This is a genomic window from Aeromicrobium sp. Leaf291 (genome assembly GCF_001423365.1).
Lineage (GTDB): Bacteria > Actinomycetota > Actinomycetes > Propionibacteriales > Nocardioidaceae > Aeromicrobium.
Map to the genome: position 1 here is coordinate 282,358 of NZ_LMNM01000003.1, position 228,121 is coordinate 510,478.

At 72.1% G+C, this 228,121-nt stretch carries 212 protein-coding genes, 1 tRNA gene and 1 pseudogene (2 of these 214 running past the window's edge); 91 read left to right on the plus strand and 123 right to left on the minus strand.

The genetic code is table 11. The features are described 5' to 3' along the window. A protein-coding gene (locus ASF35_RS15080) for an aldo/keto reductase (protein ID WP_055969213.1) crosses the window boundary here: on the plus strand, positions 1-687 show its 3' portion. It extends 132 nt beyond the left edge of the window; 687 of the gene's 819 nt are visible here — the last part of the coding sequence; its start codon lies off the left edge, out of view; the stop codon is at positions 685-687. A gap of 43 nt (positions 688-730) precedes the next feature. On the opposite strand, the gene ASF35_RS15085 is transcribed toward ASF35_RS15080, so the two are convergent. Next, positions 731-1,618: an SGNH/GDSL hydrolase family protein gene (locus ASF35_RS15085; protein WP_055969218.1), complete on the minus strand. Its 888-nt coding sequence runs from the start codon at positions 1,616-1,618 to the stop codon at positions 731-733. A 243-nt stretch (positions 1,619-1,861) separates the two neighbouring features. Further along, positions 1,862-2,101: a hypothetical protein gene (locus tag ASF35_RS15090; protein ID WP_055969221.1), complete on the minus strand. Its 240-nt coding sequence runs from the start codon at positions 2,099-2,101 to the stop codon at positions 1,862-1,864. Positions 2,102-2,283: 182 nt separating this feature from the next. Here ASF35_RS15090 and ASF35_RS15095 point away from each other — a divergent pair, with 182 nt between their 5' ends. Then, positions 2,284-3,075, plus strand: a complete 792-nt coding sequence (locus ASF35_RS15095; RefSeq protein WP_055969224.1) for a purine-nucleoside phosphorylase — start codon at positions 2,284-2,286, stop codon at positions 3,073-3,075. Between the two features lie 56 nt (positions 3,076-3,131). After that, positions 3,132-4,751: a phospho-sugar mutase gene (locus ASF35_RS15100; protein ID WP_055969228.1), complete on the plus strand. Its 1,620-nt coding sequence runs from the start codon at positions 3,132-3,134 to the stop codon at positions 4,749-4,751. A 91-nt stretch (positions 4,752-4,842) separates the two neighbouring features. Here ASF35_RS15100 and ASF35_RS15105 read toward each other — a convergent pair whose 3' ends face one another. Next, positions 4,843-7,608, minus strand: coding sequence for an ExeM/NucH family extracellular endonuclease (locus ASF35_RS15105; RefSeq protein ID WP_055969231.1), 2,766 nt, complete (start codon positions 7,606-7,608; stop codon positions 4,843-4,845). Continuing rightward, positions 7,608-9,878 (minus strand): 5'-nucleotidase C-terminal domain-containing protein, encoded by a 2,271-nt coding sequence (locus tag ASF35_RS15110; protein ID WP_055969234.1) that lies wholly within the window; start codon positions 9,876-9,878, stop codon positions 7,608-7,610. The genes ASF35_RS15105 and ASF35_RS15110 overlap by 1 nt, the downstream gene beginning before the upstream one ends. A 181-nt stretch (positions 9,879-10,059) precedes the next feature. Here ASF35_RS15110 and ASF35_RS15115 point away from each other — a divergent pair, with 181 nt between their 5' ends. Beyond that, positions 10,060-10,629 carry a hypothetical protein gene (locus tag ASF35_RS15115; RefSeq protein ID WP_055969237.1) on the plus strand — a complete coding sequence of 190 codons (570 nt, stop codon included), beginning with the start codon at positions 10,060-10,062 and terminating at the stop codon, positions 10,627-10,629. 157 nt (positions 10,630-10,786) lie between these two features. Here the strand turns inward: ASF35_RS15115 and ASF35_RS15120 are convergent, their stop codons facing one another. Further along, positions 10,787-11,866, minus strand: a complete 1,080-nt coding sequence (locus ASF35_RS15120) for an adenosine deaminase (protein WP_055969240.1) — start codon at positions 11,864-11,866, stop codon at positions 10,787-10,789. A 149-nt stretch (positions 11,867-12,015) separates the two neighbouring features. On the opposite strand from ASF35_RS15120, the gene ASF35_RS15125 reads away from it, so the two are divergent. The 9 genes from ASF35_RS15125 (at position 12,016) to ASF35_RS15165 (ending at position 21,389) form a co-directional block, all read left to right on the plus strand. Then, positions 12,016-13,029, plus strand: coding sequence for a LacI family DNA-binding transcriptional regulator (locus tag ASF35_RS15125; protein ID WP_055969242.1), 1,014 nt, complete (start codon positions 12,016-12,018; stop codon positions 13,027-13,029). Beyond that, positions 13,026-13,985: a ribokinase gene (locus ASF35_RS15130; protein WP_055969245.1), complete on the plus strand. Its 960-nt coding sequence runs from the start codon at positions 13,026-13,028 to the stop codon at positions 13,983-13,985. Before ASF35_RS15125 ends, ASF35_RS15130 begins: the two co-directional genes overlap by 4 nt. Further along, positions 13,985-14,389 carry a D-ribose pyranase gene (rbsD, locus tag ASF35_RS15135; RefSeq protein WP_055969248.1) on the plus strand — a complete coding sequence of 135 codons (405 nt, stop codon included), beginning with the start codon at positions 13,985-13,987 and terminating at the stop codon, positions 14,387-14,389. Before ASF35_RS15130 ends, rbsD begins: the two co-directional genes overlap by 1 nt. An 8-nt stretch (positions 14,390-14,397) precedes the next feature. Next, positions 14,398-15,888: a sugar ABC transporter ATP-binding protein gene (locus ASF35_RS15140; protein ID WP_082495548.1), complete on the plus strand. Its 1,491-nt coding sequence runs from the start codon at positions 14,398-14,400 to the stop codon at positions 15,886-15,888. Further along, positions 15,885-16,916 (plus strand): ABC transporter permease, encoded by a 1,032-nt coding sequence (locus ASF35_RS15145; protein ID WP_200931783.1) that lies wholly within the window; start codon positions 15,885-15,887, stop codon positions 16,914-16,916. Before ASF35_RS15140 ends, ASF35_RS15145 begins: the two co-directional genes overlap by 4 nt. Continuing rightward, positions 16,913-17,899, plus strand: coding sequence for a substrate-binding domain-containing protein (locus ASF35_RS15150; protein WP_055969251.1), 987 nt, complete (start codon positions 16,913-16,915; stop codon positions 17,897-17,899). The genes ASF35_RS15145 and ASF35_RS15150 overlap by 4 nt, the downstream gene beginning before the upstream one ends. A gap of 106 nt (positions 17,900-18,005) precedes the next feature. Next, positions 18,006-18,998, plus strand: a complete 993-nt coding sequence (gene deoC / locus ASF35_RS15155; protein ID WP_055969254.1) for a deoxyribose-phosphate aldolase — start codon at positions 18,006-18,008, stop codon at positions 18,996-18,998. A gap of 49 nt (positions 18,999-19,047) precedes the next feature. Further along, positions 19,048-20,502, plus strand: a complete 1,455-nt coding sequence (locus ASF35_RS15160) for an aldehyde dehydrogenase family protein (protein WP_055969258.1) — start codon at positions 19,048-19,050, stop codon at positions 20,500-20,502. Continuing rightward, a complete protein-coding gene (locus ASF35_RS15165) occupies positions 20,502-21,389 on the plus strand; it encodes an aldehyde dehydrogenase family protein (RefSeq protein ID WP_055969260.1) in 888 nt (295 codons plus the stop codon). Before ASF35_RS15160 ends, ASF35_RS15165 begins: the two co-directional genes overlap by 1 nt. 642 nt (positions 21,390-22,031) lie before the next feature. Here ASF35_RS15165 and ASF35_RS15170 read toward each other — a convergent pair. The 15 genes from ASF35_RS15170 to ASF35_RS15240 all read right to left on the minus strand — a co-directional run bounded on the left by ASF35_RS15170 (position 22,032) and on the right by ASF35_RS15240 (position 38,441). Then, positions 22,032-22,496, minus strand: a complete 465-nt coding sequence (locus ASF35_RS15170; protein WP_055969263.1) for a MaoC family dehydratase — start codon at positions 22,494-22,496, stop codon at positions 22,032-22,034. Positions 22,497-22,506: 10 nt separating this feature from the next. Further along, positions 22,507-23,826: a thymidine phosphorylase gene (locus ASF35_RS15175; protein WP_055969266.1), complete on the minus strand. Its 1,320-nt coding sequence runs from the start codon at positions 23,824-23,826 to the stop codon at positions 22,507-22,509. Beyond that, positions 23,823-25,016, minus strand: a complete 1,194-nt coding sequence (locus tag ASF35_RS15180; RefSeq protein WP_235499164.1) for a cytochrome P450 — start codon at positions 25,014-25,016, stop codon at positions 23,823-23,825. Before ASF35_RS15180 ends, ASF35_RS15175 begins: the two co-directional genes overlap by 4 nt. Beyond that, on the minus strand, positions 25,013-25,486 hold the full coding sequence (locus tag ASF35_RS17810) for a cytidine deaminase (protein ID WP_156364670.1): 474 nt from the start codon (positions 25,484-25,486) through the stop codon (positions 25,013-25,015). The genes ASF35_RS15180 and ASF35_RS17810 overlap by 4 nt, the downstream gene beginning before the upstream one ends. Next, positions 25,486-26,748, minus strand: coding sequence for an ABC transporter permease (locus tag ASF35_RS15190; RefSeq protein WP_055969269.1), 1,263 nt, complete (start codon positions 26,746-26,748; stop codon positions 25,486-25,488). Before ASF35_RS15190 ends, ASF35_RS17810 begins: the two co-directional genes overlap by 1 nt. Further along, complete coding sequence (locus ASF35_RS15195; RefSeq protein WP_055969272.1) at positions 26,745-27,863, minus strand: ABC transporter permease; 1,119 nt, start codon at positions 27,861-27,863, stop codon at positions 26,745-26,747. Before ASF35_RS15195 ends, ASF35_RS15190 begins: the two co-directional genes overlap by 4 nt. After that, complete coding sequence (locus tag ASF35_RS15200; RefSeq protein WP_055969276.1) at positions 27,860-29,425, minus strand: ABC transporter ATP-binding protein; 1,566 nt, start codon at positions 29,423-29,425, stop codon at positions 27,860-27,862. Before ASF35_RS15200 ends, ASF35_RS15195 begins: the two co-directional genes overlap by 4 nt. A gap of 131 nt (positions 29,426-29,556) precedes the next feature. After that, on the minus strand, positions 29,557-30,645 hold the full coding sequence (locus tag ASF35_RS15205) for a BMP family protein (RefSeq protein WP_235499165.1): 1,089 nt from the start codon (positions 30,643-30,645) through the stop codon (positions 29,557-29,559). A gap of 92 nt (positions 30,646-30,737) precedes the next feature. Further along, complete coding sequence (locus ASF35_RS15210) at positions 30,738-31,901, minus strand: amidohydrolase (RefSeq protein WP_055969282.1); 1,164 nt, start codon at positions 31,899-31,901, stop codon at positions 30,738-30,740. A 68-nt stretch (positions 31,902-31,969) separates the two neighbouring features. Continuing rightward, on the minus strand, positions 31,970-32,389 hold the full coding sequence (locus tag ASF35_RS18485) for an SRPBCC family protein (protein WP_235492890.1): 420 nt from the start codon (positions 32,387-32,389) through the stop codon (positions 31,970-31,972). Continuing rightward, a complete protein-coding gene (locus ASF35_RS15220; protein ID WP_082481288.1) occupies positions 32,289-33,671 on the minus strand; it encodes an MFS transporter in 1,383 nt (460 codons plus the stop codon). The genes ASF35_RS18485 and ASF35_RS15220 overlap by 101 nt, the downstream gene beginning before the upstream one ends. A gap of 16 nt (positions 33,672-33,687) precedes the next feature. Further along, complete coding sequence (locus ASF35_RS15225; RefSeq protein WP_055969289.1) at positions 33,688-34,098, minus strand: MarR family winged helix-turn-helix transcriptional regulator; 411 nt, start codon at positions 34,096-34,098, stop codon at positions 33,688-33,690. Positions 34,099-34,988: 890 nt separating this feature from the next. Beyond that, on the minus strand, positions 34,989-35,735 hold the full coding sequence (locus ASF35_RS15230; protein WP_055969292.1) for a succinate dehydrogenase/fumarate reductase iron-sulfur subunit: 747 nt from the start codon (positions 35,733-35,735) through the stop codon (positions 34,989-34,991). 13 nt (positions 35,736-35,748) lie between these two features. Continuing rightward, positions 35,749-37,725, minus strand: a complete 1,977-nt coding sequence (locus ASF35_RS15235) for a fumarate reductase/succinate dehydrogenase flavoprotein subunit (protein ID WP_055969294.1) — start codon at positions 37,723-37,725, stop codon at positions 35,749-35,751. Continuing rightward, entirely contained in the window at positions 37,725-38,441 is a 717-nt protein-coding gene (locus ASF35_RS15240; RefSeq protein WP_055969297.1) for a succinate dehydrogenase cytochrome b subunit, read from the minus strand. The genes ASF35_RS15235 and ASF35_RS15240 overlap by 1 nt, the downstream gene beginning before the upstream one ends. A 92-nt stretch (positions 38,442-38,533) precedes the next feature. Here ASF35_RS15240 and ASF35_RS15245 point away from each other — a divergent pair, with 92 nt between their 5' ends. After that, positions 38,534-39,427 carry a LysR family transcriptional regulator gene (locus tag ASF35_RS15245; protein WP_055969299.1) on the plus strand — a complete coding sequence of 298 codons (894 nt, stop codon included), beginning with the start codon at positions 38,534-38,536 and terminating at the stop codon, positions 39,425-39,427. 24 nt (positions 39,428-39,451) lie between these two features. Here ASF35_RS15245 and ASF35_RS15250 read toward each other — a convergent pair whose 3' ends face one another. Together ASF35_RS15250 and trpS are read right to left on the minus strand one after the other, a co-directional pair. Then, positions 39,452-40,000: a 2'-5' RNA ligase family protein gene (locus ASF35_RS15250; protein ID WP_055969301.1), complete on the minus strand. Its 549-nt coding sequence runs from the start codon at positions 39,998-40,000 to the stop codon at positions 39,452-39,454. Beyond that, a complete protein-coding gene (gene trpS / locus ASF35_RS15255) occupies positions 39,993-41,015 on the minus strand; it encodes a tryptophan--tRNA ligase (RefSeq protein ID WP_156364671.1) in 1,023 nt (340 codons plus the stop codon). Before trpS ends, ASF35_RS15250 begins: the two co-directional genes overlap by 8 nt. A gap of 43 nt (positions 41,016-41,058) precedes the next feature. Between trpS and galK the strand changes: the two genes are divergently transcribed. Genes galK through purU form a run of 5 tightly spaced genes read left to right on the plus strand, consistent with a single transcriptional unit; the run spans position 41,059 to position 46,697 of the window. Continuing rightward, on the plus strand, positions 41,059-42,180 hold the full coding sequence (gene galK / locus ASF35_RS15260) for a galactokinase (RefSeq protein WP_055969304.1): 1,122 nt from the start codon (positions 41,059-41,061) through the stop codon (positions 42,178-42,180). 48 nt (positions 42,181-42,228) lie between these two features. Further along, on the plus strand, positions 42,229-43,074 hold the full coding sequence (locus tag ASF35_RS15265; protein WP_055969308.1) for a prephenate dehydratase: 846 nt from the start codon (positions 42,229-42,231) through the stop codon (positions 43,072-43,074). Between the two features lie 13 nt (positions 43,075-43,087). Further along, entirely contained in the window at positions 43,088-44,230 is a 1,143-nt protein-coding gene (locus tag ASF35_RS15270; RefSeq protein WP_055969311.1) for a GNAT family N-acetyltransferase, read from the plus strand. 54 nt (positions 44,231-44,284) lie between these two features. Further along, positions 44,285-45,820 carry a DHA2 family efflux MFS transporter permease subunit gene (locus tag ASF35_RS15275; RefSeq protein ID WP_055969314.1) on the plus strand — a complete coding sequence of 512 codons (1,536 nt, stop codon included), beginning with the start codon at positions 44,285-44,287 and terminating at the stop codon, positions 45,818-45,820. 10 nt (positions 45,821-45,830) lie between these two features. Beyond that, positions 45,831-46,697 carry a formyltetrahydrofolate deformylase gene (gene purU, locus ASF35_RS15280; RefSeq protein ID WP_156364673.1) on the plus strand — a complete coding sequence of 289 codons (867 nt, stop codon included), beginning with the start codon at positions 45,831-45,833 and terminating at the stop codon, positions 46,695-46,697. 16 nt (positions 46,698-46,713) lie between these two features. Here the strand turns inward: purU and ASF35_RS15285 are convergent, their stop codons facing one another. After that, entirely contained in the window at positions 46,714-47,601 is an 888-nt protein-coding gene (locus ASF35_RS15285) for a hypothetical protein (protein ID WP_055969317.1), read from the minus strand. Between the two features lie 351 nt (positions 47,602-47,952). Here ASF35_RS15285 and ASF35_RS15290 point away from each other — a divergent pair, with 351 nt between their 5' ends. Genes ASF35_RS15290 through ASF35_RS15305 form a run of 4 tightly spaced genes read left to right on the plus strand, consistent with a single transcriptional unit; the run spans position 47,953 to position 51,703 of the window. Further along, on the plus strand, positions 47,953-49,035 hold the full coding sequence (locus ASF35_RS15290) for a sulfate ABC transporter substrate-binding protein (protein WP_055969321.1): 1,083 nt from the start codon (positions 47,953-47,955) through the stop codon (positions 49,033-49,035). A gap of 3 nt (positions 49,036-49,038) precedes the next feature. After that, a complete protein-coding gene (gene cysT / locus ASF35_RS15295; RefSeq protein ID WP_055969324.1) occupies positions 49,039-49,887 on the plus strand; it encodes a sulfate ABC transporter permease subunit CysT in 849 nt (282 codons plus the stop codon). Then, positions 49,880-50,710: a sulfate ABC transporter permease gene (locus ASF35_RS15300; RefSeq protein WP_055969327.1), complete on the plus strand. Its 831-nt coding sequence runs from the start codon at positions 49,880-49,882 to the stop codon at positions 50,708-50,710. The genes cysT and ASF35_RS15300 overlap by 8 nt, the downstream gene beginning before the upstream one ends. A gap of 36 nt (positions 50,711-50,746) precedes the next feature. Next, positions 50,747-51,703, plus strand: a complete 957-nt coding sequence (locus ASF35_RS15305) for a sulfate/molybdate ABC transporter ATP-binding protein (RefSeq protein WP_055969330.1) — start codon at positions 50,747-50,749, stop codon at positions 51,701-51,703. Here the strand turns inward: ASF35_RS15305 and ASF35_RS15310 are convergent. After that, positions 51,700-52,881: an MFS transporter gene (locus ASF35_RS15310; protein ID WP_156366828.1), complete on the minus strand. Its 1,182-nt coding sequence runs from the start codon at positions 52,879-52,881 to the stop codon at positions 51,700-51,702. The genes ASF35_RS15305 and ASF35_RS15310 overlap by 4 nt on opposite strands. Positions 52,882-52,904: 23 nt before the next feature. Here ASF35_RS15310 and ASF35_RS15315 point away from each other — a divergent pair, with 23 nt between their 5' ends. Further along, the gene (locus ASF35_RS15315) at positions 52,905-53,462 is read left to right on the plus strand and encodes a TetR/AcrR family transcriptional regulator (protein ID WP_055969336.1); all 558 of its coding nucleotides are present in this window, start codon (positions 52,905-52,907) and stop codon (positions 53,460-53,462) included. Here the strand turns inward: ASF35_RS15315 and ASF35_RS15320 are convergent. From ASF35_RS15320 to ASF35_RS15330, 3 genes are all read right to left on the minus strand, one after another. Continuing rightward, entirely contained in the window at positions 53,459-54,700 is a 1,242-nt protein-coding gene (locus ASF35_RS15320) for an MFS transporter (protein WP_055969340.1), read from the minus strand. The genes ASF35_RS15315 and ASF35_RS15320 overlap by 4 nt on opposite strands. 302 nt (positions 54,701-55,002) lie before the next feature. Further along, a complete protein-coding gene (locus ASF35_RS15325) occupies positions 55,003-57,219 on the minus strand; it encodes an NADP-dependent isocitrate dehydrogenase (RefSeq protein WP_055969343.1) in 2,217 nt (738 codons plus the stop codon). 114 nt (positions 57,220-57,333) lie between these two features. Further along, positions 57,334-57,891: a hypothetical protein gene (locus ASF35_RS15330; protein WP_055969346.1), complete on the minus strand. Its 558-nt coding sequence runs from the start codon at positions 57,889-57,891 to the stop codon at positions 57,334-57,336. 123 nt (positions 57,892-58,014) lie between these two features. Between ASF35_RS15330 and ASF35_RS15335 the strand changes: the two genes are divergently transcribed. The 3 genes from ASF35_RS15335 to ASF35_RS15345 all read left to right on the plus strand — a co-directional run bounded on the left by ASF35_RS15335 (position 58,015) and on the right by ASF35_RS15345 (position 62,461). Next, the gene (locus ASF35_RS15335) at positions 58,015-59,661 is read left to right on the plus strand and encodes a LuxR family transcriptional regulator (protein WP_156368061.1); all 1,647 of its coding nucleotides are present in this window, start codon (positions 58,015-58,017) and stop codon (positions 59,659-59,661) included. 66 nt (positions 59,662-59,727) lie between these two features. Then, positions 59,728-61,326 carry a catalase gene (locus ASF35_RS15340; protein WP_055969350.1) on the plus strand — a complete coding sequence of 533 codons (1,599 nt, stop codon included), beginning with the start codon at positions 59,728-59,730 and terminating at the stop codon, positions 61,324-61,326. 148 nt (positions 61,327-61,474) lie between these two features. Beyond that, positions 61,475-62,461 carry a malate dehydrogenase gene (locus ASF35_RS15345; protein ID WP_055969353.1) on the plus strand — a complete coding sequence of 329 codons (987 nt, stop codon included), beginning with the start codon at positions 61,475-61,477 and terminating at the stop codon, positions 62,459-62,461. Positions 62,462-62,626: 165 nt separating this feature from the next. Here ASF35_RS15345 and ASF35_RS15350 read toward each other — a convergent pair whose 3' ends face one another. Both ASF35_RS15350 and ASF35_RS15355 read right to left on the minus strand, forming a co-directional pair. Further along, a complete protein-coding gene (locus tag ASF35_RS15350; protein WP_055969355.1) occupies positions 62,627-62,911 on the minus strand; it encodes a DUF3017 domain-containing protein in 285 nt (94 codons plus the stop codon). A gap of 7 nt (positions 62,912-62,918) precedes the next feature. After that, positions 62,919-63,782, minus strand: a complete 864-nt coding sequence (locus ASF35_RS15355; RefSeq protein ID WP_055970272.1) for a bifunctional methylenetetrahydrofolate dehydrogenase/methenyltetrahydrofolate cyclohydrolase — start codon at positions 63,780-63,782, stop codon at positions 62,919-62,921. A gap of 159 nt (positions 63,783-63,941) precedes the next feature. On the opposite strand from ASF35_RS15355, the gene ASF35_RS15360 reads away from it, so the two are divergent. Both ASF35_RS15360 and ASF35_RS15365 read left to right on the plus strand, forming a co-directional pair. Continuing rightward, positions 63,942-64,595 carry a TetR/AcrR family transcriptional regulator gene (locus ASF35_RS15360; protein WP_055969358.1) on the plus strand — a complete coding sequence of 218 codons (654 nt, stop codon included), beginning with the start codon at positions 63,942-63,944 and terminating at the stop codon, positions 64,593-64,595. 91 nt (positions 64,596-64,686) lie between these two features. After that, on the plus strand, positions 64,687-65,307 hold the full coding sequence (locus ASF35_RS15365) for a TetR/AcrR family transcriptional regulator (protein WP_055969360.1): 621 nt from the start codon (positions 64,687-64,689) through the stop codon (positions 65,305-65,307). A gap of 18 nt (positions 65,308-65,325) precedes the next feature. Here the strand turns inward: ASF35_RS15365 and purH are convergent, their stop codons facing one another. Genes purH through ASF35_RS15380 form a run of 3 tightly spaced genes read right to left on the minus strand, consistent with a single transcriptional unit; the run spans position 65,326 to position 68,661 of the window. Beyond that, positions 65,326-66,897 carry a bifunctional phosphoribosylaminoimidazolecarboxamide formyltransferase/IMP cyclohydrolase gene (gene purH, locus ASF35_RS15370; RefSeq protein WP_055969365.1) on the minus strand — a complete coding sequence of 524 codons (1,572 nt, stop codon included), beginning with the start codon at positions 66,895-66,897 and terminating at the stop codon, positions 65,326-65,328. Next, entirely contained in the window at positions 66,894-67,529 is a 636-nt protein-coding gene (gene purN / locus ASF35_RS15375) for a phosphoribosylglycinamide formyltransferase (protein WP_055969366.1), read from the minus strand. The genes purH and purN overlap by 4 nt, the downstream gene beginning before the upstream one ends. Next, positions 67,435-68,661 (minus strand): DUF6350 family protein, encoded by a 1,227-nt coding sequence (locus ASF35_RS15380; RefSeq protein WP_055969369.1) that lies wholly within the window; start codon positions 68,659-68,661, stop codon positions 67,435-67,437. The genes purN and ASF35_RS15380 overlap by 95 nt, the downstream gene beginning before the upstream one ends. Before the next feature lie 70 nt (positions 68,662-68,731). Here ASF35_RS15380 and ASF35_RS15385 point away from each other — a divergent pair, with 70 nt between their 5' ends. Next, complete coding sequence (locus tag ASF35_RS15385) at positions 68,732-70,552, plus strand: sigma-70 family RNA polymerase sigma factor (RefSeq protein ID WP_055969372.1); 1,821 nt, start codon at positions 68,732-68,734, stop codon at positions 70,550-70,552. A gap of 208 nt (positions 70,553-70,760) precedes the next feature. Here ASF35_RS15385 and sucD read toward each other — a convergent pair whose 3' ends face one another. The 3 genes from sucD to ASF35_RS15400 form a co-directional block, all read right to left on the minus strand. After that, positions 70,761-71,654, minus strand: coding sequence for a succinate--CoA ligase subunit alpha (gene sucD / locus ASF35_RS15390; protein ID WP_055969374.1), 894 nt, complete (start codon positions 71,652-71,654; stop codon positions 70,761-70,763). 10 nt (positions 71,655-71,664) lie between these two features. Then, positions 71,665-72,831 carry an ADP-forming succinate--CoA ligase subunit beta gene (gene sucC, locus ASF35_RS15395; protein WP_055969377.1) on the minus strand — a complete coding sequence of 389 codons (1,167 nt, stop codon included), beginning with the start codon at positions 72,829-72,831 and terminating at the stop codon, positions 71,665-71,667. 141 nt (positions 72,832-72,972) lie between these two features. Further along, positions 72,973-73,296, minus strand: coding sequence for a hypothetical protein (locus ASF35_RS15400; RefSeq protein ID WP_055969380.1), 324 nt, complete (start codon positions 73,294-73,296; stop codon positions 72,973-72,975). A gap of 142 nt (positions 73,297-73,438) precedes the next feature. Between ASF35_RS15400 and ASF35_RS15405 the strand changes: the two genes are divergently transcribed. After that, the gene (locus ASF35_RS15405; RefSeq protein WP_055969383.1) at positions 73,439-74,221 is read left to right on the plus strand and encodes a M23 family metallopeptidase; all 783 of its coding nucleotides are present in this window, start codon (positions 73,439-73,441) and stop codon (positions 74,219-74,221) included. 347 nt (positions 74,222-74,568) lie between these two features. Here the strand turns inward: ASF35_RS15405 and pcrA are convergent, their stop codons facing one another. After that, positions 74,569-76,944 (minus strand): DNA helicase PcrA, encoded by a 2,376-nt coding sequence (gene pcrA / locus ASF35_RS15410; protein ID WP_082480525.1) that lies wholly within the window; start codon positions 76,942-76,944, stop codon positions 74,569-74,571. A 165-nt stretch (positions 76,945-77,109) separates the two neighbouring features. On the opposite strand from pcrA, the gene ASF35_RS15415 reads away from it, so the two are divergent. The 3 genes from ASF35_RS15415 to ASF35_RS15425 are packed head-to-tail and all read left to right on the plus strand — an operon-like array spanning position 77,110 to position 78,724. After that, positions 77,110-77,931, plus strand: a complete 822-nt coding sequence (locus ASF35_RS15415; protein WP_055969386.1) for a hypothetical protein — start codon at positions 77,110-77,112, stop codon at positions 77,929-77,931. Continuing rightward, positions 77,928-78,284, plus strand: coding sequence for a GntR family transcriptional regulator (locus ASF35_RS15420; protein ID WP_082480526.1), 357 nt, complete (start codon positions 77,928-77,930; stop codon positions 78,282-78,284). Before ASF35_RS15415 ends, ASF35_RS15420 begins: the two co-directional genes overlap by 4 nt. After that, a complete protein-coding gene (locus ASF35_RS15425; RefSeq protein ID WP_055969389.1) occupies positions 78,281-78,724 on the plus strand; it encodes a GNAT family N-acetyltransferase in 444 nt (147 codons plus the stop codon). Before ASF35_RS15420 ends, ASF35_RS15425 begins: the two co-directional genes overlap by 4 nt. A gap of 35 nt (positions 78,725-78,759) precedes the next feature. On the opposite strand, the gene zwf is transcribed toward ASF35_RS15425, so the two are convergent. Next, a complete protein-coding gene (gene zwf, locus ASF35_RS15430) occupies positions 78,760-80,193 on the minus strand; it encodes a glucose-6-phosphate dehydrogenase (RefSeq protein ID WP_055969392.1) in 1,434 nt (477 codons plus the stop codon). Between the two features lie 162 nt (positions 80,194-80,355). Between zwf and ASF35_RS15435 the strand changes: the two genes are divergently transcribed. Together ASF35_RS15435 and ASF35_RS15440 are read left to right on the plus strand one after the other, a co-directional pair. Continuing rightward, positions 80,356-81,285 carry an ABC transporter ATP-binding protein gene (locus tag ASF35_RS15435; protein WP_055969395.1) on the plus strand — a complete coding sequence of 310 codons (930 nt, stop codon included), beginning with the start codon at positions 80,356-80,358 and terminating at the stop codon, positions 81,283-81,285. Continuing rightward, positions 81,282-82,091, plus strand: coding sequence for an ABC transporter permease (locus ASF35_RS15440; protein WP_055969398.1), 810 nt, complete (start codon positions 81,282-81,284; stop codon positions 82,089-82,091). The genes ASF35_RS15435 and ASF35_RS15440 overlap by 4 nt, the downstream gene beginning before the upstream one ends. A 6-nt stretch (positions 82,092-82,097) precedes the next feature. Here the strand turns inward: ASF35_RS15440 and ASF35_RS15445 are convergent, their stop codons facing one another. From ASF35_RS15445 to ASF35_RS15455, 3 genes are all read right to left on the minus strand, one after another. After that, positions 82,098-83,807: a sodium:proton antiporter gene (locus ASF35_RS15445; protein ID WP_055969402.1), complete on the minus strand. Its 1,710-nt coding sequence runs from the start codon at positions 83,805-83,807 to the stop codon at positions 82,098-82,100. Between the two features lie 764 nt (positions 83,808-84,571). Further along, a complete protein-coding gene (locus tag ASF35_RS15450; protein WP_055969405.1) occupies positions 84,572-85,258 on the minus strand; it encodes a response regulator transcription factor in 687 nt (228 codons plus the stop codon). Continuing rightward, positions 85,255-86,592 carry an ATP-binding protein gene (locus ASF35_RS15455; protein ID WP_235499166.1) on the minus strand — a complete coding sequence of 446 codons (1,338 nt, stop codon included), beginning with the start codon at positions 86,590-86,592 and terminating at the stop codon, positions 85,255-85,257. The genes ASF35_RS15450 and ASF35_RS15455 overlap by 4 nt, the downstream gene beginning before the upstream one ends. A gap of 145 nt (positions 86,593-86,737) precedes the next feature. Here ASF35_RS15455 and ASF35_RS15460 point away from each other — a divergent pair, with 145 nt between their 5' ends. Both ASF35_RS15460 and ASF35_RS15465 read left to right on the plus strand, forming a co-directional pair. Next, entirely contained in the window at positions 86,738-88,009 is a 1,272-nt protein-coding gene (locus tag ASF35_RS15460) for a PspC domain-containing protein (protein WP_055969408.1), read from the plus strand. A gap of 42 nt (positions 88,010-88,051) precedes the next feature. Continuing rightward, positions 88,052-88,348 (plus strand): hypothetical protein, encoded by a 297-nt coding sequence (locus ASF35_RS15465; protein WP_055969411.1) that lies wholly within the window; start codon positions 88,052-88,054, stop codon positions 88,346-88,348. On the opposite strand, the gene ASF35_RS18385 is transcribed toward ASF35_RS15465, so the two are convergent. Both ASF35_RS18385 and ASF35_RS18390 read right to left on the minus strand, forming a co-directional pair. Next, complete coding sequence (locus ASF35_RS18385) at positions 88,306-89,373, minus strand: glycerophosphodiester phosphodiesterase family protein (protein WP_055969413.1); 1,068 nt, start codon at positions 89,371-89,373, stop codon at positions 88,306-88,308. The two genes, ASF35_RS15465 and ASF35_RS18385, sit on opposite strands and share 43 nt — an antisense overlap. A gap of 50 nt (positions 89,374-89,423) precedes the next feature. Then, positions 89,424-90,065: a hypothetical protein gene (locus ASF35_RS18390; RefSeq protein ID WP_055969416.1), complete on the minus strand. Its 642-nt coding sequence runs from the start codon at positions 90,063-90,065 to the stop codon at positions 89,424-89,426. Positions 90,066-90,199: 134 nt separating this feature from the next. Here ASF35_RS18390 and eat point away from each other — a divergent pair, with 134 nt between their 5' ends. Genes eat through ASF35_RS15495 form a run of 4 tightly spaced genes read left to right on the plus strand, consistent with a single transcriptional unit; the run spans position 90,200 to position 94,728 of the window. Beyond that, positions 90,200-91,633: an ethanolamine permease gene (gene eat / locus ASF35_RS15480; RefSeq protein WP_055969419.1), complete on the plus strand. Its 1,434-nt coding sequence runs from the start codon at positions 90,200-90,202 to the stop codon at positions 91,631-91,633. Between the two features lie 2 nt (positions 91,634-91,635). Continuing rightward, positions 91,636-93,069 carry an ethanolamine ammonia-lyase subunit EutB gene (locus tag ASF35_RS15485; RefSeq protein WP_255354078.1) on the plus strand — a complete coding sequence of 478 codons (1,434 nt, stop codon included), beginning with the start codon at positions 91,636-91,638 and terminating at the stop codon, positions 93,067-93,069. Next, entirely contained in the window at positions 93,066-93,860 is a 795-nt protein-coding gene (gene eutC, locus ASF35_RS15490; protein WP_055969422.1) for an ethanolamine ammonia-lyase subunit EutC, read from the plus strand. The genes ASF35_RS15485 and eutC overlap by 4 nt, the downstream gene beginning before the upstream one ends. Before the next feature lie 28 nt (positions 93,861-93,888). Further along, positions 93,889-94,728 (plus strand): DMT family transporter, encoded by an 840-nt coding sequence (locus ASF35_RS15495; RefSeq protein WP_055969425.1) that lies wholly within the window; start codon positions 93,889-93,891, stop codon positions 94,726-94,728. A gap of 625 nt (positions 94,729-95,353) precedes the next feature. On the opposite strand, the gene ASF35_RS15500 is transcribed toward ASF35_RS15495, so the two are convergent. From ASF35_RS15500 to ASF35_RS15510, 3 genes are all read right to left on the minus strand, one after another. After that, positions 95,354-96,217, minus strand: coding sequence for an Fpg/Nei family DNA glycosylase (locus ASF35_RS15500; RefSeq protein WP_055969428.1), 864 nt, complete (start codon positions 96,215-96,217; stop codon positions 95,354-95,356). A 52-nt stretch (positions 96,218-96,269) separates the two neighbouring features. Further along, positions 96,270-97,349, minus strand: a complete 1,080-nt coding sequence (locus tag ASF35_RS15505) for an alpha/beta hydrolase (protein ID WP_055969431.1) — start codon at positions 97,347-97,349, stop codon at positions 96,270-96,272. Between the two features lie 66 nt (positions 97,350-97,415). Next, positions 97,416-98,633 carry an Nramp family divalent metal transporter gene (locus ASF35_RS15510; RefSeq protein WP_055969435.1) on the minus strand — a complete coding sequence of 406 codons (1,218 nt, stop codon included), beginning with the start codon at positions 98,631-98,633 and terminating at the stop codon, positions 97,416-97,418. A gap of 82 nt (positions 98,634-98,715) precedes the next feature. Between ASF35_RS15510 and ASF35_RS15515 the strand changes: the two genes are divergently transcribed. Both ASF35_RS15515 and ASF35_RS15520 read left to right on the plus strand, forming a co-directional pair. After that, the gene (locus ASF35_RS15515; RefSeq protein ID WP_235499168.1) at positions 98,716-99,513 is read left to right on the plus strand and encodes a M15 family metallopeptidase; all 798 of its coding nucleotides are present in this window, start codon (positions 98,716-98,718) and stop codon (positions 99,511-99,513) included. A 78-nt stretch (positions 99,514-99,591) separates the two neighbouring features. Then, complete coding sequence (locus ASF35_RS15520) at positions 99,592-100,653, plus strand: hypothetical protein (RefSeq protein ID WP_055969439.1); 1,062 nt, start codon at positions 99,592-99,594, stop codon at positions 100,651-100,653. A 59-nt stretch (positions 100,654-100,712) separates the two neighbouring features. Here the strand turns inward: ASF35_RS15520 and ASF35_RS15525 are convergent, their stop codons facing one another. The 5 genes from ASF35_RS15525 to purS all read right to left on the minus strand — a co-directional run bounded on the left by ASF35_RS15525 (position 100,713) and on the right by purS (position 104,860). Further along, a complete protein-coding gene (locus ASF35_RS15525; protein WP_235499169.1) occupies positions 100,713-102,119 on the minus strand; it encodes a DEAD/DEAH box helicase in 1,407 nt (468 codons plus the stop codon). A 998-nt stretch (positions 102,120-103,117) separates the two neighbouring features. After that, positions 103,118-103,669, minus strand: a complete 552-nt coding sequence (locus ASF35_RS15530) for an NYN domain-containing protein (protein ID WP_055969442.1) — start codon at positions 103,667-103,669, stop codon at positions 103,118-103,120. 36 nt (positions 103,670-103,705) lie between these two features. Further along, positions 103,706-103,924: an SCO4848 family membrane protein gene (locus ASF35_RS15535; RefSeq protein WP_055969445.1), complete on the minus strand. Its 219-nt coding sequence runs from the start codon at positions 103,922-103,924 to the stop codon at positions 103,706-103,708. After that, positions 103,921-104,592 carry a phosphoribosylformylglycinamidine synthase subunit PurQ gene (purQ, locus tag ASF35_RS15540; protein ID WP_055969449.1) on the minus strand — a complete coding sequence of 224 codons (672 nt, stop codon included), beginning with the start codon at positions 104,590-104,592 and terminating at the stop codon, positions 103,921-103,923. The genes ASF35_RS15535 and purQ overlap by 4 nt, the downstream gene beginning before the upstream one ends. Before the next feature lie 25 nt (positions 104,593-104,617). Beyond that, a complete protein-coding gene (purS, locus tag ASF35_RS15545) occupies positions 104,618-104,860 on the minus strand; it encodes a phosphoribosylformylglycinamidine synthase subunit PurS (RefSeq protein ID WP_055969451.1) in 243 nt (80 codons plus the stop codon). 74 nt (positions 104,861-104,934) lie between these two features. On the opposite strand from purS, the gene ASF35_RS15550 reads away from it, so the two are divergent. Further along, positions 104,935-105,792 carry an NAD(P)-dependent oxidoreductase gene (locus ASF35_RS15550; RefSeq protein ID WP_156368063.1) on the plus strand — a complete coding sequence of 286 codons (858 nt, stop codon included), beginning with the start codon at positions 104,935-104,937 and terminating at the stop codon, positions 105,790-105,792. 7 nt (positions 105,793-105,799) lie between these two features. Beyond that, complete coding sequence (locus tag ASF35_RS15555) at positions 105,800-106,525, plus strand: CPBP family intramembrane glutamic endopeptidase (protein ID WP_055969454.1); 726 nt, start codon at positions 105,800-105,802, stop codon at positions 106,523-106,525. Between the two features lie 72 nt (positions 106,526-106,597). Here ASF35_RS15555 and ASF35_RS15560 read toward each other — a convergent pair whose 3' ends face one another. From ASF35_RS15560 to ASF35_RS15585, 6 genes and pseudogenes are all read right to left on the minus strand, one after another. Beyond that, on the minus strand, positions 106,598-108,166 hold the full coding sequence (locus ASF35_RS15560; RefSeq protein WP_055969456.1) for a long-chain fatty acid--CoA ligase: 1,569 nt from the start codon (positions 108,164-108,166) through the stop codon (positions 106,598-106,600). 116 nt (positions 108,167-108,282) lie between these two features. Next, positions 108,283-109,131 (minus strand): annotated as a pseudogene (locus tag ASF35_RS15565) (phosphoribosylaminoimidazolesuccinocarboxamide synthase); the annotation flags it as partial. 52 nt (positions 109,132-109,183) lie between these two features. Then, on the minus strand, positions 109,184-112,450 hold the full coding sequence (locus tag ASF35_RS15570) for a CDP-glycerol glycerophosphotransferase family protein (RefSeq protein WP_156368064.1): 3,267 nt from the start codon (positions 112,448-112,450) through the stop codon (positions 109,184-109,186). A gap of 14 nt (positions 112,451-112,464) precedes the next feature. Then, positions 112,465-113,886, minus strand: coding sequence for an adenylosuccinate lyase (gene purB, locus ASF35_RS15575; RefSeq protein WP_235492875.1), 1,422 nt, complete (start codon positions 113,884-113,886; stop codon positions 112,465-112,467). A gap of 75 nt (positions 113,887-113,961) precedes the next feature. Further along, a complete protein-coding gene (gene purD / locus ASF35_RS15580; RefSeq protein WP_055969469.1) occupies positions 113,962-115,221 on the minus strand; it encodes a phosphoribosylamine--glycine ligase in 1,260 nt (419 codons plus the stop codon). Further along, positions 115,218-116,513: an adenylosuccinate synthase gene (locus ASF35_RS15585; protein WP_055969472.1), complete on the minus strand. Its 1,296-nt coding sequence runs from the start codon at positions 116,511-116,513 to the stop codon at positions 115,218-115,220. Before ASF35_RS15585 ends, purD begins: the two co-directional genes overlap by 4 nt. Before the next feature lie 209 nt (positions 116,514-116,722). On the opposite strand from ASF35_RS15585, the gene ASF35_RS15590 reads away from it, so the two are divergent. Next, complete coding sequence (locus ASF35_RS15590) at positions 116,723-117,637, plus strand: diacylglycerol kinase family protein (RefSeq protein ID WP_055969477.1); 915 nt, start codon at positions 116,723-116,725, stop codon at positions 117,635-117,637. A 31-nt stretch (positions 117,638-117,668) separates the two neighbouring features. Here the strand turns inward: ASF35_RS15590 and ASF35_RS15595 are convergent, their stop codons facing one another. From ASF35_RS15595 to ASF35_RS15620, 6 genes are all read right to left on the minus strand, one after another. Continuing rightward, positions 117,669-118,073, minus strand: coding sequence for a DUF3151 domain-containing protein (locus ASF35_RS15595; RefSeq protein WP_055969480.1), 405 nt, complete (start codon positions 118,071-118,073; stop codon positions 117,669-117,671). Positions 118,074-118,578: 505 nt separating this feature from the next. Further along, complete coding sequence (gene fbaA / locus ASF35_RS15600; RefSeq protein WP_055969482.1) at positions 118,579-119,598, minus strand: class II fructose-bisphosphate aldolase; 1,020 nt, start codon at positions 119,596-119,598, stop codon at positions 118,579-118,581. Between the two features lie 51 nt (positions 119,599-119,649). Then, positions 119,650-121,026: an FAD-dependent oxidoreductase gene (locus ASF35_RS15605; protein WP_055969485.1), complete on the minus strand. Its 1,377-nt coding sequence runs from the start codon at positions 121,024-121,026 to the stop codon at positions 119,650-119,652. 54 nt (positions 121,027-121,080) lie between these two features. Then, positions 121,081-121,728, minus strand: a complete 648-nt coding sequence (locus ASF35_RS15610; RefSeq protein ID WP_200931784.1) for a TrmH family RNA methyltransferase — start codon at positions 121,726-121,728, stop codon at positions 121,081-121,083. Next, a complete protein-coding gene (gene pyrE / locus ASF35_RS15615) occupies positions 121,725-122,366 on the minus strand; it encodes an orotate phosphoribosyltransferase (protein ID WP_055969488.1) in 642 nt (213 codons plus the stop codon). Before pyrE ends, ASF35_RS15610 begins: the two co-directional genes overlap by 4 nt. Positions 122,367-122,380: 14 nt before the next feature. Next, on the minus strand, positions 122,381-123,088 hold the full coding sequence (locus ASF35_RS15620) for a class E sortase (protein ID WP_055969491.1): 708 nt from the start codon (positions 123,086-123,088) through the stop codon (positions 122,381-122,383). Between the two features lie 244 nt (positions 123,089-123,332). On the opposite strand from ASF35_RS15620, the gene ASF35_RS15625 reads away from it, so the two are divergent. From ASF35_RS15625 to ASF35_RS15635, 3 genes are all read left to right on the plus strand, one after another. Further along, positions 123,333-124,496, plus strand: coding sequence for a pyridoxal phosphate-dependent aminotransferase (locus ASF35_RS15625; RefSeq protein WP_055969495.1), 1,164 nt, complete (start codon positions 123,333-123,335; stop codon positions 124,494-124,496). 125 nt (positions 124,497-124,621) lie between these two features. Then, the gene (locus tag ASF35_RS15630) at positions 124,622-125,815 is read left to right on the plus strand and encodes a molybdopterin-dependent oxidoreductase (protein ID WP_082495550.1); all 1,194 of its coding nucleotides are present in this window, start codon (positions 124,622-124,624) and stop codon (positions 125,813-125,815) included. Then, positions 125,812-126,237, plus strand: a complete 426-nt coding sequence (locus tag ASF35_RS15635) for a hypothetical protein (protein ID WP_055969498.1) — start codon at positions 125,812-125,814, stop codon at positions 126,235-126,237. The genes ASF35_RS15630 and ASF35_RS15635 overlap by 4 nt, the downstream gene beginning before the upstream one ends. Before the next feature lie 13 nt (positions 126,238-126,250). Here the strand turns inward: ASF35_RS15635 and ASF35_RS15640 are convergent, their stop codons facing one another. Further along, positions 126,251-126,736: an Lrp/AsnC family transcriptional regulator gene (locus ASF35_RS15640; protein ID WP_055969508.1), complete on the minus strand. Its 486-nt coding sequence runs from the start codon at positions 126,734-126,736 to the stop codon at positions 126,251-126,253. Between the two features lie 120 nt (positions 126,737-126,856). On the opposite strand from ASF35_RS15640, the gene hppD reads away from it, so the two are divergent. The 8 genes from hppD to ASF35_RS15680 all read left to right on the plus strand — a co-directional run bounded on the left by hppD (position 126,857) and on the right by ASF35_RS15680 (position 134,110). Further along, a complete protein-coding gene (gene hppD / locus ASF35_RS15645) occupies positions 126,857-128,089 on the plus strand; it encodes a 4-hydroxyphenylpyruvate dioxygenase (RefSeq protein ID WP_055969512.1) in 1,233 nt (410 codons plus the stop codon). After that, positions 128,089-129,264, plus strand: coding sequence for a homogentisate 1,2-dioxygenase (locus tag ASF35_RS15650; protein WP_055969513.1), 1,176 nt, complete (start codon positions 128,089-128,091; stop codon positions 129,262-129,264). Before hppD ends, ASF35_RS15650 begins: the two co-directional genes overlap by 1 nt. Positions 129,265-129,284: 20 nt before the next feature. Then, on the plus strand, positions 129,285-130,034 hold the full coding sequence (locus ASF35_RS15655; protein WP_055969516.1) for a hypothetical protein: 750 nt from the start codon (positions 129,285-129,287) through the stop codon (positions 130,032-130,034). Further along, positions 130,031-131,191 (plus strand): fumarylacetoacetase, encoded by a 1,161-nt coding sequence (gene fahA / locus ASF35_RS15660; RefSeq protein ID WP_055969519.1) that lies wholly within the window; start codon positions 130,031-130,033, stop codon positions 131,189-131,191. The genes ASF35_RS15655 and fahA overlap by 4 nt, the downstream gene beginning before the upstream one ends. A gap of 76 nt (positions 131,192-131,267) precedes the next feature. After that, on the plus strand, positions 131,268-132,176 hold the full coding sequence (locus tag ASF35_RS15665) for a hypothetical protein (protein WP_055969522.1): 909 nt from the start codon (positions 131,268-131,270) through the stop codon (positions 132,174-132,176). Next, entirely contained in the window at positions 132,173-132,883 is a 711-nt protein-coding gene (locus ASF35_RS15670; protein WP_055969525.1) for a PIG-L deacetylase family protein, read from the plus strand. The genes ASF35_RS15665 and ASF35_RS15670 overlap by 4 nt, the downstream gene beginning before the upstream one ends. Next, the gene (locus tag ASF35_RS15675) at positions 132,880-133,434 is read left to right on the plus strand and encodes a bifunctional 2-polyprenyl-6-hydroxyphenol methylase/3-demethylubiquinol 3-O-methyltransferase UbiG (protein WP_055969528.1); all 555 of its coding nucleotides are present in this window, start codon (positions 132,880-132,882) and stop codon (positions 133,432-133,434) included. Before ASF35_RS15670 ends, ASF35_RS15675 begins: the two co-directional genes overlap by 4 nt. Beyond that, the gene (locus ASF35_RS15680) at positions 133,427-134,110 is read left to right on the plus strand and encodes a glycosyltransferase family 2 protein (RefSeq protein WP_055969531.1); all 684 of its coding nucleotides are present in this window, start codon (positions 133,427-133,429) and stop codon (positions 134,108-134,110) included. Before ASF35_RS15675 ends, ASF35_RS15680 begins: the two co-directional genes overlap by 8 nt. An 836-nt stretch (positions 134,111-134,946) precedes the next feature. Here ASF35_RS15680 and ASF35_RS15685 read toward each other — a convergent pair. The 7 genes from ASF35_RS15685 to ASF35_RS15715 are packed head-to-tail and all read right to left on the minus strand — an operon-like array spanning position 134,947 to position 137,940. After that, positions 134,947-135,528, minus strand: a complete 582-nt coding sequence (locus tag ASF35_RS15685; RefSeq protein WP_055969533.1) for a hypothetical protein — start codon at positions 135,526-135,528, stop codon at positions 134,947-134,949. A 5-nt stretch (positions 135,529-135,533) separates the two neighbouring features. Further along, positions 135,534-136,172: a DUF6286 domain-containing protein gene (locus ASF35_RS15690; protein ID WP_055969537.1), complete on the minus strand. Its 639-nt coding sequence runs from the start codon at positions 136,170-136,172 to the stop codon at positions 135,534-135,536. A gap of 32 nt (positions 136,173-136,204) precedes the next feature. Continuing rightward, the gene (locus ASF35_RS15695) at positions 136,205-136,591 is read right to left on the minus strand and encodes an Asp23/Gls24 family envelope stress response protein (protein WP_055969540.1); all 387 of its coding nucleotides are present in this window, start codon (positions 136,589-136,591) and stop codon (positions 136,205-136,207) included. Continuing rightward, positions 136,584-136,763, minus strand: a complete 180-nt coding sequence (locus ASF35_RS15700) for a hypothetical protein (RefSeq protein WP_055969542.1) — start codon at positions 136,761-136,763, stop codon at positions 136,584-136,586. The genes ASF35_RS15695 and ASF35_RS15700 overlap by 8 nt, the downstream gene beginning before the upstream one ends. A 54-nt stretch (positions 136,764-136,817) precedes the next feature. Then, positions 136,818-137,144 carry a hypothetical protein gene (locus tag ASF35_RS15705; RefSeq protein ID WP_055969545.1) on the minus strand — a complete coding sequence of 109 codons (327 nt, stop codon included), beginning with the start codon at positions 137,142-137,144 and terminating at the stop codon, positions 136,818-136,820. Next, positions 137,141-137,497, minus strand: coding sequence for a hypothetical protein (locus ASF35_RS15710; RefSeq protein ID WP_082481374.1), 357 nt, complete (start codon positions 137,495-137,497; stop codon positions 137,141-137,143). The genes ASF35_RS15705 and ASF35_RS15710 overlap by 4 nt, the downstream gene beginning before the upstream one ends. Next, positions 137,494-137,940: an Asp23/Gls24 family envelope stress response protein gene (locus tag ASF35_RS15715; protein WP_235492876.1), complete on the minus strand. Its 447-nt coding sequence runs from the start codon at positions 137,938-137,940 to the stop codon at positions 137,494-137,496. Before ASF35_RS15715 ends, ASF35_RS15710 begins: the two co-directional genes overlap by 4 nt. 188 nt (positions 137,941-138,128) lie before the next feature. On the opposite strand from ASF35_RS15715, the gene ASF35_RS15720 reads away from it, so the two are divergent. The 3 genes from ASF35_RS15720 to ASF35_RS15730 are packed head-to-tail and all read left to right on the plus strand — an operon-like array spanning position 138,129 to position 139,683. Then, entirely contained in the window at positions 138,129-138,782 is a 654-nt protein-coding gene (locus ASF35_RS15720; RefSeq protein ID WP_082481387.1) for an RNA polymerase sigma factor, read from the plus strand. 5 nt (positions 138,783-138,787) lie between these two features. Beyond that, a complete protein-coding gene (locus tag ASF35_RS15725; protein WP_055969549.1) occupies positions 138,788-139,300 on the plus strand; it encodes a hypothetical protein in 513 nt (170 codons plus the stop codon). Continuing rightward, positions 139,297-139,683, plus strand: a complete 387-nt coding sequence (locus ASF35_RS15730; RefSeq protein ID WP_055969552.1) for an SRPBCC family protein — start codon at positions 139,297-139,299, stop codon at positions 139,681-139,683. The genes ASF35_RS15725 and ASF35_RS15730 overlap by 4 nt, the downstream gene beginning before the upstream one ends. Before the next feature lie 13 nt (positions 139,684-139,696). Here ASF35_RS15730 and ASF35_RS15735 read toward each other — a convergent pair whose 3' ends face one another. Continuing rightward, positions 139,697-140,299, minus strand: a complete 603-nt coding sequence (locus ASF35_RS15735; protein ID WP_055969555.1) for a flavodoxin family protein — start codon at positions 140,297-140,299, stop codon at positions 139,697-139,699. A 176-nt stretch (positions 140,300-140,475) separates the two neighbouring features. Here ASF35_RS15735 and ASF35_RS15740 point away from each other — a divergent pair, with 176 nt between their 5' ends. Beyond that, entirely contained in the window at positions 140,476-141,282 is an 807-nt protein-coding gene (locus ASF35_RS15740) for a DUF1295 domain-containing protein (RefSeq protein ID WP_055969557.1), read from the plus strand. On the opposite strand, the gene ASF35_RS15745 is transcribed toward ASF35_RS15740, so the two are convergent. The 4 genes from ASF35_RS15745 to ASF35_RS15760 form a co-directional block, all read right to left on the minus strand. Beyond that, on the minus strand, positions 141,283-142,770 hold the full coding sequence (locus ASF35_RS15745; protein ID WP_162239318.1) for an Ig-like domain repeat protein: 1,488 nt from the start codon (positions 142,768-142,770) through the stop codon (positions 141,283-141,285). It lies immediately after the preceding gene. Between the two features lie 101 nt (positions 142,771-142,871). After that, positions 142,872-143,597 (minus strand): hemolysin III family protein, encoded by a 726-nt coding sequence (locus ASF35_RS15750; RefSeq protein WP_200931785.1) that lies wholly within the window; start codon positions 143,595-143,597, stop codon positions 142,872-142,874. An 85-nt stretch (positions 143,598-143,682) separates the two neighbouring features. Continuing rightward, entirely contained in the window at positions 143,683-144,741 is a 1,059-nt protein-coding gene (locus ASF35_RS15755) for a hypothetical protein (RefSeq protein ID WP_055969562.1), read from the minus strand. Between the two features lie 129 nt (positions 144,742-144,870). Continuing rightward, positions 144,871-145,572 (minus strand): GAF and ANTAR domain-containing protein, encoded by a 702-nt coding sequence (locus ASF35_RS15760; protein WP_055969564.1) that lies wholly within the window; start codon positions 145,570-145,572, stop codon positions 144,871-144,873. Positions 145,573-145,664: 92 nt separating this feature from the next. Here ASF35_RS15760 and ASF35_RS15765 point away from each other — a divergent pair, with 92 nt between their 5' ends. After that, complete coding sequence (locus tag ASF35_RS15765; RefSeq protein WP_082495554.1) at positions 145,665-148,124, plus strand: excinuclease ABC subunit UvrA; 2,460 nt, start codon at positions 145,665-145,667, stop codon at positions 148,122-148,124. A gap of 19 nt (positions 148,125-148,143) precedes the next feature. Here the strand turns inward: ASF35_RS15765 and ASF35_RS15770 are convergent, their stop codons facing one another. From ASF35_RS15770 to ASF35_RS15790, 5 genes are all read right to left on the minus strand, one after another. Further along, positions 148,144-148,860, minus strand: a complete 717-nt coding sequence (locus ASF35_RS15770) for a GAF and ANTAR domain-containing protein (RefSeq protein WP_055969567.1) — start codon at positions 148,858-148,860, stop codon at positions 148,144-148,146. Positions 148,861-149,077: 217 nt separating this feature from the next. After that, complete coding sequence (locus ASF35_RS15775) at positions 149,078-157,429, minus strand: isopeptide-forming domain-containing fimbrial protein (RefSeq protein ID WP_055969570.1); 8,352 nt, start codon at positions 157,427-157,429, stop codon at positions 149,078-149,080. Positions 157,430-157,617: 188 nt separating this feature from the next. After that, on the minus strand, positions 157,618-158,382 hold the full coding sequence (locus tag ASF35_RS15780) for a sulfite exporter TauE/SafE family protein (RefSeq protein WP_055969572.1): 765 nt from the start codon (positions 158,380-158,382) through the stop codon (positions 157,618-157,620). 100 nt (positions 158,383-158,482) lie between these two features. Beyond that, positions 158,483-159,256: a thioesterase family protein gene (locus tag ASF35_RS15785; protein ID WP_156368066.1), complete on the minus strand. Its 774-nt coding sequence runs from the start codon at positions 159,254-159,256 to the stop codon at positions 158,483-158,485. Positions 159,257-159,270: 14 nt separating this feature from the next. Beyond that, positions 159,271-160,677 carry an MFS transporter gene (locus ASF35_RS15790; RefSeq protein WP_055969578.1) on the minus strand — a complete coding sequence of 469 codons (1,407 nt, stop codon included), beginning with the start codon at positions 160,675-160,677 and terminating at the stop codon, positions 159,271-159,273. A gap of 57 nt (positions 160,678-160,734) precedes the next feature. Here ASF35_RS15790 and ASF35_RS15795 point away from each other — a divergent pair, with 57 nt between their 5' ends. The 6 genes from ASF35_RS15795 (at position 160,735) to ASF35_RS17820 (ending at position 165,569) form a co-directional block, all read left to right on the plus strand. After that, positions 160,735-161,199 (plus strand): helix-turn-helix domain-containing protein, encoded by a 465-nt coding sequence (locus ASF35_RS15795; protein ID WP_055969582.1) that lies wholly within the window; start codon positions 160,735-160,737, stop codon positions 161,197-161,199. A gap of 633 nt (positions 161,200-161,832) precedes the next feature. Then, complete coding sequence (locus ASF35_RS18135; RefSeq protein ID WP_156368067.1) at positions 161,833-162,834, plus strand: hypothetical protein; 1,002 nt, start codon at positions 161,833-161,835, stop codon at positions 162,832-162,834. A 44-nt stretch (positions 162,835-162,878) separates the two neighbouring features. Then, positions 162,879-163,217 (plus strand): hypothetical protein, encoded by a 339-nt coding sequence (locus ASF35_RS15805; protein ID WP_055969589.1) that lies wholly within the window; start codon positions 162,879-162,881, stop codon positions 163,215-163,217. 53 nt (positions 163,218-163,270) lie between these two features. Beyond that, positions 163,271-164,326 (plus strand): hypothetical protein, encoded by a 1,056-nt coding sequence (locus ASF35_RS15810; RefSeq protein WP_055969592.1) that lies wholly within the window; start codon positions 163,271-163,273, stop codon positions 164,324-164,326. Beyond that, the gene (locus ASF35_RS18535) at positions 164,323-164,496 is read left to right on the plus strand and encodes an AlpA family transcriptional regulator (RefSeq protein WP_255354073.1); all 174 of its coding nucleotides are present in this window, start codon (positions 164,323-164,325) and stop codon (positions 164,494-164,496) included. The genes ASF35_RS15810 and ASF35_RS18535 overlap by 4 nt, the downstream gene beginning before the upstream one ends. Next, on the plus strand, positions 164,496-165,569 hold the full coding sequence (locus ASF35_RS17820; RefSeq protein ID WP_082495556.1) for a tyrosine-type recombinase/integrase: 1,074 nt from the start codon (positions 164,496-164,498) through the stop codon (positions 165,567-165,569). Before ASF35_RS18535 ends, ASF35_RS17820 begins: the two co-directional genes overlap by 1 nt. Before the next feature lie 5 nt (positions 165,570-165,574). Here the strand turns inward: ASF35_RS17820 and ASF35_RS15815 are convergent. Further along, a tRNA-Thr gene (locus ASF35_RS15815) sits at positions 165,575-165,650 on the minus strand. An 87-nt stretch (positions 165,651-165,737) separates the two neighbouring features. On the opposite strand from ASF35_RS15815, the gene ASF35_RS15820 reads away from it, so the two are divergent. Then, positions 165,738-166,034 (plus strand): chorismate mutase, encoded by a 297-nt coding sequence (locus ASF35_RS15820; RefSeq protein ID WP_055969595.1) that lies wholly within the window; start codon positions 165,738-165,740, stop codon positions 166,032-166,034. Between the two features lie 229 nt (positions 166,035-166,263). Here ASF35_RS15820 and ASF35_RS15825 read toward each other — a convergent pair whose 3' ends face one another. The 7 genes from ASF35_RS15825 to ASF35_RS15855 all read right to left on the minus strand — a co-directional run bounded on the left by ASF35_RS15825 (position 166,264) and on the right by ASF35_RS15855 (position 177,569). After that, positions 166,264-167,802: an alpha/beta hydrolase gene (locus tag ASF35_RS15825; protein WP_055969598.1), complete on the minus strand. Its 1,539-nt coding sequence runs from the start codon at positions 167,800-167,802 to the stop codon at positions 166,264-166,266. Continuing rightward, positions 167,799-168,947, minus strand: coding sequence for a DNA polymerase III subunit delta' (locus ASF35_RS15830; RefSeq protein ID WP_055969600.1), 1,149 nt, complete (start codon positions 168,945-168,947; stop codon positions 167,799-167,801). The genes ASF35_RS15825 and ASF35_RS15830 overlap by 4 nt, the downstream gene beginning before the upstream one ends. Then, positions 168,944-169,600, minus strand: coding sequence for a dTMP kinase (tmk, locus tag ASF35_RS15835; protein WP_055969602.1), 657 nt, complete (start codon positions 169,598-169,600; stop codon positions 168,944-168,946). Before tmk ends, ASF35_RS15830 begins: the two co-directional genes overlap by 4 nt. 531 nt (positions 169,601-170,131) lie before the next feature. Further along, positions 170,132-172,891, minus strand: coding sequence for a type I DNA topoisomerase (gene topA, locus ASF35_RS15840; RefSeq protein WP_055969604.1), 2,760 nt, complete (start codon positions 172,889-172,891; stop codon positions 170,132-170,134). 133 nt (positions 172,892-173,024) lie between these two features. After that, positions 173,025-174,470 (minus strand): methyltransferase, encoded by a 1,446-nt coding sequence (locus ASF35_RS15845; RefSeq protein WP_055969606.1) that lies wholly within the window; start codon positions 174,468-174,470, stop codon positions 173,025-173,027. Positions 174,471-174,684: 214 nt separating this feature from the next. Then, positions 174,685-177,102: a sodium-translocating pyrophosphatase gene (locus ASF35_RS15850; protein ID WP_055969609.1), complete on the minus strand. Its 2,418-nt coding sequence runs from the start codon at positions 177,100-177,102 to the stop codon at positions 174,685-174,687. Between the two features lie 110 nt (positions 177,103-177,212). After that, on the minus strand, positions 177,213-177,569 hold the full coding sequence (locus ASF35_RS15855; RefSeq protein ID WP_055969612.1) for an STAS domain-containing protein: 357 nt from the start codon (positions 177,567-177,569) through the stop codon (positions 177,213-177,215). A 97-nt stretch (positions 177,570-177,666) separates the two neighbouring features. Between ASF35_RS15855 and ASF35_RS15860 the strand changes: the two genes are divergently transcribed. Continuing rightward, positions 177,667-179,976 carry a DEAD/DEAH box helicase gene (locus tag ASF35_RS15860; protein ID WP_200931786.1) on the plus strand — a complete coding sequence of 770 codons (2,310 nt, stop codon included), beginning with the start codon at positions 177,667-177,669 and terminating at the stop codon, positions 179,974-179,976. A gap of 17 nt (positions 179,977-179,993) precedes the next feature. On the opposite strand, the gene ASF35_RS18140 is transcribed toward ASF35_RS15860, so the two are convergent. The 8 genes from ASF35_RS18140 to ssd form a co-directional block, all read right to left on the minus strand. Next, the gene (locus ASF35_RS18140) at positions 179,994-180,365 is read right to left on the minus strand and encodes an Rv3654c family TadE-like protein (protein ID WP_055969619.1); all 372 of its coding nucleotides are present in this window, start codon (positions 180,363-180,365) and stop codon (positions 179,994-179,996) included. After that, the gene (locus ASF35_RS18145; protein ID WP_055969622.1) at positions 180,362-180,718 is read right to left on the minus strand and encodes a TadE family type IV pilus minor pilin; all 357 of its coding nucleotides are present in this window, start codon (positions 180,716-180,718) and stop codon (positions 180,362-180,364) included. Before ASF35_RS18145 ends, ASF35_RS18140 begins: the two co-directional genes overlap by 4 nt. Continuing rightward, entirely contained in the window at positions 180,715-180,990 is a 276-nt protein-coding gene (locus tag ASF35_RS15875; protein WP_055969625.1) for a DUF4244 domain-containing protein, read from the minus strand. The genes ASF35_RS18145 and ASF35_RS15875 overlap by 4 nt, the downstream gene beginning before the upstream one ends. A 108-nt stretch (positions 180,991-181,098) precedes the next feature. Further along, positions 181,099-181,350, minus strand: a complete 252-nt coding sequence (locus ASF35_RS15880) for a DUF4244 domain-containing protein (RefSeq protein WP_055969628.1) — start codon at positions 181,348-181,350, stop codon at positions 181,099-181,101. A 130-nt stretch (positions 181,351-181,480) separates the two neighbouring features. After that, the gene (locus ASF35_RS15885) at positions 181,481-182,194 is read right to left on the minus strand and encodes a type II secretion system F family protein (protein ID WP_055969631.1); all 714 of its coding nucleotides are present in this window, start codon (positions 182,192-182,194) and stop codon (positions 181,481-181,483) included. Next, complete coding sequence (locus ASF35_RS15890) at positions 182,191-183,069, minus strand: type II secretion system F family protein (RefSeq protein WP_055969634.1); 879 nt, start codon at positions 183,067-183,069, stop codon at positions 182,191-182,193. Before ASF35_RS15890 ends, ASF35_RS15885 begins: the two co-directional genes overlap by 4 nt. Further along, positions 183,066-184,232: a TadA family conjugal transfer-associated ATPase gene (locus ASF35_RS15895; protein ID WP_055969637.1), complete on the minus strand. Its 1,167-nt coding sequence runs from the start codon at positions 184,230-184,232 to the stop codon at positions 183,066-183,068. Before ASF35_RS15895 ends, ASF35_RS15890 begins: the two co-directional genes overlap by 4 nt. Further along, complete coding sequence (ssd, locus tag ASF35_RS15900; protein WP_055969641.1) at positions 184,229-185,290, minus strand: septum site-determining protein Ssd; 1,062 nt, start codon at positions 185,288-185,290, stop codon at positions 184,229-184,231. Before ssd ends, ASF35_RS15895 begins: the two co-directional genes overlap by 4 nt. 159 nt (positions 185,291-185,449) lie before the next feature. On the opposite strand from ssd, the gene ASF35_RS15905 reads away from it, so the two are divergent. Then, complete coding sequence (locus ASF35_RS15905) at positions 185,450-186,277, plus strand: HAD family phosphatase (protein WP_055969644.1); 828 nt, start codon at positions 185,450-185,452, stop codon at positions 186,275-186,277. Positions 186,278-186,616: 339 nt separating this feature from the next. On the opposite strand, the gene ASF35_RS15910 is transcribed toward ASF35_RS15905, so the two are convergent. Genes ASF35_RS15910 through ASF35_RS15920 form a run of 3 tightly spaced genes read right to left on the minus strand, consistent with a single transcriptional unit; the run spans position 186,617 to position 190,210 of the window. Next, positions 186,617-187,429, minus strand: a complete 813-nt coding sequence (locus tag ASF35_RS15910) for an FkbM family methyltransferase (protein ID WP_156364679.1) — start codon at positions 187,427-187,429, stop codon at positions 186,617-186,619. Further along, complete coding sequence (locus ASF35_RS15915) at positions 187,426-188,775, minus strand: O-antigen ligase (RefSeq protein ID WP_055969649.1); 1,350 nt, start codon at positions 188,773-188,775, stop codon at positions 187,426-187,428. Before ASF35_RS15915 ends, ASF35_RS15910 begins: the two co-directional genes overlap by 4 nt. Positions 188,776-188,785: 10 nt before the next feature. Beyond that, a complete protein-coding gene (locus tag ASF35_RS15920; RefSeq protein ID WP_055969651.1) occupies positions 188,786-190,210 on the minus strand; it encodes a polysaccharide biosynthesis tyrosine autokinase in 1,425 nt (474 codons plus the stop codon). 267 nt (positions 190,211-190,477) lie between these two features. Here ASF35_RS15920 and ASF35_RS15925 point away from each other — a divergent pair, with 267 nt between their 5' ends. Further along, positions 190,478-191,443, plus strand: coding sequence for an NAD-dependent epimerase/dehydratase family protein (locus tag ASF35_RS15925; RefSeq protein WP_055969653.1), 966 nt, complete (start codon positions 190,478-190,480; stop codon positions 191,441-191,443). A gap of 106 nt (positions 191,444-191,549) precedes the next feature. Here the strand turns inward: ASF35_RS15925 and ASF35_RS15930 are convergent, their stop codons facing one another. Then, entirely contained in the window at positions 191,550-192,308 is a 759-nt protein-coding gene (locus ASF35_RS15930; protein ID WP_055969655.1) for a hypothetical protein, read from the minus strand. A gap of 47 nt (positions 192,309-192,355) precedes the next feature. On the opposite strand from ASF35_RS15930, the gene ASF35_RS15935 reads away from it, so the two are divergent. The 3 genes from ASF35_RS15935 (at position 192,356) to ASF35_RS15945 (ending at position 195,188) form a co-directional block, all read left to right on the plus strand. Next, complete coding sequence (locus tag ASF35_RS15935) at positions 192,356-193,081, plus strand: class I SAM-dependent methyltransferase (RefSeq protein ID WP_055969657.1); 726 nt, start codon at positions 192,356-192,358, stop codon at positions 193,079-193,081. A 101-nt stretch (positions 193,082-193,182) separates the two neighbouring features. Continuing rightward, complete coding sequence (locus ASF35_RS15940) at positions 193,183-193,974, plus strand: FkbM family methyltransferase (protein ID WP_055969660.1); 792 nt, start codon at positions 193,183-193,185, stop codon at positions 193,972-193,974. Next, a complete protein-coding gene (locus ASF35_RS15945) occupies positions 193,971-195,188 on the plus strand; it encodes a DUF563 domain-containing protein (protein WP_082495559.1) in 1,218 nt (405 codons plus the stop codon). The genes ASF35_RS15940 and ASF35_RS15945 overlap by 4 nt, the downstream gene beginning before the upstream one ends. Before the next feature lie 12 nt (positions 195,189-195,200). Here ASF35_RS15945 and ASF35_RS15950 read toward each other — a convergent pair whose 3' ends face one another. Next, positions 195,201-196,211: a class I SAM-dependent methyltransferase gene (locus ASF35_RS15950; RefSeq protein WP_055969664.1), complete on the minus strand. Its 1,011-nt coding sequence runs from the start codon at positions 196,209-196,211 to the stop codon at positions 195,201-195,203. 196 nt (positions 196,212-196,407) lie between these two features. Here ASF35_RS15950 and ASF35_RS15955 point away from each other — a divergent pair, with 196 nt between their 5' ends. After that, on the plus strand, positions 196,408-197,865 hold the full coding sequence (locus ASF35_RS15955) for a GuaB1 family IMP dehydrogenase-related protein (RefSeq protein WP_055969666.1): 1,458 nt from the start codon (positions 196,408-196,410) through the stop codon (positions 197,863-197,865). A gap of 133 nt (positions 197,866-197,998) precedes the next feature. Here the strand turns inward: ASF35_RS15955 and ASF35_RS15960 are convergent, their stop codons facing one another. From ASF35_RS15960 to ASF35_RS18150, 8 genes are all read right to left on the minus strand, one after another. Continuing rightward, positions 197,999-198,832 carry an SGNH/GDSL hydrolase family protein gene (locus ASF35_RS15960; RefSeq protein ID WP_055969669.1) on the minus strand — a complete coding sequence of 278 codons (834 nt, stop codon included), beginning with the start codon at positions 198,830-198,832 and terminating at the stop codon, positions 197,999-198,001. Further along, positions 198,829-199,599 (minus strand): SDR family NAD(P)-dependent oxidoreductase, encoded by a 771-nt coding sequence (locus ASF35_RS15965; RefSeq protein ID WP_055969671.1) that lies wholly within the window; start codon positions 199,597-199,599, stop codon positions 198,829-198,831. The genes ASF35_RS15960 and ASF35_RS15965 overlap by 4 nt, the downstream gene beginning before the upstream one ends. After that, a complete protein-coding gene (locus ASF35_RS15970) occupies positions 199,596-200,975 on the minus strand; it encodes a class I adenylate-forming enzyme family protein (RefSeq protein WP_055969674.1) in 1,380 nt (459 codons plus the stop codon). Before ASF35_RS15970 ends, ASF35_RS15965 begins: the two co-directional genes overlap by 4 nt. Positions 200,976-200,981: 6 nt before the next feature. Continuing rightward, positions 200,982-201,233 (minus strand): hypothetical protein, encoded by a 252-nt coding sequence (locus tag ASF35_RS15975; RefSeq protein ID WP_055969676.1) that lies wholly within the window; start codon positions 201,231-201,233, stop codon positions 200,982-200,984. Between the two features lie 82 nt (positions 201,234-201,315). Continuing rightward, positions 201,316-202,170, minus strand: coding sequence for a methyltransferase domain-containing protein (locus tag ASF35_RS15980; RefSeq protein WP_055969679.1), 855 nt, complete (start codon positions 202,168-202,170; stop codon positions 201,316-201,318). Next, the gene (locus tag ASF35_RS18580; RefSeq protein WP_055969682.1) at positions 202,167-202,763 is read right to left on the minus strand and encodes a serine O-acetyltransferase; all 597 of its coding nucleotides are present in this window, start codon (positions 202,761-202,763) and stop codon (positions 202,167-202,169) included. Before ASF35_RS18580 ends, ASF35_RS15980 begins: the two co-directional genes overlap by 4 nt. A gap of 11 nt (positions 202,764-202,774) precedes the next feature. Next, positions 202,775-204,043 carry a lipopolysaccharide biosynthesis protein gene (locus tag ASF35_RS15990; RefSeq protein ID WP_055969685.1) on the minus strand — a complete coding sequence of 423 codons (1,269 nt, stop codon included), beginning with the start codon at positions 204,041-204,043 and terminating at the stop codon, positions 202,775-202,777. Continuing rightward, positions 204,040-205,191: a hypothetical protein gene (locus ASF35_RS18150; protein ID WP_055969688.1), complete on the minus strand. Its 1,152-nt coding sequence runs from the start codon at positions 205,189-205,191 to the stop codon at positions 204,040-204,042. Before ASF35_RS18150 ends, ASF35_RS15990 begins: the two co-directional genes overlap by 4 nt. An 82-nt stretch (positions 205,192-205,273) precedes the next feature. Between ASF35_RS18150 and ASF35_RS16000 the strand changes: the two genes are divergently transcribed. The 4 genes from ASF35_RS16000 to ASF35_RS16015 all read left to right on the plus strand — a co-directional run bounded on the left by ASF35_RS16000 (position 205,274) and on the right by ASF35_RS16015 (position 208,256). Then, on the plus strand, positions 205,274-205,972 hold the full coding sequence (locus ASF35_RS16000; RefSeq protein ID WP_055969691.1) for an FkbM family methyltransferase: 699 nt from the start codon (positions 205,274-205,276) through the stop codon (positions 205,970-205,972). Between the two features lie 103 nt (positions 205,973-206,075). Beyond that, the gene (locus ASF35_RS16005; RefSeq protein WP_055969694.1) at positions 206,076-206,825 is read left to right on the plus strand and encodes an FkbM family methyltransferase; all 750 of its coding nucleotides are present in this window, start codon (positions 206,076-206,078) and stop codon (positions 206,823-206,825) included. A gap of 31 nt (positions 206,826-206,856) precedes the next feature. Next, the gene (locus ASF35_RS16010) at positions 206,857-207,489 is read left to right on the plus strand and encodes a methyltransferase domain-containing protein (RefSeq protein ID WP_055969699.1); all 633 of its coding nucleotides are present in this window, start codon (positions 206,857-206,859) and stop codon (positions 207,487-207,489) included. Between the two features lie 35 nt (positions 207,490-207,524). Further along, positions 207,525-208,256, plus strand: coding sequence for a hypothetical protein (locus ASF35_RS16015; protein WP_156368068.1), 732 nt, complete (start codon positions 207,525-207,527; stop codon positions 208,254-208,256). Here ASF35_RS16015 and ASF35_RS16020 read toward each other — a convergent pair. Further along, on the minus strand, positions 208,240-209,349 hold the full coding sequence (locus tag ASF35_RS16020) for a glycosyltransferase family 4 protein (RefSeq protein WP_055969704.1): 1,110 nt from the start codon (positions 209,347-209,349) through the stop codon (positions 208,240-208,242). The two genes, ASF35_RS16015 and ASF35_RS16020, sit on opposite strands and share 17 nt — an antisense overlap. A 65-nt stretch (positions 209,350-209,414) precedes the next feature. Then, positions 209,415-209,897: a TetR family transcriptional regulator gene (locus tag ASF35_RS16025; RefSeq protein WP_055969707.1), complete on the minus strand. Its 483-nt coding sequence runs from the start codon at positions 209,895-209,897 to the stop codon at positions 209,415-209,417. A 114-nt stretch (positions 209,898-210,011) separates the two neighbouring features. Between ASF35_RS16025 and ASF35_RS16030 the strand changes: the two genes are divergently transcribed. The 10 genes from ASF35_RS16030 (at position 210,012) to acs (ending at position 220,840) form a co-directional block, all read left to right on the plus strand. After that, the gene (locus ASF35_RS16030; RefSeq protein WP_055969710.1) at positions 210,012-210,620 is read left to right on the plus strand and encodes a biotin transporter BioY; all 609 of its coding nucleotides are present in this window, start codon (positions 210,012-210,014) and stop codon (positions 210,618-210,620) included. 41 nt (positions 210,621-210,661) lie between these two features. Beyond that, the gene (locus tag ASF35_RS16035) at positions 210,662-211,357 is read left to right on the plus strand and encodes an energy-coupling factor ABC transporter ATP-binding protein (protein WP_055969713.1); all 696 of its coding nucleotides are present in this window, start codon (positions 210,662-210,664) and stop codon (positions 211,355-211,357) included. Between the two features lie 24 nt (positions 211,358-211,381). Continuing rightward, positions 211,382-211,993 carry an energy-coupling factor transporter transmembrane protein EcfT gene (locus tag ASF35_RS16040; RefSeq protein ID WP_055969716.1) on the plus strand — a complete coding sequence of 204 codons (612 nt, stop codon included), beginning with the start codon at positions 211,382-211,384 and terminating at the stop codon, positions 211,991-211,993. Positions 211,994-212,555: 562 nt separating this feature from the next. Further along, on the plus strand, positions 212,556-213,686 hold the full coding sequence (locus ASF35_RS16045; RefSeq protein WP_055969719.1) for a sensor histidine kinase: 1,131 nt from the start codon (positions 212,556-212,558) through the stop codon (positions 213,684-213,686). A 20-nt stretch (positions 213,687-213,706) separates the two neighbouring features. Beyond that, positions 213,707-214,471 carry a LytTR family DNA-binding domain-containing protein gene (locus ASF35_RS16050; protein ID WP_055969722.1) on the plus strand — a complete coding sequence of 255 codons (765 nt, stop codon included), beginning with the start codon at positions 213,707-213,709 and terminating at the stop codon, positions 214,469-214,471. Between the two features lies 1 nt (position 214,472). Continuing rightward, a complete protein-coding gene (locus ASF35_RS16055) occupies positions 214,473-214,871 on the plus strand; it encodes a hypothetical protein (RefSeq protein WP_055969724.1) in 399 nt (132 codons plus the stop codon). After that, positions 214,868-216,367, plus strand: a complete 1,500-nt coding sequence (locus tag ASF35_RS16060) for a cation acetate symporter (RefSeq protein WP_055969727.1) — start codon at positions 214,868-214,870, stop codon at positions 216,365-216,367. The genes ASF35_RS16055 and ASF35_RS16060 overlap by 4 nt, the downstream gene beginning before the upstream one ends. 306 nt (positions 216,368-216,673) lie before the next feature. Further along, a complete protein-coding gene (locus ASF35_RS16065) occupies positions 216,674-217,012 on the plus strand; it encodes a DUF485 domain-containing protein (RefSeq protein WP_082480128.1) in 339 nt (112 codons plus the stop codon). Continuing rightward, the gene (locus ASF35_RS16070) at positions 217,009-218,643 is read left to right on the plus strand and encodes a cation acetate symporter (RefSeq protein WP_055969731.1); all 1,635 of its coding nucleotides are present in this window, start codon (positions 217,009-217,011) and stop codon (positions 218,641-218,643) included. Before ASF35_RS16065 ends, ASF35_RS16070 begins: the two co-directional genes overlap by 4 nt. A 184-nt stretch (positions 218,644-218,827) precedes the next feature. Then, positions 218,828-220,840: an acetate--CoA ligase gene (acs, locus tag ASF35_RS16075; RefSeq protein ID WP_200931787.1), complete on the plus strand. Its 2,013-nt coding sequence runs from the start codon at positions 218,828-218,830 to the stop codon at positions 220,838-220,840. 144 nt (positions 220,841-220,984) lie between these two features. Here the strand turns inward: acs and ASF35_RS16080 are convergent, their stop codons facing one another. The 12 genes from ASF35_RS16080 to ASF35_RS16135 all read right to left on the minus strand — a co-directional run. After that, the gene (locus ASF35_RS16080) at positions 220,985-221,425 is read right to left on the minus strand and encodes a helix-turn-helix domain-containing protein (protein ID WP_055969734.1); all 441 of its coding nucleotides are present in this window, start codon (positions 221,423-221,425) and stop codon (positions 220,985-220,987) included. 95 nt (positions 221,426-221,520) lie between these two features. Next, a complete protein-coding gene (locus ASF35_RS16085) occupies positions 221,521-221,721 on the minus strand; it encodes a hypothetical protein (RefSeq protein WP_055969737.1) in 201 nt (66 codons plus the stop codon). Between the two features lie 63 nt (positions 221,722-221,784). Then, positions 221,785-222,219, minus strand: a complete 435-nt coding sequence (locus ASF35_RS16090) for an HNH endonuclease (RefSeq protein ID WP_055969740.1) — start codon at positions 222,217-222,219, stop codon at positions 221,785-221,787. Beyond that, positions 222,216-222,878, minus strand: a complete 663-nt coding sequence (locus ASF35_RS16095) for an ATP-binding protein (RefSeq protein ID WP_055969743.1) — start codon at positions 222,876-222,878, stop codon at positions 222,216-222,218. Before ASF35_RS16095 ends, ASF35_RS16090 begins: the two co-directional genes overlap by 4 nt. Next, positions 222,875-223,690 carry a helix-turn-helix domain-containing protein gene (locus tag ASF35_RS16100; protein WP_055969746.1) on the minus strand — a complete coding sequence of 272 codons (816 nt, stop codon included), beginning with the start codon at positions 223,688-223,690 and terminating at the stop codon, positions 222,875-222,877. The genes ASF35_RS16095 and ASF35_RS16100 overlap by 4 nt, the downstream gene beginning before the upstream one ends. 110 nt (positions 223,691-223,800) lie before the next feature. After that, positions 223,801-224,979 (minus strand): hypothetical protein, encoded by a 1,179-nt coding sequence (locus tag ASF35_RS16105; protein ID WP_055969749.1) that lies wholly within the window; start codon positions 224,977-224,979, stop codon positions 223,801-223,803. After that, entirely contained in the window at positions 224,976-225,296 is a 321-nt protein-coding gene (locus ASF35_RS16110) for a hypothetical protein (RefSeq protein WP_055969752.1), read from the minus strand. Before ASF35_RS16110 ends, ASF35_RS16105 begins: the two co-directional genes overlap by 4 nt. Then, the gene (locus ASF35_RS16115) at positions 225,293-226,441 is read right to left on the minus strand and encodes a hypothetical protein (RefSeq protein ID WP_055969755.1); all 1,149 of its coding nucleotides are present in this window, start codon (positions 226,439-226,441) and stop codon (positions 225,293-225,295) included. Before ASF35_RS16115 ends, ASF35_RS16110 begins: the two co-directional genes overlap by 4 nt. Before the next feature lie 77 nt (positions 226,442-226,518). Beyond that, a complete protein-coding gene (locus ASF35_RS16120; protein ID WP_055969758.1) occupies positions 226,519-226,878 on the minus strand; it encodes a hypothetical protein in 360 nt (119 codons plus the stop codon). 95 nt (positions 226,879-226,973) lie between these two features. Then, the gene (locus ASF35_RS16125) at positions 226,974-227,552 is read right to left on the minus strand and encodes a hypothetical protein (RefSeq protein WP_055969761.1); all 579 of its coding nucleotides are present in this window, start codon (positions 227,550-227,552) and stop codon (positions 226,974-226,976) included. Between the two features lie 36 nt (positions 227,553-227,588). Next, positions 227,589-227,864: a hypothetical protein gene (locus ASF35_RS16130; protein ID WP_055969764.1), complete on the minus strand. Its 276-nt coding sequence runs from the start codon at positions 227,862-227,864 to the stop codon at positions 227,589-227,591. A 96-nt stretch (positions 227,865-227,960) separates the two neighbouring features. Further along, on the minus strand, positions 227,961-228,121 hold the 3' portion of the coding sequence (locus ASF35_RS16135; RefSeq protein WP_200931788.1) for a hypothetical protein. The gene runs 148 nt beyond the window's last position; only the last 161 of its 309 coding nucleotides appear in the window; its start codon lies beyond the right edge, outside the window — the gene reads right to left on this strand; the stop codon is at positions 227,961-227,963.

The following is a 228,121-nucleotide window of genomic DNA, read 5'->3' on the forward strand; positions in this document are numbered from 1 at the left end:
GACACCGCCAAGATCTACGGCAACGAGGAGGGCGTCGGCGCGGCGCTCAAGGCCACGGGTCTGGCCGACGAGGTCTTCGTGACCACCAAGCTGTGGAACGACGACCAGGGACACGAGTCCACGCTGCGGGCCTTCGACGCCAGCATGGGCCGGCTCGGTCTCGACGTGCTCGACCTCTACCTCATCCACTGGCCCACGCCGGAGAAGGACCGCTTCGTCGACACCTGGAAGGCGTTCGAGCAGCTGAAGGCCGACGGCCGTGTGCGATCCATCGGCGTCTCGAACTTCCGCGTCCAGGACCTGCAGCGCCTGGCCGACGAGGGCCTGACCACCCCGTCGGTCAACCAGGTCGAGCTGCACCCCGCCCTCACGCAGGACGTGCTGCGGGCGTTCCACTCCGAGCACGGCATCGTGACCGAGGCCTGGAGCCCGCTGGCCCAGGGCGCCGTGCTCAGCGAGCCCGCCGTCGTCGAGATCGCCGAGGCGCACGACGCCACGCCCGGTCAGGTCGTCCTGGCCTGGCAGCTGGCGCTCGAGAACGTCGTGTTTCCCAAGTCGGTCACGCCCGAGCGCATCGCCGAGAACTTCGGCGCCACCGAGGTGCAGCTGAGCGACGACGAGCTCCAGCGCATCAGCGCCATCAACCGCGACGAGCGCACCGGACCCGATCCGTCCGAGTTCAACTGACGATGTCGGTCGTCGGGCCGGTCCAGGCCCGGCGGCCGGTCCGTCAGCCGGCGATCTTCGAGACCCGCAGGAAGTCCTCGGCCAGCTTGGTGTTGCCGAGCGCGTTCGGGTGGGTCTTGTCCAGCGTGAACAGGTCGTCGAGGAAGCGGACCGTCACGTAGGTGAAGCCACGCTTCTCGGCCTCGCGCTTCTGCGCCTTCCACATCCAGGAGTGAACGCTGCGTCCGTCGGTGCCCCACGGCGTGGTCACGTAGACCTCGTTCGCCGGGATCCCCTCGGCCTTGCGCGCCTTGTCCAGCTTGGTCATGTAGTTGCTGATCGCCAGCTCCACCTGGGCGCGGGGACTCGTGACGTAGCCCTGCCCCTGACCCCCGCGGCAACGGTGGTAGTCGTTGCGGCCGGTGGCCACGATGATCTTGGCCGGCTTGATGCGCGCGATCTCGGAGAGCCGCTGGTCGAAGCGGGTGCCACCGCACTTGTTGCCGCGGGCCCACATGCCCGAGCCCGACTCGGCCGAGAGCACAGCCCGCATGTCGGCCTTGGCCGCGACCTTGGACCACCAGCCCTGCGACGGCGACCCGGGCTGGTCGGAGAACCAGGCGCTGGTGGAGTCACCGAACACCAGGAGCGGCTCGCCCGGCGCCGGCGCCGAGGCGGCCCTGGCAGCCTTGCTGGCGGTGGCGGTGGGGGTCGGGCTCGGCTTCGGCGCACTCGTGATGGGCGCGGGGGTCGGCGTCGGCTCCGCAGTGGGCTCCGGCTCCGCGGACGGCTCGACCTCGGTCGTCGGCGCGGGCGTCGAGACGGCCGCCGACGGCGTGGGGTCGGCCGTCGGCTCGTCGGAGATGGCGGGCACCGTCATGACGGTGAACAGACCTGCGGTGACTGCGCCGACGGCAATCAGGTTCTTCGTGAGCGCGCGCGCGTCGAGCATGTGTCTTTCCCAACCCCGAGATGATCGTGACGGTCAAGGGTCACACATGCTCGCTCGTGCGCGTCGGGGAGCACACGAAGATGGTTCGATCGGACTAGTAGGCGTCGGGGCGCAGGTGCCCAGACGCGACGAGACCCTGGCCATCCCCCCGAACGGCCAGGGTCTCGTCGTGTGTGATGGACCATCCCCCCGAGATGCTCCACCGTCCGGCCCGTCCCCCGACAGGCCGGAAGTCTCAGTGCGTCATGCGGCCGCCACCGCGGTGAGGGGCTGGATGCCGTCGGTGTCGAGCGGCTGGATGCCGTCGGTGTCGAGCGGCTGGATGCCGTCGGTGTCGAGCGGCTGGATGCCCTGGGTGACGAGCGGCTGGATGCCGGCCTGGGGCGCTGCCTGCGCGGTGGCCGGCACGAGCACCAGCGACGCGGTGGCCGCGAGCACGGCGACGCTCGAGGCGATCAACCTGCGCGTGCGGATCGTCGTCACTCCGGAGTCCTTTCGTCCATCCCCTTGGTCACAGGAGACTACACGGAACTAGTTCTTTAGGACTAGACCTGACTAGTCACTCTTTTGTCCGGTCCCGTGTCGGGACCTTCGGCGCCCGGAACCGGGCACGGCGGCGACTCGCCCGGACCGGTGGCGTCCGTCACGTCTCGTAGGGTGGACCGGTGACCACCGCCGAACTCGCCCGCGCAGCCGCGGAAGCCCTCGCCGACCGCACCGACGGAGCGACCCACGACGTCGCCCTCGTGATGGGATCGGGCTGGCTGCCCGCCGCCGACGCCCTCGGGACCCCTGACCACGAGATCGCCCTGGCCGACCTGCCCGGATTCAGTGCACCGGCGGTCGCCGGCCACGGCGGCACGGTGCGCTCGGTCAAGGTCGGAGAACGCCGCGCCCTCGTGTTCCTCGGGCGCACGCACTTCTACGAGGGCAAGGGCGTGGCGGCCGTCGTCCACGGCGTCCGGACCGCGGCAGCAGCCGGCGTCCGCACCGTCGTGCTCACCAACGGCTGCGGCGGGCTCGACCCCAGCTGGACGCCCGGCACCCCCGTGCTCATCAGCGACCACATCAACCTCACCGCCACCTCACCGATCGAGGGCGCGAACTTCGTCGACCTCACCGACCTCTACTCCGCGCGCCTGCGAGCCCTGTGCCGCGAGGTCGACCCCTCGCTCGACGAGGGCGTGTACGTGCAGTTCCCCGGCCCGCACTACGAGACGCCCGCCGAGATCGCCATGGTGCGTGCCATCGGCGGCACCCTCGTCGGCATGTCGACCACGCTAGAGGCGATCGCGGCACGCGAGGCCGGCATGGAGGTGCTCGGACTCTCGCTCGTGACCAACCTCGCCGCCGGCATCTCCGGCGAGCCCCTCAACCACGAGGAGGTCCTCGAGGCCGGCAAGGCGGCCGCGAGCCGCATGGGCGCCCTGCTCGCCGACGTCATCCCCCGGATCTAGTGGGCGCCCCACCCGACCTGCACCGCTCCCACCAGCACCGCCCGCCAGGAGGCACCATGCCCGTCGTCGACCTCGCCCTCGACTGGATCGACCAGGATCCTGACCCGGTCACCCGTGCCGAGCTGCAGGCTCTCGTCGACGCCGACGACCTGGACGCGCTGCACGACCGCTTCGACGAGCGGCTGCAGTTCGGTACGGCCGGGCTGCGCGGCGCACTCGGTGGAGGACCGAACCGGATGAACCGGGTCATCGTGGCCAAGGCGGCGGCGGGTCTCGCGGCCTACCTGCTGCGCGAGACACCCGACGACCCGTCGGTCGTCGTCGGCTACGACGCCCGCCACAACTCCGACGTGTTCGCCCGCGACACCGCCGAGATCATGCACGCGGCGGGTGTGCGGGCCTACCTGCTGCCCACCCACTTGCCGACCCCCGTGCTGGCCCACGCGATCCTGCACCTCGGCTGCTCGGCGGGTGTCATGGTCACGGCCTCGCACAACCCGCCCCAGGACAACGGCTACAAGGTCTACCTCGGCGACTCCAGCCAGATCGTTCCTCCCGCCGACACCGACATCTCCGCCCTCATCGACGCCGTCGGGCGGGTCGACGAGCTCCCGCGCAGCGACGACTACACGACGGTGGGCCCCGAGGTGGCCGAGGCGTACGTGCAGGCCGTCGTCGACCTCGCGCACGACGGGCCGCGCGACGTGGTGGCCGTCTACACCCCGATGCACGGCGTCGGCCGGAACACGCTGGTCGAGGTCGTGCGCCGTGCCGGCTTCGCACCGCTCCACGTGGTCCGCGAGCAGGGCGACCCCGACCCCGACTTCCCCACCGTCGCGTTCCCGAACCCCGAGGAGCCCGGCGCCATGGACCTGGCGCTCAAGCTCGCGTCGGAGGTGCAGGCCGACGTGATCGTGGCCAACGACCCCGACGCCGACCGCTGCGCCGTCGGCGTCCGCGACGGCGAGGGGTTCCGCATGCTCACCGGCGACCAGACGGGCGTGCTGCTCGCCGAGCTGCTGCTACGGCGTGGCGCGGTGGGCACGTACGGGTCGTCGATCGTGTCGTCGGACATGCTCGGCCGCCAGGCTGCCGCGCACGACCGCCGCTGGCAGCAGACGCTCACGGGCTTCAAGTGGCTGGGCAAGATCGACGACCTCGTGTTCGGCTACGAGGAGGCGCTGGGCTACAGCGTCGCCCCGCACGTGGCCCGAGACAAGGACGGCGTCTCGGCGATCCTCGCGGTGCTCGAGCTCGCCGCCGAGCTGAAGGCCGAGGGCCGGACGCTGCTCGACCTGCTCGACGACCTGTACCGCGAGCACGGGCTGCACGCCACGGGCCAGCTCTCGGTGCGCGTGGAGGACCTGTCGATCATCGCGACGGCCATGAGCACGCTGCGCAGCACCCCGCCCCGGCTGCTCGCCGGGCTCGAGGTGACGTCCGTCGACGACCTGGCCGACGGGTACGCCGGCCTGCCCCCCACCGACGGCATCCGCCTGGGCCTCGGCGACGCCGCGCGCATCATCTGCCGTCCCTCGGGCACCGAGCCGAAGCTCAAGTGCTACGTCGAGGTGGTCGTGCCGGTCACCGACTCGGTCGAGGTCGCCCGCGAGGAGGCGTCGGCCACGCTCGAGGCCGTCAAGTCGGACCTCGCCGTCGCTCTCGGCCTCGCCTGATCCACCCGCCCGACCCCACCCATCGGTGGATCCTCAACCGCAGGGGCACTGCTGCGGTTGACGATCCACCGATGTGGGGCTCCGGACCTGGTCAGCGGGTGCGGTAGAGGGTGACCCCGGGCTTCACGCGGCGGTCGCCGGAGTAGACGAGGGTCAGGGTCCGCTTGCCCTTGCCGACCCCGGAGAGCCGCACCGAGGCCGTGCCGCCCACGACCTTCGCGACACCCACCGGGCGCCAGCCGTCGAGCACGAGCAGCACGCCGCCGTCGGCCTTCACGTCACCTCCGGCCACCGTGGCCGTGAGCGTGACCTTGGGCGGTGCGGTGTAGCCGGTCACGGCGATGCGCGTGGGGCCGACCTGCGGCTCCTTCTGCTTCGCCGTGAAGCCGACGATCGCCGGGTCGTGGTCGCTGGCGCGGTAGGGGCTCGTGTCGTACAGGCGCGTGACGTTGTTGTCGTAGCGGCTGTACTCACGCCCCAGCGACTCGTCGGCGTTGATGTCCCACACGTCGGCACCGGTGACCTTGTCCACTGCGGCCGGCGAGGCGAACACGTGGTCGAGCGAGCCGAGCAGGCCACCGAACTGGTACGTGGTCTTGTCGGTGTACTTCGCGGGGACGTTCACGTAGCCGGCGTCCTCGAGGACCGCGATCGGGTCCTCCTTGCTGTAGCTGTTGAAGTCGCCGGTCAGGAACACCGTCTCGGTGCCGGCCGCGGCCTTCTGCTCGTCGGCGAACGCGACCAGCGCGGTGGCCTGGCGGACGCGCGACGCGTTCGACGCACCCTGGCCGTCGCCGGTGTCGGCGTCCTCTCCGGAGCCCGAGCCCTTGGACTTGAAGTGGTTCACGACCACCAGGAAGTCGTCGCGCTCCGTGCCGCCGACGGGCCGGAACTCCTGCGACAGCGGGTCACGGGCGTTGTCGAACGCGGGGTCGTCGTCGATGACGGACTCCCCCACCGGCTCGACGACACCGACGCGGTGGATGAACGCCGTGCGGATCACGTCCTCGCGCTCGGGAACCCGGGTGGGTGACGCGACGGCCGCCCACTCCTCGCGGCCGGCCTTCTCGTTGAGCGCCGCCACGAGGGCACGCAGCGCGGTGTCGCGGTCCATGCCGAAGGCGGCGGAGTTCTCGATCTCCTCCAACGAGACGACGTCGGCACCGAGGGCGTCGATGGCGTTGACGATCTTGGCCTGCTGACGCTGCAGGTTCGCGTCGTCGGCAGCGCCGCGGGGGCCGTCGTTGGTGCAGGAGTTGACGGTGACCCGGTTGCCGTTGCGGTCCGAGTAGTAGGTGCACGTGCCGGCACCGGACTTCTCGTACGCCTCCCCGGTGAGGGTGAAGTAGTTGAGCACGTTGAACGACGCGATCTTGACGTCGCCGCCCACGTCCTTCGGAGCGGCGACCCGCGTGCTGCCGATGCTGATCGGCTCGTCGCCGTCGGCGGTCAGCTGCTGGGTGGGCTGGAGCCGCCACAGGCTGAACCGGTAGTCGAGCACCAGGTCGTCACCGGTGAACGTGACCGGGGCACCGGCGCGCACCTCGTTGTTGGGACGCAGCCACGGCACCGGCGTGTTCTTGCCGCCGCTCGTGAAGTTGATGCCTGCGCCGTCGTCGACGGTGATGAGGCGCTGCGCGTTCTCGGCCACGACGGCGTCGTACTCCGCCGATCCCGGGCGGGCGACGTCGGTGGGCTGCGGCAAGCCGGTGTCGCCGGCGGCGAGACCGATCTCGCCGAACGTGTTGGTGCCGAAGTTGTTGGTGATCGTGTAGCGACCCTCGGGCGCCACGAGCATGCCCTCCAGGCTCTCGCGCTGCGTCTCGCCCAGCGGCAGGGTGAGCGGCGTGGGCTTCACGGCCTGGGCCGGGTCGGCGAGCTGCTTCCAGTCACCGGCCCCGGGCGACACCTGGGTGAGCCCGAAGCTCTCGGCCACCGTGCCGGTGACCTCGACGTGGTCGCCGATCTCGACGTCGGCCGCCATGGCGGCCGACGCGACGAAGACCCCGTCCGAAGCCGTCCGGTCCGCGGGAGCGGTGCCGCCCGTGCCCTCGGTCTGGAGGTAGAGCCCGTCGAAGCCGCCCGACGGGTACGCGGCGGTGACCACGCCGCTGGTGGTGACGGTCCGACCGACCAGCGGGCTGGCGGAGCCGGTGCCCTGGATCTCGGCGATCGTGACGTCGACCGGAGGCTCGGGCGGCGTGCCGCTCCCGTCGCAGTCGGTGCCACAGGCCTGCGGCGTCGGCGCACCGCCGCGCAGGTCGGCCGCGTTGTCGTCGGTGTCCTGCGCGTCCGTGCGCTGCAACGACGAGGTGACCGAGTACCCCGAGGGAGCCGGACCGCTCCCCTCGTAGGTGGCGGACGCGCCGTAGCCGACGAGGTCGACCAGCTGGTCGGAGCCGAGCACGCTCGCTCGGTCGCCGCTCAGCGCCGACGTGGAGCGGACGAGCGCCAGGGTGCCGCCGTTGGCGTTGCCCGAGAACGCGATCGCCGACGTGACGTCGGGCGTGGGCAGCGCCTGGCCGTTCGAGGCGTTGGCGTTGCCCGAGACCAGCAGCGTGCCGCCGGGCTCCACGTGGTGGTCGCCGAGGGCGATGACGCCGGTGAACGCGCCGGTCGAGGAGTACGAGCGGTACTGCAACGACCAGCCGGACACGTCGATCGGCTCGTCGGTGGGGTTCTCGATCTCGACGAACTTGTTGAGGTAGGTGGCCCCGCTGCTGCCACCGTTCAGGTAGGCCTCGCCGATGACCAGACCGTCGCCGTCGGGTGCGGCCTGGACCGGCGAGGCGGCCATCAGGCCGGCGACCAGTGCGGCGCCCGCCGTCAGGACGGCGCCGGCGCGCACGCCGCGCATCAGCGCTTCTTCTTCGCGACGACGGTGACCTTCAGGTCACGCTCGACCGGGGCGTAGGTGTCGTCGCCGCTGTAGGCAGCCGTGAGCACCTGTGACCCCGCCGGCAGCCGTCGGGTGTCGAGCAGCAGGACGGCGACGCCGCTGCGGGTCAGCCTGGCCGACCCGAGCTTCGTGCCTGCGGCGTCGGTGACCGTCAGGCTTCCGGTCGGGCGTCCCTCGCCGCCCTTGACGCGGGCCACCAGCAGCGACGGCGAGCCCTGCTTGACGAGGGGAAGGGTGACGACGTCGAGCCTGGCGTCGGCGCCGGACTCCTCGATCGAGAACGGCGGCAGGACCGCCGTGGTCCCCGTCGGGGTCGCCTCGACCTCGACGCGCACGTCGCCCGTGACGCCGTCCGGCAGGGTGCGCTCGACGGTGACGGCGCCGTCGCTGACCGGGAACTCGCCCAGGTCGTACGGGGTGTCGCCGGAGTAGAGCGTGGCGGTGACGCTGCGGGTCTGCGGGCTGCCGAGCGACGTCAGGTCGAGCTTCGGCAGCGTGAACGAGACCGTGCCGCCCTCCTCGTAGGAGGACTGAAGTCCCTCCACCTGCACGGCGTGCCGGGCGAAGCTGGGGGCGACGGGGCTGTTCTCGCCCAGGTAGTCGATCCAGACCTCGTAGTCGAGCAGTCCGGTGTCGACCGCCGTGCCCTCGGCGAAGGTCCGGAAGTTGTCACCGCCGGAGGCCAGGAACGACGGCACCGCGACCTTGTACGTCGTGTCGGCACCGACCTGCTCGCCGTCGACGCGCAGCGACGTGATGCGCTCGCCCTCGGGCCGGGTCGGGTCGAAGGTGTAGGCGACGTTGCTCGAGGTGCCGAGCTGCAGGTAGGGGCGCGAGGGCACGTTGCCCGCGGCGTCGCGCTGCCACTGCTCCTCGAAGACCTGCGTCAGCTGGGCCCCCGTGAGGCTGACCGAGCTGAGGTTGTTGGTGAAGGGCAGCACCGCGTTGGCCTCGGCGAACGTGACCACGCCGTCGGCGTTGGAGCCGCCGGTGCCCTTGAACAGCAGGTCGCTGCGCAGGCCGCCGGGGTTGACGACGGACAGGTCGGCGCCGGCCGGGGTGTCCTTCACGCCGGCGAGCTGGGCGTCGGCGACCAGGTTGCCGAGGGTGGACTCGCTGGAGCGGTCGTCCCGGTTGCCGCCGGCGTAGGCCGTGGTGACGTCGGCCGTTACCTCGGCGACGGGCTTGCTGCCGACCTCCTGGGCGTTGGCGAGCGCGGCGTCGACGATGGTCTTGACCTCGGCCACGCGCGGGAACCGGCTCACCAGGGTGGCGTCGTCGGTGGTGGTGCGTGCTGCGTTGGTGGCGGTGCTGGTGACGTCGCCGGTGTCGCCGTCGACGGTCAGGTCGATGCTGCCGATGAACTCGCCGTAGCTGCCGGTCTGCAGCACCGGGCGGGTCTTGCCGGCCTCGCCGGGCACCGGGGCCTGCCAGGCGTACTGCTTGTGGGTGTGGCCGGTGAAGATCGCGTCGACCTCGGCGTCGGTCTTCTGCACGATGTCGGCGAAGGCGCCGCCTGCGGCCACCTCCTGCTCCAGGGTCGCGCCGTCGGGCGTCCCGGCCCCGGCTCCCTCGTGGTACGCCGCGACCACGACGTCGGGCGGGGTAGCCGACGCCTCGAGCTCGGCGACGGTGTCGTTGACCGCCTCGATCGGGTCGGTGAACTCGATGTCGGAGATGCCCGACGGCGAGACGAGCGAGGGCGTCTCCTCGGTGACCGCTCCGACGACGGCGACGTCGAGCCCGCCGACCTCGAAGGTCTCGTACGCGGGGAGCGCCGGCTCGCCGGTGGCCTTGGAGACGACGTTGGCGCCCAGGTAGGAGAAGTCCGCCCGGTCGGCGACCCGGCCGGTGAGGTCGGCGAACCCGCGGTCGAACTCGTGGTTGCCGACGGTCGAGACCTTCAGGTCGAGAGCGTTCAGCACGTCGATGGTGGGCGCGTCCTGCTGCGTGGCGGACGCGAACAGCGAGGCGCCGATGTTGTCGCCGGCCGACATGAAGAGCGTGTTCGCCTCGCCCGCCTCGGCTCGCAGCTGCTCGACGGTGCCGGCGAACTTCACCGTGTTGGCGTCGATACGACCGTGGTAGTCGTTGATGTCGAGCAGCCGGATGGTGACGTCGTCGGCGGCCTGGGCCGGGGCCGCGGCGATGACGCCTGCTCCGAGCGCGAGGGTGGTGCCGAGGGCGAGAGCGGGTGCGGCCGCAGCGCGGCGCAGACGTGTCTTCACGTGAGAGCGGTCCTTCGGGTCGTCGAGTCGGCCCCCCGATGGCACGACTGCGCCCGGACCAGCTCTGGAACGTGCCTCGATTCCACCCGACGACCACCTGTGGCGTCAACGCCCCCCACGTGACGAATGGGTGAAGTCGCGGTGTGGGCGCCTGCGTCGGCGTCTCGTAGGCTCACCCCTCGTGGGCGTCGTGATCGTGGCCGGGCCGTCGGGTGTCGGGAAGTCCCACCTCGGGCAGGTGCTGGGGTGGTCGGTGCTGCGCCTCGACGACTTCTACCGCGAGGGCCACGACCCCGACCTGCCGCGGTCGAGCCTGGGCATCCCGGACTGGGACCACCCCGGCTCGTGGGACCCCGTCGCCGCCGTCGGTGCCATCGCCGAGCTGTGCGCGAGCGGCGAGGCGGACGTGCCCGTCTACGACCTCGCCTCGAGCGCCCGTACCGGCACGCAGCACCTGGTGGTGGGCGACCAGTTCATCGCCGAGGGCCTGTTCGCGCCTCAGGTCGTGTCCGCCTGTCGCGAGGCGGGCCTGCTCGACGCAGCCATCTGCCTACGTCGGCACCGGCTGGTCACCTTCGCGCTGCGCCTGGCACGGGACCTGCGCGAGGGCCGCAAGGGCCCGTGGGTGCTCGTGCGCCGTGGTTGGCGCCTGAAGAACGACGACGACCGCGTCGTCGCGCAGGCCGTGGCCGCCGGCTGCGAGCCGATGACACCCCGCCAGGCCCGGCGGATGCTCCGCTCCCCCGCCTGAGGACCGCCGAGACCGTCCGACCTCGCCAGGTCGGAGGTAGGTGTCGCACCTCATCGCCGCCGGATGAGGTGCGAGACCTACCTCCGACGGCGTGGTTCGGTGCGAGACCTACCTCTGACGGCCCCGGGCCGCCGGTGGGGGCGGGGGCGGGGATGGGTCAGAGCGCGGCGTAGCGGGGCTTGATGACGTCGTCGATGAGGGCGAGGCGCTCGTCGAAGGGGAGGAAGGCGCTCTTCATGGCGTTGACGGTGAACCAGCGCAGGTCGTCGGCGTCGTAGCCGAACGCGTCCACGAGCAGCTGCATCTCGCGGCTCATCGACGTGCCGCTCATGAGCCGGTTGTCGCAGTTGACCGTCACTCGGAAGCCGAGCTCCTTGAGCAGGCCGATCGGGTGGTCGGCGATGGAGCGCATGCCGGGCACCGCCGACGTCTGCAGGTTCGACGACGGGCACATCTCGAGCGGGATGCGCTTGTCGCGGATGTAGGCCGCCAGCCGGCCCAGCCGCGGGCCGCCCTCGGCCGCGAGGTCGATGTCGTCGATGATCCGGACGCCGTGGCCGAGCCGGTCGGCGCCACAGCGCTGGATGGCCTGCCAGATGGACGGCAGGCCGAACGCCTCGCCCGCGTGGATGGTGAAGTGCGCGTTCTCGCGGCGCAGGTACTCGAACGCCTCGAGGTGCAGGATCGGCGGGAAGCCGTCCTCCGCACCGGCGATGTCGAACCCGCAGACGCCACGGTCGCGGTACTCGACGACCAGCTCGGCGATCTCGAGCCCGTGCTGGGCGTGCCGCATGGCGGTGAGCAGCTGGCCGACGACGATCGGCGTGCCCTCGGCCGCGGCCTCGGCCCGGCCCTCGTCGATGCCGGCCTGGACGGCCTCGACGGTCTCCGACAGGCTCATCCCGCCGCGCAGGTGCTGCTCGGGCGCCCAGCGCAGCTCGGCGTACACGACGCCGTCGGCCGCGAGGTCTAGGACGGACTCGCGGGCCACACGGGCCAGGTCCTGCGGCCGCTGCATGACGGCCACGGTGTGCTCGAACGTCTCGAGGTAGCGCGGCAGCGAGCCCGAGCTGGCCGCGTCGGCGAACCACAGACCCAGCTGGTCCGCGGGTGCGGGGAGCGCGTGGCCGACCTCCTCGGCAATGGCGGCGACGGTGGCGGGGCGGACGCCCCCGTCGAGGTGCTCGTGCAGCGCCACCTTGGGCGCGCGTCGGATCTGGTCGGCGGTGAGGGTCACGAACCCATCGTGGCACGCGCCACGGACCGGGCTCGCGAACACGCCCTTGACACGTCCCGATCCTGTGACTACGGTCACTGTCATCGATAACACTGTTATCGATGACAGTTTGGTTCCGAGCTCGACGAACCACCGACGGAAGACAGGTCATGGCCAACATCCAGGACGTCGCGCGGGCGGCCGGTGTCTCCACCGCCTCGGTGACCCGCTACCTCGCGGGTCAGCGCATCCGCAGCGAGGAGGCCGTCCGCCGTGCCATCGACGAGCTGGGCTACCGACCGAGCCAGGTGGCGCGCAGCCTCAAGTCCGGCCGCCACCACTCCATCGGCGTGATCGTCCCCGACATCGCGAACCCGTTCTTCGCCGGGCTCGTCAAGGGCATCGAGCGCGAGGTCCGCCCGCACGGCCTGCAGGTCATCCTCGGCAACAGCGACGAGGACGCCGAGCACGAGGAGGCGTTGGTGCGCGAGCTCTCGCAGCGGACCGACGGCCTCATCATGGCGCCGCTCTCGGAGAACGACCAGATCCCGAACCTGCTCGGCGAGCACGGCATCCCGCTCGTGTTCGTCGACCGCGAGACGTCCACTGGCCCCGACGTCGACCGCGTCCTCGTCGACAACGCCGCCGGCATCCGGCAGGCCGTCGACCACCTCGTCGACCTCGGCCACACGCGGATCGCCACGATCAGCGGTCGACTCGACTCGACCCCGGGCCGGATGCGCCACGAGGCGTTCCTCGCGGCTCTCGCCGAGCACGGCATCGCCGTCGAGGACGGGCTCGTGCGGTACGGCGACTTCCGCGAGGAGAGCGGCCGCGAGCAGATGACGGCGCTCTGGCGGCACACCGCTCCCCCGACCGCCGTCGTGATCGCCAACAACCTCATGACCGCCGGCGCGCTCGTCGCCCTGGGCGACCTCGGCGTCCGCGTGCCCGACGAGCTGTCCGTCGTCGGCTTCGACGACCTCCCCCTCGCCACGCTGCTGGACCCGCCGCTCACGGTCGTGTCCCGCCCCGACGTGGAGGAGGGCGCCGCCGCGGCGCGCCTCCTCGTCGCACGGCTCACCTCCACCGAGCCGATGCCCACCGCGCACCTGACGCTCCCCGTCGAGCTCGTCGTGCGCGGCTCCACCTCCACCCCTCCCAGGAGCGTCGCCACCCCATGAGCCCGTCCACCCCGTCCGGCGTCCTCGTCATCGGCAGCATCACCGCCGACGTGACGACCTTCTCGCAGCGCCTGCCCCGTCCCGGCGAGACGATCCTCGGTGACGACCTCACCCTCGTCCTCGGCGGCAAGGGCGCCAACCAGGCCGTGGCGGCCGCGCTCGCCGGCGCCGACACGCAGATGGTCGGCTGCGTGGGCACCGACGCGTTCACCGAGCTGACCCGGGGCGGTCTGGAGTCCTACGGGGTCGACGTGTCGGCCGTCCGGGTCGTCGACGGGCCCACGGGCGTCGCGCACATCCGCGTCGACGCCTCCGGCGAGAACGACATCGTCATGGTGCCGCTCGCCAACGCCCACCTCGGCGTCGCCGACGTCGACGCCGGGGTGCAGGCCGCTGCCGGGCGCGCCTCGGTGCTCCTCACCCAGCTCGAGACCCCCGTCGACGTCATGGTCCGCGCCACCCGAGCCGCCCGTGCCGCCGGGATGATCGCCATGCTCGACCCGGCTCCGGCCGCGCCGCTCGACGACGCCGTGTGGGCCGAGCTCGACGTGGTGACGCCCAACGAGACCGAGGCCACCACCCTCACCGGCATCCCCGTCACCGACATCGCCTCCGCCGAGCGCGCCGGCCACTGGTTCGTCGAGCGCGGGGTCGCCCATGCCGTCGTCACGCTCGCGAGCAAGGGCGTGGTCGTCGTCGACGCCGACGGCGCCCGGCACTTCCCCGCGACGGCGGTCGAGGCGATCGACACGACCGCAGCCGGCGACGCGTTCGCCGGCTACCTCGGGGCGGGTCTCGCCTCGGGACTCTCGCTCGACGTCGCACTCCCCCGCGCCATGGCCGCGGGCGCGCTCGCGGTCACCCGACGCGGCGCCTCGCCCAGCCTTCCGGCCGGCGCCGACGTCGACGCCTTCCTCACCTCGCACACCACCACGACCCGGGAGCTGACCCACTGATGCGCAAGAACTCCGCCACCCTCAACGGCCAGCTCTCGCGGGTGATCTCCGAGACCGGCCACACCGACCTCGTCGTGGTCACCGACGCCGGTCTGCCGATCCCGCTCGGCGTCGAGCGCGTCGACCTCGCCGTGCGCCCCGGCCTGCCGGCCTTCCTCGACGTGCTCGACACGGTCCTCGACGAGATGGTCGTGGAGGGCGCCACGATCTCCGAGGAGATCCGCGACCACAGTCCCGACATGCTGGCCGCGCTCGAGGAGCGGTTCGCCGCCCTCGACGTGCCGATCACGCTGGTGCCGCACGTGGAGCTCAAGGCCCGCAGCCACGAGGCTCGCGCCGCCGTGCGCTCGGGGGAGTTCACCCCCTACGCCAACGTCATCCTGCACGCCGGCGTGGCGTACTGAGGCCGGCCATGCGCATCCAGCTGCACGACATCCACAAGAGCTTCGGCGAGACCGAGGTGCTGCGCGGCATCGACCTGACCGTCGAGGGCGGTGAGGTGCTGGCCCTCGTCGGCGAGAACGGCGCCGGCAAGTCCACGCTCACCCGCATCGTCTCGGGCGCCTACCGTCCCGACGCCGGCCGCATCGTGGTCGACGGCGAGGAGGTCTCCTTCGGCGGGCCGCAGGACGCGATGGCCCACGGCATCCAGGTGATCTACCAGGAGTTCCGGCAGAACATCTTCCCGCACCTGACCGTGGCCGAGAACCTGTTCACGCTCGACGAGCAGGCCGAGTTCGGCCGCCTGTTCGTCAACAAGCGGAAGATGGCCGCGAAGGCCCGCGAGCTGCTCGACCTCATCGGGCTCGACGTCGACCCGAGCACGACCGTCGACCGGCTGTCCGTCGCCCAGATGCAGATGCTCGAGATGGCCAAGACGGCCGGGCACGACGCCCGTCTGCTGATCCTGGACGAGCCGACGGCCGCGCTCGACGAGCACGAGTCCGAGCTGCTGTTCGCCCAGATCGAGCGGCTGCGCGCCTCCGGGGTGGCGATCGTCTACATCAGCCACCGCCTCGAGGAGGTCTTCCGGCTGTCGCAGCGCGTGGTCGTGCTCCGCAACGGTGCCGTGGCGCTGGAGTCGGCCACCGCCGAGCTCACCGAGCACGACGTCGTGACCGCCATGGTCGGCCGCACCATCGACGACTTCTACCCCAAGGAGACGCACACCCGCGACGAGGTCGTGCTGAGCGTGCGCAACCTCGCGGGGCCGGACTTCTCCGACGTCTCCTTCGACGTGCGGGCCGGCGAGGTGCTCGGCATCGGCGGCGTGTTCGGCTGCGGCAAGGGCAGCGTGCTGCGGGCCCTGTTCGGCCTCGTGCCGGCCGACGCCGAGACCGTGAGCGTCGGCTCGGCCGCCTACCGGCCGTCCGCGCCCCAGACCGCCATCGACGCCGGGATCGGCTACGTGCCGCCGGACCGGCAGGCCGAGGGCCTGTGCCTGCAGCAGTCGGTCTCCGACAACATCTCGATGGCGAGCCTCTCGCGCTACACGACCGGCCCCTACGTGAACCGCGGCCGCGAGCGCGCCGAGACCTCGCGCATCATCGAGCAGCTGTCGATCCGCACCGCCTCGCCCGCGGCTCCCGTGGGCAGCCTGTCGGGCGGGAACCAGCAGAAGGCACTGTTCGGCGGCTGGGTCCTGACCCACCCGAAGGTGCTGATGATGGAGGAGCCCACCCGCGGCGTCGACGTCGGCGCCAAGGCCGAGATCTACCGGATCATCAACGAGCAGGCCGCGGCCGGAGTCGCCGTCGTGCTCGTCTCGTCCGACCTCCCCGAGCTGGTCGCCATGTCCGACCGGCTCCTGGTGATGCGACAGGGCCACGTGGTGGCCGAGCTCACCGACGACGACCTCACCCAGCAGAAGCTGCTCGAGCACGCATTGGAGAGTGCAGCATGAAGACGATCACCGCGGGGCTCACGTCCCTGAACCGAGAGCTGCGGGCGGTCTGGATGCTCCTGTTCGTCGGCCTCATCCTGTTCATCGCCACCCCGTTGTTCCTCACCGGCGACAACCTGCTGAACGTGCTGCTGGCCGCGTCGGTCACGGCCCTGCTCGCCGCCGGCCAGACCTACGTGATCATCCTCGCCGAGATCGACCTCTCGGTCGGCGCCGTGCTCGGCATCTCGAGCATCGTCACCGCCTTCACCCTGCAGGACCAGCCACTCGTGGTCGGGCTGCTGGCCGGCTGGGGCGTCGGCGCCGCGGCGGGCCTCGTGAACGGCCTGCTCGTCACCAAGCTGAGGATGCCGTCGTTCATCGCCACCCTCGCGATGATGTCGGTGCTCGCGGGCCTCACCCTGCAGCTGAGCCAGGGCAACCCCGTCTCCATCAACAACGACGCGTTCCTCGCGATCGGCCAGTCGAGCATCCTCGGCGTGCCGAACCCGGTGTGGATCATGCTCGCCGCGTTCCTCGTCTTCGGGCTCCTGCTCTCCCGCTCGCGCTACGGCCGCCACGTCTACGCCGTCGGCGACAACGAGGACGCGGCGCGCCTGGCCGGCATCGAGGTGCACCGCGTCAAGATCCTCGCGTTCGTCATCAGCGGCCTGCTCGCCTCGACGGCCGGGTTCATCCTGGCCGCGCGGCTCGGAACCGCCCAGCCCACGGCCGGCAGCGGGCTCGAGCTCGCCGCCATCGCCGCCGTCATCATCGGCGGGACGAGCCTGGCCGGCGGACGCGGAGCCCTCGTCGGCACGCTCATAGGCGCCCTCCTGCTGGGCGTCATCGACAACGGCCTCAACCTGCTCGACGTCTCCCCGTTCCTGCAGGGCGTCGTCAAGGGTCTCGTGATCCTGCTCGCGATCTTCCTGGATCGCAACTCCGATCGTGTCCGGGCGCTCACGCGTCTGGTCCGTCCCCGACGGCCTGGCTCGGGCGCCGACGCGGACACCGCCTCACCCACCACCACTGGAGGAACCCCGTGAACACCTGGAAGAAGACTGCCGCCCTCACCGCGGCGCTCGCGCTGACGACGTCGCTCGGAGCCTGCGGGCGAGGCGGCGACGCCGCCGGCGAGGAGTCGGTCAAGGCCACGCTCGTCATCAGCACGCTCAACAACCCATTCTTCGTGTCCGTCGTCGACGGCGCCAAGGAGGCCGCGAAGGACTCCGGTGTCGACCTCGACGTCCAGAACGCCAACAACAGCGACCAGACCGCGCTGAACGCCACCACCACGGCGCTCACCAAGAAGCCGTCCGTGCTGATCATCGACCCGGTGGGCAGCGAGTCCGGCGGCACGATGACCGAGGCGGCCAACAAGGCCGAGGTGCCCGTCGTGGCCTTCGACCGCGCTCCCGACAGCGGCGAGCTGGAGAGCTTCATCGGCTACGACGCCGTGCAGGCCGGCAAGGAGGCCGCGAAGTCCCTCGCGGAGTCCATCGGCGAGAAGGGCAAGGTCGTGGAGATCCAGGGCATCCTGGGCACCAACGTCGCCCAGGACCGCAGCAAGGGCTTCAACGAGGGCATCAAGGCCTACCCCGACATCGAGGTCGTGGCCAAGCAGTCGGCCGACTTCGACCGCGGCAAGGCGCTCGACGTCATGACCAACGTGCTCCAGGGCAACTCCGACATCGACGGCGTCTACGCCGCGAACGACGAGATGGCGCTCGGCGTCGTCGCCGCCCTCAAGGCGCGCAGCCTCGCGGGCAAGGTCAAGGTCGTCGGCAACGACGGCATCGGTGACGCCCTCAAGGCGATCGAGGACGGCACCATGTACTCCACGCACGCCGAGTCGCCGTTCGTCCTCGGCAAGGAGGTGCTCGGCATCAGCCTGAAGGTCGCGAACGGTGAGACCGTGGAGAAGGACACCGTCCTGCAGGGCCGTCTGGTCACCAAGGACCAGGTGGCAGACTTCTGCTCGTTCCTCGCCGACGAGGGCGACGACGACACCTGCAAGGACATCGGCTGACCGCTGGCCCCTCGGGCGGTGGTGGTCACGTCGAGGTGACCACCACCGCCCCATCCCTGTCGCACCCCCGCTGTCGCACCCGCACCACCGTCCGGAAGGACACCTCATGACCCCGACGTCCACCACCGACGCGCCGACCGCCCCCGACTCCCCGAGCACGCTGCGCGCAGCCGTCGGGCTCGGCGGCACCGACACCGCGGCACTGCGCACGTTCCTGGACGGCCTGCCCGCCGTCGACCCCGTCGGCGTCGAGGCGCGGGCCGCCCAGCTGGCCACGCGCTCCATCAAGAAGGACACCAAGCGGGCCCTGATCGACCTCGCCATCTCGATGGTCGACCTGACCACGCTCGAGGGCGCGGACACCCCGGGCAAGGTCCGAGCCCTGTGCCGCAAGGCCGTGAACCCCGACCGTGAGGTCGAGGGCACGCCGTCGACCGCGGCCGTGTGCGTGTACCCCGACATGGTCGCCGTCGCGGCCGAGGCGGTCGCCGGCACCGGCGTCAAGGTCGCGTCGGTGGCCACGGCGTTCCCGGCGGGGCGTTCGTCGCTCGAGGTCAAGCTCGCCGACACCCGCCTGGCCGTCGAGGCCGGCGCCGACGAGATCGACATGGTCATCGACCGTGGTGCGTTCCTCGCCGGCGACTACGGCCAGGTGTTCGACCAGATCGCCCGGGTGAAGGAGGCCGCCGGCTCGGCGCGGCTCAAGGTGATCCTCGAGACCGGCGAGCTCGCCACCTACGACAACGTGCGTCGTGCGTCGTGGCTGGCCCTGATGGCCGGTGGCGACTTCATCAAGACCTCGACGGGCAAGATCTCCCCCGCCGCCACCCTGCCCGTCACCCACGTGATGCTGCAGGCCGTGCGCGACCTGCACGACCTCACCGGCGCCCAGCGCGCCGTCAAGCCCGCGGGCGGCATCCGCACCACCAAGGACGCGATCGCCTACCTCGTCGCCGTCCACGAGGTCGCCGGCCCGCAGTGGCTCGACCCGCACTGGTTCCGCTTCGGCGCCTCCGGCGTCGTCAACGACCTGCTGATGCAGCGCCGCACCCAGACCAACGGCCACTACAGCGGCCCCCGCTACGTGAGCGTCGACTGACCATGCGTCCGTCCGCCGCCCAGCACCACCCGAAGAGATGAGCAGCCCCATGGATCTCGACCTGACCTACGCCCCGGCCCCGGAGTCGGCGGCGATCGCCGCGATCAAGCCGCGGTACCAGATGTTCGTCGCCGGCGAGTTCGTCGACGGCGGCGGCGACGACCTGACGTCGCTCAACCCCGCCACCCGCGAGCCGCTGACCACCGTCAGCACGGCGACGGCGGCCGACGTCGACCGCGCGGTGGCCGCAGCCCGCAAGGCCTACGACGGCCCCTGGTCGCGCATGGGCGGGGCCGAGCGCGGCAAGTACCTGTTCCGCATCGCCCGCGCCATCGCCGAGCGTGCGCGCGAGCTGGCCGTGGCCGAGTCGCTCGACAACGGCAAGCCGATCCGCGAGACCCGCGACTTCGACGTCCCGACCGCCGCCCAGCACTTCTTCCACCACGCCGGCTGGGCCGACAAGCTCGGTCACCTCGGGCTCGGCCCCGCCCCGCGCCCGCTCGGCGTGGCCGGCCAGGTCATCCCGTGGAACTTCCCGCTGCTCATGGCCGCGTGGAAGATCGCCCCGGCGCTGGCCGCCGGCAACACCGTCGTGCTCAAGCCGGCCGAGACGACGCCCGTCACGGCGCTGATCCTCGCCGAGATCCTCGCGGACGCCGAGCTGCCGCCCGGCGTCGTCAACATCGTCCCCGGTGCCGGCGACGTCGGCAGCGCCATCGTCAACCACCCGGGCGTCGACAAGGTCGCGTTCACGGGCTCCACGCCCGTCGGCAAGCGCATCCAGTCCGAGCTGGCCGGCACCGGCAAGAAGCTCACCCTCGAGCTCGGCGGCAAGGGCGCGAACATCGTGTTCGCCGACGCTGCCGTGGACCAGGCCGTCGACGGCATCGTGTCGGGCATCTTCTTCAACCAGGGCCAGGTGTGCTGCGCCGGATCCCGCCTGCTCGTGCAGGAGTCCGTGGCCGACGAGGTCGTCGAGAAGCTCAAGAAGCGCATCGAGACGCTGCGCGTCGGTGACCCGCTCGACAAGAACACCGACGTGGGCGCCGTGAACTCCCAGATGCAGTACGACAAGATCACGGACCTCACCCAGGTCGGCGCCGACGAGGGCGCCACGGTGTGGACGAGCAGCTGCGCGCTCCCGGAGAAGGGCTGGTTCGTGGCCCCCACGGTGTTCACCGACGCCACCGCGTCGATGCGCGTGGCCCGTGAGGAGATCTTCGGCCCGGTGCTCACGACGCTGACCTTCCGCACGCCCGAGGAGGCGCTCGCGAAGGCCAACAACACGCCGTACGGCCTGTCGGCCGGCGTCTGGACCGAGAAGGGCTCGCGCGCCATGGGCATGGCGGCAGGCCTGAAGGCCGGCGTCGTCTGGGACAACACGTTCAACAAGTTCGACCCCACCGCCTCGTTCGGCGGCTACGGCGAGTCCGGCTTCGGACGTGAGGGCGGCACCGCCGGCATGGCGGCCTACCTCGACACCGACGACGAGGGAGCACTCTGATGGCACGACTGTCCGTCGCCAAGACCTACAAGCTGTACATCGGTGGCGCGTTCCCGCGCTCGGAGTCCGGCCGTACCTACCAGGTGCACGACCAGAAGGGGTCGCTCATGGCCAACGCCGCCCTCGCCTCCCGCAAGGACGCCCGCAACGCCGTCGTCGCCGCCCGGTCCGGGTTCTCGAAGTGGGCCGGCGCCACGCCCTACAACCGCGGCCAGGTGCTGTACCGCGTGGCCGAGATGCTCGAGGCCCGCCGGGCCGAGCTCGTCGACCTCATCGTGCAGAGCCGTGGCGCGACCGCTGCCCAGGCACGCGCCGAGGTCGACGCGTCGATCGACCGCGTCGTGCACTTCGCCGGCTGGACCGACAAGCTGCCCGCCGTCTTCGGTGGCGCAAACGCGGTGTCGGGCCCGTACTTCAGCTACTCCGCACCCGAGCCCACCGGCGTCGTGGCCATCGCGGCGTCGCCGACGTCGGCCCTGCTGCCCCTCGTGGCCGCCGTGCTGCCCGTGCTCGCCGGCGGCAACAGCGTCGTGGTCGTGGCGTCCGAGGCCGACCCGACGGTCGCCGTGACCTTCGCCGAGGTCCTCGCCACGAGCGACGTGCCCGCGGGCGTCGTGAACGTGCTCACCGGCCGGGCTGCCGAGATGATGCCCTGGCTCGCGAGCCACGCCGACGTCAACGGTCTCGACCTCACCGGCATGGCGGCCGACGACCGTGTGGAGCTGGAGCGGTCGGCGTCGGGCACCGTGAAGCGGGTCTACTCCCCCCGCCGCGAGCCCGACTTCACCGCCGCCCCCGGCACCGCCCGCCTGCGCGCGTTCCTGGAGATCAAGACCGTCTGGCACCCCGTGGGCGCCGTGTCGCTGGCGGGTGGGTCGGCGTACTGAGGTTCGTCGCGTCCTCCGGTTGCGCCTCCTCGGCCCAGCCTGACCTGCGGCTGCACACGTCCGGCTGAGTCCCGGCCCGCGGCTGCGCGGTCTCGGGCGGGCCTTTGCCTGCTGCTGCGCCGTCCGGCTGGGTCCTCTCCTGCGGCTGCGTCGCTGTGAGCCCGAGTGGGGTTGGTCTCCGAGAGGGCCTCGACCGGAGCGGTGGGTCTCGGCCCCGCTGGGTCTGCGGGGCGCGGCCACGATTCTCCTTCTGTGCGTGATCTACGCAAGATTCTGCCTTCGCGTGCAGAAACCCCAACGATGCTGCGTTCAAGACGGAATCCCGTATCAATCGCAGCATCCTTCGACCCCTCACGCACCAACGCAGAATCTTGCGTCCCCCGAGCCACGCTCCGAGAGCTCGCCCGAGCCCGGACCCATCCGCCGGTCGAGGCCCTTTCGGAACGCAGGTCCAGTCGCAGCCACAGCGACGCAGCACCGAGCGAAAGCCCAGACGAGGCAGCGCAGCCGCGAGCGAAAGCCCAGCCGACGTGCGCAGCACCGAGCGAAGCCCAACCGAGTCAGCGCAGCACCGAGCGAAGCCCCAACCGAAGCGACGCAGCAGCACCCCCACGACGCCCCGCGCCGACGACCCACGACCGCTCAGGCGCCGTTGGCCTCGATGAGGACGGTGACGGTCTCGGCGACGCACGCCGGCTTGTCCTTGCCCTTGATCTCGATCTGGTGACGCAGGGTCACCTGCTGGCCGCGCTCGACGTCCTGGACGTCCAGCACCGTCACACGGTTGCGCAGCTTCGAGCCGACGACCACCGGCGTCATGAACCGCACCTTGTTGAGGCCGTAGTTCACCCGCGCGACGTCGCCGGCGAAGGCGTAGACCTGGGCGCCCAGGAAGGGCAGCAGCGACAACGTCAGGTAGCCGTGGGCGATCGTGGCGCCGAACGGTCCCTCGGCCGCCCGCTCGGGATCGACGTGGATCCACTGACGGTCGCCGGTCGCGTCGGCGAAGAGGTCGATCCGCTCCTGGGAGATCTGGACCCACTCGCTCACGCCCAGCTCGTCACCCACGGACCCGGCGACCTCGTGACGGTCGTTGAGCACACGCATGCAGTCGACCCTAACCAATCCGGTCGATGACCACATCCGCGGACGCGCCGCCGACGCCCGACGCGGTGGCCTCGACCCGCACCGCGCCCTCGAGCGCCTCGAGCGCGCGCTCGAAGCGTTCGGGCGTGTCGGTGTGCAGGGTCATCAGGGGCGCACCGGCACGAACCACGTCGCCCGGCTTGGCGTGCAGCTCGATGCCGGCACCGGCCTGCACGTCCTCCCCCGGACGGGACCGACCCGCGCCGAGACGCCACGCCGAGACGCCGACGCCGAACGCGTCCAGGGTCGTGAGGACGCCGTCGGACTCGGCTGTCACCACGTGCGTCTCGCGGGCCGTGGGGAGCGGAGCGTCGGGGTCGCCACCCTGGGCGGAGATCATGCGCCGCCAGGCGTCCATCGCGCGACCGTCGGCCAGGGCGTCGGCCGGGTCGACGTCGGTGCGTCCGGCCGCCGCCAGCATCTCGCGGGCCAGGGCGAGCGTGAGGTCCACGACGTCGGAAGGCCCGCCCCCGGCGAGGACCTCGACCGACTCGCGGACCTCGAGCGCGTTGCCCGCGGTGAGGCCGAGCGGGGTGGACATGTCGGTCAGCAGCGCCACGGTGGTCACGCCTGCGTCGGTGCCCAGCGCCACCATCGTCTCGGCCAGCTCGCGCGCGTTCTCCTCGGTCTTCATGAACGCGCCCGACCCGACCTTCACGTCGAGCACGAGCGCGCCGGTGCCCTCGGCGATCTTCTTGCTCATGATCGAGCTGGCGATGAGCGGGATCGCCTCGACGGTGCCGGTCACGTCGCGCAGGGCGTAGAGCTTCTTGTCCGCGGGCGCCAGGCCCGTGCCGGCCGCACAGATGACGGCGCCGACGTCCTCCAGCTGCGCGAGCATCTCCTCGTTGCTGAGCGCGGCGCGCCATCCGGGGATCGACTCGAGCTTGTCGAGCGTGCCGCCGGTGTGCCCGAGCCCGCGGCCCGAGAGCTGCGGCACGGCCACGCCGCACGCCGCGACGAGCGGGGCGAGCGGGAGGGTGATCTTGTCCCCCACACCGCCCGTGGAGTGCTTGTCCGCGGTCGGACGGCTGAGGGACGAGAAGTCCATCCGCTCGCCGCTGGCGATCATGGCGTTCGTCCATCGGGCGATCTCGCGCCGGTCCATGCCGTTCAGCAGGATCGCCATGGCCAGGGCCGACATCTGCTCCGGTGCCACCACCCCGCGGGTGTAGGCGTCGACCACCCAGTCGATCTGCTCGTCGGTGAGGGCGTGCCGGTCGCGCTTGGCCGCGATGACCGCAGGGGCGTCGAAGCGCTCGGTGCCGGAGGGGGGCGGGGTCTGGCTCATGTCAGGGTCACCTCGAGGGACTCGTAGCCGCGCAGCACCCAGGTGGGCCGGCGCGGGGCGACGCCGGTGAGCGCGATCGTGGGGAAGCGCTCGAGGAGCCGTCGGACGGTGATCTCGAGCTCGACGCGCGCGAGCGGCGCGCCCAGGCAGAAGTGCAGGCCCATGCCGAAGCCGACGTGGGAGTTGGGGTCGCGCGCGACGTCGAAGTCGTCGGCCCGCTCGAACACGTCAGCGTCGCGGTTGGCCGAGCCCATGAGGCAGGCCACCGTCTCACCCGCACGGACGGTCACGCCCGCGACCTCGACGTCGGTGGTGGCCGTCCGCTCGAACATCTGCAGCGGGGCGTCGTAGCGGATGAGCTCCTCGAGCGCGGTGGCCACGCTGACCTCACCCCCGGTGACCCGGGCCAGCTGGTCGCGGTGCGACAGCAGCGCGTGCATGCCGTTGCCGAACACGTTGACCGACGCCTCGTGGCCGGCGTTGAGCAGGAGGACCACGGTCGCCACGAGCTCGTCGTCGCTGAAGCCCTTCCCGTCCTGCCGCTCCCTGACCAGGTCGCTGACGAGGTCGTCGCCCGGCTCCCGGCGGCGCAGCTCGACGACCTCACGCACGTAGGCGGCGAACTCGCTGCTGGCCGTCACGGCCGCGGCGCGGACGTCGTCGCCGACACCCTGCTCGTACATGTGCACGATGGCCTGGGACCAGTCGCGCAGCCGCTCGTGGTCCTCACGCGGCACACCGAGCAGGTCGGCGATGACGAACACCGGCATGGGCTCGGCGTAGCGCGCCAGCAGGTCGACGGGCCGACCCGCACGGAGGTCGTCGGCGAGGTCGTCGAGCATCTCGTCGGCGAGCACCTCGATGCGCGGGCCCATCCGCTCCACGTGGCCGCGGGAGAACGCACCGGCCAGCAGCCGACGCATGCGGGTGTGCTCCGGGGGCTCGTTCTCCATGAGCTGGTTGCGGTGCAGCGTGTTGAACGGCTCCATCTGCTCGGAGGGCTCCCAGTCCGTCCAGAGCCGACCGAGGCTGCGGTTGCGCAGCACGGCGCTCACCGCCGCGTGGGTGGTGGCCACCCATCGACCCTCCCGCTCCGACCGCAGCATCGGCCCGGCGGCGCGCCACCGGGCCAGCAACGGGTACGGGTCGTCGAGCAGGTCGGGGCTGGTGAGGTCGGGGACGACCGTCACTCCTCGCCCCCCTGACCGGGAGCGCGGTCGTCGGCCCCCTCGCCGGAGGCGAGATCATCAGCACCGAACGCATCGGGCAGGACCTCGTCCATGGTCCGCACGCCCGAGGCGGTGAGCAGCTGCATGGCCGGACCTCCGTTCTCCCACAGGAGCTGACGGCACCGGCCGCACGGCATGAGCGGACGGCCCTCGCCGTCCACGCACGCGACCGCGACCAGACGGCCACCGCCCGTGGCGTGCAGCGCGGAGACCATGCCGCACTCGGCGCACAGGGCCACGCCGTAGGCCGCGTTCTCGACGTTGCAGCCGAGCACCACCCGACCGTCGTCGACCAGGCCGGCCACACCGACCTTGTAGTGCGAGTACGGGGCGTAGGCGCGCTGCATGACCTCGGTGGCGTACCTCGTGAGGGCGCCCCAGTCGACGGGGTCGTCGGCGGTGCTGATGCCGAGACCGAACGATTCGGCCACTAGCCCGCACTCCCCTTGCGGTACGGCTTGCCGTCCGCGGCCGGCATGCGCAGGCGTTGGGAGAACAGCGCCAGCACGAGCAGCGTGGTGAGGTACGGCGTCATGCCGGTGAGGTCCTCCGGGACCGAGCTGGTCAGGAAGTACCAGCCGGCCACGACGACGCCCAGGAGCGCCGCCACGAGGGACGACCGACGTCCGTGCTGGCGCCACTGCCAGATGGCCAGCGCCACGAGGCCGACGGCGACGAGCAGCAGCAGCCCGTGGATCGTGTCGCCACCACCGCGCAGGCGCAGCGTGTCGGTGTAGCCGAACAGGCCGGCGCCGGCCAGCAGGCCGCCTGGACGCCAGTTGCCGAAGATCATGGCGGCCAGGCCGATGTAGCCGCGACCGCCGGTCTGTCCGTCGCGGAAGCCGTTGGCCGCCACGAGCGCCAGGAACCCGCCGGCCAGACCCGCGAACGCACCGGAGGTGACCACGGCGACGAACTTGTAGCGGATGACGTTCACGCCGAGCGACTCCGCCGCCGCCGGGCTCTCGCCCACCGAGCGCAGCCGCAGGCCGAACCGGGTCCGCCACAGCAGGTACCAGGTGAGCACGAACAGGGCGAGCGCGATGAGCGTGAGCACGTTGAGGTTCGACACGAGGGCACGCAGGAGCGCGGCCAGGTCGGACAGGAAGAACCAGTTCTTGGCCTCGAGGTCGCCGAGCGGGTCGGCGAGCGCACTGATGGTGATGCTCGGCAGGTCGTCGATGCGCGGCGACTGCGTCTGACCACCGCCGGGCACGCCCGTGAACGCGAGCACCGCGAGGTACTGCACGGCGCCGAGCGCGATGATGTTGATCGCGACGCCGGAGACGATGTGGTCGACGCCGAAGATGACGGTGGCCACGGCGTGCAGCAGCCCGCCCAGGGCGCCGAAGCCGATGGCACCCAGCACGCCCCACCAGGGACCCACGAAGTAGCCGTAGTAGCCGGCGCCGAAGGTGCCGAGGATCATCATGCCCTCGAGGCCGATGTTCACCACGCCCGCGCGCTCGGCCCACAGGCCGCCGAGGCCGGCCAGACCGATCGGCACCGCTGCCACGAGGGTCGCGCGCAGCGTGCCCGAGGAGTTGAGGTCGTCGGCTCCGGTGATCACCCGCAGCGCGGAGAACAGCAGCAGCAGACCCGCGATGCCGAGCAGCACCACCGGGAACGTGATCCGCGACCTCGTCGCGGGAGCCGTCGGCGCGCCGCCGACCGGTGGAGTCGCGATGCTCATCGACTCACTCCTTCCGTCGTGGGGCCGGTCGGTCTGTCGTCGTCGAGGGTCGCGGCCACCTGGCGCTGCTCGAGCCGCACACCGTAGCGACGCACCACCTCGTAGGCGATGACGACGGTCAGCACGATCGTCCCCTGCGTGATCTTGACGATGTCGGGCGAGACGTCGAGCAGGATCTGCAGCGGGTTGGACTGCTCGTCCAGGAAGGCGAACAGCAGTGCGCCGAGCGCGATGCCGATCGGGTGGTTGCGACCCAGCAGCGCGATCGCGATGCCCGCGAAGCCGAGGCCCGACTGGAAGGTCGAGCCGTACGCGAAGGCCTCGCCGAACAGGATCGGCAGACCCACGAGGCCCGCCGCCGCACCGGACAGCAGCATCGAGACGAGGACCATCTTCTTGACGTCGATGCCGGAGGCCACCGCGGCGCTCTCGGAGAGGCCGGTGGCCCGCAGGTCGAAGCCGAACCGGGTCTTGTTGATGACGAGCCAGTACGCGACTCCCACGAGGATCGCGAGGAACACGAACCCGTAGACCTGGTTCGGCGCCCCGGGGAAGAGCGTGAAGCCGGGGATCCGGCTGCCCTCCGGGATCTCCTTGGTGGCCACGATGTTGGAGCCCGGGTCGCTCACGGCCGCCTTGCGCAGCATGAAGGCCACGAGGGCGGTCGCGATCGCGTTGAGCATGATCGTGGAGATCACCTCCGAGACGCCGCGCGTGACGCGCAGGAGCCCGGCGATGCCGGCCCAGGCCGCACCCACCAGCATCGCGGCGAGGATCGCGGCGGCCGTGTTGAGCCAGCCGGGCAGCCACGCCTCGCCGGCCACGACCGCGGCGGCGAACGACGCCACGCGGTACTGGCCGTCGACGCCGATGTTGAACAGGTTCATCCGGAAGCCGATGGCCACCGCCACGCCCGACAGGTAGTAGACCGTGGCCGCGTTGACGATGTTGGTGAGCCCGCGCGCCTCGGGAACGCTGAGGATCTGGCCCCACACACCACCGACGGAGTCGCCGGCCACGACGAGCACCAGGCTCGTGATGAGGAACGCCGCCACGAGGGCGAGGACGGGCGCGGCCGCCGCGAGGGCGATGCGCTTGAGTCGCTGGTCGGTCATGCCGGACCTCCTTCGTCGGCACCGGTCATGGCCGAGCCCAGCTGCTGGGGGGTGACGGTGGCGGGGTCGAACGTGCCGACCAGGCGACCGCGCAGGATCACCCGGATGGTGTCCGAGAGGCCGATCAGCTCGTCGAGGTCGGCCGAGATCAGCAGCACCGCCAGACCGTCGCGCCGTGCCTGCTTGATGTGGTCCCAGATCGCCGCCTGGGCGCCGACGTCGACGCCGCGGGTGGGGTGCGAGGCGACGAGCAGGCTCGGCTCGCCCGTCATCTCGCGACCGATGATGAGCTTCTGCTGGTTGCCGCCGGACAGGGCGCGGGCCAGCGTGTCGATGCCAGGGGTGCGGACGTCGTAGGCGTCGACGATGCGCTGGGTGTCCTGACGGGCACCGGCGCGGTCGATGAACGGACCCTTGACGTTGGGCTCGCGCGTCTGGTGGCCGAGCACCCGGTTCTCCCACAGCGGGGCGTCGAGCAGGAGCCCGTGCCGGTGCCGGTCCTCGGGGATGTAGCCGATGCCGGCCTCGCGGCGCAGCCGCGTGGACCGGCCGGCCAGGTCGTCACCGTTGAGCGCGATGCTGCCGGTGGCACCCGGACGCATGCCCATGACGGCCTCGACCAGCTCGGCCTGGCCGTTGCCCTCCACGCCTGCGATGCCGAGGATCTCGCCGCGGTGGATCGTCAGGTCGATGTCGGCCAGGAGCGGCCTACCCGACCCCGCCGGCGCGGGAAGTCCGAGGTCGCGGACCTCCAGGACCGGCTGGTCGGTCACGGTGGACGTCTCGGTGCTGGGGCTCGGCAGCTCCGAGCCGACCATGAGCTCGGCCAGCTGACGCGACGTGACGCCGGCGGCCGGACGCGTCTCGACGGTGGTGCCCCGACGGACGACGGTGACCGTGTCGGCGACCGACAGCACCTCGTCGAGCTTGTGGGAGATGAAGATGACCGCGAGGCCCTCCGCCTTGAGCTCGCGCAGGTTCTCGAACAGCTCGTCGACCTCCTGCGGCACGAGGACGGCGGTCGGCTCGTCGAGGATGATCACGGAGGCGCCGCGGTACAGCACCTTGAGGATCTCGATGCGCTGGCGTGCACCGACGCCGAGGTCCTCCACGAGGGCGTCGGGGTCGACGTCGAGCCCGTAGGCCTCGGAGATGCGCCGGATCTCCGCGCGCGCGGCGTCGCCGATGCCGTGCAGCTTCTCCGCCCCCAGCACGACGTTCTCGAGCACGGTGAAGTTGTCGGCGAGCATGAAGTGCTGGAACACCATGCCCACGCCGGCGGCGATCGCGTCGGACGGGGACGAGAGCTCGACCGGCTTGCCGTGCACCTCGATCGTCCCGGAGTCCGGCTTCTGGACGCCGTAGAGGATCTTCATGAGCGTCGACTTGCCGGCACCGTTCTCGCCGACGATCGCGTGCACGGTCCCCCGTCGCACGTCGATGTCGATGTCGTGGTTGGCGATGACACCGGGGAACGTCTTGCCGATGCCGCGCAGCCGGACGACGACGTCGCCCGCCCCGGGATCGAGGTCGGTGGTCTCGTCGGGGACGGACGTGGTCACGCAGCACTCCTCAGAGGCGGGTCCGGCCGCGGGGCCGGAGGGATGGAGCAGGTCACACAGGCAACGGCCCGGCCCCACGCTCGCGCGCAGGGCCGGACCGCGTCAAGGATGCGAGGTCCCTGGACGTCCGTTCACTCGCTCGGGACGGTGATCTCGCCGTCCACGATCTGCTGCTTGTACTCGTCGAGCTTGTCGGCGATGTCGTCAACCTGACCGCCGGTGGTGGAGTAGCCCACACCGTCGACCTTGAGGTCGTAGACCGTCGGGCCCGTGGGAGCGGCGCCGTCGGCGACACCCTTCAGGTACGCGAACACGGCGACGTCGATGTTCTTCAGCATCGACGTCAGGATCACGTCGCGGACGGACTCGTCGGCCGTCAGCGCCTGGTCGGAGTCGACGCCGATGGCCTTGGCGTCGGCGGCCGAGGCGGCCTCGAACACACCGCCACCGGAACCGCCGGCAGCGTGGTAGACCACGTCGGCGCCCTTGTCGTACATGCCCTCGGCGGCCGTCTTGCCCTTGGCCGGGTCACCGAAGCCGCTGAAGTCCGGCGGCTGCGTGAGGTAGCGGGCCTGGATCTCGATGTCGGGGTTCACGGCCTTCGCGCCGGCCTCGTAGCCGACCTCGAACTTCTTGATCAGCGGCGTCTCGACACCACCGACGAAGCCGATGTTGCCGGACTCGGACTTGAGCGCGGCAGCGGCGCCCACGAGGAAGGAGCCCTGCTCCTCGGCGAAGAGGAGGTTGGCGACGTTCTCGCCCTCGACACCGTCGTCGATGATCGCGAAGTCGACGTCGGGGTTGGCCTTGGCGACCTTGCCGACGGCCTGCGAGTAGGCGAAGCCCACGGCGATGACCGGGTTGTAGTCGGCGTCGACGAGCTGCTGGAGGCGACCCTCACGGGCGGACTCGGGCTCGCCGTCCTGCGCCTCGGCGGTCTGGACCTCGAAGCCCAGCTCGCACTCGGCCTTGTCGAGGCCCTTGGCGGCGGAGTCGTTGAACGACTGGTCGCCACGTCCACCGACGTCGAAGGCCATGCCGACCTTCGTGTCGACCTTCTCGACGCAGTCGTCACCGGAAGCGGTGTCGTCGTCGTTGCTCGAGCTGTTGTTCGCGCAGCCCGCACCGGCGAGCACGAGTGCGGCCACGCCGGCGACGGCGGTGACCTTGGTGAGTCGACGCAAAGTTCCTCCTTGAGACATCGCCGGAGAGCCCGGCACGCCTGCACCCTAGCCGCGCCCGGGGGTCCTTCGGGAGGTCCTGCGCCCGATTGCGACGGGCCGTAACCGATTCGTCACCTTCGGGGGCGCCGCTAGAGCAGGGCGGAGCAGGCGAGCACCTTGGCGCCCACGGCGATGGCGCGCTCGTCGGGCCGAAAGTTCCCCTGGTGCAGGTCGTAGGTGGGCCCGTCGGGCGTGCGTGTGCCGAGTCGACCCATCGCTCCGGGGACCGCCTCGACGTACCACGCGAAGTCCTCGCCGCCGAGGCTCTGCGTGGTGGTGGCCACCGCGGCGGGCCCGATGGCGTCGGAGACCGCGCGGCGGAGCAGCTCGGTGACCCCGAAGTCGTTGACCACGGGCGGGACGCCGCGCACGTAGGTGACGTCGGCGCTCACGCCGAACGGCTCGATGATGTCGGCGATGAGCCCACGCACCAGGTGCTCGGCCTGGTGCCAGGCCGCGGAGTCGAGCATGCGCAGCGTGCCGCTGAGCTCGCCGGTGGAGGGGATTACGTTGGCGGCGTTGCCGGCTCGCACCGACCCCCACACCAGGCTGGCGCCCGAGCGAGGGTCGAAGCGGCGCGACAGCACGGCCGGCAGCTGCGTCACGAGGCTCGCGAGCGCGTAGGTGAGGTCCTCGGTGAGGTGCGGTCGCGACGTGTGCCCGCCGCGACCGGAGAGCGTGACCTGGATGCGGTCCGACGCTCCCGTGATCGGTCCCTCGCGCAGGCCCACCTGGCCGACGTCGAGCGACGGGTCGCAGTGCAGTGCCACGATGCGCGAGACCCCGCGCAGGACACCGGCCGAGAGCAGGCGCAGCGCACCGCCGGGCATGACCTCCTCCGCGGGCTGGAAGACCAGGCGGACCCGGCGCGGCAGGCCGCCGGCCACGTGCAGCTCCTGCAGCGCCACGGCGGCCCCCACGAGCGCCGACACGTGGACGTCGTGGCCGCAGGCGTGGGCGACGCCGGGCGACGTCGAGCGCCACGGGTCGGAGGTGGTGTCGTCGATCGGGAGGGCGTCGAGGTCGGCCCGCAGGGCCACGATCGGCCCCTCCTCGGGTCCGATCTCGGCCACGAGCCCGGTGCCCTCGAAGCGCTCGTAGGAGACGCCCAGCTTGTCCATCCACGCGGCGACCACGTCGGTGGTGCGCTCCTCGTGCCAGGACAGCTCGGGGCTCGCGTGCAGGTCACGCCGCAGCTCGATGAGATCGGGCGTCACGACCTCGATCGAGCGGGAGACGGCGTCGATGGACATTCCTCCAGGGTATCCCCGGCCGGCGATCGGCGCGGACGCCGTCCAGGACCGCCGACGCCGTCATCGTCCTACGGTCGGCCGAGGGCGCGCTGGATCTGCTCGATCGTCTCGTCGGCGAGCCTCTCGATCGGCCGCTTGAGCACGAGGGGCGCGAGGGCGTGCAGCAGGAACGGGAACTCGAACTGGGCCCGGTAGTGGACCTGCGTGCCCCCGCCCTCCACGCTGTCGTCGGGCGTGAACGTCATGACGTCGGTGGCCGTCGTGCGCCCGTTGACCCCACGGCAGGCGAAGAACGTGGGCGGGTCGTAGCCGACGGTCTCGTACTCGAGCGCCACCGTGCGCCCCATGAAGCGGGAGCGGTTCGCGTACCGGGTGCCCATGCCGCCGTCACCCGACAGGCGCGTCGTCTCGATCGTGCCGGGGTCCCAGTGCTCGGTGTTCTCGAAGTCGCTGAGGTAGGCGAAGACCTCCTCGACCGGCCGCGACAGGTGGAAGGTGCGCTCGACGTCCATGCTGCGAGCGTAGGCGAGTCGCGATGGCGTGGAGCTCCTGCCGGTCGATCTGGCGACGGTGCGCGTACCAGAGCAGCGCCAGGGCGACCCCGACCAGCGAGAGCGCGCCGCCGCCGACGAGCGTCCACCGGGCCCCGAAGGTCTCACCGACCCAGCCGATGAACGGCGACCCGAGCGGCGTGCCACCCATGAAGATCATCAGGTAGAGCGCCGCCACCCGGCCACGCATGACCGGCTCGGTGGTGATCTGGATGGTGGCGTTGGCCGCGGTGATCATCGTGAGGGCGCAGAGCCCGAGCACCGGCAGCACCAGCGCGTACGAGAGGTAGCCGGGCATGAGACCGGCGACGATCTCGACGACGCCGAAGGCGATGGCGGCGCCCACCACGAAGCGCAGGCGTGGGCGCTCACGTCGGGCGGCGAGCAGGGCCCCGGCCAGGGAGCCGATCGCCATGATCGAGCCGAGGATCCCGTACTCCCCCGCCCCCTTCTCGAAGACGTCGGTGGCCATCAGGGCACTGGTCATCTGGAAGTTCAGGCCGAAGGTGCCGACGGCGAACACGATCGTCAGCACGAGGACGAGGTCGGGTCGGGACCGGACGTAACGCACCCCGTCGCGGACCGCCCCCTTGCGCGAGCCCATGACGGGCGCCGGGGCGAGGCGTGCCGGGTCGAGCTTCTGCAGCGACGCGATGACGGCGAGGTAGCTGACGGCGTTGGCGAGGATGACCCAGCCGGTCGCCTCGACCCCGGAACCGCCGGCCGCGATGAGCAGGCCGGCGAGCGCCGGGCCGACCATGCGGGCGGAGTTGAACGAGGCGGAGTTGAGGCCCACCGCGTTCGACAGGTCCTCCGGTCCGACCATCTCGACCACGAACGACTGGCGTGCGGGGGCGTCGAACGCGGTGCCGACGCCGAAGACGAACGCCAGCAGGTAGACGTGCCAGACCTCGACGGCACCCGTGATCGCCAGCACGCCCAGGACGGCGGCGGGGATCGCCATGGCCACCTGGGTGCAGCGCAGCACCGTCCGCTTGGGGAACCGGTCGGCCACCACCCCGGCCACGGGCGACAGCAGCAGCGCCGGGAGGAACTGCAGCCCGGTGGTGATGCCGAGCGCGGTGCCGCTCGACGTCAGCTGGAGGACCAGCCAGTCCTGGGCGACGCGCTGCATCCACGTGCCGATGTTCGAGACGATGGCACCGGCGGCGTAGACGCGGAAGTTGCGGACGTGCAGGGCGCGGAAGGTGGGACTCACGAGTCCACCTCCGCCCTCATGAGTCGGTGATCCGCGTGAGGATCGCCGCCGCCTCGCGCAGGACGGCGCGCTCGCGGGCATCGAGGCTCGTGAGCCGCTGGTGCAGCCACGCGTCGCGTCGCTTCCGCTCCTCCGCCAGGGTCTTCTCGCCGAGGTCGGAGAGGCTGACGACGACCTGTCGACCGTCCTGGGGGTGGGGTGCGCGCTCGACGAGTCCGTCCTCGGCGAGGCAGTTCAGGGTGCGGGTCACGCTGGGGGCGCTCACGCGCTCACGGGCGGCGATCGACGACGGCGACGTCGGGCCCATCTGGCGCAGCGTGCCCAGCACGGACATCTGCGTCGGGGTCAGGTCGGAGTGCCGCTCCTGCCGGAGCCTGCGGTTGAGTCGGGCCACCGCCAGCGCGAGGTTCTGGGAGTCGGTAGGCATGTCCTTAGCCTAGGTCATTAACCATGCTAATTCAAATCTGCAACGATCTCGGCGTCCTGCGGCTGCGGCTGCAGCGGGTCGGCCTCGACCTGCGGCTGCGCTGCTGCAGTCGGGCTCGACCTGCGGCTGCGCTGCTGCGGGTCGTCGTGGGTGCGGCCCCCGAAAGGCCTCGACGGAACAGAGGCTCTCCGCGCGGTCGAGCTCGCCGTCCTTCGCCCCCCCATCGGTGGATCCTCAACCTCAGGGACGGTCCTGCGGTTGAAGATCCACCCATGACCGGCGGGTCACCCCCATCGGTGGATCCTCAACCGCAGAAAGCGTCCTGCGGTTGACGATCCACCGATGACGAGTCCGGACCGGCTCGGGTGGTGGATCCTCAACATCAGGAAGCGTGCTGCGGTTGAGAATCCACCGATGACGGCCCGCGCGGTGCGTTCTTCACCGATTCCCCGCCCGAGCGGTGAGTTCTCCCCCGATTCCCCGTCCGGGCGGTGAGTTCTCCACCGTCTCGGCGCCGAGACGGTGGAATCTGCACCGCGCAGCCCTGCCGGTTGGTCCATTCGGTGGAGAAGTCACCGCTCGAGGGGGAACAGCGCAGAAGACGGCCCGCAGGATCGGCCGAGGCGCTGGGAGTCGCCCGGTCGAGGCCCTTTCGGAGCCCGACCCCGGCACCCGCCGAGCAGGCGCAGTCCCGACCCGAGCACCACCGCAACCGACGCAGCCCCGACCCGAGCACCACCGCAACCGTCGCAGCCCCGACCCGAGCACCATCGCCGACGCCGACCCAGCCCCACCCCACGACGACCACCCCGCAGCCCGCCCCCACGACGCACGACCGCCCGCCACCGGAGCGGTGACGGGCGGTCGGGGTGGTGCTGGAGCGTGCGTGCTCAGGCGTTGCCGGCGGCGAGGGCGCCGAGCAGGTCGCGGTTGAGCCGCGAGATGACGTCGAGCGGGATGCCCTTGGGGCAGGCCGCGGTGCACTCACCGATGTTGGTGCAGGAGCCGAAGCCCTCGGCGTCGTGCTGGGCGACCATGTCGACCACGCGGGACTCGCGCTCGGGCTGACCCTGCGGGAGCAGGCCCAGGTGGGTCACCTTCGCCGCGGTGAACAGCATGGCCGAACCGTTCGGGCAGGCCGCCACGCAGGCGCCGCAGCCGATGCAGGTGGCCGCCGCGAACGCGTGGTCGGCGTCCTCCTTCGGCACGGGCAGGTTGTTGGCCTCCGGCGCCGAGCCGGTGTTGACGCTGATGTAGCCGCCGGCCTGGATGATCCGGTCGAAGGCGCCGCGGTCGACGACGAGGTCCTTGACGATCGGGAACGCGCCCGCCCGCCACGGCTCGATGTCGATGACGTCGCCGTCCTTGAACGAGCGCATGTGCAGCTGGCACGTGGTCGTGACCTCGGGGCCGTGCGCGATGCCGTTGATGACCACGCCGCACGATCCACAGATGCCCTCGCGGCAGTCGTGGTCGAAGGCGACCGGCTCCTCGCCGGCGAGCGTCAGCTGCTCGTTGAGCACGTCGAGCATCTCGAGGAACGACATGTCCTCGGAGACGTCGTCGAGCCCGTAGCCGACCATCTGGCCCTTCGTCTCGGCATTCTTCTGACGCCAGACGTTGACGGTGATCTTCACTTGCAGCTCCCGTTCACTTGTAGGACCGAGCCTTCATCTCGACGTACTCGTACTCGAGGGGTTCCTTGTGCAGGATCGGCTTCTGGCCGCCCTCGGCGCCGTTGAACTCCCACGCCGCCACGTAGGCGAACTGGTCGTCGTGGCGCAGGGCCTCGCCGTCCTCGGTCTGGCTCTCGGCGCGGAAGTGGCCGCCGCACGACTCCTCGCGGTTCAGCGCGTCGATGCACATCAGCTCGCCGAGCTCGAAGAAGTCCACGACCCGGCCGGCACGCTCGAGCGTCTGGTTGAGCTCCTCGGCCTCGCCGGTGACCTTCACGTTCTTCCAGAAGTCGTCGCGCAGCTCGCGGATGAGGCCGATCGCCTTGATCAGGCCCTCCTCGCTGCGCTCCATGCCGCAGTACTCCCACATGATGTGGCCCAGCTCCTTGTGGTAGCTGTCCACGGTGCGGTTGCCGTCGACGGCCAGCAGTGCGGAGATGCGCTCCTCGACGGCCTCGCGCGCCTCGGTGACGGCCGGGTGGTCGTCGCCCACGGGCTCGAAGGGGCCGTCCGCGAGGTAGTTCGCGATGGTGGTCGGCAGCACGAAGTAGCCGTCGGCCAGGCCCTGCATCAGCGCGGAGGCACCGAGTCGGTTGGCGCCCTGGTCGGAGAAGTTGGCCTCGCCGGTGACGAAGAGGCCCTCGAGGTTGCTCTGCAGGTCGTAGTCGACCCACAGCCCGCCCATGACGTAGTGCACGGCCGGGTAGATGCGCATCGGCTCGTTGTACGGGTCCTCGCCGGTGATCCGGGCGTACATGTCGAACAGGTTCCCGTACTTGGCCTCGACCGCCGGGCGGCCCATGCGCTCGATCGCGTCGGCGAAGTCGAGGTAGACCCCGAGCCCGCCCGGACCGACGCCCTTGCCGTCGTCGCACTGGTACTTGGCCGCACGCGAGGCGATGTCGCGCGGGACCAGGTTGCCGAACGCCGGGTAGATGCGCTCCAGGTAGTAGTCGCGCTCGTCCTCGGGGATGTCGCGCGGGTGGCGGTCGTCGCCGGCCTTCTTGGGCACCCAGATGCGGCCGTCGTTGCGCAGCGACTCGCTCATCAGCGTCAGCTTGGACTGGTAGTCGCCCGAGACGGGGATGCAGGTCGGGTGGATCTGCGTGTAGCAGGGGTTGCCGAAGTAGGCGCCGCGACGGTGCGCGCGCCAGGTGGCGGTCACGTTGCAGCCCATGGCGTTCGTCGACAGGAAGTAGACGTTGCCGTAGCCGCCGCTCGCCAGCACGACGGCGTCGGCGGTGTGCGACTCGATCTCGCCGGTCACCATGTCGCGGACGATGACGCCGCGCGCCTTGCCGTCGACCATGACGAGGTCGAGCATCTCGTGGCGGGTGTGCACGTCGACCGTGCCGGCGGCGACCTGCCGCTCGAGCGCCTGGTAGGCACCGATCAGCAGCTGCTGGCCGGTCTGGCCGCGGGCGTAGAACGTGCGGGAGACCTGCACGCCACCGAAGGAACGGTTGTCGAGCAGGCCGCCGTACTCACGCGCGAACGGCACGCCCTGCGCCACGCACTGGTCGATGATGTTCACCGACACCTGGGCGAGGCGGTAGGAGTTGGACTCGCGCGAGCGGAAGTCGCCGCCCTTGACCGTGTCGTAGAACAGCCGGTACACCGAGTCGCCGTCGTTGCGGTAGTTCTTGGCGGCGTTGATGCCGCCCTGGGCGGCGATCGAGTGGGCACGGCGCGGGCTGTCCTGGTAGCAGAAGCTCGTGACGTGGTAGCCGGCCTCGCCGAGGGTGGCCGCGGCGGACGCACCGGCCAGACCGGTGCCCACGACGATGACCTTGATCTTGCGACGGTTCGCGGCGTTGACCAGCTTGGCGTCGAACTGACGCTGCTCCCAGCGACGCTCGATGGGGCCGCTCGGCGCCTTGGCGTCGGCGATGGGGTCGCCGTGCTCGATGAACTGCTCGGCCGCCCCGGTGGGGGTGAAGGTGTCGGTCATCAGGAACCAGCTCCGAAGAAGAAGATCGCGAACGGGACGACGAGGAAGCCGCCGGCGATGACCACCGACAGCACCCAGGACGCGATGGTGATCGTCGAGTCCTTGCGGGTGCTGCTGCGGTTCTGGCCGAGCGTGGTGAGGGCGCTCCAGAAGCCGTGCCACAGGTGGAAGCCGACCGCGACCAGGCCGATCGTGTACAGCAGCACGACCCACCAGATCTCGAAGCCGTTGACCACGCGCTCGTACTTGCTGTCGGACGCGCCGCCCGGGGACAGCCAGTTCGGCAGCATCTGCGCGAGGTGGCCGATGATGAACAGCAGCAGGATCACGCCGCCCCAGCGCATCGTGAACGAGGCGTAGGAGCGCTGGATGCCCGTGCGGTTCTGCTTGGAGTGGTAGCGCGTGGTGCCGGTGTAGCCGGCCGCGACCTTGTTGCGCCGCCACAGCGTGATCGCGCAGTACACGTGCGCGACGAGCGCGACGAGCAGCACGACCCGCAGGATCCACAGCGCCCCGCCGTGCGGCAGGTAGGGATAGAAGATGTTCTCCAGGCCCTCGAGGTAGGAGTCGAAGTACTCCTTGCCCTGGAAGAACTTGAGGTTGCCGTACATGTGGACGAGCAGGTAGCCGAGCATGATCAGCCCGGACACGGCCATCGTGTACTTGAGCACGACGGTCGACCTGCGCGCCGACGCGCGAGTCAGAGTAGTGGCCACGCACGCACCGTAACCCTGAAGCACACCTGAGCGCTAAGTCATGATGAGGGCAACCTTCATAGCCTCCGGCTATCACGTTGTAGGCTCGGTCCGTGCAGTTCCAGCAGCTCTCCTACTTCGTGGCGGTGGCGCGCACGCGCAACTTCACGCGCGCTGCCGAGCTGGTCGGGGTGGCACAGCCCAGCCTCTCCAAGCAGGTCCGCGTCCTGGAGAACTCCCTGGGCACGCCGCTGTTCGTCCGCCAGCCCGGCGGCATCGAGCTCACGAGCGCCGGCGAGGCGCTCCTGCCCCATGCCGAGCGCATCCTCATCGACGTCGAGTCGGCGCAGCGTGCGGTGCACGAGGTCGCCGGTCTGCGGCGCGGACGGGTGCGGCTCGGTGCCACCCCGTCGATCTGCGACGGGCTCCTGCCGGAGGTGCTCACCCGGTTCCACGAGACCCACCCCCTCATCGAGCTCGAGGTCCACGAAGGGGGTTCACGGGTCCTGACGCACGAGCTGGCGCAGGGGCGGCTCGACCTCGCCCTGCTCATCACGCCGCTGTCCGAGACCCGCCCCGACATCGAGACGGTGCCCCTGCGGCGCGACCGGCTGGTGCTCGCCGCACCGTCCGACGAAACCGCCGACGACGCGCTCCCGTCCGCGGTCGACGTCGCGGCCCTGCGGGACCTGCCCCTCGTCATGTTCCGGACCGGCTACGACCTGCGCGAGACGACGCTGACGGCGTGCGCGCAGGCGGGCTTCTCCCCGCACATCTCCGTCGAGGGTGGCGAGATGCTGTCGGTCCTGCGGTTCGTGGAGTCCGGTCTCGGCTACGCGGTCGTCCCCGAGATGGTGCTGGCCAACCGACCGGGCCTGCGGCCCGTGGCGCTGCGCAACCCGTCCCTGTCGCGCCAGATCGCCCTGGCCCACCGCCGCGACACCCTCCAGCTCGCCGCGCTGGCCTTCCACGACGAGCTGCTCCTGTCGCTGCAGCAACCCGGCTGACGCTCGCCCGCCCACGGGCGGCGGTCAGTCCTGCGAACCGGTGAGCGGGAAGGACAGGTACGTCGACCAGCCCGCGTCCGGCTCGTGGAGGTACAGCGCGATCTCGCCCACCGTGAAGGTGCACGCGAAGTGCTCGAGCGTGGCGTAGGCGCGGTCGAGCGCCGCGTCGTCGAGGTGGTGGGCGACGGTGACGTGCGGGTGGTACGGGAACTCCGGCTCCGGCGCCGCGAGGGCCTCGCGCAGCTCCGCGACCAGCAGCTCGGCCTCGGAGATGCCTCGGCTCACCGCCACGAAGACCACGGGCGAGACCGGCCGGAAGGTGCCCGTGCCCTTGAGGTCGACCTCGAACGGAGCCGTCCGGGCGGCCACCGCGGAGAGCCGACCGGCGAGTCGGTCCAGCTCGTCACCGGCCACGACGTCGGGCGGCAGCAGCGTGATGTGGCTCGGGATCTGCTCCGCGAGCGGATCGCCGAACGCGGCCCGGTGCGCGCGCAGCTCCTCGCCGTGCGGCTCCGGGACCGAGATCGCGACCCCGAACGTGCGCGACGCGCCCGCCCCGCCCCGCTCAGGCACCGCGGACGAGCCCGACCTTGTCGTACACGTCGGCCACCACGGGCGCCGCCACCTCACGCGCCCGCGCCGCGCCCCGGGCCAGCACCCGGTCCAGCTCGGCCGGGTCGTCCAGGTACGCCCGCGTGCGCTCGCCGAAGCCGGCCACGAAGTCGGCCACCACGTCCGCGAGGGCCACCTTGAGGTGTCCGTACTGGCGACCCTCGAACTCGGCGACGACGTCGTCGACCGACGTGCCGGTCACGGCCGAGTACAGGGTGAGCAGGTTGGACACGCCGGGCTTGCCCTCGGGGTCGAACCGGATCTCGTCGCCGGAGTCGGTGACGGCCGAGCGGATCTTCTTCGCCGCCTTCTTCGGGTCGTCGAGCAGGTCGACGATCCCGTTGGGCGAGGAGCCGGACTTGCTCATCTTCGCGGTCGGGTCCTGCAGGTCGCCGATCTTGGCGGCGTCCTTAAGGATGTAGGGCTCGGGCTGGCGGAACGTCTCGCCGTAGTGATGGTTGAACCGCTGCGCGAGGTTGCGGGAGAGCTCGAGGTGCTGGCGCTGGTCCTCACCCACGGGCACGTGGTGGGGGTTGTAGAGCAGGATGTCGGCCGCCTGCAGGATGGGGTACGTGAACAGCCCGACGCTGGACTTGTCGGTGCCACCCTTGGCGCTCTTGTCCTTGAACTGCGTCATGCGACCCGCCTCGCCGAAGCCGGTGAGGCAGTTGAAGATCCACGCCAGCTGCGTGTGCTCGGGCACGTGGCTCTGGCAGAACAGCGCCGACCGCTCGGGGTCGACGCCGGCTGCGAGGAGCTGTGCCGCCGACGCGTGGGTCCGCGCCCTCAGGGCTGCCGGGTCCGGCTGCACCGTGAGCGCGTGCAGGTCGGCGATGAAGTAGAACGCGTCGTGGTCGTCCTGCAGGCCCACCCACTGGCGGATCGCCCCGAGGTAGTTCCCGAAGTGGAACGACTCGGCCGTCGGCTGGATGCCGGACAGCGAGCGGGGACGGGTGCTGCTGGACATGCTGTGCATTCTGCCAGTGAGGTTCTGCCGGTCAGGTCCTAGGCTCGGGCGGGTGGACGACGTACGCACGTGGCAGGTTCCGGGTCGGGTCAACCTCATCGGGGAGCACCTCGACTACAACGGGGGCCCGTCGGTCCCCTTCGCGATCGACCGCTTCCTCACCCTGAAGGTGCGCCGCCGTGACGACGACGCGGTCAACGTGTGGAGCACCCTGCCCGACGGTCGCCGTGAGCGCGCGGCGTTCACGGTCGACGTCGCACCGGGCGACGGCGCCGTCGCGGCGGACGGGTGGGCCGCCTACCCCGCGGGCGCGGTGTGGGCGCTGCGCTCCCAGGGCTCGCTGCCCGGCTGCGACCTGGTGCTCGAGTCGTCGCTGCCCCTCGGTGCCGGTCTCTCGTCGTCGGCCGCGCTCACCGTGGGGGTCGTGTCCGCCCTCGCCGACCTGGCCGGTCTCGACCTGGACCCGCTCACGGCGGCCCGCCTCGCCCAGCGCGCCGAGAACGACTTCGTGGGGGCGCCGACCGGCCTCATGGACCAGCTGGCCGTCACGTTCGGCCGTGAGGGCCAGGCCGTCGTGACCGACCCGCTCGGCGACGCCGAGCCCGAGCGCGTCCCGTTCGACGTGGCCGCGGCCGACCTCTCGCTGCTGGTCATCTCCACGGGCGTGGACCACTCGCACGTGGCCGCCTCCGGAGGCGGGGGGTACGCCGAGCGGCGCGCCCAGTGCGAGGAGGCCGCGTCGGCCCTGGGGCTCGACCACCTCGCGAAGGCCGGGCTCGACGCGCTCGTCCGGCTCGACGACCCCGTGCTGCGTCGTCGCACGCAGCACGTCTTCACCGAGACGGCTCGCGTCAAGGCCGCCCTGCGCACGCTGCGCGAGCAGGACTGGGAGCAGCTCGGGACGGTCCTCACCGCCTCGCACACCTCCCTGCGCGACGACTTCGAGGTCAGCTGCGCCGAGCTCGACGTCGCGGTCGAGTCCGCCCTCGAGGCCGGCGCCCTCGGCGCCCGCATGACCGGCGGCGGGTTCGGCGGCTCGGCCATCGCCCTGGTCCCGCAGGCCAAGGCGGGACCGGTGCGCGAGCTCGTGGAGCAGCGCTACGACGCCCTGGGCTGGAAGACGCCCGAGGTGTTCGCGGTCCGTGCCGCCGACGGGGTCCACCGCACCGCCTGAGGTCCCTCCTGGCCGCCTCGCGCCCACACGGGGTGGAAGACTGTCGGGGTGACCGTCCGCCGCATCGCGTACCAGGGGGAACCCGGCGCGAACTCCCACATCGTCTGCCAGCAGCACCACCCCGACGCCGAGGCCGTGGCCTGCGCGTCGTTCGAGGACGTGTTCGCGGCCGTCACCGGTGGTGACGCCGACCTCGCGATGATCCCGATCGACAACTCGATCGCAGGCCGGGTGGCCGACATCCACCACTTCCTGCCCACGTCGGGCCTGCACATCGTCGGCGAGCACTTCCTGCGGATCCAGTTCATGGTCATGGGCGTCCCGGGCACCACCCTCGACACCGTGCGCACGGTACACAGCCACGTGCACGCCCTCGGGCAGTGCCGCAAGATCATCCAGCAGCACGGCTGGACGCCTCTCGTCTCCGGCGACACCGCCGGTGCCGCACGCGAGATCGCCGAGGCCCGCGACGTCAGCCAGGCGGCGATCGCCCCGCCGCTCGCCGCGCAGATCTACGGACTCGAGATCCTGGCGCGCGACGTCGAGGACGAGGACCACAACACGACCCGCTTCGTGGAGCTCTCGCGCGAGCCCGCCGTCCCGGCCGCCGGCGCGGGACCAGTCGTGACGACCTTCATCTTCAACGTGCGCAACCTGCCGGCGGCCCTCTACAAGGCCCTGGGCGGCTTCGCCACGAACGGCGTCAACATGACCAAGCTCGAGAGCTACATGGTGGGGGGCGAGTTCACCGCCACCCAGTTCCTCGCCGAGGTCGACGGGCACCCGGACGACCCGCACGTGGCGCGCGCCCTCGAGGAGCTCACGTTCTTCACCACCGAGACCCGCGTGCTCGGCGTCTACCCGGCCGATCCGTTCCGGGCCGAGTCCGCCTGAGCCGAGCCGACCGATGGACTCCCTGAGCTGGCCGCTGTCCGTGCCCGTCCTCTCCGACGGCGTGGTGACCCTGCGCGCCGCCACGCCGGCCGACGTCGCGTCGATGCACGAGATGACGCAGGACCCCGACATGCAGCGGTGGACCGCGGTCCCGGTGCCCAACACGCCCGAGATGAGCGAGGCGTTCGCCCTGCAGATCGGCGCCGAGGCGTGGGACCAGGGCACGGCGCGGATGTGGGTGGTCGAGGCCGCCGACGACTCCGGACGGGCCCGGTTCGCCGGCAACGTCGACGTCCGGGGCGGGCCGGTCGCCGACCTCGGCTTCTCCCTGCACCCGTGGGCGCGCGGTCGCGGACTGATGACCCGGGCCGTGCGCCTCGCCGTCGACCACGTGTTCACCGAGTGCGCGGTGGAGTCGGTCCACTGGCGGGCGCACGTCGGCAACGAGGCCTCCCTGCGCGTGGCGCACGCCTGCGGCTTCCAGCTCGTGGGCTCCTCGCCCGCCCTGCTGCACGAGCGGGGTCGCACCCTCGACGCCTGGACGGCGGTGCTGCGCTTCGGCGACGCCCCCGTGCCCAGGGGGCGCTGGCTCGACGCTCCCGTGATCGAGACGGACCGCTTGCGGCTGCGACCCTTCGCGGAGTCCGACGCCGCCCGGGTGGCCGAGGCGTGCGGCGACGAGACCGCGGGGCACTGGTTGAACACCCTGCCGCGCCCGTACACGCTCGACGTCGCGCGCGCCTACCTGGCCGACTGCACCTGGCAGGCGGCCATCGGGTCCAAGCTCACCTGGGCCGTGGCCGACCGCGAGACCGACGCGCTCGTCGCGAACCTCGCCCTCATGCACCTCGACGGCCCCAACCCCGGGACGGCCGAGGTCGGCTACTGGGCCCACCCGGACGCGCGGGGTCGAGGATTCATGACCGAGGCGGTCCGCGCGGCCGTGCGCCACGCGCTCGCCGCTGACGGGCCCGACCACGAGCCGCTCGGCCTGCACCGCCTCAGCCTGCGGGCAGCGGCCGGCAACGCGGCCAGCAACCGGGTGGCCGAACGGGCGGGCTTCCGGCGCATCGGGGTCGAGCGCGAGGCCGAGCTGCTCGGCGACGGCTCGGTCGACGACCTGGTCTCCTACGACCTGCTGCGCGACGAGGTCTGAGACCTTCGCCACGAGGCGGCGGTTTCGTCGGCGTCGACCTGCACACTTGGTTGCGTGACCCAACCGACACGTGCCCCCGTCGACGCCGCGACCTCCCCCTGGCCGGCGCTGTGGGCCATGGTCATCGGGTTCTTCATGATCCTCGTCGACAACACGATCGTCTCGGTCGCGACGCCGGCGATCATCGAGGACCTGCAGACCGACTACAACAGCGGCATCTGGGTCACGAGCGCCTACCTGCTGGCCTACGCCGTGCCCCTGCTCGTCACGGGACGGCTCGGCGACCGGTTCGGGCCCAAGCGGGTCTACCTCGTCGGACTCGCGATCTTCACCCTCGCCTCGCTCTGGTGCGGCCTCACCGACTCCATCGGCGGGCTCATCGCCGCGCGCGTCGTGCAGGGCGTCGGCGCGTCGCTCATCACGCCGCAGACCATGTCGGTCATCACCCGCACCTTCCCTGCCGCCAAGCGCGGCAGCGCCATGGCGCTGTGGGGAGCGACAGCGGGCGTCGCGACGCTGGTCGGCCCCATCCTGGGTGGCGTGCTCGTCGACGCGGCCGGCTGGGAGTGGATCTTCTTCGTCAACGTGCCGGTCGGGATCGTGGGGTTCGTGCTCGCGATGCGGCTCGTGCCCACCCTCGAGACGCACGCGCACAGCTTCGACTGGCTGGGCGTGGCCCTGAGCGCGGCCGGCATGTTCCTGCTCGTGTTCGGGATCCAGGAGGGCGAGCGGTACGACTGGGGCACGATCGCCGGTCCGGTCAGCGTGCCGCTGCTCATCGGCGTCGGGGTCCTCGTGCTCGGGCTCTTCGTGGTCTGGCAGAGCCGGGTGCGCACCGAGCCGCTCGTGCCGCTGGGCCTGTTCCGCGACCGGAACTTCTCGGTGGGCAACCTGGGCATCGCCATGGTCTCGCTCGCCATCACCGCGATGAGCCTGCCGTTCATGTTCTACGCCCAGGGCGCGCGGGGCTGGAGCCCCACGGAGGCCGCGCTGTTCATGGCGCCCATGGCCGTGGTGCTGCTCGCGCTCTCGCCCGTCGTGGGCAAGCTGTCCGACCGCGTCCACCCGCGCATCCTCACCCTCGTGGGGTTCGGCACGGCCGCCGTCGCCATGCGCTGGCTCGGCTCGCTCGTCGACCCGACCACACCCGGGTGGCAGCTGTTGCTGCCGATGGCCCTGTTCGGCGTCTCCAACGCCTTCCTCTGGGCTCCGCTCAGCGCCACCGCGACCCGGAACCTCCCCCTGGCGTCCGCCGGCGCGGGCGCGGGCGTCTACAACACGACCCGACAGGTGGCCGCCGCGCTCGGCAGCGCGGCCGTGGCCGCCCTGATCGGTGCGCGGCTCTCGGCCAACGGTCTCGACGGCGACGCGGCGGCGTTCCAGTCGGCGGGCGGCGCGGCGATGCCGGCGCAGGTGGCCGATGCGTTCTCGCGCGCCATGTCCGAGGCGTTCTGGCTGCCCACCATCGCGTTCGTCGTCGGGCTCGTCGTCGTGCTCTTCTTCGAGCGGCCGCGGCACCAGGGGGCCCCACCGGCGACGGCTGCGAGCGCTCGGGCGACCGCGGAGCCGGCGACTCCGCCCGCTGCCTAGACTTCGGCAGGTGACCAGCACCCACGTCCTGACGCTGTCGTGCCCGGACCGCCCCGGACTCGTCTTCGCCGTCACCCGGTGGATCCACGAGACCGGCGGCAACATCCTGGACTCCCAGCAGTACACCGACCCCAGTGATGACGTGGACGCGAGCGGGGAGTTCTTCCTGCGCCTCCACGTCGACTTCGGCCCCGGTCGCGACGCCGGCGAGCTCACGCAGGGCTTCGCCCCCGTCGCGGCCGAGCTGGCGATGGACTTCCGCCTGGTCGAGGCCGAGCGCCCCGCCCGCACCCTGGTGCTCGTGTCCAAGGAGGGGCACTGCCTCAACGACCTGCTCTACCGGCAGAGCTCGGGCGGCCTGAACATCGAGGTGCCGGCCGTGGTGTCCAACCACCGCGACCTCGAGCGGCTCGCCTCGTCCTACGACGTGCCGTTCCACCACCTGCCCGTCACCCGCGAGACCAAGCCCGACGTCGAGGCCCGCGTGCTGGACCTGGTCGACGAGCTCGACATCGACCTCGTGGTGCTCGCGCGCTACATGCAGATCCTGAGCGACGACCTCTGCCGCGCGCTCGCCGGCCGGGCGATCAACATCCACCACAGCTTCCTGCCGAGCTTCAAGGGCGCCCGGCCGTACCACCAGGCCCACGACCGCGGGGTCAAGCTCATCGGCGCCACCGCGCACTACGTGACGGCCGACCTCGACGAGGGGCCGATCATCGAGCAGGGCGTGCAGCGGGTGGACCACCGGATGAGTCCGGCCGACCTCGCCCGCGTGGGACGCGACGTCGAGGCCCAGACGCTCTCGCGGGCGGTGCGCCTGCACGCCGAGTCGCGGGTGCTCATGAACGGTCCGCGCACCGTCGTCTTCGCCTGACGCACGGTCGGTCGGGTCACCACTCCCAGCGAGCGGTGCACAGCCCGGGACCGAAGTCCGTCTGCCGGTGCAGGAGCCCGGTGGCCCCGTCGAGGGCCACGGGCCACTCGTGGCCGAGCCCCGCCTCCTGGAAGCCGACCCAGCACCTGCTGGGCAGCTGGTCGGGGTGGAAGCGGACCCACACCATGCACTGCTCGAGACGCTGCTCGGCCACCGCGCCCCACTCGGAGTCGAGAGCCGAGTCGTCCGTGACCGGACACAGGACGATCTCGGTCACCACCGACTCCCCCAGCGAGAGGGGTCGGTCGAACCTCAGGCGTGCGGCACTGATCCCGTCGATGATGTCGACCACGCCGTCGACCGAGCAGCCCGAGACGGCTCGCATGACCGTGTCGGTGGCGAAGTCCGTCAGGCCCTCGAACTCCGTCGTGCCCGTGCCGACGCCCGGCGCCACGAACATCGTGACGCCAGCAGCGCCCTCGACGGCCGCCACGAAGACCTGCGTCACCCGCACCTGGCTGATCCGACGGTCGGCGTCGACGTCCACGACGAGGTCGAACGCGATGCGGTCCACCTCGTCCTCGCCGACGAGGCCACGGTCCCTGCCGACCTGACGCGCCAGGCCCACCAGGTCGTCGAACGGCGCCGGTCCGGTCCGCCCACGACGACGCAGGTGCGATGACAACGCACCCGGGTGGAGGCCGAGCAGCTCCTCGATCGCCACGAGCGCCTCCAGGGAGATCCTCCGTTGGGGCTCCCGCTGACCGGAGCGCCAGTAGGACAGGGCGGCCAGCGACACCGCGTGCCCGCGGTCTGCCAGGCGCGACCGGAGCCACGACAGGCCGACCCCGCGCGCGTCCAGCGCGTCGGAGAAGGCGTCGGCGAACCGCCGGCTCTCGGTCATGCAGGGATCGTGGCATGCGCAGCGCCGGGTGTCCGACGGACGGTCCGATGGCGCGGGCTCGCGGGTGAGGCGTGATTCACATGCAATCTTCACACCGTTGGGAGCGCTGTGTGAAGCGCGGAGTCCTAGGGTTGGTTCCAAGAGCCGCGGTTCCGTTGCATCCAGGGGGTGACGGGCCGCGGTTCTCGTCCGTGTGCGTGTCCCGGGTCCCGCACGACGCTCGCCCTGGCACGACGTCTCACCCCTCGGCCGAGAAGTCCGGATGTTGAGACCAGTGATCCTGGTCTGGAAATGTCCCTACGGTCGTCCCGACGCACGCCACACGCAGACGTGCCCGACCCGAGGACGACCATGACGACCACCCCCCGCCGACGACTCACCGCCACCGCGCTCGCCGCTGCTGCCGCCCTGGTGCTGGCGGCGTGCGGATCCGGCGGAGGTGAGAGTGACGAGACCATCAGCATCGTCGGCTTCGCCGTGCCCGAGGCCGCCAACAAGGCGATCGCGGAGAAGTTCAACGAGACACCCGAGGGCGAGGGCGTGCGGTTCAAGACGTCCTACGGTGCTTCGGGCGACCAGAGCCGCGCCGTCGTCGACGGCCTGAAGGCCGACTACGTGCACCTGTCCGTGGCGACCGACGTCGACCGGCTCGTCGACGCGGGCCTCGTCGAGGACACCTGGGACGACGGCGAGAACAAGGGCATCGTGTCGACCTCGGTCGTGGTGCTCGGCGTCCGCGAGGGGAACCCGAAGAACATCCAGGGCTGGGACGACCTCGTGAAGCCCGGCGTCGAGATCGTCACCGCCAACCCCGCCTCCTCCGGCGCGGCCCGCTGGAACGCCCTCGCCGCCTGGGGCAGCGTCACCGAGAACGGCGGCAGCAAGGCCGAGGCCACCGAGTACATCGACCGGCTGTTCAAGAACGTGGTGTCGCTGACCAACAGCGGCCGTGACGCGACCCAGAGCTTCCTCGGGGGCACCGGCGACGTCCTGCTCGCGTACGAGAACGAAGCCATCCTCGCCGCGCAGCAGGGCCAGGGCTTCGACTACGTCATCCCCGAGACCACGCTGCTCATCGAGAACCCTGGCGCGCTCCTGACGAAGCACGCCCCCGCTGCCGAGTCCTGGCTCGACTTCGTGCTCGGCGAGACCGGTCAGCGCGAGTTCGCCCTCAAGGGCTTCCGCCCGCTGAACCTCGAGGAGCCGGGCACCGCCGACCTCGAGTCGGTCGGCCTCGAGGCGTCCGACATCAAGGGCGCCCCCGACGCGGCGGACCCGTTCCCCGCCGTGAAGAACCTGCTCACCCTCACAGACAACTTCGGCGGCCCGGGCTGGGGCGGTGTGAAGGACGAGCTGTTCGGCGACGGCAAGGACGGCGCTCCCGTCGGCATCGTCACCGACGCCATCGCGAAGTCCGGCAAGGCCTCCCAGTAGTCCATGACCAGCACCCTCACCCCGACGGGCCGGCCGGAGCGACGACTCCGGCCGGCCCTGCCGAGCACCCTCACCCGCACCTCGGGCCTCGGCCTCGGCATCGCGATGCTGTGGTTCAGCCTGCTCGTGCTGATCCCGCTGTGCGCCGTGGTCGTGACCGCGTCCGAGGGTGGCTGGGCGAACTTCTGGCGCGCCATCTCCAACGAGCAGACCCGAGCGGCCATCGCCGTCACGCTGCAGGCCGCCGCCGCCGTGACGCTGGTGAACGTCGTCGTCGGGACGATGATCGCGTGGGTGCTCGTCCGTGACCGCTTCTGGGGCAAGGCCGCCCTGGAGGTCGTCATCGACATCCCGTTCGCGTTGCCCACGATCGTGGCCGGCCTCGTCCTGCTCTCCCTGTACGGCAACGACGAGAGCCCCCTGGGCATCAACGTGGCCAACAGCGGTGCGTCGGTGTACCTGGCGTTCCTCTTCGTCACGCTGCCGTTCGTCGTGCGCATGGTCCAGCCGGTGCTCGAGGAGCTCGACCCGGAGGTCGAGGAGGCCGCCGCCTCCCTCGGGGCGAGCCGGTTCACGACCTTCCGTCGCGTGATCCTGCCGGGACTGGCCCCGGCGATCGCGGCCGGCGCCGCCCTCTCGTTCGCCCGCGGCGTGGGCGAGTACGGCTCGCTCGTGCTGCTGTCGGGCAACCTGCCCTTCACCTCCGAGGTCGCGTCGGTGCGCATCCTCGGGGCCATCGAGAACGACAACCCGGCCGCGGCCGCGTCGATCGCCACCCTGTTGCTGCTCGTCTCGCTGCTGACGATCATCGTGCTCGACCTCCTGCAGAGGAGGATCAGCGACCGTGGCTGACGCACGCCTCACCCGGCACCCGAAGGGGCCGGTCACCTACCTGCTGCGCGTCGTCGCCGTCGTGTACCTCGGCCTCCTCGTGGTGTGGCCTGTCGCGCTCGTGGTGACGAACACCTTCGAGAACGGGCTGGACTCGCTGCGCAGCCTGTTCGAGGACCCCGACATGGTGGCCGCCCTGCAGCTCACCGCCGTCGCGGCGCTCTGCGCCACCGCGATCAACCTCGTGTTCGGCGTCGGCATCTCCCTGCTGCTCGTGCGCTCGGAGTTCCCGGGCAAGCGGCTGCTGAGCGCCGCGCTCGACCTGCCGCTCTCGGTCTCGCCGATCGTCGTCGGCCTCGCGCTCGTGCTCGTCTACGGCGGGCGCGGGGGGTGGTTCGGACCGTCGCTCGAGAGCTGGGGAATCCAGATCATCTTCTCGACGCCCGGCATCGTCATGGCCACCGCGTTCGTCGCGCTGCCGCTCGTGATCCGCGAGGTCGTGCCGGTGCTCCGCGAGATCGGCACGGAGCAGGAGCAGGCCGCCCGCAGCCTCGGGGCGAACGGCTGGCAGACGTTCTGGCGGATCACCCTGCCGGGCATCCGTTGGGCGGTCGTCTACGGCGTCGTCCTCACGCTCGCCCGCTCGCTCGGCGAGTTCGGGGCCGTCAAGGTCGTCTCCGGCAACATCCTCGGCGAGACGCGCACCGCGACGCTCGCGGTCGAGGAGAAGTACCTCAACTTCGACGCCGAGGGCGCCTACGCGATCGCGTTCCTGCTCGCCAGCGTGTCCGTCGTGTGCATCGTCGTCGTCCAGATCCTGCGCTCGCGTGCCGAGCGCCACTAGTCCTCCGTACAGTCCCCAGACCCGGGAGAAGCACCCATGAGCATCGACGTCGCAGGCGTCAGCAAGAGGTTCGGCGACTTCGTCGCGCTCGACGACGTCGACCTCGCCATCCCCACGGGACAGCTGACCGCGCTGCTCGGTCCGAGCGGCGGGGGCAAGACCACGCTGCTGCGCATCATCGCCGGCCTGGAGTCGGCCGACACCGGGTCGGTCGAGATCGAGGGCGTGAACGCCACGGCGCTGCCGGTGCAGAAGCGCAACGTCGGCTTCGTGTTCCAGCACTACGCGGCCTTCAAGCACCTCAGCGTCCGTCGCAACGTGGCGTTCGGCCTCGAGATCCGCAAGCGGCCGAAGGACGAGATCGAGGCGAAGGTCGACGAGCTGCTGCAGCTCGTGCACCTGGAGCAGTTCGCCGACCGACGCCCGGCCCAGCTGTCGGGAGGCCAGCGCCAGCGCATGGCGCTGGCCCGCGCCCTGGCCATCCAGCCGTCGGTGCTGCTGCTCGACGAGCCGTTCGGCGCGCTCGACGCCAAGGTGCGCAAGGAGCTGCGCGACTGGCTCCGACGTCTGCACGACGAGATGCACGTGACCACGGTCTTCGTGACCCACGACCAGGAGGAGGCGCTCGAGGTCGCCGACTCCATCGTCGTCATCAACGAGGGTCGCATCGAGCAGATCGGCACGCCCGACGACCTCTACGACAAGCCCGCCAGTGACTTCGTGCTGTCGTTCCTCGGTCCGGTCACCACCCTGGGCGACCACCTCGTGCGTCCGCACGACATCGAGATCTCGCGGTACGAGCAGGCCGCGACCGCGGTGGGCACGATCACCCGGTGGACGCGCATCGGCTTCGAGGTGCGCCTCGAGGTCACGCCGGAGGACGCGCGCCACCCAGCGCCGATCCTGGTGACCCTCACCCGGTCCGACGCGAACGCCCTGGGTCTGCACCAGGGCGACCGCGTGTGGCTGCGCCCCCGGCCCGGTTCCTCCTAGCGGGCCGAGGCCACGGTCCTGGACCGCTGTCCGCGCCGGGACCGACGGACGTGGACCGCCACCAGGCCGCCCACCGCGCTGACCCCCGCGGCGGCGAGGAACGCGGCGGGGTACCCGGCGGCCGGGACGAGCACCCCGATCACCGAGGAGCCGACGGCCTGCCCCAGGACGAGCACCACGAACAGCAGGGCCGTCCCCGACGCTCCGCGGGCCTCGTCGATCTCGATCGTCCAGACGATGAGCGCTCCCGACGCGGCGACGAAGCCCCACCCGAAGGCGGCACAGGCCGCCAGCGCGACCGGCGTGACGGCGGGCAGCAGTGCGAGCGTGGCCGTGGCGAGCGCGACGACTCCCGCCGTGAGGACCCACGACGCCCGCGGTCCGATCCGCTCCATCCTCCGGCTCGAGGCCGCCACGAGCGTCCCCCCGACACCCACGGCGATCCAGGCGACCACGGACGCCGTCCGACCCGTCCCCGCATCGACGAGCATGGCCCGCCCGTAGCTCCAGACGGCCGCCGAGCCGGCTCCCAGCAGCAGGGCCGCCGCGACGACCCGGGCGTGGGCGACCCACCACGTCGCCGGCAGCACACCGCGCGCCGAGCCCCCTGTGGACCCGACGCCGTTCCTGGACGAGGCCAGCACGAGGCCGGCCACGAGCACCGTGAACAGTCCGGACCACGCCCATGCGGCACGCCAGTCCGGCAGGAGCAGCAGGGCCAGCGCCCCGGCCGCGACGAGTCCGGGGCCCGTGCCGGAGTTCACCGCGGCCTGGGCGGCAGGACGCTCGCGCGTGGACGGGTCCTGCTGGAGGAGGGCGACCATGGCCGGCGAGGTGAGCCCCGCACCCGCCGACGCCACGACGGCGAGGAGCGCGAACGTCGGCACGTCGGGCGCCAGTGCCATGCCGAACGCGCCGCCGCCGGCCGTGGCCGCAGCCCCGACGACGAGCGCTCGAGCGTGCCTCGCGGCGAGGAGCAGCCCGGCGAGCGCCCCGAGGCAGTAGACGACCGAGGCCCCGCTGGAGACGAGACCGGCGGTGGCGACCCCGAGGCCGAGGTCGGCCTGCACGTCGGGCAGGTACAGCCCCGACGCCAGGCGGACCAGACCGTAGGTGGCCGCCACGAGGCCGAGACCGGAGGGGACGAGGAGGAGGGATAACGAAAACGTACGTTTCACTTTGCCGAGTCTAGGCTGACCCCATGCCCCTGCGCACCTCCACGGAGACCCGGCTGCTCGACGCCGCCGACGAGCTGTTCTTCCGGCACGGCGTCGCAGCCACCCCGATCGATGCCGTCATCGAGCGCGCCGGCGTCTCGGCCGCCACCCTCTACCGGGGCTTCGCCAGCAAGGAGGCGCTGCTCGCCGCGGCGCTCGAGCGTCGGCACCGCGCCTGGCTGGAGACGTGGGACGACGCGATCGCGGCGCAGGAGACACCCGAGGGCAGGCTCCTGGCCGTGTTCGACGCGCTCGACGCCTTCCGGGCCGGCTCCCTCGGCTCGCGCTGGTGCGCCTTCCTCGGCTCGGCCGCCGAGCACGCCGACCCGCCCGCGGAGCTCGCGGAGGCACTGCGCCGCGAGTCCGACGACCTGCGCGGCCGCCTCGTCGAGCTGGCGCGCGACGTCGATCCCCGGCGCGGCGACCAGCTGGGCGAGCAGCTGCTGCTGGTCGTGACCGGAGACCTCGCGATGCGGCTCCGGTCACCCGGGTGGACCACGGACGTGGCTCGCACCACCGCCACGACGCTGGTCCGGAGCTAGCCCGCGGCGGGCGACGCCTCGGACGCTGCACCACGGCTGCGGCGCTGGGCGCCCAGACCCACCACGAAGATCACGAGCCCGGCGATCGCCAGGCCGGCCCCGACCAGGCTCGGGGCCCGGTAGCCGTACCCGGCGGCGATCACGACGCCACCGAGCCACGCACCCAGGCCGTTGGCGATGTTCAGGGCCGAGTGGTTCAGGGCGGCACCCAGCATCTGCGCGTCGCCCGCGGCGTCCATGAGCCGGATCTGCAGACCGATCGCCACGAGGCTGCCGAGGGCACCGATCGCGAAGACACCGAGCGCCGCCCAGACGGCCATGCCGGCGGTCTGGTGGAAGAGCACGAGCACGACGACCGTCGCGATGAAGCCGCCGATCACGAGCCGGGGCACGTCCCAGTCGGCGAGCGGCCCGGCGAGCCAGGAGCCGAGCACCGAGCCGACGCCGAACGCCAGCAGGAACCACGGGATCGTCGCGTCGGCGAGCCCCGTGACGTCGGTGACGATCGGGGCGACGTAGCTGTACATGGCGAACAGGCCGCCGAAGCCGACCATGCCGGCCGTGACGGCGAACAGCACCTGGGGCCGCTTGAGGGCCGACAGCTCGCCCCTCATGCTGGCCGTGCGGTCACCCGGCTGGTGCGGCACGAACAGCAGCATCATCGCGGCCGCGAGGACGGCGAGGACGACGACCGCCCAGTAGGCGGCCCGCCACCCGAACGCCTGCCCGAGCCAGGTGGCCGCGGGGACGCCCGCGACCGTCGCGACGGAGAGGCCGAGCATGACCCGGCTGACCGCACGACCGCGTCGGTGCGCCGGCACGAGCGAGGCGGCGAGCAGCGAGGCCACGCCGAAGTAGGCACCGTGCGGGAGCCCCGCGAGGAACCGGGCCGCGAGCACGGGCACGTAGCCGCTCGCGAGCGCCGTGACGGCGTTGCCCACGCCGAGCGCCAGGATGAGCCCCACGGCGAGCTCGCGGCGCGGGAGCCGCGCACCGAGCGCCACGATGATCGGAGCCCCGACGACCACGCCGAAGGCGTAGGCCGTGATCACGTGCCCCGTGGTCGGGATCGACTCGTCGATGCCGACGGCGATCTCCTTGAGCAGGCCCATCGTCACGAACTCCGTCGTGCCGATCGCGAACCCGCCGAGCGCGAGCGCGACGATCGCCGCCCCGACGTGCGTGGCACGGGGCGACGGGGTGGCGGTCTCGGCTGCGAGGTCGACGGAGGAGGTCACGTGAAGAGCCAAGCACCTGCCGTCGGCGTGTTGTTCCCGGTGTGCGCGACATCATGCCCGCCGGCGGGCCGAGGCCAGGGGCGAGCGTCCCACCCATCGGTGCCTCAGCAACCGCAGAGGCCCTCCTGACGTTGCAGATCCACCGATGAACCGCTCACTCGACCACGATCGGTGCTTCAGCAACCGCAGGAGCGGTTCTGACGTTGCGGATCCACCGATGGGGGCGAGGGCGGAGGGCTGCACCGCGCGAACGCACGACGCCCCACGACCGGTGGCCGTGGGGCGTCGAGGAGCGTCTGCGGTCAGAGCGACAGCGAGCCCAGCACCTCGGTGAAGGTGGTGGACGGACGCATCACGGCCGTGGCCTTCTCGTCGGACGGCCGGAAGTAGCCACCGATGTCGGCCGGGGAGCCCTGCACCGCGAGCAGCTCGTCGACGATCGTCTGCTCGTTGCTGCGCAGCGCACCGGCGACGTCGGCGAAGGCGGACGCCAGCTCGGCGTCCTCGGTCTGCTTCGCCAGCTCCTCGGCCCAGTAGAGCGCGAGGTAGAAGTGGCTGCCGCGGTTGTCGATCGTGCCGAGCTTGCGGCCGGGCGAGCGGTTCTCGTCGAGGAACGTCCCCGTGGCGCGGTCGAGCGTGTCGGCCAGGATCTGGGCGCGGGCGTTGCCGGCCGTGGTGGCCAGGTGCTCGAAGCTGGCCGCCAGCGCGAAGAACTCACCGAGGCTGTCCCAGCGCAGGTAGTTCTCCTTGACGAGCTGCTGCACGTGCTTGGGTGCCGAGCCGCCCGCGCCGGTCTCGAACAGTCCGCCGCCGTTGATGAGCGGCACGACCGACAGCATCTTGGCGCTCGTGCCGAGCTCCAGGATCGGGAACAGGTCGGTGTTGTAGTCGCGCAGCACGTTGCCGGTGACGCTGATCGTGTCCTCGCCGCGACGGATGCGCTCCACCGAGTAGGTGGTCGCCTCCGTCGGCGCCATGATCTCGATCGTCAGGCCGTCGGTGTCGAGCGACGGCAGGTAGTCGTTGACCTTGGCGATGAGGTTGGCGTCGTGGGCGCGGGTCTCGTCGAGCCAGAACACCGCCGGGGCGCCCGTGGCGCGGGCGCGGGTGACGGCGAGCTCGATCCAGTTGCGGATCGGCACGTCCTTCGTCTGGCAGGCGCGCCAGATGTCGTGCGGCTCCACGTCGTGCTCGATGAGCACGGTGCCCGCGGCGTCGACGACCTGGACGGTGCCCGCGGTCTCGATCTCGAACGTCTTGTCGTGGCTGCCGTACTCCTCGGCCGCCTGGGCCATGAGGCCGACGTTCGGCACCGAGCCCATCGTGGTCGGGTCGTACGCGCCGTTGGCCTTGCAGTCCTCGACGACGGCCTGGTAGATGCCGGCGTAGCTGGAGTCGGGGATGACCGCGAGGGTGTCGTGCTCCTGGCCGTCGGCGCCCCACATGTGGCCCGACGTCCGGATCATGGCCGGCATCGACGCATCGACGATGACGTCGCTCGGCACGTGCAGGTTGGTGATGCCCTTGTCGGAGTCGACGTAGGCCAGGCGCGGCCCCTCGGCCAGGCGCTGCTCGAAGGCCGCCTTGATCTCGGCGCCGTTCGACACGGCGTCCAGCCCGGAGAGGATGCCGCCGAGGCCGTCGTTGGCACTGAGTCCCGCCGCGGCGAGGTCGTCGCCGTAGCGCGCGAACACGTCGGCGAAGTAGGCCCGCACCACGTGGCCGAAGATGATCGGGTCGGAGACCTTCATCATCGTGGCCTTCAGGTGCACCGAGAACAGCACGTCGAGGTCCTGGGCGCGCTGGACCTGCTCGGCCAGGAACGCGTCGAGCGCCGCGGCCCGCATGACGGTGGCGTCGACGACCTCACCGGCCAGCACGGGCAGGGAGTCCTTGAGCACGGTCACGGTGCCGTCGGTGGCGACGTGCTGGATCGTCAGGGTGTCGTCGGACCCGAGGACCACGGACTTCTCGTTCGAGCGGAAGTCGTCGGCGCCCATCGTGGCCACCTCGGTCTTGGAGTCGCTGCTCCAGGCGCCCATCGAGTGCGGGTTCTTGCGGGCGTAGGCCTTGACCGACGCGGGGGCGCGGCGGTCGGAGTTGCCCTCACGCAGGACCGGGTTGACCGCACTGCCCTTGACCTTGTCGTAGCGGGCCTTGGCGTCCTTCTCGGCGTCGCTCGACGGGTTGTCGGGGTAGGCCGGCAGGTCGAAGCCCTGCTCCTGCAGCTCCTTGATCGCGGCCTTGAGCTGCGGGATCGAGGCGCTGATGTTGGGCAGCTTGATGATGTTCGCCTCGGGCGTCTTGGCAAGTGCTCCGAGCTCGGCGAGCGCGTCGTCGACCTGCTGGTCGGCGGGCAGCAGGTCCGCGAAGACCGCCAGGATGCGCCCGGACAGGGAGATGTCGCGCGTCTCCACGTCGACGCCGGCCGTCGAGGCGTAGGCCTCGATGACGGGCAGGAACGAGTAGGTCGCCAGCAGCGGGGCCTCGTCGGTGTGCGTGTAGATGATCTTGGCCATCGCGGGCCACTCCTCGGGGTCGGCCGAAAGTCTCTCGACCTCAAGATATCCCTTCGGCGTCGGCGCGCGCCGCCCCGTCCCCCGCCCGGCCCCAGGACCGCTCCGTCCTGTCCCTCACTCGACGGCGGCCACCGCCAGGCGCAGCACGGCCTCGGCCCGCTCGGTGAGCCGGTCCTGGTCGCCGCCGAGCACGTTCGTCGTGACGACCACGCTGCCGAGGTCGGCGGCACCGGCCGCCTGCGTGCCGTACCCACCGGCGAGGCTGCCGAACGCGATCTCCGCCGCCCCGAGTCCGTCGACAGCGGTGACCTCGGGATCCTCCATCACCGACGTCATGCCCGAGCGGTAGGCCGCGTACCCGCCGTTGTCCTCGGCGGGGACGACCCCGTAGGAGCCGCTGACACCGCGCGGGTCCTCCTCGCCGAAGTCGCAGGTGTCGACCGGGCCCGGTTCCGTCGTCACGGTGACGCCGAGCGCGTCGCCGAGCTCCTCGGCCGAGACGAGCGAGCACAGGTCGTCCGGCACGTCGGCGCCCTTCTCGGGCGCCGCCCCGGCGGTGGCCCCGGACGAGGTGCCGGCCGCGGGGTCGTCGCCGGCAGGAGCCTCGCCTCCTCCGCAGGCTGCGAGGCCGAGCAGGGCGAGCGTGGCGAGGCCGACGAGGCACGTGCGCATGGGGGTTCCTCCAGGGTCGTGGGCGGCGGCCGGGAGCCGTGGCCCCAGGCTCGGCCCCCCGGGCTGTCGACGGCGATGGGGAAACGGCCTCATCCACCGGCCCGACGGCGGTACCGTCTGACGGTGGGTCGAGTCGACGACGTCTCCCGAGTGGTGGCAGCCCTCCTGTGCGGCGGCCAGGCCGATGCCGGCAGCGAGGCGGACGAGGCCCAGGACCGCGACGCCTGGCGCGCGCTCGTCGCATTCTGGTTCGGTGGCACCGACGAGACGCTCCAGCACGCCGGCCGCGCCCTCGCGGCGGCCGAGGACCCGCTCGGTCGGGCCCTCGCCCTCGCGACCGTCGGGCTGGCTCGGGCGCGGAACCGCGACCCGGTGCTGACCGACCCGTTCGACGAGCTCGAGCAGGTGCTGCGCGGTCGCGACCAGCGCGATCCCGCCTGGTGGTTCGCCCGGACCCTCGCCGCGGAGGCCGCCCTCACCTGCGCGCAGGTCGACCGCGCCCTCGCCCTGCTCCCCGACTCACAGGTCCCGTCACCGTGGGAAGGCACGGCGGTCGAGGTCCTCCAGCGTCAGCTGCGGGTCCGTGCGCTCGCCTTCGGCGGCAGGATCGACCACGCGCGGCACGAGGTCGATGCGCTCGCGTCCGTCGCCACGACCCACGACCTCGCACGTCTCGCAGCCGGACTGCGCGCGCTCGTGCTGGGGAACGCCGAGCCCGCCGGCGCCGACGCCACCCACGCCCTCGTGGCCGACGTCGCCGCCAGCCCGGTCCGCGACGACCACGTCGGTCGGGGGTCGCTCCTGCTGGCCGCGTTCGGGGCGGTCGCCACCGGCGACGTGCGCAGCGCAGCCACCCTGGTGCTCCGTGCAGGCGGCGACGCCAGCCTCTCGGCGCTCACCGTGGTGGACCAGGCCCTCGGGCTCGAGCTGCTCGTGGCCGTCGGCGAGCTCGACGGCGACCAGGAGGCCGTCCGCGCCTGGGCCTGCCTCGCCGCCCCGCTGGCAGCACATCCGGCGGCGACGTCCACGGTGCTCAGGATCCGCGCTCGCGAGGCCGCACTGCTCGGGGACGCCGGTGCGGCGGTCCTGCTCGCCGAGCAGGCCGTCGAGGCAGCCGAGGCAGCAGGTCGGGCCGTCGAGGCAGCCGAGGGTCGCGTGGTGCTGGCCCGGTCCCACCTGCTCGCTCGGCAGGTCAAGGAGGCCACCCGCACGCTGCGTGAGGCCGTCTCCGTCGCCGACCCCGGCGGCCACGCCGCGGTGCGTCGCTCGGCGTCCCAGGTCCTGAGCACGGCAGGTCGGCGCCTGCCCCCGGTCAGCGCCGGCGGCTGGTCCGTGCTCTCGCCCCGTGAGCGCGACGTGGCCGACCTCGTGCTGCGTGGCCTGGACCAGCACGCCATCGCGCAGTCGCTGTTCCTCTCCCCCGGCACCGTGCGTTCCCACGTCTCCCGCATCCTCTGCGCCTTCGGCGTCGGCACCCGCGTCGGCCTGTTGTCCGCGGTCGGCCCACGCGGTGACGACCCCGGTCGCGACCCCGACGACCTCACGCCCCGTCAGCGCGACGTGGTCGGGCTGCTCGCGCAGGGGCGCAGCAACGTCGAGGTCGCCGCCGCGCTGGAGATCAGCGTCAAGGCGGTCGAGAAGCACGTCAGCGACGCCCTGGTCCGGTGGGACGCCGCCAGCCGATTCGAGCTTGCCCGGCAGTGGTTGAGGGCCGAGGCGGCAGTACCGGCCCCGCCCGCGGCGACGGAGCCCTCGCCCGCCGGCGCGTGACCTCGACTCGCGACTTCCGGGTTCCCGGGTGACGGTGGAGGGACACAGACTTCGAAGGAGCGGACCATGACGCACCACGTCCCCCAGCCCGACGACGGCACGGCCGTCGCGACCGCACCCACCCCCGAGGCCCAGAAGGGCTCGACCACCGAGACCGGCGCACCCGCCGGCTCGGACCGCAACAGCCTGACCCTCGGCGCCGACGGCCCGATCCTGCTCCACGACCGGCACCTGCTGGAGCAGATGGCCCACTTCAACCGTGAGCGCGTGCCCGAGCGCAACGTGCACGCCAAGGGCTCCGGCGCCTTCGGCACCTTCACGACGACCGAGGACGTGAGCGCGTACACCAAGGCCGCGCTCTTCCAGCCCGGCGTCGAGACCGAGATGCTGGCGCGGTTCTCCACCGTCGCGGGCGAGCAGGGCTCCCCCGACACCTGGCGCGACCCGCGCGGCTTCGCGCTGAAGTTCTACACGACCGAGGGCAACTACAACCTCGTCGGCAACAACACCCCGGTCTTCTTCGTCCGCGACACGATGAAGTTCCAGCACTTCATCCGCAGCCAGAAGCGACGCGGCGCCAGCGGGCTGCGCGACAACCACATGCAGTGGGACTTCTGGTCGCTCAACCCCGAGTCCGCGCACCAGGTGACCTACCTGATGGGTGATCGCGGCATCCCGCGCTCCTGGCGGCACATGAACGGCTACGGCTCGCACACCTTCCTGTGGATCAACGAGGCCGGTGACAAGCACTGGGTCAAGTACCACTTCCACAGCCAGCAGGGCGTGCAGGGACTCACCGGCGAGGACGCCGACACGATCGCCGGCCACGACGCCGACTTCCACCGTCGCGACCTGTTCGAGTCCATCGACGCCGGAGAGTTCCCGTCGTGGCGCCTGTCGGTGCAGCTCATGCCGTACGAGGACGCGAAGACCTACCGGCTCAACCCGTTCGACCTCACCAAGGTGTGGCCGCACGAGGACTACCCGCTGGTCGAGGTCGGGACCATGACCCTGAACCGGAACCCGGAGAACTTCTTCGCCGAGATCGAGCAGGCGGCCTTCGAGCCGTCGGCGATCGTGCCGGGCATCGGATTCAGCCCCGACAAGATGCTCCTGGGCCGAGTGTTCTCCTACTCCGACACCCAGCGCTACCGCATCGGGCCGAACTACCACCAGCTGCCGGTGAACCGGCCGAAGAACGTGGCGCACCACAACACCTACACGTTCGACGGTCCCATGGCCTACGACCACAGCGGCGACGAGGCGAAGTACGCGCCCAACAGCGAGGGGCGCGGCTACAGCGACGAGACCGGACCCGTCGACGACGGCTGGGAGGCCGACGGAGCGATGGTGCGCCAGGCCTACACCCTCCGCCCGGACGACGACGACTTCAGCCAGGCCGGCGCCCTCGTGCGCGACGTCTGGGACGACGCCCAGCGCGAGCGGTTCGTCGAGACCGTGGCCGGCCACCTGCTCGGCGGGGTGAAGGGCGACGTCCTGGAGCGGGCCTTCGACTACTGGAAGAACGTCGATGCCGACACCGGCAAGCAGATCGAGGAGCTCACGCGGGCCGGCCTCGGGGGCGACAACCCCGGCGGTGAGGACGACCAGGCCAAGGACCTGACCGCCAACGCCCTCGTCGAGACCCGCACCCACGCCGGCTGACCCTCCGTGACGTGACGGCCCCCCTGCACGCGCAGGGGGGCCTGCGTTACGTTCGTCACAGTGCCCTGGTCCGGGCGCCCCTCGGCTCATCCGCACCTCAGCTCATCCGTACAGACCTCCGTCGCCCCACCACCTCAAGGAGCATCGAGTGACCACTCCCGTCAAGGTCGCCGTCACCGGCGCCGCCGGCCAGATCGGCTACAGCCTCCTCTTCCGGATCGCCTCCGGCGCCCTGCTCGGACCCGACACCCCGGTCCAGCTGCGGCTGCTCGAGATCACCCCGGCCCTCAAGGCGCTCGAGGGCGTCGTGATGGAGCTCGACGACTGCGCCTTCACCACGCTCGACTCCGTCGAGATCGGTGACGACGCCGAGCACATCTTCGACGGCGTCAACCTGGCCCTGCTCGTGGGCGCCCGCCCCCGCACCAAGGGCATGGAGCGCGGCGACCTGCTCGAGGCCAACGGCGCGATCTTCACCGCCCAGGGCAAGGCCCTCAACGCGGTCGCGGCCGACGACGTGCGCATCGGCGTCACCGGCAACCCGGCGAACACCAACGCGCTCATCGCCATGAGCAACGCGCCCGACATCCCGCGCGAGCGCTTCAGCGCCCTGACGCGGCTCGACCACAACCGCGCACTCAGCCAGCTGGCCGCCAAGACCGGCTCGAAGGTCGGCGACATCACGAAGCTGACCATCTGGGGCAACCACTCCGCCACGCAGTACCCGGACGTCTTCCACGCCGAGATCGGTGGCCGTCCCGCCGCCGAGGTCGTCGACGACCAGGCCTGGATCGAGGACACCTTCATCCCGACCGTCGCCAAGCGCGGCGCGGCCATCATCGAGGCGCGCGGCGCCTCGTCGGCCGCCTCCGCCGCGTCGGCCACCATCGACGCCGCCCGCGACTGGCTGCACGGCACGCCCAAGGGCGACTGGGCCTCCATGGCCGTCGTCTCCGACGGCTCCTACGGCGTCCCCGAGGGCCTGATCTACTCCTACCCCGTCACCACGAGCAACGGTGACTGGGAGATCGTCCAGGGCCTGGAGATCGACGACTTCAGCCGGGCGCGCATGGACGCCACCGCGACCGAGCTGGTCGAGGAGCGCGACGCGGTCAAGGAGCTCGGCCTGATCTGAGCTCCACCCTCAGCACGACGCACGGTCCCCTCCCACCCGGACGGGGACCGTGCGTCGTTCGTGTCCTGCCTCAGGCCGGCGGGCTGTTCCCTGCCTCAGGCCGGCGGGCTGTTCCCTGCCTCAGGCCGGCGGGCTGTTCCCTGCCTCAGGCCGGCGGGCCCTGCCTCAGGCCGGCGGGCCGGGCGGCACGATCAGGGCCAGCAGGCTCAGGCTCGCGCCCAGCACCGTCATCCAGACGATGTCGAACGTCCGGCCGCGCACCCGGAGCATCCCCACGTGGTCCGGTGGCACCACCACACGGGCGATCGCGCCCAGCACGAACGTCACGCCCACCACCATCAGGCCGGCCCGCCAGGCGCCGAACGCCACGAGGACGAGCCCGACCGCCACCCCCACGAGCAGGAGCAGGTAGATCTGCGATCCGCGGCTGCGCGGCAGAGGCACCTTCACCGCGCCGTCATCCCCGGCTCGCGACGATCTTCTCGGCCTCGTCGACCACGTTGCTCAGCAGCATCGCCCGCGTCATCGGACCCACGCCGCCGGGATTGGGGGCCACCCAGCCGGCCACGTCCATCACGCCGGGGTGCAGGTCGCCGACGATCTTGCCGGCCTCGTCGCGGCTGACCCCGACGTCGAGCAGGGCGGCACCGGGCTTGACCATGTCGGCAGTGATGATGCCCGGCACGCCGGCCGCGGCGACGACGATGTCGGCGCGCCGCACCTCGGCGGCGAGGTCGCGCGTGCCCGTGTGGCACAGCGTGACGGTGGCGTTCTCCGAGCGTCGCGTGAGCAGCAGTCCCATGGGACGGCCGACGGTGATGCCGCGACCGACGACCACGACGTTCGCCCCCGCGATCGGCACGTCGTGGCGGCGCAGCAGCTCCACGATCCCGCGGGGCGTGCACGGCAGCGGGGCGGGCTCACCGAGCACCAGCCAGCCCAGGTTGGTGGGGTGCAGCCCGTCGGCGTCCTTCGCCGGGTCGATCCGGCCGATCACGGCGTTCTCGTCGATCCCGCGCGGCAGCGGCAGCTGCACGATGTAGAGGGTGCAGTCGGGGTCGGCGTTCAGGCCGTCGACCGCCGCCTCGATCTCGGCCTGCGTCGCCGACGCCGGGAGGTCGACGCGGATCGACTCGATCCCGATCTGGGCGCAGTCGCGGTGCTTGGCGTCCACGTACCAGCGGCTACCCGGGTCGTCGCCGACCAGGATGGTGCCCAGACCCGGCACCAGCCCACGCTCCCGCAGGGCTGCCACCCTGCCGGTGAGCTCCGTCTTGATGGCCGCGGCCACCGCCTTGCCGTCGAGGATCTGCGCCGTCACGCGCACGAGTCTGTCACGGCTCGGCGCCCGCGAGGAACATGACCCGATGGACACTCCCCCTACACTCAGGTCCGGGAGAGTGACCCGCCTCGGTGGTCACGCTGCAGACCGGCAGGACGGTCCCGGTGCCGCACGGCACCGCACGGGAGAGGGTGACGGATGACGACGCGGGCACAGCTGTCCCAGGAGCGCAGTCGGCAGCGACGCGACGAGCTCGTCGCCGCCGCCATCGAGCTGTTCGCCGAAGGCGGCGCACGCGCCGTCACGCACCGCGCGGTCGCACGACGAGCCGGGCTCCCCCCGGCCACCACCACCTACTACTTCGCCTCGATCGAGGAGCTGCTCCGCGAGGCCCTGCGCGACCACATCGGACGGTGGCGGGCCTCGCTCGACACGCTGGCCGGCTTCGACTCCGGGCCCCGGACGCTGCGGGTCTGCGACGTGACCCCCACCATCGTGGGCGTGTTCTCGGCCCGTGGTCCCGAGGTCGCCGCCCTCGAGCTCTCGATCTACCTCGCCGCGACCCGCGACGAGGCCCTGCGCGACGAGGCCGCCAGCGCGCTTCGCAGCTTCGAGCAGCTCACCATCGGCTGGCTCACGGCTCTCGGCGTCCCCGCCCCCGAGCGACTCGCCGGCGCCCTCCTGACCGCGGTGGCCGGCACCGCTCTGCGCCGCCAGTCGGGCCTCTACTCCGAGACCGAGGAGGCCGAGCGCATGAGCGAGACCTTGCGCGACCTGGTCGGCGCCCACCTCCTGGGACGAGACGTGATCGACGGGGCTCTCGCCAAAGCGACCGGTGCGTCATTAGACTGACGATCAACAGTCTCGGGGTACACGAAGCGAAGGACGACGCGATCATGCTCGTTGGTGCCTTGGACGTCCCCAGCCCCGGACGCGGCCGTTCATGACCGACAGCACCCCTCCTGGGGGACGTGCCCGGCTCAGCCAGGAACGCAGCCGGGTCCGCCGTGACCAGCTCATCACCGCCGCGGCCACCCTCTTCGCCGAGGGTGGCACCAAGGCCGTGACCCACCGGTCCGTGAGCGAGGCCGCCGACGTGCCGCTCGCCACGGTGTCCTACTACTTCGCCTCGATCGAGCAGCTCGTCGACGTGGTGTTCAGCCAGACCCTCGCGTCCTGGAACGAGACCTGGAACGCGCTGCAGCCAGAGCCCGGCACCGTCCTCACCCCCGACGAGGTCGGGGCCATCTTCGAGCGGCTGCTCTCCGACCACACCTCGACGTCGGCTGCGCAGCAGATGCAGGTCTACCTGGCGACGTTCTCCCGGCCCCACCTCATGGACGACCTGCACGCCATGCGGGCCAACGTGGGTGCGTCGATGATCTCGCTCGTCCAGGCCGCCGGCGTGGAGGACAGCGTCGAGTGCGTCCGGGCGCTGTCGGTGCTCTACACCGGAGCCCTCGTGTCGATCACCGACCCGTCGGACGACATCGCCTCCGTGGCCGCGCTGCTGCGCCGCCAGGTCGTGCGCGTCCTCGAGGACGGTCTGCGCACGAGCTCCTGACGCCGCGCCGACCGCGCGTCAGTGGAAGAAGTGACGCGTCCCGGTCACGTACATCGTCACGCCCGCAGCCTGCGCTGCGGCGATCGTCTCGTCGTCACGCACCGACCCGCCCGGCTGGACGATGGCGCGCACGCCCGCGTCGATGAGGATCTGCGGACCGTCGGCGAACGGGAAGAACGCGTCCGACGCGGCCACGGCACCCCGGGCCCGATCCTCGCCCGCTCGCTCGACGGCCAGACGGCACGAGTCGACCCGGTTGACCTGTCCCATGCCGATGCCCACCGACCCGCCGTCCTTGGCCAGGAGGATGGCGTTCGACTTGACCGCTCGGACCGCCGTCCAGGCGAAGGCCAGGTCGGCGAGGAGCGCGTCGTCGGCCGGATCGCCGGACACCAGCGTCCAGGAGGCGGGGTCGTCACCTGCGGCGTCGACGTGGTCGACCTGCTGGACCAGTCGCCCACCCGAGATCGGGCGCACCTCCGTGTCGGTCGCGGCGCCGTCGGTCTGCGCCGGCGCGGGTGACCGCAGGATCCTGATGTTCTTCTTGCCCTGCAGCACCTCCACGGCGCCCGGCTCGTAGTCGGGGGCCACGATCACCTCGGTGAAGACCTCGGCCACCTGCTCGGCCATCGCCACGCTCACCGGCCGGTTGGCGGCGATGACGCCACCGAAGGCGGACACCGGGTCGCACGCGTGGGCGCGGGCGTGCGCCTGCGCCACGTCGGCGCCGACGGCGATCCCGCACGGGTTGGCGTGCTTGATGATCGCCACGGCGGGCTCGTCGTGGTCGAACGCCGCGCGTCGCGCCGCGTCGGTGTCGACGTAGTTGTTGTAGCTCATCTCCTTGCCGTGCAGCTGCTCGGCGGAGGCGAGACCACCGGTGCCGTCGGCGTAGAGAGCGGCCTGCTGGTGCGGGTTCTCGCCGTACCGCAGCACCGACGTCAGCGTGCCGGCGGACCCTGCGAAGGCCGGCCAGCCCCCGTCGACCGACTCGTCACGCGTGTACTCGCCGGCGAACCACTCGGCGACGGCCACGTCGTACGCGGCGGTGTGGGCGAAGGCCTGGGCCGCGAGCCGCTTGCGCTGCTCGAGCGTGAAGCCGCCGCCGGCCAGCGCCTGCGAGACGTCGGCGTAGGCGTCGGGCGAGGTCACGATCGCGACGCTCGGGTGGTTCTTGGCGGCCGCGCGCACCATCGAGGGACCGCCGATGTCGATCTGCTCGACGCACTCGTCCGGCGTGGCGCCCGAGGCCACCGTCTCGCGGAAGGGATAGAGGTTGACGACGACGAGGTCGAACGGCTCCACGCCCAGCTCGGCCAGCTGGGCCGTGTGGGACTCCAGCCGGGTGTCGGCCAGGATGCCGGCGTGCACGCGCGGGTGCAGGGTCTTGACCCGGCCGTCGAGGCACTCGGGGAAGCCGGTCAGCTCCTCGACCGGTGTCACGGGCACGCCCGCGGCCTCGATGGTGCGGGCCGTCGACCCGGTCGAGACGATGGCGACGTCGGCCGCGTGCAGCGCCTGGGCCAGCTGCTCGAGCCCGGTCTTGTCGTACACCGAGACGAGGGCGCGCTTGATCTGTCGTGTGCTCATGCAGGGTCTCCGAGCTCGATGGTGCGGTCGTTGAGGGTGAAGCCGCGGCGCGCCAGCTCGCCGACGGAGTCGACGAGCATGCGACGCTCGCTGGTCTTGATGCGTTCGTGCAGCGTGGTCTCGTCGTCGTCGGGGAGCACCGGCACGGCCACCTGGGCCACGATCGGCCCGGTGTCGACCCCGGCGTCGACGACGAACAGCGTGGCCCCGGTGATCTTGACGCCGTACGCGAGCGCGTCACGGGGGCCGTGCATGCCGGGGAACGACGGCGAGAGCGCCGGGTGCGTGTTGAGCGTGCGACCGCCGAAGCGGGCCAGGAAGTGGGGTCCGGCGAGCTTCATGAAGCCGGCGAGGACGACGAGGTCGGGTTCGTGGGCGGCGACCTGCTCGGTCAGGGCAGCGTCCCAGGAGTCGCGGTCGGGGTGGTCGCCGAGCCGCTCGACGAACGTGGGGACGCCTGCACGCTCCGCGCGGGCGAGTCCCTCGATGCCGTCGCGGTCGGCGCCGACCGCGACGATCGTGGCGCCGTAGGTCGGGTCAGTCGTCGCGTCGATCAGGGCCTGGAGGTTGGTGCCGGAGCCGGAGACGAGGACGACGAGGCGAGCGCTCTGACGTCGCGGACTCTGGGGCACGGGCGCCACGATAGTGCGACGCCAACGCACCGAGCGCACCGCCCAGGGCCATGACGGGCACCGCGACGAGCAGGGGCGTGAGTGCGGGCGGGCCCGCCTCCGCGAGGCGTCCGGGACCCACGGCGCCCCCGGAGATGCCCACCACGACCCCCACGAGCAGGCCCGCGACGCCGCCGGCCACCGCGCCCTGGGCGCACCGGGCGAGCACGGGCCGGTCGTGGATGCCCAGCAGCGGACCGGACGAGCGCGGCAGCCGCCACCCGGCCACGAACCCGGCGAGCACGGGCAGCAGACCGAGCGCGACCACGACGTCGCCGAAGGCGCCGGGCGCGGGCAGGGCCGCCAGCACCGGCAGCCCCGGGACGGCACCGAGCTGGGACCCCGTGAGGTCGACCGACGTCTGGGACCCGAGGACGAAGCCGGGGCCGAGCAGGACCGACGTCGCCCAGGCGACCATGGTCGGCACGGCGAGCAGGCAGAGCAGCGCGAGGGCCGGAGCACCCGCGAGACCCGGATCGAGGAGGGCCCACAGCTGCGACGCCCGGTCGACGTGCAGCACCAGCAGCGCGAGCACCACGACCGCGGCCGCGGCGAGCAGGACGAGCGCGCCCAGGGCGCCGGCGCGCACGGCCTGGCGGACGTCGGCCCGACGCCACGCGTCGGGCCAGAGGTCACGGCCGCGTCCGTGCGGGAGCGTGGCCCCGAGCGCGGCGCCGACACCGGAGACCACGAAGGCCGCCGCTGCCGCGCGCACGGGGTGCACGACGATCGAGGGAGTGCTGGCCACGCTGGCCAGGACGGCGGCGAGCACGCCGCAGGTCCCCGCGACGGTGGCGGCGAACGCGCCCGGCGAGTCCACCGGGTCCGGCGTCATGGCGTGCGCCACCCGAGCGGTCAGCGCCACGCACAGCAGCACCCCGCCGAGCGGCACGAGACCGAGCGTGGCGCCCTGGAGCTCGAGGCCGGAGCCTTGGAGGACGAGCCAGGCGCGGGCGCCCGTGCGCAGCGCCGGGACGAGGTCGGCCCCGCTCAGCAGCGCCACCCCCGAGCCCAGCACCAAGGCCGTGATCACGGTCAGGATCGCGGTGAGGAAGCCCGGACGCAGCGGTGCGGTCGCGACGGTCGGGTTCACCCCACCATCCTCCCGGTAAGGTCGTGGCGTTCCGACAAGCCACGCCGACACCCCCGAGGAGGCGAGCTCGATGACCCGCGTCGACGAGTTCACCAGCTTCTACGAGGCGACCTCGGCGACCTGTCTGCGTGCGGTGTACGCCATGTGCGGCGACCGCCAGGTGGCCCAGGAGGCCACCGTCGACGCCTACCGTCGGGCCTGGCGCGACTGGTCGAAGATCCGCCAGCGCGACCCGCTCGCCTACGTCCGCACCGAGGCGTGGAAGCTCACCGCGCTCAGCCGTGGCACCCATCCCCTGCGACGCCGCCACGAGGAGGACGCCGACACCGCGCTCCTCGAGGCGCTGCACGACCTGTCGGCCGACGACCGCCGTCTCATCGTCCTGCTGACCCTGGGCGACACGGACCTCGACCAGGCCTCGCGCGAGGTCGGGGTGAGCGCCGAGGAAGGCATCGAGGCGGTCACCACGGCGCTCGACGGCCTCGAGAAGCGCCTCGACCTCTCGCTCGCCGACCTCGAGGACCGGCTCAAGGGCCTCGGCGCCGTCACCGGGCAGCTCAGCATGCCCGGAGCCGACGAGGTGCGGACGGCAGCGCGTCGAGGTCGACGCCGCAACACCGTCGCGCTCGTCGCGGCGAGCGTCGTCGCCGTGCTCGCCGGCGGGCTGGTGGCCACCGACGGCGACGCCCTGGCCACGCAGAGCGACCTGCCGTACCGCGAGAAGCTCGGCGCGGAGCGCCCCGACCTGGTGCTCGAGGCACGCAAGATCACCGCCGAGAACCTGCTGTCCCCGGCCCAGGTGGCCCGGCTCGACCCCGACCAGCGGTGGTCGTCGTCGGGAACCGACGAGGACCCGAAGAACGAGACCCCGTACGCCACGTGCCCGCCGCAGCGCTTCGCCGACTCCGATCCCCTGCGGGTCTTCGTGCGCACGTTCGCCGGCAGCGGCGACGCCGATGACCGGGTCGCCGAGTCGATCGAGGTCTCGCGCGACACCGCCGCCGCGGAGAAGGCCTACGACACCACGCTGGGCTGGTACGCCGACTGCAGCCACCCACGCGTCCAGCTGGTCGGCTCCTACGTGGTCAAGCGCCCGTTCGGCGACTTCCAGATCCTGCGCCTGCGGTCCCACCGGTCGCCGCAGAAGGTCTTCACCGTCGGCCTCGCGCACTCCGGCCGCGTCACCAGCACCCTGGTCCACGAGCGCACCGGAGCCTCGGGACCGGACATCCAGGCGTTCGCGACGGCGCTCAACGCGTCCGTCGAGAAGGTCTGCCGTGACAGCGGCGGACGCTGCACCGACGACTTCGAGGTCGTCCGGACCATCCCGCCGCGCACGTCGAGCTCGGTGGCCTTCCTGGGCACCGTCGACCTGCCGCCGATCGCCGACATCGACAAGGTGTGGTCGGGCACCCGACCGCTGCGACCGGAGACCAACCCCGCGGCCACCCAGTGCGACGAGGCCGACTTCCGCCGCAAGGGCTTGGAGTCCACCGCCTCGCGCGTCTTCGTCATCCCCGACGCCGTCGGCGTCCCCGCCGAGTTCGGCATCACCGAGACGGTCGGGCGGTACTCCAGCGACGACGCGGCGAAGAAGCTCGTCGACAAGGTGCGCGACGACATCGACGACTGCCCCGACGCGAACCTCTCCGCGGAGGTGACCCAGGAGAAGAAGATCGAGGGCTCCGGCTTCAGCGGCCGGTCCTGGAAGATCAGCCTCGAGGTCTCCGAGGGCGACCGCGTCGTCATCCGCACGGGCATCGTGCGGCGGGGCAAGGCCGTCGCCCAGGTGACCATGACGCCCGTGGGCGACTACGACGTGGACCGCAAGACCTGGGAGGCCCTCGTCAAGCGGGCCGGTGAGCGCCTCACCTACGCCCCGACCTCCTGAGCCCGACCTCCTGAGCCGGGCCCCCTGAGCCGAGCCTCCTGAGCCGGGCCGTCCGCTCTCGTCCCACCTGTCCCGGGGCGGGCTTCCTGCGCCGACCATGCGGGGGCCGACCGTGCGGTCCCGACGGCCGCTCGGTGCGGAGCACCGCGGGCACGCAGAACGGGCCCCGACCTGTCGGTCGGGGCCCGTTCGTGCAGCAGACGTGAGGTCAGCCGTTGAGGATCTCGCGCATGAGCTCGGCGGTCTCGGACGGCGTCTTGCCGACCTTGACCCCGGCGGCCTCGAGGGCCTCCTTCTTGCCCTGCGCCGTGCCCGCGCCGTCGGACACGATGGCGCCGGCGTGGCCCATCGTCTTGCCCTCGGGAGCGGTGAAGCCGGCCACGTAGCCGACGACGGGCTTGGTGACGTTGGCCTTGATGTAGGCCGCCGCCTTCTCCTCCGCGTCGCCACCGATCTCGCCGATCATCACGATCGCCTTCGTCTCGGGGTCGGCCTCGAACGCCTCGAGGGCGTCGATGTGGGTGGTGCCGATGATCGGGTCGCCGCCGATGCCGATGGCGGTCGAGAAGCCGAAGTCGCGCAGCTCGAACATCATCTGGTAGGTCAGCGTGCCCGACTTCGACACCAGGCCGATGGGGCCCTTGCCCGCGATGTTGGCGGGCGTGATCCCGGCGAGCGCCTCGCCCGGCGTGATGATGCCGGGGCAGTTCGGGCCGATGATGCGCGTCTTCTTGCCCTGGGCGTAGGCCCAGAACTCCGCGGAGTCCTGGACGGGGACGCCCTCGGTGATGATGACGAGCAGCCCGATCTCGGCGTCGATGGCCTCGATCACGGCGTCCTTGGTGAACGCGGGCGGGACGAACGCGACGCTGACGTCGGCGCCCGTCTTCTCGATGGCCTCGGCCACGGTGCCGAAGACCGGCAGCTCCACCTCGGCGCCGGAGGCGTCGGTGTGGGTGACGGTCGTGCCGGCCTTGCGGGCGTTGACGCCGCCCACGATGTTCGTGCCGGCCGCCAGCATGCGGGCGGTGTGCTTGGAGCCCTCGCCGCCGGTGATGCCCTGGACGATGACCTTGGAGTCCTTGGTCAGGAAGATCGACATGTCAGCCCCTTCAGCCGTTCGCCAGCTCGGCGGCCTTGTCGGCCGCACCGTCCATGGTGTCCACCTGCGTCACGAGCGGGTGGTTCAGCTCGTCCAGGATCGCGCGGCCCTCGTCGACGTTGTTGCCGTCGAGACGGACCACGAGCGGCTTGGTGGCGCCGTCGCCGAGCAGCTCGAGCGCGCCCTTGATGCCGTTCGCGACGGCGTCGCACGACGTGATGCCGCCGAAGACGTTCACGAAGACGCTCTTGACCTGCGGGTCACCGAGGATGACGTCGAGACCGTCGGCCATGACCTGCGCCGACGCTCCGCCACCGATGTCGAGGAAGTTCGCCGGCTTCACGTCGCCGTGCTTCTCGCCGGCGTAGGCGACCACGTCGAGGGTGCTCATGACGAGTCCCGCGCCGTTGCCGATGATGCCGACCTCGCCGTCGAGCTTGACGTAGTTGAGGCCCTTCTCCTTGGCCTTCGCCTCGAGCGGGTCGGCCTCCTCGTGGATCACGAAGTCCTCGTGCTCGGGGTGGCGCACCTCGGAGGCGTTGTCGTCGAGCGACACCTTGCCGTCGAGCGCCTCGAGCTTGTCGCCGTCGAGACGGGCGAGCGGGTTGACCTCGACGAGGGTGGCGTCCTCCTCGACGAAGACCTTCCAGAGCGACTGGACCATGGCCACGGCCTGGTCGGCGAGCTCGGCGGGGAACTTCGCGTCGGCCACGATCTCGCGGGCCTTGGCCTCGTCGACACCGGCGTCGGCGTCGATCGGGATCTGGCGCACGGCCTCGGGGTTGGTCTTGGCGACCTCCTCGATCTCCACACCACCCTCGACGCTCGCGATGCACAGGTAGCTGCGGTTGGAGCGGTCGAGCAGGAACGAGAAGTAGTACTCCTCGACCGGGGGCGTGGCCGGCGTGACGAGCACGCGGTTGACCGTGAGGCCCTTGATCTCCATGCCCAGGATGTTGGAGGCGTGCTCGTAGGCCTCGTCGGCCGTCTTGGCGAGCTTGACGCCGCCTGCCTTGCCGCGACCGCCGGCCTTCACCTGAGCCTTGACGACGGTCACGCCGCCCATCTGCTCAGCTGCTGCCTTGGCTTCATCGGCGGTCTGCACGACCGTGCCGAGCGTCGTCGCGACGCCATGCTTGGCGAAGAGCTCCTTCGCCTGGTATTCCATCAGATCCACGGTGATGACCGTCCTTGGTTGTCCAGGTCCTCTGAGGTAGGTCAGAGCCTCTCGGGACTCTAGCCTCTGCGCGGCCGGTCCGGGCGATGGGGTGCGTCACAGGGCCACGGCCACGAACGGCTCCCGACCCGCCGTGAGCCATCACCGTGACGCGACGCGGGAGACCTGCACCTCGTGGAGCCCCATCGCGTCCAGCGCCTCGCGGAGCTGCTGCGCGGACGCGTCGTCGGCCACGACCAGCGCGGTGGCCGCGTCCTCGGCCCTGACCGCCCACGCCGTGGCCTGCGGGTCGCTGCGGCCCAGGTACACGACCTCGTGCCCCTCCGCGCTCGCCGTCCGCGCGCTCCGCAGAGCGGTGTCGGAGGCGGTGTCGGGGGCGGTGTCGGGGGCGGTGTCGAGGGCGGTGTCGAGATCGAGGATCGCGACCACGACGCGGGAGGACTGCACGTCGAGATCGTCGCCCATGCGCGTGAACCTGCTCACACGGGGCCTGCCTTCCACGCGGGGAACCCGGCGTTCGGCCCTCGATCGTGACCTTTGCTCCTTGACCAGACCCATGCGTCCTCTAGACTCGTCGGGTCCCGCCCTGCCGCCCGGAGGTTCCTGCGTGTCTTCGTCTGCCCCCAAACGTCGCCTCGACGTACGGCAGCAGACCCCTCGCGACACGCTCCCCGGCGGACGTCGGGCCGTCAGCCGCCCGCAGCGCCGTCGTCGGAGCTTCCGGCTGACGCCCGCCGCAGCGGGTGCCTTCGCCCTCGTCGTCGCAGGCATCGGAGCCGGCGCCTTCTCGTCGCAGGCCGACCGCGGTGCGCTGCAGTCGGGCTACCAGACGATCTCGGCCAGCTACACCGGCACGCAGGACGTCGACGTCACCCCCGAGATCGACAAGGCGACGCTCCAGCGCCAGACGGAGCAGCAGGCCTCGCAGAAGCTCAAGGTCGACGAGGAGCTGCGCGACAAGGCGCAGAACGTCGCCGACGAGTACAAGTCCAACCAGTGGGTCCTGCCCGTCACCGGCTACCGCCTCACGGCGCGCTTCGGCCAGGCCAGCTCGCTGTGGTCGAGCACCCACACCGGCCTCGACTTCGCCGGGCCGTCCGGCTCGACGATCGTCTCGGTCGCCGCGGGCACCGTGACGTCGGCCGGCTACGAGGGTGCCTACGGCAACCGCACCATCGTCACGCTCGACGACGGCACCGAGATCTGGTACTGCCACCAGAGCCGGGTCTCCGTCAACGTCGGCGACAAGGTCGGCGCCGGCCAGACGATCGGCTACACCGGCTCCACGGGCAACGTCACCGGCCCGCACCTGCACCTCGAGGTGCACCCGGGCGGCGGCGGACCCGTCGACCCCGACGCTGCGCTCCGCGAGCACGGCGTCACCCCCTGATCCTGCCGGGTCCGAACGGCCGGTCTCGAGCCGCGCTGCGTTGATCGGCATGCCTGCACGCTCCGTCGCGAGCTCGCTTGCCGCTGCGCCGCCCCGGCTCCGACCCAGGTCGGCCTCAGGAGCCTCGATGGAGCAGCCCCCGCGTTGCACCCGACCCCCCGTCAGAGGTAGGTAGACCGCGGAATCGCGCCGTCAGAGGTAGGAGAGCCGCGGAATGAGGACGCGTATCCGCGTGCCACCTACCTCCGACCGCCAGATTCCGCGTGCCACCTCCCTCTGAACAGCCGATTCCACGCGCCACCTACCTCTGACGGTGCGGACCCGGCCAGTGTGGCGGGGCCGATCGGTCAGAGCTTCTCGACGGGGGCGTAGCGCAGGAGCAGGCGCTTGACGCCCTGGGAGCCGAAGTCGACGCTCGCGACGGCGTTGTCGCCCTGGCCGTCGAGGGCCACGACGGTGCCGAGGCCGAAGCTGTCGTGGGTGACGCGGTCCCCCGGGTCGAGCGAGGGGATGTCGCGCTTGCGCTGCGACCGGGCCGCCGCGGCCTTGGCCGTGAAGGCCGGGGCGCTGGACGTGGACCGACCGCTGGACGACGCAGCTCGGGTCCAGGCCGTGGGCGACTGCGCCTCACGACGCCAGTCGAGCAGGTGGCCGGGCAGCTCGTCGAGGAAGCGTGACGCCGGGTTGTACGAGGGGGCGCCCCACGCCGCCCGGCTCATGGCGCGCGTGACGTAGAGCCGCTCGCGGGCCCGTGTGATGCCGACGTAGGCAAGACGTCGCTCCTCCTGCAGCTCGGAGGCGTCGCCGAGGGCCCGAAGGTGCGGGAAGACGCCGTCCTCGAGCCCGGTCAGGAACACCACGGGGAACTCCAGGCCCTTGGCGGTGTGCAGGGTCATCAAGGTGACCACCCCGTCACCCTCGTCGGGCACGGCGTCGGCGTCGGCCACGAGCGCGACCTGCTCGAGGAACGCCTCCAGGGAGCCGCGCGTCAGGTCGCCGTCCTCGCGGCCCGTCTCCTCGTCGGTGACCGTCGAGGCGTTCACGACGAACTCGCGCGCGACCGCCACCAGCTCGGCCAGGTTCTCGACGCGGGTCTCGTCCTGCGGGTCCTTGCTCGACTCGAGCGCGGTCAGGTAGCCGGTGCGGGTGAGCGCGGCCTCGAGCACGACGTCGGCGGGTTCGCCCGACAGGGCCAGCTCGCGCAGCTCGGCCATGGTCTCGGCGAAGGTGGTGACGGCGTTGAGCGAGCGCGAGGCCAGGTCACCGGCCTCCTTCGCGCGCTGCAGACCGTCCCAGAACGAGATCTGCTCGCGTGCGGCGAACCGCTCGACCGCGGCCTGCGCGCCGTCGCCGATGCCGCGTTTGGGCTCGTTGACGATGCGTCGCAGCGAGACCGTGTCGCGGGGGTTGATCAGCGCGCGCACGTAGGCGAGCGCGTCCTTGATCTCCTTGCGCTCGTAGAACCGCACCCCGCCGACGACGCGGTACGGCAGGCCCACGCGGATGAAGACCTCCTCGAACACGCGCGACTGCGCGTTGGTGCGATAGAAGACGGCGACGTCGGAGGCCTTGGCGTCGCCGGCATCGGTCAGCCGGTCGACCTCGTCGGCGATGAACTGGGCCTCGTCGCGCTCGTCGTCGCCGACGTAGCCGACGATGCGCTCGCCCTCGCCGGCCGCCGACCACAGGTTCTTGTCCTTGCGTCCCTCGTTGCGGCTGATGACGGCGTTGGCGGCGTTGAGGATGGTCTGGGTCGAGCGGTAGTTCTGCTCCAGCAGCACGGTGGAGGCGTTCGGGTAGTCCTCCTCGAACTCCAGGATGTTGCGGATGTTGGCACCGCGGAAGGCGTAGATGGACTGGTCGGAGTCTCCCACGACCATGAGGTCGAGGTCCGGGTCGGTCTCGGGGTCGCACAGCTCGCGCACGAGGGCGTACTGGGCGTGGTTGGTGTCCTGGTACTCGTCGACGAGCACGTGCCGGAAGCGGCGGCGGTAGGTCTCGCGGACGTCGGGGAACGCCTGGAACAGGTGGACGGTCTGCATGATCAGGTCGTCGAAGTCCATGGCGTTGGCCGCGCGCAGCCGCTGCTGGTAGAGCCCGTAGGCCTCGGCGTAGAGCTCCTCGGTGCCGTTGGTGGCGTGACCACCCGCGGACTCGTGGTCGACCAGGTCGTTCTTGAGGTTGGAGACCCAGTGCAGGACCGCGCGCGGGTTCACCCGCTTGGGGTCCAGGCCCATGTCGCGGCAGACCATGGTCATGAGGCGTCGGGAGTCGGCCGCGTCGTAGATGCTGAACGTCGACGTGTAGCCGAATCGGTTGGCCTCGCGCCGCAGGATGCGCACGCACGAGGAGTGGAACGTGCTCACCCACATGGCTCGCGACGGCCCGCCCACCAGCTCGGCCACGCGCTCGCGCATCTCGGCGGCGGCCTTGTTGGTGAAGGTGATGGCCAGGATCGAGCCCGGATGGGCGCCGCGTGCGGCGATCAGCCAGGCGATGCGTCGGGTGAGGACGCGGGTCTTGCCGGACCCGGCACCGGCCACCACGAGCACCGGACCGGGAGCGTGGGACACGGCAGCCCGCTGGGCGTCGTTCAGTCCCTCGAGCAGCGTCTCCGAGCGCGCCGCGCGTCGCCCGGACCGCCCGCTGCCGGCACCACCTCCGGTGCCGTCGGAGGGAGACGGGGGGCGGGCACCTTGGGGCACGGGGAACGGCAGCGTCATGACCGGTCCAGCCTAGACGGGAGGCCTGACACCCCGATCCCGCCACCTCCGGCTCGCCTGCCACCGAGGCGGCCCGCCCCGGCTCGCCCGCAGACTTGATTGTGTCACTACAATGCGATACAAAGGTTGAGACAAACCGTCGTCGAACCGGATCGGGGACCGACCATGAGCACCACCACCCTCGTCATCGTCCTGCTCGCACTCGCCGTCGTGCTGTACTGCACGGCACCGCGCCAGGCAGTGGCCCACGCCGCCGTCTGGGCACGGCGCACCCGGGTCGACGTCGACCGCGACGCCCTGGTCGCCGAGCTGACCCACCGACTCCAGGTCGGGGCCGTGGGTGCCGGCATCGGGACTCTCCTCGGCATCGTGCCGCTCGTGGCGGGGGTCGGCGCGGGCGACACCTCCGGGCCCGACGGCCTCGCCCACGTCGCGATCGTGCTGACCTCGACCGTCGTGTGCGCCGTCGCTTCCGAGGCCGTCAACGTCGTGCGCCGGACCCCGTCACCCCGCGGCCGCCGAGCCGCGTCGCTCGTGCCGCGCACGGCTCACGGCAGCACCGCTGAACGGATCGGCGAGCTGGCCCTCGTCGTCGCGGCCGTCGCCGGGTTCGCGCTCGCCGTGGCCACCCTCGTCGACGGCGTCGACGGCGGGAACGGCGCCGTGGCCGCCGCGAGCGGGGCCCTCGTCGTGATGGTCGTCTGCATCGGCGTCCGAGCCCGCATGGTGCGGCAGGCGCTCGTCGCGGAGGACGACCAGACCCTGGCCGTCGCGACCGTCGCCGGTGCCGTGAGCATCGACCGGTTCACCGAGAACCTGCTCGCCAGCGGTGGCGTCCTGACGCTCACGGCTCTGCTCGCCCCCGCGATCGCCGCCGGTCCGGGGGCGCTGCGCACGACGGCCCTCGTCCTCGGCGCACTCGTGGTCGTCCTCGTCGGCGGGCTCGTCGCCGTCCGGCGGACCAACCGCCAGGCGGTGGCCGCGTGATCGCCCTCGTGGTGGACCCGGCCACGGCCGAGCCCCCGTTCGAGCAGGTGCGTCGGCAGGTGGCCGCCGGCGCGGCCGACGGCTCCCTGCCGCCCGGGCACAAGCTGCCGACCGTCCGCCAGCTGGCCGCCGACCTGGGGCTCGCGGTCAACACCGTGGCCCGCGCCTACCGCGAGCTCGAGGCAGACGGCGTGATCGAGACCCACGGCCGACGCGGCACCTTCGTCGCCGCCGCGGTCGCCGTGGACGAGGACACCCGGGCCTCGGCCACCCGCTACGCCGCCGACGCCCGCCGGGCAGGACTCTCCCGCGACCAGGCGCTGCGGCTCGTCGAGGACGCGTGGGGCCGATGAACGCCGACCCCGTGTCCGTCCGGCTCGCCGGGGAGCGCGACCTCGACGAGCTGACCGACCTCTGGGAGCGGGCGGCTCGGACCAGCCACGGGTTCATGTCCGACGACGACTTCGCCGAGGCCCACCCGTACCTGCGCGACGCCCTGCTGCCGTCCATGGACGTCTGGGTGGCCGAGGACGACACCGGGCGCCCGCTCGGACTCGCCGGCGTGCGGGGGCCGCACCTGGAGCTCCTCTACGTCGAGCCCGCCGTGCACGGCAGCGGCATCGGCACCCTGCTGCTCGACCACGTGCGCCCCACCAGCGTGGAGGTCTATGCGGGCAACACCCACGGCCTCGGCTTCTACACCGCACACGGCTTCAGGCGTCTGCGCACCCACACCACCGACGCCTTCGGCCGCCCGTTCCCGGTCGTGCACCTGGTGCGCGACGCGCCCTGACCCCGCTCGGGTGGTCCGGCGCCCGAGCTGCTGGGCTACTGGGCGAACTCGTTGGGGTTGCGCCACGTCCGCTCGAACGGCAGCCGCCAGGCACGCGGGGCGATCAGCTGGTGCACCGAGTTCGGACCCCAGGTTCCCGGCGGGTACGGGCGCACCGGCGGCGGGTCGTCGAGCAGCGGCTGGGAGATCTCCCACAGCCGCTCGATGCCCTCCGCGGTGGTGAACAGGGTCCGCTCCCCCTTCATCGCGTCGAGGATGAGCCGCTCGTAGGCCTCGAGCACCTCGTCGGCGCGGGCCGTGTCCTGCATGGCGAACTGCATGGACAGCTTGTCCAGACGCATGCCGGGCCCGGGCCGCTTGCCGTAGAACGACAACGACATGCGCGAGGAGTCGGCGAGGTCGAAGGTCAGGTGGTCCGGACCCGACAGCCCCACCCCGGAGCCGGCGGGGAACATCGACTTCGGCGGCTCCCGGAAGGCGATCGAGATGATGCGCGCCCCCTCGGCCATCTGCTTGCCGGTCCGCAGGTAGAACGGCACCCCGGCCCAGCGCCAGTTGTCGATCTGCGCGCGGAGCGCCACGAAGGTCTCCGTCTCGGAGTCGTGCTGCACCCCGGGCTCCTCGCGGTAGCCCTGGTACTGGCCCCGCACGACGTCGGACGGCCGCAGCGGCAGCATCGACCGGAAGACCTTGTTCTTCTCCTCGCTGATGGAGTCGGAGTCGAGCGACGTCGGCGGCTCCATCGCCATGAACGCGAGGATCTGGAACAGGTGCGTCACGACCATGTCCTTGAACGCGCCCGTGCCCTCGTAGAAGCCCGAGCGGCCCTTGAGCGACAGCGTCTCGGGGACGTCGATCTGGACGTGGTCGATGAACGTGCGGTTCCAGATCGGCTCGAACAGGCCGTTCGCGAACCGGAACGCGAGGATGTTGAGGGCCGCCTCCTTGCCCAGGAAGTGGTCGATGCGGAAGATCTGCTGCTCGTCGAAGACCTCGTGGATCCGCGCGTTGAGCGAGCGGGCCGAGGCGAGGTCGGTGCCGAACGGCTTCTCCATGATGATCCGCGAGCGGTCCACCAGGCGTGCGTGCGCCAGCGTCTGCACGACGTCGATCGCGGCCTTCGGCGGCACGCTCAGGTAGTGCAGGCGCCGCGGCTCACCACCCAGCTCCGCCTCGAGGGACGCCGCCATCTCGGCCAGCCGCTCGGGGCCCTCGGACACGTTGACGTAGTGCAGCTTGGGGGCGAAGTCGTCCCACTCCGCGTCCGGGACGGGACGTCCGAACTCCTGGCAGGCCTGCTGCGCGAACGCCCGGAAGCCGTCGTCGTCGAGGTCGTCCATGGACACCGCGATGATGCGCGAGTCCGCGACCAGCCTCGAGCGCAGCAGGTGCAGCAGCCCGGGGAGGAGCTTGCGTCGGGCCAGGTCGCCGGTCGCGCCGAACAGCACGATCAGGTGCGGGTCACTCATGGTCCGAGGCTAGACCCGGTTCGTTGCGGACGGGTGAACGTCGCTCGATCGCCGCACCGAGCGACCCAACGGAGCGCCAGGGTCGACCCGGGGTGCCCCCAGGGTCGCGACCAGCGTGCTCCCCGATGCCCCAGGACGTCCTGCAGGACGAGGCTGGCCGTCATGATCACGATCGACTCCCTCACCAAGTCGTACGGGCGGTTCACCGCCGTCGACGACGTCACCTTCACCGCCCGCCCGGGGCGCGTGACCGGCTTCCTCGGCCCGAACGGCGCCGGCAAGTCGACCACGTTGCGCGTGCTGACCGGGCTCACCCCTGCGACGTCCGGCAGCACCGAGGTGTGCGGACGTCGCTACGTCGACCTGCCGAACCCCGGCCTGGAGGTCGGGGTCCTGCTCGACGCCTCAGCCCAGCACGCCGGCCGCACCGGTCGCGAGATCCTCACCCTCGCGGCCCGCACCATGGGACTGTCGCCCCGACGCGTCGACGAGATGCTCGACCTCGTCTCGCTGTCGGAGGCCGAGTCGGCGCGCCGCGTGCGTCACTACTCCCTCGGCATGCGCCAGCGCCTCGGCCTGGCGACGGCCCTGCTCGGTCGGCCCGAGGTCCTCGTGCTCGACGAGCCGGCCAACGGGCTGGACCCCGCCGGCATCCGGTGGATGCGCGACGTGCTGCGTCGCTACGCCGACGACGGCGCCACCGTGCTGCTGTCGTCGCACCTCCTGCACGAGATCGAGGTGGTCGCCGACGACCTCGTCGTCATCGGGCAGGGCCGCATCGTGGCCCAGGGCACGAAGGCCGAGCTGCTGGCCTCGGCCGGCACCGTCGTGCGCAGCCCCGACCTCCTCGCCCTGCGTGCGGCACTCGCCGCGGCGGGCCACCGCACCACCGACGTCGGCGACGGGCTGCGCGTGGACGCCGACCCCGCAGCCGTCGGCCACGTCGCCGTCACGGCGTCGATCCACCTGACCGAGCTACGCGCCGCCGACGGCGCCGGCCTCGAAGAGATGTTCCTCGAGCTGACCGCCGGGACGCAGCGCGAGGCCACGCCCACCCGCGGCACCACGACACCGGCAGGAGCCGCAGCATGAGCACCGCCACCCACCCCGCCACCGCTCCCGCTCGACCTGGCTCGCGCGCCGTGCCCGAGCCGATCCCGTTCGGTCGCGTCGTCGGGGTCGAGATGCGCAAGACGTTCGACACCCGGGCCGGCACGTGGCTGCTCGCCAGCATCGGCATCGTCGCGGTGCTCGCCACGGCCGCGGTCATGCTGTGGGCACCCGACGACGCCCTGACCTTCGAGACGTTCGGCTCGGCCGTCGGCACGCCCATGGCGGTGCTGCTGCCCGTGGTCTCGATCCTGCTCGTGACCGGTGAGTGGTCCCAGCGCAGTGGGCTCACCACCTTCACCCTCGTCCCACGTCGGGGCCGGACCATCGCGGCGAAGGCCGTCGTCACGACGATCATCGGCGTCGGCGCCATGGCACTGGCGCTCGTGGTGGCGCTCGGCGGGGCCTACCTCGGACCCGCGCTGCGTGGCACCGAGCCGGTGATCGACCTGACCGTCGGCCAGGTCGGCACGCTGGTGCTCGCGCAGGTGCTCGGCATGTTCGTCGGGTTCATGCTCGGCGTCGTCACCCGCAGCTCGGCCGTGGCGCTCGTGGCGTACTTCGTGTTCTGGGGTCTCCTGCCGACCCTCAGCCAGCTGCTCTACGCGACGCAGGACTGGTACCGCGACGTCGTGGGCTGGGTCGACTTCGGCTGGGCGCACGGCGCGCTCTACGAGGGCGGGCTCTCGGCCACCGAGTGGGCCCAGCTGGGGGTCACCGGGACGGTGTGGCTGCTCCTGCCGACCCTCGCGGGACTGTGGCTCGTGATGCGTGCCGAGATCTCCTGACGTCCGTCAGGGATGCGGCCGGCGGACCGCGGCGATCTCGGCGACGTCGAGCCGGGACAGGACGCTGTCGAGCACCTGCGAGTCGTACCGGCCCTCGGCACGCAGGTCGAGCAACGCCTCGCGCTGGTCGTCCAGCACCACACGCCTCAGCCGGGCGAAGTCGTCGAGACGCCGGTCGCGCTCGGGCCCGTCGTCGCCGGCCCACTCCCACTCCGCAGCGGGGGTGCGGCGGCGGCGCACCTGCTCCACCGCCTCGGGATCGATCGACCGGCCGTCCAGGCCGGTCTCCCGCACCTCCGTGCAGCGGGCGTCGGCCACCTCCCCCAGCGCGTCGAGGAGCGCCCGGAGCTGCCCGCGGCGCTGCTCCGTGCGGTCGGACTCGGCGCCGAGACGTCGGACCACCCACGACAACGTGCCACCCTGCACGAGCAGCGAGAGCCCGGCCACGCAGAACGCAGCGAGCACGAGCAGGCTGCGCTGCACCGTGTCGGGCGGGAGTGTCTGGGCGGCGGCGAGCGTGATGCACCCGCGCATGCCGGCCCACACGAGGACCACACCGTCGCGACGGCCCAGCCGCTGCTCCTCGTAGAAGGTGAGGTCGGCCTCGCGACGGGCGATCGCCTGGAGCGCCCTCTCGCGACGCCGCTGGGAGTGCCGTTGGGCGTCGTCGGACGCCAGGTACTCACGAAAGGTGGCCAGGCGTGGGGCATGACGTGCCGACGCCTTCCGGTCACGACGCAGCCCGAGGAGCAGGAGCCCGACGTAGAGCGAGCGCCCCACCCACAGCACGGCCAACGCGATGGCCGTCACCGTCGCGAGCCGGCTCCACGGCTGGCCCGAGGCCTCGAAGTCGGCGATGAGGGGCCGCAGCTCCAGGCCCATCACGAGAAACACCGCACCCTCCAGCAGGAAGGCGATGGTCCGCCAGTTGACCTCCTCCGCGATCCGGTCCTCCGCCCGCAGCTCCACCAGGCCGCGGGCCCCGATCGCCAGCCCGGCCACGACCACGGCCACGAGACCGGACCCGCCCAGGTGCTCGGCCGGCGCATAGGCCAGGAAGGGGACGACGAACGAGATCGACGTGGCGACGGTCGCGTCCTCCACGAGCGAGCGCACGAGCAGGCTGACCGCCGCGACCAGGGCGCCGACGAGCACGGCCACGACGACCGCCTGCACGAAGTCGAGCCCGACCTGCCAGATCGACACCGAGGCCCCCGTGGCGGCGACCGCAGTCCGCAGCAGCACGAGCGCGGTGGCGTCGTTGAGCATGCTCTCGCCGTCGAGCACCGTGACGAGGCGGGGCGCCACCCCGGTGCGACGCACGATCGACGTCGCGACGGCGTCGGTCGGGCTCACGATGGCTCCGAGGGCGAATGCCTCGGCGAAGCCGAGCCCCGGCACCACGAGCGGCAGCAGCCAGCCGAGCGTGGTGGCGGACGCGAGCACGAGCACCACCGACAGGCCGCTGATCGCCTTGAAGTCGCGACGGAAGTCCACCGTCGGCATGTTCACCGACGCCGCGTAGAGCAGCGGTGGCAACACCCCCGCCAGGATCACCTCCGGTGCGATCTCGAACCGGGGCACCCCCGGGACGTAGGAGATCGCGACACCCACGAGGACGAGGATCAGCGGCGCCGCGACCCCCAGACGTCCGGCGAGCGAGGTCGCAGCGACGATGACCAGCACGCCGATCACGGTGAGGAGCAGGAGATCCATGGGGACCAGTCTCCACGTCGGTTCTCCGATGGGCGTTGGCCCGCTGCTGCGTCGGTGCGGCTGGGGCTTCGCTCGCTCCTGCGTCGCTGTGGCCGCGAGTGGACCGGCGCTCCGAAAGGGCCTCGACCGGAGCGGTGGGTCTCGGCTCGGTCGGATGTGCGGGGCGGCTGGGTCTCCGCCCGCGGCTGCGCTGCTGTGGCTCCGAGTCGGGGCGGTCTCCGGAAGGGCCTCGACCGCAGCAGGGGGTCTGGACTCGGGTGGGACTGCGGGGCGCGGCCACGATTCTCCATCTGCGCGGGATCCACGCACGATTCGCCCTTCGCGTGGACCGTGCCTCGCGAAGGGAGCATCGTGGCGACGACTCGGGCGCCGTAGGGGCAGGGATTCTCCCTTCCCGTGGAACGGTCCGCGAGAAGGGAGAATCCCTGCCCACCCCGCGCACCGGGGACGCACGATTCTGCCTTCGCGTGCTGAAGCCCGAACGATGCTGCGTTGGTGACGGGATCCCGTAGCAAAGGCAGCATCGTTCGACCCCTCACGCACGAACGCAGAACCTTGCGTCCCCTCGAGCCACGCTCCGAGAACCCAACCGGACCCAGACCCCTCCGCCGGCCGAGGCCCACTCGGAGAACGCCCCGACTCGGCGCCGCAGTAGCGCAGCAGCGAGCGAAGACCCAGGCGAGGCGACGCACCGGGCGAGCGGAGCCTCAGCGGAGGGCACGCACCGACGACCGAAAGCCCTTCGAAGGACGCGCCCTCGGACCTCAGATCAGACGCCGGTCGCTCGCCCACTTGGTGAGCTCGTGCCGGCTCGATAGCTGCAGCTTGCGCAGAACGCTCGAGACGTGCGTCTCGACGGTCTTGACGGAGATGAACAGCTCCTTCGCGACCTCCTTGTAGGCGTAGCCGCGGGCGATGAGCCGCATGACCTCGCGTTCGCGCTCGGTCAGTCGGTCGAGGTCCTCGTCGACCTGCGCCACCTCGATCGTCCCCGCGAAGGCGTCGAGCACGAAGCCGGCGAGGCGAGGGCTGAACACGGCGTCGCCCGAGGCGACGCGGTGGAGGGCGTCGACGAGCTCGCTGCCGGAGATGTTCTTCGTGACGTAGCCGCGCGCGCCGGCGCGGATCACGCCGATGACGTCCTCGGCGGCGTCGCTGACCGACAGCGCCAGGAACCGCACGTCCGGTGCGGTGCGGTCGACCCGCCGGATCACCTCGGCTCCCCCGCCCCCGGGCATGTGCACGTCGAGCAGGACCACGTCGGGACGCAGCTCCAGGACGGCGGGGACGGCGGTGTCGACGTCCTCGGCCTCGCCCACCACCTGGAGCCGGGGGTCCTTCTCGAGCTCGGCGCGCACCCCGGTGCGGAACATGGCGTGGTCGTCGACGATGAGCACGCGCAGGGGCGCGCTGCCTCCGGGCCGGCCGGTCGGGGGACGGTCGTCGGTCATGGGGCCTCCTCGGCCTCGGGTGGAGCAGGGTCGCGGGGTGCCGGATCGGGTCGCACCGAAGAGGTCTCGCCCGCAGCGGGCGCCGCGCGTCGGGCGAGGGTGAGCGCCACCTCCGTGCCCTCCCCCGGCGTGCTGCGCACCCGGGCGGTGCCGCCATGACGCTCCATCCGGCCCACGATGGAGCCCCGGACGCCCATCCGGTCGTCGGCGATCAGGTCGGGGTCGAAGCCGGTCCCGCGGTCGCGCACGAACACCTCGACCTGCGTGCTGCCGACCTCGGCGTACACGTCGACGCGATCCACCTGGGCGTGCTTGGCGGCGTTCACGACGGCCTCGCGCGTGGCGCGGACGAGCGCCACCAGGTCGGCGTCGAGCGCCGTGTCGCCCACCACCACCAGCTCGACCACCAGCTGGTGCGTCTGCTCCACCTCGCTGCGGACCTCCCGCAGGGCCGCGGCGAGGGAGTCGCCCGGGGACTCCTCGTCCCCGTAGAGCCAGGACCGGAGCTCGCGCTCCTGACGTCGCGCCAAGGTGGCGACGGCGGCGGGGTCGTCGGCGTTCTTCTGCAGCAGCGCCAGCGTCTGGAGCACGGAGTCGTGCAGGTGCGCGGCCACGTCGGCGCGCTCCTGCGTGCGGATGCGCTCGCGGCGCTCGCTCCCGAGGGCCGTCACGAGCGAGATGATCCAGGGCCCGAGGAGCAGGAGCAGACCCACGACCGCGATGGCGAGGGCCGACCCGAGGTCGCGCACCGCGGACAGGCCACGCTCCTGCGTCACGAGGTACACGGCGCCGAGGGCGACCAGGCCGAGCCCGACCGCGACGCGGGCCACGAAGCCCCACCCTGTCGTGCGGGTGAGCCAGGTCTGCCAGGCGGCGTCGTCGATCTGGCGCCAGACGACCGCCACCCCGACCACCACGATGAGCAGCGGGATCAGCAGCGACCCGGTGAGCCGACCTCCGCCCTGCACGAGGAAGAGGACCCCGACGCCCACGGCGAGCACGGCGACGGTCTGCACGATCTCGAGGACGCCGGGGCGGCCCGCGGCGCGCATGCCACGACGGCTCGCGGACTCCAGCCCGGGCGACAGCTCCGGTCGGCGCAGTGGCATGAAGCGCCACAGCAGCAGGTAGGCCAGGACGCCGACGCCGTTGAACCAGGTGGTGACCACGAAGCCGACGCGCACCCACAGGACCGGCACGTCGAGGTGCTCGGCCAGCCCCATCGCGACCCCGCCGACGACGCGATGGTCCGCCGGACGGTAGGCGCGCCGCACCCGAGGGCGGTCGGAGGACGGACCAGGAGGGGTCCTGGCTCCGAGGGCGGTCTGGCTCACCTCGGCATCGTCACACGTGCGCGCGAGCCGGCGCCACCAGGTGTCGCACCCGTGGTCCCCCGAGGTCCCCCGGGTTCGGGAACCAGGGTCGGACCAGGGTCGCGCCCGATGGTGCCGCACGCCCTGCCCGGCCGACGATGGAGCCATGACCACGCAGCCCCCTCCCACCGACCAGGCGCCCGACCCGGGCGCGAGTCCCCACGCACCCGGCCCGCGTCGCGGCTTCCGTGCCTTCTCCGAGGTGCGCCGCAGCTCCGACGACCGGATGCTCGCCGGCGTCTGCGACGGCGTCGCCCGCCGCTTCGACATCGACCCGGTCGTCGTGCGGGTGCTCACGGTCGTCCTGTGCTTCGTGGGACTCGCCGGCGTCATCCTCTACGTCGCAGGGTGGTTGCTGCTGCCCGCCGACGACGAGCCGCGCAGCCACGTCGGTGAGTGGTTCGGGCTCGACACCAGCGAGGCGCAGGTGCGCGACACCGGACTCGTGGTGGCCGCGGTGCTGGCCGTGCTCGGTGTGCTCGGCGACGGTGGCTGGGGCTGGGGCGGGGACGGGCTGTTCTGGGCCGCGCTCGTCATCGGCGGACCTGTCGCCCTGGTCGTCTGGCTGGTCCGGCGCGGGGGCCGGCGGCGCGGGCACGAGGGCCACGGCGTCGACACCGGGTCGGACCCCGCAGGCTCCAACCGCCCGACCGTGACCGATCCCGCCACCGCGTGGTCGTCGACCCCCACCGACACGGTCGTCCTCGACACGGCCCCCGGCGAGCACCCGACCGCGGGCCTCCCACCCACTCCTCCGTCGGAGCCGCGCCGCTCGATCCAGCCCCCGCCCCCGCGGGAACCACGTGAGCCGTACAGCTGGATCCCGACGCTGCTGACCCTGTCGTCGATCGCGATCGCCCTCGCCGTGGTGCGCCTCGTGGCCGACCCGACGTGGCCGACCTACGTGGCCGTGGCCCTCGCGGTCGTCGGTCTGGGCCTCGTGCTCTGCACCTTCGCGCGAGGAGGTCTCCCGCTCGTGCTCATCGGGCTGCTCCTGCTGCCCGTGCTCGCGCTGGGCACCCTGGTCCCCACGCTTCGCGGCGGGGAGCTGGACGTCGCCCCGCAGAGCGCGTCGCAGGTCCGCGACAGCTACTCCTTCGGCTTCGGCCAGTTCGAGCTGGACCTGACCGACGTGTCCGACCCGGAGGCCCTGCTCGGGCGGACGATCGAGATCGAGACCGGCATGGGCCAGACCGTGGTCGTCGTGCCCGACGGCGTGCCCGTCGTGGTCGACGCGTCGGTCCGCGCCGGTGACCTCGTGGTCCTCGGGGAGCGCGACAGCGGGGTCGACCGGCGACTGCGGGCCTCCGCCACAGGTCCGGCCCTCACGATCGACGTCGACCACTCGCTCGGTCAGGTGGAGGTGCGTCGCCCATGACCGCCGCCGCCCACCCCCGACCCTCTTTCCGACAGGAGCACCATGACCACCTCGCCGACCTCGACCCGACGCCCCCGCGTGCGGCCCTTCAACACGCTCTTCGGCCTGTTCTTCCTCGCCGCGGCCGGCCTGTGGGCTGCGCGGGGCCAGGACGTGCTCGACGGTGACCAGATCGGGCGCGCCGTCGCGGTCGGACTCATCGTCCTCGGCGTCCTCGGCCTGGCCGCGACGCTCGTCGTCAGCCGGCGCGGCCGTGCGCCGCGGGCCGCGGCGCCTGTCGCCCCGGACGTCGCGGACTACGACGAGACCGACGACATCGATCCCGACCGCCGCGACTGACCCCCGGCGACGAGCCAACGGTCACGCGCCGCCACCGCGGTGGCGGCGTAGTCGGTGAACACCCCGTCCACCCCGGCATCGAAGAACGCGAGGTACTCGGCCTCGGCGTCGCCGCGGGCGGCCACGTCGGCGCTGGAGCGGAAGTCGGCGGGCAGGAAGTTGTTCTCGTCGCGCATCGTCCAGATGTGCACGAGCAGACCCGCGGCGTGCGCGCGCTCCACCAGGCCGGTCTCCCCGTCCAGCCAGTGACCCCGTCGCCGCGCGATGACCAGCGTCTTGTTCGGACCGATGCCGTCGACGTGGCGGGCGAGCTCGGCCAGCTGGTCGCTCGTGGTCAGGTCCGCGTAGGTGCGCGGGTCACCGGCGGCCACCAGGTCCCACGGCGCGTCCTTGCGGTCGAGCAGCTGGACGAGCGTGAGCGGTGTGCGCGGCCGCAACCCGCGCAGGTTGGCGGTCTCCATCGACTGGATCACCACCGGGACGTCGGCGTCCGGACGGTTCAGGTCGGCGGCCTCCAGCGCGTCGAGCAGCCGGTCGTCCAGGTCGAGACCCAGCCCGCGGAAGTAGGTGGGGTGCTTGGTCTCCACGTAGACCCCCACCCGACGATCGGCCCGGCGGGCGATCTCCAGGACCTCCTCGAACGTCAGCACCTGCTGCGTGCCGGCGAGGGGGAGGTTCTGCGGGCGCAGCTGCGGGAGACGCTCGCGCACGCGCAGGGTCTTGACCTCCTCGAGCGTGAGGTCCTCGGTGAACCAGCCACTCAGCCACACGCCGTCGATCCGCTTCGTGGTGCGCCGGTCGGCGAACTCCGGGCGCGCGGCGATGTCGGTGGTGTGCCCGATCTCGTTCTCGTGCCGCACGACGAGGTGTCCGTCGCGCGTGGCGACCACGTCGGGCTCGATGTAGTCGGCCCCCTGCTCGATCGCCAGCTCGTAGGACGCGCGGGTGTGCTCCAGGCGGAGGCCCGGCACACCGCGATGACCGATGACGGCTGGGACGGGTGGCCAGGGCGCCGGACCGCTCATGACATCCAGTGAAGCACTCCCGACGAGCTCGTCGGGGGACCTCGCTGCGGTCAGAGCGTCCCGGCGATGGCCGCGACGAGGGCGAAGAAGGCCAGCAGCGCCGAGATCGGCACGGTCCAGAGCGTGGCGACGACCAGGCTGACCGAGGTACCGATCTTGGGCGGCACGAAGTAGCGGGCGCGCGGGAGGTCGCCCACGCCCTCGATCCACCGCCCGGTCATGCCGACGCCCGACCACACGCCCTTGAGCCGGGACAGCACCCGCCAGCCCCCGCCGCCGGCGATCGAGGTGAGTGCGCCGCGCGTCTCGTCGACCTTGTCGCTCAGGCTCACCGCGATGCCGAGCTCGGTGGCCAGCTGCTCGGGCTCCTCGACCGCCCGGAGCACACGGTGGCGACGCGCCGCGAAGGCCGCGGGCACCAGGGCCAGCAGGACCGCGGCTACCACGAGCACCGTGCCGACGGTGCTGCCGGACGCCAGGCCGAGCGCGAACGTGGCCGCCAGGAACGGCAGGGGTGCGACCGCCAGCAGGAGCGACGGGATCCGCATCAGCCGCACGGCCGGGACGATGACGGCGACCGCACGGTGCGCGGCGTCGGCCGTCTGCCCGTCGACGCGAGTGGTCGCCCCGTGCACGGCGCGGTTGGTGCGCGCGCTCCAGCTCTCGCGTCGTGGTCCGCCGTCGTGCGTCATGGCACCAGCGTAGGTCCCGCGCCCCAGCCGTCCACCGACTGCCGCGGGGATCGCGCACGGTGGCAACGGGACGCACACGCGGTCGAAACATCGTCTCGTTAGCGTCGCGACCCTCACGCACACGAGGAGGGGACATGGCCCAGCAGGAGAAGGCTCCCACCGGAGCCTCCGGGACGGACGCGACCGCCCAGGAGTACCTGGAGAAGCGCCAGCTGAAGCAGGGAACGGCGGGATGGGTCCTGCTGGCCGGGCTGGGCGTCAGCTACGTCGTCTCGGGTGACTACTCGGGCTGGAACTTCGGCCTCGCCGAGGGCGGCTTCGGCGGCCTGCTCATCGCGACGGTGATCGTCGCCGCCATGTACCTGGCCCTCGTCCTCGGCATGGCCGAGCTGTCGTCGGCGCTGCCCGCCGCAGGTGGCGGCTACACGTTCGCCCGGCGTGCGCTCGGGCCCTGGGGCGGCTTCGCCACCGGGACCGCGGTCCTCATCGAGTACGCGATCGCCCCTGCCGCCATCGCGACCTTCATCGGCGCCTACGTCGAGTCGCTCGGCCTGTTCGGCATCACCGACGGCTGGTGGGTGTACCTGGCGGTGTACGCCCTCTTCATCGGCATCCACCTCGCCGGGGTGGGCGAGGCGCTCAAGGTCATGTTCGTCATCACCTCCGTCGCGCTCGTCGGCCTGCTCGTGTTCGCGATCGCGGCGATCGGCGACTTCGACGCCTCGCGGCTCACCGACATCGCTCCGACCGACGCCGCCGGGGCCTCGGAGCTCCTGCCCTTCGGCTACCTCGGCATCTGGGCGGCGATCCCGTTCGCCATCTGGTTCTTCCTCGCCATCGAGGGCGTCCCGCTCGCCGCCGAGGAGGCGGCCGACGCCGAGCGCAACGTGCCACGCGGGATCATCGCGGCGATGTCGGTCCTGCTCGTCACCTGCGTCGCCGTCCTCGTGCTCACGCCCGGCGCCGGGGGCGCGGAGGCGATGTCGTCATCGGGCAACCCCCTCGTGGAGGCTCTCGGCGACGGGACGGCCGCGACCGTCGTCAACTACGTGGGCCTGGCGGGGCTCGTCGCGAGCTTCTTCTCGATCATCTACGCCTACTCGCGCCAGCTGTTCGCGCTGTCGCGGGCCGGCTACCTGCCGACGGCGCTGTCGGTCACGAACCGCCGCAAGGCGCCGGTGCTGGCGCTCGTCGTCCCGGGCATCGTCGGGTTCGGGCTCTCGTTGACCGGCCAGGGTGCGCTCCTGCTCAACATGGCCGTCTTCGGCGCGGCCCTCAGCTACGTGCTGATGATGGTGAGCCACGTGGTGCTACGGGTCCGCGAGCCCGACATGCCCCGGCCCTACCGGACGCCGGGCGGCATCGCGACCACCGGCTTCGCGCTGGCCGTGGCGGCGCTGTCGGTCGTCGCCACGTTCCTCGTCGACAGCACCGCAGCCCTGTGGTGCGTGGCGGTCTTCACCGCGTTCATGGCGTACTTCGCCCTCTACAGCCGTCACCACCTCGTGGCCGCCTCCCCCGACGAGGAGTTCGCCGCACTGGCCCGCGCCGAGCAGGAGCTGGAGTGAGCGTGGCCGGTCCGGGGGCAGGGGGACCGATACGCCGTCAGAGCCTCGGCGGCACGACCTACCGTTTCGACGGTCTCGTCGACCTCATGGCGAAGGCCACCCCCGCTCGCTCCGGGGACCAGCTCGCCGGGTGTGCCGCCGAGTCCGACGCCGAGCGCGCGGCGGCCGCGTGGGCACTGGCCGACGAGCCGCTGCAGACGTTCCTCGACGAGCACGTCGTCCCGTACGAGAGCGACGAGGTCACCCGCCTGATCATCGACTCCCACGACGCCTCCGCGTTCGCCCCGGTGGCCCACCTCACGGTGGGCGGGCTGCGCGACTGGCTGCTCGAGCAGTGCACCCGTCCCGACGCCGCGACCACCCTCGCGGCCCTGGCTCCCGGACTGACGCCCGAGATGGTGGCCGCCGTCTCGAAGCTCATGCGCAACCAGGACCTCGTGCTCGTCGCCCAGGCCGCGCAGGTCGTCTCGGCCTTCCGCACGACGATCGGCCTGCCGGGGCGGATCGCGACCCGCCTGCAGCCCAACCACCCCACCGACGACCCTGCCGGGATCGCTGCTGCGACGCTCGACGGGCTGCTCATGGGGTCCGGTGACGCGGTCATCGGCATCAACCCCGCCACCGACTCCCCGCAGACCACGGCACGTCTGCTGCACCTGCTCGACGAGCTCCGTCTGCGCTTCGACATCCCGATGCAGTCGTGCGTGCTCTCGCACGTCACGACCACGCTGGACCTCATCGAGCAAGGAGTGCCCGTCGATCTGGTGTTCCAGTCCATCGCCGGGACCGAGGGGGCGAACGCGTCCTTCGGCGTCACCGTGCCGCTGCTGCTCGAGGCCAGCGCGGCAGGGCGGTCGCTCGGCCGCGGGACCGTGGGCGACCAGGTCATGTACCTCGAGACGGGGCAGGGGTCGGCTCTCTCGGCCGGCGCCCATCTGGGCACCGGTGGGAGGGCGGTCGACCAGCAGACGCTCGAGACCCGTGCCTACGGGCTGGCCCGGGCGCTCGACCCCCTGCTCGTGAACACCGTCGTCGGCTTCATCGGTCCGGAGTACCTCTACGACGGCAAGCAGATCATCCGGGCGGGCCTGGAGGACCACTTCTGCGGGAAGCTGCTGGGGCTGCCGATGGGCGTCGACGTCTGCTACACCAACCACGCCGAGGCCGACCAGGACGACATGGACACGCTGCTGACGCTCCTGGGCGTGGCCGGCGCCGCGTTCGTCATCGCGGTGCCCGGTGCCGACGACGTGATGCTCGGGTACCAGAGCCTGTCGTTCCACGACGCGCTCTACGTGCGGCAGGCGCTCGGACTACGACCTGCGCCGGAGTTCGAGGCGTGGTTGGCCGGTCTCGGCATGGTCGACGACGCGGGACGGGTGCTCCCGGTCGACCTCGGTGCCTCGCCACTGCTCTCGATCGCGGGACCGTCGTGACCGGCACTCCCCCACCGTCGCGGCCCGGGGACGACCCGTGGGACGGTCTGCGGCGCACCACGCAGGCCCGCATCGGTCTCGGACGGGCAGGCAGCTCCCTGCCCACACGACGGGTGCTGGAGTTCCGCGCCGCCCATGCCGCCGCACGCGACGCCGTGCACGAGCCCCTCGACGTCGACGCTCTGGCGGCCCGGGTCAGCGAGGTCGGCCTCGGCGAGCCGTTGTGCGTGCGCAGCCTGGCGGAGGGGCGCGCCGAGTACCTGCGCCGGCCCGACCTGGGGCGTCGGCCCGCCGACCTCGAGCACCTGCGGCAGCATCGCGGCGCCGACCTCGCGATCGTGCTGGCGGACGGCCTGTCCCCCCGCGCCCTCACCGACCACGCCATCGGTGTGCTCACGACGCTCGTCGACGCGCTCGGGGGGCTCTACCGGATCGCCCCACCGGTGATCGCCACGCAGTCGCGCGTGGCGCTCGGTGACCACGTCGGCGAGGCGCTCGGCGTGCAGTCGCTGCTCGTCGCCATCGGTGAGCGGCCGGGTCTGTCGGTGGCCGACAGCCTCGGGATCTACCTGACGCACGACCCCAGGCCCGGCCGCAGCGACGCCGAGCGGAACTGCATCTCCAACATCCACCCGCCCGAGGGGCTGGGCTACGACGCGGCCGGGCGGATCGCCGTGGCGCTCGTGCAGGGCTCGCGGCAGCTCGGGCGGTCGGGGGTGGCGCTCAAGGACTCCTCCGCCGCGCAGGCGGTGGAGGCGGCCGAGGCAGCCGCCGTCGAGCACGTGCCGTAGACCTCGCCCCGTGCCCTAGGGTGCTCGCGTGGCCGTCGTCCTGTCCCTGATCTCCGCGCTCGCGTACGGCGTCTCGGACTTCCTCGGTGGGCTGTTCGCCAAGCGGTCGGGCCCGTGGCAGACCGCCGTCGTCGGGCAGCTGTCGTCGACGGTGTGCGTGGCCGCCGCCGCAGCGGTCGTCGGGGGCGCCGCGGTCGGGTCGGACTGGGCCTGGGCGTCGGCCGGCGGCGTCGGGGCCGGCGTGGGTGCAGCGGTGCTGTACCGCGGTCTCGCCGGCGGACGGATGAGCGTGGTGGCCCCGTTGTCCGCGGTCGTCTGCGCCCTGCTGCCCGTGGCGGTCGGTCTCGTCACGGGTGACCGGCCGAGCGCGCTGGCCCTGGCCGGGATCGTGGTGGCCTTCCCCGCGATCGCCCTCGTGTCGCGCGTGGTCGAGGAGGACGCGGTCGCGGCGGCCGCGCACCGCGGGGGCGTTGTCGACGGCCTGCTGGCCGGCGTCGGCTTCGGCGTGCTGTTCGTCGCGCTCGGGCAGGTGGGCGACGACGCCGGGCTCTGGCCGCTCGCCCTCGCCAACGCCGTGGCCATGCTCGCCGTCGTGGCCGTCGCCGTGACGGTGCGTCAGCCGTGGGTCCCTCGCGAGCCCGCAGCGTGGCGCGCACTGGCGATGGGACCTCTCGGGGCCACCGCCACCGCGGCCTTCCTGCTCGCCACGCGCGAGGGCCTGCTGTCGGTGGTCTCGGTCATCTCGGCGCTCTACCCGGCCGCGACCGTGCTTCTGGCCACGCTGGTGCTGAAGGAGCGCATCCAGGCCTGGCAGGGCGTCGGCCTGGCCCTGGCCGCCACCGCGGTCACCCTCGTCGCGCTGGGCTGACCGAATCGTCCGTCGGCAGCGTCGGCAACGGGCCTTCGCGTGCTGCTGCGTCGCTGCCGCTGGGCTTTCGCCTGCTGCTGCGCCGCTGAGGCTGCGAGTCGAGCTGCTCTCCGAAGGGCCTCGACCGGAGCGTTGGGACTGGTCTCGGCTGGGTCTGCGGGGCGCGGCCACGATTCTTCATCTGCGCGTGATCCACGCACGGTTCTTCCTTCTCGTGGACCGTGCCTCGCGAAGGAAGAATCGTGGCGACGACCAGGGGCCCCGGAGGGGCAGTGATTCTCCATCGTCGTGGGACGGTCCACGAGAAGGGAGAATCTCTGCCCACCCGACGCACGAGACGCCCCCGGTGGACGCAGGATTCTGCCTTCACGCGCTGAAGCCCCAACGATGCTGCGTTGGTGACGGGATCCCGTAGAGAACGCAGCATCCTCCGCCCTCTCCCTCACGAACGCAGAATCCTGCGTCCCCGGAGCCGCGCTCCGAGAGCCCGGCCGAGCCCGGACCCGTCCGCCGGTCCAGGCCCTCTCGGAGACCGACCCGACTCGCAGCCGCGGCGACGCAGCCGCAGGAGTGGGCCACCCCGACCGACGCAGCCGCAGGACGGGCCCGAGCCGAGAGGGCCCGCCTACTTGAGGAACTTGCTGGTCGACCGGTCCTTGAGCGGCTTGCCCCCGGTCTGGCAGGTGGGGCAGTACTGCAGCGAGGAGTCGGCAAAGACGACCTCGGCAACCGTGTCCCCGCAGACCGGGCACACCTCGCCGGCCCGGCCGTGCACGCGCATGCGGGAGCGCTTGGAGTCCTTGAGCTCCGAGGCGGGCTTGCCGTGCGCCTCGGCCATCGCCTCGGCGAGCACCGACGCGATCGCGGCGTCGAGCCGACCAACCTCCTCGGCGTCGAGCTCGGAGGCGAGCGCGAACGGCGACAGCTTCGCGGCGTGCAGGATCTCGTCGCTGTAGGCGTTGCCGATGCCGGCCACGATCTTCTGGTCGCGCAGGAACCTCTTGACCTGCATGCGTCGGCCCTCGAGCAGGGGCGCCACCGAGAAGCCCTCGGCGAGGGGGTCGGGGCCCAGAGCCGCGATGCCGGGCACGTCCTGCGGGTCGCGCACCGCGTACAGCGCGAGGCCCTTGCGGGTGCCGGCCTCCGTGACGTCGAAGCCGACGTGGGGTCCGTCGCCGTGGTCGAGCCGGACCCGCGCGGCGAGAGGGCCGGCACCCATCTTGAGGCGCTTGTCGGTGAGGTGGTCGGACCAGCGCAGCCAGCCCGCCTTGGCCAGGTGGATCACGAGGTGCAGACCGTCGACGTCGAGGTCGACGAACTTGCCGTGCCGGTGCACGCCCGTGACCTGGAGCCCGGCGAGGGCCGAGACGGGCGGGTCGAACGTCTTGAGCACGGCGAACGACGCCAGCTCGACGTCGGCCAGGACGGCACCCACGGCCCGTTCACGCAGGAAGACCACGAGCGCGTCGACCTCGGGCATCTCGGGCACGCTCCGAGCCTACGCCCCGGGACCGACCACGCGGCGCGACCCGAGGGCGGTGTCAGTCGGTGTCGTGCCGGGCGTAGAAGCCCTCCATGGCGGGCCACGACGTCCGACGCGCGGCTCGTCCGGTGAGCACGCCCAGGTGACCCCCGGGCGCCTGGACGAGCTGCACGTCGGGCGATCCCGTGAGCAGGTCCACGAGGTGGCTGACGGCCCCGGTCGGCGCGAGCGTGTCGCCCAGCCCGGCCACCACGAGGACGGGAACGTCGATCCGGGCCAGCTCGATCGAGCGGCCGCCCAGATCCACGACGCCGGTCGCGAGCGCGTTGCTGCGCACCACCACGTGGTACAGCTGCCCGAACGTGCGCCCCGGGTAGGCGTACATGTTGTCGGTGAACCGGTCCACCGCCTCGAGCTGGGCGAGGAAGTCGCGGTCGTCCGCATGCGTGAGCATCGAGATCGGCTTCGTCAGGTACTTGTCGATCGCCGAGATCTGGAACCCCAGACGGGTCAGAGGGGCCGGCACCCCGCCGAGCGTGCGGTACGCGGCACTGACCAGACCGCTCGCGACCGCGTTGACCGGACGCGTGATCGCGATCAGCGGCACCTGGGTCAGGTCGAAGGGCGAGGCGACCGCCGTGGCCGACGCCAGCGGCAGGGACGGATCGGACGCGGCCGTGAAGATGGTGAAGATCCCACCCAGCGACCAGCCCGCCATGTGGACCGGCCGGTCGCCGGCGTCGGCGTGGACGTGGCGGACCGCCTGCGGGATCACCGTGTCCACCCAGTGCTCGATGCCGAGCTCGCGGTGCTCGAAGCTGACCGGTCCGTAGTCGACCAGGTACACGGGACGTCCCTGCTGCACGAAGTACTCCACCACGCTGCACCCGCGGCGCAGGTCGAAGGCCAGCGCCGGCGCCGCGAGGGGCGGGACGAACAGCAGCGGCTCGCCGTGCTGCTCGAGGCCCGGGTACGGGTCGTAGCGGAAGAGGCTGGCGTGCTCCGTCACCTTGATGAGCGTGCGCGGGGTCGGCCGCAGGTCGGCGATGCGACGTCCCTGCGCCTTGTCCCGCAGGTTCACCGCCGCCCCTGCGAGGTCACGGGGCACGCGGACGCGCGGGACGAGCGGGAGGGACATGACTCGCGATGATGCCAGAGGCCGCCCTGCCCCGCCGGGGAACGCCTCCGGGGGTCGCAGAGCGGATCACGTGAAGGTGAGCACCAGGAGGGAGAGGTTGAGCGCGATCACGACGGCCGCCACGGCGCACGCCGCCACCGTGGTGGCCACTCGGTTCACGTGCTCGCCCATCACGGACCTGCTCGCGGTGAGGCGCACGAGGGGCACGAGCGCGAACGGGATGCCCAACGACAGCACCACCTGCGACACGACCAGGGCACGGCTCGGGTCGATGCCGAGCACGAGCACGACCAGGGCCGGGATCACCGTCACCACCCGCCGCAGCAGCAGCGGCACACGGATCCCGAGCAGACCCTGCATGACCTCCGCGCCCGCGGCCGCCCCCACGGCCGTCGAGGCGAGGCCGGACCCGAGCAGGGCCACTGCGAACAGCAGCGCCACCCCCGCCCCGAGCTCCGACGTGACGAGCGCGTGCACCCCCGTCAAGGTGTCGGTGCCCGGCAGACCCTGCAGGCCTGCCGCGGCGACGAGCAGCAGCGACAGGTTGAGGACACCGGCGAGCAGCAGCGCGAGCACGACGTCGGTCCGCGTGGCGCGCAGCAGCCCGGCCACCGACACCTCGCGGCCCCGTGCGCCGAGCCGGCCCGACGTGAGCCCCGAGTGCAGGTAGATGACGTGAGGCATCACCGTGGCGCCGATGATCCCCGACGCGAGCAGCACGCTCTCGGCGCCCGCGAACGTCGGCACGAGGCCACCGGCCACCTCCGACGCGGCCGGTGGGTTGACGACGAGGCCGGCCACGAACCCGACGGCGATCATCGCGAGGAACCCGAGGATCGTGCGCTCGAGCGCACCCTGCCCGCGGGCGTCGCCGATCCTGAGCACGAGCAACGAGACCCCTGCCGTCAGCACGGCGCCGACCACGAGCGGCAGGTCGAACAGCAGGGACAGCGCGATCGCGCCCCCCACCACCTCGGCGAGGTCCGTGGCGATCGCGATCGCCTCGGCCTGCACCCAGTACGCCAGGCGTGGACCCCGACGCAGCCGCTGCCCGACGTGGGTGGCGAGCGACGCCTGCGTGACCAGCCCCAGCTTCGCCGAGAGGTACTGCACCAGCACGGCCATCAGGTTCGCGAGCACCACGACCCACACCAGCGTGTAGCCGAACCGGGCCCCGGCGGTGACGTTGGTGGCCACGTTGCCGGGGTCGACGTAGGCGACCGCTGCCACGAAGGCCGGCCCGAGCAGGACCATGCGGCCGCGCAGGGTGGACGCCGTCAGCATGGCCGCAGCGTAGCCACCGCTCGCGCGGCTCCCGCGCGAGGACCGACCCCCGGCGGGGGCGATCCCGCACTACCGTGGTCGGGTGTCGCGACCTTCGCACCGCTCCCCCGGCGTCCTGGCCGTCCTCGTCCTGACCGTCGTCGTGCTGGCGACGTCCGTGCTGGTCGGCTGCTCCGGGCCGGACCGAGCGGACGACGCGCCGGCCACGCGCACGCCGACGCCGACGAGCGCGCCCGCGGAGACCGAGACCGCGCCGACGCCGACCCCGACCCCGACCCCCACGGCGCCGACGGTCGGCGAGGTCTCCGACGCGCGGTGGGCGGCGATGGTCCGCACCGGTGCCTGGCGGCCCGGGTGCCCCGTCGACCGCGACGACCTGCGCGAGCTGGAGGTCACCTACGTCGACTTCGAGGGCGTGGACCGCCGAGGGGTGCTGGTGGCGAACCGCGACGTCGTCGGGAGCCTCGGCCGCATCTTCATCACGCTGCACGAGCGCGGCTTCCCGATCGAGCGCATGGACCCGGTCGAGGCCTTCGACGGTGACACGTTGAAGAGCCTGCAGGCCAACAACACCTCCGCGTACAACTGCCGCCGCCCGGACCAGATCAACGCACCGGTGCTGCAGTCGCCGCACGCGAACGGCCGCGCGATCGACATCAACCCCGACCTCAACCCCTGGATGGACCTGCGCTGCCGCTGCTGGTCACCGCGCGCCACCCACGCCGAGCGGACTCCGGCCCCCGGGAAGATCCTGGCCGACGACGCGACCGTCCGGCTCTTCGAGGACGAGGGCTGGATCTGGCAGAACATCGACGTCGCCGACTACATGCACTTCGACACCGGCTACCCGTCGAAGGCCTGGACGAGCCCCCGCGACTGACTCCTCGCCGTCCGCGGACAACTTTCCGGGGCCACCGTGCATCTGGTGGATGTCACCCACCAACCATCGGGAGGAACCATGAACATCCGTCTCCGAGCAGGGCGCCTCGTCGCCCTCCTCGCCACCCTCAGCCTGGCCGGCGGCCTGGTCGCGGCCGGTTCGGTCACGGCACCGCCGGCCGAGGCCGCGACCACGACGATCGTCAAGGGTGCGATCGCCGCTGCCGGCGAGTGGCAGCCCGGTGTCAAGGTCCGGCTGATGCTGCGCGACCCGGACTCCGGGGACAGCTACGCCACCATCGCGACCACCACCACGACCACGCGGGGCGCCTTCAGCTTCCGACCGGCGACCGTGGTGAAGGACGCCCGCTACGAGCTCTGGTACGACGACCCCGACCTCGACCTGGTCGCGGGCTGGCGGATCGTCGAACCGGTCATGGGCTCGACCGTCACCCGGAACATCACCGCCCGCCGCGCGTCGACGATCAGCGGTCGGGTCGCGTTCGCGAACGGTGCGCAGCCCAGCCACGCCGAGGTCCTCGTGGAGGGCCAGGTGGCCGAGGCCGACGCTCCCACCCGCGGACCCGCGGCCGACGACCAGGTCGTCTACCCCACCACCGTGCCGGTCCAGTCCGACGGCACGTTCCGGGTGAAGGGGCTGCCGCGTGGCGACTACCGCCTCACCTACACCGACAAGACGCACAACTTCTTCGACATCTGCCACGACGGCAGCCGCGAGAAGGTCTCGGAGGGTGACGCCAACCCGTCCTGCCTGCACGTCACGCCGGTGTCCGTGGGCATCGCGCAGTCGGCGTCGGTCCCCCGTCGGACCTTCGTCGACCGGTCGGCGCAGATCATCGGCCGGGTCACCAACGCCCAGGGTGCGCTGGTCGAGGGCATCGCGCTGATCCACCGCGTGGGCGATCCGTCGGAGTTCACCCGCGCCTACACCACCAAGGGCGTGTGGCGTGCGATCGACCTGCCGGCCGGCAGCTGGCAGGTCGAGGTCTCACCCGACGACCAGGCGCGCTACCGCGACCGGTGGTTCCAGGACGCCGCCACGCAGAGCACCGCGCAGACGGTCACGACGACCGCTGGTCAGAAGACCACCAACCGCAACGTGGTCGTACCGAGGCGCTGATGCGAGAGGCCCCGGCCGCCTGCCGGTGAGGCAGACGACCGGGGCCGGTCTCGCGGACGTCAGGAGGCCGAGCGGGCCTGTCCACCGCCGCTGCGGCGACGGTTGCCGCCGGGGCGACCCTGGCCGGCAGAGCGACCCTGGCCGGCGGGGCGGCCCTGGCCACCGCCGCGCGGCGACCGGCTCTGGCCACCACCACGGTTCTGTCCGCCTCGGCCCTGGCCACCACGTCCGGATCCGGAACCCGCACGGTGTCCGGCTCCGCCCGACGTGCGCTCGGGCAGGATGCCGCTGGCGGCGAGCGCCTCGGGCGTCAGCGGCTTCGGTGCCGTGGCGGCATCGTGCTGGCGAGCGGTGACGCCGGCCTTGGCCTGCAGCTGGACGACGTCGCGCAGGTCCTCGCGCGTGGTCATCGTGATGACGGTGCCTGCCTCACCCGCGCGGGCAGTACGACCGGAGCGGTGCGTGTACGCCTTGTGCTCGGCCGGCACGTCGTAGTGGACGACCAGCTTCACGTCGTCGACGTGGATGCCGCGGGCGGCGATGTCGGTCGCGACGATGACGTCGGCCGCACCCTTGCTGAAGCGGGCAAGGTTGCGCTCGCGCTTGGCCTGGTTGAGGTCGCCGTGCAGGTCGACCGCCTCGATGCCGGCCGTGGTGAGCTGACGCGCGAGGCGCGTGGCTCCGCGGCGGGTACGGGCGAACACGATGGTGCGGGGGTTGTCGGCGAGCAGCCGCGCCGCGGTGGCCAGCTTCTCGGTGCGCGAGCTGACGAGCACGTGGTGGTCCATGCGCATCTCGGTCTCCTGCGCGGACTCGATCTCGTGAAGGTCGTGCTGCGGGAGGTGACGACGCACCAGACGGTCGACGTCGCCGTCGAGGGTGGCCGACAGCAGCAGCCGCTGGCTGCCCTGGCGGGTCATGGCCACGAGGGCGTCGACCGGCTTGAAGAAGCCGAGGTCGCAGAGGTGGTCGGCCTCGTCGAGCACCGTGATCTCGACGTGGTCGAGGGTGCACGCGCGGCGGTCGACGAGGTCGGCGAGGCGACCTGGGGTGGCGACCACGAGGTCGACGCCGTCGCGCAGCTGGTGGATCTGCTTGTTGATCGGGGTGCCGCCGAGCACGGTCATGATGCGCAGGTGCAGCGGTGCCGCCAGCGGCGCCAGGGCGCGCTGGACCTGGGTGGCCAGCTCACGCGTGGGCACCAGGATGAGGCCGCGCGGCGCCTTCGGACGGCGGGTGCCGCCGGCCAGCTGGTCGAGAACGGGCAGGCCGAAGGACAGGGTCTTGCCCGATCCGGTGCGGGCGCGGCCGAGCACGTTGCGCCCGGCGAGCGCCGACGGCAGGACGGCCTGCTGGATCGGGGTGGGCTCGACGATGCCTTCACGGGCGAGCGCCTTGACGAGCGAGGAGGGGAGGCCGAGGTCGTTGAACGACGTCAGGGCAGGGGTGGGACGGGTGGACAGCACAGGGCTGCCAGAAGGCTGGTTCACAGAACTCTCAGACGTTGGGTGGCTCGAACCGCTCTGCGTCGGATGACGCGGCCTGTTCGAGCAAGGAGGGGGAGGCCCTCCGAACGTTCCGGGGCTCCCGTGGACCTCCAGCCTAGCAGCCGAGGACCCGCGGCCGGCGCTTCCGCTCCCGTGCCCTGCGTCACCCGGCTCGCTTCTCCGTGGTCGCCGAGCGTCGCCCTGCGGCTGCGTCGGTGTGGCTCCTAGGCGGGGCTGGTCTTCGAAAGGGCCTCGACCGGAGCAGCGGGTCCGGGTCGGCTGGGTCTGCGGGGCGCGGCCACGATTCTTCATCTGTGCGGGATTCACGCATGATTCTTCCTTTGTGTGGACCGTGCCTCGCGAAGGAAGAACTGTGGCGACGAAATGGGGACCTGGAGGGCAGTGATTCTCCCTTCGCGTGGAACGGTCCACGAGAAGGGAGAATCCCTGCCCACCCGCCGCGCGAGTCGCCCCGTCGGACGCAAGATTCTGCCTTCGCGTGCAGAAGCCCGAACGATGCTGCGTTCGGCACCGGTTCCCGTAGCAAACGCAGCATCCTTCGACCCTTCGCGCACGAACGCAGAATCTTGCGTCCCCCGAGCCGCGCTCCGAGAGCTCGCCCGAGCCCGTACCCGCCCGCCGGTCGAGGCGCAGGATTCTGCCTTCGCGCACAGCGATCCGAACGATGCTGCGTTCCGCACCGGATCCCGTAGCAAACGCAGCATCCTTCGACCCTTCGCGCACGAACGCAGAATCTTGCGTCCCCCGAGCCGCGCTCCGAGAGCTCGCCCGAGCCCGTACCCGCCCGCCGGTCGAGGCCCTTTCGGAGCGCAGGTCGACGCGCAGCCACAGCGACGTAGCAGCGGGCGAAGCCCACCCCAGCGACTCAGCAGCAGGCGAAGACCCAGCCGAGCGACGCAGCCGCAGGACGAAGCCCCAGCCGAGCGACTCAGCAGCAGGCGAGGAGCACCGGCTGCCTACAGGAACTGAGCCGGGTCGAACTCGTCGATCGGCACCACGCGGATGCGCGGGAGCTCCTCGTTGAAGGCGTGCACGTCGTACTCGAGGTCGTGGAACTCGAGCCCGCGCTCGATGAGCGGGACGAAGGCGCTGCTGCGCATCTCGCGGAACGCGAGCAGACCGACCTTGCGGGTGCCCACGAGGGCGCCGAGCTGCGGGACGAAGTCGCCGTCGTTGCTCGCGAGCATGACGTCGGCGTCGCGCCGGGCCAGCTCCTCGAGGGTGCGCTGGATGGCGATGTCGACGACCTTCTGGTCGGGCGTGCCCGACAGCAGGACGGGCCGGTAGTCCATGGCGGTGAGCGCCTGCACGAACGACATGGGCACGTCGCCGTTCGCGGCGATGAAGAACAGGCCCTGGGCGGGCTGGTCCCACGTGGACTCGGCGAACGCGAGCACCCGGTCCCACCGAGGGCGCTCGTGGGGGTGGGGGCGACGGCCGAAGATCGACTGACCGAGGGTCGCGTCGATGTTCTCCCCGTCGACGAGCACGTAGGTGCGGCGTTCCATGCCACCCACCCTAGTCATGACGGCGCCGCGCGCCGGTCAGAGCAGGGTCAGCAGCCCGAGCACGCCCACGGCGACGCCGAGCGCGAGCGAGACACCGATCAGCACCGCGTGCACGCGGAAGAACGCCGTGGGCCGGCCCTGCTCGTCGCGGGCGCGGCCGTCCTTGGTCACCCGACGCCAGAACTGCGGCCAGATGAACAGGTTCCAGGCTGCCGTGACGAGCAGGACGACGGACCAGCCGACGGGCAGGCTCATGCGCTGGTGAGCGCCTTGACGGCCGAGGTGAAGAAGCCGAGGCCGTCGGTGCCGGGGCCACAGAGGTCCTCGACGGCGTGCTCGGGGTGGGGCATGAGCCCCACGACGTTGCCGCGCTCGTTGGTGATGCCCGCGATGTCGCGCAACGACCCGTTCGGGTTGGTGCCGACGTAGCGGAAGACGACCTGGCCCTCCCCCTCGAGCCGGTCGAGCGTGGCCTGGTCGGCCACGAAGCCACCCTCACCGTTCTTGAGCGGGATGGTGATGTGCTGGCCGGCCGTGTAGTCGGTGGTCCACGCGGTGTCGGCGTTCTCGACCGACAGGACCTGGTCGCGGCAGATGAAGGTGCGGTGGTCGTTGCGGATGAGCGCGCCGGGCAGCAGGTGCGACTCGCAGAGGATCTGGAAGCCGTTGCAGATGCCGAGGACGGGCATGCCGCCCTGGGCCGCCGCCACGACCTCGGTCATCACCGGGGCGAACCGGGCGATGGCGCCGCAGCGCAGGTAGTCGCCGTAGGAGAAGCCGCCGGGCAGGATGACCGCGTCGACGCCCTGCAGGTCGTGGTCGCCGTGCCAGAGTGCGACCGCCTCACCACCGGCCAGGCGCACGGCTCGGCGTGCGTCGACGTCGTCGAGCGACCCCGGGAACGTGACGATGCCGATCTTCATGGCGTGCTCCTCATGGGTGGGGCCCTCAGCCCTCGACGCGGACGGTGAAGTCCTCGATGACCGGGTTGGACAGCAGCGTCCCGGCGATCTTCTCGACCTCGGCCAGCGTGGGCTCGTCGGCCGCGTCGACCTCGAGCTCGAAGCGCTTGCCCTGGCGGACGTCGGTGACACCCTCGAAACCGAGCCGCGGAAGGGCGCCGTGGACGGCCTTGCCCTGCGGGTCGAGGATCTCGGGCTTGGGCATGACGTCGACGATGATGCGGGCCATGTGGGCATCCTATCGGCGTCCTGGCCCGACCCTCTCACTCGGCACCACCGCGCTGTCCGACGTACGGTCGGGACATGCGCGTGAGTGTGATCGGGCTCGGTGCCATGGGCGCCGGGATGGCCGCGTCGGTCCTGCGAGCCGGCCTCGTGACGACCGTCTGGAACCGGAGCCCGGAGAAGTCCGAGCCGTTGCGGGACCAGGGCGCCGAGGTGGCCGCGACCGCTGCCGAGGCGGTCGCCGACGCCGACGTGGTCGTGGTCTCCCTGTTCGACGAGGCATCCGTGCAGGAGGTGCTGGAGCAGGCCCTGGCGGGGTCTGCTCCCTCCGCCGTGTGGCTGCAGACCGCGACCGTGGGTCCCGAGGGCGCGCGCCGGCTGCACGACCTCGCCGAGCGGCACGACCGGGTGCTCGTCGACGCCCCGGTCCTCGGCACGAAGAAGCCCGCCGCCGACGGTGCACTGACCGTGCTCGCCTCCGGACCCGAGGAGGCGCTCGCGGCGGCGCGTCCCGTGCTCGATGCCATCGGGTCGCGCACGCTCGTCGTCGGCGACTCCGCGGGGCAGGCCAGTGCCCTCAAGCTGGCCTGCAACTCCTGGGTCGCCTCGCTCACCGCCGCCGCTGCGCAGGCGCTGACGCTGGCACGGGTCCAGGGCGTCGACCCCGGCCTCTTCCTCGAGGCGATCGAAGGCACGGCCGTGGACACCCCCTACGCCCATGTGAAGGGTCGTGCGATCCTCGCCGACGACCTCACGCCGTCCTTCGCGGTCGACGGCGTCGTGAAGGACCTCTCGCTCATGCTCGACGCCGGTGCGGACGTCATGGACACGTCGCTCCTGGCGTCCGTGCGGGACCGCTTCGCCGCCGCCTCCGACGCCGGGCACGGTGATGACGACATGGCCGCGGTCGTCGCCGGCTTCGAGCCGCGCGGCTGAGCCCGCCGTGACGCGCAGCTACCCGGGCCGACGCTGGGTCGACCGCTCCCTGCGGGAGGTCGTGTCCCGCGACCACCGCATGTCGCCCGCGGCGCTCCGGCGGCGCCAGTGGGTGACCGCCGGTGTCGTGGTGCTCGGCGCCGTCGTGCTCGCCATCTCGTTGCGCGTCGAGCCCGGCAGCCCGTGGTTCTACCCGCTCACGTTCGGGCTCGCCGCGGTCTGGACCATCGGCGCCTTCGCGTCCGGTCGGCTCCACCTGGGGCACATCGTCACCGACGACCCCGACGACGAGGACGGCCTCGTCCGCCCCGTCGTGCAACCCATCGCCCTCGGTCTGGCGCTCGCGGGCGTGTTCGTCGTGGGCGCTCTCGTCGTGCGGGACATCCCGCTGCTGTCCGACCAGGTCGAGAAGGTGCTGGGGTTCGCGACCGAGGGCACGTTGCCGGTGCTCGTCGTCGTCACCGCCGTCAACGGCGTGGCGGAGGAGCTGTTCTTCCGCGGCGCCGCGTACGCCGCGATCCCCCGGCACCCGGTCGTCTGGACGACCGTGGCCTACACCGTCGCGACGCTCGCCACGGGCAACGTGATGCTCGCGTTCGCCGCGATCCTGCTCGGCGTGGTCGTAGGACTGCAGCGCCGCGCCTCGGGAGGCATCCTCGCGCCGGTCCTCACGCACTGCACGTGGTCGCTCACCATGCTGCTCGCCCTCCCCCCGATCTTCGGGCTGCGCTAGCGAGGGACGAGCGGACGGCCGGGCCCGGGCCTCCCCGGACCCGGCCGTCGCACATCATCGGTCGAGCCGGGCTCAGATCTCGCGCTTGAGGATCTTGCCGGTCGCGGTCATCGGCAGCTCGTCGCGGAACTCCACGATGCGCGGGTACTTGTAGGCCGCGAACTGCTCCTTGCCCCACGCCACGAGGTCGGCCTCGGAGACGTCGTCGTGGTCCTTCTCCTTGACGACCACGGCCTTGATCTCCTCGCCGTGCGACTGGTGGGGGACGCCGATGACGGCGACCAGCGAGACGGCCGGGTGCGAGATCAGCACCTCCTCGAGCTCACGCGGGTACACGTTGAAGCCACCGCGGATGATCATGTCCTTGCTGCGGTCGACGATGTAGTAGAAGCCGTCGGCGTCCTTGCGCGCGAGGTCGCCCGAGCGGAACCAGCCGTCGTGGATGGCCTCCTCGGTGGCCTCGGGACGGTCGTAGTAGCCCTTCATGACGTTGTGGCCCTTGATGGCGATCTCGCCCACCGCGGACTTGCCGTCCTCCTGGACGTCGTCGGGCACGTCGTTCCACTCGTCGTCGATGAGCTTCATCTCCACGCCGGGGATCGGCACGCCGATGGAGCCGACGCGCGGCTCCTCGCCGTAGCGGGCGAACGACGCGACGGGCGACGTCTCCGACAGGCCGTAGCCCTCGAGGATCGTCACCCCGAAGCGCTCGGAGAACTGGCGGTGGATGTCGACAGGGAGCGCCGAGCCGCCGGCTGCGGCGACCCGCAGGTTCTTCGCGATGGTCGCCACGTCGACGCTGTCGTCGAGCGCGCCCAGCAGGCCCCAGTACATGGTGGGGACACCCGCGAAGTAGGTGACCTGCTCCTTCAGCATGAGCCCGAGCGCCGCCTGCGCCTCGAAGCGCGGCAGCATGACCACGGTGCCGCCGAACGCCACCGCGCCGTTCTGGATGCAGGTCTGCCCGAAGGAGTGGAACAGCGGCAGGACGCACAGGTAGGTGTCGGGGTTGGACTCGTCGGCGCCGAACAGGTCGGCGCCGGCCAGCGCGTTGTCGCGCATGTTGCGGTGCCGCAGCTCCGCGCCCTTGGGCTGGCCCGTGGTGCCCGACGTGTAGAGGATGACCGCGGTGTCGTCGTCGTCGCGCTCGACCGTCTCGAACGTGGGCGGCTGCTGCGCCACGAGCGGGGCGTAGAACTCGGGCGCCTCCATGGGCTCCGGGGCGGCGGAGTCGAGCTTGATGAGGAAGAAGTCCTTGCAGCCGTCGACCGCCTGGAAGCCCTCCCACGCGGCCTCGCCGATCGGCAGGTCCGGCGTGCCCTCGAACGCGAAGTAGGCCACCGCGTCGGAGTCGTCGAGGTGGTAGGCGACCTCACGACCGCGCAGCAGCACGTTCAGCGGAACGACCGTGGCGCCTGCCTTGAGGATGCCGAAGTAGATGATCGTGAAGTACGGAAGGTTCGGGCACGAGAGCGCCACCTTGTCGCCCGGCTGGACGCCCCGCGACACGAGCAGGTTCGCCACCTGGTTGGCCGCACCGTTCACCTGCGCGTAGTTCAGGCGGGTGTCGCCGAAGACGATCGCCGTCCGGTCGGCGTACTTCTCGGTGGTGGTCTCCAGCAGGGCGGCGAGATTGGCCACGACGGCTCCTCGGGTCAGGGGGTGTGTGCGACGTCACCCACAGTACCCAGCGCTCGGATACCGCGAGTACGCGACTCCCACCCGGAACGCGCCTCGACCGACCGTCAGAAGCGGGAGCCGGTGAGCTGCTCGTACGCCTGCACGTAGCGCTCGCGGGTCCGCTCCACGACCTCGGCCGGGAGCGTCGGGGGCGGCGTGTCGCTCGCCCGGTCCCAGCCCGACTCGGTGGTGAGCCAGTCGCGCACGAACTGCTTGTCGAACGACGACTGGGCGCGGCCCGGCTGGTAGGTCTCGGCCGGCCAGAATCGCGACGAGTCGGGCGTGAGGACCTCGTCGGCGAGCACGATGGTGCCGTCGGGCCGGGCCCCGAACTCGAGCTTGGTGTCGGCCAGGATGATGCCGCGGGTGCGGGCCACCCGCTCGGCGCGGGCGTACACGGCGAGCGTCAGGTCGCGCAGCCGCTCGGCGACCTCGGACCCCACGAGGTCGACGACCGCCTCGAAGTCGATGTTCTCGTCGTGGTCGCCCAGCTCGGCCTTCGAGGCGGGGGTGAAGATCGGCTCCGGCAGGCGCGACCCGTCGACCAGGCCGTCCGGGAGCGGCACGCCGCACACCTGGCCGGTGGCCTGGTAGTCGGCGAGGCCGGAGCCGGTCAGGTAGCCACGGACCACGCACTCGACCGGGTACATGTCGAGCTTCTCGACGACGAGCGCGCGACCACGCACCCGCTCGGGCACCTGGGTGGAGACCACGTGGTGCGGCACGATGTCGGCCAGCTGGTCGAACCACCACAGCGACATGCGGGTGAGGATCTCGCCCTTGTCGGGGATGCCGGGGCTCAGCACGAAGTCGTAGGCCGAGATCCGGTCCGACGCCACCATGAGCAGGTGGCCCGACTCGAGCTCGTAGAGGTCGCGGACCTTGCCGGAGTGCAGGTGCAGGGCACCGGGGACGTCGAGAGGCACGGCGACAGCCTAGGTCCTGAGAGCCGGATGGTCCGACAGCGGACCCGGGACGTCAGTCCGCCAGGACGTCCGACATCACGTGGTCGACGACGCGGGACGCGGCAGCGCCGTCGTCCCAGGGGGCGTAGGTCGCTCGGAACTGCGCGAGCCGCTCGGCCCACGCCGTCCTCAGGCCAGGGACGTCACGCAGGACCTCCAGCAGGGCCTCACCGCTGCGGACCACCGGGCCCGGCGCCTCGACCTCGAGATCGAGGTAGAACCCCCTCAGCTCCCGCTGGTAGTGGTCGAGGTCGGACGCGAGGAACACCATCGGCCGGGCGAGGATGCTGTAGTCGAACATGACGGAGCTGTAGTCGGTCACGAGGACGTCGGACGCCAGCAGAAGCTCCTGGGTGTCGGGATACCTGCTGACGTCGAGAGCCACGTCGGCGTGCTCCTGCAGGCTCGGCCGCTCCCGGACGAGGTTGTGGAAGCGCACCGCGAGCGTCGCCGTCGCGCCGAGCTCCTCGCGCCAGCGGTCGAGGTCGATCTCCAGGTCCTGGCGCCAGTAGGCACCGACGCGCTGGTCGTCGCGGAAGGTGGGGGCGTAGAGCACGAGCAGTCGGTCCTCTGCGACACCCAGGCGCCTCCGGACGAGCGCCCGGCGCTCCTGCGCGTCGGCCCCCACCAGCGCGTCGTTGCGGGGGTAGCCCGTCTCGAGCATCCGTCCCTCGAACCTGAAGGCGCTCTCGAAGCAGGCGCTCGCGTACGGACTGGGCGAGACCAGCACGTCCCACTGACGGGTGAGGTGCGCAGCCTTCTCGTGGTAGTCGTCGCCGCGCCCGGCCATCCGCTCGACGTCGTGCTGCATCTTCTTCAGCGGGGTGCCGTGCCACGTCTGGACGTACGTCGTGCCGCGGGGCGTCTCGACGAGCTCGGGGAGATTCTGGTTCGTGACCCAGTACCTCGCGCGGCCGAGCAGCCAGAAGTACTCGAGGGTGAAGCGGCCGACCTTGCGCCCGGGACCTTCGGCCAGCCGGACCGGGGTGTAGGAGACGTAGACGAGCTCCGCGGTCGACCCGCGCGCCTGGAGGTGCTCGAAGATCGCCCGTGGGCTGTCGCCGTAGCGGGCACCGCGGTCACTCTCGAAGACGACCAGGTCGCGCCGCGGCAGCCTCGCGGCGAGGCCGAACACGGCGCGGGCGAGCCGGACGTAGTGCGGGCCGGCGCGGAAGCGGTCGTAGCCGGCGCGGTGGTCGGCACGGAACCGCCACACCCGGTCACGCCAGCGTGCGCGTCGTCGGACCACGTCGTAGATGCGTCCGCAGGCCCCGGTGTCGCGGTGCTGGAGGAAGCGGTCCGCACGGTCGACCATCTGCGGAGCCATGCCCGCACCGCTCTCGAGCGCCGCCGCGACCCAGGACGCGGTCTCGTCGGCGCTGCGCAGCACAGGACCCGGCAGCTGGGTCTCGAGGTCGATGTGCGGCCCGCGTGCTCCGACGAGCATGCGGGCCTGGTCGAACTGGAAGAACCCCACGGGCCGACGCAGGAACGCCGCGTCCCACGCCACGCTGGAGTAGTCGGTCAGCAGGACGGAGGCACGGCGCAGGAGCTCCTGCAGGTCGAACGTGCCGGCCACACGGACCTCGACCCCCTCGGCCACCAGCTGGTCAGCGACGATCGCGGCGTTCGGATGGAGGACGAGCACGACCCGCGTGCCCCGCTCCTCGAGCTGACGCCGCAGGTGCGGGTGGTCGAGGACGTCGTGCCACTGGCGCACGTAGTCCGTCGTCGTCGGGTCGTCGGCACTGCGCAACCAGTCGCGCCACGTCGGCATGACGAGCAGCAGCCGGTCGGGCTCGGGCGGGTCGGCCAGCAGCGCGTCGAACCGGGCGAACCCGGTGACCGCGACCTGGTGAGGCGCGTAGAGGTAGTCCTCGACGAAGATCCGTCGCTCCAACGGCGAGCACGCGATCACGACGTCGGACGCGAGCCCCTGGGCGGGTCGTCGTCCGTAGTGCCGCGTCACGTTCTTCATCGCCGTCACGCCGTGCTGCAGGAAGACGCGGCGTCCGCGGGAGCGCTTGACCACCCAGTCGGCGCGCCCGGCCAGCAGCTCACCCACGCCGTGGGTGTAGAGGTACCGGGAAGCCACGAGGGCGAGCCACACGTGCCGCCGAGAGCCCCGCACCACGACCTGGCCGAGTGGCGCCACCCTCGCGTGGCCCTCGGAGCCGACGTCGGTGACGAAGTAGACGCGACGTCGCGGGTGGTGCGCGCGCACCCACGCGAAGAAGTGGTACCCGTTGTCGTCCGCCCTGCCGCCCGTCTCCCCGACCAGCCACACCCGCGCCCATGGACGGACCAGCCAGAGCGCCCAGGCGACGCGACGCAGTCGGGTCAGCAGGGCGTGGGCGTCGGCGTCGTACGTCTGGACGGACAGCGCGAGCCGCTTGACCCGGAAGGTCACGTACGTGGACAGCACGTGGACCCGTGCGCCGTCGACGACGACCAGCTCGGGCGCCATCTCGCCCAGCGCCGACTCCGGGACGGGGACGTCGACCGGTTCCGCCTCGGACGGGTGGGCGACCGCAAGGACGACATCGATCTGCTCGGCGTCCTGCACGACGTCACGGCACCGCTCGACAGGGATCGTCCCGGTGGCCGCGACCACCCAGTGGCCGGTCGCGCGCTCACGCTCGGTGTCCGCGACCGGGTCGAGCGGCACCGCGACCTGCGCGCCGGTGCGCCGGTTGCGCAGCTGCAGCGTGACCGCGGCGAACGGCTGGTCGGAGCTCGCGAGGTCCGCCTTCACCTGGGCGTGCCCCTCCGCCACGGTGAGCGAGAAGGAGTCGACCTTGTGCTGCGACGGCGACACGTCCGCAAGGACGATGGACACGGTGCTCTTCGCCGTCAGGTGGACCCAGCGCCTCGAGCCTGCGACCGGGACCCCGACGTCGGTGCCGCGACGGACGATCTGCGCCGCTCGCCCGAGGCGCAGCTCGCGCGACGGGTCGTCGGCGGTCCTCGTGTCGAGGAACAGCGCCACCGAGCGTGCGTCGGCGGGCACGAGGTCGGTCGACGCGAGGTCGAGCTCCACGTCGAAGTCACTGCTGGGTACGCACGCCACCCGGACCTGCGACTCGTCGCCGGCTGGACCCCAGCGGGCGACCAGCCCGGTGACCCGGTGCGTCTCGCGCAGCCGCCCCGTGATGCGCAGGACGGTGCCGTCGAGCTCGAGCTCGAGTCGCTGGCGCACCGGAACGCGCGGTGCCGTGGGAGGCGCGCCGCCACCACGTCGCGCGACGGCCCGGCGCAGACGACCGAGCTGCGCGCGCACGGCGGCGGCCTGCCTCACAGGATCGCGCCAGGCGCGTAGGCAGCCGCCTCCGGATCTGCCGAGACGACGGCGTCGACCTGCGCGACGACGGCGGCCACCTGGGCCGTGGCCGCACCGGTGAACTCCAGCGGCGCGGCGACGAGCATCGCGAGGTCGGGCTGGGTGAGCGCCAGGCGCTCGTCGGCGGCCAGGCGGTCGAAGAGCTCGTTGCGGGCCGCGCCCTTCTCGCGCATCTCGAGGGCGACGCCCACGGCGTGCTCCTTGATGACCTCGTGGGCGACCTCGCGGCCGACACCGGCCCGCACCGCCGCCATGAGCACCTTCGTCGTCGCGAGGAACGGCAGGTAGCGGTCGAGCTCGCGCTGGACGACGGCCGGGAAGACGCCGAACTCGTCGAGCACCGTCAGGAACGTCTCGAACAGGCCGTCGGCGGCGTAGAACGCGTCGGGCAGCGCCACCCGGCGGACCACCGAGCACGACACGTCGCCCTCGTTCCACTGGTCACCGGCCAGCTCGCCCACCATCGAGACGTACCCGCGGACGATGACGGCCAGGCCGTTGACGCGCTCGCAGGAGCGGGTGTTCATCTTGTGCGGCATGGCGCTCGAGCCCACCTGGCCGGGCTTGAAGCCCTCCGTGACCAGCTCGTTGCCCGCCATCAGGCGGATCGTGGTGGCCAGGTTGGAGGGGGCCGCCACGAGCTGGGCCAGCGAGGTCACCACGTCGTAGTCGAGCGAGCGCGGGTACACCTGGCCGACGCTGGTGAGCACGCGGTCGAAGCCGAGGTGGGCGGCGATCCGTCCCTCGAGGTCGGCGAGCGCCTGCTGGTCCCCACCGAGGAGGTCGAGCTGGTCCTGGGCGGTGCCGACCGGACCCTTGATGCCTCGCAGCGGGTACCGGGCCAGCAGGTCGTCGAGCCGGCCCACGCCGGTGAGCAGCTCGTCGGCCGCGGTGGCGAAGCGCTTGCCGAGCGTGGTGGCCTGCGCGGCGACGTTGTGGCTGCGCCCGGCCATGACCAGCTCCGCGTGCTCGGCCGCGAGCCGCCCCAGGCGGGCCAGGGCCGCCACCGCGCGCGAGCGCAGCACCTGCAGCGAGGCACGCACCTGGAGCTGCTCGACGTTCTCGGTGAGGTCGCGCGACGTCATGCCCTTGTGGATGTGCTCGCTGCCGGCCAGCGCGGCGAACTCCTCGATGCGGGCCTTCACGTCGTGGCGGGTGACCTTCTCACGCTCGGCGATCGACGCGAGGTCGACCTGGTCGACCACGGCCTCGTACGCCTCGATCACGCCGTCGGGCGTCTCCACCCCGAGGTCGCGCTGTGCCTTCAGCACCGCGATCCACAGCTGCCGCTCGAGCACGATCTTGTGCTCGGGCGACCAGATGCGGGCGATCTCGGGCGAGGCGTAGCGGTGGGCCAGAACGTTGGGCGTCGTCACGGACGCCATCCTCCCACCGCGGCCTCCCGCGGCTCACCACGGTCCCGGAGCCCGACCAGGAGGCCGGGCCGACCGTCAGACCTCGATCTCGCCGCGCTGGGCGGCGAGGGCGATGTCGGAGCGGAACTGGGCGCCCTCGAAGGAGATCGCGTCGACCCCGGCGTAGGCGCGGTCGCGGGCGTGCTCGAGGTTCTCACCCACTCCGGTGACCGACAGCACGCGACCGCCTGCGGTGACCAGCCGACCGTCCTCGTCGAGCGCGGTGCCCGCGTGGATCACGTCGACACCGTCGATGGCGTCGGCCGCCCCGACGCCCAGGATCACGTCGCCCGAGCTCGAGGTGGCGGGGTAGCCGGCGGAGGCCATGACCACCGTGACGGCGGTGCCGTCGTGCCAGGACGGCAGGCCGACGGAGGCGAGCTCCCCGGTGGCGGCACCGTGCAGCAGCGACGACAGCGGCGTGCGCAGCAGCGCGAGGATGGCCTGGGTCTCGGGGTCGCCGAAGCGCGCGTTGAACTCCACGACCCGCACGCCGCGCGACGTGAGCGCCAGTCCCGCGTAGAGCAGACCCTGGAACGGGGTGCCACGACGAGACATCTCCTGGACCGTGGGCACGAGCACGCGACGGGAGACCTCGGCCACGAGGTCCTCGGGCGTCCAGTCGAGCGGCGTGTAGGCGCCCATGCCACCGGTGTTCGGGCCGGCGTCGCCCTCGAGGGCACGCTTGAAGTCCTGGGCGGGGAGCAGCGGCAGCACCGTCTCCCCGTCGGTGATGGCGAAGAGCGAGACCTCCGGACCGTCGAGGAACTCCTCGATGACCACGCGGTCGCACCCCGCCGCGTGGGCGACGGCGGCCTGGCGGTCCTCGGTGACGACCACGCCCTTGCCGGCGGCGAGGGCGTCGTCCTTCACGACGTAGGGCGGGCCGAACGCGTCGAGCGCGGCCACGACCTCCTCGGGCGTCTCGCAGACGTGCGCCAGGGCGGTGGGCACCTCGGCGGCGGCCATGACCTGCTTGGCGAAGGCCTTCGAGCCCTCCAGCTGCGCTGCGGCACGCGACGGGCCGAAGCAGGCGATGCCGGCGTCGCGGACGGCGTCGGCGACCCCGGCCACCAGCGGCGCCTCGGGACCCACCACCACCAGGTCGGCACCCAGCGAGGTGGCCAGCGCCGCCACGGCCGCCCCGTCGAGCGGGTCGACGTCGTGCAGGCTCGCGACGTCGGCGATGCCGGGGTTCCCGGGGGCCGCGTGCACCTCGGTCACGCCCGGGTCACGGGACAGCGCGAGGGCGAGGGCGTGCTCGCGCCCGCCCGTGCCGATGACCAGCGTCCTCATGCCTCGTCCTCCAGGAGGTCGTGCAGCACCACGGTCTCCTCGCGGTCCGGGCCGACGCCGACGGCGGAGATGCGCGCCCCCGACATCGTCTCGACGGCACGCACGTACCGCTGCGCCGCCTCGGGAAGGTCGTCCATGGTCCGGGCGCCGGAGATGTCCTCGGTCCAGCCGTCGAAGTACTCGTAGATCGGCTTGGCGTGGTGGAAGCCGGTCTGGGTCGTGGGCATCTCGTCCACCCGCTCGCCGTCGACGTCGTAGGCGACGCACACGGGGATGCGGTCCCACCCGGTGAGCACGTCGAGCTTCGTGAGCACGAAGTCGGTGACGCCGTTGATGCGTGCCGCGTAGCGCGCCACCGGGGCGTCGTACCAGCCGCAGCGTCGCGGACGGCCCGTCGTGGTGCCGAACTCGCCGCCGTTGGTGCGCAGGCGCTCGCCGTCCTCGTCGAAGAGCTCGGTGGGGAAGGGACCCTCCCCCACGCGGGTGGCGTACGCCTTGACGATGCCGATGACGCGGGTGATCCGGGTGGGCGCGATGCCCGAGCCGGTGCACGCGCCGCCGGTGGTGGCCGACGACGACGTGACGAAGGGGTACGTGCCGTGGTCGACGTCGAGGAGCGTGGCCTGGCCGGCCTCGAGCAGCACCGTCTCGCCGCGGTCCAGCGCCTCGTGCAGCACGAGCGCGGTGTCGGCGACCATGGGCCGCAGCCGCTCGGCGTGCACGAGCAGCTGGTCGACGATCTCGTCGACGCTCACCGCCCGACGGTTGTAGACCTTGGTGAGCATCTGGTTCTTCAGCTCGAGCGCGCCCTCGACCTTGGCGCGCAGGATCTTCTCGTCGAAGAGGTCCTGCACGCGCACGCCCAGCCGGTTCATCTTGTCGGCGTAGGTGGGCCCGATGCCTCGCCCGGTGGTGCCGATCTTGCGGCTGCCGAGGAAGCGCTCCGTCACCTTGTCGAGGGTGCGGTTGTAGTCGGCGATGAGGTGGGCGTTCGCGCTCACGCGCAGGGCGCTCGTGTCGATCCCACGCGCCTCGAGGGCGTCGATCTCCTCGAACAGGACGTCGAGGTCGATCACGACGCCGTTGCCGATGATCGGTGTGCACCCGGGCGACAGGATGCCGCTCGGCAGCAGGTGGAGGGCGTACTTCTCGTCGCCGATGACGACGGTGTGGCCGGCGTTGTTGCCGCCGTTGAACTTGACGACGTAGTCGACGCGGCTGCCGAGCAGGTCGGTGGCCTTGCCCTTGCCCTCGTCACCCCACTGGGCTCCGACGATGACGACTGCGGGCATGCGATGCACCCCTCGAGGTTCGTAGTGACGCTGTGACGCGAGAGAAGCCCCGACGGTGCGGGGCTCTGACTGCCGCATCGTATCGGGACGAGCGTCCCAGCCGCGAATGCCGAGGTGGTCGACGCTGCGCCGGGTGCCGTCGGGGCATAGGCTCCGAGGGCGCCGGGAGGGGGCGTTTCGTACGACGACGCCAGCGCGGAGGGAGCGCCATGACCGGCACGGGACCCTGGGTCGCTGTGGTGAACGCCCAGGCAGGCAGCAGCGACGACCCGCGCCTCGAGGAGGCGCTCGAGACGTTGCGGGCGCGCGTGACCCTCGAGGTGCGCCGCACCGAGGACGCCGACGACCTGCGGGACGCGGTGCGTGCGGCGCGCGGCGGCGTGGTCGTGGCGGTCGGAGGGGACGGCAGCATCCACGCCGTGGTCACCGCGATCGACGACCTCGACCAGTTCGACGACGTCGAGCTCGCGATCGTCCCCCTCGGGACGGGCAACGACTTCGTGCGCACGCTGGGCATCAGCGACGACCCGGTCGAGGCGGCCCGTCAGGCCCTCGACTCCGAGCCCCGGCTCGCCGACCTGATCCGCGACGACGACGACCGGCTCGTCGTGAATGCCGCGCACATCGGGCTGGGCGCGGAGGCCAACATCAAGGCGGAGCCGTGGAAGAAGGCCTTCGGGCCCGTCGGCTACGCCATGGGCGCCGTCATCACGGGTGTCGTCGGCAAGGGCATCCGCGCGTCGGTGACGGTGGACGGGCAGCCCGTGCACTCACCGCGTCGGCTCATCCAGGTGGCGGTGGGCAACGGCCGGTACGTGGGGGGCGGCGCGCCGCTCCTGCCGGAGGCCGACCCCTTCGACGGGTCGCTCGACGTGGCCGTGGTGTGGGCGCACGCCCGCTGGAAGCGCCTCGCCTACGCGTGGCGACTGCGGCGCGGTCGGCACCCGATGCGCGACGACGTCGTGTACCTGAAGGTGCACGAGGTGACGGTGACCGGCGAGTCGACGCCGGCGAACCTGGACGGCGAGATCGCGTCGCCGAGCACGCGGCACGCATGGCGGGTCGAGCCCGGTCGCCTGCGCCTGCGCGCCCCGGCCGGCGCGCCTCCGGACCTCCCGGACTGACACGCACCCGCCCCCACGGGGGTCCGAGGGGTCAGCGCACGAGCTCGGCGTACGCCTCCGGGCTCGACTCGTGGAGGAACTCGCGGCAGCGATGCGCCTCGGCGTCGTCGCCGAGCCGCTCGGACCCCGTGGCGAGCACGGCGAGCGAGCGGAGGAAGCCCTGGTTGGGCTCGTGCGACCACGGCACCGGTCCGTGACCCTTCCAGCCGTTGCGCCGCAAGGAGTCCAGCGAGCGGTGGTAGGCCGTGCGCGCGAAGGCGTAGCCCTCCAGGTCGCGTCCGTCGTCGAGCGCGTCCTGCGCCAGCAGGGCCCACGCGAGGACCGAGTCCGGGGTCGTCGAGGCCACGGCCTGCGGCGACGTGCCGGTCGCCAGCTCCGCGGCCCCGGGGTCGACGGGCAGGAACGTCTCGGGCGGCTCGCCCAGCAGGTTCGTCATGGTGTCGACCCTACGCACCGGGTCCCGCTCGCCGCCTCGCGCGTCCAGCGTGGGGTCGGGCCCGGCTTCGGCGTTGATGCTGCGCTGCTGCGGCTGGGTCTCGCGGCGGCCTCCGAAAGAGCCTCGACGGACAGGAGCGCCGGGCACGGCCGGGCGCCCCGGGCCCCCGATCCGCGTCTTGACGCCTTGACGTCGATCTCGCGGCCCGCAATCGACGCAATGGCGTCACAACGCTGGATTCGGACACTTCCGGGGCATTCCGACCCCTTCAACCGCCCCGGAAGTGTCCGAAACGCGAGCCGCGGCCCGGGAACCCCGCCGGCACGCCGGGTCCGCCCCGGTCGAGGCCCTTTCGGAGCCCACCTCGATGCCCGCGGCAACCGGCGCAGCCCCGAACCGGGCGCGACCGGCTTCCCCGGGCACCCGATCCGCGTTGTGACGCCTTCACGTCGATCCGGAGGCGGGAAACCGACGCGAAGGCGTCAAACCGCCCGAGACCGTGACCTCAGAGGGAGGTGCCGGCCGACCGCAGGTTCTGGCAGGCCTCGACCACGCGGGCGGCCATGCCGGCCTCGGCGGCCTTGCCCCAGGCTCGGGGGTCGTAGGCCTTCTTGTTGCCGACCTCGCCGTCGATCTTCAGCACGCCGTCGTAGTTGCTGAACATGTGGCCGACCACCGGGCGGGTGAAGGCGTACTGGGTGTCGGTGTCGACGTTCATCTTCACGACGCCGTAGTCGACCGCCGCCGAGATCTCCTCGGGCAGCGAGCCCGACCCGCCGTGGAAGACGAAGTCGAACGGGGCGTCCTTGCCGTACTTCTGGCTGACCGCATCCTGCGCGGCCTTGAGCACCTCGGGCCGCAGCTTCACGTTGCCCGGCTTGTAGACGCCGTGCACGTTGCCGAACGTGAGGGCCGTCAGGTAGCGGCCCTTCTCGCCCAGACCGAGGGCCTCGGCGGTGGCCAGGGCGTCCTCGGGCGTCGTGTAGAGCTTGTCGTTGATCTCGGCCTCGACGCCGTCCTCCTCGCCACCGACGACGCCGATCTCGACCTCGAGGATGATGTGGGCGGCGGCAGCCTTCTCGAGCAGCTCCTGCGCGATCACCAGGTTCTCGTCGAGCGGCACGGCCGAGCCGTCCCACATGTGCGACTGGAAGTACGGCAGCCCGCCGCCGGCGACCCGCTCGGCCGACGCGGCCAGCAGGGGCCGGACGAAGCCGTCGAGCTTGTCCTTCGGGCAGTGGTCGGTGTGCAGCGCGACGTTGACCGGGTACTTCTTGGCCACCTCCTGCGCGAAGGCGGCGAACGCCAGCGAGCCGGACACCATGTCCTTGACGGTGGGGCCGGAGAAGTACTCCGCGCCGCCGGTGGAGACCTGGATGATGCCGTCGGACCCTGCCTCGGCGAATCCCGCGAGTGCGGCGTTCAGCGTCTGCGACGACGAGACGTTGATCGCCGGGTACGCGAACGACTCGGCCTTGGCCTTGTCGAGCATCGCGGCGTAGATCTCGGGAGTGGCGACGGGCATGGAGGTCTCCTGGAGGTCGGCTGGTCGACCGGACGAGCGGTCACGTCAACCCTACTGGTCCAGGCGCTTCACGAGAGCCCGGGCGAGCACCTGCACCGGGCTCCACACCGACGAGAACGGCGGCGCGTACGACAGGTCGGTCATGACCAGCTCGTCGACGGACATCTGCGACCACAGCGCCATGGCCGCCACGTCGATCCGGGCGCCCGCGCCGCGCCCGCCCGCGACCTGCACGCCGAGCAGGCGCCGCGTCCCACGCTCGGCGAGCCCCCACAACGTCATGGGCTCCGCACCCGGGTAGTAGCCGGCGACGGTGGTGGACTCCACCGAGGCGCTCACGACGTCGAGCCCGGCGTCATCGGCCTGGGCACGGCCGAGTCCGGCGCGCGCGATCTCGAGGTCGCAGAACTTGGTGATGGCGGTCTGCACGGCGCCGGGGAAGACCCGTCCCGACCAGTCGGCGCCGAGCGAGGCCGCCAGGGACTCCCCCGCCACCATGCCCTGCTTGTTGGCGTGGGTCCCGAGCGGCAGGTGGATCGGTGTCCCCGTGAGGCGGTCGAGGGTGACCACGCAGTCACCCGCGGCCCAGACGTCGGCCAGGACCGACCCGTCCGGACGGAGCACCCGCTGCTGGTCGTCGGTGACGATGCCGTCCTTCGGCCCAGTGGCAGCGGTCGTGAGCAGGTCGCCACGCGGCGCGACTCCGAAGGCCGCGACGACCAGGTCGGCCGGGTAGTCGTCCTCGTCGGTGCGCACGGAGGTGACGGCGCCGTCCGCTCCCACGCCGAAGCCGGTGACCGCGGCACCGGTGACCACCTGGGCACCCTTCTCGCGCATGGCGTCGGCGACGAGCTCACCGATCTCGTCCTCGACGATCGGCAGCGGGGTGCTCTCGCGCTCGACCACGGTGACCTCGAGCCCCTGGGCCAGGCACGCCTCGGCCATCTCGATGCCGATGTAGCCGCTGCCGACGACGGCCACCCGGCGCGCGCCGGCGCGGATGCGGTCGAGCACCTGCTGGCCGTCGACGAGGTCCTTGACGGTCTGCACGTTCCCGGCGTCGATGCCCGGCAGCTCGGGCAGGATCGAACGCGCTCCGGTGGCGACGACGAGGCGGTCGTAGGTGACGACCTGCTCGCCTGCGAGGTCGCGGTAGGTCACGGTGCGCGCGTCGGTGTCGACCGCGGTCGCCTCGCTGCCGAGGCGCACGTCGATGCCCCGTTCGCGGTGCTCCTCGGGGGTCCTGGCCACGAGGGCGTCGGGGCCGTCGACCTCGCCCGCGACCCAGTACGGCACCCCGCAGGCGGAGTAGGAGGTGTGGTGCCCGCGCTCGAGCACCACCACCTCCACGTCGGGCACGAGACGGTTGAGGGACGACGCGGCCGTCATGCCCGCCGCGTCACCCCCGATGACGACGACGCGGCTCATGCTCCCGAGCCTAGGGCGACGCACCGACGCACGCCCGCCCAGACGGCCCGGCCGTCAGCCGGCGTGCTCGCGCACCCAGGCGTGCATGGCGATGGCGGCGGCGGCTCCGGCGTTGATGGACCGGGTCGAGCCGAACTGGGCGATCGACAGGGTCGTCGCGCACGCCGCACGGGCCGCGTGGCTCAGGCCCGGGCCCTCCTGGCCGAACAGCAGCACGCAGGCACGGGGCAGCGTGGTGGTCTCGAGCGGCACCGCGCCGGGCAGGTTGTCGATGCCGAGCAGCGGCAGGTCCTGCTCGTCGGCCCAGGCCGCCAGCGCCTCGACGTCGGCGTGGTGGTGGACGTGCAGGTAGCGGTCGGTCACCATCGCGCCGCGCCGGTTCCACCGGCGCCGGCCGACGACGTGCACGGCCGCGACGTTGAACGCGTTGGCGGTGCGCACCACGGAGCCGATGTTGAAGTCGTGCTGCCAGTTCTCGACCGCCACGTGCAGCGGGTGCCGGCGCGTGTCCAGGTCGGCGACGATCGCCTCGACGCTCCAGTACCGGTAGCGGTCGACGACGTTGCGCCGGTCCCCCTCGGCGAGGAGCGTCGGGTCGAGCCGGGGGTCGTCGGGCACGGGCCCCTCCCACGGGCCCACACCCACCTCGACGCCGTCACCCTCGGCCCCGCCCCTCGTGCCCGGGTCCAGCGAGGGGGTCACGCGCCGTACTGGTCGCGGTAGGCGCGTGCCGCGTCGAGGTGCTCGGCGTGGCGGCCGGACTCCTCGAGGAACTCGATGACGTGGTCGAACGTCACGATCGCCTCCACCGGGACGCCGAGGTCGCGGCGCACCTCGTCGACGGCCGAGAGGTCGCCCGCGCCACGCTCCTGCCGGTCGACGGCCACGACGATGCCGGCCAGCTCGGCGCCGGCGTCCTCCACCAGCGGCACGACCTCCCGGATCGCCTTGCCCGAGGTGATCACGTCGTCGACGAGCAGGACCCGTCCCTGGAGGGGTGCGCCGACGATCATCCCACCCTCGCCGTGGTCCTTGGCCTCCTTGCGGTTGAAGCTCCACGGCACGTCGCGCCCGTGGTGCTCGGCCAGCTGCACCGCGGTGGCCGCGGCGATGGGGATGCCCTTGTAGGCGGGGCCCAGGAGCACGTCGAAGTCGGGCGCGCGCTCGGCGATCGCCGCGGCGTAGAAGCGGCCCAGCCCGGCGAGCCGTGCGCCGGTGTCGAAGCCGCCGGCGTTGAAGAAGTACGGCGACGTCCGGCCCGACTTCAGCGTGAAGGAGCCGAACCGGAGCACGTCGTGGCCGATCGCGAACTCCACGAAGGATCGCTGGTAGTCCTGCATGGTCGCGGGGGCTCCTAGGCGCCGGGGAGCGGGATCTTCCGCTCGGGGTCGGACTTGTCGACGATCTTGACCAGGTCGCCGAAGACGACGTTGCGGTTGCGCGTGTGGAAGAGCTCCGAGCAGGTGAGCATCGTGAGCACGTTGGCGGTCGGCGGCTCGCCCCGCATGTCCGGGTCCGGAACCTGCTGCAGCGGCCAGCCGACGGTGAAGTCGAGCGTGAGCGAGTCACCGTCGTTGCGCAGCTGGTAGGTGAACACCGCCGTGCGCGTCTCGATGTGGACGAGGTCGCCCTTCTTCAGCTTCAGGAAGTCGCGGAAGGGCTCGCCGTGGGTGACGCGGTGCCCGGCGATCGCGAAGTTGCCGAGCTCTCCCGGCAGGGCCGCCTCCTCGTACATGCCGACGCCCTTGGAGAGCGACTCCTGGTCGAAGCCCTTGACGATGGGGACCTCGTACTCCGTGCCGAAGCGCGGCACGCGCAGGAGCCCGATGTTCTTCCCGTCGGTGCCGTTCTTCCAGTCGTCGGAGATGATCTGGCGGATCTCGGCCTGCTGCTGCTTGGCCACGACGTTGGTGCCCCAGTACTGCCAGGCGACGTACCCGAGCACGCCGAGACCCGACAGGATCAGCACCACGCCGAGGAGCCGGACGAGGGAGAAACGACGCCGCCGCGGAGCACGACGTCCACCCCCGGCGGGCGGGGAGGGCGCGGTCGCGGTGGTCATGGGGCCGATTCTCTCACCCTCGTCCAGGCGGCCACCCCGCGTCGACTGTGACCCACATCTCATCGGTCGCGCGGCCTTCTGGCTCGAATCCGCCCAGCGCTGACCCGCCGGGCCACTAGTATCAGGACCGTTGCCCCGCCGTTTCACCCCCCGAGAACGGCGGGGCAGCGCTCTGTCCGGGCTCGGGACGCACGCGTCCAGGTCGACCACCGGGGCGGGCCCGCGGTGCGTAGAGTCGCGAGGGATGAGGACGCAGAGCAGCCGGATCGACGGACTGGGCACCACGATCTTCGCGCGGATGAGTGCCCTCGCGGCCTCGACCGGTGCCGTGAACCTCGGCCAGGGGTTCCCCGACACCGACGGCCCCGACGCGGTGATCGACGCCGCCGTGGCCGCGCTCCGCGGGGGCGCCAACCAGTACGCACCCGGCCCGGGCGTGCCTGACCTCCGGCTCGCCGTGGCCGAGCACCAACGCCGCTGGTACGGCCTCGAGGTCGACCCCGAGACCGAGGTCGCGGTCACGACCGGCGCCACCGAGGCCATCGCGGCCGCGGTGCTCGGCATCGTGGAGGCCGGCGACGAGGTGATCGTGCTGGAGCCCTACTACGACTCCTACGTGGCGGTGCTGCAGATGGCCGGTGCCGTCCGCCGCCCGGTCACGCTGCGCGCACCGGACTTCCGCCTCCCCGTCGACGAGCTGCGCGCCGCCGTGACGCCGCGCACCACCGCGATCCTGCTCAACACCCCGCACAACCCCACCGGCACGGTGCTCACGCCCGACGAGCTGGCCGCCGTGGCCCAGGTGGCCCGCGACCACGACCTCGTGGTGGTCAGCGACGAGGTGTACGAGCACCTGACCTTCGACGTGACCCACGTGCCGATCGCCACGCTGCCCGGCATGCGCGAGCGCACGCTCACCATCTCCAGCGGTGGCAAGACCTTCTCGTTCACGGGGTGGAAGGTCGGGTGGGCCACCGGCCCCGAGTCGCTGGTGCGGTCGCTCCTGGGCGCCAAGCAGTTCCTCACCTTCACGTCGGGCGCACCGCTGCAGCCGGCCATCGCCGCCGCGCTGCGCCTGGACGACGACTACTTCGCCTCCTTCACCGACGGCATGAGGGCCCGTCGCGACCAGCTGTGCGCAGGGCTGGCCGACGTCGGCTTCGACGTCGTGGTGCCCGACGGGACCTACTTCGCGACCACCGACATCCGCCCTCTCGGCTTCGAGGACGGGCTCGAGTTCTGCCTCGCGCTGCCCGAGCGGGTCGGCGTCGTGGCCGTGCCGCACCAGGTGTTCCACGACCCCGACACCCCACTCGAGGACAACCCCGGCAGGCCGCTCGTGAGGTGGGCGTTCTGCAAGAGGCCGGACGTCATCGACGAGGCCGTCCGACGTCTCGCGGCGCTGTGACGCGCTGCGTGGCGCGACTACGTCGGACACGGACCGGTCAGGTGCGAGAGGATCGGTCACACCAGGGTCGAGCACACGAGAGCGGGACGCATGGCAGCAGGACGCATGACGTCGCGGGACACGCGATGAGGCTGCCGACCGTCCAGGACGTCGAGCGGCTGCTCCCCCGTCCCGACGCCTTCACGAGCCGCTCGCGCGGCACGGGGCTGAGCGCGCGCGTGGGCGTCGCGCTCGGCGTCGCGTTCGGGCTGTGCTTCGTCACCGGGATCTGGAGCCACCTGCAGCAGGACCCGCAGGACTGGGTGCCGCTCGGGCCGTCGCCCGCCTGGCTCTACCGCGTGACCCAGGGGGTCCACGTCGTGGCCGGCACGGCCGCGGTGCCGCTGCTGCTGGTCAAGCTGTGGTCGGTCTTCCCGCGGCTGTTCGTGCGCCCGCCGTCGGGTCGCCGCGCCCTGGTGGTCGAGGCGTTGGAGCGCGCGTCGATCGCCGCACTGGTCGCCTCGGCGGTGTTCATGCTCGCGAGCGGGCTGCTCAACATCGCCCAGTGGTACCCCTGGGACTTCAGCTTCCGACGCACCCACAACGCCGTGGCCTGGGTGGCGATCGGGGCACTGATCGTGCACGTGGCCGTGAAGCTGCCGGTGATCCGCACCGCCCTCGGCGCCCCGATCGACGACGATCCCGTCGACGACGACCACGAGGACGGGCCCCCCGATGCCGGCGACGGTCCCACGCGCCGTGCCGTCCTGCTCGGCGCGGTCTCGGCGTCCGGGCTGACGGTCCTGCTCACCGCCGGACAGTCGGTCCCGTGGCTGCGCGACGTCTCGGTGTTCGCGGTCCGCAACGGCGACGGCCCGCAGGGTCTGTCGATCAACCGCACCGCGAGGGCGGCCGGTGCGGTCGACGGCGCCAGCTCACCCGACTACGTGCTCGAGGTCGTCGCGGGTGGGCGCACCGTCTCGCTCACGCGCGAGCAGCTGGCGAAGCTGCCGCAGAGGACGCACCGCCTGCCCATGGCCTGCGTCGAGGGGTGGAGCAAGGACGCCGTGTGGACCGGCGTGGCCGTCCGCGACGTCCTCGCCCTGGTCGACGCACCTCCGGGGTCCGACGTGCGAGTCTCCTCGATGCAGACCCGCGGGGCGTTCGCGAACACCGACCTGCCGGCCGCGTTCACGCAGGACGAGCGCACGCTGCTCGCCCTCGAGCTCAACGGCGAGACGCTGTCGCTCGACCACGGGTACCCGTGCCGCATCATCGCGCCGAACCGGCCCGGGGTGCTGCAGACCAAGTGGGTCCGTCGGCTCGAGGTGACCGCATGAGGGCCGCCCGCGCGATCCTCGTGCTCGTCGGTGTGGGCTGCGGGCTGTGGGGGCTGTGGCTCATGCGCGAGTTCACGTCCGAACAGCTGGTCTCGCTCGTCGTCTGGCTGGTCGCCGGCGTGCTGGTCCACGACGCGGTGCTCGCGCCCGTCACGGTCGCGCTCGGGGTCGGGGCGTCCCGACTGCTTCCTCGCCACGCGGCCCTCGGCATCGCGTTCCTGGTCTGGGCGACCCTCACCGTGACCTTCCTGCCCGTGCTGAGCGGGCAGGGCGGCAAGCCCGACAACGACACGATCCTCAACCAGCCGTACGGCACGAGCTGGGTGGTGATGACGGCGCTGCTCGCGGTCGGCGGGGCGTTGGCCGCCTGGGCGAGCCGACACGGGTCACCCGCCACCACGGCCGCGGATCGCGACGCGTGATCCAGGCCCTCGATCAGCGGTAGCGGGGCGCCCTGCCACCGCCCTGCACGTCGCGCGCCAGGACGGGCAGCACGCGCGGGGCCACGAGCTCGCTGAGCACGACGATGCTCGTGGACCGCACGATCGAGCCCGACGTGCTCATGTGCAGCAGCACGTCCTGCAGGTCCGCGTGGGAGGACGCGGCGATCTTGCACACGACGTCGGCCGTCCCGCTCGTCACGTAGGCCTCGAGCACGTTGGGCAACGAGTCGAGCTCGGCGCGCACGTCCTCGAGCCGGCCCTGGGCGATCTCGAGGGTGGCGAAGGCCAGGACGGGGTGACCGGCCGCCGTGAGGTCGACGTCGGGACCGTAGCCGGTGATGACGCCGGCAGCCTCCATCTTGGCCAGGCGCGACTGCACCGTGGCGCGCGCGACCTTGACCACGCGCGAGAGCTCGAGGTCTCCGGCGCGGGGGTGCTCGCGCAGTGCGGCGACGAGTGCGAGGTCGAGAGCATCCATGGGCTGATTCCTCTGCAGATTGACCAGTCGCGAGGGACTCTACTCGGCAGGAACGCTCGATCTGTCTACCTCGGACCAGGCAGGTTGCCAAGCAGGCGAGAACGCGGTGACCTGGACCACATGACGACGACTCCAGACACGATCCTCACCGACGCCGAGCGGCTCGCCGACCTCGACCTCGAGCAGCTGCGCAGGCTCGTCGGTCTCGTCGAGCACGACGACTCGGCCGACCCCTTCCCCGTCACCGGCTGGGACGCCCTGGTGTGGGCGGTCGGCAACGCCACCCAGGCCGCCGCCTACTACGAGAACGTCTACGGGATGCAGGTCGTGGCCTACTCCGGCCCCGAGACCGGCAACCGCGACCACCACGCGTACGTGCTGCAGAGCGGCGCGGTGCGGTTCGTGCTGAAGGGCGCGGTCGACCCCGACTCGACGGTCGCCGACCACCACCGCCGTCACGGCGACGGCGTCGTCGACATCGCGCTCGAGGTGCCCGACGTGGACCGCTGCATCGAGCACGCCCGCGCCCAGGGTGCGACGGTGCTGGAGGAGCCCCACGACGTGAGCGACGAGCACGGCACCGTGCGGGTCGCGGCCATCGCGACCTACGGCGACACCCGGCACTCGCTCGTGGACCGCAGCCGGTACGCCGGCCCCTACCTCCCCGGCTTCGTCGAGCGCCGCACCACCGTGCACCGCTACCCGGCGGGGGTGCCGGGCCGTGGGCGGCAGAGTGGCCTCGTCTTCCAGGCACTGGACCACGTGGTCGGCAACGTCGAGCTGGGCCACATGGACGAGTGGGTCGACTTCTACGGCCGCGTCATGGGCTTCACCAACATGGCCGAGTTCATCGGCGACGACATCGCCACCGACTACTCCGCCCTCATGAGCAAGGTGGTGGCCAGCGGCAACCACCGGGTCAAGTTCCCGCTCAACGAGCCGGCGATCGCGAAGAAGAAGTCGCAGATCGACGAGTACCTCGAGTTCTACCGCGGTCCCGGCGCCCAGCACCTCGCCCTGGCCACCGAGGACATCCTGGCGACGGTCGACCACCTGCGTGAGCGCGGCGTGCAGTTCCTCGCCACGCCCGAGAGCTACTACACCGACCCGGCGCTGCGGGCCCGGATCGGTGAGGTGCGCGTGCCGATCGAGGAGCTGCAGAGCCGCGGCATCCTCGTGGACCGCGACGAGGACGGCTACCTGCTGCAGATCTTCACCAAGCCGATCGGCGACCGGCCGACGGTGTTCTTCGAGCTGATCGAGCGGCACGGGTCCCTCGGCTTCGGCAAGGGGAACTTCCAGGCGCTGTTCGAGGCCATCGAGCGTGAGCAGGCCAAGCGCGGGAACTTCTGATGGCGCACTACCGTCGCGCCGGATCGATCCCGCCCAAGCGGCACACCCAGCACCGCTCCCCCGACGGGACGCTGTACCGCGAGGAGCTGATGGGCGAGGAGGGGTTCAGCTCGGACTCCTCGCTGCTCTACCACGTGGGCGTGCCGTCGGCGGTGCTCGAGGCGCGACGGTGGGAGCTGCCGGACCAGACCACGACGCCGAACGAGCCGCTGCTCCCGCGGCACCTGCGCCTGCACGACCTGTTCGACGAGGGCGGTACCGACGTCGTCCAGGGACGACGACTCGTGCTCGGGAACGCCGACGTGCGGATCTCCTACGTCGTGGCGGACGCGACGTCGCCGCTGTACCGCAACGCCACGGGCGACGAGATCGTGTTCGTCGAGGCCGGCACGGGCGTGCTCGAGACCGTGCTCGGCCACCTCACCTACGGCCCCGGCGACTACCTGGTGGTCCCCCGCGCCACCACCCATCGCTACGTGGTCGAGACCACGACCCGCGCCTACTGCATCGAGGCGAACGGCCACGTGGCCCCGCCCAAGCGCTACCTGTCGCGCTACGGCCAGCTGCTCGAGCACGCGCCCTACTGCGAGCGTGACCTGCGCGGACCCGGCGAGCCCGAGGTGCGTGAGGAGGGACCGGTCGAGGTGTTCATCAAGCACCGCGGCTCCGGCCCCGGCGGTCTGGCGGGCACGGTGCACGTGGTCCCGGACCACCCGTTCGACGTCGTCGGCTGGGACGGCTGCCTCTACCCCTACGCGCTGAGCGTGCACGACTTCGAGCCGATCACGGGGCGCATCCACCAGCCGCCGCCGGTGCACCAGGTGTTCGAGGGCAGCAACTTCGTGGTCTGCAACTTCGTGCCGCGCAAGGTCGACTACCACCCGCTCGCGATCCCGGTGCCGTACTTCCACGCCAACGTCGACAGCGACGAGATCATGTTCTACGTCGACGGCGACTACGAGGCGCGCAAGGGCTCCGGCATCGCCAAGGGGTCGGTCACGGTCCACCCGGGCGGCCACTCGCACGGCCCCCAGCCGGCGGCCATCGAGGCGAGCCTGGGCGCCGAGTCCTTCGACGAGCTCGCGGTCATGGTCGACACGTTCCGTCCGTTGGAGCTGGGCGAGGGCGGTCGGGCCGTCGACGACGGCGTCTACCACCGCTCGTGGTCGCAGTGAGTGGTCCCCGCGACGTACTCGTGGGACCGTTCGACGCGTTCCTCGACGACGCGGCCGTGTTCCCGCCCGGGGACCTCCCGCTCGACGAGGCAGTCGCCGCGCACCTGGCACGGCACGGGCACCACGTCGCCGCGCTGGTCGGTCCACTCGTGCTCCCGGCCTCCGCGCTCCCCCGCGCGGCCGAGCTCGCCCGTGGCGCCACCCTCCGCGTGGCCGTGGTGGCCGACGTCCCGTTCGACGTCCCGGCCGGGCTCGACGTGGCGGCGGTGGAGACGCGCGACCCGGCGTCGGTGACCGTGCCCGCCGGCGCCTGCCTCGTGGTCGAGACGCACGCGGACCGTGCGCTCGACGTACCGGCCGGCGCGCTCGTGAAGCTGCGCACCGGTGGCCCCGACGCCCACGCGTTCCCGACGCCCGAGCGGCTGGGACGTGCACTCTCGTCGCTCGTGCGCGCGGAGCGACCCTTCAAGCTCACCGCCGGCCTGCATCGCGCCGTCCGCTCCACCGACCCCGACGACGGCCTCGTGCACCACGGGTTCGCCAACGTGCTGCTGGCGGTCGACACCCTGCTGTCGGGCTCCGGCGACGATGCCGCGGTGGCGGTGCTCCGTCGCGAGGACGAGCACGTCGGCCCCGACCTGGCCGCGCTCGGCGAGGACCGTGTCCGGCAGGCACGTCGCCTCTTCACCTCGTTCGGCACGTGCTCGGTCGACGAGCCCGCAGCCGACCTGGCCCACCTCGGCCTGCTTCCCGGAAGGATGACCGCATGAGCGATCCCGTCGACTGGGGCACCACGACGCTGCCGTGGTGCTCCTTCAGCACGGCCGGAGCGGCGCCGCGCGTGGGAGTCGGCGTGGGCACGCAGGTGCTCGACGTCGGCGCGGCGCTGCCGGACCTGGCCGAGGAGCTGGCCGACGGCACGATCGACGGCGTCCTGTCCTACCCGTCCGAACGTCGCGCCGAGCTGCGCGACCGGCTGTTGCAGCTCGTCGCGTCCGGCGCCGAGGAGCACCTGGTGCCCCAGGCCGACGTCACGCTGCACCTGCCGTGGACGGTCCGCGACTACGTGGACTTCTACGCCTCGGAGCACCACGCGTCGAACCTCGGCCGCCTGTTCCGACCCGACTCCGAGCCGCTCACCCCGAACTGGAAGCACCTGCCCATCGGGTACCACGGCCGAGCCGGCACGGTGGTGGTCTCCGGCACCGACGTCGTGCGCCCCAGCGGCCAGCGCCGCACCCCCGACGGCGAGATCGTCTTCGGACCCTCGACCCGGCTCGACATCGAGGCCGAGGTGGGGTTCGTCGTCGGCGGCCCGTCGGTGCGCGGCCCGCTCACCCTGGCCGAGGCCGAGGACCGCCTGTTCGGCGTGTGCCTGGTCAACGACTGGTCCGCACGCGACCTTCAGGCCTGGGAGTATGTGCCGCTCGGACCGTTCCTCGGCAAGTCGTTCGCCACCTCGGTCTCCCCGTGGGTGGTACCGATGGAGGCCCTGGCCGGGGCCCGCGTGGCTCCGCCGACCCGCGACGTCGCCCTCCTGCCGTACCTCGACGACGCCGACGCACCGGCCGGAGGCCTCGACCTCGCGCTCGAGGTGCGCTTCGACGGCGAGGTGGTCTCCCGCCCGCCGTACGCGGCGATGTACTGGACCCCCGCGCAGATGCTCGCCCATCTGTGCGTCAACGGCGCCTCGGTGCGACCGGGCGACCTGTTCGCGTCGGGGACGGTCAGCGGCCCGGCCCGCGAGGAGCGCGGCGCCCTGATCGAGCTCACCTGGAACGGCACCGAGCCGATCGTGCTCCCCGACGGGACCACCCGCAGCTTCCTGGAGGACGGCGACACCGTGACGATCACCGCCACCGCTCCCGGCGCCGACGGATCGAGGATCGAACTCGGTGCCGTGACGGGGCGGATCGCCGGATCCTGAGATCCCGGCGTTTCGGACGGCTCGCAACGGGTACACAGGACGGGCGGCCCTGCGGTCGCCCGGACGAGGGAGCTGGATGGGACTGACGGCAGAGCTGTTGCGCGAACTCACGCGCACCCCCCTCCCCCTTCCCGGCAGCGGTGCCACGCACGACCGGCTCGACGCACTCGTCGCTCTCGGGCACGAGGACCTGTCGCTCGCGAAGCTGGCCGAGCCGCACCACGACGCCGTGGCGATCGGCGCCGAGCTGGACCACCCCATCGACACCGACGGGGTGTGGGCCGTCTGGGCGGCGGCACCGCCGTTCGCGGTCGTCCGTGCGACGCGGACCGGGGATCGGTGGCACCTCGACGGCACGAAGGCCTTCTGCTCGGGAGCGGACCTGGTGACCCACGCGCTCGTGACCGCCGAGGACGACGGCCACGACCGATTGTTCGCCGTGGACCTCGACCAACCAGGGGTCGCGGTCGACGAGCAGGCTCCGACGTGGGTGGGGCCGGGCATGGCCGACGCCCGCACGGTCACGCTGCGTCTCGACGCCGTGGACGCGGTGGCCGTCGGGGCGCCCGGCGCCTACGTGCAGCGGCCCGGGTTCTGGCACGGCGCGATCGGCATCGCCGCCGTGTGGACCGGCGGCGCTCGGGCCGTCGCGGACGTGCTCGAGAGATCAGCCCGGCTGGACGAGCACGGGCTGGCGCACCGCGGCGCCGTCCGCGCGGCGCTGCACACCGCCGGCGCCCTGCTGGACGACGCGGCCCGCAGGATCGACACCGAGCCCGACACCGAGGTGAAGGCACTCGCGCTCGCGGTGCGCGCCGGGGTGGCCGACGTGGTCGACACCGTCCTGCACCACGTCGGACGCGCCACCGGACCGGGGCCGCTCGCGTTCGACGCCGAGCACGCCCGACGGGTGGCCGACCTGCAGGTCTTCGTGCGGCAGCACCACGCGGAGCGTGACCTCGCCCGGCTCGGAGGACTCCCATGAGGCAGCACCCGGCGGCGCCCTGGTCCGAGGTCCTGCGCGGCGCGAACCTGCCCCGGGCCGCCGCGCCGTCCGGCCAGGTAGTGGTGCTCTCGGCCCATCCCGACGACGAGGTGCTGGGGGTGGGCGCCTGGCTCGCCGGACGTGCCGGACACCCGGTGCGGTTCGTCGTGGCGACGGACGGCGAGCGCTCGCACCCCGACAGCCCGACCCTCACGCCCGACCAGCTGCGCACCGTGCGCCGGGCCGAGCTCGGCGAGGCGCTCGCCGTCCTCGGGCACGAGCGGCCGGACGTGACCCACCTCGGCCTGCGCGACGCAGCCCTGCCCCAGGACGAGTCACCGCTGCGCGACCGCCTGACGACCCTGCTCGCGGACGCGGCGCTCGTCGTCGCGCCGTTCGAGGACGACGGCCACGCCGACCACGACGTGGTCGGCCGTGTGGCCCGGGAGGTCGCGCCCGCGGGAGCCACCCTCTGGCGCTACCCCGTGTGGCGATGGACGGTGACCACCCCGTCCGCGCAGGCCTCGTGGCTGCGCGGAGCGGCCCTGCTCCCCTACGACACTGCGGCGCACGCCCGCAAGGTGACGGCGCTGCGCTGCTTCCGCAGCCAGCTCCAGCCACTCTCGCCGCATCCCGCCGACGCGCCCGTGGTGACCGAGGCGCTGCTGGCCCACGCCCTGCACGCGCCCGAGGTGGTCCTCACGTGACCGACCCGGCGTACTTCGAGCACCTGTACCGCACCGACCCCGACCCGTGGCTCCTCGACAGCGCCCCGTACGAGGAGCGCAAGCGGGAGCTGACCCTGGCGAGCCTGCCCCGCCCGCAGTACAGGCGCGCCTTCGAGCCGGCATGCGCGGCCGGGCAGATCACCCAGCTGCTGGCCCGACGCTGCGACGAGGTGGTGGCCATGGACCTCGTGGACCTCGCGCTCGAGCGGCTCGGGCAGCGCGCGCTGGACCGCGTCGACGCCCGCCGCGGGTCCATCCCGCAGGACTGGCCGGAGGGCGCCTTCGACCTGGTGGTGCTGTCGGAGGTGCTGTACTTCCTGTCCCCCGAGGACCGGGCCCTGACCGCGCACCGCACGGTCGAGAGCCTGACCGACGACGGCCAGGTGCTGGCCGTGCACTGGCGCCACGACTTCGACGAGGCGGCGTCGCGCCCCGACGACGCCCACGCCGACCTGCACGCGGCCGGCCTGCGCGGCGTCGTCACGCACGTGGAGCGCAACTTCCGGCTCGAGGTGCTGGAACGTGCCTGAGGTCGATCGCATCGGCGTCGTGGTGCCGGCCCGCGACGAGGCCGACCACGTCGAGGCGTGCCTCGCGGCCCTGGCCGAGGCGGCCCGGCACGTGACCGTCCCGGTCGAGGTGGTGGTGGTCGTGAACGCCACCGTCGACGCCACCGCCGCGATCGCGCGACGACACGGTGCACGCGTGCTGGAGCGGTCCGAGCCCGGGGTCGGCCCCGCCCGCGCGGCAGGTGTGGCCACCTTGCTGGAGGGCCACGACCCGACCCGCACCTGGATCGCGACGACCGACGCCGACTCGCGCGTCCCCCCGGCCTGGCTGGAGCACCACCTCCATCTCGCCGCGGCGGGTGCCGATGCGGTGGTCGGCACCATCGTGCTCCCGCCCGATGCGACCCCGGGACACGCAGCGTGGTGGCGCCACTACCAGCGGGGCGTCGACGGCGGGAGCCACCGACACGTGCACGGCGCCAACCTCGGGGTGCACGCCTCCGCCTACCGCTCCGTGGGTGGGTTCGCGACCCTCCCCGTGCACGAGGACGCCGACCTGGTCCACCGCGTGGTGGCGGCGGGCCACCGAGTCGTGTGGACGACGGAACACTCCGTGGTCACCTCGCCACGCCTGGTCGGGCGCGCACCGTCTGGCGTCGCGGCCGACCTGCGCGCGTGGTCGGCGCCGGCGGGCTGAGCTCGACCGGTACGGCGGGGTCGTGGCTGGATCTTCCCTGCTGGTGCGTCAGTCGGGTGGGACCTTCACTGCTGCTGCGCCGCTCGGGTGGGTCGTCGCCCGCTGCGGCGTCACTGTGGTGGGCCTCGGTCCGGCTGGGTCTGCGGGGCGCGGCCGAGCTCTCGCTCGATGCTGCGTCGCTGTGGCTTCGAGGCGGGGCGGCCTCCGAAAGGGCCTCGACCGGAACGGTGGGTCTCGACTGGCTGGGTCTGCGGGGCGCGGCCACGATTCTTCATCTGCGCGGGATTCACGCACGATTCTTCCTTCGCGTGGACCGTGCCTCGCGAAGGAAGCATCGTGGCGACGAAAAGGACGCCGTACGGGCAGTGATTCTCCCTTCTCGTGGACCGTCCCACGCAAAGGGAGAATCCCTGCCCGCCCGGCGCAAGAGAGGCCCCCTGCGGACGCAAGATTCTGCCTTCGCGCGCCGAAGCCCGAACGATGCTGCGTTCACGACGGAATCCGAACACGAACGCAGCATCCTTCGACCCCTCACGCACGAACGCAGAACCTTGCGTCCCTCCGAGCCACGCTCCGAGAGCCCGACCGAGCCCAGACCCCTCCGCCGGTCGAGGCCCTTTCGGAGCGCAGGTCCACTCGCAGCCACAGCGACGCAGCCGCAAGGCCCGCCCCAGCCGGACCGACGCAGCCGCAGGTCGAGGCCCACCCGAGCGACGCAGCAGCAAGCGAAGACCCACTCGAAGGACGCAGCAGCAAGCGAAGGCCCAGCCGAAGCCGCACAGCCGCACGCAGAGACCCACTCACGCCGACGGAGCCGACCGGCGAGCTTCTCCCGCTCAGTGCACGCGCGAGAGCGCGCGACCTCGCGCCGCGACCCGCAGCCGGACGGCGGCGCGCAGGTCCTCACGACCCAGGACGTCGTTGAGCTGGGCCGAGACCTCGTCGGCGCGCCGGGCCAGGTGGGCCAGGTCCGCCTCGGGCTCGATGGTCGCGTCGACGCGGGCCACGAGCTGGCCGCGGTCCTTCACGACCGTGCCACGAGCCGACCGAACACCGTCGGTGGTGGCGTAGGCGTCGGCAGCGGCGCCGAGTGCCTTGCCGGCGAGGGCCTCGTTGCGGCCGTCGGGGCCGCTCCCGCTGAGGCGCAGTCGCGAGACCGTGTTGCGGCGCAGGTGGGCAAGGATCCAGCGCAGGCCGACGAGCGCCACGACGACGCCGCCGACGGCGACCGCCCAGGCCACCCAGGAGGTGCCGAGGGCGTCCGACGCTGCGGAGGTGCTGCTCGTGTCGGGCAGCGTGGTGCCCGAGATCGAGCGTCCGGACCACCACCACAGGCCCGCCAGGCCGCCGGCGAGCAGCAGCAGCGAGAGCACGAGGGTGGCGATGCGGTCGAGCAGGAGGACGGTACGACTGATCATGGGACTCAGCTCTTCTCGTGACGGATGGTGACGTCGACGCGGGGCGACGGTTCGACGGCGGCGCAGACCTTCTCGACCTGCTCGCGGACGGTGGACTCGAGTGCGGCGTCGCGGTCGGTGGTGGCCACGGACCGGGCGACGACCTTGACCTTGCGACGGCCGACCGAGACGTCGGCGTCGGTGACGCCGTCCGTGCCGTCGATCGCGGCCTCCACGACGCGGGTGAGGTCCTTGCGACGAAGGTGAACGCCGCTGTCGGCCGTGAGCGCGAGGGTGCGTCGCGGCCGGGGCTTCAGGGCGATCGGCAGCAGCAGCACGCCGACCACCAGCGCCACGATCGCGGCGGCGAGCACGGCGGGCGAGTCGCCGGCGACCCCGTCGGCGGCCTGCACGACGGTGTCGAGCCACGAGTCGCCCGAGACCGCACCGAGCTGCACGAGCAGGTGCTGGACCGCGACGACGCCGAGCGCCACGAGGGCGAGGGCGAGCAGCTGCGCCACGAGGGGCGTGGCGCCGGTCCCGGCCGGGGACTTCGCCGCCGGCAGGGGTGCAGCGTGCTGCGTGGTCGCGTGCCGGGCCGTGGTGGCGGCGCGGTCGCCGCCGGCGCGGTCGCCGGTCGCGGGACTGGTGGTCTCGGAAGACATGGGAGGTCCTTCTACGGGGGGATGGGGTGGGATCAGAGGACGCGGCGGGCCGGCTCGTCGAGGTGCACCACGTCGGCCACGGTCACGTCGACCCGGCTGACGGTGACGCCGACGAGGGTGTCGACCCGCTCGGTCACGTGCTCACGGACCCGGTCGGCGAGGGGCGCCAGCGGCGTGGGCCAGACGGCGGCCACCTCGACCTTGATGCGCGACGTCTCGCCGGCCACGACGGCGTCGGCGTGCGGCAGGCCCTTGCGGACCAGCTTCGTCCAGCCCTTGCGGGTGTCGACGACGGCCTCGATCTCCGAGGCCGCGATCGACGCCACGCGACTGACGACGCCGTCGGCGATCGTGGTGCGGCCGCGCTCGGCCGGTGCGGGCAGGTCGTCGCGCCCGACGGGCGCCTGCACGTCAGCCACGGTCCCGGCGTCCGAGGATGCCGGACAGGTCGACCTCGCCGTCGACGTGGCCGCCGACGAGGTAGCCCGCCGTTCCGAGCACGAGGGCGAACAGGAAGCCGGCGAAGCCGCCCGCGGCGGCAGCGATGGCGAGCAGGAGGCCGGCGATGAGGCCGACGGTGGAGGTGGTCATGTCAGGTACTCCTTCGTGGGGCCCGCCGAGGCGGGCGATGGGGGGAGGTAGGGGTCAGATGTCGAAGTAGCGGCGGCGTCGAGGGGTCGGCACCCGGGCCGTGACGGCACCGGAGACCTGTCGCAGCACGCGCCGCGCGGTCGTCCAGGGCCGGTGCATCGACTCGGGGAGGAAGTCCGGGACGTCCCGCAACGCGTCCTCGCGGACGCCGAAGCGGTGGTCGAGCGCGGCGAGCCGGGCCTGGAGGACCTCGGGGTCTCCCCCGACGTCCGGGTGGTGGCGGCGCACCAGGGCGCGGCGCTCGCGGCGCCACTGCTCGCGCAGCGAGGAGTCGACCGGCCCCTGGTACGGCCTCTCCTGCGCCCCGGCGCCGCCGCTCACGGTTCGGTCGTCCGTGCGGGGACGACGTCCTCGACGACGACCTGCACCGGTGTCCCGACGACTGGGGTCACGGCCGAGCGGACGGCGTCGGCCAGCTCGCGCAGGGGCGAGCCCATGGCGGCCACCACGTGCACCTCGGTGAGGTCGTCGCGGATGCGGATGCCGGTCACCCGGCGGCCCGGGAGGTACGTGCCGACCTCGCCGAAGGACCCGGCGTGCAGGTCCGCGACACCGGGCACCGCGAGGGCAGCCTCGGCCGCCCGCTCCGCCGGGGTGGACGCTCCGTCGTTCGCGGAGGCGTCCTCCCCGACGCGCGCGGCACCGGCGTGACCGGTCGGGTCGGGGGCGCTCACTGGACCCGCGGCTCGCTGCTGGTGCTGTCGTCGGCGGACTCGTCGGCCTCGATGTGGATGTCCTGCACCTCGATGTTGACCTCGACGACGCTCAGGCCGACCATGCGCTCCACGGCGTTGATGACGTTCGTGCGGATGCCCTTCGCCAGGTCGGCGATGGAGACGCCGTACTCGGCGACGAGCTGGATGTCGATCGCGGCCTCCTTCTCGCCCACCTCGACGGAGATGCCCTGCGAGTGGTTGGTGGAGGAGCCGGGGATCCGCTCGCGGAGCGCGCCGACGGCGCGGGCGGTGCCGCCACCGAGCGCGTACACGCCGGTGACCTCACGGGTCGCGATGCCGGCGATCTTGGAGACGACCGTGTCGGCGATGGTCGTACGGCCCTGCGTGCTCTCGAGCTCGCTGGAGGTCGTGGTGGTCTTGGCGATGGCCTTCTCGCTCACGTCATCATTCCTGTTCTGGAGTTCGTCGTTGATCGGACACAGGTGAGACGGGGTGACCCCGCCGATCGTCACGCCGCTGTGAGGCACGTCACCTGGGACGCGACGTTTCGGCGGGCGGGGCCCGCGGGCCGGTGCCACCATCGACGAGGCGACACCACCGTCGCCACGTCGAGACGCGGGAGCCAGCGGTGCACGGAAGCCAGGCGTCGACGTCCGGACCGACCGGTCCCGACGCTGCCGACGACTCCGCCGGGTCCGGCGGGAGCGACCTGGAGGCCGTCACCGACAACGCCCTCGCCCGCCGTGCGGGGCTGGGCGACCGGGCGGCCTTCGAGGAGCTGTTCGACCGACTGTTCCCGGGCACCCTGCGCTACGCCACGCGTCTGCTCGACGGCGACGAGCGGGCCGCCGAGGACGCGGTGCAGGAGGCGTGGGTCAAGGCCTGGCGCGCCCTGCCCGACTTCCAGGGTCGCTCGAAGGTGCAGACGTGGCTGTTCACGATCGTCCAGCGCGAGGCCTACGAGCGTCGGCGCCGGACCCGCCCGCTCGCGGTGGACGACCAGATCCTCGAGCCCCTCGCCCGCGGCGGCGACGCGGCACTGGGGGCGGCGCGGCGCAGCGACCCCGAGGGCGAGGCGATGCTGCACGAGCTGTGGGAGACGTTGACGCTCGCTCTCGGTGAACTACCGTGGACCCAGCGGGCGGCGTGGACCCTGCGCGAGATCGAAGGATTCTCGTACGCGGAGATCGCGCACGTGCTCGACACGACCCCGACCGTGGTGCGCGGACAGCTGCACCGCGCTCGACGCACCCTGGCGATCCGGATGGAGCAGTGGCGATGAGCGGGATGGAGGCAGTACCCGACGGCATCGACCTCGCCCAGGGCGAGGCCGCCCTGGCCCTCGCCGCGGCCCAGCTGCGCACCCTCCCACCACCGACGCGGGTCGTGGCGGTCGCCGATCGCGTGCTCGAGCGGGCGCTGGCCGCACCCCGCCGCGCCGTCCTGGTGGACACCGTCCACGACGACCTGCGCGTCTCGTCGGTCGCGATCGTCGCCCTGCTGCGCGAAGCCCTCGACACGGGCCTGACCGACGCCGCCGTGCGCCGAGTGACGCTCGACGTCGGCCCCGACGCCGTGCTCGCGGGCGTCCGCGTCGAGCTGGTCGTCCGCTACCTCTCGTCGGTCCCCGACATCGCGGACCGGGCCACGGCGCTGACCCGGGCCACGCTGACGGACGTGCTGGGCGACGGTCCTGCGCCCGGTGCGGCCGACGTCGTGCCGCACGTGCACGTGGGCGACGTGACGCTCGGCGACCCGCGCCTCGTCGACCCGGTCGACGAGGACCTCGAGCCCGCATGAGGCAGCTGACCGTCCACCGCCACGTCGACGTCGCGCCCGACGTGGTGTGGTCGCTGCTCGTCGACCTCGACGCCTGGCCGCGCTGGGGCCCGTCGGTGCGGCGCGCCGCGCTGGAGGGTGGCGGCGAGCTGGGGCTCGGTGCCCGCGGGCACGTGTGGACGGCGGTCGGCGTGCGCCTCCCGTTCGAGGTCACCTCGTTCGACCCCGGTCGTTCCTGGGCCTGGCGGGTCGCCGGCGTCCCGGCCACCACCCACGCCGTGCGATCCGACGGCGACGGGTGCCGCGCGAGCATGGGCGCTCCGCTGTGGGCGCCGGCCTACCTCCCCGTGCTGGCTGCCGCCCTCGTGCGCATCGACCGGATCGCGGACCGGCCGATCCAGTAGTCGGGTCCGTCCGTCAGGACGGATACGGGTCGTCGGCGAGCAGACGGGCCAGGTGGGCACCGTTGGCCGCCGCCGTCCTCAACGTCCGCAGCGGTGCCTCGGGCGTCTCGTCGAGGTCGTTGTAGTCCACGGTGTGCATCGCCTCGCCGTTCCAGTAGGTGCCGCCCTGGGCCGGGATCGTGCAGCCCACGTCGTCGAGGGCCTGGTAGAGGTCGGCCGTGATCTTGTGCGCGCCGTCCTCGTTGCCGACGACGCCGACGAGCGCGACCGTGCCGTAGAGGATCGGGTTGCCGTCCTCCCGCGTCTCGGACAGCTCGGCGTCCAGCCGCTCGAGGACCCGGTTCGCGACGCTCGACATCTGGCCCACCCACGTCGGCGTGACGACCACGAGGATGTCGGCGTCGAGCACCTGCCGCCGGATGGTGGGCCACTGGTCACCGTCACCCATGTCGGTCTCGACACCGGGTCGGACGTCGTGGTCCACGACGCGGACCATGCTCCCGGTCACGTCGTGCTCGGCGAGGGCGTCGAGGAACTGCTGCGCCATCAGCGCGCTGCTCGAGGGCGCGTCGCCGGGCTTGAGCGTGCAGTTGAGGGCCAGGGCGGTGAGGGTCATCGGTGGTGCTCCCGTCAGAGATCGATCGCGACGCCGTCGTGTCGACGACGTCGCCGGAGGCGTACCCCGCTGGTCGGACGCCATGCGCGTCGCCGGAGGTGCGGTCGGGCAGGCGGCACCGCAGCATGGAGGCAGGGGGCGTCGACCGGACGTGCGCCTCACACCGAGGAGGAACCGTGGACCGACAGAACCTCGCACGCGTGGCAGGCACGTCCGCCGCCGTCACGACACTGGTGCAGGCGGGCACCGCGGCCGTCGCCCTGCCCCGGGGACGTCGCGACTACGCCGACGGCGCATGGGGGCCGGGCCTCGCGGCCATCGCGCTCACGAGTGCCGTGGTCGGGAACGGCGACCGACGTCGGCGCTGGGCCCTGGCTGCCGCCACCACCGCCTGGGCGGTGCGGCTCGAGTCGCTCATGCTGCCGCGGCTGGTCGGCAGCGACGAGGAGGACCCCCGCTACACCGAGTTCCTCGAGGGCGGCTCAACCGCGACGGCCGGGCTCAAGGTGTTCGTGACGCAGGGGCTGGCGCAGCTGGTCGTCTCGGCACCGCTGCAGGTGGCCGCAGCGAGCACCCTCCCCCGGACCTCGCGCCGGTACCTCCTGCCGGTCGGCCTCGCCGTCATGGCGATCGGGACGGTCGTCGAGGCGCTCGCTGACCGGCAGAAGGACGCGTTCAAGCAGCGCGACGACGACGAGAAGCCCGACGTGCTCGACACCGGGCTGTGGGGCGTCTCGCGCCACCCCAACTACCTGGGCGACTCCGTGACGTGGGACGGCGCGTGGCTCGCCGCGGCCGCGTCGGCGCCCGCAGGGTGGACCTGGCCCGCACCGGTCGCCATGTCCTACTTCCTCATGTACGCGACGGGCGCCAAGCGCACGGAGCAGCGCTTGGAGGACCGCCCCGGCTACCGCGACTACCAGGACCGGGTGCCGTTCTTCTTCCCCGACCCGCGACGGCTGCTCGCCCGCCTGCGCGGGTGACTACCGGACGACGACCTCGCGCGTCCGGCTCGCCGGCACGACCAGGCTGTTGCCCGAGTACTCCAGCGTGTACCGGTGCGTGCCGGGCTCACGACCACTGACCGTCAGCGAGCCGACCCCGTTCGTCAACGACGCGATCGTGCCGATCTTCACGTCGTCCTCCAGCACGGCGACACTGCCGGACGGACGCGACGTCCCGACCACCACCACCTTCGCGGTCAGCTTCACCTTCCCGCCACCCAGCACCGTCGTGGTGTTCGACATCGACGGAGCGCGCTTGACCACCACGGACTCGGTCCGCTCCGCCTGGGTCCGGTAGCCCGTCCGCGAGGCCTTGACGACGAGGAAGACCTTCTTGCCCCAGTCCGCCGAACGGAGGAGGTAGGTGGACCCACGCTGACCGGAGATGGCGGACCCGTTCCGGTACCACTGATGGCTCCACGTCAGGCCGGACGGCTTCCAGTAGCCGAGGTCACGACCGATCCGATCGCCCACCACCGGGTACCGAGCTGCAGCCAGCGTCGGCCGCCGCACGACCTCGATGGTCCCGATCAGCACCGCCTTGGTGGCCACAGACGTGGCGGTCGCGATCGCCTCTCCCCCACGGACAGCCGTGACCTTGACGGTGAGCTTCTTGCCGAGCGTGCCGGGGCTGGGCGTGTAGGTGGCCTGCTTGCCGGCATCGATCGCGACGCCGTTCATGTACCACTGGTACCTCAGCGAGACGCCCTCGTCGGACTCCCAACCGTCCAGCGACGCCTCCAGCGGTCGGCCCACCTGCGGGTTCGCGCTGCTGATGGTCGGACGAGGAACGGTGGTGGGCGGTCCGTCGAGATCGATGGTGCCGACGTCGTAGGACGAGTCGGAGGAGACCTTCACCTCGAAGCGGGCTGCGTCGGGCTGGTCCACGAGGGTCCCGTTGCGCAGTCCCACCCGGTAGCTTCCCGAGGGCACGTTCGACGTCGCGCCCAGCGTGAACCGCGGTGACGACGCGGTGAGGGTCTGCTGGTCGATGGCGTCGCCCTGCGCGTCGTAGAGCGTGGCCACCAGACCGTTGATCCGCGAGGGACTCTCGCTCGTGACGGTCCCCTGGACGAAGCCACCACCCCAGAGCGGCAGGTCGACGTCGCTCGCCGTGCCATCGGCCGCGACGGTGACCGCCGTCGCCTGGTCGACGCGGTCGGCGTCCTTCCAGTAGGAGTCCAGGACCTTGAAGGCCGGGTCGCTCCCGTGCAGCGTGACGAGGTAGTCGCCCGCCGGGACGTCCAACGTGTATCGCCCGAACTCGTCGGTCGTCGCCGTGTCGACGACCTCCGCACCGCCCGCGAACGACTTCGCCGTCACCCTCGCCTGCGGCGTCGGCACACCGCCGCCCTCGGTGACACGACCCGTGATGGTGCCCGTGGCGACGTCGCCCTCCGCGCGCACCGGCGCCGCCGTGGACGGACCGGCCAGCAGCGCCAGCCCCGTGAACGTCGCGACCGTCACGGCCACAAGTGATCGGACCTGCATCATGCTCCCCCTCGGGCGCAGGCACGGCGCCCACGTCTGGGGCGATCCTACAAGTTCTGCTCCGCGCCGTCAGCGTCTCAGCGCAGGGAGTAGGTGACCACCGAGACGGCCGTGTACTGCGCGACGAACGCCAGGACCGTGCACAGGTGGAAGACCTCGTGGAAGCCGAACGTCTCCGGCGCCGGGTTCGGTCGCTTGGTCGCGTAGACCACGCCACCCACCGTGTAGACGAGCCCGCCGAAGGCGATGAGGCTGATGGCCGTCACGTTGACGCCGGTGCTGAAGCGCGAGGCTCCGTCCACGAACGTGGGCAGGAACGGCACGATGATCCACCCGAGCGCGATGTAGAGGCTCGTGAAGACCCAGCGCGGCGCCTCGGTGAACAGGATCCGCAGCACCGAGCTCACGACCGCGACGGACCAGACGACGCCGAGCAGCCACGCCCGCGCCCCGCCCTCCAGGTAGAGGATCGCGAAGGGCGTGTAGGTCCCGGCGATCAGCACGTAGATGTTGGCGTGGTCGAAACGGCGCCAGAACGCCCAGATGCCGACCTCCCAGGTGCCCCGGTGGTAGATCGAGGAGACCGTGAACAGCAGCAGGGCGCTCGCGACGTAGATCGCGGACCCCCAACGGGTCTCGGTGGTCGGCGACAGCACGATCAGCACCACGCCCGCCGCCAGCAGGAGGGGCACGAACCCCGCGTGCATCCACCCGCGCAAGGAGGGCTTGAGCTCGGCCAGCTTGTCGGCCATGCCTCGCGTGCGCCGGTCCACGGGTAGGGCGTCGTCGTCGGTGCTGCTCACGGAAGCTCCTCCTGGTCGAGACAGCGCGACACGTCGTCACGCACCGTGGACAGCGACGGTGGGACCACCGTAGGCCACCAGCGCGTCAGGGCTGGTCTGCGCTGGAGCAGGCGCTGTCCGTCGTCACCGTCAGGACCCCGTCGCTGACGTCGACCTGCAGCGAGGCCAGCGTCTCCGGGTCGAGGTAGCTCAGTCCGGTCACGGCCTCGCCGTCCTGCTCGACGTCGCGCTCGACCAGCCCGGCACGACGGGCCGCCGCGGCGACGTCCTGCCGGTCGTCCTGGGTGTAGCGCTCGCGGGGCGCGTCGTTGGTCCAGGTGAGGATCCGTTGGTACCCGCCGTCGGCGCAGTCCCGGATGGTCGGGTCCTGCGAGCTCCAGTCGTCGTCCTCGCCCAGGAGCCGCTGCACGTCGGCCTGCAGCCGGTTCTGCCGACCACCCGCCTCGCGCGACAGATCGGGCCGGACCGACGGCGTGACGGTGGCGACCGGCTCGTACTCCTCGTCGTCGTCGCGCTCGGCGGTGACGGCGGTGACGACCACGCCCACGGCGATGACGACGGCGACGGTCACGACGACGAACGCGATCGCGAACCGGTTGGGGTGTCGCGTGCTGAAGGGCAGCAGGCCGGGGAACTCGCGCTCGACCGTCGCGGCGTCGAGCGGCTCGGGCGCCGAGGCGTGGTTCGGGAGGTGCCTGATGATCGCCTCGAGGTCGTCCTCCGACCACATCTCGACGTTGAGGCGGAAGGGCCGCCCCGTCCCGTCGACGACGAGGTACGGGACCTCGAACCCGTGCTGGTAGGTCAGCACGAGCAGGCTGCCGCGCAGGTGCTCGTCCACCGCCAGGACCCGCGTCCGCCCGTAGCTGCGGAACGTGACGTGCGTCCGCGAGACGGTGACCGTGTGCTGCGACGGGAGCGTCAGCCGCCAGACCACCACCCCGAGGAGCGTGACGGCGGCGGTGACGCCGACCACCCACAGACCCGCCTCCAGGCCGATGCCCCTCAGGCCGACGAGGCCCACCGGGAGGACCACGGCGACGGCCGCGAGGGAGCTGCGCCGACGTGCCTTCGTCGTCGGGGCGCGGTGCCCCCGGTCCGGCGCGTACCGGATGCTCCCGTCGGGGAGGGTCGTGCGGCTCATCCTCGTCCTCTTCCGCTGCTTCCAGAGCACTCCGCGCGGTGCCGGGATCACGCTCCCACGGCACCGTCCTCCGCGCAGCGCGCCCCGCCGATCGTCCACGCGGCGCGGCCCGAGGACCGAAGCAGAAGATCAGTCGTCGTCGGCCCAGTGGCCCTCGATGACGCCGTTGCGGACGATGTCGTCCGCCACGTCCCTCAGGCGTCGACCGCTCGCGTGCGCCTCGCGTGCCAGCACGGCGAAGGCCCGCTCGGGCGCCAGTCGGTAGCGCTGCATGAGCATCCCCTGGGCCTGGCCCAGCGCGATGCGCGAGGCCACCACGCTCTGCACGGACTCGAGCTCCTCGGCGGCGGTGAGCGCCACCGCGACCTGCGCGGCCACCGCCAGGGCCGTCGCCTCGTCGTCGACGTCGAACGCATCGGGCTGCGATGCGTAGAGGTTCATCGCCCCGAGGGTGTCCTGCGTGACGAACAGCTGGACGCACAGCATGCTGCGGAACCCGAGCTCCTCGCTCGCGCGACGCGACCACCCCGGCCAGCGCTCCTCGGTGCGCAGGTCCCTGCTGCGCACCGTCTCCTGCTGGTGGATCGCCTGCAGGCAGGGACCCTGGCCGAGCGCGTACTGCAGTGCGTCGCCGCGGCGGCAGCGTTCGTCGGTGGCAGCCGGCGTGTCGATGCTCCGCCCGTGGTGGACCATCGAGATCCCCGCCGCCTCGGCCCCCGCGACGAGCGCCGTCGCCCCCTCCACCGCGACGCCCAGGGTGCTCGCGAGGTCGGGCGACTGGCTCATGTCGCGCGCCAGGTACGAGAAGCGGTCCCACAGGTCGTCGGGCATCCTCCACCATCGCACCGACGGAGCGGATCACCTACTCGCCGACGTCGGCACCACGACGCGCGCGCCCCGTCTCGGCCCCCTACGTTGGACCGATGGCCTCTCGCAGCGACACCGACCTGCACGGCCCGGATCTCCACGGCACCGATCTCCCCTCCGGGTCGTCGGGCTGGATCCGCGTCCGCGGGGCACGCGAGCACAACCTGCGCGACGTCGACGTCGACCTGCCGCGCGACTGCTTCGTGGCGTTCACCGGCGTCTCCGGGTCGGGGAAGTCCTCGCTGGCGTTCGGGACCGTCTTCGCGGAGTCGCAGCGTCGCTACTTCGAGTCCGTCGCTCCCTACGCGCGACGGCTGATGGCGCAGGTGGGCGCCCCGGAGATCGACACCATCGAGGGACTGCCGCCGGCTGTGGCCCTGCAACAGGCACGCGGCGGCACCAGCTCCCGGTCGACGCTGGGCACGCTGAGCTCCCTGTCGGACGTGCTGCGTCTGCTCTACAGCCGGGCGGGCACCTACCCCGAGGGCGCCGAGCACCTCCCGGCGTCGGCGTTCTCGCCGAACACGGCGGTCGGCGCCTGCCCCACCTGCCAGGGAAGCGGCGTCTCGCGGCGCACCACCGAGCAGCTGCTCGTCCCCGACCCGTCGCTGTCCATCGACGAGGGCGCGATCGGCGTCTGGGCCAGCCGTGCCTGGGTCGGCCAGAACGTGCGGCGGATGGTCACCAAGCTCGGCATCGACGTGCACGCCCCCTGGCACACGCTCCCCCAGCGCGACCGCGACTGGATCCTGTTCACCGACGAGGAGCCGCGCATGCTCCTGCAGGGCAACAAGCAGGGCGAGGCCAGCGCGTACCACGGACATTGGTCGTCGGCGGAGAAGTACCTCATGCGCAACCTCGCCAAGACGCAGTCCCCCGCGCAGCGCGAGAAGCTGGAGGCGTTCGTCGCCGACGGTCCGTGCCCCACGTGCGACGGCAAGCGACTGCGGCCCGCTGCCCTCGCCGTCACCTTCGCCGGGATCGACATCGCGGACATGGCCGCGCTCCCGCTGTCGCAGGTGTGCGCCCTGCTCGACGGCGGGCTGGCCGACCAGGCCCGCGGCACCGACCGCCACGGAGCAGCCGCGGCGTCGGCGGCACGCTCGCTCGTCAAGGACTTCGGTGCACGCGTGGAGTCGATCATCTCCCTCGGCCTCGGCTACCTGTCCATGGACCGCTCGAGCACCGCGCTGTCCCCGGGCGAGCTGCAACGCGTGCGGCTCGCCGGCCAGCTGCGGGCCGGCCTCTTCGGCGTGCTCTACGTGCTCGACGAGCCGTCCGCCGGGTTGCACCCGGCCGACTCCGCCGCGCTCTACGACGCGCTGCGCGACCTCGTCGCCGCGGGCAACTCGCTCTTCGTGGTGGAGCACGACCTTTCCATCGCACGCCACGCCGACTGGGTGGTCGACGTCGGCCCGAGCGCCGGGGTGCTCGGCGGGCACGTCGTGCACAGCGGCCCGCCCGCGGCGCTGGCCGACGTCGAGGACTCCGCCACGGCGGACTTCATGTTCGACCGGGCGGAGCCGCCGGCCCTGAGCGCGCGGACGCCGGCCGACTGGATCGACTTCGATCCGATCTCGCTGCACAACCTGCGCGACGTCGAGGTACGACTGCCGACGGGTGTGCTCACGGCGGTCGCCGGGGTGTCGGGGTCGGGCAAGTCGTCGCTGCTCACGGCCATGGTCGAGCAGCTGGAGGCCGCTGCGGCCGATCCTTCGGCAGAGGGCCCGCAACGCATCGTCGTCATCGACCAGAAGCCCATCGGTCGGTCGCCGCGCTCCAACCTGGCCACCTACACCGGTCTGTTCGACCCGGTCCGACGCCTCTTCGCGGCCACCCCCGAGGCCAGGGAACACGGATGGACGGCGGGGCGGTTCTCCTTCAACGTCGACGCAGGCCGGTGCCCGACGTGCGAGGGCGAGGGCTTCGTGGCGATCGAGCTCGTGTTCCTGCCGACCAGCTACTCCACCTGCCCGACGTGTGGCGGATCCCGGTACGACCCCGAGACGCTCGAGGTGCTCTACCGCGAGCGCGACATCGGGCAGGTGCTGGCCATGACCGTGCAGGAGGCGTCGGACTTCTTCGCCGACGTGCCCGCCGTGCACCGCGCGCTCACCACGCTGCTCGACGTGGGCCTGGGCTACCTCACGCTCGGCCAGCCCGCCACGGAGCTGTCCGGGGGCGAGGCGCAGCGCATCAAGCTGGCAACCGAGCTGCAGCGACCACGCCGCGAGGGCACGGTCTTCGTGCTCGACGAGCCCACCGGCGGGCTGCACCCGGTGAACGTGCGCGACCTCGTCCGCGTTCTGGAGCGTCTGGTGGAGGCGGGTGACACCGTGGTGGCGGTGGAGCACGACATGCAGGTCGTCGCCGCCGCCGACTGGGTGATCGAGCTCGGCCCCGGCGGCGGGGACCGCGGCGGCACGGTGGTGGCCGCGACGACGCCCGCCGAGCTGCTCGACGTGGCCGACAGCGTGACGGCGCCGTACCTGCGCGCAGCGGTGGAACGAGGCTGAGCGGCTGCGCCGAGCGGGCTCACGTGTCGAGGGGGTCCTCGGGGATCAACCGACGGGCGACGATCGTCTCGGCGACGTCGCGGAGCTTCTCGTTGCGGTGCTGGGACAGACGGGTCAGCAACGCGAACGCCTCCTCCTCCTGGATGCCGTGTCGCTCCATCACGATCCCCTCGGCCTGACCGATCCGGGTCCGCGAGACGAGAGCCTCCCTCAGCTGCTCGACCTGCCGGGCCGCGGCGATCGCCGCGGCGGCGTGGGCCGCGAAGAACGGGATCTGCGCGACGTCGCGCTCGGTGAAGGCGTCCGCCCGCCGGGCGTAGACGTTGAGCGCTCCAACCCGCCGCTGCTGGGTGGTCATGTGAGCCGACAGGATCGAGCGGAACCCCAGCTGCTCGGACACGGGCTTGGCCCAGCGGGGCCAGCGCTGGTCGACCCGGAGGTCCTGCACGTGCACGACCTCCGTCTCGCGGAAGCTCTCCAGGCACGGCCCTTCGCCCAGCTCGTTCTGAAACCGGTCGGCAGCGTCGAGGTCGGGGTCGGTCGCGCCGACCGTGACGATGTGCCCGTCGCCGAGGTTCAGCGACACCGCGCAGCCGTCGGCACCGTCCACCGCCGATGCGACGTGCTCGGAGAGCTTCGCGATGACCTCGTGGGAGCTCCCGCTGCCGGAGGCGTCGGCGGCGATCGCCGCGAGGGTCCGGTTGAGGTCGTAGTGGTCGTTCTCGTTCTCGTTCACGTGCTGCTCCAGCGATCTTGCGGTCCGCGCCCGCCTCTGTGCCGAAGCGCGCTCGGGACACAATCTAGCGAGAAGCGTCTCGGCCCGTGCCGCGTGTCCGGACGAGGGCACCGGTCCGCTCGCCCGGACGGAGTCGGGGCCGTCCAGGCAAGCGGTCGGATCCGGAGCCACCCCGCCCCCGCCGAGGCCGCGCCCGCCAGGGCGCGGCCCCGCCCGGTCAGCCCTCGCGTCGGCGCAGGACGCCCGTGCCCACGGCCAGACCGAGCATGCCGAGCAGCAGGAGCCACCAGGCCGGCCCACCCGTGCTGGGCAGCAGTCCGCCGGGCAGCAGACCGCCGTCCTCCGCCGGCACCGTCACGGTCGCGTCGTCCACGCTGGCGTCGCCGCCGAGCCCGCCGGAGGACACCGACGCGACGTTCGTGACCGTCTCGCCCGCGGCCGCCGTGAGCGTCGTGCGCAGCTCGATCTCGCTCGTCTCGTCGACGCCCAGCCGCCCGTCGTAGGTGCAGGTGGCCCGGCGGCTGGTCGTCTCGCACGTCCAGTCCCGGCCCGCAGCCGACACGAGGGTCAGGCCCTTCGGCAGGGCGTCCGTGACCACGACGTCGGCCGTGGTCTCGGTCGGTCCGGCGTTGTGCACCTCCAGCGTCCAGACGGCTGTCCGGTCGTCCTGCTCGGCGAGGGACTTGTCGATCGACACGAGCGCGGACCCTGCGACGGGCGCCTCGACCGTCGACGTGTCGTCGTCGGTGTCGGTCTGCTCGCTCGGCGTCGCGACCCGCGCCGTGTTGACCACGGTCGGGTAGGCCGCGGCGCCGACGTCGACCGTGAGCAGCACCGAGCTGGACTCGTCGAGCACGAGACCGTCCTCGTCGACGCAGGTGACCGTCCCCGCATCCTCCGCGCAGCGCCAGCCCTCACCCTCGGCGGACACGTAGGTCAGGCCGGCCGGCAGCGTGTCGGTCACCGTGACCGGGCCCGGGTCGGCGGTCGGACCGTCGTTGCGGACGGTCAGCGTGTAGGTCCCCTGACGGCCCACGGTCAGCTCGCCCTCGACCTGCTTGTCGATCGAGAGGTCCACCAGTGCAGGCACCGTCACCTCGTCGACGTCGCGGTCGTTGCCGCTCTCCGGGTCGGGTGTGGAGGACGAGACCGTGGCCACGTTCCCGACCGCCGGGTACGCCCCGGGCTCGACGGTGGCGACCACCGTGATCGGGTCGGCGTCGGTGTCGACCGCGAGCGGCTCGTCGAGCGTGCAGGACGCGGCGTCGTCGTCACAGGTCCACCCCTCCCCCGAGATCGACTCGAGGGTGAGTCCGTCGGGGAGCAGGTCCGCCACCTCGACGTCACGCGCCTCCGACGGTCCGTCGTTGCGGACCTGGAGGGTGAACTCCAACGGCGAGCCGACCGTGGCCTCGCCCCGGTGCGACTTCGTGATCGACAGGTCGGCCGATCCCGTCGGCGTCACCGTGTCGCGCGCCTCGTCGTTGCCCGACTCCGGGTCGTCCGTGTCGCTCTCGACCGTGACGACGTTGACCAGCTCGTCGCCCGAGGCGTCGGACGCCACGTCGACCGTCATGACCAGGTCCGGCGTCGACGCTCCCGCGGCGAGCCCGGCGGTGGGAGCGAGCTCGCACTCCACCGTCTGGCCCGCGGTGGCGACCGGCCCCGCCACACAGGTCCAGGGGCCGGGCGTGCCGACGTACGTCATGCCGGGCGGCAGCTCGTCGGTGAGCGTGATCGGCGACCGCGCGTCCGAGGGTCCCTCGTTCTCGACGCCGATCGTGAACGCGAACGGGCGGCCCGCCACGGGGGTGCCCGTGTGGGTCTTGGACACCGCGAGGTCGGCGTGCGTGGTCACCGAGACGTCGTCGGCATCGGTGTTGTCCTCGTCGTCGTCACCCGGCGTCGTGGTGGTGACGGTCGCGGTGTTCGTGATCACCGTGCTCGCGTCCACACCGCTGCCGACCTTCGTGACGAGGGTCAGCGGCGGGGCGGCGCCCGGGGCCAGGGTCGGCCGCGAGCAGCTGAACGCGGCGTCGGACGTCTCGCACGTCCAACCGTCTCCGGCGACGGACGTGACCGTGAGGCCTGCCGGCATCGTGTCGGAGACCGTCACCGCGTCCGCGTCGGACGGGCCGGCGTTCTCGACCCCGAGGGTCCAGGACAGCTCGGCTCCGGCGTCGACCGTGTCGACGGCGGCGGTCTTGGTGAGGGACACGTCGGCCTCGTCGACGACGACCGTCGGGTCGCTGTCGGTGTTGTTCGAGACGTCCGTCTCCTGCGGTCCGCTCACGGCGACGCTGTTGACGAGCGTGGCGGGACCGGCGTCGGCGGCGACGTCGACCGTGAGCGTGAACGACGTGGAGGCGTCGTCGGCGAGGCCACCGGTGCGTGAGCACGCGACGTCCTGGCCCGTCTCGTCGGCCTGCCCGGCCTCGCACGTCCAGCCTCCGCCGGAGACGTCGGCGAAGGTCATGCCGGCGGGGAGCCGGTCCTCCACCGCGAGCGGGCCGGGTGAGTCCGACGGGCCGCGGTTCGTGACCTCGATGGTGTAGTCCAGCGACGTCCCGGCCGTCGCGTCGCCCGTGTGGCTCTTCTCGACGGTGTAGTCGGAGTCCTGGTCCGGCACGTTGCCGTCGACGGCCTCGGAGCCGTCGGGGTCCTCCTCGGCGACGGCCTTGGCCGTGTTGACGATCTCACCGGTCTGGTCGGATCCGACCTCGACGTCGATCTCCACGCTGGCACTGCCCTTCGGGGCGATCGAGCCGCTCAGCGTGCACGTGACGGTGCCGGCGTCCTCGTCGCAGGACCACCCCGTGCCCCGGGCACCGCGGTAGGTCAGGCCCTCCGGCAGCGTGTCCGTCACCGTGACGTCGGTGGCCGTGGACGGCCCGGCGTTGGCGACACCGATGACGTAGGTGCCGGTGGCACCCGCGACCAGCTGGGTGTCGCCCTCGACCACCTTCGACGTGGTGAGGAGCGCGGTCCGCGTGGGCGTGTCCTCGGCGGAGTCGCGGTCGTTGGCCGAGGCCGTGGGGGTGACGGGCTCCGGCGTGGCGCTCTTGACCGAGGCGACGTTCTCGACGGCGGCCGTGCGGTCGGCGGGGACGTCGACGGCCACGACCAGCTGCGGCGCGGCGGCGTCCCGCGCGAGGTCCTCCTCGGACGTGCAGGTCACGACGCCCTCGGCCTCGTCGCACGTCCAGCCGTCACCCTCGGCGGAGACGAAGGTGGTGCCGGACGGCAGCGTGTCCTTCACCGTCAGGGGGCCGCGAGCCGTCGACGGACCGAGGTTGGTCACGTCGAGCGTCCACGTGGCGGTCTGGCCGGCCACCAGGGACCCGCTCAGCTTCTTGGCGACGGCCACGTCGGCGAGGGCGGTGACCGGAACCGTCGACGTCGCGGTGTTGTTCGTCGTGACGGACTCGAAGACCGAGCCCTCGACCTCGGCGCTGTTGGTGATCGACGCCGTCGTCCCGAGGTCGCTCGGGACCTGGCCGGTGACGGTCACGACGGGCAGCGTGCCCCCGACGGGGACCGGACCGGCGTGGCGGCACGTGACGTCCGTGGTGCCCACGGAGCAGCTCCAGCCGGTGCCGGAGGCCGTGTAGCCGGTCAGCTCGTCGGGCAGCTCGTCGGTCAGCACGATCTCACCCGTGGCGGCGTCCGGACCGGCGTTGCCGACCGTGAGCTTCCAGGAGTAGGGACGACCCGCGACGAGCGTCCCGTCACCCTTCTTCTCGAGGGTGAGGTCGGCCCGGTTGATCTGGGCCTCGGCCGTGGCGTCGGGACCGGCGTACGAACCGGTCTTGCTGCCCGTGGCCCCGGTGGCGTCCTTGACCACGATGGCGGCCGTGTTGACGTGCGGGACGCTGCTCCCCGACCCCGGCGAGGTCGTGGCGTCGGCGGTCGGCCGCGCGGTGTAGGTGATCACGACGTCCTGGCCGGGCGCCACGGGGCCGAGGGCCGGCCACGTGAGCACCCGAGGGTCGTCGTCGCCGACCTGCGGTGGCGTCGGCTGCGCCGTCGCCGAGCCGATGCCCACGGTGGCCGAGCTGCCGAGGACCCAGTTCGTCGGGAGCGTGTCGGTCACGTCGACGGTGGCGGTCGCGGCGCCGGTGTTGCGGACGACCACCCGGAAGGTCTTGTCCTTGCCGACCTCGGCGGTGGGGCCGCCGACGACGCTCTTCTGCACGGTGCCCTTGGGCAGCTGCGGCGTGACGCTTCGGGTCGTGGACGGTCCGGTGTAGGTGCGACCACCCGTCGCGCGGCTCTCGTAGCCGGCGATGGTGGCCGTGTTGACGAGGGCGCTCCCGTCGAGGGTCCCGCTCGCCGCGAGTCGCGCGTCGTACGTCAGGCGCCGGCTGTTGCCGGGCGCGCCGACGGTCAGCTGCGGGAGCCGCCACGTGATGGTGCGGGTGGCGTCGTCGTAGCTGCCGTCGTCGGAGATGGTGTCGGTGTCGACCACGACACCCTGGGGCACGCGGTCGGTGACGACGACCTCGAACGCGTCGCTGACATTGGTCCCACCGGGGTTGGTGGCGGTGACGGCGTACGTGAAGACCTGGCCGGGCTCGGGCGTCGCGTCGTCGACCGTCTTGGCCACGGCGACGGTCGGCTGCCGGATGGTCACCGCGGCGGTCCGCTGGGTGCCCGAGCGGGTCCAGGTGTGGCCGGCGCTCGTCGGGTCGGTGCCGTTGACCGAGCTCCAGCGCACGTTGGCGGCGTTGGTCGGCGTGGCGCCGGTGGTGTTGCCGGCGACGTCGGCGACCTTCAGCCGGTAGGTGATCGTATAGACGCGCGAGGCGGTGTCCGGCGCCAGGTCACCGAGGCCCCAGCCCACGGTGCGGCCCGACGCGGTCAGGGGCGTGGCGTCCGCAGGGCAGGTGGTGGGTGCGGTGCTGCGGGCGCAGGTGACCGTGACGTCGCTGAGCGACGAGAGGTCCAGCCCCGTGGGGACGGTGTCGGTGACGGCGGCGTCGAAGTAGTTCAGGTTCGGCGCGAACGTCGCCCGGACGGTGTAGGTGACCGTGTCCCCGATGGTCGGCGTCAGGGGCAGCACGGACTTGGTGAGCGAGGCGGACGTCGTGGTGACGGTCTTGTTCGCGGTGGTCGAGACCGTGGTCTCGGTGCTGTTGTCGTTGCGTCCGTCGTCGAGCGTGCTGCCGACGAGGCGTGCGTCGTTGCGGTACGACGCGCCACCGGCGGCGTCGACCGCGACCTTCGCGGTGTAGGTGAACGACCGGGACTCGGCCGGCTCGAGCGAGCCGACCGGCACGGTGATGTAGGTGAACGACGTCGAGGTGCACTGGCTGCCGGTCGCCTGGGCCGAGGTCGCGCCTGACGGCAGCGTCCCTGCGTCGAGCGTCAGCGCCAGCGGCAGGCAGTCGGTCAGCACCGCGTCGTGCAGCGGCACCGGACCGGTGTTCTCGGCCTTGAGCGTGTACGTCACGTCCTGGCCCGCACCCACCACGGAGGTCGGGTTCGAGGTCTTCGTCAGCTTGGGGACGGGCAGCTTGACCTGGACGTCCGAGGTGTCCTGCACGGACTCGGTGCCGGTGGCGTCGGCCGGTCCGGCGGTCGAGGTGAACGTGGCCGTGTTGGTCCGCGTCCCGGTCACCGTCGTGCCGGGAGCCACCCGGGCGGCGATCTGGAGCACCACCACTTGGTCGGTCTCCGTGGCGTTCGTGTAGGTGGCCGGGAACCGCACGCCGTGGTTGCCGTCTGACTCGATCGAGGCGGGCAGGGGTGCCGTGGTGGCGCTGCCCGCGTCGGGACGGAACACGATCGTCGAGCCGGTGACCTGCAGGTTCGCGGGCAGCACGTCCTTCAAGGTCGCCCGGTACACCGTGGTGCGCGCGGGGATGGTCGCCGTGATCGTGTAGTCGATCCCCTCGCCGCTCACGGCGTCGTGGTCGCCGTTGCCGGTCTCGGAGTCGACGTCGGTGACGTTGGTCTTCTCCACCTCGACCGCCGGGAGCCGCACGCTGGCGGTGTCCTTCGCGGGCGGGGCGTCCATCTGCGCTGCGGTGACGGCGGGGTCGATGTTCTCGCGCGGGTAGTGGGTGGTGCGGCCGTCGGTCCCGACGTTGGTGGCGGCGGCGAACGAGCGGACGCCCGCCGTGTTCACGTAGCTGCGGCCGGCGGCGGTGGTAGTGGGCGTGGTCGCGCGGTACGTGAGGGTGGTGGAGTCGCCGGGCGCGAGCGCCGTCGTGACGGTCCACGAGACGACCGCGACACCGTCGACGGTCGCGCACGCGCCGCCGTCGGAGATGGCGCTCACGTCGCCGCACGTGTACTGCGGGGGCAGGAGGTCGCGCACCTGCACGTCGTCGACGGCGCGCTCGTTGCCCTCCACGTCATCGGTGTCGCTGGCGTTGGTGACCTTCACCGAGAAGGTCGACACGTCGCCGTGGCGGACCTCGGCGTCGTCCACGGACTTCTCGATGGCGACGGTCGGCGGCGGCGCGACGTAGAAGGTCACCTGGTCGCGCAGCGACTGCGAACGGCCCTGCTGGTCCAGGTAGCGGAACTTCGCCAGGTTGCCCTTCACGTCCACGTCGGCGTCGCCGGGGGTCGAGACGATGCCGCTCAGGACCACCTCGAACACGGCGCCGGGCTCGACGAAGCGCTGGCCCGCGATCTCGTCCCCGATCGTGAAGACCGGGTTGCCGGTGGCCTCGGCGGTGGAGATCGTGACGTCGTTCGCCGCGGTGGGCGTGGCCGAGCCCGCCTCGTACACGACGCCGTCGGGCAGGAAGTCCGAGACGCGCGGGGCGCGGGTGGCGGTCGCGTCGGAGAAGTCGACCCGGATCTTGAAGCAGACCCGATCGCCCTTGCGGTACGACAGCACGGACTCGTCGCCGGCACGGTTGTCGATGTAGCTGGTGGCGGCGCAGCTCATCGGGGTGGCCTGCGTGCCCACCGTCTTGTCGAGACGGGGGCCCTCGGTGCCGATCGAGGCCTGGGACTCGTCGTTGACGGTCACCGGGTCGGTCCCGCTCTCGGACGCTGGCACCTTGGTGGTGCGGCCCTGCAGCGCCACCGTGTTGACGAAGCTGTCGCCGGAGCTGGTGGGCTCGGTGCTGCCCTCGTAGGCGCTGCGCATCCGCGCCTTGTAGGTGATCGTGCGGACCTGGCTCCGCTCGAGCTCGAACGGCGTGAACGCGATGCGGAAGCCGTCGGCGTCCAGGTCCTCGACGTCGGCGTAGGAGGCGCCGCCGGTGGGCGCGAAGGAGCCGCCTCGGGCGCACTCGACGGCCGAGGTGTTCTCGTGGTTCGTCTCGTCGTCGAGCGGGCACAGGCCGTTGGGCATGTCGTCGGTGAGGACCACGTCGGACGCGGTGGTGTACTCGCTGCCCTGGACGGACAACGTGTACGTGGCGACCTGACCCTGGACGAAGGTGCGCGGCGCGACGGACTTCTGGACGGCGACGTCCTCGGACGTCACGGTCACGCGCGCACTCGCGCTCACCGTCTTGTCGGCGGGGTCGCCCTCGATCGTCCCGGTGTACGTGCCGGTGGCGATCGCGCGGTTCGTGTAGGCCTTCTCGGTGGCGGTCTCGCGCGTCGGGGCACCCGTGTTGTTCGTCAGGTTCGCGGTCGCGGTGAACGCGCCCTGCGGCATGACGTTCTCGCGCATCGGGATGCCCGCGGCGTACGTCAGGGTGCGGCTGCCGCCTCCGGCCAGCGTGCCGCCGTCCCAGGTGACCTTGGTGTAGACCCCCGCCGGGTAGCCGGCGGGCAGGTCGGAGTCGACCGTCTCGACGGAGACCGGCGTCGCGCAGTCCGCGCCCGCGGACGGGGTGCCGGTGAGCCGCCCGGAGCCGGGGTACTCCTCGAAGCCGGCCGGGGCGTTGTCGACGCCGCCGCAGCCGAGGAACTCCAGGCCGGCGGGCAGGTAGTCGACGACCTCGACGTCGTCGGTGGGCGTCGAGCCGTTGTTGCGGACGCGCAGCGTGAACGTCGTGGGGTGGTCGTGCACACCGCGCAGGAGCTCGTGCTCCGGGCTCGGCTCGGACTTCGAGAGCGCGATCGCGCTCACCGCGGTGGTGCTCGTGGTCGTCGCCGACGCGGTCGAGCGATCCAGCAACGTGCCGGCCGGGGTGAACCGGGGCACGAGCCGCGGGTCGCTGTTGGCGTACACGTCCAGGTCGACCGGCACGGTGGACCCGACGGGGTACACGTCGGTGTCCGGCTCGGCGTCGAAGGCGAGGGAGACGCTGCCGGACCGCGCGGCGTCGTCGACGTTGCGCCACACGAGGGTCTGCTCGCCCTCGGCAGAGGTCCACACCACGGGGTCACCGACGCTGTCCGGACGGGTCGACCCGGGCACGTAGGTGATGCCGGCGGGCAGCACGGCCCGGAACGTGACGTTGTACAGGTCCTCGTCGCCGGTGTTGGTGGCGCGCAGCGAGTACGACACGTCCTCACCCACCAGCACGGGGTCGCTCGACGCGCTGAGCGTCATCGACTGGGCGGCCACGGCCGGCGCGACCGGGACGACGGCGACGAAGGCCGCGACCAGCGCGACCACGACGGCAGGGTGGACGAGCCGCGTACGCGGCATGGTGCGACGACGCACTGGCAGAGCTCCCTCAAGCACCCGCCGACTCCCCGACGGTACACAAACATGAACGACTTCCTCAGGTCCACATCCTGGCAGAAGTCACAGGTTCTCCGTGCCACTTTGCGCCAACCGAGCGGCCGTCGGGAGTGAGGTGCGTCATACGGTCCGGCGGCGCCACCGGAGGTGGTTCACCCGCGCAGGAACGCGACGAGGGCGACCACGCCGACCCCGACCACGAGCACGCGCAGCGCCGACGCCGGGAGACGTCGCCCGACGGTCGACCCGACCTGCCCGCCGACGGCCGAGCCGATCGCGATGAGCAGCACCACGAGCCAGTCGACGTCGGCCACGGCGATGAAGACGAGGCCCGAGACCCCGTTGGCCACGGCCGCCAGCACGTTCTTCAGCGCGTTCAGCCGCTGCAGCTCGTCATCGATCCCGATGCCCATGACGGCGAGCAGGATGATGCCCTGCGCGGCACCGAAGTAGCCGCCGTAGACGCCGGTCAACGCGACCAGCGGTCGCGTCCACCAGGCACCGTCCTCGGACAGCCCGCCGCGCTCGGCGTGCCGTCGGGCGACGGCGGCCGAGATCCGCGGCCCGAGCACCACGAGCACGCAGCCCAGCAGGATGAGCACCGGCACGACCGCCGAGAACGCCGACGCCGGGAGCACGAGCAGCAGGACCGCACCGGCGACAGCGCCGACGGCGGACGCGGGCACGAGCCGCATGGCTCGCCGACGCTGGCCACGCAGCTCGCGCCGGTACCCGATGGCCCCCGAGACCGAGCCGGGGACGAGCCCGATGCCGTTCGACACGTTCGCGGTGACCGGTGGGACGCCGAGCGCCAGCAGCGTCGGGAAGGAGATGAGGGTGCCGGACCCGACGACGGTGTTGATCGTCCCCGCCGCCAGTCCCGCGAGCAGGATCACCGTGATCTCGACCGGACCCATCTCGACCTCCCCCGGGGCGCAGGTGCGCCGTCCCGACCGTCGAGGCTACGTCAGCGCGTCGAGCGGGACTGATGCCGCCGGCCCCTCCGCGCGACCGATGTCACGAGAGCGGGCCCAGCAGCCGGCGCGACTGGCGGGACTGCACGAGGAGCGCACCGTCGTCGGACCACACGTCGCAGTCGTCGACGGCCCAGGCACGGTCGAGGTGGCGCGCCCTCATCCTGACCAGCACGAACCCGGACGTCGGCGGGTGCTGGCCGAGCACCAGCGAAAGGTCGGCGGTGGGCATCAGCACCGGGGTGGAGGCGATCCCGAACAGCGCGGGCGGCATCGCGTCGCTGATGACCGCCAGCTCACCAGGACCGTAGCGACCCTCCGTCCGCAGCCGAACCCACGCGACCAGCTCGGCGGTGTCACCGCCGACGGTCGGCCGCGCCTCGGTGGCGAAGCGGAACTCCAGCTGTGCACTCACCGGGACCAGGTCGCGCGGGAGCTCCACCTCCTCGCACCGGCCGGGCGCGGGGACGTCGGGCATCGCGACGTCGGTGAACGAGCCCTGCTCCTCGTCGACGGGAGCCGAGAGGACGGTCGCCAGCAACGCCGGACGGCCCGCGCTCGCCGCCTCGACGGAGCTCGCCACCGAGCTCCGTCCCTGGTGGACGGTCCGGACCGCGATCTCGAGCGGGTCGTCGCGCACACCGGCCAGGTACTGGAACGTGGCCGTCCGGACGCGCCAGTCCGGTGGCACCTCGGCGGCGACCGCATCGAGGACGGCACCGGCGGTCACACCCCCCATGACGCCCGCGAAGGACCACCAGTCGCGGGTGAACGACGCACCGTAGCCAGGGTGCCCCGACCCTTCGACGGGGTGCACCGACGGCCGGACCGTCACGACCGGGCCGCCGTGACCGGCTGAGCAACGCGGTTCGTCATGCCGAGGGCAAGCACCGCCGCCACCACCAGAGCCCCGGCACAGACCCACCACGTGGCAACGAAGCCGTCGCGAGCGGCGACACCCTGGGCGCTGCCGACGATGGCGAACAGCACGCTCACCCCGACGACGAAGCCGATCTGGCGCGACATGGTGACCACGGCGCTGCCGGTAGCGGACTGGTCTGGCGCAAGGTCACGGGTGCCGCCGGCGATGAGGTTCGGCAGGGCCAGCCCGACGCCGATGCCGCCCAGCAGCCACCCCGGCAGGTAGGCCGACACGAACGCCGGCTCGACGCCCATGACCGACACCATCCACACGTTGCCCACCGCGCACACGATGGAGCCCGCGGCGACGAGTCGGGCGGGCGCGACGTGGGGCAGGAAGCGGTGCGAGAGGGCGGCCGTCACGGGGACCATGATCGGGCCGACGGCCACCGCGAAGCCGGTCCGGAGCGAGGAGTAGCCCCAGATCTGCTGCAGCCAGAGGATCCCGACCAGCAGCTGTGCGGCGAAGGCGACGTTGAAGACCAGCATGGCCAGGTTGGCGTAGCGGAACGAGCGAACACGCAGCAGCGCTGGATGGATGACCGGCGAAGGGTGACGACGCGACTGTGCCCAGAACACCGTGCCGAGCACGACCGCGCTGGCGAGCGACCCGGCGGTTCGCGGGTCCGCCCATCCCCAGTCGTTGCTCTTGGTCAGGCCGAGAGCGAGCAGGCCGACCGCTGCCGCGAAGACGACCGCGCCGGCCAGGTCCGGGCGGACCGCGTCGTCGTCGGTGCGCGCGTCGCGCACGACCGTGACCGCGAGCCACAGCAGGCCGAGCCCGATGGGCAGGTTGATGAGGAACACCCAGTGCCACGACAACTGGGTGAGCACGCCTCCGACGGTCGGCCCGAACGCTGCCGCCAGCGCGCCGGTCGCCGCCCACAGCCGCACCGCGCCCACGCGCCGCTCGGGCGGCAGAGCACCCATGAGGATGCCGAGGCTGGTCGGCGTCATGGCGGCGGCGCCCGCGGCCTGCAGGACCCGGCAGGCCACCAGCATCCAGACGCCCGTGCTGAGGGCGCAGGCCACGCTCGCCGCGACGAACAGCGCGAGCCCACCGACGAACATCTGCTTGCGCCCGTAGCGGTCCGCGAGCCGTCCGAACGGGACGAGCAGGGCCGCGAAGGTGACCGCGTAGGCGTTGAGCACCCAGCTCAGGTCCGCGGCAGTGGGGCCGCCAGGCGTGCCCACGCCCAGGTCGCGCCCGATGTCGTCGAACGCGACATTCACCACGAACAGGTCGAGGCTGGACATGAAGGCGGCACCGATGGTGACGAGCACGACCGCTCGCGCACCCTGGCTAGGATGAGGCATAGCCAGCAACCTAGTGCCTGGCTATGGTCCTGCCAAGCCAGGGCGTAGGATCGGTCCATGCCCGCCCGACTCGAAGGACGCCTCGCGTCCCCCGACCGCAGGTCCCCCGGCGACCACTGCCCCATCGACCGTGCGCTGCACGTGGTCGGCACCCGTTCGGCACTTCTCCTCATGCGCGAGGTGTCGTACGGAACCAGCCGCTTCGACGACCTCGCCACTCGCGTGGGCATCAGCGACGCCGTGGCCTCGGCCCGCCTCCGCGAGCTGCTGGAGGCCGGTCTGCTCGAACGTCGCCCCTACCGCGAGCCGGGCCAGCGCACGCGGCACGAGTACGTGCTCACCGAGAGCGGCGAGGAGCTGCTGCCGGTCCTCCTCGCCCTGGCCGCGTGGGGGCGCCGGCACACCGGGGCCCGGACCTCCCCCCGCTTCGTCCACGCCGACTGCGGGGCCGACGTCGAGGCCGAGGTGCGCTGCACGGAGGGGCATGTCGTCGCGCTCGACGAGCTGGTCGTCAGCAGCTGAGGGGCGCAGCGACGCGGATGCGAACGACGACCGTCGTCCAGCACGCGCCTGCTCCGAGACCTTTCGGAGCCGCCTGTCGGAATCGAACCGACGACCTTTTCATTACGAGTGCCGAAGCCTCCGGTGCGCTCCCGGATCTTCAAGTGCGTACGTTGCACGAATTGCTTCCGCGATCCGTAATGCGCAGCGCGGGGGCAACCTGGGGGCAAACGACGCCGCCACGCTCGAACGTGACCTAGCGACTTCTTGGCGGTCGCTGATTGCGGAGCTCGGGGGGTGGCGCAGAGGCTCCGCGCGGATGCGCACCTCGGCTCTGACTTCAACCGACACGTCGACTGCGCGCATCCGGGTGGAGGGGCGCCATTCAGTGGCCGCCAAGAAGTCGCGGAGCACGGCGCTCGTCATCGGCTTCCGCTGGCCTGAGCGGCCCATCGGGCGGCTCGCTCCTCCCCGCGCGCACGGGCGGCAGCCCGAGCACGGGGCGGGGCGAGCCGCCCGGTGGCCGCGTGACCTCCGGACGCCGTAACGCTCGACTGGCCGCCGATCCGGGTGCGGACCTTGTAACACAGCACCCGAAAGCTACTTCGTCTCCGAATCGGTCCGCCGAGAGACCGGCACTACTAGGCTTTGTACGTGGCGCCCCCAACTCGTATAACCCAGAACCCGCTCTGGGCAAGCTTGGGACAGTTGAAATCAATGCTGTCGAGCCTGTCTCACGAATTCGAAGTCCAGCAAAGTCAGATTCTTGCTCGCTCTCGTGCAACGGTCGACTTCGTTATCGGTCAGCTTGAAGACGGTCCGACAGAACTGGTGTCAGACGGCGCGCTGAACAACGGCTACTCGTGGACCAATGTGATGGTCAGCGAGCTCCAGAACGCCATCAACTCCAACAACCCCGCCCTGCTCGGTGAAGGCAACAACTACTTCAACCACCTTGACGCTCTCACCCAGAACCTCCACACCTTTCCTTCAGCACGCCCAGCCGCTCCCTCACTTAACGCAGCCGTAGAAGAAGCTCAGAACCGGCTCAAATCCGTTCAAGACCTACAAATCCAGCACGAGGCAGAGACTCGCGCGGCGACGGACAACATGCAGCGGCTCCTTGCGGAAGCCGAACAGATCAAGGCTGACGGAAAGAAGCGGCTAGACCAACAAGAGCAGACGGCCTCTAACTTGCTGGCAGCCCTAGGCGCGGAGGGAACGTCGGCCGGCTACCGAGCCACAGCATCTGACGAATCGGAGCAGGCGAACTGGTGGCGTTGGGTGACGATCATCGGAGGGTTAGCGACGGCCATCGTGGCAGCAGGACTGCTGATCGCATTCCACGACAGCAGCGTGTCTGACACTCTCACGCGGCTGTCTGTCACCCTTCCCCTGATCTTGCTGACGATCTATGCAGGCAAGCAAAGTGCAGACCATCGCAACGAAGCCCGCCGCGCAAAACACCTGGAGTTGTCGTTCGCGAGCGTGGATGCCTTTCTGGCTGACCTTGAACCGAGCGACCGAGCATCTTTGAAGACACAACTCTCGGCGCAACTCTTCGCCGAAGATTCCGTCGGCGGAGGCGCGGCGGGATACCCATCTAGCGCTGACTTGCTGGCCGTGATGATGGAGTTGGCCAAGCGTGCCCGTTAGCGGTATCCGCCAGGGTTGTCACCCGTAGTGTCTAATCTGCAACTATGACCGACTTCAGAGCCGACCGAATGCCATCGGCCGAGGGCCGTGGCATGGCGCGGCAAGCCTGGGAGGCGTATGTCTCCACAGTCAGCAAGGCCGCTCAACCGCTCGCCATGAAGTATGCGACGAACAAGGTGGAAGGACTCGTAGGTTTCTGGGTTCTGTGGCACGCCTACGGTGGATTCGAGAACTTGATCGAGCTCGGCTTCAGCCCGTCCTCCGTCCATCGCCGCGTCAAGGCTTTTCGGCAGGTATTCGGTGAGCATCCGGACACCTTCCAGTTCAAGGGATTGACGCTCGACCGAGCTAAGTGGCACGAGCAGGACGCCCCAAGCAACTGATGCACTACTGTCACTATTGACAGTCCACCCTCGGACCCCTCAGACTGTCAATTATGACAGTCCGCGTTCTAGCGTCGGGTCTTGACGCGCTCTACCTTTCCGGAACGACCGAGCTTCGCTCGTCGCTGGTCTCGTTGCTCGACGCTCGCCGCGAGAACGCTGCCGTTCAGGGCAACGTGCATGTGCCGCTGGGTCTCGGGCCCGATGGTCTGACTGTCGGCTGGGGGCCTTGGGATCGCTACCGCTTCCGCCTCGAGCATCCGAACGCGCTGATTGGCCTCACCCAGAGCCGCAACCTCCCGCCGATACGCATTCAGCCGAGGGCAGAGTTCCTGCACGCTGTCGGTCCTCAAGGCGTTATCGAATGGTGCGACGAGTTCGCCGTCACTGTCATCGCATCGCCAGTTGCGTGGCAGGTGAGCCGGGTAGATCTATTCGCCGACACCCAGGGGTGGGACGTCACCGCAACCGATCGCCGCCGCTTTGCTGCACGCGCGAACTCTCGCCGGACCTATGAAGAGCGGGATGACCTGACCGGATTTCAATGGGGCGCCGGCAAATCGGTCCTGGCTCGGATCTACGACAAGACCGTCGAGATTCAAAAGGACGGGAAGGACTGGTGGCCGAGTATCTGGGGCAACTTGTATGACCCCACGAAGCGCGTGGTCCGGACCGAGTTCCAAGTCAAGCGCGACGCGCTCCGCGAGTTCGGCTTACACACTCCCGAGCAGGTCTTGGCCGCCCGACCGGTTCTGTGGAAATACCTCACCGAGAACTGGCTCAGCCTGCGCGAGTTTTCCGACGATTCGAATCTGTCCCGCCGTGCGGTCGACGCCGACTGGCTCGCCATCCAAAACGCCCAGCTCGACTCTGAAGGCATCGGACAGGACCTTGTCCGCTCCGGCTCCCAGGCAGGCGATATTCGAAGGATCATTCCGGCGCTCGTCGGCTATGCCACGCGCTTCGGCGCGCTCACCGGAGCCGTCACTCTTGACGATCTGCTCGACGCACTGCACGACATGCTTGTCGACGACGAGCGTACTCGTGGAATCTCCGTCGAGGAACGTCTGCATTTGAAGGCGCAAGGGCTCGGGTGGGCTGCTCCGTGACCGGACTTCTCACGACCGCTGATGTAGCTCAGTGGCTCAATGTGCACCCCAGCACCCTCGTCCGCATGCGCCAGGACGGTAGAGGGCCACGGGTCATCTGGCTGACCGCGAAGTGTCCCCGCTACAGGGCCGATGACGTCGAGTCCTGGCTGAGTCAGGCGTGCATCTGATGGCCATCCGTCGAGATGGTGACGGCTGGCTCGCAGTCGTCAAACACGGTCGCGATTACGTCGGATCCAAGAAATTCGACACCCGACGCGACGCCGTCGACTGGGAGCGAAGCTTCAAAGCTCGACTGGCCGCCGGCATTGACGTTAAAGCCGGTCGCGTCACGGTCGCGGCTCGGCTACTCGAGTGGGCGACCGAGCGCGAGGGCATGGTCGCAGAGACAACTCTCGTGCTAGACCGGGACCTGAGTCGAGTGCTGCCGACATGGTTCGCTGCGCTGTCCGTCAATGCCGTCACTGAGGCTCACGTCGAGCGCGTGCTCATGGAATGGATCCGCACACGATCGCACGGGTCCGTCACGCGATACCGAGCAGCGCTGTCGGCCTTCTTTTCATCATGCGTCCGGGCCCGACTGGTAACAACCAACCCGGTGACCAACGTCCGCCCGCCGCGTCGGACCGAGCCACCAACTGAGATGACTCCATTCGCCGAGGACGAACTCAACGCCTTGGCCGGTTTGATCGCTCACCGCAACCGGCGACTTGCTGACGTTGTCCTGCTCGCTGGTTGGACCGGTCTTCGGTGGGGGGAGCTGCGCGCTCTCCGCGTTCGCGATCTAGTCATCGTTCCCGAGCCGACCCTCATCGTGCAGCGCAGCCAGACCGAGGGTCGCTCTGCAAAGGTCCCGAAGTCGGGTCGGACCCGACGCGTTCCGCTTGCTGACCACCTTCTCCCCATCGTTCAAGAGATGGCACGCGACAAGGGCGCAGACGACTTGCTGGTGACAACCGATCGTGGCGCGCAACTGCACGCCACCGCTTTCAAGCGCGCGACCGATTGGCAATCACTCGGGCGGGGCAGACGAATCCACGATCTGCGTCACACTGCCGTCTGCCTCTGGCTTGCCCGCGGCGTCGAGCCCGGCACGGTCAAGGCGTGGGCTGGACACTCGTCCATTGCCGTCACGGACAAGTATGTCCATTACCTCGGCACCGCTGCCGACCGCGCTGCGCGCGGACGACTGAACGCCCCCGGGGCAAGTGTGGGGCAAGTACAGCGGGATGGCTCCGCGTGAATTCGTGGAGCCGCCTGTCGGAATCGAACCGACGACCTTTTCATTACGAGTGAAACGCTCTACCGACTGAGCTAAGGCGGCGAAGGCTCAGCGAGGATCGCCCGCCGAACCTCGACGAGTCTATCCGGGCCCTGCGGGGGCCACAAACCGGGCCCCTACACTCGACGCGTGGACGGAACAGAGGACGTGCGGGCCGAGCTGGACGACATGCGATCCAGCATCGACAACATCGACGCGGCCCTCGTGCACCTGCTCGCCGAACGGTTCAAGTGCACGCAGCGGGTGGGGCGTCTCAAGGCCGCGCACGAGCTGCCGCCCTCGGACCCCGAGCGCGAGTCGCGCCAGATCGAGCGGCTCCGCACGCTCGCCGTGGAGTCCGACCTCGACCCCGCCTTCGCAGAGAAGTTCTTGACCTTCATCATCGACGAGGTCATCCGCCACCACGAAGCCATCCGCTCGGCTTGACCCCTCCCCGACCGGCCCACGGCGACGCTTCGCGGCCGTCGGCGGTAGGTGGCGCGCGCAACCTGGAGGGTCGGAGGTAGGTCCTCCGCGGATAGCAGGTGTGTATCCGCGGCAGACCTACCGCCGGGTGCCCCCGTAGCGCGGCACACCTACCTCTGACGCGCGTAGCGCGGCCCACCTACCTCTGACGCCCTGATGCGGCGTGACGGTGGGGAGCCGGGGTGGTGCGTCAGCCCTCGTCCTCGCAGGTGAGGCCGTCCTTCGGGACCGTGCCGTCGACGAGGTAGGCGTCGACGGCCTTCTTGATGCACTGGTTGCCCGACCCGTAGGCGGTGTGGCCGTCGCCGTCGCGCGTGAGCAGCACGCCCTCGGAGTCGCCGAGCTGGTCGGCGAGCGCCTTCGCGTTCTCGTACGGGGTGGCCGGGTCGCGGGTGGTGCCGATGACGACGATCGGCGCGGAGCCCTCGGCGTCGATCTCGACCTGCGGGCGCTCGGCCGGCTCCGGCCAGTCGCTGCAGCCCAGCACGCCCCAGCCCAGCGCCTCGCCGAAGACCGGCGAGGCCTTCTCGAACGTCGGCAGCTCGGCCTCGACCTCGTCGACGCTCGGGCGCTCACGGTTGTCGAGGCAGTTGACCGCGATGTTGGCCCAGCCGATGTTGCCGTCGTACTCGCCGTTGCCCTTGCGCGAGAAGTAGGCGTCGTTCAGCTGCAGCAGGACCGAGCCGTCACCGCGCAGCGCCGCCGTGAGGCCCTGCGAGAGGGCGATCCAGCTGGCCTTGTCGTACAGCGTGACGGCGATGCCGTAGAACGCACGCCCCTTGGTGAGCTCGCGATCGGTGCCGGTGGGCAGCGGCTCGTCCTCCAGCTGGCTCATCAGGGTCTCGATCGCGCGCTGCGCGGCGTCGGCGTCCTGCCCCAGCGGGCACGACTCGAGCTTCACGCACGACGCGATGTAGGCGTCGAGCGCACGCTGGAACCCGGTGGCCTGGCCCAGCGAGGACCCGAACACGTCCTTGGACGGGTCGACCGCGCCGTCGAGGACCATCGCGCCGACCTTGGCGGGGAACAACGTGGCGTAGGTGGCACCTAGCTGCGTGCCGTAGGAGGCGCCGAACCAGTCCAGCTTCTTCTGACCGAGCAGGGCTCGCGCGACGTCCATGTCGCGGGCCGCCTCCTCGGTGGAGACGTGGCCGGCGAGGTCACCGGAGTTCTTCCGGCACGCCTCGCCGAGCTCCTTGACCGCGTCGCGGAACTCCTGGACCTCGGCGTCGCTCGAGGGGTCCGGGTCGCTCGCGGCGTACTCGTCGAACTGCTCGTCGGGCAGGCACTCCAGCGGCGAGCTCTCGCCGACGCCGCGCGGGTCGACCCCGACGATGGTGAACGCGTCGCGGACCTCGTCGCCCATGCTCCCGGCGAGCGATCCCGCGTAGTCGATGGCCGAACCGCCCGGGCCGCCCGGGTTGACGAACAGCACGCGGGTGCCGTCGCCCTCCGCCAGGTAGCGCGCCGCCTTCAGCTTCGTGGTCTCGCCGTCGGGCTCGTCGTAGTCGACGGGCACCTCGATCGTGGCGCACTCGCGCTCGCCGCCGCAGTCCTCCCAGGTCAGCTCCTGGTCGTAGAAGCGCTGCAGCCCGTCGGGGGCCTTCTCACCCGTGGGCTCGAGCTGGGCCGTGGGAGCGGAGTCGTCACCGCGCGTGGCGACCAGCACGCCGACCACGACGGCGGCCACGGCGGCAAGGACGATCAGGACGAGGAGAGGGCGCTTCATCGGGTCCGGAATCCCATCATCATGCGTTCGAGGGTGAGCAGCGGTGCAGCGTTGGCGGTGAGCGCCTCGCGTGCCTCGACGATCGCATCGATCCTGCGGAGCGTCGAGTCGGGGGTCCACACGTCGGCGGCCGAACGGACCGCGTCGGCGACGTCGGCGTTCACGAGCGGCGCGCCGGGTGCCGTCTGCGCGACCACGACGTCGCGGCAGAACGCGAGGAGGTCGAGCAGGACGCCGTCGATCGAGTCACGCGCGAGCCGGGTGCGACGCCTCTTCTGGTCCTTCTCGAGCGAGGAGACCGCACCGGCGTAGCCGGCGGGCCTGCGGCCACGGTCCTCCACGCCCCACGACTGCTTGAGGTCGGAGGTCTCGCGCTCGTCGGCCACGTCGGCGACCGCGGCCGCACGGGCGGTGGCCTCGTCGTTGATGCGCTGGGCGGCCACCAGGCAGTCGCCGAGGGAGCGCAACGACGTGGGCAACGACAGGATGTCACGACGACGCTCCCGTGCCTGCGGGTCGCGGGCCAGCCCGCGCGCGCGACCGATGTGTCCCTGCGACGCCGCCGCGACCGCCTGCGCGAGCTGGGGCTCCACGCCGTCGCGCTCCACCAGCAGACGGGCGATCGCGTCGGCGGGCGGGGTGCGCAGGAGCACGGCTCGGCAGCGCGACCGGATGGTGACGATGACGTCCTCGGTGGCGGGCGCGCACAGCATCCACACGGTGTACTGCGACGGCTCCTCCACCGCCTTGAGCAGGGCGTTGGCCGCCTGCTCGGTGAGTCGGTCGGCGTCCTCGACGATGAGCACCTGCCAGCGCCCGAGCGCCGGCCGCAGGGCCGACTTGCGCACGTACTCGCGCGCGACGTCGGTGCCGATGGACAGCCCGTCGGTGCGGATGACGGTGATGTCGGGATGGCTGCCCGCCGCCGCCGTGGTGCACGAGTGGCACTGGCCGCAGCCGCCCAGCTCGCACTGCAGCGCCGCCGCGAACGCCTTGGCCGCGTTGGAGCGCCCCGACCCGGGCGGACCGGTGAGCAGCCACGCGTGCGTCATGGAGCGACCGTCGCCGCCGGCGGACCGGACCGCGGCGGACAACGTGTCGACGACCGGTCCCTGGCCGACGAGCTCGTCCCACACGCTCGTCACAGGTCACCACCGTCTCGGCGGGCCTGCCCGAGCCACGGCTCGACCGCGGCCCGGATGGCGGCGTGCACGACCTCGGGCGGCTGGTCGGCGTCGAGGACGAGGTAGTGGGCGGGGTCGGCGGCCGCGAGGGTCAGGAAGTGCTCACGCACGCGCTGGTGGAAGTCGAGCGGCTCGGCCTCGATGCGGTCGGGCTCACCGGCGCGCGACAGCCCGACCGTGGGGTCGAGGTCGAGCACCACGGTCAGGTGGGGCCGCAGGTCGGCCGTGGCCCACCGGGCGACGTGCTCCAGCTCGCCGGCGTCGATGGCGCGGCCCGCCCCCTGGTAGGCGAGCGTGGAGTCGACGTAGCGGTCGGTGACCACGACCTCGCCGCGCTCGAGCGCCGGGAGCACCACGGCGTCGACGTGCTCGGCCTTGTCGGCGGCGTAGACGAGGGCCTCGGTGCGCGGCGACAGGTCGCCGGTGGCCGGGTCGAGCACGATGCTGCGCAGCCGAGCACCGACCTCGGTGCCACCGGGCTCGCGCGTGAGCAGCACGGGCGTTCCCTGGGCCGTGAGCCAGTCGTGCAGCAGGCGGGACTGGGTGGACTTGCCGCCCCCCTCACCACCCTCGAGGGCGACGAAGACGCCCGAGTCGGTGTAGCGAGGCTGCATGTCGCCGATCCTAGGGGGCGGGTGCGACGGGGTGGGGTGGTGTGTCGTCGCGGCCTGCTGCTGCGCTGGTTGCGGCAGTGCCGTCGTGCTGCTGCGCTGCCTGCGGTCGTCACGACTCACCGGTGCACTGCCCGCGGTCGTCACGACTCACCGGTGCGCTGCCTCGGCCTTCGCTGGAGGCGGCCTCCGAAAGGCCTCGACCGGGGACCTGGGCGGGCGCTGGTCCGGGGGCGCGGGACTCATCTGGTGCCGGGGGTGGACCCACGATTCTTCCTTTGCGCGTGATCAGCGCAGGATTCTTCGTTCGTGCGTGCCATCGGTGGATCCTCCACCACAGACGGCCCGCAGAGGTTGAGGATCCGCCGATGACGAGGGCGAAGGGGGTCAAGGATGCTTCCTTCTCGTGGAACGGTCCACGAGAAGGGCGAAGCCCTGACCACCCCGGACGCGGAGCAGCACGTCGAGTTCCTCGCAGGCAACGCAGCAGGAGGCCGAGACCCCGGCGGGCAGCGCACCCCCCCGGGCGAGGACTCAGCTCTTCTTGGCCGTCGTCTTCTTCGCGGTGGTCTTCTTGGCCGCCGTCTTCTTCGCGGTGGTCTTCTTCGCCGCCGCCTTCTTGGCCGTCGTCTTCTTCGCCGGGGCCTTCTTGGTCGCCTTCTTCGCGCCCTTCTTGGCCGTCTTCTTGGCCGGGCCGCGGGCCCGGCGCTCGGCGAGCAGCTCCTGCGCACGCTCGGCGGTGAGGGTCTCCAGGGAGTCGTCCTTGCGCAGCGTGGCGTTGTACTCACCGTCGGTGACGTACACGCCGAAGCGACCCTCCTTCACGACGATCGGGCTGCCGCTGACCGGGTCGTCGCCCAGCTCCTTGAGCGGCGGCTTGGCCGCACCGCGGCGGCCGTACGTCTTCGGCTGGGCGTAGATCGCCAGCGCCTGCTCCTCGGTGAGGGTGAACAGCTGCTCCTCGGACTCCAGCGAGCGCGAGTCGGTGCCCTTCTTCAGGTAGGGCCCGTAGCGGCCGTTCTGCGCGGTGATCTCGACGCCCTCGGCGTCCTTGCCGACCACGCGCGGCAGCGTGAGCAGCTTGACGGCGTCGTCGATCCCGATCGAGTCCATGCTCATGGACTGGAACAGGCTGGCCGTGCGCGGCTTCTCGCTCTTCTTGGCGCCCTCGGGCAGCAGCTCGGTGACGTAGGGGCCGAACCGACCGTTCTTGACCACCAGGTCGAGGCCGGTCTCGGGGTGCGTGCCGAGCATCTTCTCGGCGCCGGCCGGGTTGGCCAGCAGCTCCTTGGCCTTCGCGAGGGTCAGCTCGTCCGGCGGCAGGTCCTCGGGCACGTTGGCCCGCGTGGGGACGTCGGCGCCGTCCTTGCCGGGCACCATCGGCGGGCCCTCGACGTACGGGCCGTACCGACCGACGCGGACCGCGATGTCGTCGCCCAGCTCGAACGTGGCCAGTCCGCGCGCGTCGATGTCGGGCAGGTTCTCGATCAGCCACTTGAGGCCGGTGTCCTTCTCGCCGCTGCCGGCCCAGAAGCTCTCGAGCACGCGCTGGCGGGCGTCGCGGCCGTGCGAGACCTCGTCGAGCACGTCCTCCAGCTCGGCCGTGAACGAGTAGTCGACCAGACGCGGGAAGTGCTGCTCCATCAGCCGCACGACGCTGAACGCGATCCAGGCCGGCACCAGCGCCGTGCCCTTCTTGAACACGTAGCCGCGGTTCTGGATGGTGCCGATGATCGACGCGTACGTGGACGGCCGGCCGATCTCGCGCTCCTCCAGCTCCTTGATGAGCGAGGCCTCGGTGTAGCGGGCCGGCGGCTTGGTCTCGTGGCCGGCCGGGGTCAGCTCGTGCGCCGCGACCGTGTCGCCCTGCGCCAGGGCCGGCAGCTTGGTCTGCTGGTCGTCGCCCTGGCCGTTGTCCTCGCGGGACTCGACGTAGGCCTTGAGGAAGCCGTGGAAGGTGATGGTGCGACCAGACGCCGTGAACTCGACCGGGGCGCCCGCGTCGGCACCCGCGGCGTCGGAGGCCGTGGCCGCCAGCCTGATCGAGACCTGCTCGCCCCGGGCGTCCTTCATCTGCGAGGCGAGCGTGCGCTTCCAGATGAGCTCGTACAGCTTGTACTCGTCGCCGCGCAGACCCGTGGCCTGTGGCGTGCGGAACTTCTCGCCCGCCGGCCGGATGGCCTCGTGCGCCTCCTGCGCGTTCTTGACCTTGCCCGTGTAGGTGCGCGGCTTCTCGGGCAGGTACTCGGCACCGTAGAGCTCGCGGACCTGCGACCGGGCCGCGTTCAGCGCCGTCTGGGACAGCGTGATCGAGTCGGTGCGCATGTAGGTGATGTGCCCGCCCTCGTACAGACGCTGCGCCACCTGCATGGTGCGGGCCGCGCCGAACCCGAACTTGCGCGACGCCTCCTGCTGCATCGTCGTGGTGCGGAACGGGGCGTAGGGCTTGCGGGTGTAGGGCTTGGCGTCGACCGCGGCGACCGCGAAGGACTCGTCGCGCAGGCCAGCGGCCAGCGCCGTCACCCGGGCCTCGTCGAGGTGCGCGACCTCGGCGTTCTTGAGGGTGCCGTCGTCGGCGAAGGCCGAGCCGTTGGCCACCTTCTTGCCGCTCACGCTCACCAGCCGTGCCGGGAACAGGCGGGCGTCCTCGTGCTTCTCGCCCGCGTCGAAGGTGGCGTCGAGGTCCCAGTACGACGCGGACCGGAACGCCATCCGCTCCCGCTCGCGCTCGACGACCAGACGGGTGGCCACCGACTGCACGCGACCGGCGGACAGGCCCGACATGACCTTCTTCCACAGGACGGGGCTGACCTCGTAGCCGTAGAGACGGTCGAGGATGCGCCGGGTCTCCTGCGCGTCGACGAGGTCCATGTCGATGTCGCGCGGGTTCTCGACCGCGCGGGTGATCGCTTCCTTGGTGATCTCGTTGAAGACGATCCGCTTGACCGGCACCTTCGGCTTCAGCTCGTCGTACAGGTGCCACGCGATGGCCTCGCCCTCGCGGTCCTCATCGGTCGCGAGCACGAGCTCGTCGGACTCCTTGAGCAGCTTCTTGAGCTTGGTGATCTGCGACTTCTTGTCGGCGGCGACCACGTAGACGGGCTCGAAGCCGTTGTCGATGTCGACGCCGAGGCGCGCCCAGGGCAGCCCCTTGTACTTGGCCGGCACCTGGTCGGCGCCCTTCGGAAGGTCCCGGATGTGGCCCACGCTGGAGTCGACGACGTACCCGTCACCCAGGTACGACTGGATGCTGCGCACCTTGTTCGGCGACTCGACGATGACGAGCGTGGTCACGGTGATACTCCCTGCTGGACGGCGTCGGCCCCACTGGTCGGGGGCCGGACGGGGCAAACGCTAACGCGTCCTGTCAACAAACATCGTGCCCCGGGGGCCGACGTGGCGCGCGCCACGCCCTGCGCCGACGCTCTCAGGGCACCAGGAACCCGTCGGCCACGAGGTCGTGCACGACGGGTCGGTACGACTCACGCAGCTCGGTCGGGTCGCGGTCGAGCAGCTGGGCGAGCGCGTCGATCACCTGACCGGCCGTGAGGTCGCCGTCGAGGGCGCCGAGCAGCCCCGCCTCCACGGTGTCGACCTGCCTCGCGCGACGCAGCCCCTCGCCCAGCCGCACCACGATCGCCTCCGGGTCGGCCGCGCCGGGCGGACCGTACGTCTCCTGCGCCAGGCCGGTGGCCTGGGTCCAGCGGACGTCGAGCACGTCGTCGGCGTCGGCCAGGGCGTCGACCCGCTCGGCCCAGTCGAGCACGGCGGCGCCGACCGGCGGCACGACCTCGTGCCGCCACTGCTCCATCCGCAGCACCGGGACGTCGCGGTGGACCGCCCGCAGGTTGATCCACCCGAAGGCCATCGCTTCCACGCCCTGCTCGTCGAACCAGCCCAGCCACGCGTCGTAGCGCTCGGCGTAGTCGGGTCGGTGGCGTGCGCCCGCGTCGGCCAGCCACATCTCCACGTACGCCGGCAGGTCGACGACCTCGCGCTGCACCACCCAGGCGTCGAGCCCGGTGGGTGCGATCCAGCCGTGCAGACGTTCCTCCCACGGCTCGTCGGTGTGCACCCAGCTGCCCAGCACCTGGCACCAGCCGCCGGGACGCAGGTGATCCGCGGCGCCCGAGACGACGGTGCGCACCACGCCGTCGGTCTCGAGCGACCCCTCCCGGTACACGAGCCGCTCCCCCGTGGGCGGCGAGACGACGAACGGCGGGTTCGTGGCGATCACGTCGAACCGCTCGCCGGCCACCGGCTCCCAGAACGAGCCGTCGCGCACGTCGACGTCGGCGCCGTTCAGCTCAGCGGTGAGCCGGGCCGCCCACAGCGCCCGCGGGTTCACGTCGGTGGCGACCACCTGGTCGTGACGCTGCGCCAGGTGCAGCGCCTGCACCCCGCAGCCCGTGCCGAGGTCGAGCACGCGTCCACCCGACGTGGGCACCGTGAGCTGCGCGAGCGACGACGACGCCTCGCTGATGCCGAGCACGTGCTCCGGTCCGACCTCGATCGGGCTGGTGTCGAGACCGGGCGTGAGGTCGCAGACCACCCACCAGTCGTGCTCCTCGTCGCCGTAGGGCCGGACGTCGACGAGCGCACGCACGTCGGACCCGTCGCGTCCGAGCAGCCCCCGCTCGAGCAGGTCGTCGACGAGCCCCGGGAGGGCGGCCTCGACGGCACGGGCCGGCTCGGCGCGCTGGAGGGAGAAGAGCCGCACGAGCGTGGAGAGCGCGGAGCCGTCGCGCGTGGCGCGCTCGGCCGGCGTCGTCTCGTTGCGCAGCAGGGCGGCGTGGGCGGCGGGGCCGAGGAGCTCCTGGACCCGGTCCACCGTGAACCCGACGTCGGCCAGCCGTGCGCGCACCTGTTCCATGCGGCCAGCGTGTCACGCCGCCACGTCGATGCCACCCACTCACCCTGGTTCTCCCCCACTCACCTGGGCGGGCATCCACAGGTGAGTCACGGATTCCCATGGTGGGCTCGCGATTCCCATCACCTGATGAGAATCGTGGGGACGGAGGGACGCGATGCGCCAGACGCACGTGACCCCCGCAGCGGGGCCGCGGGGGTCACGTGGGGTGGTGCGGTCAGGCGGGGCTGGTCGCCTCGTCCATGGCACCGTCCTCCTGGACGTCGCCGATGGCGATCGGGCGACGCTTGGAGATGTACACGGCCACCACGATGATGAGCACCGAGACACCGGCGATGGTGTACCGGACCCAGTCCTTGGCGTCCTCTCCGTAGGTCACCTGCACGACGACCGGGACGATGAGCAGGGCGACGAGGTTCATCACCTTGAGCAGCGGGTTGATCGCCGGGCCGGCGGTGTCCTTGAACGGGTCACCGACCGTGTCGCCGATGATCGTCGCCTCGTGGGCGGGCGACCCCTTGCCGCCGTGGTTGCCGTCCTCGACCAGCTTCTTGGCGTTGTCCCACGCGCCGCCGGAGTTCGCGAGGAACACCGCCATGAGCGTGCCGGCGCCGATGGAGCCGGCCAGGTAGGCGCCGAGCGGGCCGACGCCGAGGCCGAAGCCGACGGCGATCGGGGCGAAGATCGCCAGGATGCCCGGCGTCGCCAGCTCGCGCAGCGAGTCACGCGTGCAGATGTCGACGACCTTGCCGTACTCCGGACGACCGGTGCCCTCCATGATCCCGGGGATCTCGCGGAACTGGCGGCGCACCTCGTACACGACCGCGCCCGCGGCACGCCCGACGGCGCTGATCGCGAGCCCGGAGAAGAGGAACACGACCGAGACGCCGATGATGAGGCCGACGAGGTTGCTCGGGTCGGCCACGTTGAGGATGCCGGAGATGACCTGCCCGTCGGAGGAGCTGAGCCCACCGAGGAAGGCCTGCAGCGGCTCGGGGTCCTGGACGTCGAAGCCGGAGAGCACCTCGCCGAAGCCGTCGCGGATCGCGTCGGTGAACGACCCGAACAGCGCGGTCGCGGCCAGCACGGCCGTGGCGATCGCGATGCCCTTGGTGATCGCCTTGGTGGTGTTGCCCACCGCGTCGAGCTCGGTGAGGATCTGCGCGCCCTCCTCGCCGACGTCGCCGGACATCTCCGCGATGCCCTGGGCGTTGTCGCTCACCGGACCGAAGGTGTCCATGGCCACGATGACGCCCACCGTGGTGAGCAGGCCACAGCCCGCCAGGGCCACGGCGAACAGAGCCACGACGAGCGAGCCCGAGCCGAGCAGGAAGGCGCCGAACACCGCCGCGCCGATCACGAGAGCGGTGTAGACCGCCGACTCGAAGCCGACCGAGAGGCCGGACAGGATGACCGTGGCCGGCCCCGTGAGCGACGTCTTGCCGACGTCCTTGACCGGGCGCGTCTCCGTGCCGGTGAAGTAGCCGGTGAGCGCGAGGATCACGGCGGCCAGGACGATGCCGATGATCACGGCGACCATGGCGATGACGCGGGGGTCGCCGTCCAGGCCGGCCACGCTCTCCACGGGCAGCACCTGCGACAGGATCGACGACTCGTCGGCCGTCGGCAGCGACAGGTCCGCGAAGGACGACGGCAGGTAGAACCAGGAGAAGGCCGACGACCCCACCGCACCCAGGAACGCCGAGATGTAGAACGACCGGTTGATCGTGCTCAGGCCGCTTACGCCCGGCTGGGCGCGGGTGATGAAGACGCCGAGGATGGCGGTCAGCGCGCCGATGGCCGGGATGACGAGCGGCAGGACCAGGCCCTGCTCGCCGAACGCCACCGAGCCGAGGATGAGCGCGGCGACGAGCGTGACGGCGTAGGACTCGAAGAGGTCGGCCGCCATGCCGGCGCAGTCACCGACGTTGTCGCCCACGTTGTCGGCGATGGTCGCCGCGTTGCGCGGGTCGTCCTCGGGGATGTTGTTCTCGACCTTGCCGACGAGGTCGGCGCCGACGTCGGCGGCCTTCGTGAAGATGCCGCCGCCGACTCGCATGAACATGGCCAGCAGCGCGGCACCGAAGCCGAAGCCCTCGAGCACCGTGGGCGCGTCACCCTGGTAGATCAGCACGACGACCGAGGCACCGATGAGGCCGAGGCCCACCGTGGACATGCCGACGGTGCCACCGGTGCGGAAGGCGATGCGCATGGCCACCTCGCGCCCCTCGTTCTCGGCAGCCGCCGCCACGCGGACGTTCGCCCGCACCGCGAGCCACATGCCGAAGTACCCGATGAGGGCCGAGAACAGCGCGCCGGCCAGGAACGCGACCGAGCGACCGATGCGGACGTCGGTGGCACCGGGCAGCGCGAACAGCAAGGCGAACGCGGCCACCGCGAACACGGCGAGCGTCTTGAACTGGCGGGTCAGGTAGGCCGAGGCGCCCTCCTGCACCGCCAGTCCGATCTCCTGCATCTTCTCGGTGCCGTCGTCGGCAGCGAGGACCTGGGAGCGGAACAGTGCAGCGAAGAGGAGCGAGACGACTCCGATCCCGGCGACCACAGCGACGAACGTCGTGTTGCCTCCCGAGAGCTCGAGATCACTCGCCGCCGCAACGAACGTCGCGTCGACCATGTATTCCTCCGTGGTGTGGGACAGGGGTGTCGGCCCCAGCCAACCAGGAAAATGTGACGCGGGCTACACCCGGGTAACAATCCTGCGCGTGTCGTCCACGGCGGGCGCGGTCAGGCCAGCGACGCGGGTCCGTGGGCGGCGCGCGCCGCCTCCACGGAGTCGTGCAGGCCGAACACCTTGTCGAGGCCGGTGATCTCGAAGATCTTGAGCAGCCGCGGGTGGGTGCACACGATGTCGAGGGACCCGCCACCGGCGCGCACCTTCTTGAGGGCGCCCACGAGGACGCCGAGTCCCGTGGAGTCGAGGAACTCGACCCGCTCGACGTCGACGATGAGGCGCAGGTGCCCGGCCTCGACGGCCTCGACGATGGCCTCACGCAGGCGTGGTGCGGTGTACACGTCGATCTCTCCGCCGACCTCGATGATCTCGAACGGGTCGTCGGTGCGCGTGGTGAGGAGCAGGTCCATCAACGTCCTTCCGAAGGTGTGACCAGTCAACCACGAAGGAACCGAGCCCGCCCCCGTCTCGGGGGAGCCGTCGCGTGCCGCCTGGGAGACTGTGGGGGTGGACATCGGACGCCTGCTCTCGCGCCACGGCGACCGCATCCTCCACCTGCACGACGTGCCCGCCCGGGAGGCCGTGGTGGAGCCGTGGCCGGAGTGGGTCGATCCTCGCGTTCGGACGGCGTTCGCGGCCCAGGGCGTGACCCACCTGTGGGGGCACCAGGCCGAGGCGCTCGCGCACGTGCACGCCGGGCGGCACGTGGTGGTCTCGACCGGGACCGCGTCGGGCAAGTCGCTGACCTACCAGGTGCCGGCGCTCGACGCGCTGGTCCGCGGCAGGTCGGGCGACGCGCTCCAGGGCCACCGCGCTCCCACGGCGCTCTACCTCGCCCCCACCAAGGCGCTGGCGGCCGACCAGCTGCGTCGGCTCCCCCTCGGGCCCGACGGGGCAGCCCTCGTGCGCGCGACCACGGTCGACGGCGACAGCTCGCTCGACGACCGGGCGTGGGCCCGCGACCACGCCCAGCTGGTGCTCACGAACCCCGACACGATCCACCACACCCTGCTGCCCGGGCACGAGCGCTGGTCGCGCCTGTTCGCCGGCCTGCGCATCGTCGTCGTGGACGAGTGCCACCACTACCGGGGGGTCTTCGGCGCCCACGTCGCGCACGTGCTGCGTCGCCTGCTGCGGGTGTGCGCCCACCACGGGTCGCACCCCGTGGTGGTCCTGTCGTCGGCCACGGTCAGCGAGCCCGAGGCGTCGGCGCGACGTCTCACCGGGCTCGACGTGGTGGCCGTGACCGACGACGCGTCGCCCCACGGACCGCGGACGATCGCACTGTGGGAGCCGCCCCTGGTGGGTGCGGCGCACCCGTCGCAGCCGCCGACCCGTCGCTCGGCCGGGCGCGAGGCGGCCGAGCTGCTCACCGACCTCGTCCTCGACCGCACCCGCACCCTCGTCTTCTCCCGGTCGCGCCGCGGGGCCGAGTCCATCGCCCGCGGCGCCCAGCAGCGACTGGGCGAGGTCGCGCCCGAGCTGCCCGGCCGGGTCGCGACCTACCGTGGCGGCTACCTGCCGGAGGAGCGGCGCGAGCTGGAGGACCGGCTCCGATCGGGTGACCTGCTGGGCCTGGCCGCCACGAACGCGCTCGAGCTCGGGGTCGACGTGAGCGGTCTCGACGCGGTGGTGAGCGTGGGGTTCCCCGGCACCCGAGCGGCCTTCTGGCAGCAGGTGGGACGAGCCGGCCGCGACGGGCAGCCGTCGCTCGGGGTGCTCGTGGCCCGCGACGAGCCGATCGACACGTTCCTGGTGCACCACCCCGAGGCCTGGCTGGGCGCGCCGGTCGAGGCCACCGTGTTCGACCCCGACAACCCCTACGTGCTCGGGCCTCACCTGGCGGCCGCGGCACAGGAGCTTCCGCTCACGGAGGACGACCTGCCGCTGTTCGGTCCTCGGGCGCGCGAGGGGGTCGACGCGCTGGAGGCGGCGGGGTGGCTGCGCCGGCGACCCGGCGGCTGGTTCTGGACCCGGCGCGACCGGGCCGCCGCCCTGGCCGACCTGCGCGGCAGCGGCGGTGCACCGGTGCAGATCGTCGACGGTCCCACCGGACGGCTGATCGGCACCGTCGACGCGGGGTCCGCCGACGGCGAGGTGCACGAGGGCGCCGTGTACGTGCACCAGGGCGTGGCCCACGTGGTCGACGAGTACGACGTGGAGGACGGCGTGGCGGTCGTGCACACCGAGGACCCGGGCTGGTCCACCTCGGCCCGGACCACGACGGAGGTCTCGGTGGTGTGGACGCAGCGCAGCCGCACGTGGGGCGCCACCACGGTCCACGTCGGAGAGGTCGACGTGACCAGCCAGGTGGTCTCGTTCTCGCGCCGGCGGCACGACGGCAGCCTGGTGGGCGAGGAACCGCTCGACCTGCCCGCACGCACGCTGCGCACCGTGGCCACCTGGTGGACGCTGCACCCCGACGTGGTGCCGCAGGTCCTGGAGCACACGGACGTGCCGGGCGCTGCGCACGCGGCCGAGCACGCCGCCATCGGCCTGCTCCCCCTGCTCGCCACGTGCGACCGCTGGGACCTCGGAGGACTGTCGACCGCGGTGCACGCCGACACGGGCACGCTGACGATCTTCGTGCACGACGGGCACCCGGGCGGGGCGGGCTTCGCCGAGCGGGGCTACGAGGTGGTGGAGCGCTGGCTCCGCGTCACCCGGGCCACCATCGCGGGCTGCGAGTGCCCGACCGGCTGCCCGTCGTGCGTCGTCTCCCCCAAGTGCGGCAACTTCAACGAGCCGCTCGACAAGGCCGGCGCGGTGCGGCTGCTCGACGCCCTGCTGGACGGCGCGCCGGACGACGGGGCCTGACCGACCCCTGCGCCGGGTCAACGCTCGTACCAGGAAGGGGCGGCGCGGGCCTCGATGCGCGTGGTCCACGTCCCGCCCCACCACGGACGGGTCGAGCCGACCGCGGTCACGGTGGCGACGTCGAGGTCCATCCGGCAGCGTTCGAGCCGCACGTCGTTGCGCCGGGCCAGCCGGCGCGCCGCCCCGCAGCCGTCGGCGCCCTCGGTGCTGGCGCGACTGCCCGCGAGTGCAGCCAGGTCGGCAGCCGACGCCACCTGGTGGCGCAGCGTCACGAGGGCCATGACCTGCAGCCCCAGCGCCACCACGCCGACCAGGACGGCGACGACCCAGAGCGCGTGCACCGTGACCGCACCGTCCTCGGGGTGTCGGCCGGACGCGGTCGGGCTCACGGTGCCTCCGCGGCCGCCACGGCCGTCGCGCTGAGCTCGCGGGACCCGACGGTGGTACCGAAGCCCAGTGGTGCGCGCGACCGGATCCGCACGGTGACCACGACCGTGCCGTCCTGCTCCTGCACCCGCACCCGGGCACCGGCCGGCGCGAGTCGGCGGACGAGCGCCGTGGCCCCACCGTCGTCCTCGCCCCGTGCGACGAGCCGCGCACCCTCGCGAGCGGCGTCGACGAGCCGGACCTGGGTCACCCCGAGCGACGCCACCCACACGAGCAGCAGCACGAGCACGAGCGCGAACGGGGCGAGGACGGCCAGCTCGGCGGTGGCCGTGCCCTTCTCGCCGCGCCCGGTCATCGGATCGGGGTCCACGGCCTGCCGCGACGCAGGTGCTCGACGAGCGTGGTCGGGTCGAGCGCGCGCACGAAGATCTCGCGCAGCTGGTCGAAGAACCAGCCGTCGGCCCCGAGGTGGACCAGGACGGCGGCGCAGGTGGCGGCCCCGAGGGTGCCGACGGCGTACTCGGCGGTGGTCATGCCGTGCTCGCCTCGAGCGCCACGGCGGGAGCGACGGGCGCCGGTCCGGCGGAGGGACGAGACGTCGAAGGTGGAGGAGATGCGCTGGTGCACGGTGGGCTCCTGGGGAGTCGGGTCGGTGCTGTGGGCGAGGTGCGGGGGGTCGATCCGGTGGGGCCGTCGGGGCCTGGTGGATGCCACGACGGCCCCACCGGAGATCGGTCAGAAGAGGTTGGGCAGGAGGCTCGGGATGTTGTCGATGACGTCGCGGACGAGCTCGCCGAACCACTCCGACTGGCCGACCTTCACGAGCACGCCACCGACGGTGCAGGCGCCGAGGGTGCCGACGGCGTACTCGGCGGTGGTCATGCCCTGCTCCCGACGCTGCTCGCGGCGCTGGGCGCCGCGGGCGACCAGACGCGAGAGGCCGAGGGTCGCCCGGTCCTGGAGGGTGGAGTGCTGGAGGTTCTTCATGGGGTGTCCTTTCGTGGAACGTGCTGACACCCAGGAGATGGGTCGCTCCCGAGCCCGGACGACCACCTCGTCGGCGACCTGTGGACGAGCGGGCCCGAGGGCGTTCCGGCCTGTGGACGGGCGGGCACACTCATCCGCCTAGCAGGTCGAGCCCCGACGCGACGCCGATGAGGGTGGGGACGATCCCCACGAGGAAGAAGGCCGGGAGGAAGCAGAGCCCGAGCGGGGCGGCGGTGCGCACGCCGACCGCCCGCGCGCGTTCGCGCGCCTGGGACGCCCGGTCGCGGCGCAGGTCGGCTGCCGCGGCGGCCAGCACCGCGGCCACGGGCGAGCCGGACTGCTCGGCCCGCCGGAACGCGCGACCCACGGCGCCCAGCACCCGGTGCCGGGCGAGCACCTCCCACACCGCGGGCAGGTCCGTGCCCGAGCGCAGCCGTCGCCCGACCTTCTGCAGCTCCGTCGCGAGCGGCTCAGGGACCACCTCGCCGACCACCTCGAACGCGACGACGGCCGGTCGCCCGGACGCCAGCACGGCGACGACGAGGTCGAGCGCCACGGGCAGCTGGCGCTGCAGCTGCTCGTCACGCCGCCGCGAGGACGCCGTGGCCATGGTCGCGACCGCCGCCCGCGCCGCCGGGGTGGCTGCGAGGGCGACGAGGAGACCGATCACCGGTCCGAGCACCACGAGGCAGGCGATCGGGGTGAGGACGGTCACCACGCTGGTCGGCGACGGACGCCGACGCGAGGTCGGAACGGTGGTGAGCGCCCGGAGCCGGTCGGTGGCCGGGACGGGCACGGCCAGCCAGGCCGCGGCGGCCGCGACCAGCGCCGCTGCCAGGCTCATCGCGCGCCCACCTCGGCGCGGGTGGTGATGCGCTCGACCCAGGCCAGCCCCGTGGCCGCCAGCGCGCACCCGGCCGCGAGGCACACGACGCCCGGCAGGGTGCCGGTGAGCACGTGCACCGGGTCCCCGCCGAGACCGGAGCCGAGGCCGAGCCCGAGCAGCGGCAGGACCGCCAGCAGCCGAGCGGTGGCACGAGCCGAGGAGCACTCCGCCCGGACCTCTCGAGCAAGGTCGTGGTCCGCGCGCAACGCCTCGACCACGTGGTCGAGCACGTCCGCGACCGGCGCACCGGCACGTTCGGCCACACGCCAGGCGGCAGCGACGTCGGCGAGGTCGCCGGCGCCCGGGAGACGGGACACGCCGTCGAGCGCGGCCGGCACGTCGCCGCCGCGGGCCGCCACCTCGGCGACGGGCCGCAGGTCGGGCAGGTCGTCGCACGCTCCGCGCAGGGCCGCGGGAGGGAGCACCCCGGTGCGCAGCTCGGCCGCGAGCAGCTCGACTGTGGCCGCGACCCGCACCGCCAGCTCGCTCGCGGCGCGCGCGGCGCGGTGCCGCTCGACGAACGACGACGCCACCACGGCGACGGCCGCGACCGTGGCCAGGAGCAGGGCGGACACGGGCGACGTGACGAACCACGGGGCCGCAGCGGCTGCGAGCGCGACGGGCACCCACGACCGCCAGCGGCGCCACGCCACCACCCGCAGCAGGAGCGGGCGTGCCGCTGCGGACGGCGGCCCCTCACCCTGGTGCGGCGGCGACGTCGCGGGCCCGAGGCGCAGGGCGACCAGCCACGTCGGAGGCGGCAGCCAGAGCAGGACCGCGCACCCGGACAGTCCCGCCGCCACCACGGCGACCAGGACCGTGGACCCCGTCATGCGTGGCTGTCCAGCAGGTCCTCGAGCCGGTCACGACCGGGGCCGTCGGTCCAGCGACCGTCGACGAGCCCGGCTGCGCGCACGGAGCGGACCGTCCCGTGCCCGTCGGGCCCCGCCGCGTGCAGCACACCGACCTCCTCGACCCGACGAAGACCGTCGCGACCGCGACGCAGGTGCACCACGACGTCGACCCCGGCCGCCAGCTGGCTGTGCACGGCGTCGCGTGCCAGGCCTCCGGCCACCCCCAGCGCCTCGAACCGGGCCGGGACGTCGGCCGCGGAGTTGGCGTGGATGGTGCCGCAGCCGCCCTCGTGCCCGGTGTTGAGCGCGGCGAGCAGGTCGACGACCTCTCCCCCGCGAACCTCGCCGACGACGAGCCGGTCCGGCCGCATGCGCAGCGCCTGCCGCACGAGGTCGCGCACGGTCACGAGGCCGGCGCCCTCCGCGTTGGCCGGTCGGGCCTCCAACGACACGACGTGGGAGTGGTCCGGGGCCAGCTCGGCCGCGTCCTCGACCACGACGAGTCGTTCGGCGGACGGCACGAGCCCCAGCAGCGTGCCGAGCAGCGTGGTCTTGCCGCTGCCGGTGCCGCCGCTCACGACGAAGGCGACCCGGGTCGCGACGACGCGCTGCAGCAGCCGAGCGGCCTCGACGTGGATCCCGCCGGCGGCCACCAGCTGCTCGAGCGTGAACGAGCGCCGGGCCGGGACGCGCAGGCTGATGGCCGTGCCGGGGCGCACCAGCGGTGCCAGCACGGCGTGCAGACGGGTGCCGTCGGGCAGCCGCGCATCGACCCAGGGGCTCGCGTCGTCGAGCCGTCGGCCGGCCTGGGCGGCCAGTCGCTGGGCCAGTCGTCGCACCGCCGCGTCGTCGGGGAACCGCAGGTCGGTCCGCTCGAGCCCGTGCCCACGGTCCACGTGCACGGCGCCGGCCCCGTTGACCACCACGTCGGTGACGTCGGCGTCGTCGAGCAGCGGCTGCAGGACACCCGCGCCGCGCCGCTCCCGCTGCAGGGCGTCGACCACGGCGAGCACCGTGGCGCTGCCGTGCAGCCCGGCCTCGAGCCCCAGGGCCTCGGCCACGGCCTGCGCGCTGGGCTCGCGCACCTCGGCGGCGAGCCGCGAGCGCACCCGTCCGACGAGCGCGGCGTCGATCGTGGTCACGACGGACCTGCCGCCGCGAGGCCGAGGACGTCGAGCACCTGCCCCGACGCCCGCCGCAGCGTGCGCGACCGTCCGGCGCCGCGGCCGTGGTCGAGGTCGGCCCTCAGCCGACGGTCGTGGGCGACCCGCGCGACCACCGGGAGCCTCAGCGCCTCGGCCACCGGGCCCGAGCCGACGCCTCCGGCGCGCCGAGTCGTCACGAGCGCCACCCGTGGGACGTGCTCGCGCACCTGGGCCAGCACGATGCGCGCGGCCGCCACGCACCGCACGTCCTCGGGCACCAGCAGCACCGCTCCCTCGCACCGCGCGAGCACCGCCGACCCGAGCGGGTCGAGGTGCCGGGGCACGTCGGCGACGACCACGTCGAAGGCACGCGAGGCGGCGGTCAGCACGTCGGGGGCGACGTCGACCGGCACGGTGGAGCCGTCGCGGGGGCAGGCCAGCACGGCCACGCCGTGGTGCACGGGCAGCAGACGCGCGAGCCGGGTGGCGCCGACGTGCCCGCCGGCGCCACCGAGCTCGGGCCACCGCACCCCCTCGGCGCGCTCTGCGCCGAGGACGAGGTCGACGCCGGCCCCCCTGGTGTCGGCGTCGACGAGGACGGGGCGGTGGCCGCGCCGACCGGCGTGCAGGGCCACCGCGGTGGCGAAGGTGGAGGCGCCCGCCCCGCCGACGGCACCGACGACGGCGAGGAACGCCGCCTCGTCGCGTCCGTCGAGCAGCTCCCCGAGTCGCGCGAGCACGGCGGTCTCGTCGGTGGGGTCGAGCACGGCCGTGGCGCCGAGCAGCACCGCGTCGCGCCAGAGCGTGTCGCCGGCGGTGCCGCCGGGCTCCCCACCCAGCACGAGCACGCCGTCACGACGTGGCGGAGCCGTGCGGGCGAGCGGTCCCGCCAGGTCGGCCGAGAGCAGCACGGCCGACGCCGTGGACCAGGCGCGCCGAGCGGCGACCGCGTCGGACGCGACCTCCGGCGTGACGCCCACCGCGGCGCACCACCGGAGGGCGTCGTCGAGCAGGTCGGCGTCGCCCGTGGCGACCAGCAGGTGTGCGGCGTCCATGGCTCTCACGCAACCAGGGACGGGAGCCGCGGACGAGACCTCGCGAGCGGCCTGTGGACGACGCCGCGCACGCCATCGGACGGCCTGTGGACGACCCGTCGCCGACCCGGTGTCCACGCGGGGGACCACGCGACGGCCGGGTCGGCCTATCCTGGGCGGGTGAGCCCCCGTTCGGCCGCGTTCTTCGACCTGGACAAGACGATCATCGCCCGGTCCAGCACCCTGGCCTTCAGCAAGCCCTTCTTCGAGGGCGGGCTGCTCACGCGCCGTGCGGTCCTGCGCAGCGCGTACGCGAACTTCCTGTTCGGGCTCAACGGCGCCGACCACGACCAGCTCGAGCGGATGCGCACCTACCTCACGGCCATGGTCGCCGGGTGGGACGTGGAGATCGTGCGCGAGTCCGTTCGCCGCACGCTGCGCGACGTCATCGACCCCATCGTCTACGCCGAGGCCGTCGACCTGATCGAGCACCACAGGCGTGCCGGTCGCGACGTCGTGATCGTCTCGGCCTCCGGGTCGGAGGTCGTGGAGCCCGTCGGCGAGCTCCTCGGCGTGTCCGACGTCATCGCCACGCGCCTCGTCGAGCACGCCGGCCGCTACACCGGCGAGGTCGCGTTCTACGCCTACGGCCCGCACAAGGCCACCGCGATGAAGCGACTGGCCGAGGAACGTGGCTACGACCTCGACGCGTGCTTCGCCTACTCCGACTCCGAGACCGACGTGCCCATGCTCGAGACGGTGGGTCACCCGTTCTGCGTCAACCCCGACAAGACCCTGCGCAGGATCGCCGCCGAGCGTGACTGGCCGGTGCTGGCCTTCGCCCGGCCGGTCGCACTGCGCAGCAGGCTCGGCCTGCACAGCCCCACGGGTCGCGCCGCCTGGACCCTCGGGGCGGTCGCAGCGGCAGGTGGCGTCGCCCTGCTCGCCCGTCGGCGGTCGCGTCGCGCGTCACCGTCGCTGCTCCAGCGGGTCCTCCCCCACACCTGAACCGATCCGCCCCGACCCCGCACGGGCCACGTGCGCTTGTGAACCGCGGCACGCAAGGTTACGGCCCCGTAGGGCTACCGCGCGTCCTGGCAGCGGCGTACAACTGAGGGCAGGACAACTCCACAGACGGCCCGGCACCTCAGTACCCACGCGGCGATCTCCCGTCCCACTGGGCAGTCGCTCCCGGGACATCCGCGACGAGCGGCCCCGAGGCGACGATGACGAAGTGCACGCCTGGTAGCTGCAGCGCGGCCGGACCCATGGACGGCGTCACCCGAGCGGTGGCGCCGTCCTTCTTCGTGCGCGACCGTCGGTGCCGGCGTCCCCAGGGGGCCGACGTCAGACCGCGACGTGGGGCGGCAGCGCGTCGCGCGAGAACCAGGCCAGACCGAAGCCGGGGCCTCCGGTCTCGTGCCGCACCAGCGTCATGCCCGTGCCCTCGAGGAACGTCCGCAGGTCGTCGAAGCCGTGCTGTTCGGAGTGGTGGTACTCCATGACGAGCCGCCGCACGCCCGACCAGAGGGTCGGGTCGGAGTCGAGCAGGATCCCGTACTCCGCTCCCTCGGCGTCCATCTTCAGCAGGTCCACCCGACCGCCGGCCGCGGCGAACGCGTCGGCGATGCTGTCGCAGGCGACCTCGATCTCGACGGACCCGGCCTCGCCGAGGTGCAGGACGCCGTTGTGGCCGCTGCCCGGTCCGTTGTCGGCCATCACCAACGTGCCGGCCCGCGAGCCGACGGCGGTGCGGTGCACGGTGATCCGGTCGGCGAGACCGTTGGACTCGACGTTGCGCACGGTGTAGGCACCGGTGGACGGTGTCGGCTCGTAGGAGTGGACGGTGGCCCCGGGGAACCGCCGCAGGAGGTCGGTCGAGAAGCAGCCGATGTGCGCCCCGATGTCGACCACGTGCACGTCGTCGGGCAGTCCGTGCCCGAACCAGTCCAGCGAGTACTCGTCCTCGGCGAACACCTCGTACACGGGGACCCGCGCACCCGGCACGTTCGGGCAGTGGATCGTCAAACCGTCCACCTCGAAGGCCAGCTCGTCGGCACGGGCGGCCAGCTGGCGCAGGACGCTCCAGCCGTTGTCGAAGACCGACACGGTCTGGCGGGTGCGGCGCGCCACCCAGGTGGCGCGGTCGAGGACGGTCATGCGGTCTCCCACTGGTCGGTCGAGGGAACGGTGTCGGCGGGGTCCGCCTCGGGGGCGCCGTCACCGAGACGGACGAGGAAGGGCAGCGCGAGCACGGCCCAGACGTAGCGGTCCCAGAGGATCGTGGTCATCAGGCCGATCATGGCGTAGCCGAGGACGGGCAGGGCCAGGAGCGCGGACGGGCCGGGGAGGGTGATCGCCCTCAGCGCCACTGACGCGAGCAGCACCAGGTAGACCGCGGTGCCGACGATGCCGACGGCCGCCGCGACCTGCAGGTAGATGTTGTGGGCCTCCATCACGTCGCCCAGCCCGATGCCGAGCACGGGGTGGGACGTGAAGGCGTCGAGCGCCACCTTGGCGAGGTACTCCCGCTCGGCGTCGGACCCGGCGGCCGTGCCACCGCCGAGGAGCCGGCCCAGCACGTTGTTCTGCATCGAGCCGCCGCCGGTCAGGGCGTTGCCGACGATCCACAGGGCGGGGATGGCGAGCCCGAAGAGCGCGAGGGCGACCTCGACCCGACGCTCCAGCGCCACGAAGAGCACGGCGACCGCGACGGCGACCACGAGCGCGGCCCGGCTGCCGCTGACCCAGACGTTCCACGCGCACGCGGCGCCCAGCAGGAGGACCAGCCAGGACCACCGGCGGGGCAGGACCCGCAGCAGGAAGGGCACGAGGGCCAGCGCCAGCATCCCGCACAGGCCCATGACGTTGGGGTGCGTCGAGTAGCCGATGCGCCGTCCGTCCCAGGACGCCTCGCCGACGGTGTAGGCGGCCACGAGGTTGCCGACGTTGCCGACCACGTACATCAGCGCGAACCCGACGACGACGCGCCGGGAGGGCCGCCACACCATGAAGGCCACGGGCAGGAGCAGCGCGCCGACGAGCAGCCGCAGCAGGCTGTTGAGGCTCGCGCCGCTCTCCTCGGCACCCGCCGACGACACCAGCCCGACGACGACGAGCCCTCCGGCGGCGGCGAGGAACAGCCACTCGCTCGGCAGGGGCTTGCGCAGCAGCACGGGCAGGAGGACGAGCAGACCCGCCAGCAGCACCAGGTCGGACAGCGACGCGAACGCCAGCGCCCCGATCGGACGGAAGTTGTCGAGCGGCGACAGGGCGATCCCGATCGCGAGGACCGCGACCGCCGTGCTCTCGACCCCGACCGCGGCGAGGACGACGAGACCGACCGCGAAGGTCAGCGCGAGCCCGGCCCCCACCCCGCCGAGCGACGACAACGGAACCAGCACGACCAGCAGCACACCCACGACCAGGACGGGCAGAACCGCGGCCCTGATCGCCCGACGCTCCCGTGGGCCCACGCGCTCCTTCACCGACTCCAGCACGGCCATGAGGCCTCCGTCAGCGCTTCACGCGGCGGCCGATGCGCCGACCGCGGGTCGAGGACGCCGGCTCGGCCGCCGGGGTGGGCGCGTAGCCGTACCCGTACCCGTGCCCGTAGCCGTACCCGTACCCGTCGGCGTCGCCCGAGCGTCGCGGCGTGCGATTGAGGATCGTGCCGAACAGCCGCCCGCCGACGGCGTGGATGCGAGCCACGGCGAGGCGGACCTGCTCGCGCGTCGTGGAGCCGTGACGCACCAGCAGGAGCGCGCCGTCGACCTCGGTCATGAGGATCGACGCGTCGGCGACCGGCAGCATGGGAGGCGCGTCGATGATGACCGCGTCGTACTCCTTGCGCACTCGTGAGATGAGGTCGCGCATGGCCTGGGTGTCGAGGACCTCGGCCGGGTTCGGCGGCGCGGGGCCGGTGCCCATGAAGCTGATGCCGCTCACGTGCGGCTGCGTGGCGTCCTCGATGGACGTGCGGCCCACGAGCACCGTCACGATGCCGACGGAGTTCTCCAGGCCGAGCAGCTCCGCGACGTTAGGGTTGCGCATGTCGGCGTCGATGAGCAGCACCGAGCGGCCGGACTGGGCCATGGTCAGCGCGAGGTTGGTGGCCACCAGCGTCTTGCCCTCGTCGGGCAGGGCGCTCGAGACCAGGATGGCCTGACGCTCGGCGTCGAGGTCGGCGAACTGCAGGTTCGTCCGCAGCACGCGGAAGGCCTCCGCGAGGCTGCCGCCCACCTCCGTGGCCAACGGGGTCTTCTTGACCTGTGGGTCGTAGGGCAGCGTCACGAGCACGGAGTGGCCGCTGATCTTCTCGACGTCCTGGCGCGACTTGACCGTACGGTCGAGCAGGTCGCGCAGCAGCGCGCCGACGATCGCGACGAAGAGGCTGACGAGCAGCCCGATGCCGAGGTTGAGCGGGATGTTCGGCGAGACCGGGGTGTCGCTGATGCTGGGTTCGGCGGCGATCCGGGCCGCGATGGCCGGCTCCTCGTCCTTGACGGCGGGCCGCTCGAGCTGCTCGACGAGGGCCACGACCTCCTCGGCCTCGGCCTTCGCGATCTGCTGGGCCAGCTCGGGCGTCTCGGCGGTCACGTCGAGCTCGATGGTCTGCGTCCCCGTGATCACGGAGGCCGACACACGGCCTTCGAGGTCCTCGCGCGTCATGTCCAGATCGAGGGAGTCCACCACGCGTTGGAGCACCGAGGGGTCCGTGGCCAGCTCGGCGTAGGACGCGACGCGCTGGGTGACGATGAAGGAGGCCGCGTACTCGGCGGACCCGCCGGACGGTGTGGAGACGAACAGCTTGACGCTCGAGCCGTACTGCGGGGTCATGAGGAACACCGCCGCGACGGTCAGGACCGCCCCGGCGAGGAACGTCACGGTGCTGAACACCCAGCGCGCGCGCAGAGCGCCCAAGAACTGCCGCAGCTCCACGGCTGTGCCTCCTCCTCCCGCCGAGCACGGCGGGTCTCCCGAGTGTAGGTGACCTGGGGGAGCCGGGAGGCTCCCTCGCACCACAACCCTGAACGAGTCGGGGCGCCCGCTGTCACGCTCTGGAGGCGACGGATCGAGACCGTCCGTGACGTGGGGTGCATCACGATCCACTCGTAACCTCTCGGACCTCGGTCGTTGTTAGGGGTACGACGGACCGCGGACGCGAGACGCCGCGGACCCCACAACTTCCCACGGAGGACGAGAGCGATGACGGTACTGGTGACGGGAGCGGGCGGCTTCATCGGCGGCCACCTTGTGGCGGACCTGCTGGCGCAGGGACGCGAGGTGCGCGCGGTCGACAAGAAGCCGACGTCCGAGTGGTACCAGGTGCACGACGACGCCGAGAGCCTCGTGGCGGACTGCTCCGACATGGGCGACGCCCACAAGATGTCGGTCGGCACCCAGGCGATCTACAACCTGGCCGCCGACATGGGTGGCATGGGCTTCATCGAGAACAACAAGGCCGAGTGCATGCTCTCGGTGCTCACCAGCACGAACATGCTCGTCGCCGCGCGCGACGCCGGCACCGAGCAGTTCTTCTACAGCAGCTCGGCCTGCGTCTACAACGGGACCAAGCAGACCGACCCGAACGTGACCGCGCTCAAGGAGTCCGACGCGTACCCGGCGGAGCCCGAGGACGGCTACGGCTGGGAGAAGCTGTTCAGCGAGCGCATGGCCCGCCACTTCCGCGAGGACTACGGCCTGCAGACCCGGGTGGCCCGCTACCACAACGTCTACGGCCCCGACGGCACGTACGAGGGGGGCCGCGAGAAGGCGCCCGCCGCGCTCTCGCGCAAGATCGCCTGGGCCAAGCTGACCGGTGAGCACACCATCGACGTGTGGGGCGACGGCGAGCAGAGCCGCAGCTTCATGTACATCGACGACTGCCTGCGCGGCACCCAGGAGATCCTGGCCGGCGAGAACGTCGAGCCGGTCAACCTCGGCTCGTCCGAGCTCGTGACGATCAACCAGATGATCGGGATCCTCGAGGACATCGCCGGGATCACGGTCGGCAAGGAGCACGACCTCACCGCGCCGCAGGGCGTGCGCGGCCGCAACAGCGACAACACGATGTTCCACGAGATCTACGGCTGGGAGCCCTCGATCTCGCTGCGCGACGGTCTGGAGAAGACCTACGCCTGGATCTACGACCAGCTCGCCCCGCGCGTCTGACCCCTGCCGACGCCCGGCTACCCGTGGGTGGCCGGGCGTCGTCGTGTGCGGGCGCCGGCTGCGGCCAGGCCGCTCCGGTCGGCCGGCTCCGGTCGGTCGGGGCCGGTCAGCGGCGGCCGACGGCCAGGGGCGAGGCCTCGGCCGCGCGGGCCTGGGCCTGCGAGGCGTACTGGAGCCACTGCTGGATGCCGGTGGCGTCGCCCCGGGCGTAGGCCGTGAGCGCCGCCCCGTAGCCGGCGGGCTCGGCGGCGTGGCCCGCCTCCGGCACCACGACCGACGCCGGGTCGACGCCCTTGACGACGAGCACGAGCCGCTCGGCGGCACGCGCCACCATGCCCCCGTGGGCCGCGAACGCTCCTGACGTCGCGATCTCGGCGTGCACGAGGGCCGCCACCACCAGGCCGGGCGCCTCCGTGGGCAGGGCGACGACTCGGGCCAGCTCGCCGAGCCGGGCGGCGCCGGCGGCGTCGGCGGGCCGACCCAGCGCGTCGTCGGGCACGCTGCCCGCGGCCGCGAGGGCGTGCAGGCGCGCGAACGCCTGGAGCGGCGAGCGGCTCCACACCGGCACGAGCCCCAGCAGCTCCGTGCCGAGCCGGACCGCGGCACGCGCGACGGCGTCGCCACCGCCGGCCGCGAGCAGCTCGACCGCGGGATCGTCGTCGTCGACCGCGGGGAGGTCGCTGCCCTCGAGCCGAGCGGTCGCCACGGCACCCAGGAGCAGGGAGCGGGCGGTGTCCTCGGGGGTGCTCCGCCGCAGGCCCCGGTCACGCAGGAGCGCGTCGATGCCGTCGCGCGTTGCCGCGAAGGCCGACGGCACACCCTCGAGGGACGCCGCGGGCAGGAACGGATCGGGGGAGGTTGACACGCCCGAAGCGTACCGAGGGGGCGCGGTGCGACCGGTAGCCTGCGGGGGTGAGCGAGCTGTTCGACCAGTCGGCCCGCGCCTCGTCCCCCGGAACCGACGAGGCGCACGATCGACTCGTCAAGTGGCTCGTGGGCGACCGGCTCTCGTGCGTGCTGCTGCTCGAGGACTCCTCGCTCGCGTTCCGGCTCGCGGGCCAGGGCCACGAGGTCGTCGTCGCGGGAGACGACGTGCGCACCGTGCGCTCCGAGGACGTCCTCTACGTCCGCTCGGCCGGACCGCGGCTCCCGTTCGTGGCCGACTCCTTCGACGCCGTGGTCGCCCCCCAGCTGAACGACGACCAGACCGTGCTGGCCGAGTACGCCCGGGTCCTGCGGGCCGGCGGCGTGCTGTCGACGCTGTCGCGCACGCACGACGAGACCTTGCCCTGGGTGAGGCGCCTGCGGGAGGTGGTCGGACGTCGACCCACCGCTGCAGCCCCCGTCACCGACACGCTCGCCGCCTCCGGCCTGTTCGCCGCACCCGAGACCACCGAGACCGCGACGTGGGAGGAGCTGGACCTCCCGGCGCTGCTGCAGTACGCCCGCGAGACCGGCCGCCAGCCCGTCGAGGAGTCCACGCTCTCGCGGGTCCGTGAGCTGTTCGACCAGAACACCGCCCAGAGCGGGAGCCTGCGGCTGCGCCACCTGCTGCGCGGCGTGCGGTCCCGTGTGCAGAAGAGCAGTCCGCCGCCGGGGTCGCAGCAGCCCGAGACGCTGCTCTTCGACCTTCGGTGAACGACCTCCTCGGTCCCGTGCCCGGGTACGAGATCCGCATCCCCGTGACCTTCGCCGACGTGCGCGGTTGAATGGTCGAGGTTCGGCGACGAAGGAGAGACATGGCACTGCGCGGACTCGGGTACGCGGCCCGGCGGGTACGCCAGTCGTTCACCCACTTCCGGAACGGACCGCAGCTCCTGACGGCCATGGCGCGGGGTGGCGAGGTGACGTTCCGGACCCGCTCCGGGCTGACGATCCACACGCCCAACGCACCCGGAGCACGGTTCCCGGTGTACGAGATCACGGCCGACGACGTGTACCGCATCGACGAGCTCACGGCGGGCCTGCGCCCCGACTTCGTGGCCGTCGACGTCGGCGCCCACATCGGCAGCTTCTCGGCCACGCTCTGCTCGCGGGCGCCCGGGGCCACCGTGCACGCCTACGAGGCGTCGCCCTCCACCGCCGAGTGGACCCGCCGCAACGCCGAGGCCAACGGCTTCGTCGACCGGCTGCACGTGCACGCCCAGGCCGTCGCCGACCACCGCGGCACGCTCACGTTCGTCGACAACGGCGAGGCGAGCGCCCACAACGGCCTCACGGCGCCGGAGGGGCTCGGCGCCGAGGTGGAGGTCCCGTGCGTCACCTTCGCCGACGTGCACGCCGCGGCCGGCGGACGGGTCGACCTGCTCAAGAGCGACGCCGAGGGCGCCGAGTACGGCTACATCCTCACGAGCGACCCGGCGCTCTGGCGCGACGTCCAGCGGGTCGTCATGGAGTACCACCCCGTCGAGGGCCACCAGCTGCTGGACCTCGTCCGGTTCCTGCGCGACGTCGGCCTCGACCTCGTCCGCGACGAGCCCTCGCCGGACAAGCCCGGCCTGGGCAACGCCTGGTTCGCCCGCGCGGCATGACCCGTCTCCCCCCGGCGCTCATGCCGCTGTGGCCCGCGGCCAAGCGGGCCCACCGCGCGGCGACCCGGGCGGTCGGGGTGGCCACTCGGGCGGTCGGCGACGGTGGACCACGGTCGGTCCCCACGCGCATCAGCACCGAGTCCCGGGCCACCGCCGCCGCCGAGCCCGAGCACGTCCGCGTGCACGAGACCGGCGATCCGCTGGGCGTCGTGCGCGACGCGCCCGCGGGGCGACCGGGTGGTCTGCGCTTCTGGGACGACGTCCGCGTCCTGCAGCGTCCACCCCGCTCGGTGCTGGAGGTCAGCGGCGGACGGCTCGTCGGCGAGGCCGCCGCCACACTCACGCCGCGCGGCACGCTCGACCTCGAGACGAGCCCGTACTTCGGCATCCGACGCCCCACCGAGCACCCGGTGCACCTGCGACTGCGCCTGCCGGAGCCGGAGCACGTCCCGGGGACGGTCCTGTCGCTGGCCTCGCACGCGTCCGGGCGCAACTACTACCACTCCCTCATGGACGCCCTTCCGCGCTGGGGCCTGTTCCAGGACCTCTTCCCCGACGAGCGGCCCGACCAGGTGGTCGTGGGCCACACCAGCCGCTGGGACCGTCAGCTCGTGGCCATGACGGGCCTCGACCGGTACCCCCTCGTGCAGCCGACGTCGCGTCTGCACCTGCGGGCGGACCGCCTGCTCGTGCCCACGATCGACAACCACAGCACCCTCGCGCCGCCGTGGGTCACCCGCTGGCTGCGCGAGAACCTCCCCGCCCGCGACGTGTCCGACAAGCCGCGCCGGCTCTACGTCACCCGCGGCGACCGGCCGCAGACCCGCCGCTACGTGCAGGAGGCAGCCCTGCTGCCCCACCTGGAGCGGCAGGGGTTCGTCCGGTTCGACCCGGGCTCCGTGAGCGTGCAGGCGCAGATCGACCACTTCGCCGCCGCCGAGGTGGTGGTGGCTCCGCACGGCGCCGGGCTGGTGAACCTGAACTTCGCTCCCGAGGGTGTCAAGGTGCTGGAGCTGTTCGCCCCCCGCTACCTCAACCCCGGCTACTGGGCGATCACCTCCAACGTGCCCGCCTCGACGTACCGCTACGTCGTGGCCGAACCGGTCGAGCGCGACCGGCCCGAACGCGCCATGAACCGCGTGCAGGCCGACGTCGACATCCCGGTCGCGGTCGTGCTCGACGCCCTCGAGGAGCTGCTCGCCGCACCGACGTGAGGACCGGCCCGGTCAGCGCACCCGGCGGACCCAGAGCGACGACGGCGGGTTCGGGTCGTCAGCCAGCGGGACGTAGTCGTCGAGGAGGTCGACGAGCGCCGACTCGTCGTGGTGGCGCACGAGGGGCGTGGAGAGCGTGACCTCGAAGGCGCTGTTGAAGGCCAGGAAGGTCTGGACGACCATCGCCTCGTTCCAGTACACGGGCCACCGCTCGCCGAACAACCAGGTGTCGGCGGGGAACGGCGTGTTGTACGGGAAGTGCACGTCGTGGATGTGCACGTGCACGCCGGGCGCCAGGCGCGGCAGCACCTCCAGGAACAGGTAGGCGACGTCGCTGTCGATCTTCAGCGCGTGCGAGGAGTCGATGAACAGCACGTCGCCGTCCTCGAGGTTCTCGAACGTGGTGAGCGGGACGTCCTGCACGAAGCCCTCGACGAGCTCGAAGTCGGGCAGGGTGCGCAGCGCGTCGAACGGGTAGGGCTCGATGCAGGTGAGGCTCAGCGGCGATCCCTCGGCGGCGTTCTGCTGCGCGGCGAGCGACGCGTAGTAGGTGGACAGGCCCGAGCCGACCTCGAGGTAGCGGCGCGGCTTGTGCTCGCGCAGCACGTAGTAGAGGGTGCGGGCATCGAGCTCGGGGTAGCCGGGGCCAAAGCCGCGACCGGTGTTCTGGAGGTACTCGCCCGTGGTGGCGGCGAACTCCGGCTCCCACCGCTGCGCCAGGCCACGCAGCGTCGCGGTGAGGGCGTCGACGTCGAGATCGAGGCCTACCAGTGCGCTGGGACGGTCCCACCGCTCGCGGGTGTCCTCGATCTCGGACAGCACCGGCAGCGTGGAGTAGTAGTCGGCCCTCTTGACGATGTTCAGACCCGCCTTGCCGAGGACGGCGTGAGCTGCGCGGACCCTGCTGCGGCGCAGCCCGAACACGGCGCGGTCGAGGCCGGCGACCACCGGACCGGGCAGCACCTTGGCGGCGCGCTCCTTCGCCGAGGGCGGTCGGTGCGCGGGGACCTGCGACGTCGTCATGCGAGCGATCGTACGGAGCGCGGGGCGCTGCCGGAGGTGGAATCGCCGCGGTGGCGCAACGTCGTGGCGGTGGTGCCGGTGTGCATCGTCTGGTCCTCCCGGGACGCGCTCGGGTGGCGGTCCACCGGTCTCAACGAGCCAGGGCGGCCCAGGTCACCCGGCACCGGTCACCCGGCACCGACCTAGACTTCCGCGGGTGGAGTTCCTCAACGGCCTGCAGCCCGCGCACGACCTGACCTACAGCGACGTCTTCATGGTGCCGCGGCGCTCCGACGTCACGTCCCGCTTCGACGTCGACCTGTCCACCGGCGACGGCACGGGCACCACCATCCCGCTGGTCGTGGCCAACATGACGGCCATCTCGGGTCGCCGGATGGCCGAGACGATCGCTCGTCGCGGCGGGATCGCGATCATCCCGCAGGACATCCCCCTCGACGTCGTCGCCGCGACGGTGCAGCAGGTCAAGTCCGCGCACACCGTGTACGACACCCCGGTGACCGTCCCGCCCGCGACGACGGTCGGCGAGGCGCTCAGCCTCCTCCCCAAGCGCGCTCATGGCGCCCTCCTCGTCGTCGAGGACGGCCGGCCGCTGGGCGTGGTGACCGAGCGGGACGGTCTGGAGGTCGACCGCTTCACCCAGGTCCACGAGGTGATGTCGACCGACGTGCGGACCGTCGCGGCCGGCCTGGACCCCCGGGACTACTTCGACGCCCTGGCGGGCAGCCACCTGGCGGTGGCGCCGGTCGTCGAGGACGGTCGCCTGGTCGGCGTCGTCACCCGCACGGGCGCGTTGCGCTCCACCATCTACACCCCCGCCACCGACCCCGACGGTCGCCTCGTGGTGGGCGCGGCGGTCGGCATCAACGGCGACGTGCGGGCCAAGGCCCTGGCACTGCTCGATGCCGGCGTCGACGTGCTGGTCGTCGACACCGCGCACGGTCACCAGCACAAGATGCTCGACGCCCTGCCGATCGTCCGCGCGGCCCGCGACGAGGTGGCAGCACGGACCGGACGGCGGGTCCCGGTGGCGGCCGGCAACGTGGTCTCGGCCGACGGCGTCCGCGACCTGGTCGCGGCCGGCGCCGACATCGTGAAGGTCGGCGTCGGGCCGGGCGCGATGTGCACCACGCGGATGATGACCGGCGTGGGCCGGCCCCAGTTCTCGGCCGTGCTCGAGTGCGCGACCGCGGCCCGCGAGCTCGGTGCCCACGTGTGGGCCGACGGCGGCGTCCGCTACCCGCGCGACGTGGCGCTCGCCCTGGCCGCCGGCGCCGCCAACGTCATGATCGGGTCGTGGTTCGCTGGCACGCTCGAGAGCCCCGGTGACCTCAAGGTCGATGCCGACGGACGCGCGTACAAGGAGTCGTTCGGCATGGCCAGCTCACGTGCGGTGGCCAACCGCACGCGTGACGCCGCCGGCTTCGAGCGGGCCCGGATGGCGCTGTTCGAGGAGGGCATCAGCTCCTCGCGCATGTACCTCGATCCCGAGCGGCCCGGCGTCGAGGACCTCGTCGACGCCATCGCCGCGGGGGTCCGGTCGAGCTTCACGTACGCCGGCGCCCGTTCGCTGGCCGACTTCGCCGAGCACGCCGTGGTCGGCCTGCAGAGTGCGGCCGGCTACGACGAGGGACGCCCACTTCACCGCTCCTGGTAGGCACCCTTCCTGCCCTCCGAGCCGGGCCGGCACCGCCCTCCGAGCCTGTCGATGAGCCCGTCGACGAGCTCAGGGACCACCCCTCGACAGGCTCGGGGAACGACGGGCCCCGACACGGTCGGGGAGCGGTCGCTCAGCGGGAGAGGTGCGGCTGGCCGTCGGCCCAGGTGCCGATGCTCTGCGCGATCCGCTCGCCGATGGCGCGGTGCATCGCCGGCGAGTAGTGGAAGCCGTCGGGGATCGCGACCGCGAGATCGCCGCCCGCCACGCTGTCGACGAGGTCGGCCACACGCACGAACCGGACCTCGGGGTCGTCGAACCGGCGCACGAGGTCGTCGAGCGCCTCGTTCATGCGGTGGATGCGCCGCGGCATGCCCGGGAACCAGCTCACGTACTTCTCGTGCGGGGGCAGCAGCTCCACCAGGTGCACCAGCGGGCTGCCGACCTTGCGCACGTGGCGGACGTACGCCTCGAGGTCGGCGACCACCTTCTCGTGGCGACGGGTGCGGACACGGTGCCCGACCCTCACGTCGACCGCGGCCTGCACGCGGGCCAGGAACATCCAGACCGGCCGGACCACGCGGCGCCGGTAGAGCAGCCGGACCCGTCGCGGACGACCGCGCAGGCTGTTGGCATGACGCTCGAGCCACCGGGGCAGCAGCAGGTGGATGGTCTCGTAGTGGCCGTAGACGAGCACGATGGCGTCGGGCGAGAAGCCCAGGACCTCCCGCTCCCACGTCTGCAGGACGCCGTGGGTGGGCTCCGACGCGACGCTGTGGGTCTGGACGGTGCACGGCCGTCCGCTCGCGAGCAGTCGCTCCTCGATGACCCGCGGCAGGATGAAGTCGGTCCGCGGGCCGCCCATCCACGAGATCCAGTTGACGGTCGACGCACCCTTGACGAGCACGCGGACCGGCAGCGGCAGCGTTGGCGCGCCGTCCGCCCCGGACGGGTCCGGGGCGGTCACGCCGTCAGACCACCGTCGACGACGAGGACCTGCCCGGTGAGGTAGGTGTTCGCGGGGTCGGTGAGGAACCGGCACACGCGGGCGATGTCCTCGGGGTCGCCGAGGCGACCGGCGGGGGTGCGCCGCTCGATCTGGACCAGCTGGCCCTCGTCGAGGCCGTGGCTCATCTCGGTGCGCAGGTAGCCGGGGGCGATGCCGTTGACCACGATCCCGCGCGAGCCGAGCTCACGGGCGAGGGCCCGGGTCATGCCGTCGAGCGCCGCCTTCGACGCGCTGTACACGGCGAGTCCCCGGTAGCCCGACAGGCCGACGATGGACGAGATGTTGACGATGTGGCCGCTGCGCCGCGCGAGCATGCGGCGGCTGACCAGGCGGGTCATGTAGACGGTGCCCTTGATGTTGAGGTCGACCACCGTGTCGACGTCGTCGTCGGAGAACAGTGCCAGGATCCCGTCGCGCGCCACCCCGGCGTTGTTGATGAGGACGTCGACCCGTCCCCACCGGTCGACGACGGCCTTCACGAACGCCTCGGCGTCCTCCACGCGCGACAGGTCGGCCGGCTGGAAGAGGAAGCGGTCGGCCGTGGCCGGGTCGGACTCCCACGCGTCGACCTCGTCGGTGCGGCTGCGCGAGCACGTGGCCACCAGGTCGCCCTCGGCGAGGTAGGAGCGGACGATGCCGGCACCCAGGCCACGACTACCACCGGTGACGATGACGACGCGGCCCCCGGTCTGCTCGGTCTGCCCGGTCTGCTCGGTACTGGTCACTGCTGTCTCCTGACGATCTTCCCGCCGGCGGTCGCGACGTCGTCGACGAAGCGGATGCTGCGGGGGCGGGCTGCGGATGGGAGGTCGGCGCAGGCGGCCTTGAGGCTCGCCTTGAGGGCGTCGTGGTCGTGCCCGGGAGCGGCCACGACCTCCAGCGCCACGACCGACCCCGTCATGGGGTTGGGGCGGGCGAACACCCGGGCGACGTCGACGCCGGGCACCGCCCCGACACGCTCCTCGATCGGCAGCGGGTGGACCTTGACCCCGCCGACGTTGATCACCTCCGAGGACCGGCCGCGGAAGAGGATGCGGTCGTCGACGACCTCGACGAGGTCCCCGGTGGGGCGCCACGCGTCGGGGTCGACCGGCTCGTCGCCGTGGTAGCCGAGCATCCCGGTGCGCGACCGGATCCACAGCTCGCCGTCGACGATCCGCAGGTCGACGTCGGCGTCGTCGCCGCGGTCGAGGACGTCGGTCGAGAGGCCCGGGCGGTCGTCGCGCTGCGACCCGGTGGAGCCGAACTCGGAGGCGGCGTAGACCTGCGACACCGAGGCGGAGGGGAACGCCGCGTGCACGTCGCCGAGCAGCGGACCGGGGATCGCCTCCCCACCCATCGTGACCTGCTCGAGCGGCGGGAGACCGAGACCGTCCCCGCGCGCCTCGGCCAGCAGGAAGCGCCAGTAGGTGGGGGTGGCGCTGGCGTGGGTGACGCCGAGCGCGCGCATGGCGGCCAGGCCCTCGCGGGGGCGGCGCGGTGCGGGAGCCACGAGCGTGGCGCCCGCGGCGAGCACGTGCAGAAGGACCTGCAGCCCGGCGAACTGGTGCAGGCCGTAGGCCAGCAGCCAGCGCTGCTCGGGAGCGGGGCCGACCCGGCGGACCCCGCGCAGGAGCCGCTCCCAGTCGTGCCGCACGCCCCGTGGTGCGCCGGTGGTGCCGGTGGTGAGGACGAGGTGGGGGCGGGCGTCCGCGTCCGCGACGGCCGCGGCGGAGGGCCCGCGGGGGCCGTCGTCGAGCAGGTCGCGGACGTCGAGCACGGTGGCGGCGGCCCCGTCGAGGTCGTCGCGGTCGGTCACGAGCACCTCGTGGTCGAGCCGACGTGCCAGGTCGGCGATCTCGTCCGGCTCCACGGGCGGGTAGAGGCAGACCTCCGCCCCCACCAGCGAGGCGGCTGCGAGCAGCGGCACGACGTCGGCCGCCTCGAAGTCGACGACGCCGAGCCGGCGGCCGCCCTGCGCGTCGCCGGCGAGGTCGGTCAGTGCCGACGCTGCACGCTCGGCGGCCTCGAGGACCTGCGCGTACGTCCACGAGCCGTCGTGGGTCACGACGGCCACCCGGTCGGGGTCGACGTCGGCGACCCGGCGCAGCAGCTCGTGCACGACGGTCTAGGAGGCGCCGGCGACCGAGGCGTAGAACGCCTGGATGTCCGCGAGCGTCTGCGGCATGTCACCCGCGGAGTAGGGGTCGCTGCCGTGCTCGTCCTCGAGCGTGGCCGACAGCTCGGCGGTCTCGAGCGAGTCCAGGTCGGCGCCCCCGACGTAGAGCGGCGTCGTGGCGTCGAAGCCCTCGGGCAGCTTGTCGAGGCTCGTGAGGAACGCGACGACCGTGCGTTCGACGTCGGCGGGCGCGGTGCTCATGCTGTCTCCTGCGTCTCGGGGAAGGTGGCTGGTCCGCCACGCCGTGCACAACGACGTGACCGGGCGGGCGTCACGTGCGGACTCAGTCGGGTCGACGGGCGGCCACGAGGCCGTAGCCGAAGGTGCCGTCGCGCCAGAACTCCTCGAGCACGTCGCACGAGCGCACGAAGGCCTCGTGCCCCTCCTGCCCGATGAGCTCGACCACCTCGTCGCGGTGGGTGGCGGCGTTGGCACGCCAGCGGTCGAAGGTGGGAAGCGTCGACTGCGTGAGGTCGTCGGCCACCTCCACCTCGAGGCCGAGCGCAGCCAGTCCGTCGGCGTAGTAGGCGAGCGGCTCGAAGTGGGCGTCGCCGAAGGCCTCGCGCAGGGTCGCGAAGTCCTGGCGTCGTGCGCGCACCTCGGCGAAGGGGATCTCGCGGTGCCGCAGCAGGTCGCACAGGACCACCCGCCCGCCGGGACGGACCACCCGGGCGCACTCGGACAGCAGCGCAGGACGGTCACGCATCAGGTGCGCCGACTCCAGCGCCCACGCCACGTCGAACGACGCATCGGGGAACTCGTTGGCTGTCCCGTCGCGCTGCTCGAAGCTCACGCCGTCGACGCCGAGGTCGGCGGCGCGCTTCCGTGCCGTCTGCACACCGACGGCGCTCGTGGTGATGCCCACGACCTCGACGCCGAAGCCGGTCGCGAGGGCGCGCGCCGGACCACCCGACCCGCAGCCGACGTCGAGCAGCCGCAGCGTCGTGCCGGAGGCGGAGGCCTCCGGGAGGCGTGCGGCCTCGACCATGCGGCGGGTGAGCGCCGCGGTGGCGACGTCGAGCGGCTCGTCGCCGTCGTCGAAGACGCCGTAGTGCAGCTCGTCGCCCAGCAGGAGCTGCCACGCTGCCGTGACGTGGTCGTAGTGGGCGGCCGGCTCGTAGGTGGGTCCCTGGCTCATGAGGCTGCTTCCGTCACGTCGCGCGAGCCGACCCGGCGGGCCGGCGAGCCCATGACGACGGCCCCGTCGGGCACGTCGGAGAGGACCACGGAGTTGGCTCCGACCATGGCGCGGCGTCCGATGGTGACGCCGCCGACGAGCACGGCGTTGGCACCGATGACCGCGCCGTCGCCGATCGTCGCGAACTCCTGGTTGTCGGCACCGCGCTCGTCGTAGTACCGCGCGGCGCAGGTGACCCCGCCGGCGAAGGTGACGTCACGCCCGATGACCAGCCCGAAGCCGATGGTGGTGCCCACCGGGTGAGCCATCATGAAGCCGGGACCGACCGTCATGCCGGCGCCGAGGTCGGCACCGATGAGCACGTTGGCGAGGGTGCGGAGCTGGTCGGCGAGACGGCGCCGTCCTGCGCGGTAGAGGCACTGCTGGCTCCGCAGGATCAGGCTCGCGAGCAGACCCGGCAACGAGGGCAGCCGCACCATCACGGCGGGCCACGAGGCCCGCGCTCCCGGGCGGTAGCGCTCGTAGTCGGAGAAGACGAGCTGGGAGAAGCTGAGGTGGTCGGGCGACGAGGCGACCCCGGATTCGGTGACCATCGAGCGTCAGCCTAGGGCACCGGAGGGTGGGTTCGGGGCGTTGTGTGCCAAACCGCGATCGACAGCAGCGACACGCTCGCGATCGCCACGCCCAGCAGCACGACCGCCACCGCGGTCGCCGACTCCGACCCCGCCGCCAGCACCACGCCGACGACCATGACGGGGGTCAGCGCGAACTCGATCCGCGATGCCGTGCCGCCGCGCTCCCGCCCCTGCAGGATGGCGATGAGCACGCGGCGCAGGCCCAGCAGCCCCATCGCGGGGACGAGCCAGTGGGCGATCGGCACGGCGTCGAGGAACGCGGAGCCGAAGGCGATCTCGATGACGGGCTCGGCGAGCACGGTGACCACGACGACGATGGGCACGAGCACACCCACGCAGAGGGCCAGGCTGCGGCGCACGAGCCGGCCGTCACCGTCGGCCGCGGCCTGGGCTGAGGAGAAGCGGGGCAGGAGCACCACGGCGATGCCGGATCCCAGCATGGCCGCGAGCGAGGCGAGGGCCCCGGCGGTGGCGTAGAGGCCGAGCGAGACCGTGCCGGCGACCGCGCCCACGAGGATGCGGTCGAGGCCCAGGCCGTCGATCGGGCCCAGCGTGCCCACGTACGTGGACCGGGCCAGTCGCCACAGGTCGGACTCCTCGAGCGGCTCCCCTCCGCGTCGAGGCGCGAGCAGGCGCACGCCGACGACGAGACCGAGTGCGAACGAGCCCACCATCACCAGGCACACCCCGAGCGCCGTGGCGCTGCCGGAGACGATCAGCACGACCACGAGGCTCGCGGTGACGAAGGTCTGCGGGAGCAACGTCGCCACGGCCACCCGCGCCATCGACGAGCCCTCCCCCAGCAGCGCCGAGGTGACGATGCGGAACGCCATGTTCTCGAGTGCGAGCAGCACCACCGCCGCACCCAGCCACCACGTGCTCGAGGCGGAGAGGTCGCCGTGCGTCAGCACGAACACCACGCCGAAGGGCACGGCGCAGAGCACGGCCACGACCGACCACCGCCGGGCGAGGTGCCCCAGACCGTCGCGTGCGGCGAGACCTCGGTCGGCGAGACGCTTGATCACGACGTTGGGCAGGCTCCCACCGAGCGTCAAGGCGGCTCCGGTGCCGGAGAGGGCGACGACGAGGGCCACCTCACCGCGACCCTCCACGCCGAGCAGACGGGCGGAGATCACGCCGCTGACCGTCATGAGCAGCTGCACGACGAAGCCACCGCTGACGACGGCGAGCCAGGCGATCCGCTCCCCCCAGCGCCCACTCTCCTGGGTGGTCGTCACGGGTTCTCGTCCGGTCGTCCGCGCGGCTCCGACGTACCGAGCATGGCGCGGGCGTATCGGGCGGGCGTGACGAGGTCGCTCTCCCTGGTCGTCACCCGGTACCCCGGTGCGAGCACGGTGCGCAGGGCCCGACCGACCGACGCGACCTCGAGGTCGCACGCCTCGCCCGCCCCCAGGGCACGGGCCTCGCGGGCGCGCACCACGGACCCGGCGGTGACCACGGGGACCCCGGCCGACTCGGCCTTGCCCATGATGCCGCTCGGGCCGTTGTTGGTGAGCAGCAGCGGGATCGCGTCCATGGCGGCGATGTAGCGGTCGAGCGTCGGGTTGTCGAGGTAGGCGTCGCGGACGAGGAGGCGTTCGCGCGGGTGGGGCGCCAGACCCTCGACCCAGGCACGGACCTCCGGCGTGAGCGCGCCGGCGACCACGAGGACCGCGTCCAGGTCCTCCGCCACGAGGGCGTCGAGGATCATCGGCGCGTTGCGGCGTTCGCTGACGAACCCGAAGACTCCGACGAGCCGGGCGTCGAGCGGCAGGTCGAGCTCGGCCCGCCACCGTGCACGCTCGGAGGCGTGCGCGGTCCCGTCGTTGGGATCGCCGATCCGTCGGACCACCCAGCCGGTCCCGACGTCGTCGCGCCCGGAGAACCCGACGACGCGGTGCAGGCACCGTCGGGCCATGGCGACGAGCGCCAGGGTGGCCTTCGGCACGCGCAGCCGCCAACCGGTGCGGTCGGTGAGCGCGAGCCGGGCCGGGTAGCGGGTGAGCATGAAGGTCACGCGGGGCCGCGTCGGCAGGTCCTTCAACGCCCGGGGGGCCACGAGCCACCAGCGCTTGAGCGGCTGGTCACCGTCCATGACGAGCACGTGCCCGACGTCGCCGCGCTCGCGGCAGACCCGGGCCACCTCCCGCGCGACGGCATCGGTGGCCGGCAGGACTCCGTCGAGCGCCTCCACGACCTCGACCCGTCCGGCGTCGTGCAGCTCCGCGAGGTGGGCCGCGAACTCCTCGGTGACCCGGGCCCCGTGCGACGTCAGCAGCACCACCGGACCGCCGAGCACCGCCTGCTCGACGACGAAGGAGACGGACTGGAAGTGGTGTCCCGTGTGGTCCGGATCCACGACGAGCGTCGCCACGTGGTCCGCCATGCGCGCTCCTGTCGTCGTCCTGAGGCGCGCCAAGACTACATTCGTCCCCGGGACCTCCCGACCGGTTCCGAGAGGAGTGTCGATGTCCTGGCTCAGGAGCACCGCCGTCGAGACGCTGGCCCGACGGGGCCTCGCGCTGCGTCGTCACCCGGGCGCCCGGCGCCAGAGGATCCTGGCGGCCGCCGGTGTCGACCTCGTCGTCGACGTGGGTGCGGCCCGAGGTGGGTTCGCCCGCGAGGTGCGCTCGTTCGGGTACACCGGACGGCTCGTCTCGTTCGAGCCGCTCGCCGCCGCCTACGCCGACCTCGCGGCGGCCGCCGCCGACGACCCCGCCTGGGACGTGCGGAACCGGGCACTCGGCTCCTCCCCCGGCGAGGCCGAGATCAACGTCGCCTCCAACAGCGACAGCAGTTCGCTGCTGCCGATGGACGAGCGTCACGTGGCCGCGGCACCCGAGGTCGGCTACGTCGCCACCGAGACCATCACGGTGGCGCGGCTCGACGACGAGCTCGCCGACGACCCCGCCCGTCGACCGTTCCTCAAGCTGGACACCCAGGGCTTCGAGCGCGAGGTGCTCGCGGGCGGCCCGACGATGCTCGAGCGGGCCGTCGGGCTCCAGCTCGAGCTGTCGTTCGTGCCGCTGTACTCCGGCGGCATGCTGGTCGACGAGGCCGTCTCGTTCGCCTACGACCACGGGTTCACCATGGCCGCCATCGACGCCGGGTTCAGCGACCCGTCCGGGCGCCTGCTGCAGGCCGACGGCGTGTTCGTCCGGACGTGAGCGAGCTCGGGCCGCGGCCTGGCCCCACCCGCCGCGCGAACGCACGTAACCTCCCCAGCGCTCGACGGTTGAACGGGTGCCGACCCCGGCCCGAGGGAGCCCCGTGACCGACCAGACCATCGCCAACCGCGTGCGCGAGACCGCCAAGCTCGCGCTGCGACGAGCCCTGCAGCGCGCCGACCTCCAGATCGGTCGCGGCTCCTACTCCTCGCACCTCGCCCAGACCCTCCGCTCGCGCGACATCGACACGGTGCTCGACGTCGGAGCCAACGTCGGGCAGTTCGCCACGCTCCTGCGCAGCGCAGGCTTCCGCGGGACGATCCACGGCTTCGAGCCGTTGGCCGGCGCGTACGCGGTGCTCAGCGCCAGGGCGGCCAAGGACCCGGCGTGGTCGGTGCACCACACGGCGGTCGGTGCGGAGCCAGGCAGCACGCGGATCAACGTCTCCGCCAACTCCTTCTCCTCCTCGATCCGCGCCATGACCGACAAGCACCGCACCGCGGCACCCGGGTCGGACTACGTCGCGAGCGAGACGGTGCCCGTCACGACCGTCGCCGCGATCGTCCAGGAGCACGGCATCGACCCCGCGCGCACCCTGCTCAAGATCGACACGCAAGGCTTCGAGGACGAGGTGCTCGCCGGCGCCGGCCACCTCCTCGGCCGGTTCGGGGCCGTGCAGCTGGAGCTGTCGTTCGTCGAGCTCTACGCCGGCCAGCGGCTGCACGACGAGCTCGTGCAGGACCTGGCCTCGGCCGGTTACCGGCTCCAGCAGCTCGAGCCCGGTTTCTCCGACCAGGACGGTCGCCTCCTGCAGGTCGACGGTCTCTTCGTCCTCACCTCCCACGACCGCTAGGAAGACATCCGTGCACCCTCGAGTCCGATCCGTGGTCCGTCCCGCCGTGATGGCCGCCAACACCCCGCTCGCCCGCGCGAGGGCGAGTCGAGCCCTTGCGTCGGCGGCGCGTCCGTTCAAGCTCGAGATCGGCGGCATCGAGCCCCGGCCGGGCTGGGTGGTCACGAACGTCAACGCGGTCACCCGGCTCTACCTCGACGCCACGGCCCCGTGGCCGATCGAGGACGGCGCCCTCTCCCACGTCTACTCCGACAACGTCATCGAGCACCTGCCGCTCGAGGCCGGCCGCGCCCTCATGGCCGAGGCGCACCGGTGCCTGCGCCCGGGCGGCGTCATCCGCTTCGTCACCCCCGACCTGCGCGCCCACGTCGACCGCTACCTCGCGGGCACGTCCCCGCGGGGCGACGCCGAGGCACGTGTCTACGAGGAGATGGGGCTGACGGTGGAGCACCCGCTCGACTGGGTCCGGATCCCGATCGCCTCGTTCGGCCACCACGAGGGCTACGTGTACGACGACGCCACCCTCGCGGCCGAGCTGACCCGCGCCGGGTTCTCGTCGGTCGCCCGCGCCGAGCTCGGACGCAGCGACCACCCCGAGCTCGACGGGCTCGACAACCGGGTGGAGGAGGGCGGCGCGCAGATGGCCGTCGAGGCGATCCGCTGACGTCCGACCTGCCGACGCTGCCCTATCCTCCTGCCATGCCACCGGGAAGAGTGACGTCCGCCCTGGCGACATCGGTCTGGCGTCGTCGCCACCCGCAGTGGGCGGCCGGCCGGCCGGGCCACCTGGCGCCGACGCTGCAGCTGCGGCCACGCACGCTCCCGCGCACGGTCGCCGACGCGCTGTCCACGCGGTGGGCGGCCCGCCGCGCGGACAAGCCACCGTGGATCACGGCCGACGCCCTGGAGGCGCTGGACGAGCTGCTGCTCCCCGACGACCGCGCCCTCGAGTGGGGCTCGGGCGGCACCACCCTCTGGCTGGCCCAGCGGCTCGCCGCCGTGACCTCGATCGAGGGGGCACGGGCCTGGCACGACGACCTCGCGGCGAGGCTGCGCACGGAGCGGATCACGAACGTCGACCTGCACCTCGTGCCGTTCGACGAGCTGGGCTACGAGACCCCCGAGCACGAGGCGGCCTACGTCGGCGCGGTGCCCGAGCTGGAGCCGGAGTCGCTGGGCCTCGTGCTCGTCGACGGCGAGTACCGCGACCGATGCGCTCTGCGCGCGCTCTCCCTGCTGCGACCGGGCGGCCTGCTGGTCCTCGACAACGCCGAGACCTACCTACCGTCCACCACACGCTCCCCGTGGCACGTGAGCCGTCCGGCGACGACCCCCTGGGCGGAGTTCGCCGAGCGCACCGGTGGATGGCGCCGTCTCTGGACCACCAACGGGGTGTGGGACACCGCGCTCTGGATCAAGCCCCCACGCTGAGCCGACCCCCGCCGGCCGCTCGTCGACGCTCGACCTGCTCGGCGAGGTTCGCGGCCCAGGTGGCCGGGGTCGTGCGACGGGCGAGCGACCTGCTCACGTCCGAGAACGCGGCGAGCCGCTCGGCGGGGAGCTCGCTCGTGCGCACCATCGCGCGGGCCCACGCCTCGACGTCGCCCGCCGGGACCACCCAGCCGTTGGCGCCGTCCTGCACGAACCCGGCGGCAGCACCGGCGAAGTCGGTGGTGAGCACGGGCAGGCCGCACGCCGCGGCCTCGTGGACGACCACGCCGTAGGGCTCGATGTGCGACGGCAGCACGAAGCACGAGGAGCGACGCATCAGGTCGGCCACCTCCGGCGGGGCGAGGAAGCCGTGCCGGACGACACCCTCGAGGTCGTCCAGCAGGTCTGCCTGGGGTCCCATGCCGACGACGTCCAACGACCAGGGCTCGTCGGTGAGCTCTCGGTAGCGACGGTAGGCGCCGGCCAGGACGTCCACGCCCTTGTGGTCGACGAGGCGCCCGCACCACAGGAAGCGCCGCCGGGACCCGATCTCCTCGGCCGTGCGCTCGGCGCTGTGGAAGACGGCGTCGTCGGCCGTGAGCGAGCCGCGGATCACGTCGCCCGGGCCGAAGCCCAGCATGCGGGCGTAGATCTCGCTGCGCTCGCTCGGCACCATCGCCACGTCGGCCACCGTCGCCACGTACCAGCGACTCACGGCGCGGCCGAGCCACTGCCGCGGGGCCCCACGCCAGAGGTTGTCCATGACCAGGATGCGCACGACCGACGACGGGACCGCACGCATCACCGCGCGGTAGGACCGCGAGAAGTTCCACGCGCTCATCACGACCGCGTCAGGGTCGAAGCGGGAGACCCGCTCGACCAGCTCGGCACGGGTCGGCTCGCTCGACCACAGCAGGTGGTCGGCGTACTCGCCGATGCCGAGGTCGCCGAACGCGGTGTCGCGCATGGCGCCCACGGCCACGTCGGGCGAACCGGGCTGCACCACGAGCAGGTCGTGGCCGAGGGCATGGAGGGCTCGGTACTGGGCATCGAGGTAGCCCGTCATCCCGTTCCCCAGGAAGGCGATCCGCACAGGCGCAGGCTAGCAACGCCGACGTGGGGCGGGGCCGCTTCGGCGGGACTGGCCCTGCGGTGCGCTCACCGCAGGATGATGGCGAGCCCGCGCTGGAACGAGGCGTCGAGGTCGGGGTCGGCCTCGACGATGCCGACGGCGGCGGCCTGGCGGTGCAGCTGGGTGGCCTGGGTGTGCCCCACGACGTAGAGCAGCAGGGTGCGGGCGACGTCGCGGTCGCTGTGCGCGGCGAGCGCCTCCTCGAGCGCGAAGACCCCGAGCCGGAACGCGGCGGTCGTGGCCACCACCTCGGCACCGTCGCGCACGGCCAGCATCGCGGCGCGCAGCCGGGTCGAGGTGGCGGCGAGGTCCGCGTCGACCTGCACGTCGGCCACGATCCGGTCGGCCATGAGACCCAGGAGGGTCTGCTTGTCGGCCACGTGGTGGTAGAGCGCACCGGGCTGCACGCCGAGCTCGGCGGCCACCCGGCGCATGGTGCAGAACTCCAGGCCGTAGGAGTCCAGCACGCGCAGGGAGCCCGCCACGACGTCGTCGAGGCTGTTCGCCACGGTGGTCTCTCCTCCCGGTCGGGTCGCGGATGTGCCACACTACCTGAACGGCGTTCACCTGAACGCTGTTCAGTCCCCTGGTCACCCCCCTGACCACAGGCCGAAGGACGCACGATGCCCAGCACCAGCACACCCCAGTCCGGCACCGCCTCGCCGCGCTCACGCCGCCTCACCACCACCGACCTCGCGCTCGTGGCGGTGTTCGCCGCCCTCACCGCGGTGTGCGCCGTGGTGGCCGCCCTGCCCTTCGGCGTCAACGGCGTGCCGGTCACCCTGCAGCTGTTCGCCGTCTTCCTGGCCGGCGGGGTGCTCGGCGCGCGGCGCGGGTTCCTGGCCATCGCGCTCTACCTGGCCCTGGGCGCGATCGGTCTGCCCGTGCTCGCCGGCGGCCAGGCGGGTCTCGCCCCGTTCGTCGGCGTCACCGCCGGGTACCTGTGGTCGTTCCCGTTCGTCGCCCTCGCGGTCGGCTTCGCGGTCGAGCGCGCCCGGGCCGCCGGCGTGGCCGTGACGGCCGCCGTCGTCGCCGTCGGGGGGCTGGTCGGCGAGGCGATCTGCTGGTTCGCCGGCGGTCTGGGCATCGCCCTCTACGCCGACACCCCGCTCTGGACGACGCTCAAGGGCGCCGCGGTCTACGTGCCGGCCGATCTGGTCAAGCTCGCCGTCGCCGCGGTCGTGGCCGCCGCCGTGCACCGCGCGTTCCCGCAGCTGCTCACGCGGCGATGACCCCGGCGAGCACCCCGTGACGGCTGGGCGAGACTGACCCCATGGCGACGATCGAGCTGACCGACGTCACCGTCACGGCACCCACCGCCGACGGTCACGTGACGCTGCTGCGGGACGTCAGCGCGCGCCTCACCGAGCAGCGGGTCGTCGTCGTGGGCGCCAACGGCTCGGGCAAGTCCACGCTCGCGCGGCTGGTGAACGGTCTGGTCACGGCGTCGACCGGCACCGTGCGGGTCGACGGGCTCGACGTGGCCACCGACGGTCCTGCGGTGCGTCGCCGCGTGGGCTTCGTGTTCACGCAGCCGTCCGCGCAGCTCGTGATGCCGACCGTGCTCGAGGACGTGGCGCTGTCGTTGCGCCGTCACGTCCCCGACAAGCGCGAGCGCGAGGCCCGCGCCCGTGCCGTGCTCGCCGACATCGGCCTGGGCGAGCACGCCGACACGTCGGTCCACGCGCTCTCGGGCGGTCAGCAGCAGATGCTGGCCCTCGCCGGCGTGCTCGCCTGCGAGCCGTCCGTCGTGGTCGCCGACGAGCCGACCACCCTGCTGGACCTGCGCAACGCCCGCGCGGTGGAGGAACGCCTGCTCTCCATGCCCCAGCAGCTCGTCCTCGTCACGCACGACCTCGCCCTCGCCCGACGCTGCGACCGGGCGCTCGTGGTCGAGGACGGGCGCGTGAGCGTCGACGCCGACCCGGAGGCCGCCGTCGCGCACTACGTCGAGAGCGCCCGGCGATGAGGCGGGCTCGATGAGGCGGCGTCGATGAGGCGGGCCCTCCCCCTGGGGCTGCACGTGCCCGGCGACTCGATCTGGCACCGGATCCCGACCGGTCGCAAGCTGCTCGGGGTCGTGGTCGTCGGCGTGCTGGTGGTGGCCCTGCGCGGGCCCTGGCCACCGGTCGTCGCGCTCGGCCTCGCGACCGGCGTGGCCGTGCACGCCGGGGTGCCGTGGCGCTCGCTGGCCCTGGGGATCCGCCCGCTCCTCGCCGTGCTCGCCGTCCTGGCGGCCTTCCAGACGTGGCAGCGGGGCTGGCCGGTGGCCGTCGAGATCGTGGCGACGACGCTGACCCTCGTCGCGCTCGCCACGACCTTCACCGCGACGACCGCCACCGACGACCTGCTCGACGCGATCGTGCGCATCGCGGGCGTGCTGCGCCCCCTCGGGGTCGATCCCGAACGCGTCGCGCTCGCCTTCTCGCTGGCGATCTCCTCCATCCCCACCGTCATGACGCTGTTCGACGAGACCCGCGAGGCCGCGAAGGCCCGTGGCCTCGAGCGCAGCCCCCGCGCCACCCTCGCGCCGTTCGCCGTGCGCACGGTCGCCCACGCCCACGACGTCGGCGACGCCCTCGCCGCGCGCGGCCTCGGCGACTGACGGGCCCCCGATTCGGACACTTCCGGGGCGGTTGGAGGGGTTCGAACGCCCCGAAACTGTCCGAAACCCGCGTTTTGACGCGTTGGAGCCGATCGATCGCCGCGAGATCGACTCCAACGCGTCAGAACGCGGGGCGGGGCCGACGAGGGTGGCCGAGCCCGGGGTCGGGGCTGCGCCGGTTGCCGCCATCGTGGCGGTGGGCTCCGAAAGGGCCTCGACCGGAGCGGACCCAGCGCATCGGCGGGGCTCCCGGGCCGCGGCCCCCGATTCGGACACTTGCGGGGCGGTCGGAGGGGTTCGAACGCCCCGGAACTGTCCAGAACGCGCGTTCTGACGCGTTGGAGTCGATCGATCGCCGCGAGATCGACGCGAAGTCGTCACAACGCGGAGTGGGAGCCGGGGAGCTCGGACGAGCCCGACGCTCCCGCTCCGTCGAGGCCTTTTGGAGGCCGCCGCGAGACCCAGCCACAGCAACGCAGCCCCGCCCCGACGCCCCGCCACAGCAACGCAGCACCGTCCGCGACCGACCGCCACTGCGCGACCCAGGCGCTACGGTCCTGGGATGGATGCGCTGCTCGGTGCCGTCGTCGGCGTGATCGTGACGGCGCTCGTGGGGCTCGTCTGGGTCCGGTCACGCCGCCCCGACGCCGCCCTCGGCGGGCCCGACGACCTGGCGACCTACGCCACCCTGCACACCGCCTCGCTGGCCGCTCCCGCCCTGCGGGCCGGGCTGGACGCCGACGGCGCAGCCGGCGCCCTGCCCCACGTCCGGGCCCTGCTGGGCGGGGCTCCCGCCGCACTGACCGACGGCACCGGTGTGCTCGCCTCCTCGGGCGAGGGCGACCACGCCCTGGCCGCGCCCCTCGTGGAGGCCGTGCTGGCCGAGGGCCGCACCCAGGCCTCCGACCGCGCGGTGGTCGCCCCGCTCGTGGTCGACGAGCTGGTCGTCGGCACCCTCGTGGTGCTCACGAGCCACCCCGCCGCCGGCATCGTCCGAGCCACCACCGAGGTGGCCCGCTGGATGTCCAGCCAGCTCGAGCTGAGCGAGCTGGCCGCGTCGCGGACCGCGCTCATGGAGGCCGAGCTGCGCGCCCTGCGGGCCCAGATCTCGCCCCACTTCATCTACAACTCCCTCGGCGCGATCGCCTCCTTCGTGCGGACCGACCCCGAGCGGGCGCGCGGCCTGCTCCTGGAGTTCGCGGACTTCACGCGCTACTCCTTCCGCCGCCACGGCGACTTCACGACCCTGGCCGACGAGCTGCTGTCGATCGAGCGCTACCTGGCGCTGGAGAACGCCCGCTTCGGGGACCGCCTGCGCGTGACGTCGAGCGTGGCGCCCGAGGTGCTCAACGTCGCCCTGCCCTTCCTGGCGGTGCAGCCCCTCGTCGAGAACGCGGTGCGCCACGGCATCGAGCCGAAGGACGGCCCCGGACACATCACGGTCGTCGCGCGCGACGTCGGCACCGCCTGTCTCATCGAGATCGAGGACGACGGCGTGGGCAGCGACCCCGACGTGGTGCGCGAGGCCCTCGCCGGTCGGGCGAGCGGCGGGTCGATCGGGCTGGCCAACGTCGACCAGCGCCTGCGCGCCGTCTACGGCAACGACCACGGGATCGTGGTCGAGACGGCCCCCGGCCTCGGCACGAAGGTCTCGCTGCGGATCCCGAAGTTCTCGCCCGACGCGCGGACGTGATGTCGCTCTACACTCCCCGGATGGACGACGTCGCCGGCACGCGCCACGCCGAGCCCGCTCCGGGCCTGCGCGCGCTCGTCGTCGACGACGAGCAGCCCGTGCTCGACGAGCTCGTCTACCTGCTCGGGCGCGACGACCGCGTCGGCGTCGTCGAGACGGCCCGCTCCGGGGCCGAGGCCCTGCGCAAGCTCGAGGCCGACCGGATCGACCTCGCGTTCCTCGACGTCGCGATGCCGGGCCTGTCCGGCATCGACGTGGCCCGCATCGTCGGGCAGTTCCGCACGCCGCCGCGGATCGTGTTCGTCACGGCGCACGACAACCACGCGGTCGACGCCTTCGAGCTGGGCGCCGTCGACTACCTCCTCAAGCCCATCCGCGAGGAGCGTCTGCGCGAGAGCATCCGGCGGGCCGTCGACGTCGGGGAGGCGACACCCGAGACCGACGAGACGATCCCCGTCGAGCTCGGTGGCGTGACCCGTTTCGTGCGGCGCTCCACCATCACGCACGTCGAGGCGCAGGGCGACTACGTGCGCCTGCACACCGCCGACGGCCACGGCCACCTGCTGCGCACCCCCCTGACCGGCCTCGTCGACGCCTGGTCCGAGGCCGGCTTCGTGCGCATCCACCGCAGCATCGCCGTGAACCTCGCACACGTCCGCGAGGTCCGCATGCAGGCCGGCCGCTGCAGCGTGGTGGTGCCCCGCGGCGACGAGCTCACCGAGCTGCAGGTCTCCCGACGCCACACACCGCTCCTGCGCGACCGGATCCACGACCGGAGCCGCTGACGTGGACGCGACGCCCGAGCAGCCCCCGTCGTCGGGGCGGGTGCGGATCACGAGCCCGCTGTCGACGGCCCCGGCGCACGTGCGCCGCAGCGCACGGGAGGAGATCGACGAGGAGACCGGCGTCGGCGAGGTGTACATCCGCTCGCTCGTGCGCACCCAGCTGCGCTCGGCGCTGGCCGTCGTCACGCTCCTGGCCGTGGGCATCGGGTCGCTGCCGCTCGCCTTCACGCTCCTGCCGGGCCTCGCCCGCACCCAGGTGGGACCGGTACCGCTGCCGTGGATCGTCCTCGGCGTGCTCGTCTACCCCGCGCTGCTGCTCGTCGGCTGGGTGTACGTGCGGCGGGCCGAGCGCGCCGAGGCCGACTTCGCCGCCCTCGTCGAGGCGGCCGAGCACCGGTGAACACGTCCTACGCCGTGGCGGCCGTGGCGCTCGTGTCGATCGCCACGCTCGGCATCGGGGCCTTCGGCCTGCGGGTGAGCCGCACGACGAGCGACTTCTACGTGGCGTCGCGCTCGGTCTCACCGGCGCTCAACAGCTCGGCGATCGGCGGCGAGTACCTCTCGGCCGCCTCGTTCCTCGGGGTCGCCGGGCTCGTGCTCGCCTCGGGGCCCGACGTGCTCTGGTACCCGATCGGCTGGACCGCGGGGTACCTGCTGCTGCTCGTGCTCGTCGCCGCACCGCTGCGCCGCTCCGGTGCGTACACGATCCCGGACTTCGCGCAGGTCCGGCTGCAGTCGAAGGCGGTGCGTCGGGCGGCCACCCTCCTCGTGGTCGGCGTGGGCTGGCTGTACCTGATGCCGCAGTTCCAGGGCGCCGGGCTGACGCTGCGGACCGTCAGCGGCGCACCCGGCTGGCTGGGGATGGCCCTCGTCGCGACGATCGTCGTGGTCAACGTCGTGGCCGGCGGCATGCGGAGCATCACCTTCGTGCAGGCCTTCCAGTACTGGCTCAAGCTGACCGCCCTCCTCGTGCCCGCCGTCTTCCTGCTGCGCGCGTGGGCGCTCGACGGCGCCCCGTCCCCGGTCGCGCCCGAGGCCTGGTTCGAGCCGTGGGGCACCACGGACGCCCAGGGCCTCTACACGACGTACTCGGTGATGATCGCGACGTTCCTCGGCACGATGGGCCTGCCGCACGTGGTGGTGCGCTTCTACACGAACCCCGACGGTCATGCGGCGCGTCGCACCACGCTCATCGTGCTGGCACTGATCGGCGGCTTCTACCTCCTGCCGACCGTCTACGGGGTCCTCGGCCGGGTGTACGCCTCGGACCTGGTGACCTCCGGGCGGGCGGACACCGTGGTGCTCGAGCTGCCCGGACGGGTGCTCGGCGGTGGTCTCGGCGAGGTGCTCTCGGCCCTCGTGACCGCGGGGGCGTTCGCGGCGTTCCTCTCCACGTCCTCCGGGCTGACGATGGCGATCGCCGGCGTCGTCGGCCAGAGCCTCGCGTCGGCCGGCCCGCTGGCCGGGCGGGTCTCGCCCATCACGTCGCTGCGCCTCGCGGCGGCCGTCTGCGTGCTCGTGCCGCTGGGCCTCGCCCTCGTGGCCGAGCCGATCCCGGTCGCGAGCTCGGTGACGTTCGCCTTCGCCCTGGCCGCCTCGACGTTCTGCCCGCTGCTCGTGCTCGGGATCTGGTGGCGCGGGCTCACGGCGCCGGGTGCCCTGGCGGGCATGGCCGGGGGCGGCCTCAGCGCCCTGCTCGGCACCGTGGTGGCCATCTCCGCCCGTCCCGACGGCTGGGTGGGCACCCTCGCCGCACAGCCGGCCATGTGGAGCGTGCCCGTCGGCTTCGGTCTCATGATCGGCGTCTCGCTGCTCACGCGCGACCGCGTCCCGAGCACCGTCGCCCGCACCATGGTGCGCCTGCACACCCCCGAGCGCATCGACGTCCAGCGCTGACCCCTCCCCATCGGTGGATCCTCACCACCAGGGGCTGCATCGGTGGATCCTCGACCACGGACACCTCGCTGACGATCCACCCCTGGGTGGGAGAGAGCGACACCGCTCGTCGCGCGTGAACCGCCGCTCGTCGCACCGTCCGCGCCGCGCACCGCAGCCCTCGTGGCACCGACCGCACAGGAGTCGTTGTGACCTGGCGCACAGGTGTGCGCGCTCCCTAGCGTCGCTCCGTGGGACCCACGTCACACCGGCGACGGTTCCCTCCGGTCAGACATCCACCCCACGCAGAAGACGAGGTGCCCACCCGTGGCTGAGAAGATCACGCCCGAGGTCCATGCGGCCTACGAGCGCATCCATTCCACGCCGGAGTTCGCAGAGCTCCGGCGGCGGTACCTGAAGTTCGTCGTCCCGATGACGGTGACGTTCATGCTCTGGTACCTCCTCTACGTCGTGTGCTCGAACTGGGCGCCCGGATTCATGGGCACCAAGGTGTTCGGCAACATCAACATCGCCCTGCTGTTCGGCCTGCTGCAGTTCGCGACCACCTTCGGCATCGCCTGGTGGTACGCCCGCTACTCGGCCCGCGAGATGGATCCCATCGCGGGCGAGCTGCTCGTCGGCTTCGACAAGGAGGTCGGCCAGTGAGCACGCAGACCTTGATCGCCGCCGCCTCCTCGGACTCCGGCAGCCACCAGGCCCTCACGGCGACGCTGTTCCTCCTCGTCGTCCTCCTGACCGTCGGCATCACCTTCTGGGCAAGCCGCAACACCAAGACGGCCGCCGACTACTACGCCGGTGGACGGTCCTTCAGCGGCCTCCAGAACGGCTTCGCCATCGGCGGCGACTACATGTCGGCCGCCTCGTTCCTCGGCATCTCCGGCGCCATCGCGCTCTCGGGCTACGACGGCTTCCTGTACTCCATCGGGTTCCTCGTCGCCTGGCTCGTGGCGCTGCTGCTCATCGCCGAGCTCCTGCGCAACTCCGGCCGCTTCACCATGGCCGACCAGCTCGCCTACCGCATGCGGCAGCGGCCCGTCCGTACCGCGGCGGCCACGTCGACGATCGTCGTGTCGATCTTCTACCTCCTGGCCCAGATGGTCGGCGCGGGCGCCCTCGTGGCACTCCTGCTGGGCGTCGACTCCGCGGCGGCGAAGAACTTCACCATCGCCGGCGTCGGCGTGCTGATGATCGTGTACGTCGTGTTCGGTGGCATGAAGGGCACCACCTGGGTGCAGATCGTCAAGGCCGTGCTGCTGATGTTCGGCACGATCCTCATCTCCGCCCTCGTGCTCGCGAAGTTCAACTTCAACCTGTCCGACCTGCTCGGCCAGGCGGCCGACAACAGCGGCCAGGGCAGCGCCTTCCTCGAGCCCGGCCTCAAGTACGGCGTCAGCCTGACGAGCAAGATCGACTTCGTCTCGCTCGGCATCGCGCTGGTGCTCGGCACGGCCGGCCTGCCGCACATCCTGGTGCGCTTCTACACGGTGCCCACCTCCAAGCAGGCCCGCGTCTCGGTGCTCTGGGCGATCGGCATCATCGGCACCTTCTACCTGCTGACGCTCGTCCTCGGCTTCGGTGCCGCGGCGCTCGTCACGGGCGACGCGAAGGACCGCATCGTCGAGTCCGGCGGCAACCTGGCGTCCCCGCTGCTCGCGGAGGCCGTCGGTGGTGGCGCCGGCACGACAGGTGGCGCCATCCTGCTGGCCCTCATCTCGGCCGTCGCCTTCGCGACGATCCTCGCGGTGGTCGCCGGCCTGACGCTGACGTCGGCGTCGTCGGTCGCGCACGACCTGTACGCCAACGTGATCAAGAAGGGTGAGGTCACCGGGGCGCAGGAGGTGAAGGTGGCGCGGATCGCGGCCTTCTTCATCGGTGGCGTCGCGATCGCCCTGGCCATCCCCGGCCAGAAGCTCAACGTCGCCTTCCTGGTGGCGCTGGCCTTCGCGGTCGCGGCCTCGGCGAACCTGCCGGCCCTGCTCTACAACCTGTTCTGGAAGCGGTTCAACACCCGCGGCGCGACGTGGAGCATCTACGGCGGACTCGTGTCAGCCGTGGGGCTGGTCGTCTTCAGCCCCGTGGTGTCGGGCTCGGAGACGGCACTGTTCACGACGGTGGACTTTGCCTGGTTCCCGCTGCAGAACCCCGGCATCGTCTCGATCCCGTTCGGCTTCTTCATGGGCTGGCTGGGCACGGTCACCTCGAAGGAGACCGAGAGCGAGGCACGGTTCGCCGAGCTCGAGGTCCGGTCCCTCACCGGAGCGGGCGCCGAGAAGTGACGTCGCGGGGGCCCGGTTCGCGCCGGGCCCCCGCACGCGCAAGGGTGGGGTCGGGACGTGTCCAGGGGCGTCCCGACCCCGCACGACGACACCGCCACCACGGCACCGGTGCAGCGACCTCGGTGCCGGCGAACGGGCAACCCCCGCGCAACCGCAGTTGAAGCACCCTGTCACCTGAGCCACCATGCAGACGTACCCCCTGATCGAGGAGAACCTTGTGAGCGAGCACGGCATCAGCAACCTGTCCCGTGAGGACCGCGTCTTCGAGCCCCCCGCCGACCTGGCCGCGCAGGCCAACGTGAAGGCCGACGTGTACGAGTCCGCCGACGCCGACCGCCTCGGCTTCTGGGCCGACGCCGCGCACCGCCTCACGTGGGGCACCGACTTCGAGGAGGTGCTCGACTGGAGCAACCCGCCCTTCGCGAAGTGGTTCGTGGGCGGGAAGCTGAACGTGGCGTACAACTGCGTCGACCGCCACGTCGAGAACGGCGACGGCGAGAAGGTGGCCCTGCACTTCGTGGGCGAGCCCGGCGACACGCGCGACCTGACCTTTGCCCAGCTCAAGGACGAGGTGTCCAAGGCCGCCAACGCCATCGAGGAGCTCGGCGTCGAGGCCGGCGACCGGATCGCCATCTACATGCCGATGATCCCCGAGGCCGTCATCGCGATGCTCGCCTCGGCACGCGTCGGCGCCGTCCACACCGTCGTCTTCGGCGGCTTCTCCTCCGACGCGCTCGCGAGCCGGGTCGAGGACTGCGAGGCCAAGCTGGTCATCACCGCCGACGGCGGCTACCGCCGCGGCAAGGCCTCCGCGCTCAAGCCTGCCGTCGACGAGGCGCTGGCGAAGCTGGGCGACGCCTCGCCCGTCGAGAACGTGCTCGTGGTCCGCCGCACCGGCGAGGACGTCCCGTGGAACGGTGACGTCGACGTGTGGTGGCACGAGGTCGTCGACGAGTCGTCCACCGACCACCGCTTCACCGAGTTCGACAGCGAGCACCCGCTCTTCGTCATGTACACGTCGGGCACCACGGGCAAGCCCAAGGGCATCCTGCACACGTCGGCCGGCTACCTGACCCAGGCGGCGTACACGTTCTGGGCGACGTTCGACCACAAGAGCGACGACGTGTACTGGTGCACCGCCGACGTCGGCTGGATCACCGGACACTCCTACATCACGTACGGCCCGACGGCGAACGGTGCCACGCAGGTGCTCTACGAGGGCACCCCCGACACCCCGCACAAGGGCCGCTGGTGGGAGATCATCGCCGACAAGAAGGTCAGCCTCTTCTACACCGCGCCCACCGCGATCCGCACGTGCATGAAGTGGGGCGAGCAGATCCCCGCCGAGCACGACCTCTCGAGCCTGCGGATCCTCGGCACGGTCGGCGAGTCGATCAACCCCGAGGCCTACGTCTGGTACCGCGACACCATCGGCGCCGGGGCGACCCCGATCGTCGACACGTGGTGGCAGACCGAGACCGGCGCCCACATGATCACCCCCCTGCCCGGCGTCACCGCCGCCAAGCCGGGATCGGCGATGACGGCGTTCCCCGGCATCACCGCCGAGGTCGTCGACGACGCCGGCAACCCCGTCGGCAACGGCGAGGGCGGCTACCTGGTGATCACCGAGCCGTGGCCGTCGATGCTCCGCACCATCTGGGGCGACGACGACCGCTACGAGGAGACCTACTGGTCGCGGTTCAAGGCCCAGGGCTACTACTTCGCCGGCGACGGCGCCAAGAAGGACGACGACGGCGCCATCTGGCTGCTCGGCCGGGTCGACGACGTCATGAACGTCTCGGGCCACCGGCTCTCGACCACCGAGATCGAGTCGGCGCTCGTCTCGCACCCGAAGGTCGCCGAGGCGGCCGTGGTCGGTGCCGCCGACGAGACCACCGGCCAGGCCGTGTGCGCGTTCGTCATCCTCCGCGAGTCCGCGGGTGACGGGGGCGAGGACGTGGTCGCCGAGCTGCGCAACCACGTGGCCAAGGAGATCGGCCCGATCGCCAAGCCGCGCCAGATCATGGTCGTGCCCGAGCTGCCCAAGACCCGGTCGGGCAAGATCATGCGCCGCCTGCTGCGCGACGTCGCCGAGAACCGCGAGGTCGGCGACGCCACCACCCTGGCCGACTCCACGGTTATCCAAACACTCCTTGAGCAGCAGCGCGGCTCCGCGGGCGCCGAGGACGACGAGTAGGGCGCGTCGCTCGCCACCGCTCGGGGGGTCCGCTATCGTAGGACACGCATCGGTGGCACGGTGTACTCCTCTGGTCTGGCGGTCAGGGACGCGAAGCGCCCCCCGGGATTCTTCCCGGGGGGCGCTGCTCTGTGCTGGGGCGGATCAGGCCGGCGCGGTCGCCCTCGAGCGAGCCGGAGGCGTGACAGCTGCAGCGGCGATCGCCCAGCCGTTGCCGACCTTGGCCGCCGGCAGCGACCCGCTCTCGATGCGCTGGTGGACGGCCTGACGGGAGACGCCGAGCCGCTCGGCCGCCTCGGTGAGGGACAGCAGCTCGGGCATCGCCGGGACCTCCTGGTCGACGCGCCGGTCGTACTCGCGGGTGGTCATGCCGGTCACGCTGACGGCCGGCACGGGGGCGAGCCCGAGGGCGGATGCGACGGCGACCTGCAGGTTGGGGGCCTCGACGGTGAGGATCACGGTGATCCAGCCGCGGGCGGAAGTGGTGGCCGCGGGGTGCAGCCCGTCGAAGGTGTCGAGCAGCTTGTCGAGTGCCGCCTCGGAGACGTCGCGCTCGGCGAGCTCGACCTCGATGTTGAACTTCATGGTGCGCTCCTGGTGGTGGGGTGGGGGTGGGAGGATGGTGGCCCCACCCGGACCGGGAGCAATTGCTCTGCTCCCGGCCCGGAGTGGTTCGCCCGCTAGGGCGGCCACTTGAAGCCGGACCGCTTCAGGGCTGCGAGCCCGTTCCGCCAGCCGCGACGATCGCTGGGGGTGCCAGCGAAGTTCGTGACCCAGTTGCCGTTGGGCGCGTGAATCGTGGGGTGACCGTCCTTGGTCTTGCCCACGGTGTAACCCGCGTCCTCGAGCGCCTTGATCAGCCGCTTCAAGTCCTTGTTCATGATGCCTCACCTCCCTTCGTTTTGACAAGTGAAGCGTACCATTGGGGCTTGACGTTTATCAAGTCATGGCTCGAGGGGGCGCGGCGGGTACTGCGCGCGGTAGGCCTCGTCGATCCCGTGGTAGACGCCCCGGATGAAGTAACCGGGCACCAGCCAGGGGTACTCGTTCTCGCCGTGGGCCCAGACGTGGTGGCACTCCCCGCACAGGTGCGCCAGGTTGAACGCGTCGTGCGGGCCGCCCCGAGCTCGCGTCACCCGGTGGTGCAGCTCGGTCCCCGGGCGGACGCGACACCGCTCGCAGATGCCGCCGGAGCGGCGGATGACCTCCTGGGCGACCTCGTCGGTGACACCCTCGCGGGGGCGCGACCTCGAGCGGGGCGGAATCCGCTTCTGGCGGGACGGCATGCCGCCCGAGCGGGACAGGCCTCCCCCGGACCGGGACAGGCCGGCCGTGCCGCGCTGCAGCGGCGCACCCCGCTTCATGGGCGTGCGCTTCACCAGAGGTCCCGACGTCGGTCCGCGCCGGCGAGCTGCACGGCCGTCGCTCCACCCCGGAGGCGGGACAGCGCGCGGTCGCCGTACCGCTGGCGCAAGGTCGCGCCGTCGAGGTTCGTCGTCACGATGAGGCGTCGCGCCTCGCGGGAGCGGTGGTCGACCAGCGACTCGAACTGCTCGACGGCCCACTCGGTCGCCCGCTCGGCGCCCAGGTCGTCGATGAGGAGCACGTCGGAGTCCTGGGCGACCCGAGGGAGCCGTGAGGGCGCGGCGTCGGGGCGCAGGGCGTCGAGGAGGTCGCCGAGCCGGAACCCGGCGACGTAGCGTCCCGCGTCGGCCGCGGCGCGGAGCACGGCGTAGCCGGCGTGCGTCTTGCCGACTCCGACACCGCCGTAGAGCAGCAGCGTCGGCGAGTCCGAGCTCAGCCACCCGGCGATCTTCGGGGTCCACTCCGCGGCGGGGGCGAGGTCGGCCAGCGTGGCGTCGGTGAAGCGCGCGGGGACCGACTCGTCGTACAGCCGGCGGCGGGCAGCGCGGCGACGGCGGGCAACGTCCTCGACCGTGAGGCGGTCCGGCTCGAGGTCGACCTCGTCGCCAGCGGGTCGAGCGGTGGCGCGGCCTCGCTCGAGGATCGCCTGCAGGTGGGCGGGAAGCGTGGTCATGAGCGGTCGTCCTCTCCGAAGTAGTCGCCGCCGGCCGGGTGGGCGGCGGGGGCGTCGACGTAGGGCGTGAACCCGGCAGCTGGCGCGCGAGGAGGGAGCGGCTCGTCGTGCCAGCCCTCCCGGTTGAGCCACGTGGTGGGGTGCGGGATGAACTGCGGTTCAGGCAGGTTCGGATCCGTGGCCAGGCGGCGGGCGCCGTCGATCGCGGCCCGAGCGAGCGCGGCGTCGCGTCGAGCGAGGCGATCGAACTTCGAGCGCGCGGTGCCCTTGCCCGTCTTGCGGGGGTAGGTCGACCAGAACTGCTCGAACAGGCCGTCGCGCTCGGGCTTGGACAGCCCGGACGCCGGAGCGCGCTCGCTCGCCGCGTCAGCGGTGAGCATGAGAGCTTCTTGTGGTTCTTCTTCTTGTGGTTCTTCTTCTGTGGGCACGGGTGCGGCTACCCCCTCCGCACCGGTGCGGCTACCCCCTCCGCACCCGTGCGGCTGCATAGCCGCACSGGTGCGGCTACCCCCTGGGGACCACTCGAGGGAGTAGACGGTCGCGGCGAAGGTGCGGTCGGGACGCCGGCGGACGGTGCGAGCGAGCCACCCGGCGGCCTCGAGCTCGGCGACGGCGCGGTCGATCGAGTCGGTGGAGCACCCGAGCGACTCGCCCAGCAGGCGGCGCGACGGGAACGCGCGGCCCTCGCTGTCGGCGTAGTCGTCGAGCAGCCCGTAGAGGGCCTTGGCGCGGGCGGTGATCTTCGGATCGCGGAGCAGCTCGCGCGGGGTGCGCCCGTAGTGGGGCGCGGTGGTGCGGACGATCGTGGACATGTGTCTCCCTCAGCGGCGCTGTGCGGGCCGCGTGGCGGTCAGGTGGCAGAACGGGGCCGGCGGCACCCTGCGAGGCGCAGAGGCGAGCGCAGGGTGCCGCCGGGTCGTGCTCAGGGCTCGCGGAACACGGCGCAGCGGCCGCTGTGCTTCTCCTTGAGCCCGCAGATGCCGTCGCCCTCGACGTCCTTCTGGCAGGTGGCGTCGGGCACGTCGTACGGGGTGACAGCGATCGCCGGGCGCGACGGGGCCGGCGCCTTCATCGGCACCTCGAGGCCGGCCTCCTCGTACAGCCGGACCATCGCGTCGACGTCGGGCTTGGACTCGCCGACCTTGCCGCCGCCGGACCACCCGAGGACGAACGCCCGCTCGCCGTCGGTGAAGATCGCCCGCGGCGACGCGTCGAGCGCAGCACGAGCTCGCTTCTTGAGCGCGTCGCCCTCGCGAGTCAGCACGAGCCCGCGGTGGTAGTCGGCCAGCATCGCCGTGGCGTCGGCGTCGTCGACGATGAGCCGCGTCTGCGGCACCAGGCCCTCGACCTCCTCGCCCCAGCACTCGCGCAGGAACGGGCACGAGTCGCAGACGTAGGACAGGCCGGGCCCGTCCTGGTCGCGCGGGAGGTCCTCGGGGGACTCCGACGTGCGGACCTGGGCGACCCACTCGTGCGCCTCGGCGGTGATCGCCGGGTCGTAGGCCTGCTCGTAGACGTACTCGGCGCCGGAGCCGTCGCGGGCGACGTACCGCAGGACCACCCGCTGGACGTCGATCGGGCCGAGCTCGACCAGGGGCTCCTGACGCTTCAGCGGCTTGATCTTGCCGGACCGCAGGAGGTCGGCGTACAGGTGCGTCTGGTAGAGCTCGGACCGCTTGGGGCCGGTCGACCGCACGAGCTCGACCATGCGCCCGTCACGCCTCGTCTTGAGGTCGTCGACCGTGGGCACGTCGGCCACCGGGGTGCCATTGCGGTACCGGGCGGGCAGGAGGTCGAGCAGCTCGGCCGGCAGGTGCAGCGCGTCGACGTGACCGCGGAGGACGTCATCCTCGACGGTCGTCTCGATGATCGCGCCCCACTCCGACCGCATGGCGTCCAGCGCGCCCTTGTGGAGCCACGTGCCCCACAGCGCCGCGGGGCCCGACCCGTGCTCGGGGTTGGACTTCGGGGTGCCGTGGTGCTGGTAGCCGGCGAGCCGCCTGCAGGTGCCGACGGACGACGGGCCGAGCTTGCGCTGCTTCGAGCGTGCCGAGCGGTTGTCTCGGACGACGGCGGCCTCGGTGATGAGCGGGAGCGTCATGCTGCCACCGCCTCACCGCAGGACGGGCAGGAGACGTACTGCCCGGCCGCGGCCTGCCGCTCGAACTCCACGAGCGGGAGCCGCGGGTGCGACTGCCAGAACTCGATCAGCTCGTCGGAGGCGTAGGCGTAGGCGCGGGCCTCGGTGCCGTAGAACAGCGTGAACGGGTCGATGCCGGCGTCGCGGCCGCGGCGGTTCAGGAGGTTGCCCCGGCACTCGGCCTCGGCGGCCACGAACATGGTCTCGACGAGCGCCCGGTGGGCGTCGCGGACCTCGCGCCACCGGGCGGCAGCGTCGGCGAAGATGGGCGACGTCATGCCGGCACCTCCTGGCGCTGCGCCGCGGCAGCGAGGCGGTCGGCGTCGTTCGCCGGAGCCGGCGGGTCCTCCGGCAGCGCCTCCTGGCCGACCGGGGGCTGCTCCTGCGGCGCCGTGGGGCCGTCCTGCGGCACCTGGGGCTGGCCCTCGGGCGCGGGGCCCCGCAGCTCGGCCAGGCGAGCGGTGACGGCCACGTTGAACGTGTCGCGGTCCTCGGGGCCCAGGTTGACGATCGCCTTGTCGTAGAACGCCTTCAGTGCGGCCTCCTCGTCGAGGCGGGCGACCTCCTCGAGCGCGCCCTGCAGCTCGTCGCCGCGGAGGCGCTGCAGGTCCCGCACGTGGGCCTTGCCGGGGGTGCAGCCGAGCGTCTCGAAGATGAAGGTCTCGAGGTCACAGACGTCCCACGACCCGACCTTCTTCATCGGCATGGCGAGCGTCTGGCCCTCGGGGACCTGCATGCGGAGCGACCGGACGCCGACGAGCTCGGCGCCGCGGGGGTCGCGCGACAGACGGATCCAGGCGGTGGCGTCGTACGCGAGGTTCTTCTGGCCCTCGACCTTCCACTCCTTGCGGCCCTCGATCGGAGCGCCGCCGGGCCCGATGACCGCGACCTCCTTCCCGCGGGCCGTCACGATCGCGATTCCGGGGAAGGACATCAGCAGGTCCATGATCCGGGCGTGGCGCTTGTTGGCGTCATTCCAGAGGTTGCTGGTGGGGTCGATCTCGGCATCGGGGTCGGCCTGCAGCTTGCGGACGCCGTTCTTCGAGCGACGGGCGCGGTCGTTGGTCCAATTCACGAGCATCGTCCACTCGGCGCTCATGGAGTCGATGACGATCACGACGGGCGCCTCGCCGGCAGCGGCAGCGCGGGCGGCCTCGTTGTAGACGGCCGTGATCTGCTCGAGGATGTCGCGGTAGGACCCGTCGTGCTCGATGACCTCGTACTGCGCGCCGGGGAGCGCGGCGTACTCGTCCGCGGCGCCCTCGCCGAGGTCGATCCAGTAGGTCATGCCGACCCGCTCCGACGTCGACAGCACGACGGGCAGGAGGGACTTGCCGGCCTTCTCGGGGCCCTCGACGAGCAGCAGCGGGTAGGGGACCTGGCCGGTGGGCTTGCGGGACTTGATCTTCAGTGTCGACGACACGGTCGTTCTCCTTCGTTGGGTTGGCGGTCGTGCGCCGGCGCGGAGGCGCCGGGTGTCTGTGTGCTCCTATGAGGAGGTCAGGCGGACTGCAGGGAGCGCGTGTGGAACACGGCCTCCCACTCGGGGTGCTCGGCGAGCAGCAGCCGCACGTAGCGCGAGCGGTAGTTGTTGTTCAGGCGGAACTCGTCGCCGCGGGTGACGCGGCCGTACTGCCACCGCAGGACCTCGAACAGCATGCCGATCCCGATGCGGCGCTGGCCGCCCTCGAGGTACTCGGAGGTGAGCCGCTCGAGCGTCTCGAGCACCCACGGGTTGAGGTCGTGGAACGCCTCGAACCGCTCCTGGATGGTGGAGCCGGTGACGACGTCGGGCTGCTTGAGCTCCGGGACGTCGAGGATCATCTGGCCGGTGGTGTGGTGCGCGATGCTGGCGGACATCGGGTCTCCCTCGTAGGTGGTGGCAGGTCGTTACTGTACCGTCCTATGACGACGTGACGGAGGTGGGCCTCCGGCGCGCCGTGCCCCGGGGAGGGTCATCCCGGGGCGTGCTCTGTGCAGTAGGTGAGCCACTCGCCGTCGGCCTTGACGAGCACGCCAGCGCCGGCCTTGACGCGAGCCCCGCAGTCGCGGCAGTCGCCCCGGTAGCGGTTGGCGCCGACCACGACGGGGGCGAAGCGGCCCTCGGTCTCCCAGTGGTAGCCGGCGAGGGCGTCGGCCACGCTCGAGCCGCGGAGGACAGCCTGGACGGCGTCCTGGGCGGCGTGGCAGCGGGCCACGTCGTCACCGTCACTGAGCGCGGCCTCGAGCTCGGCGGCCTCGGCGACCAGGGCGTCGCGGGCGGCGTCGTAGCGGGCAGCATGGGAGGCGAGTCGGTCAGCCTCGGCCGCGGCCACCTTGGCGGAGCGGCGAGCGGCAGCGCGGATGTTGCGGACCTTGCGGACCAGGACGCCGTCGCCGTCGCAGTCGAAGCAGATCCCGAACTTGTAGCCGGCGAACGCGCGGATGCGGCCGCGGCCCGAGCACTTGCCGCACTCCTCGGTGACGGTGTCGTCGCCCTTCATGCCGGGGCACGGGTCGACGTAGGCGGGGGCGGTGGCGGCTGCGCTGGTCATGGTTACACCGTACAGCCATGCTTGACGTTTATCAAGTCAAGCGGAGCGACGAACCTGCCTCGCTCGGATCCGCACCAGGGCCCGCTCGTCGAGCCGGAGGCGCCGGTCCTCAGCGAACGCGACCACCTGCTCCTCGGTCCACAGCGACGTGCGAGCGGCACGCACCGCGGGCTCGGGCAGCATCCGCTTCCCGGACCGAATCGTGTTCCACCGGTACACCGTCGGCTTGGCGACCGTCGGGAACAGCTCGACGAGCTCGCACAGACCGAGCAGCACCGGCAGCTTGGGGACCTCTACGTCGTTGGCGCTCATGGCCATATCGTATGCCCTCCCCCGGATCGCGGCCGGCACCCGACACAGCTGCGCGCCCCCAGAGGAGTCCCCCGAGGGCGCGCAGCTCACGACCAGTCAGGCGTAGAAGCCGCCCTCGTCGCCCTCGTCGCCCTCGTGGTGCGACCGGACCACGGGCGCCGGCTCGGGCGCCAGGAAGGGCACGAACCGCTGCAGGAAGGTCGTGACGACCGGCAGGGCCATGACGCGGGTGATGCCGGCAGCGATCGCCAGGACGG

What these genes read in the sequence shown, in the direction of transcription:
- ASF35_RS16000 (WP_055969691.1), top strand. Translation starts at nt 205,274, where the DNA reads ATGTCCTGGCTCAGGAGCACCGCCGTCGAGACGCTGGCCCGACGGGGC.
- fahA (WP_055969519.1), top strand. Translation starts at nt 130,031, where the DNA reads ATGAGCGATCCCGTCGACTGGGGCACCACGACGCTGCCGTGGTGCTCC.
- ASF35_RS15780 (WP_055969572.1), bottom strand. Translation starts at nt 158,382, where the DNA reads ATGGGTCCGGTCGAGATCACGGTGATCCTGCTCGCGGGACTGGCGGCG.
- ASF35_RS15890 (WP_055969634.1), bottom strand. Translation starts at nt 183,069, where the DNA reads ATGACGGGGTCCACGGTCCTGGTCGCCGTGGTGGCGGCGGGACTGTCC.
- ASF35_RS15730 (WP_055969552.1), top strand. Translation starts at nt 139,297, where the DNA reads ATGAGGCAGCTGACCGTCCACCGCCACGTCGACGTCGCGCCCGACGTG.
- ASF35_RS15975 (WP_055969676.1), bottom strand. Translation starts at nt 201,233, where the DNA reads ATGAGCACCGCGCCCGCCGACGTCGAACGCACGGTCGTCGCGTTCCTC.
- ASF35_RS15325 (WP_055969343.1), bottom strand. Translation starts at nt 57,219, where the DNA reads ATGGCCAAGATCATCTACACGCACACCGACGAGGCCCCGCTGCTGGCG.
- ASF35_RS15510 (WP_055969435.1), bottom strand. Translation starts at nt 98,633, where the DNA reads ATGCTGACGGCGTCCACCCTGCGCGGCCGCATGGTCCTGCTCGGGCCG.
- ASF35_RS15940 (WP_055969660.1), top strand. Translation starts at nt 193,183, where the DNA reads ATGGCACTGCGCGGACTCGGGTACGCGGCCCGGCGGGTACGCCAGTCG.
- pcrA (WP_082480525.1), bottom strand. Translation starts at nt 76,944, where the DNA reads ATGACGCTGCCGTTCCCCGTGCCCCAAGGTGCCCGCCCCCCGTCTCCC.
- ASF35_RS18390 (WP_055969416.1), bottom strand. Translation starts at nt 90,065, where the DNA reads ATGACGCACGACGGCGGACCACGACGCGAGAGCTGGAGCGCGCGCACC.
- ASF35_RS15445 (WP_055969402.1), bottom strand. Translation starts at nt 83,807, where the DNA reads ATGGATCTCCTGCTCCTCACCGTGATCGGCGTGCTGGTCATCGTCGCT.
- ASF35_RS15950 (WP_055969664.1), bottom strand. Translation starts at nt 196,211, where the DNA reads ATGACGACGTCGCAGGTCCCCGCGCACCGACCGCCCTCGGCGAAGGAG.
- ASF35_RS15225 (WP_055969289.1), bottom strand. Translation starts at nt 34,098, where the DNA reads ATGCCTACCGACTCCCAGAACCTCGCGCTGGCGGTGGCCCGACTCAAC.
- ASF35_RS16045 (WP_055969719.1), top strand. Translation starts at nt 212,556, where the DNA reads ATGGATGCGCTGCTCGGTGCCGTCGTCGGCGTGATCGTGACGGCGCTC.
- ASF35_RS15425 (WP_055969389.1), top strand. Translation starts at nt 78,281, where the DNA reads ATGAACGCCGACCCCGTGTCCGTCCGGCTCGCCGGGGAGCGCGACCTC.
- ASF35_RS15340 (WP_055969350.1), top strand. Translation starts at nt 59,728, where the DNA reads ATGACGCACCACGTCCCCCAGCCCGACGACGGCACGGCCGTCGCGACC.
- ASF35_RS15315 (WP_055969336.1), top strand. Translation starts at nt 52,905, where the DNA reads ATGCCCCTGCGCACCTCCACGGAGACCCGGCTGCTCGACGCCGCCGAC.
- ASF35_RS15435 (WP_055969395.1), top strand. Translation starts at nt 80,356, where the DNA reads ATGATCACGATCGACTCCCTCACCAAGTCGTACGGGCGGTTCACCGCC.
- ASF35_RS15755 (WP_055969562.1), bottom strand. Translation starts at nt 144,741, where the DNA reads ATGAGCCGCACGACCCTCCCCGACGGGAGCATCCGGTACGCGCCGGAC.
- ASF35_RS18385 (WP_055969413.1), bottom strand. Translation starts at nt 89,373, where the DNA reads ATGAGCGGTCCGGCGCCCTGGCCACCCGTCCCAGCCGTCATCGGTCAT.
- ASF35_RS15725 (WP_055969549.1), top strand. Translation starts at nt 138,788, where the DNA reads ATGGAGGCAGTACCCGACGGCATCGACCTCGCCCAGGGCGAGGCCGCC.
- ASF35_RS16015 (WP_156368068.1), top strand. Translation starts at nt 207,525, where the DNA reads ATGCCACCGGGAAGAGTGACGTCCGCCCTGGCGACATCGGTCTGGCGT.
- trpS (WP_156364671.1), bottom strand. Translation starts at nt 41,015, where the DNA reads ATGCACAGCATGTCCAGCAGCACCCGTCCCCGCTCGCTGTCCGGCATC.
- ASF35_RS15105 (WP_055969231.1), bottom strand. Translation starts at nt 7,608, where the DNA reads ATGCGCGGCGTGCGCGCCGGCGCCGTCCTGACGGCGGGCGCCGCACTG.
- ASF35_RS15465 (WP_055969411.1), top strand. Translation starts at nt 88,052, where the DNA reads ATGACCACCTCGCCGACCTCGACCCGACGCCCCCGCGTGCGGCCCTTC.
- ASF35_RS15620 (WP_055969491.1), bottom strand. Translation starts at nt 123,088, where the DNA reads ATGACCACCGCGACCGCGCCCTCCCCGCCCGCCGGGGGTGGACGTCGT.
- ASF35_RS15700 (WP_055969542.1), bottom strand. Translation starts at nt 136,763, where the DNA reads ATGACCACCTCCACCGTCGGCCTCATCGCCGGCCTCCTGCTCGCCATC.
- ASF35_RS15640 (WP_055969508.1), bottom strand. Translation starts at nt 126,736, where the DNA reads ATGGATGCTCTCGACCTCGCACTCGTCGCCGCACTGCGCGAGCACCCC.
- ASF35_RS15810 (WP_055969592.1), top strand. Translation starts at nt 163,271, where the DNA reads ATGACAGTCCGCGTTCTAGCGTCGGGTCTTGACGCGCTCTACCTTTCC.
- ASF35_RS15945 (WP_082495559.1), top strand. Translation starts at nt 193,971, where the DNA reads ATGACCCGTCTCCCCCCGGCGCTCATGCCGCTGTGGCCCGCGGCCAAG.
- acs (WP_200931787.1), top strand. Translation starts at nt 218,828, where the DNA reads ATGCAGACGTACCCCCTGATCGAGGAGAACCTTGTGAGCGAGCACGGC.
- ASF35_RS15190 (WP_055969269.1), bottom strand. Translation starts at nt 26,748, where the DNA reads ATGAGCATCGCGACTCCACCGGTCGGCGGCGCGCCGACGGCTCCCGCG.
- ASF35_RS16130 (WP_055969764.1), bottom strand. Translation starts at nt 227,864, where the DNA reads ATGAGCGCCAACGACGTAGAGGTCCCCAAGCTGCCGGTGCTGCTCGGT.
- ASF35_RS16030 (WP_055969710.1), top strand. Translation starts at nt 210,012, where the DNA reads ATGCCCAGCACCAGCACACCCCAGTCCGGCACCGCCTCGCCGCGCTCA.
- ASF35_RS15605 (WP_055969485.1), bottom strand. Translation starts at nt 121,026, where the DNA reads ATGAGCCGCGTCGTCGTCATCGGGGGTGACGCGGCGGGCATGACGGCC.
- ASF35_RS15440 (WP_055969398.1), top strand. Translation starts at nt 81,282, where the DNA reads ATGAGCACCGCCACCCACCCCGCCACCGCTCCCGCTCGACCTGGCTCG.
- deoC (WP_055969254.1), top strand. Translation starts at nt 18,006, where the DNA reads ATGACCCCGACGTCCACCACCGACGCGCCGACCGCCCCCGACTCCCCG.
- ASF35_RS15330 (WP_055969346.1), bottom strand. Translation starts at nt 57,891, where the DNA reads ATGCGCACGTGCCTCGTCGGCCTCGCCACGCTCGCCCTGCTCGGCCTC.
- ASF35_RS15100 (WP_055969228.1), top strand. Translation starts at nt 3,132, where the DNA reads ATGCCCGTCGTCGACCTCGCCCTCGACTGGATCGACCAGGATCCTGAC.
- ASF35_RS15385 (WP_055969372.1), top strand. Translation starts at nt 68,732, where the DNA reads ATGACCCGCGTCGACGAGTTCACCAGCTTCTACGAGGCGACCTCGGCG.
- ASF35_RS15175 (WP_055969266.1), bottom strand. Translation starts at nt 23,826, where the DNA reads ATGAGCCAGACCCCGCCCCCCTCCGGCACCGAGCGCTTCGACGCCCCT.
- ASF35_RS16125 (WP_055969761.1), bottom strand. Translation starts at nt 227,552, where the DNA reads ATGACCAGCGCAGCCGCCACCGCCCCCGCCTACGTCGACCCGTGCCCC.
- ASF35_RS15855 (WP_055969612.1), bottom strand. Translation starts at nt 177,569, where the DNA reads ATGGACCTGCTCCTCACCACGCGCACCGACGACCCGTTCGAGATCATC.
- ASF35_RS16095 (WP_055969743.1), bottom strand. Translation starts at nt 222,878, where the DNA reads ATGACCACGCTTCCCGCCCACCTGCAGGCGATCCTCGAGCGAGGCCGC.
- tmk (WP_055969602.1), bottom strand. Translation starts at nt 169,600, where the DNA reads ATGCAGCCTCGCTACACCGACTCGGGCGTCTTCGTCGCCCTCGAGGGT.
- ASF35_RS15130 (WP_055969245.1), top strand. Translation starts at nt 13,026, where the DNA reads ATGAGCCCGTCCACCCCGTCCGGCGTCCTCGTCATCGGCAGCATCACC.
- ASF35_RS15630 (WP_082495550.1), top strand. Translation starts at nt 124,622, where the DNA reads ATGAGGCTGCCGACCGTCCAGGACGTCGAGCGGCTGCTCCCCCGTCCC.
- zwf (WP_055969392.1), bottom strand. Translation starts at nt 80,193, where the DNA reads ATGAGTGACCCGCACCTGATCGTGCTGTTCGGCGCGACCGGCGACCTG.
- ASF35_RS15535 (WP_055969445.1), bottom strand. Translation starts at nt 103,924, where the DNA reads ATGAGCCTGCCCGTCGGCTGGTCCGTCGTCCTGCTCGTCACGGCAGCC.
- ASF35_RS16120 (WP_055969758.1), bottom strand. Translation starts at nt 226,878, where the DNA reads ATGTCCGCCAGCATCGCGCACCACACCACCGGCCAGATGATCCTCGAC.
- ASF35_RS16110 (WP_055969752.1), bottom strand. Translation starts at nt 225,296, where the DNA reads ATGACGTCGCCCATCTTCGCCGACGCTGCCGCCCGGTGGCGCGAGGTC.
- ASF35_RS15305 (WP_055969330.1), top strand. Translation starts at nt 50,747, where the DNA reads ATGAGCATCGACGTCGCAGGCGTCAGCAAGAGGTTCGGCGACTTCGTC.
- pyrE (WP_055969488.1), bottom strand. Translation starts at nt 122,366, where the DNA reads ATGCAGGACTACCAGCGATCCTTCGTGGAGTTCGCGATCGGCCACGAC.
- ASF35_RS15400 (WP_055969380.1), bottom strand. Translation starts at nt 73,296, where the DNA reads ATGGGCGACGATCTCGACGTGCAGTCCTCCCGCGTCGTGGTCGCGATC.
- ASF35_RS15790 (WP_055969578.1), bottom strand. Translation starts at nt 160,677, where the DNA reads ATGCCTCATCCTAGCCAGGGTGCGCGAGCGGTCGTGCTCGTCACCATC.
- ASF35_RS16080 (WP_055969734.1), bottom strand. Translation starts at nt 221,425, where the DNA reads ATGAAGTTCAACATCGAGGTCGAGCTCGCCGAGCGCGACGTCTCCGAG.
- ASF35_RS15925 (WP_055969653.1), top strand. Translation starts at nt 190,478, where the DNA reads ATGACGGTACTGGTGACGGGAGCGGGCGGCTTCATCGGCGGCCACCTT.
- ASF35_RS15885 (WP_055969631.1), bottom strand. Translation starts at nt 182,194, where the DNA reads ATGAGCCTGGCAGCGGCGCTGGTCGCGGCCGCCGCGGCCTGGCTGGCC.
- ASF35_RS15550 (WP_156368063.1), top strand. Translation starts at nt 104,935, where the DNA reads ATGCGCGTGAGTGTGATCGGGCTCGGTGCCATGGGCGCCGGGATGGCC.
- sucD (WP_055969374.1), bottom strand. Translation starts at nt 71,654, where the DNA reads ATGTCGATCTTCCTGACCAAGGACTCCAAGGTCATCGTCCAGGGCATC.
- ASF35_RS15505 (WP_055969431.1), bottom strand. Translation starts at nt 97,349, where the DNA reads ATGTCCCTCCCGCTCGTCCCGCGCGTCCGCGTGCCCCGTGACCTCGCA.
- purQ (WP_055969449.1), bottom strand. Translation starts at nt 104,592, where the DNA reads ATGAAGATCGGCATCGTCACGTTCCCGGGGTCGCTCGACGACGTCGAC.
- ASF35_RS16035 (WP_055969713.1), top strand. Translation starts at nt 210,662, where the DNA reads ATGGCGACGATCGAGCTGACCGACGTCACCGTCACGGCACCCACCGCC.
- ASF35_RS16040 (WP_055969716.1), top strand. Translation starts at nt 211,382, where the DNA reads ATGAGGCGGGCCCTCCCCCTGGGGCTGCACGTGCCCGGCGACTCGATC.
- ASF35_RS15270 (WP_055969311.1), top strand. Translation starts at nt 43,088, where the DNA reads ATGGACTCCCTGAGCTGGCCGCTGTCCGTGCCCGTCCTCTCCGACGGC.
- ASF35_RS15625 (WP_055969495.1), top strand. Translation starts at nt 123,333, where the DNA reads ATGAGGACGCAGAGCAGCCGGATCGACGGACTGGGCACCACGATCTTC.
- ASF35_RS15365 (WP_055969360.1), top strand. Translation starts at nt 64,687, where the DNA reads ATGACCGACAGCACCCCTCCTGGGGGACGTGCCCGGCTCAGCCAGGAA.
- ASF35_RS15980 (WP_055969679.1), bottom strand. Translation starts at nt 202,170, where the DNA reads ATGAGCCAGGGACCCACCTACGAGCCGGCCGCCCACTACGACCACGTC.
- ASF35_RS15915 (WP_055969649.1), bottom strand. Translation starts at nt 188,775, where the DNA reads ATGGCCGTGCTGGAGTCGGTGAAGGAGCGCGTGGGCCCACGGGAGCGT.
- ASF35_RS15450 (WP_055969405.1), bottom strand. Translation starts at nt 85,258, where the DNA reads ATGACCGACGACCGTCCCCCGACCGGCCGGCCCGGAGGCAGCGCGCCC.
- ASF35_RS15125 (WP_055969242.1), top strand. Translation starts at nt 12,016, where the DNA reads ATGGCCAACATCCAGGACGTCGCGCGGGCGGCCGGTGTCTCCACCGCC.
- ASF35_RS15690 (WP_055969537.1), bottom strand. Translation starts at nt 136,172, where the DNA reads ATGTCTTCCGAGACCACCAGTCCCGCGACCGGCGACCGCGCCGGCGGC.
- ASF35_RS15775 (WP_055969570.1), bottom strand. Translation starts at nt 157,429, where the DNA reads ATGCCGCGTACGCGGCTCGTCCACCCTGCCGTCGTGGTCGCGCTGGTC.
- purD (WP_055969469.1), bottom strand. Translation starts at nt 115,221, where the DNA reads ATGAGGACGCTGGTCATCGGCACGGGCGGGCGCGAGCACGCCCTCGCC.
- ASF35_RS15845 (WP_055969606.1), bottom strand. Translation starts at nt 174,470, where the DNA reads ATGGAACAGGTGCGCGCACGGCTGGCCGACGTCGGGTTCACGGTGGAC.
- ASF35_RS15760 (WP_055969564.1), bottom strand. Translation starts at nt 145,572, where the DNA reads ATGCCCGACGACCTGTGGGACCGCTTCTCGTACCTGGCGCGCGACATG.
- ASF35_RS15795 (WP_055969582.1), top strand. Translation starts at nt 160,735, where the DNA reads ATGCCCGCCCGACTCGAAGGACGCCTCGCGTCCCCCGACCGCAGGTCC.
- ASF35_RS15165 (WP_055969260.1), top strand. Translation starts at nt 20,502, where the DNA reads ATGGCACGACTGTCCGTCGCCAAGACCTACAAGCTGTACATCGGTGGC.
- eat (WP_055969419.1), top strand. Translation starts at nt 90,200, where the DNA reads ATGGCCCAGCAGGAGAAGGCTCCCACCGGAGCCTCCGGGACGGACGCG.
- fbaA (WP_055969482.1), bottom strand. Translation starts at nt 119,598, where the DNA reads ATGCCCGTCGCCACTCCCGAGATCTACGCCGCGATGCTCGACAAGGCC.
- ASF35_RS15360 (WP_055969358.1), top strand. Translation starts at nt 63,942, where the DNA reads ATGACGACGCGGGCACAGCTGTCCCAGGAGCGCAGTCGGCAGCGACGC.
- ASF35_RS15880 (WP_055969628.1), bottom strand. Translation starts at nt 181,350, where the DNA reads ATGAAGAACCTCCAGCACTCCACCCTCCAGGACCGGGCGACCCTCGGC.
- ASF35_RS15650 (WP_055969513.1), top strand. Translation starts at nt 128,089, where the DNA reads ATGGCGCACTACCGTCGCGCCGGATCGATCCCGCCCAAGCGGCACACC.
- ASF35_RS15290 (WP_055969321.1), top strand. Translation starts at nt 47,953, where the DNA reads ATGACGACCACCCCCCGCCGACGACTCACCGCCACCGCGCTCGCCGCT.
- ASF35_RS15210 (WP_055969282.1), bottom strand. Translation starts at nt 31,901, where the DNA reads ATGTCCATCGACGCCGTCTCCCGCTCGATCGAGGTCGTGACGCCCGAT.
- ASF35_RS15460 (WP_055969408.1), top strand. Translation starts at nt 86,738, where the DNA reads ATGACCACGCAGCCCCCTCCCACCGACCAGGCGCCCGACCCGGGCGCG.
- ASF35_RS15635 (WP_055969498.1), top strand. Translation starts at nt 125,812, where the DNA reads ATGAGGGCCGCCCGCGCGATCCTCGTGCTCGTCGGTGTGGGCTGCGGG.
- ASF35_RS18580 (WP_055969682.1), bottom strand. Translation starts at nt 202,763, where the DNA reads ATGGTCACCGAATCCGGGGTCGCCTCGTCGCCCGACCACCTCAGCTTC.
- ASF35_RS18145 (WP_055969622.1), bottom strand. Translation starts at nt 180,718, where the DNA reads ATGACCGGGCGCGGCGAGAAGGGCACGGCCACCGCCGAGCTGGCCGTC.
- rbsD (WP_055969248.1), top strand. Translation starts at nt 13,985, where the DNA reads ATGCGCAAGAACTCCGCCACCCTCAACGGCCAGCTCTCGCGGGTGATC.
- ASF35_RS15670 (WP_055969525.1), top strand. Translation starts at nt 132,173, where the DNA reads ATGAGGCAGCACCCGGCGGCGCCCTGGTCCGAGGTCCTGCGCGGCGCG.
- ASF35_RS15285 (WP_055969317.1), bottom strand. Translation starts at nt 47,601, where the DNA reads ATGACCGAGAGCCGGCGGTTCGCCGACGCCTTCTCCGACGCGCTGGAC.
- ASF35_RS15085 (WP_055969218.1), bottom strand. Translation starts at nt 1,618, where the DNA reads ATGCTCGACGCGCGCGCGCTCACGAAGAACCTGATTGCCGTCGGCGCA.
- ASF35_RS15195 (WP_055969272.1), bottom strand. Translation starts at nt 27,863, where the DNA reads ATGACCGACCAGCGACTCAAGCGCATCGCCCTCGCGGCGGCCGCGCCC.
- ASF35_RS15665 (WP_055969522.1), top strand. Translation starts at nt 131,268, where the DNA reads ATGGGACTGACGGCAGAGCTGTTGCGCGAACTCACGCGCACCCCCCTC.
- ASF35_RS18150 (WP_055969688.1), bottom strand. Translation starts at nt 205,191, where the DNA reads ATGGCGGACCACGTGGCGACGCTCGTCGTGGATCCGGACCACACGGGA.
- ASF35_RS15685 (WP_055969533.1), bottom strand. Translation starts at nt 135,528, where the DNA reads ATGATCAGTCGTACCGTCCTCCTGCTCGACCGCATCGCCACCCTCGTG.
- cysT (WP_055969324.1), top strand. Translation starts at nt 49,039, where the DNA reads ATGACCAGCACCCTCACCCCGACGGGCCGGCCGGAGCGACGACTCCGG.
- ASF35_RS17820 (WP_082495556.1), top strand. Translation starts at nt 164,496, where the DNA reads ATGGCCATCCGTCGAGATGGTGACGGCTGGCTCGCAGTCGTCAAACAC.
- ASF35_RS15530 (WP_055969442.1), bottom strand. Translation starts at nt 103,669, where the DNA reads ATGGAACGCCGCACCTACGTGCTCGTCGACGGGGAGAACATCGACGCG.
- ASF35_RS15160 (WP_055969258.1), top strand. Translation starts at nt 19,048, where the DNA reads ATGGATCTCGACCTGACCTACGCCCCGGCCCCGGAGTCGGCGGCGATC.
- purH (WP_055969365.1), bottom strand. Translation starts at nt 66,897, where the DNA reads ATGAGCACACGACAGATCAAGCGCGCCCTCGTCTCGGTGTACGACAAG.
- ASF35_RS15520 (WP_055969439.1), top strand. Translation starts at nt 99,592, where the DNA reads ATGAACATCCGTCTCCGAGCAGGGCGCCTCGTCGCCCTCCTCGCCACC.
- ASF35_RS15170 (WP_055969263.1), bottom strand. Translation starts at nt 22,496, where the DNA reads ATGCGTGTGCTCAACGACCGTCACGAGGTCGCCGGGTCCGTGGGTGAC.
- ASF35_RS15415 (WP_055969386.1), top strand. Translation starts at nt 77,110, where the DNA reads ATGAGCACCACCACCCTCGTCATCGTCCTGCTCGCACTCGCCGTCGTG.
- ASF35_RS15585 (WP_055969472.1), bottom strand. Translation starts at nt 116,513, where the DNA reads ATGCCCGCAGTCGTCATCGTCGGAGCCCAGTGGGGTGACGAGGGCAAG.
- ASF35_RS15140 (WP_082495548.1), top strand. Translation starts at nt 14,398, where the DNA reads ATGCGCATCCAGCTGCACGACATCCACAAGAGCTTCGGCGAGACCGAG.
- ssd (WP_055969641.1), bottom strand. Translation starts at nt 185,290, where the DNA reads ATGGACGCCGCACACCTGCTGGTCGCCACGGGCGACGCCGACCTGCTC.
- ASF35_RS15235 (WP_055969294.1), bottom strand. Translation starts at nt 37,725, where the DNA reads ATGACCGACACCTTCACCCCCACCGGGGCGGCCGAGCAGTTCATCGAG.
- ASF35_RS15910 (WP_156364679.1), bottom strand. Translation starts at nt 187,429, where the DNA reads ATGACCGTCCTCGACCGCGCCACCTGGGTGGCGCGCCGCACCCGCCAG.
- hppD (WP_055969512.1), top strand. Translation starts at nt 126,857, where the DNA reads ATGACGACGACTCCAGACACGATCCTCACCGACGCCGAGCGGCTCGCC.
- ASF35_RS15825 (WP_055969598.1), bottom strand. Translation starts at nt 167,802, where the DNA reads ATGAAGCGCCCTCTCCTCGTCCTGATCGTCCTTGCCGCCGTGGCCGCC.
- ASF35_RS16085 (WP_055969737.1), bottom strand. Translation starts at nt 221,721, where the DNA reads ATGAACAAGGACTTGAAGCGGCTGATCAAGGCGCTCGAGGACGCGGGT.
- ASF35_RS15735 (WP_055969555.1), bottom strand. Translation starts at nt 140,299, where the DNA reads ATGACCCTCACCGCCCTGGCCCTCAACTGCACGCTCAAGCCCGGCGAC.
- ASF35_RS15145 (WP_200931783.1), top strand. Translation starts at nt 15,885, where the DNA reads ATGAAGACGATCACCGCGGGGCTCACGTCCCTGAACCGAGAGCTGCGG.
- ASF35_RS16050 (WP_055969722.1), top strand. Translation starts at nt 213,707, where the DNA reads ATGGACGACGTCGCCGGCACGCGCCACGCCGAGCCCGCTCCGGGCCTG.
- ASF35_RS15765 (WP_082495554.1), top strand. Translation starts at nt 145,665, where the DNA reads ATGGCCTCTCGCAGCGACACCGACCTGCACGGCCCGGATCTCCACGGC.
- ASF35_RS16105 (WP_055969749.1), bottom strand. Translation starts at nt 224,979, where the DNA reads ATGACGCTCCCGCTCATCACCGAGGCCGCCGTCGTCCGAGACAACCGC.
- purS (WP_055969451.1), bottom strand. Translation starts at nt 104,860, where the DNA reads ATGGCCCGCATCATCGTCGACGTCATGCCCAAGCCCGAGATCCTCGAC.
- ASF35_RS15850 (WP_055969609.1), bottom strand. Translation starts at nt 177,102, where the DNA reads ATGGTCGACGCGACGTTCGTTGCGGCGGCGAGTGATCTCGAGCTCTCG.
- ASF35_RS15595 (WP_055969480.1), bottom strand. Translation starts at nt 118,073, where the DNA reads ATGACGAACCTGCTGGGCGAGCCGCCCGAGACGTTCCTGCCCGTCGAC.
- ASF35_RS15590 (WP_055969477.1), top strand. Translation starts at nt 116,723, where the DNA reads ATGACCGGCACGGGACCCTGGGTCGCTGTGGTGAACGCCCAGGCAGGC.
- ASF35_RS15805 (WP_055969589.1), top strand. Translation starts at nt 162,879, where the DNA reads ATGACCGACTTCAGAGCCGACCGAATGCCATCGGCCGAGGGCCGTGGC.